This is a genomic window from Bacteroidales bacterium, assembly GCA_031276035.1.
Lineage (GTDB): Bacteria > Bacteroidota > Bacteroidia > Bacteroidales > BM520 > RGIG7150.
The window spans coordinates 1-230,686 of the sequence record JAISNV010000028.1 but is presented as its reverse complement, the minus strand read 5'-3'; the positions used below and the strand labels follow the sequence as shown (position 1 = coordinate 230,686).

Sequence of the window (230,686 nt, the reverse complement as noted above, 5' to 3'; positions counted from 1 at the left end):
TATTTTGATGTTCGATGTCTTCTAATTCTTTGTAAAGCTTTAATTTGTTGACGATGTAATCATAAGAATTTTCGTCTCGGTTTAATGTTTCAATAAGAAAAGGTTGTTTGAGATTATTATTTTTATCGGAACGAATTTCTTCATCTCCAATTTTTATTGAAATATAATCGAAAGGAAAAGACGACATATCGCAGTTCGGATTGCTGAGTAAAGTGTACATGGCTTTTAATGTGGTGCTTTTTCCGGAACCGTTAATTCCAACTATAACATTTACATCTTCAAAAACATCAGTCCAGTTGATGTTTATTCTTCCCCAGAGATTTTTTATCTCTACCGATTTAACCTTTCTATCCATTTTTATTTTTTTAGTGTGATGTTTATAATTTTGCGAGAATGGTTTTCATTGCCCTGACGTTTTGTTCCATTTCAACTTCAACTTCCATATCAATAGGCAGATGAATGTCGACACGCGAACCGAATTTGATAATTCCGAGCTCGTCGCCCTGCTTAACTTTATCGCCGACTTTAACTTGATTTATAACTCTGCGGGCAACGAGACCGGCTATTTGAGTCAACATAATTTCCCTTCCGTCTTCAAGCCTAATTACTGTGCAACATCTTTCATTCAGATGCGAAGATTTCGGATTATAAGCAGGATAATTTTCTCCGTCTTTGTGATCTTTAAAAACTACTGTTCCTGAAGCAGGAATCCAGTTAACATGTACATTGAAAACCGACATAAAGATTGATACTTGCATACATTCTTTCTTGAAATAGGTATTTTCAAAAACTCTTTCACAAACAACTATCTTACCGTCGGCGGGAATCATTATTGCGTCTTTGTTAATATGTTTGTGTCTGTTAGGATGCCTGTAGAAGAATATCAATAACAATATTCCAATAATAATTACACAGAAGATTATTATTTCAATAGTATTGGGTCCGCTGAGAATAAACAGCGATAGAATAGCCAGTATTATTGCGATAAATGTACCGTAAAATATTGCTTTTCGACCTTCTTTGTGAATTTTCATTTTTGTAAATATTTTTAATATAAGTATAATTTTATTTGTTTTGTTTTGAATTTTGATTTCATCATATAGAGTCGGGTGTCTTGTAAATCAAGGAGAATCATCAAATTTCTTATTTTATTCGAAATAGCAATCTTATTTATCTGCTATTCTAATCACTAAATATTAAAGGTTAACAATAGCAACGCTGTAAACGGTACGGCAAGAATAAAAGAATCAAATCGGTCGAATGCACCGCCGTGGCCGGGCATCATACAACCGGAATCTTTTAAATCGGCTTTGCGTTTCAACATTGATTCGGTCAAGTCACCAAACGTTCCGAGAATATAAATTATTATTCCGAAAAGTATCCAAAAGAAATAAGATTGAACAGGGACAATAACACGGAATATTATCATGGCAAGAATAACAGCGCATAGTCCGCCTATAAATCCTTCCCAGGTTTTAGCAGGGGAAATTTTAGGCGCCATCTTATGTTTGCCGATAATCGAACCTAAAATATATGCAAAAGAATCTCCGATCCAGATAGTTGCTATAAATATAAATGGAAGTAAAAAACTATTCCCGTTGAAAAGTCGCTCCGAAAAATCGAAAAAAGACATAAACATTATAAACGGAACAACTGTGTAGAAAAACATTGAAACTTTATTAACGAAAGGAGAAAACTGTAAATTTCTTTGGGAAATAATCATGAAGAAAGCAATTAAAAACAAGATTGTTAATGCTCCCCACTGCCTCATTGAAATGGGATCACTGCCGTAAACTCCTATGAAATAAAAAATTACACCAAGAAGTGCATATAAAACCAATCCGAAAATATTTTTAAAAGTTGAAAAGTTTTTATATTCACAAAGAATTATGGTCATAAAAATGCCGAACAAAAAGAAAGTTACGGTTTTACCGAAGTAAAAAGCTGTTAATACTGCTGCTGCAAAGATTATTGCGGAAAGAGTACGAATAATAAAATTTTTCACTTTTTCTTATTAAAGTTTTGCTTTGTCAACAATTTCTTTTGCTTTTTCGAAGTCTTTCTCCTCAACGTAAAGCTCAATATCACCGAAAGTTTGGTAAGTTGAGTCATGTTTGTTGATAACATTACCTTTAATATTGTCTTCCTCCAATAAGGCGAGTATAATATTCATTTGATACTCTTTATTGGTTGTGTAAACTAATTTCATTGTTTCATCCATGATTATTAATTTTTTCGTTGGTTAAAAATAAAAAAATATTTTTAGGACCCTGTCCTCCGACAACAAATTTATTTTCAATTGCATTTGTTTTGCTCGGACCGGTAATTACAGAGATATAAGGCGGAAAAGAGTTGATAAATTTATCTTTAAGAAATTGCATCGCATCTTTTATTTCACCTACAATTTGATTTACATCTGCAATAATAACGATATTACTGCTTGAACTTAAAAGTTTGAGATCATTATTTGATGATGCCGAAACAACGACGCTGCCGTGGCGAGCTACAAGAGATTCGCATAAAACTAATCCCGTTTCGAAGGAATCATGTTTTTCAATATCGGATTTATATAATAATCCTGCACGTTCCAAATAAGCCTTAATAATATTCTTATTGCAAAAAATGTTTCCCCAATTATAGTTTTTGGATGCTAATGAAAGTTTTCCGCACAAATCATTAGTGTCTTCACAGAATATAAATATTCCGCCGTTATCCACGAAGTTTTCCGCAAAAGCCAAAGGTACGGTTCCTATTTCAATAGGAGCAAAATAATCGCCGTCAACATCCGCTCTTAATTGGGGGTCAAAGCTACCCTTATCTTCAAGAGCGGTAATAATTGCCCGCATTACCTTTTCTTTTGCGATACTATCTTCCATACTATTCTTCGTTTTCCTTAGGCTCTTCTTCTATTTTACCTTTTTCTTCAACTTTTTCAAAATCTTTAGCTAAAGGAATATCTTTAGAACCGCCTTTTCTTTCTCCGAAAATTTCCCTTAAGTCGTCGCTAAAAACCACTTCACGGGTAAGAAGTAATTGTCCCAGATAAATAATTTTATCTTTATTTTCGTTGATGATTTTTTTCGCACGTTCATAAGCTTCACTTATCAATTCACTTACTTCATCATCAATTAATTCAGCGGTTTTTTCACTGTAAGGTTTGTTGAAAGAATATTCCGATTGTCCTGTAGAATCGAAATAGCTGATATTGCCGATTTTTTTGCTTAATCCGTAGTAAGAGATCATGGCATAAGCCATTTTTGTTGCACGCTCAAGGTCGTTCAGTGCGCCGGTTGAAACATAACCAATGTTGATTTCTTCGGAAGCACGACCTGAAAGTAAGGTTGTAAGTTCATCGAACATTTGATCATAAGAAGTTACGCTTCTTTCGTCGGGAAGGTACCATGCCGCGCCGAGGGCTTTGCCGCGAGGAACAATAGTAACTTTAACGAGCGGGCTGGCATGTTCGAGCAACCAGCTTACAGACGCGTGGCCTGCTTCGTGAAAAGCTATTATTTTCTTTTCTTCTGCCGAAATTAATTTATTGCGTTTCTCAAGTCCGCCGATAATTCTGTCTATCGCGTCAAGGAAATCTTGTTTGTCGATGATTTTCTTGTTCTTACGTGCGCATATTAATGCGGCTTCATTACAAACATTTGCGATATCCGCTCCGGAGAAACCGGGAGTTTGCTTTGCAAGAAAGTCAACTTTAACGGAATCATTGATTTTTAAAGGACGCATGTGAACTTGGAATATTTCTTCGCGCTCCTTCAAATCGGGTAGTTCCACACTTATTTGTCTGTCGAATCTTCCGGCACGAAGCAAAGCTCTGTCTAAGATATCGGCTCTGTTTGTTGCCGCAAGGATGATAACGCCGTTATTTCCGCTGAAACCGTCCATTTCCGTAAGAAGTTGGTTCAAAGTATTTTCTCTTTCGTCGTTAGCGCCTGTGGCAATATTTTTACCGCGCGCCCTGCCGATAGCATCAATTTCGTCAATAAAAACAATGCAGGGAGCTTTGTCTTTTGCTTGTTTGAAAAGGTCTCTTACACGGGAAGCGCCTACACCTACGAACATTTCAACAAAATCGGAACCGGAAAGTGAAAAGAAAGGAACTTTAGCTTCGCCGGCAACAGCTTTTGCGAGCAGAGTTTTTCCTGTTCCCGGAGGACCAACCAAAAGAACTCCTTTAGGTATTTTTCCTCCTAAATCCGTATATTTCTTCGGATGTTTCAGAAAATCTACGACTTCCATAATTTCCACTTTTGCCTCTTCAAGTCCGGCAACATCTTTAAAAGTTATTGATACTGAGGTATCCTTATCAAATAGTCGTGCCTGCGATTTCCCGATATTGAAAATTTGTCCGCCTCCCATTCCGCCTCCGGAGTTTTTACCGACTCCGCGGAACATAAAGTAAAAGAATACGAGTAATAAAACAACAGGTAGAAACATCAGAAAAATATCGCCACCCAAGCTTTTTCGCCTTTCGCTATCGTAATAAACAACATCTTCCGCCGGCAAATTAGCCTGTGCTTCTCTAATATCCTCACCAAATTGATCAACACTACTAATCTGAAATGTAAACATCGGATAGTCATAGTATTTTTTTATGGCGTTTTTGTTATTTTTCAAACTTTCGTCTTGAATATAATTTTCAATTTTATCTTGTTTGATATAAATTTCAACAAAGTCTTTATTCACGAGAACAAGTCGTGAAATATCACCTTTTGCCAGCATTTCGCTAAGATCGCGCCAATTAGTTTCCTTTGTTTCTCCTTTGTAGAAAAACAAACTATAGCCTAAAAATATAACAGCAATAATCAAATAGATCCAATAAATATTGAATCTTTTCTTTTTTGGAGTTATATTTTTACCTTGATTTGATTGTTTCCTTTCGGGTTCTTTATTATTTTCCATAAATTATTTTACTAATTCATCACTAAATTCTTCAATGTGAGCATCAGCCCATAAATCTTCAATATTATAAAATTTCCTTGTGCTTTCAAGAAAGATATGTACAACAACATTAGAATAATCTAAAAGCAACCATTCGGATTTTTCAATACCTTCCACATGCCATGGTTTTTCCTTCACGGCTTTTCTAACTTCCTCTATTATAGCATCACGAATAGAGTTGATTTGAACTAATGAATTTCCACTACAAATAACAAAACAGTCGCAAACTCTATTAGGTATATCTCTCAAATCCATTCTAATAACATTTTCAGCCTTTTTTGAAAGCATTGCCTCAATAATTATTTCCGACAATAATATCGCATCGTTTTTTTCTTTTGACATATAATTATCCAATTTGATACAAAAGTACTACTTTTTCTATTACTTTTGCAAAAATTTTTTGATGAAAACGCCACTGATAGGTAAAACGCTTTCCGAAATTCGGGAGGAAATCGTGAAACTTGGACTTAAGTCGTATGTGTCCAGGCAATTAACCTATTGGATATACAATAATGGAACTGATGATTTTTATGAAATGTTTAACATTTCAAAGGCTAATCAGAAGCTTCTTGACGAGCATTTTGAGATAAAAAAAAATCTTCCTATAGATGTTAAAGTTTCTTCGGACGGAACAAAAAAATATCTTTTTAAAACCAAAAACGGAAATTATATAGAAAGTGCATATATTCCCGATGATAAAAGACATACGCTTTGCATTTCTTCAGAAGCGGGCTGCAAAATGGCTTGTTCCTTTTGCAGTACAGGCAAACAGGGTTTTCAGGAAAGTTTATCAACGGAAGATATCATCAATCAGATTAATGCCATTCCGGAACGCAATTTGATTACGAATATTGTGTTTATGGGCATGGGCGAGCCTTTTAATAATTTTGATAATGTGATAAATGCATTGGAAATTTTAACTGCCGAATATGGTTTTAAAATCGGAAAGAAAAGGATTACTGTTTCGACCGTTGGAATTGTTCCTAAAATTAATGAGTTTCTTGAAAATAGCGATTGTAATTTAGCGATAAGTTTGCATACTCCTTTTGAACATGAACGCAATGAACTTATGCCGATTAACAAAAAATATCCTATATCCGAAATTTTAAAGGCTTTGCGCTCTTATGATTGGGGAAAACAACGCAAAGTTTCTTTCGAATATATTATGTTTAAAGGTTATAATGATAGCGATAAACATTTAAAGGAATTGACAAGGATTTTAAACGGATTGAGGTGTATTATTAATTTGATTTCATATAATTCTGTTCCTGGTGAAAAATTTGAATCGCCAGACAGAGAAGCTATGGAAGAATTTAGGGACAAGTTGAGTGATAAAGGTTTTTCCACAACTATCAGAATTTCACGCGGTCAGGATATTGATGCCGCTTGCGGATTGCTGAGCACAAAGAAAATTGAGAGTAAGAAATAAACAGTTAGTTTCTTCCGATAAACAAATTTTTGCCTTAAAGTTGAATGATAAAATTATTCTGCGTATTTGTAATTGCCTGTGATTGTTGTTACAACGAGTAATAAAAAAGGTATTCCTTTCGAAATACCTTAAAACATTAACAAACTAAAAATAGTTTTACTCCTCTTTCTCAGAATGTTCTTCTACTTCTATTTCAATTTCCACAATTTCAACGCCAACGCCCGGAATGTTTTCGTCTATAATGTTTTCGTTGGTTTCTTCTGCGGTAGGACTATAATTTGAGTTATCATCCATTCGGTAAGATTCGTCGATATTGGAAGTGATATTGGAATTTGGGTCCGGATTCGGATCTATGTTTGAGTTTACCGGTTTATCCTTTATTGTATCGGATAGTTTTCCTGTGATATCATGATAGAAATTAAGATGAGACATATAGACATATGGTCGCAACCAGAAAAATCCGATACCTAATGTGAGGATACATAAAAATGCCCAGCCGAAGAAACGTAAATTCAAACAGAAGAGTTTCCATTTGTAGCCCATCATCATTTGCTTGCTTTTCTTTAAAGCATCGCTGGCGCTTATATTTTTATCTTCAGCAAGAATAAAGAATGTCATTGAATAAGCGTAAGCCATTATAATACCGGGGATAATAAACAGCAATGTCCAAAGGAAAATATATACAAGAACAAGTACATATGCAACTAATGTACGGCTGAAATCTTTAAATCCGTCGAAAATTCTTTCAATCCTTGCATTAGGTTTATCCGATTTTACAGTCATAAGAAATATTATATATCCTAAGGCTAATGGTCCGCCGAAAATTAGACCTAATCCCGGAATACAAGTTATTGCTCCTTCAAGCAATCCAAAAAATAAAGTTGTAATAGCCGCTGTTCCCCACATGCCTTGGAGAGATTCTTTGGCTTTTTGCATCAATAGTACATTTGGTGTCATAGTTAAATAGTTTTAATTATTATTATTTTTCTTTTGGGAATATTAATATCGCTACAAAGTTAAGAATAAAATTTAATAATAATTAAAAAAATATGAATCAATGTGATAATTTAAGAAAGAAATAAATATAAAATCATTAATAGTTCAATTATTAAGTTTTATTATTATATCTTCTGGTTATGAATTTTTTTATAATCCGAGTTTTGAACTTTTACAAATTTCTAAAATGTACTTTGATAGATTATATATTATTAAATTAACTTCTTCGTTAAAATTAGTCCGGTAATTGCCGCCATATTCTTTAAAATAAAGTTTTTCGTATACTTTGATTTTAAGCGGAATCATAAATTTTTCTCAGTTTTTCAAAAAAATCGTATTCTATGAAATTTATTTTTCATAGAAATTTTGTCGAATGAAAAAATATTCCTACCTTTGCAGCCATTTTTAACTAAGGGTATTTGTAGGATAAATCATTAATTATCAATATTCTTTTAAAAATTTAATTTTGAAAATTCTATTATTATGTCATTAAATAAGCTCAGAAACATCGGGATTGCCGCGCATATTGATGCCGGAAAAACAACAGTATCGGAAAGAATCCTGTATTTTACAGGTACAAATAGAAAGGTCGGAGAAACTCACGACGGTAAAGCCACTATGGATTTTATGAAACAAGAACAGGAAAGGGGTATTACTATTGCTTCCGCTGCTATTACGTGTAATTGGAACGACCACCAGATAAATCTTATTGATACTCCGGGCCACGTGGATTTTACTGTGGAAGTTGAGCGTTCATTAAGGGTTATTGATGGAATGGTTGCAGTTTTTTGTGCTGTAGGCGGTGTTGAACCTCAAAGCGAAACTGTTTGGAATCAAGCAGACCGTTATAGAGTTCCGAGAATCGCATTTATAAATAAGATGGATAGAACCGGCGCGGATTTTGATGAAGCAATCGGTCAAATGAATAAATATCTTGACGCAAATGCTGTTCCGTTGCAAATTCCAATGGGAACCGAAGATTCTTTTACGGGAACAATAGACATCGTTAGTAGAATTGCCTATACTTTTGAAGATGATAAACGTCATGAAAAATCAATTCCGGAAGAATATAAATTAAGAGTAGAAGTTGCAAGAAATGCTCTTATCGAAAAACTTGCCGATTTCGATGATGAAATTATGGAAATGTTTTTTGACGAGAAAGAAGTTCCAGCAGAAAAGTTGATGGAAGCGGTTAGAAATGCTACTTTGAAATTGTTAATTACTCCTGTTTTTTGCGGTGCCGCATATAAAAATATAGGTATTCAGCTTTTGCTTGATGCGGTAATTAATTATCTTCCTTCTCCTGTTGATGTAGGTGCAATTGTTGGCCATGATCTTGATGATGAAGAGAAAACCCATACCAGAGTTCCTGCTTCAAACGAGCCGTTTTCGGCTTTAGCGTTTAAATTGATAAACGACCCGTACGTAGGACAACAAACTTTTATCCGAATTTTCTCCGGAAAGATTCAAAGCGGTATGCCGATTTTAAATGCAACTAAACAAAAAAATGAAAGAGTCGGCAGAATTTTTAGAATTAAGGCAAAAGAAAGAGAAGAAATTAGTGAAGCAGGCGCAGGAGAAATTGTTGCTTTGGTAGGGATGAAATCAACTAAAACAGGAGATACTCTTTGCGATCCTAGCAATCCGCTATTGCTCGAATCTATTCATATCCCCATTTCTGTTATCGAACTAAAGATTCAACCTGTAAAACAAAAAGATAAAGATAAACTTGGTGAAGCTCTGAATAAACTTGTTAATGAAGACCCTTCTTTTAACGCAAGATTCGATGAAGAAACCGAGGAAACAATAATTTCCGGAATGGGTGAACTTCATCTTGAAATTATGTTAGACAGGTTGAAAGAAGAGTTTAAAATAGATGTTGAAGTAGGAGAGCCATCGGTTGCATTCAGGGAAACAATTACTGAAGCAGTGGAATCAAATTATCGCCATGTAAAACAAACCGGAGGAAAAGGCCAGTTTGCACATACTGTTATTCGTATGGAGCCTAATACCGGCAAAGGTTATGAGTTTGTTGATATGATCAAGGGCGGTGTTATTCCGGGAGAATATATTCCTTCTGTTAATAAAGGAATTGTAAAATGTATGGCAAAAGGTGTATTGTCGGGTTTTCCTATTGTTGATGTTAAAGTATATTTAATTGATGGCGGATATCATCCTGTAGATTCTTCGGATATGGCTTTCCAAGTTTGTGGCGAAATGTGCTTTAAACAAGGATTCAACAAAGCGAAACCGATTCTTCTGGAACCTGTTATGAAAATAGAAGTAAATACTCCTGATGAATATATCGGTGATGTTGTCGGTAACTTGAACAGAAGAAGAGGAAAGATAGAATCTATGAGAAGATATCGCAAAGGTTCTCAGAAAGTGGTTGCCACGGTTCCTTTAATGGAAATGTTCGGTTATTCAACTCAATTAAGAAACATCACATCAGGAAGAGCAAGTTATTCCATGGAATTTTATCAATATTTGCCGTTGCCTATGGGAGTTCAGGAAGATGTTTTGAAGAAACTTTCGGAAAAGAAAAAATAGATTATTTCGTATTAAGAATGCATTTGTTTTGAAAAGATTTTTCATCATACTGAAATTTATTCTGATCTTCAATGTAAGTTTTGCTCAAGCAAATTTTTATGATAGACTTGCGGATTCTGCATTTGTACTAACAAAGCAAAAGGTGATATACGATCCTTCTTATTTTAGTATTGATTATCCTAATGGTGATTTACCTGCCGACAAAGGTGTTTGTACGGATGTAATTTTCGTGCATACAGGAAGCTCGGAATAGATCTTCAAAAAGAAGTTCATGAGAATATGAAATCAAACTTCGATAAATATCCGAAAAATTGGGGACTTACCCGTCCCGATAAAAATATCGATCATAGAAGAGTGCCGAATCTGATGACTTTCTTTTCAAGATACGGAGTTGTTAAACTTATTTCGGGAAATTCCGATGATTACTTTCCGGGTGATATTGTTTGCTGGGATTTGGGCGGAGGTGTAACTCATATAGGAATAGTATCGAATAAAAAATCTCAAGATGATAAAAAACTTCTGATCATTCATAATATCGGTAACGGACAAGTCTTGGAAGATTGTCTTTTTGATTATAAGATTATAGGACATTACAGTTATGGAAATTGATATTTATCAATATCAATTATTCTATCTGCCGATACAAAAATCACATCATAAGAAGACTACTTATCAATGCCGGTAAATTCCCAGCCATATGCACTATTATGGCATAAAATGAATTATTGTATTTCTCCTGGTAATATCCCGCTGCCAATCCTAAGACAGTTGTAAATATAACCGTACGCAATACTAACCAGAAATCCGCACCTGACTGTGCAATTATTATATGTGCTAATCCGAACATTAATGCGCTGATAATAACAGGCAAACTCAATCTGATTTTAAAAAGTTTTATTCCGAATTTATTTAATGATGCAAGCATGTTTTGAAGAAAACCTCTGAATAGCAATTCTTCAGCAATACTTGCTAAAATAAAAACAGAGATAAAAAGTTGTATGAAATTCATATTACTTACCAAAGAATGAGCGCTGATATTTCCTCCGGAAATTATAGTTGTTATACTCATAATTATATTCACAAGTATAGTTATTAGCAATCCTGCAAGTATTGGTGTAAAAATAGTCTTAAACTTAGGGAGTTTTATTTTAAAATTAATTTGCCGTTTGAAAATAAAAATAGCACATATTGATAATATTAACATTAGCAAATGTGTTGTAATAGAACTTGAAAAAAATTTGCTGTCAATATTTATTGATTTACCTACTAACGTTGATATAAGAAATATAGCGATGGTTATTCCTGTACCGTAAATTATTTCTTTATTGTTTTTCATCTTATTTATTATTAGTTTTGATTATTCTGTTAATACTTTTAACGATTTTCCCGACAAATTCAAACTACAATCATCTTCAATATCAAAAATAAAATTATCGAATTCAATGTTTCGGGATGAGAATGTACTGCTTGATGTTAAAATTAAATTTATATTTTTAATTAAATTGGTAGAATCTAAATCAATTTTTACTTTATTATCCGCATTAATATTCAGATTCTCAATTTTGCAATTGTTTAATGTAATAGTTACACTGTCTGATGCTAAAATATCCAAATTGGTTAGTGTGAAATCATTCACAAAAACACTTTGATTATTACTTGCTTCTAAGTTTTCTAAATCGGAGATTTTTATTAATGTATTGCTGTAAACTACTTTCCATACAGTAAGAAGGGAACCTTCGGTTGTCATAGAAATATCTTCTTTTGTTTGTGAAATTATTTCATTTATACTATCGCAATAAACAATTGTTGATTTACCTGTGTAATTATTTGAATATTTGCCCGGCCAGTTCATAATTTTGACGGCTGTTATTTGCGGCAACTCTTTTTTTATCCCGTTTTTATACGGATCGTCAAACTCACCTTTTAAGAATCTGTTTCTCAGTATTATCCCATTGATACAAATTCCTGCAAAAATTATTATTATAGTGATTATTACTATTATATTTGTTTTCTTCATTTTTTATTAAATTTTTGTTTGATTTATTTTTTATCTCAATTTTTATTTTGCCGGATTGAATTTTGTAAGACTTTGTATGTGCATACTTTTATCCTTCAAACCTTTCCAGAATTTCCTTTATATCAACTCCCAATAATTTTATCGTCTTAAAAAAGTCGGGGAGTTGAGTTTCAAAAAATCGTTTCTTTCTGTTTTGAATTATGATTTCTTTTGCTCCGATAGCTACGAAAAATCCGATTCCGCGTTTGTTGAATATAATATTCTGTTGTTGCAGAAGATCGTAGGTTCTCATAACAGTATTCGGATTTACTTCTAATTTCACAGCCATTTCGCGCACCGATAATATTTTCTCTTCCGGTTGATGTTTCCCATTCAAAATATTATCGCAAATGTAATCGGCGATCTGCAGATAAATAGCTTGCTTTTCTCTAAATTCCATGATTACACCTCTCTTTCCTTCAGTCGTAAAAAGGTTAAAACCCAAAATAACGGAAATAGCAAATATTTGAAATAGTACATAAATCCATCAATTGTTATTCTTCTACCGGTACCTTTCTCTATAATATCCATATTTGTAAATTCACCCATAAAACTGGCACCTTCGGGCATAAATTGATTAATAATCACCAATTGCAATACAATGTAGGCACCGAAGATAAAAAAACTTTTTGGTAGTCCGAGTTTTTTAAAATAAACGGTTCCGAAGATCATTCCGGAGATAATAGTAAAAAATCCGAAATAATCATTGAATGAAATCTCACTGAGTTTAAACATGTTCCAATTGACGCCGATTGAATTACAATATATACCGATAAAAAGAAAATTAAGAATATATACTAATATAATAAATATAGCAGGATAGATTATCATGTTAAAAAGAAAAGCAACAGATGTATGCTCTAATGCCGAAGCAGGTGTTGACAACATAAACATGGCATTTTCTTTTTTTGATAGTTTGCCGAGAATATTTCCCGCACTTAACATTATTAGAAAAACTGCACCGGCTAATAATATAAAGATATAGTCGAAATAGAAACTAACATTACCTTCAGGATTATTATTTTTGATAGCAAACAGAAGCAGATTTATAAAAATCAATACTAATACTGATGTTAGTGTAATAAAAAACCACATTTCCTTTTTCTTATTTTCCTTCCAAAATGCTTTAATCAATAAAGCAAATCTTTTAAAACTGAATACATCGTTCATAATTTACTGTTTTTTAGGATTAAATAAATTTTTCATCGCTTGTTTGTTAGCCATCACGGCGTTAAAAAAGAGTTCCAAATTAAACTCGCTCGCTTCGTCATAATTATTTTTAACAACATTATATACTCCGCCTAATCTTTCTTCGGAGTATAAAGCTTGCGACATAATTTCGGATGTTATCTCAATTGCAAGTTTTTCACTTATTTCTTCTGTTGTACTTTGAAGTAAAATATTTCCATTATCCAGAATAATTACAGAATCTATTAACTTTTCAATGTCTTGCGCCTGATGTGTGGAGATTATTACACATTTGTCATCAGTAACAGAAGAAGCAATCATACGGCGGAATTGCGATTTTGATGGAATATCCAATCCGTTTGTAGGTTCATCTAAAATCAGAATTTTCGTGTTTGCAGCCATCGCAAAAGCTAATACTGCTTTTTTCTTCTGGCCTAAAGACAATTTTTTTAAATAATCTTTTTTTGAAAGTTCAAATTCTTCCAAAAGCAAAATAAAATATTCGTGATTGAAATTAGGATAAAATGATGAATATACTGATTCATAATCCGAAATACTTAAATTAGGAGTATAAACCTCTTCGGGAATAAACATTATTTCCTCCAACATAGACGGCAAACGTTTCCGGGATTCTTTCCCAAAAACATTACAATTTCCGGATTCGGGAAAACGCATTCCTATGATAATCTTCAAAAGTGACGTTTTTCCCGTTCCGTTTCTACCAAGTAAGCCGTAAATCTTACCTTCAGACAAGCTTAGGTTCAAATTGTTGAATAACAATTTCTTCTTGTCGTAACCAAATTTTAAATTTTCTATTTCTACCATAATTTTACAATATTAGTGTATTAGTTTAATAATACACTACAAAGATATAATTATTTTTTTGAAAGAAGCAAGTTTTTTTTAAAAATATGAATGAAATGATAATTAGTAGATTATGAGTTTTAAAGATGAAATTATGAATTTATTTTAAACTTGAACTTTGAAATCCGAAGTAATTTTTCATATTCTTATCAACTTTTTACGTATTTTTTCTATTTTTAATTATTCTCAACTAAAAGAATTATATTTGCAACATTAATCAATTAAAAAACGCAGTACAATGAAGAAACTATTAATTTTATCCGCAATGATTCTGTTTTTTGTTTCATGCGGAAATAAGAAAACTCAAAAAGACGAACAAACAAGTACCAAAACAGAAGTTAAATCTGATTCACACACCTCTCAAAATTCTTTAGATTATGCCGGAATATACGAAGGTATGATTCCCTGTGCTGATTGTGAGGGTATTGAAGTGGTAATTACAATTGATAATCAAGGAAATTATACTAAAAAGATGGTTTATCTGGGTAAAGAACCGAATAATGTATTTACATCAAAAGGTAAGTTTATCTGGAATGACGAAGGAAATAAAATTACTTTCGATTCGGAAGATGGTGTTGAAATGTATCTTGTTGGTGAGAACAGACTTTTTATGCTTGATCAGGATGGTAACAGAATCCCGGGAGAACATGCGGATATGTATATCATTGAACAAGTTGAAAAAGTAATATTAAAGTAAAAAAATCGAAATAAAAGGTTAGTCGGATCAATTAAAATTCCGACAACCTTTATATACAATACAAATAAATTTTGAATTAATACAAAGGTTTTAAGGTATAAAACATATCTTAGACTATACATAATTTTGCAACTCCCACTTTTATTGTATATTATCCCAATATTTTACGGAGAAAGTATAAAATAGATTCTGTCAAAATTTCAGATAAGACTTTTCAAAAAGAAACTTTGACACAATAAGAAAATTATAATATCATTCTATTGTTTTCGATATTACACTTTTACCCTTTCAACTTCCTTTTTGAAATCATAATATCTTGTGTCTTTTATTCTCTTCTTGTCCACTTTCAAAATATTGTCTTATCTTTGTAAGCTAAAAAATAATATTGGATTTTTATGCAAAAAAGTAAGTTAGGTATTGATTTTAGTAAAGTTAATCACGCAAAGAGTATAGCAAAAAATATTGCGGATGATGTGCAGGGTTTTGTAGATAATTATACTACCGTAGCTGTTGAACGTACAATATGCCGTTTGCTCGGGATAGACGGAACCGACGAAAACGCTGTTCCGCTTCCTAATGTAGTTGTAGATGATATTAGAAACGCTAACGGATTAGGCGAAGGTGTTATGTTTTACCTCGGAAATGCGGTTGTTGAAACCGGACTTTCTCCTCAGGCAATTGCAGAAAAAATCGCTTCAAATGAAATTGAAGTAACAAAATATAAAACTCATTCGGAAAAAGATATTTTGAATGCTCTTAATCCTTATATCAAAGCAAGTATTGAGAAGATTAAAAACAACAGATTTCGCCGTGAGAATTATATAAAAACTTTGGGCGAAGGTGAAAAGCCGTATATTTATGTTATAGTTGCTACCGGAAATATTTATGAAGATGTTATTCAGGCTCAGGCTGCAGCCAGGCAAGGTGCGGATATTATCGCAGTAATCCGTACTACCGGACAAAGTTTACTCGATTATGTCCCATACGGTGCTACTACCGAAGGCTTCGGCGGAACTTTCGCTACTCAGGAAAACTTCCGCATAATGCGTAAAGCTCTTGACGAAGTAGGAGAGGAGGTCGGGAAATATATTCGCCTGTGTAATTATTGTTCCGGATTATGCATGCCGGAAATTGCAGTTATGGGCGCCCTTGAAGGCCTTGATGTTATGCTCAATGATGCCCTTTACGGAATTCTTTTCCGGGATATAAATATGCAGCGTACTCTCGTAGATCAATATTTTTCCAGAATTATTAATGGTTTTGCAGGCGTAATTATTAATACGGGAGAAGATAATTATCTTACTACTGCAGATGCTTTTGATGAAGCGCATACTGTTTTAACTTCGGATTTTATTAATGAACAACTTGCGCTTATTGCAGGTATTCCAGAAGAACAAATGGGATTAGGCCATGCTTTCGAAATGGATCCTAAACTGGAAAACGGTTTTCTTTATGAGCTTGCTCAAGCACAAATGACAAGAGAAATTTTCCCTAATGCTCCTTTAAAATATATGCCGCCGACTAAATTTATGACTGGTAATATTTTCCGTGGACATCTTCAGGATGCATTGTTTAATATAATCGGAAAATGGACAAACCAGGGAATACAATTACTCGGAATGCCTACCGAAGCTATTCATACGCCGTTTATGAGTGATAGATTTCTTGCTATTGAAAATGCGAAATATATTTTCAACAATATGAAGAATATCGGAGACGAAGTTGAGTTTAAGGAAAACGGAATGATTCAGCAACGTGCACAAAAAGTTCTTGACGATTCTATAGAGTTGCTGGGAAAAATAAATGATGAAGGATTGTTTACTGCTTTGGAAAAAGGTATTTTCGGCGATGTAAAACGCCCTCGAAATGGCGGAAAGGGTTTAAACGGGGTTAGTCCCAAAAACGAAAAATATCTAAACCCTTTTGTTGAATCAATGAAAAATAGATAATAAAGAAAGAAAATATATGAGTGGCGGATTATATTCTATGGATTCTAAGGAGTTTGATAAAACTCTTGATCTTAAAAAAGTTAAACCTTACGGGGATACAATGAACGACGGTAAAACTCAGGTGAGTTTTACACTTCCTGTTCCTGCAGGTAATGAAGCTGTTGAAGCGGCAAAATTACTGATGAAAAAAATGGGTTTTGAAAATCCTCTTGTTGTATTTTACGAAGAATTAACCCCAGGGTTCACCTTCTTCAACTGTTATGGAAATAGCATTCATACTGTAGATTATACAAATATTCATGTTCCGAAAGTTGAATCTACAACTTGGGGTATGGAAGAAACCGATAATTATATAAGGGAAAATGTAGGCAGAAAGATTGTTGTTATAGGTGCAAGTACCGGTACCGATGCACATACCGTAGGCATTGATGCTATTATGAATATGAAGGGCTATGCCGGACATTATGGTCTCGAACGCTATGAAATGTTCGAAGCATTAAATATGGGTAGCCAAGTCCCTAATGAAGATTTTATCGCAAAAGCTATCGAACTGAATGCTGATGTAATGCTGGTATCTCAAACAGTTACACAAAAAGATGTTCATATTAAAAATATGGTAGAACTCGTTGAAATGCTTGAAGCCGAAGGATTAAGAAATAAAATTATTCTTATTTGCGGCGGACCGCGTATAACTCACGAACTCGCCAAAGAATTAGGTTATGATGCAGGTTTCGGAATGAATACTTATTCCGACGATGTTGGATCTTTTATTGCTCAAGAATTTGTTAGAAGAAATAATAAGTAACAGGTTACAAGTTATAAAAAATCTCACTTGCAGCTTGTAGCTAAAACATAAATATTATGGATAAAAATCAAATAAGAGAAACAATTGCTCGTAGAGCGGCTCTCGAATTAAAAGATGGTGATGTGGTAAATCTCGGAATCGGTTTGCCGACTTTAATTCCGAATTATTTACCCGAAGGTGTAAATGTAATCCTTCAGAGTGAAAACGGCGCAATGGGAATCGGCCCCACACCGGAAGCCGGACAAGAAGACAAAGATTTTGTGAATGCCGGCGGCGGTTACATCACATTGAAAGACGGTGCTTCTACTTTCGATAGCGCTACTTCTTTCGGAATTGTTCGCGGCGGCCATGTTGACGCTACTTTCTTAGGAGCTTTTCAAGTTGATGAAAAAGGTAATCTTGCAAATTGGATCATTCCGGGTAAACTTACTCCCGGCATGGGCGGTGCAATGGACCTTATTGTAGGTGCTAAGAAAGTCGTGCTTGCAATGGAGCATACTCAAAAAGGCGAGCCGAAAATCCTGAAACAATGTACTCTGCCGTTAACAGCTGCAGGACAAGTTAATCTTATTATCACCGAAATGGGTGTGATAGAAGTTAGTCCTAAAGGATTGATTTTAATTGAAATTAATCCTGAATTCACCATTGACGAAGTAAAAGCTGCGACCGAAGCAACTCTTATTATTCCCGAAGATATAAAGAGTATGAGAATGGAATAGTTGAGAACGCAAAAAAATCATAGAGAGAAATTAGAAATCTTTTATCAATCGTTGAATTTCTTAATTAATAAAGGTTTATCATTTCGTTTTATATAACGTCCTGAATTCGAACCCTAGATATCAAAATCCGGAATCAAATCAACCATAAAACATTATAATCATGAATAAAGTATATATCGTTGCTGCAAAAAGAACTCCAATCGGAAAATTTTTGGGCAGTTTATCAAGTTTAGAAGCTGCCGATATGGCTGCTGAGGTTATTAAAAATATCCTCGAAGAAACAAAAATAGATCCTGCTAATATAGACGAAGTTATCTGCGGAAATATTCTGAGCGCAGGTAAAAAACAAGGTATTGCACGTCAGGCCGCGATCAAAGCCGGTATTCCACCGGAAGTTCCTGCCTATGGAATTAATATGATTTGCGGCAGCGGTATGAAATCAATTCTTACTGCGTATGCAAATATAAAAGCAGGATTGGAGAATGTTGTTCTTGCAGGCGGTACGGAATCAATGTCTAATTCCGGTTATGTAATGCCGAATACTGTGCGTAACGGAAACAAAATGGGCGATATTACAATTGTAGATCATATGGTTACCGACGGACTTACTGATGCTTTCAAAGGGTATCATATGGGAATTACTGCTGAAAACATTGCCGAAAGATATAATATAACCCGTGAGGAACAAGATGAATTTTCCATCAAATCTCAACAAAAAGCTATTGCTGCAATTGATGCGGGGAAATTTAAGGATGAAATTGTTCCGATTACAATAACTACCAAAAAGGAAACAATAGTTTTTGATACTGACGAATATCCGAATCGCACTACAAGTTTTGAAAAATTATCTAATCTGAGACCTGCTTTCAAGAAAGACGGTACCGTAACGGCCGGAAATGCTTCCGGAATCAATGACGGTGCTTCTTTTGTTATGCTTGCATCCGCAGAAGCCGTTAAGAAATACAACCTTATTCCTTTAGTAGAGATTGTTGGTGTCGGACAAGGCGGTGTAGAGCCTGAAGTGATGGGACTAGGTCCGATTCCTGCAATTAAAAAAGCTCTTGGAAATGCTAATATGAAGTTGAAAGATATGGATATTATTGAACTAAACGAAGCTTTCGCAGCTCAATCATTGGGCGTTATTAAACTTCTTACGGAAGAGCATGGAGTAACTCGCGAATGGATTGATGAACGAACCAATATCAGCGGCGGCGCCATAGCATTAGGCCATCCTATCGGAGCTTCAGGAAACCGTATTACAGTTACATTAATACATGAAATGTTGAGAGATAATAAAGAATATGGCTTGGCATCATTGTGTATTGGAGGCGGAATGGGCACTGCGATAGTCTTGAAAAAAGCGTAGAAGTGTGAAAACCGAAAGGATTATTTTCGAATGAAGATAATATCCTATCGAAAATAGTATTATTTTAATAAATATAGCAACGAAGCAATTTGAAATACAAAAAAATAATTGCTTCGTTGTTATGTTCTTGTAAATGACATGGTTGATCCCCAAAAAATTAAATCAACAGATCGTTAACAATATCTTTGTACACCTCATCTCCAATAACAAATCTTTCCACAATTCTTTCCTCCTTCTTCTTTTGAAATACCATTATCATTCGTTTTGGACTTGAATCGTTTTCTTTGGAAAATATTTCTACAATTTGATTACAGAATAAACCTTCAATCAAAGCGGTTCGTATAAATCCCCTCGCTTCTACTGTAGGTAGAATGCAGATGAATTTCCCGTTTTTACTCAATAGTTTTTCCGTGCATAGAGCCAGAACATTAAATGGTAAGCTGTCGTTGTGGCGAGCCATATCTTTAAACTGATTTCCCGATTTCAATGAATTTTCAAAATATGGGGGATTCGATATTATAAGATCGAAGGTTGATTTGTTCTCTTTCGTTAATTCTTGTAAAGAAGTATGCTCTGCTTTTAGTTTAATATTCCATTTTGAATTACTAAAGTTTTCCGTTGCTTCAAGAACAGAATTTTCATCGATATCAATAGCGGTAATCTCTGAATTTGGTATTTTCTGCGCAGCAATTAATGCTATGACGCCGCATCCAGTTCCGATATCCAAAATTTGAAATATATTTTCTTCATTCCCAATAAGTCTTGATAAATATCCGCCAAGTAAAACGGCGTCAGTACCTATTTGCATTGTGCTTCTATAATGAGAAACTTCAAATTGTTGAAATCTAAATATCATTTAAACTTTAATTCTTTTTGTTGACATAATCCATAGCAATCCGCCTCTGAAAGCTAAATAAAACAAAAATGCTATCCATAAACCATTGTTTCCTAAAGGATTGATTAAAAGAAAATATAATCCGAAAAATATAGTCGTAGCAATATACATAGTATTTCTCATTGTTTTGGATGCAGTTGCTCCGATGTAAATTCCATCGAATAAAAAAGCAGCAAATCCGCAAATAGGAACCAATAAACTCCAAACAATATATTCCATAGCAGAATCAATAATATCTTTATTATTAGTTAATAACGATAAAATATTTCTTCCCCAGAAAAGATAAATAATCGTAAATGCTGCGGTAATAATGAATCCCCATCGCAATAGCAACCTTATAGATTTCTGCAAAGATGTATTATCTTTTGCACCGACATACTTTCCGACCAAAGCTTCTCCGGCGTATGCAAATCCGTCCATTATATAAGAGAAAAGAGTAAAAAGCTGCATAAGCAATGTGTTTACCGCTAAAATCCTGTCGCCCATAGATGCGGAGATTGCGGGAATAAAAGTAAAGACCGCAACTAAACATAAAGTTCTGAAGAAAATATCGCCATTCACTTTAAAGAATGCTTTCATTGCTTTCAGGTTTAAACTGGATTTTAAATCGATATCTTTTTTTAATTCACCGTATTTCTTAAACCAAAGAATTATTGCTATTATTAATCCGCTATACTGTGCCAAAACCGTTCCTATAGCAACCCCTCTGATTCCCATTTTTAAATGCACGGCAAAGATTAAACTGAAGACAATATTCACAATATTTAAGGTGATTGCAGTAATCATCGGATATTTAGCATTCTGCATTCCGATAAACCAGCCTTTTAGAACATAAAGTCCGAGTGTTGCCGGAGCTGCCCAAATACGAATATAAAAATAACTTAGAGCTAAATTTATTGTTTCTTCCGTACCTTTAATTAATTTTCCGGATAACCAACCGATCGGCGATTGTAATAATATCAGAAAAAACGCGATAGCAATTGCAATGGCACACCCGCGAACCAGAATTCTCAGAGCTTCTTTTGTGTCGTTTGCTCCGTAAGCTTGCGCGGTGAATCCGCTTGTACCCATCCTTAAAAAACCAAAATTCCAATAAATTAAATTAAAAATCATTGTTCCCAGAGCAATTGCTCCGATATGCTTTTCGTCGCCTATATGCCCTACAATAGCGAGATCAACCATTCCTAATAACGGAACTGTTATATTAGTAATGATATTGGGAATTGCAAGATTTAAAATTTTCTTATTCAAAATATTTTTTTCGTTTTGCAAAAATAGTATATTTGCAATGATTATTAATATTGACTCAAGATGAAAAATTTTGCAATAAACATCGGAAGAAGCGTTGGCTCGGGCGGCCATGAAATAGGAAAGCTTCTGGCTTCGAAATTGAAATGGAATTTTTATGATAATGAGTTGATTAAAATGGCAGCTATCAAAAGCGGATTTTCGGAAGAATTGTTTGAAGCTTATGATGAAAAAAGATCAATAATCACTTCACCTTTGTTTGATTATTTCCCTGGAACAAGCGGTTCAATAAATATAAATAGTACGCCTACCGTAATTTCGGAAGAATATCTTTTCAAAATTCATTCCGATGTTATGAAAAAACTTTCTGAAGATAGTAATGCCATATTTATCGGAAGGTGTGCGGATTATATTTTAAGAGATACGGCAGAATGTATCAATATCTTTTGTTTTGCCCCTAAAGAATTCCGTATTAAAAATCTTTCCGGAAAACTAAATATCGAAGAGTCGAAAGTTGAAAAACTTATTTCTAAAGGAGATAAATCCAGATCGGCATATTATGCAAAATTTACAGACAAAAAATGGGGTGCCGCGGAGTCATATCATTTACTGATAGATACTTCTTTGCTTGGAATACAAGAAACAGCTGAATATATTAATGATTATATTGAAAGAAGGATAAGATAATATAAAAGATGTTTAATCATTTTAATGTAACTGTTTCATAGATTAAGTTATTATTTTAATTTCCAAAGTCTAATTTATCAAATAACAAAATGACATTTTTTGATTTCTCAATTAAAATATTATCTTTGCAAGTTATATAAATTCATTTAAGATGAAAAACATAAATATTGTGCTAATTCTGACCTTATTACTTTTTTTCTCCTCATGTGATAATTCAATAAACTTAGCAACTGATTGGGAAGAGACAACTGTAGTTTATACTTTTTTAGACCATAACGATTCAATATCATACATAAAAGTAACAAAAGCATTTTTAGCTAATGACAATATTCTTACTTTGGCCGGAATTAGAGATTCATCTGAATATGAGAATATATCGGTTACGCTTGAAAAATATAATAATGGGACATTAGTAAAAATATTTGATTTTGAGCCGGTAGAAATTGACAATAAAGACAGCGGTATTTTCTACAGCCCGTATCAAACTGTATATGCAGCGGTTACATATAATGAATTAGATGCTCTTTACACTACATATCCATCTAAAAATTCATATACATATAAAGTAAGAATACTAAATAATTCCGGTGAGGAAGTTGGCGCTACTATACCTTTAGTAAGTGAAACAATGAATTTAAGACTTCCTGTATTTAACCCGACATCCGGTGATCCGGGAACTGTATCATTTTTAAGCAGTAAAGACCATAAGCAATCTATTACATGGGATACTATTACTAATGGATATTATACAAATGTCAGTGCTGAAATTATTATTTCGGAATTATTAAAAAATGGAGATACTATAAGACGAATTATACCCTGGAATAATTTGTTTTCGGTAACAAATGCAAATGAAAATCTGACCAATGGAAGGATTACAAAAGATATACAAAGCGCATCATTCTTTAGCATGATGTTGAGATCGGTACTTTATTCCGATCAAACACAAGAAGATGCTGTGGACAAAAGACGCCTTGATTATTTTACATTGATTTTTAAAAGCGCCGGTAAGGCTTACTATGAATATTTGTCAATGGCGAATATGTCAACCGGATTAAATCAGGACGTTCCTAATTATACAAATGTAGAAAATGGCTTAGGCTTAATTACCTCCCGTATAGCTTACCGGTATCAGTGTGTTTTTAGCGATGCTACAAAAGCGGTTCTTTACGACGGATATGAATATGATGGTCTGAAATTCAGTACATTCTAATAAATCCCCTCTGTTTCTATTTATTGTAACATGACAACATTCTGTCGTTTTGTCATGAAAGTTTAACATTTTTTGTACTGGCACGATAGTTGTTTTTCCCATAGTAAAATTTAAAATTAGATAATAAATTAAAAATATAATATTATGGGAAAAATTATTGGTATTGACTTAGGCACAACAAATTCTTGTGTTGCCGTAATGGAAGGTAATGAACCTGTTATCATTCCGAATTCAGAAGGAAAACGCACAACCCCTTCTATTGTTGCTTTTACCGATAACGGTGAAAGAAAAGTAGGTGACCCTGCAAAACGTCAGGCTATTACTAATCCAACGAAAACTATTTATTCTATTAAACGTTTAATGGGTGAAAATTTTAGTAAATTGGATAAAGAAATTAAAAGGTTACCGTATGGAGTTGTAAAAGGAGATAATGATACTCCGAGAATTGTTATTGATGATAGAAAATATACACCTCAAGAAATATCTGCAATGATTCTTCAAAAAATGAAAAAAACTGCTGAAGATTATCTTGGCCAAGAAGTTACGGAAGCTGTTATTACAGTCCCGGCTTATTTTAGCGATTCACAACGCCAGGCTACTAAAGAAGCAGGCGAAATTGCAGGTCTGACAGTCCGTAGAATTATTAATGAACCGACTGCCGCCGCATTGGCTTATGGTCTTGATAAAAAAAGTAATGATGAAAAAATTGCAGTATTCGACCTTGGTGGCGGTACTTTCGATATTTCTATACTTGAACTCGGTGACGGTGTATTTGAAGTAAAATCTACTAATGGCGATACTCATCTCGGTGGCGATGATTTTGATCACGTTATTATTGATTGGCTTGCGGATGAATTTAAAAAAGACGAAGGTATAGATCTTCATAAAGATCCTATGGCTATGCAAAGGTTGAAAGAAGCTGCGGAAAAAGCAAAGATAGAATTATCAAGTACAAATTCAACAGAAATTAATCTGCCTTATATAATGCCTGTTGACGGTATTCCTAAACACTTAGTTAAAACTTTAACAAGAGCTAAGTTTGAACAATTGGCTGATAATTTAATTCGTAGAACAATTGAACCTTGTAAAAAAGCTTTGCAAGATGCAGGATATAAAACAAGTGATATTAATGATGTTATTTTAGTCGGTGGTTCTACACGTATTCCTGCTATTCAGAAAGTTGTTGAAGATTTCTTCGGAAAAGCTCCTTCAAAAGGAGTAAATCCTGATGAAGTTGTTGCAATCGGTGCAGCTATTCAAGGTGGTGTATTAACAGGTGAAGTAAACGATGTTTTACTTCTTGATGTTACTCCGCTTTCACTCGGAATTGAAACTTTAGGCGGTGTGTTTACAAGATTAATTGATGCAAACACTACTATTCCTACAAGAAAATCCGAAACATTTTCTACTGCTGCAGATAATCAACCTGCTGTAGAGATACATGTTCTCCAAGGCGAAAGACCAATGGCAGCTCAAAACAAAAGTATAGGCAGATTCCATTTAGACGGAATCGCTCCTGCTCCGAGAGGAATACCTCAGATTGAAGTATCATTTGATATTGATGCCAACGGTATTCTTAATGTTACTGCTAAAGATAAAGGTACCGGTAAATCACAAAACATTAGAATTGAAGCTTCTTCCGGTTTGTCTGAAGACGAAATTAAAAAGATGAAAGCCGAAGCTGAAGCTAATGCCGAAGCTGATAAAAAGCAAAAAGAAGAAGTAGATAAAATTAACTCTGCCGATTCTATGATTTTTCAAACTGAAAAACAACTGAAAGAGTTTGGTGATAAATTACCGGCTGATAAAAAGGCTCCGATTGAATCTGCTCTTGAAGAGTTAAAAGAAGCTCATAAGAACAAAAACCTCAGTGCAATTGATGCTGCTATGGAGAAAATAAATAATGCATGGCACGCTGCAAGTGAGGATATGTATAAAGCATCACAAAATCAGCAACAAGATGCTGGCGCTAACGATGCAGGACAAGCTTACTCATCCGGTGATAACAATACAGATGATGTACAAGATGTTGACTTCGAAGAAGTGAAATAAATAAATTTTAGTTTTTTAAAAAGCACCGTAGTTTTTTATTGCGGTGCTTTTTTATGTAAATTAATAAAGCGACTGTCGAAAGACGGTCGCTTTTTATTTTGTGTAATTTTCGGTTATTTTATTATTTATCTAATGTTTAGTTATTGCTTTTTAAATGTTTTATATTTGGCCAGAAGATAAAAACGGATCGAAAAGCTAATTCGTCATTTTAGTAAAGCCGATATCGGTTTAACAAAAATCAGATAAACAAAAAAGGCTGTCCGAAAGGCAGCCTTTTAAATGCACATCTTTATGCAAGATGTAAAAATATTACCTTATTTATTTCTGTTTAATTAATTCTTAATCATCTTTTCAGTTTCTCCGTCAATATTTATATAATAGATCCCTGTAGGATAATTATTAATATCAATTCTTATTGAATTCATTACGATATTTCTATTTTCAAAAATCTTTTTGCCGGTTGAGTTGAAAATTACAACACTATTAATAATTTCCTTAGATTCGATAATTACATAATTAGTTGCTGGATTCGGATATACTTTGATTTCAATCTCATTCATATCTTCTATTCCTAACTCAGGTAAGAATTTTACTACAATAGAATGATTCTCAACAACATTAGTAAAGGTGTAATTATCAGTAACATCTACATTAATATTATTTATCAATAATTCTGAAATATAATAACCGTCATCCGGTGTTATTGTATAAGTAATATCACTCCCCATTATATAAGTTTGAATGCCTTCGGGATTAATTATTCCGCCGACGCCATTAAACACATTTGAGTAAATTGTATAATATAGACTTACTTCACGATAAATATTAATTACATAGGTTTGTGTTGTTGATTGATTTTCCGCAATAATTAATAATGTTACAGTATTTAAACCTTCAATTAATTGCAAATTATTAATATTACCTTGAACAATTGCTTCAGGATGATTAGAAGCGCCTGTAATACTGATGTTTGTTGTGGAATTAGGAAGATTTACCGTATATGTTGTAACATTAGGACTAAAAGCAGGAGCTAATGTGCCTTCACTTAATACTATACTTGATAAAGTTGCATCGGCGCTTGCAGTACGATCAACCTCAATGGTATAGTTCTTTGTATTTATACCGTTTTCAGCTGTTACTGTAATTACAAATATATTTTTCCCAACAGAAATAGGAGCGTTAGTAACATTGCCGGCAACCGTAGCATTGCTGTTATTAGCTGTGCCTGTAATGGTAATAGTGCTTATTTCATTGGGTACATTTAACAAATAATTTGTTGTTGAAGAATTAAATGTAGGAGTTAATGTACCTTGACTTACTGTTATACCAGATAAAGTTGCATCGGAATTTTGATTGCGATAAACATTTATTGTATAATTTTTTGTTGTTGTACCATCCTCAGCAGTTACTTGTATTGTAAATGTATTTTGGCCAACTGACAGTGGAGCGTTAGTAACATTACCGTTAACAGAAGCGCCTGAGTAATTTGCTGTTCCTGTAATTGAAATACTTGTAGTCTCGTTCGGCAGATTAATACTGTAGTTGGTAATATTAGCATTGAATCCCGGTACTAATGAACCTTCGCTTACTATTAAACTTTGAAGATTTGCATTTGTACTAGCAGCTTTTATTACCGTAACTGTATAGGTTAACTCAGTAGCTTCATCCTGTGCAGTAACAGTAATAGTAAATATGTTACTTCCAACATTAATAGACGAGTTGGTAATATTGCCGGCAACTGTAGCGTACGGACAGTTTGATGAACCCGTGACGGTTATATTTGATACAGTATTCGGAACATTAACAGTATAACTGAATGTTTGTGTGTTGAAAGCAGGGTCTAATACGCCATTATTAATGTAAATGCTCTTTAAACTTGCATCACTATTTAATAATCTTGTTACAGTTATAGTATATATTGCGGTTGAAATACCGTCTTCGGAGGTAACCATCAAAGTTACCACATTTTCTCCAAGAGATAATTGATAATGAGATGCATTTGTTACCATAGCATTTGTATGGTTGGTCGTACCTATTATATCAATAAAAATTGTTTCGTAAGGAACCTCTACTGTATAATTTAATATTGTTGGTGAAAAAGTTGGCGATAAAGTACCCGGATTTACTGTTATGTCTGATAATGTTGCATCGTTGGATTGACGACGTACGTTAACAGTATAAGTTGTAGTATGGATATCATGTTCCGCTTCTACTATAATATTAAAACTGTTATCCCCAACCGATAAAGTTTTAGAGCCAATTCCTGTGACTGTTGCATTGATATGGCTTGCAGTTGCTAAAATGTCAAGTTCTTCTACATCATAAACAACCGTTACATCGTATTCATAAGTATTGGGATCAAAGGTGGGAGTTAATTCACCTTGACTAACTGTAAGAGTTGATAAAGTAGCATCATTTGATTTGCGATAAACAATGATAACATAAACTAATTCCGTTCCGTCTTCGGCGGTTACTACAATATAGATAATATTTTCACCGTACTCTAAATTATATGTGCCGTTACCATCGACCGATGCGCCGCTATCATTTGCAGTTGCTCCGATTGTAATGGAAGTTATATTGGAATCTACAGTTACGTTATATTCATAAGTATTCGGATTGAAAACCGGTGTAAGTGTGCCTTCGTTGATGGTTATTCCCGATAAAGTAGCATCATTCAATAAACGACGTACAAAAATCGTATAAGTATGTGTGTAATTATTATCTTCCGCAGTTACTATAAGTGAAAATAGATTGTTGCCGATAGCCAAAACTTTAATGCCTTCACCTGAAACTGTTGCGTTAGCGTGATTTGTTGTAGCAGCAATAGTAAGCTCTTCTATATCATAAACCACTTCTACGCTATATATAAAATTATTAGAAGTAAAGTTCGGCAAAAGCATACCCGAACTTAAAGCTATATTGGATAAGGTAGCATCGTTCGATTTGCGGTGAACATTAACCGTATAAGTTTGAGTATAACTATTATCTTCGGCAGTTACAATAACATTAAAACTGTTGTTGCCAACAGATATGGTTTTAGTTCCAGCGCCGGCAACCGTCGCATTGGAATTATTTGCGGTTGCTCCGATCGTAAGCGAGCTTATATCATATCCTACGGTAACATTATATGTAAATGTTGCGGGTGTAAACGAAGGTGTTAATGCGCCTTCACTTACCGTAAGCGTTGATAAAGTGGCGTCGTTCGATTTGCGGTAAACATTAACCGTATAAGTTTGAGTATAACTATTATCTTGGGCAGTTACAATAACATTAAAACTGTTGTTACCAACAGATATGGTTTTAGTTCCAGCGCCTGCAACCGTCGCATTCGCATTATTTGCAGTTGCTCCGATTGTAATTGAACTTACATTGTAACCTACAGTTACATTATATGTATATGTACTGGATGAGAAACTGGGAGTAAGTGTACCTGAATTTACTGTTAAGTTTGATAAAGTGGCATCCGAACTTAAATTTTGAGAATTTAGTGTGAGAACAAGATTTTTCCCATAATTACTTGCTTGCATTGCAGCGGTAAAAGCTGCACTAACAGTCATTGATGTGCCGCCAAAAGTTGCAGTAGCAGTAGTATTGGCGCCTATAGAAGGATTTAGTGTTCCACCACCTTGTTGAAGCGGAGCTGTACTGGAATATTGTGATCCAACTGTTAGAGTTCCTGTGCCGGTAGTTGTAAATACAATATTTACTGTTCCTGCTTCAGTTTTAATTCCTCCGTGATTGTAGCCGATAAGAGTATTACTGCCAACAACAATAAGGTTAACAGTCATAGCACTTGATGCACTATTTGTAATAGTAAAAGAACTATTCCATGTCGTCGCATTTATATTAACACCATTTAATGTTATGTTGTAAACTGCATTTGCCGAGGAATTGTTAATAGCAATAGTGTTTGAAGTGGTTGTACCGGTGATGGTGTGAGCACCCGGTGAAGTAATGACGGCACTACTTGATGATACATTGTAATTTGCAGCATAAGCATTAGTGCAAATTAATAGAATAGTTGTGATAACTAAAAGTAAACGTGTAAAGCTTGATTTCTTCATAATCATTTAATTGTTAAATTATTAGTATTATTATTTGGTTAAAATCAAAAAATTTTGCAAAAGTATAGTTTTGTAATAAAAAATATAATAATATGCTGTTTCTGTTATTGATACAAAGTGTAGCTATCTTTTATACAAAATGTATCTTTTTGAGGTAATAATGCTATTATCTTTTTTTGTAGTATTGAAATTTTTTTGAGTTTCGATAGTATTAATATCTGTTAACCGTTTTTAGTTTTGGTTTAATTTCTATACGCAAATCATAAGAAATATTTTTCTTTGTTTGAAATAATAATATCTAAACTCGGATACAAAATTCTCAATTCTCAATTTTCAACTCTCAACTAAATAAACTATCTTTGCAACTGTTTTTAATTAAATTTATTTATAATGACAAAACTTATTTACTTTGATAATGGAGCAACAACCTTCCCAAAACCACAGGAAGTTTATGATTTTATGCATAATTTTTACATGACACACGGTGTAAATCCTGGCCGTTCGGGTTATGATGCTGTTCTTGAAACCGAAGAAGTGATGTTCGGTACAAGAAAAATGCTTACCGAAATGTTTAATGGCGGGAATGATGCCAACAGACTTACTTTCAGTTATAATGCATCAGATTCTTTAAATATGGTTATTCAAGGTATCTGCGAAAAAGGTGATCATGTAATTACTTCCGTTGTTGAACATAATTCGGTGCTTAGACCTCTCTACGTTATGGAACAACAAGGAATTATCGAAGTAACTTATATTGGTGTAGATGAATACGGCTACGTAAATCCGGATGATTTCAAAAAAGCCTTGAAACATAACACGAAAATGATTATTATGAATCATTGCTCTAATGTTTTCGGAACTATCCAGCCTATTGCCGAGGTCGGAAAGATTGCTAAAGAAGCGGGAGTGGCAATGGCTGTCGATGCAAGTCAATCTGCCGGAATTATTCCTATAGATATGCAAGCTATGAATCTTGATGTGGTTGTTTTTACCGGTCATAAATGTTTGATGGGTCCTACAGGAATCGGCGGCTCTTATGTTAGAGAAGGCGTTCCAATAAGAACAACAAAATTTGGCGGCACTGGTGTACGTTCCGCCGTAAGAACTCACCTCGATGAGTTTCCGTATAGATTGGAATGCGGTACTATTAATATAGTAGGCGTTGCCGGATTGTATGCAGGACAAAAATGGATACGCGAAAAAGGGATGGAAAACATACATAATTATGAAATGAATTTGTGGCAAAAACTCGTTGACGGAATGAAAAATATTGATAAAGTTCAGTTATACTGTTATCAAGATCCTTCTAGACACAACGCGGTTTTAAGTTTTAATATTGAAGGATGGGAAGCCGGCGATGTTGGAACAATGCTCGATGTTGATTACAATATTGCCTGCCGCACAGGTTTACAATGCGCTCCTTTGATTCATGAAGCAATGGGCACTGCTGCAAAACACGGAACAGTACGCTTCAGCTTGGGTGCTTTTAATACCGAAGAAGAAATAAATATCGCTTTAGAAGCAGTCGAAGACATTGCTTCAATCCCAAGATAAAAATCTTTGTAACCGAAATATAAACACTGCGTCATATTAGCAAAATTAAATTTTGTTATCTATGTCGTATAAAAAATTAAAAAGAAGTAACACCAATAGCGTAATTGCAGGTGTTTGCGGTGGATTGGGAGAATATTTCGATATTGATCCTATTATTTTCAGAATTATCTTCGTTGTATTATTTTTTGCCGGCGGCGGCGGTGGGATTATTTACCTTATCTTATGGATATTCATTCCGCGTGATACAGTATATTATCAACCGGGTCCCGACAAAAAAGAGGATAAAGATTCCGGCCCAAAGTATGATAAATGTGCCGATACCGATATCCCATATGAAGAAGTTAATTCAGAAAAACAAAATCCTCAAAACAAAAAGGATAAAAATGATAGCACTGCCGGCGCACTTATTGCCGGCGTTGTGCTCATCTTAATCGGTTGCATGTTTATGATGCAAAAATTTTGGGATATCAACATTATGCGTGACTGGTGGCCGTTAATATTAGTAGTTGCCGGAATCATTTTCTTGTTCAATGCAATAAACAATAAATCTAAATAACCATGTATAAAAAAATATTTTGGAGCGTATTTCTTATATTAATAGGTGTACTCTTGATACTCAAAAATTTTGGAATAGTTTATTTTGATTTTCATGACCTTCTACAGCTTTGGCCGTTCATAATAATAATTATAGGTATATCTATTCTACCCATTTCGGATTGGATAAAAGGAAGTGTTAGTTTAGCCGCAATAATTATTGCTTTAGCTCTTCTGTTTACAGATAATAACTTCTCTTTCAATAGAAATAATTTCTATAATAATAGAAAATACAATAACAGTCAAGACTGGCGCTATAGAAATAAGGATAAAAAATCTTCGACAGATAAAACAGATAAAGAAGAAGATTATACTTATTCCGAAATCATCACTGATGATGATACAATAAGTGTGAATATTCAAACAGATTCTTTGTCTTTAAATTTTGATCTCAATAAAACTTATGAACCCGTTATTATTGAACCTAAAGATAAAAATTCCGATATCTTGTCTTTATGTGAAGAATATCAAAGGAGAATTAGAATGGCTGAATATAACATGGAACTTGCTGCCGGTAAATTCCTTATTGGTCCGGGACAAGATAAAAACCTAAGTTGTTTTCATAATAATGCAAATATTCTGAATTATTCATTAAGTTCGACAGATTCTAAAGACAAAGTTTCTCTTAAATTGGATCTTATTGATAATACGGTTAATAAAATAGAGAGAACCGTTCCTTATGAAATATCATTGCATACGGCTCCTGTTTGGGAATTTAATATTGAAGCCGGAGCTTCTTCAATTGTTTTCGACGGAAAAGATTTGAAAGTACGTGAGATGAATATTACTGGTGGTGCCGCGTCAATGGATATTACATTAGGAAGTCTTGAAAAGGAAGTTCATATGGATATTTCATCAGGAATTTCTAACCTGATAGTAAGGGTTCCGAAAGACGCTTATTGCGAAATAAATCCCGAAACAACAGCCCTGAATTCAAGAAAATACGTTGGTTTTAGAAAAAGAAGTGATGGCGTTTATGTTGCTAATACCGATAATTCAGAAGCATCTTGTAAAATATACATTACTTTGGAAGCGGCATTATCAGTCGTTCGAATCGAACAATATTAATTTAGGATTCAAATTCATTAAAGAACAAAAAATAATTATAATCTAATTATTGAAAAAAGAATAATATTAAAACTTTAACAAGCAACTATCCCCATAGCTTAGAAATCTGAAATCATTAACAAGAGCATAATCATATAGTTTTTTCCAATCATCACCAATTGCCGCAGCAATTAAAAGTAATAAAGTGCTTTTAGGCTGGTGAAAGTTAGTAATCAAAGCATTAGGGAATTTCATAGAATATCCCGGGGTGATGATTAAAGAAGTAGCAGCTTGAAAATAGTTGCTATTTCTTTTTTGCATGTATAATAAGATGTTTTCCAGACTTTTCTTTATTGAAATATTACTTTTAGAAGTTTCTTCCAAATATGGATACCATTGTTCTAAGAACAGCTCATCATTTTCTCGAAAACTTTCATTTTCCAATTTCAAACCTAACCAGTACAGAGATTCTATAGAGCGACAAGAAGTTGTGCCTATCGGAATAATATATTTTTCGCCGAAATTATTATACAAATCTTCTATAAATTTCCGGGATATAATAATTTTTTCAGCGTGCATAACATGCTCGTTTATTGATTCCGAAGAAACGGGTTTAAAAGTTCCGGCGCCTACATGCAGGGTTATTGTTGAAATATCCATTCCTGCAAAAAGAATTTCACTCATAAGTTCGGATGTAAAATGTAAACCTGCGGTTGGAGCCGCTACAGAGCCGTCTATATTAGCATAAATAGTTTGGTATGTAGTATTATCACTATCTTCCGATTCTCTGTTAATATATGGCGGTAAAGGTATTTTACCGAAAATTTCCAGAATCTCAGCAAAGCTGTAATCGTAATTCCAAGAAAAATTAATGATGGAAAATTCATTATTTGTTTCAATACGTTCGGCTGTTAAAACAATATCTTTATCGTTAATTTTTAATTCGGATTTTAATATACCTGTTTTCCATTTCCTTGAATTTCCGACCAAACATTTCCATTTTACTGATTGTTTGGAAGAAAGTTGAGTAGTTATATCACCTTCAGAAGGTTCGAGACAGAATAATTCTATTTTTGCTTTTGTTTCTTTGTAAAAAATAAGTCGTGCATGAACAACTTTTGTATCATTAAATATCAACCAAGAATTCTCAGGCAAATAATTTATTATGTTTCTAAAAATATCTTGAATAATATTTCCGTTAGAATAAATAAGTAATTTAGATAAATCACGATTTTTCGTTGGATATAATGCTATTTTATCATAAGGAAGATCATAATTATATCTTTCTATATGTATTTTTTCTAACATAAAAAAGCTATTTTTTGCGCAAAAGTACACATAATAAAAAAAATACCGAGAAAAAGTCTCAATTAATTGCAAAAAATGTGTAATTTAGCGGCGCCAAATAGCGGCGCCAAAATAATTTCTAACTGATGGTAAAAATTAACAAGTATTTTTTAGTAACGATTGTTTTTCTTTGTGCTTTCTCTGGATTTGTTAGAGCTCAACAACAAAGGCAACTAACACAAAATACTTTCAATACCTTGTCATATAACCCTGCGTATGCCGGCCACAGAGATGCTATTAATTTTACCGGAACTTTTCGTAGTCAATGGACAGGATTTGGAAAGGAAACCGAATATGATGAGGGTGGAATAAAAACCGGAACAACATCTGCATCACCTATGATGTATATGATAAGTGCGGATATGCCTATAAAAGCAATTGCTGGCGGAATAGGTTTGAATATTTGCGGTGACTATATCGGCTTGTTTAAAAATATTAGTGTTGAATTAGGTTACGCTTTCCAACATACTTTTTCCAATGGCGGTAAATTAGGAATTGGTGCTCAAGTTAAATTTGATAATATTGTTTTAGATACCGGCGGTTTAAATTGGGGTGAACCGGGAGATCCGTTAGGAGGTGAAATGACTTCCAGCGGAAATGATTTTATGGTTGATTGTAATTTCGGTGTTTATTATTCGAAACCGAATTCTATATTTTGGGGCGTCTCTGTATATAATATTGTTCAATCACAGGGATACAATACTTTATATAAAGAAAAACGTTCTTTTAATGTGCATGGTGGCTACACTTTTCGTTTCCCAGCAAATCCAAAAATCAAAATAATTCCTTCTGTATTATTAAAAACCGACATATCTTCGTTTCAAATCGACTTGAATGCTATAATGTCTATTCAGGATAAATTCTGGTTTGGTGCAAATTACAGATTGAATGACGGATTAGGAGTAATTGTAGGAATTACTTGGAAAGACTTTCAAGTAGGATATTCATACGATATACCAATGTCGAGATTGGCATTAGGAGGAAATTGGGGGTCACACGAAGTTGTTTTTGCTTACAGCTTTAAATTTGAAAGAGAGAAGGGTAGATTGACTCAAAAAAATACAAGATATTTGTAATTTTTTGTGGTTTTTTAATGTTAATTAACAATATGTGCAATAAAAGCAAATAAATTGCGTTTAAAATAAGCTATTTGTGTAAAAATGAAAAATTCAAAAATAATGAAAAATAAATCATTTGCGTTAACGGTTTTGGTGTTAATAGTTTTATTTTCATCGTGTAAGAATACTGGTAATGGTGAATTGACAGGTGTAGTGAGAAAAACAAAATATAATCCTGTTGATCCATACGGAATGGTATACATTCCTATGGGTGCGATTACTATTGGTGTCGGCGATGAAGATCCAATGGGATTCCATTATACTACACCAAGAACCGTTTCAGTATCTGCTTTTTATATGGATCAAACCGAGATCACTAACTCAGAGTATCGCCAATTTGTACATTGGGTGAGAGATTCTATAGCTATGACAATTTTAGGAGAAAGTTTTCCCGAAACATACCTTATAGAACAAGACGCAAAAACAGGAGAAATTTATGATCCGCCAATATTAAACCAGAAGGCTAAAATTGATTGGAAAAATCCTGAAGTGCAAGAAACTCTGGAAGAATTATACATCCCTGAACATGAAAGATATGCTCGTAAGAAAGAAATTGATGCAAGAAAATTATTTTATGATTATTATTGGATTGATTTGAACGCGGCTGCACAAAAAGATTTGTCTGATCCTGATAATGACCCGGTCGATGGTTCTTTTGCTAACCGTCCGCAAGGTAGAAAAGACCGTTCTGTATTTGTTAAAAAAGAAAGGATTAATGTTTATCCCGATACATTGTGCTGGATAAGTGACTATGCATATTCTTACAATGAACCGATGGCAAAATTCTATTTTTCACACCAAGCGTATGATAATTATCCTGTTGTTGGTGTAAACTGGAAACAAGCAAAGGCTTTTTGCGCCTGGAGAACGGAGTTGAAAAACAACTTTGTTGCATCGGAAGGAAAAGGTGTAATTAACGAATACAGACTTCCCACAGAACTCGAATGGGAAAGAGCAGCAAGAGGCGGTTACGAAGGGAATCCTTATCCTTGGGGCGGTCCTTATACATTTAATGAAAAAGGTTGTTATCTTGCTAACTTTAAACCTCAAAGAGGTAATTATGCTGCCGATGGTGGATTAACAACAGTTATTGTTGCTCATTATCCTCCAAACGATTTCAACTTATATGATATGGCCGGAAATGTTGCCGAATGGACTATAGATGCATTCGATGAATCCAGTTATAATTTCGGTTGGGATATGAATATGTCCTATACCTATAATGCAAAAGATACCGATCCTCCTGCGTTGAAACGTAAAGTAGTTCGTGGCGGATCATGGAAAGATGTACATAATAATATTCAAGTGTTTAACAGAGCTTACGAATATCAAGATTCTGCCACAAGCTATGTTGGTTTTAGATGCGTTCAAAGTTTCTTAGGAAGACAAAAGGGCGACAGCAGCAAAGCTTCAGCAATCTATTAAAAACAATATAATAAACGAGTTATTCAAATTTAAATTAAAAAACAAAATTATGGGTTTAAAAACATTAGTAGCAAGTAAGGGTTGGAAAAACTTTATGTCTAAATTGTATGGTTGGGGAGCAGCCCTGGTAATTTTAGGCGCGTTATTTAAAATTAACCATTATCCGGGAGCAAATCTCATGTTGGTTTTAGGTATGGGTACCGAAGCACTAATCTTTTTCTTTTCTGCTTTTGAACCTCCTCACGTTGAACCGGATTGGAGTTTAGTCTATCCTGAATTAGCAGAACAATATCATGATGGTGACAAACCGGAGAAAAAAGAAAGAAAAGCAGTTCAAAAACATACTCCCGCAGCTTCTAATGAATTGGATAATTTGCTTCATAGTGCCAATATTGATCCGACACTTCTTAAAAACCTCGGTGACGGTTTCAATAAATTAAATAATACAGTATCAGCATTAAACGATATTACATCCATTGGTACTGCTGGAAAAGGTTTAACGGAATCTTTAAAAGTTGCAGGTGAAAAAACAGATGATCTAAGCGAAAATCTAAGTTCACTTAATACTGCATATGAAGCACAAATACGCAGAACTAATGAGCAATTCCAAGCTTTGGCTGATAGAATGACTCAAGTTTTTGAAATGCAGCTTCAAAAAACAAACGAACAAAATGCAGCTAATGAAGCTATCCATAACTCAATGAGTAAATTTATTGAAAGCATGCATTCAGCTGTAGAATATAATGAAAAATATCAAAAAGAATCGGCTAAATTAGCTGAAAACCTCTCAGAATTAAATGAGGTTTATGCAAATATGCTAACTGCTTTAAATTATAATAAAAAATAATAAAGGATGGCTGGATATAAAGAAACACCAAGACAGAAAATGATCGGCATGATGTATTTGGTGCTGACCGCCATGTTAGCATTAAATGTATCTGTCGAATTGCTAAATGCCTTTGTTATGGTAAACGATAGTGTTGTTGAAACTAATCATACAATGCAAAATCGTGTTAATGAAACTTATGATAAATTTAAAGAACAATATTTAATTAACCCGGCTAAGGTTGAACCTTTTTGGCAAAAAGCTCAAGAAGTTAGAACTTTAAGTAACAATATGGTTGATTATATTGATTCTATTAAATATACTGTTATTGCTCTTTCCGAAAGAAAGACTATTGATGAGGTAAAAGATATTCCTTTGGGAAAAATAGGTTCGAAGGATAAATATGATGTAGCAACCAACTTCTTTATCGGACAAGATATGCAAAAGGGAGAAGCTGAGGTTCTGAAAGAAAAATTAAACGAATTCGTAAGCGACCTGCTTACTCTTATTCCTGAAGACAGAAGAAATTTATTTGAACTCGGATTAAATACTGATGGTGATTATTTTGATGCAAACGGTAAGAAATTAACTTGGGAGCGGTATCATTTTTACCATACTATATTAGCTGCGGATGTTACTTTCCTTAATAAATTGATAATGGATGTGCAAAATGCTGAATATGAGCTTGTAAATTATTTTATCAGATCGGTTTCGGCAGATGATTTTAAATTTGATAAAATTGATGTTAAAATTATTCCGCGTTCAAGTTATGTATTTTTAAATGATACTTATGAAGCTGAAGTATTAGTTGTTGCTTATGATACGGCTCAAACACCGGAAGTTAAATTCTTGATGGGTACCGATAAAATAACAGACGCTAATATAAATAATGCGAGAACAGTAACAGGTAAAACCGGAGAGGGAATCGTAAAACTTACGATACCTGCTCAAAGCGAAGGTATTCAAAGATTTGCCGGTATTGTTAGCATTATGGCACCAAACGGTGATATCAATCAATATCATTTCAATGATGAATTTGTTGTTGCTCGTCCTTCAATTACTGTTGCTGCAACTAAAATGAATGTTTTTTATATTGGGGTTGATAATCCTGTTGCTATATCCGCTGCCGGTTATGGAAATTCTCAGATTACTCCTTCTATTTCTGTTGGTACTCTTACAAGAACCGGCGATGGAGTATGGAATGTCAGAATTCCTCAAGGTTCTAAAGGTACTACCAAAATTACTGTTACAGCCGATACCGACAAAGGAAAAATCTCATTAGGTACTCAAGAATATCGTATTAAACGTGTTCCTAATCCGACTGCTACTATAGCCAACCAATATTCCGGTACTATAGATAAAAATATTTTACTTGCAGCTGGTGCGGTAATTCCTAAAATGCCGGAAGACTTCGAATTTGACCTTACTTTCCAAATAGTTCGTTTTGATTTCGTTGGATCTAAGGGTGGCGGTGACTTAATTAGAGAATCTTCAAATAGTGGTAGCCTTAATGCAAATATGAAAAGTTTTATTCAAAACTCTAAAAGAGGAGATAAAATCTGGATTGAAAATATTGTTGCTAAAGGTCCTGACGGTGAAAGAACCCTCAGTAATATAAGCCTTCAAATAAGGTAAAAGATTAATAGAAAATTAAAATATATGAAAAAGTTTTTGTGCTATATAACAGTAATTGTCTTAAGTTTAGCCTTCGGGCAGAAAGCTTATGCACAATATATTGATGCTCCGCGCGACGGCTTCTTTGATAGAAGTACTAACATGGAACGTAAGCCAATTCCTTATGTTTATGTTAAAGAAGCTGATGTAATGTGGTCGCAACGCATTTGGCGTACTATTGACCTCAGAGAAAGAGCTAATCAGGTATTCTATTACCCGGCTACTCCGCAGGAACATTGGAAAAACTTAATGACTGTTATTATGGACGCTCTTAAAGACGGTAAAATTACCGCCTACGATGCTTCTACAACAGACGAATTCAATGTTCCCATGTCATATTCGGAAGTAATAAGTAAACTTTCAAGTAGTGAGAAAATCACATTACAACGTCCTTATCCGCCTTATGAAGAATATGACACTATAATTGTTAAGGATTTTAATACTCAGGATATCACAACGTTCAGAATTAAAGAAGATTGGTTCTTCGATAAGAAAAGATCTGTAATGGAATGCCGTATTATTGGTATTTGTCCTGTAAAACAAGATGTTGACCCTAACACTAATGAAATCAGAGGTACTCTTCCTCTTTTCTGGATTTACTATCCCGAAGCTCGTGAAGTGTTGGTTAATGCTGAAGTGTTTAATCCCAGAAGTGATTCTAACAGACTTACTTATGATGATATTTTTTGGAAACGTATGTTTACAAGTACTATCTATAAAGAATCTAATACATACGACAGAAGAATATCGGAGTATGCAACTGAATTAGATGCTTTATTAGAATCCGATAGAATTCAAAATAAAATCCGCATGATCGAAGACGACATGTGGCAATACTAATATGTTAACCTTGACATGATGTAGTTTTGAATATCCTAGATACATCGATAGAGTATATAAAAGGTGTAGGTCCAGCAAAAGCCGAAATACTTCGGAATGAATTGCAGATTTACACCTTTTCTCATTTAATGACTTATTTCCCTTTCAGGTATATTGATAAGAGGAAGATAAATACTATTGCCGAGATTGATGATAACACTCAGGAAATACAGCTTAGAGGATATATTGTTGCTCTTGAAACTATAGGTGTGGGACGAAATATTCGCCTTGAAGCTAAGTTCAGAGATAAAACAGGAATTATTACTTTGGTCTGGTTTAAAGGAATTAGATGGATAAAAGATAAATTAAAACCCAATGTCGAATATATTATTTTCGGAAAACCGGCAAATTTTCTGGGAAGCTATAATATTTCTCATCCAGAAATAGAAACCATAAGCGAATATCAACAAACCGCCAAACTCAGATTTCATCCCGTTTATCGAAGTACGGAAAGGATGAAAAACGCCGGACTTAATTCAAAAGGCCTTTCGAAAATTATGGAAAACCTTTTTGAAAAGATTTATAATTCGCTTAATGAAAATCTTCCTGCGGAAACACTTCAAAAATATAAATTAATTTCTCGTAAAGAAGCTCTTTACAAAATACATTTTCCGACATCGGAAAATGATATTCAAGAAAGCAACAGGAGATTGAAATTCGAAGAATTATTCTTTTTGCAAATGAATATCATCACATCGAAAATAAGAAAATCGACAATAACAAAAGGGTTTATTTTCGATAAAGTAGGGGATTTATTCAATACCTTCTATCATAATAATATTCAATTCGAATTAACGGGCGCGCAGAAAAAAGTTGTAAAAGAAATTCGCAACGATTTCAAGAAGGGCAAGCAGATGAACCGCCTTTTACAAGGCGATGTCGGAAGCGGAAAGACCCTTGTTGCTCTTATGAGTATGATTATTGCCGTTGAAAATAAATTTCAGGCTGCATTTATGGCTCCAACGGAAATACTTGCTAATCAGCATTTCAAAACTATTTCTAAAATGACTGAAGGTTTGGGTTTAAATGTAAAACTCTTTACCGGAAATACTAAGCAAAAAGAAAAAAATCTTATCCTTGAGGAATTGAAATCGGGAAAGATAGATATAATTATTGGAACCCACATTCTTATCGAGGACTATGTTGAATTTTACAACCTCGGATTTGTTGTTATTGACGAGCAGCACCGTTTCGGAGTTGCGCAAAGAGCAAAAATGTGGAGTAAGAATAATCCACCGCCGCATATTTTGGTAATGACGGCAACTCCTATTCCGCGAACTTTAGCAATGACTGTTTACGGCGACCTTGATTATTCTGTTATTGATGAATTACCTCCCGGGAGAAAGGCTGTAAAAACGATTTATCTGCCTCAACATGAAAGATTAAGATTGATTTATTTTCTTAAGGATCAAATAGCAAAAGGACAACAGGTGTATTTTGTTTTTCCTTTGATTTATGAATCTAATAAGTTAGATTTGCGCGATTTAATGGATGGTTTCGAGAGATTATCCAGAGAATTTCCAATTCCCGAATATCAGATTTCAATTGTGCACGGACAACAAAAACCGGAACATCAAGAGATTGAAATGAATCGTTTTGTTAAACATGAAACACAGATATTAATTGCAACTACTGTAATTGAAGTTGGTGTTGATGTTCCGAATGCTTCGGTAATGGTAGTAGAGAATGCAGAGCGTTTCGGATTGTCGCAATTACACCAACTGCGCGGACGTGTCGGAAGAGGTGCGGCTCAATCGTATTGTATTCTTACCACAGGTGAGAAAGTTTCTCAAGAAGGAAAAAATCGGATAGCAACAATGGTTTCAAGTAATGACGGTTTTGTTATTGCGGAAGCCGATATGCGTTTACGCGGTCCCGGAGACTTGCACGGTACACGTCAAAGTGGAATTCTTGATTTAAAGATTGCAGATATTGCTCAGGATGAAGCAATCTTGCAAGCCGCCCGCGACGAAGCTTTTGAAATCTTGGAAAATGATCCGCAACTTCAAAACATAAAGAATTCTCCAACTCGTCAATATCTGGAACAGCAAACATATGCAAAAAATATTTGGAGTAATATTTCTTAAAATAATTAGTATAATATTAAATTATTTTTCTCGTTTTAATTTTTATGATAGCTGATAGAATTTTATATGAAGATAATCACCTTATTGTGATTAATAAACTCTCCGGTGAGATTGTGCAATCTGATAAAACAGGTGATATTTCTATGATAGAAGAACTTAAAAGTTATCTTAAAGAGAAGTATAATAAACCCGGAAATGTTTATTTGACCGCTGTACATAGAATAGACAGACCTGTCAGCGGTGCGGTAATTTTTGCTAAAACAGGTAAAGCCGCTGCGAGAATGGGCACAATAATCAAATCACGTGATTTTCATAAATATTATATTGCTCTTACTTGTTCGAAACCAAATCCGCCGGCCGGAAATCTGAAAAACTTTCTCTTGAAAAATGAGAAGCAGAATAAATCTTATATTGTAGATAGTTCCGTTAAAAATGCCCAAGAAGCGGAATTGAATTATCAATATGTAAAAAGTACAGAGAGATACCATCTGGTTGAGATAGAGCTTTTGACGGGAAGGCATCACCAAATTAGAGTGCAATTAGCCTCGGTAGGCGCAGTAATCAAAGGCGATTTAAAATACGGGGCACCAAGATCAAATCCGGATGGATCTATAAGTTTACATGCTCATAAACTGATTTTTAAACATCCTGTAAAAGATACGGAAATGTTAATTATTGCTCCGTTACCGGAAAGTATTAGTAAATTAATTGATTCGTACTAAGCTTAGTCCGTCGCGGAAAGGTAGTAAAATATTTTCCACTCGATTATCATTATTAACATATTCATTAAATTCATGAATAATTTGAGTGTCTTTATCTTTATTCTTAGCTAAGTCGAGAATTTTCCCACTCCACAAAACATTATCTATCAGAATATAACTTCCAGATTTCATTTTTTCAAGCAATAGGTCATAATAAATTTTATTACTTTGCTTATCAGCATCAATAAATGCAAGTTCGAAATCAATATCCAATTGCGGGATTATCTCTGCTGCATTACCATTAATTATTTTAATTTTATCTCCAAATGGCGACTCTTTGAAATATTTCTCGGAAATATATTGCCATTCGGGATTTGCTTCTATAGTGTAAATTTTGCCTTTATCTGATAAGGCCTCCGCAAAACATAGTGTTGAATAACCTGTAAATGTTCCTATTTCCAGAATATTCGTGGGGTTTATCATTTTTGTAATCAGTTTTAAAAATTGTCCTTGTAAATGTCCCGACATCATGCGGGGGTACAAAGTTTTAAGATTTGTTTCCCTGTCTAATCTTTTCAGCAGTTCATTTTCTTCTCCGCTGTATTTCTCTGCATATTCAATTATGCTTTCGTAATAATCTTTATCAAATTCATTCATCAATAGGAAAATAAGTTAATTGAGATAAATTATCTTTATCGAAAACAATATTTGCAACATTTAAAACTTCTTCCGCGGTAATCGCATCAATTTTTTGAAAACTTTGTTCTAAAGTTTCAATCTTATTATATGACGATAGTGATTTGGCAAATGTTAAAATCTCTGCGAGTTTTGAATCACTTAAAACAGCAATATTTCCTTTTAATTGCTTCTTTGCCGTGTTTAATGTGCCGGTTGAAAATTTATTCTTTACACATTTTTCCAATTCTTTATAAATGATGGAACTGATCTTTTCATGATTATTTTTATCACATTCATAAAATATATTGAAAGTGCCGGTATCTTGATACGGAATATACGACGACTCAACATGATAAACCAGACCGTATTTTTCTCTCAAGATATAATTCAGTTTTGCAGACATGGCCTGACCTCCTAAATAATTGTTGAGAAGTGTGAACGCTACACGATGATTATCGTGGTAAGAGAATGCTCTTCCGCCGATTATAGAATGACATTGAATGTCATGTCTTTGTTTTTTTATTTCGAATTTCCGAATAGGTTTTGGAGCAGTTCTATTATTGCCTTCGTTTTGTAATGTCGAATTTCCGAAATGCTTTAGGAATAATGAGTTGAATTTTTTTTCGGAAATATTTCCCGACGACCAAATTATTATATTTTCGTTTGAATAATTTCTTGAATAGAAATTGGGAATCTTTGATTGATTTTTATTGAAAGCATTTAGCGAATCGATATTTCCTAGTATATTGTGACCGATACTGTGATTTTCAAATAAGGCGTCTTCAAATTCATCGAAAATTAATTCGGAAGGAGAATCGTGATAAGATGCAATTTCCTCCTTGATGACATTTATCTCATTCTCAACTTCTTTATTCGGAAAAGATGAATTGAAAAGCATATCGGATAGCAATTCCATCATTCTCGGATAATATTCCGAAAGAAAAGATACGTGGAAACAAGTTTCTTCTTTTGTTGTATAAGCATTAATATCCGCACCGATATTGTCAAATTTTTGAGAAATAATTCTTGAAGACTTAGTTTTGGTTCCTTTGAAAAGAAGATGTTCTATCAAATGCGCTGCTCCAAATTCATCATTGTTTTCGTCTCTTGTTCCGGAATTCACAAGAATACCGAGATGCGAAATTTGAGAATTGGTCGGGATATGTATATAACGGATATTGTTGTCGGTACAAACTATCATAAAGTTTATTCTGTTAATGAGTTTAGTACCGAAGTGATTAAATTTTCCATTCCTTTACTGTAATCGGAAATAAATTCGCCGTTAGCGCGATTTGCAATAGCAATACATATGGTAATAGTATTATGTCCGAGTGATTGCCCCAAACCATATAATGCCGAAGATTCCATTTCCATATTGCTTACTTTACAGTTTTTATATTCGAAATTTCCCATTTTAGAATTTAGTTCCGGATACTTAAGCGGCAAGCGGATGTTTCTTCCTTGAGGACCGTAAAATCCGGGTGCGGTAATGGTTATTCCGCGTAAAAATTTTTCATCGAACTTGATGTCAAGGGATTCCGATGACTTACATCCGTAAATCTTAGGCAAATTTTTATTCCAGTTTGTAAATTCTGAAAATTTATCTGCCAAATCGGGATTTAAAACATGAGTAGGGGTGTCGTAAAAATATAACAACCCGTCTAATCCTATCGTATAGCGGCTAATAATTGGAGTATTGAGCGGAATATCACTACGGAGTGCGCCGCAAGTTCCTATTCTAATCAAATTGAGAGTTTTCTTATCCTTTTTTTCGGTTTTACTTTCCAAGTTAAAATTTGCAAGTACATCCAATTCATTAACAACAATATCAATATTATCGGTTCCCATACCTGTTGAAATAACGGAAATGGGCACACCTCTGTAATAACCTGTTTCTGTAATAATTTCTCTGTTTTCTTTGTGTACTTCAACCTTATCAAAATAGCTGGAAACTTTTTTTACTCTTCCAGGGTCACCAACAAGTATGATGTTATCTGCTATTTCATTGCTATGTAGATTGAGATGATAAACACCACCGGTTGCATTTGTTACAAGTTCTGAATTTTTTTTAGTGTCCATGATAATTATGTTTATTTATTTTTGAAGTCGTCCTTCATTGAAACTAAAGGGAAGCATATCGTTAATTGAATTGAAAGCCATGATTTTGCCATTTGAAGAATGAAGAATTATTTTAAATTCTTTTCCGTTTTGCCTGTTTACTGTTTCTACCATAACTTGCCGGCATGATCCGCAGGGAGCAACGGGTTCTTCAATTTCAAAATTATCTGTAAATGCTGTGATTGCTATTTTTTCTATGATATCATCAGGATAAGCAACTTTTGTAGTAAAAATTGCTACTCTTTCAGCACACAAGCACAAAGGAGAAACGGAGTTCTCCTGATTGCTGCCGATAATAATATTCCCCGAACTGAGTTTAATTGCCGCACCGACTTTGAATTGTGAATATGGAGCATAAGATGTATCAAGTGCTTCAATTGCCTTTTTTACTAACAATTGTTCGTCTTCCGGTAATTGGTTAATATTGTCGTATTCAATATATTTTGTAGTTAATTCTTTATGTATCATAATATTTTGTTTAAAGTTTAAACACATTTATGTTATATCACACATTATTATATGATTGTTCATCTTCTACCTCAATCTTTGTGTTTTCGGGCTTTTCGTTTTTTTCCCTAAAAAGAAAGACAAAATAAAAGAACACAAACAAAGTTATTCCGGCCTGCGTACTTAAAGTATCTTCCGTAAGCATTGAAAGCATAATGAGTATTAGAAAGAATCTCCAATAATAATCATTGGCTTTATTTTTGATAACGCCCGGATATATCAGACAAAAAACAAAAATAATCAATCCGATTAATCCGTTTGCAATGGCAAAATACAAATATTGATTATGAGTACTATAGTAATAATTAGATTTTAACTCGGGAAAATTCTCAATATAAACTTTATTGAGTTCATCTCTAACATCGCCTGTCCCGACACCGAATAATGGATATTCTTTCACCAGAATCAATCCGGCTTTCCAAAAATATAATCGTTGAAACAATGTGCTGCCGGAAGGATTTCCTGTTTTTTTGTATGTTTCATAACTAAAGAAAAACATACTCATTCTGGAATAAAAACCGATATTATTTTTATAATAATAATTTGCATATCCATGTTCTACATCATGAATTTGTTCTTCCGTTAATTTCCAAACTCCGAGGCTGTCTTTCGTATAATCAAGCGAATTTAAATATCTTATCAAAGTTGATTTTAGCGAAGTCCCGTTAACTATTGAGTCATAAGCAATATTACTTCTGCTATTCCATTCTTTACGCATTTCTTTTTCACAAATCAAAATACGATAATTATCTCCTTCCTCAATTATTCCTTTTGAAATATCATTAGAGTATTCATTTCCATTGATAGTATATTTAGGCAAATTATCCAATTCGTAAGAGCTTATTTTGTAGTATTTTATATAAGAAAATGCAAAAAATCCAATACAAATTAAAATCACACTTACTAAAGTTATAATAGTTATATTTCTCAATTTCTTTGATAATGTTTTAAAGAAATTGCGGGATAAAACAATGAAACAGAATAGTAATACAATTATTGATATTCCTGTGGCAGATTTCATAATACATAAAATTGTGATAAACCATGCGACAATGAAAATGATTACTACTTTTTGTTTTGTCTTGAGATTTTTTTCAGTGAAAAAATTGTATAAAAGGAAATATATTGATGCGCAATAATTTAATGATAACCTTATATGTGATATGTATGGAAAGAAATTCCGAAAGTTTGCTAATTCTGAGAATATGGTATTGTATAAAACCACCAACGATGCGATAATCAACGCAAAACAATGAATCGTAATGATTTTTTTAATTGTAGAGTTTTTTATTTCGGGAAGAAATAAGAAGACTAATGGAAAAAACAATAAAGGTAATTTAATGTTCAAGTCTTTTAAACCGAAGGATAAATTTGAAGTATTAATTAACCCTAATAAACATATAGCATAAATTCCTAAAAAAACAATTTGGGCTTTACGGCCTTTTATAAAAGTTTTAAAATTGATGTTTTTATTTTCTTTAAAAAATTTTACGGCATAAACAATGCCTATAGCAACTAATAAAATATCGGCAACAGTCATCAAGAAATTTGAAAAAACTATTGCAATTGGAAATATTAGTAAAATATACTCCAATATATTATATAAAGATATTTTATTTTGCATTAAGCTTAAATTATTTAGGCGGAGCTAATGTTTTGTTATATTTTTCCTTGTCATTCAATAATTCCAATGCTGCTTCAACATCTTCGTCGGAATGTTGTGAAAAAAGCAATCTCCCTAGTGAATAGTGATATCTTGACGCTATTTCGGATCCGAGATAATATGAAATCTGTTCTCTGCTGTTTGCTAAATCACTATCTTTTTGAATACTAATTCCTCGGGATAACTCATCCATCTGCTTTTTCAAATCATCATAATAATTCTCTTCTTTCAGCACGGTCTCAAGTTTTTCAAATTGCTTTTCAGCAGTTGAAGTATATGTAAAATCTTTTTCACTGAGATAATTAATAAATTGTGACCAAATATCATCTGTTATTTGAAAAGTTTTCGGGTCAATAATATCATTTTGATGATTATAATAATATTGGGTTGCGAAATTAAAGATGTGATTCTTAATGATTAGATTTGCCGTAACTTCGGATAGCATTTCATGATCAATTTGAATATCCGGCTGAATTCCTGCGCCGTCCCAAACGACTCTGCCGTTACGGGTATGAAATTTAGTCATTAAAGAATCCGGTAACTTAGTCCATTTTCCCGATTCGTCTTTGTGCGAATAATCAATTGCTTGAACGCACCTGCCGCTTGGAATATAATATTTGGCAACAGTAATTTTCATTTGCGAATTGAAAGCTGTGGGTAAAATATTTTGGACCAATCCTTTTCCGAAAGTACGGTCTCCAATAATTACGCCCCTGTCGAGATCTTGCATAGCTCCTGCTAAAATTTCACTTGCAGAGGCACTTGTTCCGTTAACCAGAACAACAATAGGAATATCGGTATCTATCGGGTTTGTTGTTGTTTTGTGAATTGAATTTTTTGAGGCAACACGGCCTTTTGTGTTTACTATTAGTTCACCGGCAGGAACAAACATATTCATTATTTTTACTGCTTCGGGAAGTAAACCGCCTCCATTATTACGCAAATCAATAATTAATCCCGTTAACTTTGCTTCTTTCTTTAATTCATTATATGCATTAATAAAATCTTTGGAAGCATCATTCGTAAATGAATTCAAATAAATATAACCGATAGAGTTATTTTTTATTTCGTAATAAGGAATATTCGGTACATTAATTTTTTCCCGCGTTAAAGAAATTTCAACAGGTTTCTTTTGATTGAATCTTTCTACAGTAACGGTTAATTTTGTTCCGGGTTCACCTTTCAGCAGTTCGCTAATATCCGATGAACTCTTTCCGCTTACATCCTTACTGTCTATCTTTATAATAATATCTCCGGCCTTAAGTCCGGCTTTATCAGCAGGCGAATCTTTATAAGGCTCGCTGATAATTACTTTATTTTCTTGTTGTTGAATTAAAGAGCCTATTCCGCCATACTGACCTGTTGCCATGAATCTGAAATCTTCAACTTCGGATTCCGATTTGAATTCTGTGTACGGATCCAATGATTCCAGCATGGCGTCAATGCCTATTCGCATTAGTTCCCCAGTATTTATATCGTCAACATAATTTTCAAACAAAGTTTTATAAACCGAAGAAAAAGTTTCCAAATTTTTGGAAATTTCAAATTCGCTACTTTGACTGAAAGCAGAAATACTTATTATTAGTGCTGTAAATAATGATAATAATTTTTTCATTTATTTTTTTGTTTTTAGTGATATCGAGTTAAGGTACAGGGTCGTAACCGCTGCCGCCCCAAGGATTGCATGATAAAATTCTTTTAAATGTTAACCACGAACCTTTGAACGGCCCGTGTTTCCTGATTGCTTCAATACCATATTGCGAGCATGTGGGTTGATATCTGCATGTCGATGGTAAATAAGGCGAAATAGACATTTGGTAAAACCTGATTATACCTATTAATATTTTAGAAATGATTTTCATTAAGAACTTCTCAATTAAATTACAACGAAATCTTATTTCAATATATTATTTTTAATGAAGGAAGACATGTTGTTTGCACATTCTTGATACGAAGGAATTGTCTTTCCAACGTAAAGAACTCCCAAAAGTAATATTTTTTTGTCGGGAATAGGATAATTTTCCAGTAAACTCTTATTATTTCTGTAGGATTCCTTAATTAATCGTCTAATCTTATTTCTTTTAACTGCATGTTTGAAATCCTTTTTTCTAACACCTACAAAAAACTGAATATTAGAATGTTTACCGGAATTAATATTGTCATCAAAGGTATTATCGCATAATAATTTTATAAACACAAATCCGCCATAATAAAACCTTTTACCCTGCTTAAATAGAGAGGCAATAAGAATTTCATTACGCAATCTTTCGCTTTTCGGAAATTTGCGTCTTGTAAACATAGCGGGTATTATTTTAGAAATTATTTCAGTGTTTGAAGATATTCCTCAATAGCCATTGTCATTGAAGGTGTTTTTGGTGTCGGAGCTTGCACATCAATACGAATATTTGCTTCTTTGAGAGCGGTAATTGTACTTGCTCCGAATGCCCCGAATAATGTATCACCTTGTTTGAAATCAGGAAAGTTCTCAAATAAAGATTTTACTCCCGATGGAGTAAAAAGCACAATCATTTCATATTGTGATAAGTTTAGATGAGTAATATCCTTGGAAACGGTTTTGTAAACAACTGCCTTTCTGTAGCTGATTTTATATTGATCAAGTTTATCTGAAAGCTCATTTTTATGTACATCAGAACAAGGGATCAAAAATTTCTCATCTTTATGTTTTAAAATAAGCTCCATTAAATCGTCAATAGTTTGTTTACCGTGAAATACTTTTCTTTTTCTGTATTGAATGTACCTTTGCAAATAGAATGCTGTTGATTCTGAATTGCAGAAATAGCGCATAGAATCAGGCATTTCATATCTTAACTCCTTTGCCATTCTAAAAAGATGGTCTATTGCATTTCTACTTGTAAGAATAACCGCTCCGTATTCCTGAAAATAAATTTTTTCAAGTCGGAATTCCCTTGCGGATATTCCTTCAATTTTTATGAATTGCTCAAAGTCACAGTTAACATTAAATTTTTTTATGAGATTATAATAGGGAGATTTTTCAATCTCTGCCGGTCTTGGCTGAGAAAATAAAATATTTTTCACTTTCATTATTAGTGTTATTTATTGTCTAATCAACTGTTTAATAACCTCTTGCTGCGAAAATAGCGATACTTGCAACAGGAAGAATTTTCAACGTGCAAAGATAGATAATAAAATAAATATTTGAAAGTTTTTTATCAGAGAAACCGACAATTAAAATTCTAAAAAAACATAAAGTGTAGTTAATCAGTATAATACAAAGGCCAATATTAAAAAAGAACTTAAAGCCCGAATACATAACAACAAACAGAATCGGAATTAAAATTACTCCTGCCGAAAAATTAAATAATGTTGATATTACAAGCATTTGGTGCATAGATCTCTTAATTTTCATGATTGCAGCCAGATATATACAAATAATTAATTTCAGAAAAGGTAAAAGAATTACAACCAATGCAACGCAAGCAAATAGCGAATTGCCGCTTAAGCCCAGGACCGTTATGTTTTTATAATTGAGAAATTCATAATAAAATAATGAGCATGAACACGCATATAAAAGAAACATAAACAGAGCAATTGTTTCGTTTAAAAAGGGTCCGTCGCGTAATAAAATATTCATTCCCGAAGAATTTCCCATTGCTTTCAACGCGTTAAATGTTTTTCTCCTGAAAAAGAAAATTATTATGCTGAAAAGTATTAGCGCAACAAATAATAATATGCTCGGAAATATTTCATGATTTTCTATAAAAAAGAAATCATTTTGAACGGGAGTCAATGTATTGTATTCGATGTCAGTATGTTGCAACACTATTTATACTAATATTAAAAAAGTTATAATTTATTGTGCAAAGAAACAAAATTATTAAAAAATTACCTAAATTTGCAATCGAAATTTATTATCATTTATATGGATTTATTAAATCAGATAAAAGAAAGTGCATCAAAACTTTCGAAACGTATTGTTCTTCCGGAAGGTAATGAGGAACGTACGATTAAAGCCGCAGACGAAATAATAGAGCAAAATTTGGCACGGCCGATTCTAATAGGAAATAGGGATGAAATTATTGGATTGGCAGATAAATTTTCCTTGAAGAATATTTCGAAAGCTACTATTGTTGATCCGAAGAATCATGATAAAAAAGAAATATATACCAATCTGCTTTATGAGATAAGAAAAAGCAAGGGTTTAACTATGGATGAAGCTGCAAAGTTAGTGGAAGATCCATTGTATTTAGGTGTGCTTATGATTAAGAATGGTGATGCTGACGGTGAGGTTGCAGGTGCTTTAAATGCTACGGGCAATGTTTTACGTCCCGCATTTCAAATAGTAAAAACTTTACCCGGCGTTTCGGTAGTTTCGGGTGCATTTATAATGATATTACAAGATAATCCGTATGTTCCGTCAAATCTTTTAGTGTTCGCGGATTGCGCCGTTCATCCGAACCCAACAGCCGCAGAACTGGCTCAAATAGCAGTTTGTACCGCAAAAACAGCAAAAGATATTGTAGGAATTGAGCCGAGGGTTGCAATGTTAAGTTTCTCAACAAAAGGAAGTGCAAAACACGAAATGGTTGATAAAGTTGTGGAAGCTACAAGAATTGCAAAAGAAATGAACCCTGATTTGATAATTGACGGTGAACTTCAGGCAGATGCGGCAATTGTTGAATCTGTAGGAAAAAGCAAAGCTCCCGGAAGTAATGTCGCCGGTAATGCTAATGTTTTGATATTTCCGACTCTTGAAGTTGGGAATATAGCTTATAAACTTGTTCAGAGACTTGCGGGAGCAGAAGCAATAGGTCCTATTTTACAGGGAATGGCAGCTCCTATCAACGACCTATCTAGAGGTTGCTCTGTAAGCGATATCGTTAATCTCGTGGCTATTACGGCAAATCAATCTAAATAAATTTTAATTAATAACACAAATATGAAAATAAAAATTTTAGTTTTAAATTGTGGCAGTTCGTCAATCAAATATCAACTTTTTGATATGCCGAGCGAAGAAGTACTTGCAAAAGGTATTGTAGAAAAAATCGGTTTTGACGACTCTTTTATCAAACACGAAAAGATCGGTGTTGATAAAGAAATAGTTCGTAAAGCAATTCCAAGCCATAAAGTTGGTCTCGACTCAATTTTCGAATTGTTGGTGGATTCTAAAATAGGTTCTCTAAAATCTATTGATGAGATAGGAGCCGTAGGACATAGGGTTGTGCATGCCGGAGAAAAATTTAACGGGAGCGTTGTAATTAATGATGAGGTTATTAAAGCTTTGGAAGATTGTATTCCATTGGCACCGTTACATAATCCGCCGAATTTGGAAGGTATAAAAGCAATGCAGGCCGTTTTACCTGATGTTTTGCAAGTAGGAGTTTTTGATACGGCTTTCCATCAAACAATGCCGGATTACTCATACCTGTATGCTGTGCCTTATGAAATGTATGAAAAACACGGAATTCGCAGATACGGTTTTCATGGAACGAGTCATAAATATATATCTGCTTACGGCGCGGAACTAACAGATGTTGATTATAATAACAGTAAGATTATTACCTGTCATCTTGGTAACGGTAGTTCGGTTGCCGCTATAAAAAACGGTAAATCTATGGATACATCAATGGGTTTGACACCTGTTGAAGGTGTGATGATGGGAACTCGTTGCGGCGATCTTGACATAGGTGCTGTTCTTGCAATTGCGGATTTTGAAGGATTTAGTCTTAAAGACATCAATACTTTTGTTAATAAGAAATGCGGTGTTTTAGGTATTTCGGGATTATCTTCGGATATGAGGGATGTTGAAATTGCTGCCGAAAACGGAAATCAAAGATGTCTGCTTGCTCTCGAAATGTTTGCTTATAGAGTGAAAAAATATATCGGTGCCTATGCAGCGGCAATGGGTGGAGTTGATCTTATCGTATTTGCAGGTGGAATCGGTGAAAACGATATGGTTACCAGAGGCAGAATCATGAAAGATATGGAATTCCTCGGAATCAATTTCGACTTTGAGCTTAATCTTAGAAGTAGGGGCAAAACTCAAATATTATCTAAAGACAATTCTAAAGTTAAAGTTATAGTTATAGAAACAAACGAAGAGTTGGTTATAGCTCGAGATACATTCGAAAAAATTTAATTAAACAATAAATATTTAAACATTATAAGCGGAATATAAGCATTTAACCATGCTGTATTCCGTTTGTGATTTTATCTTTTTAATAAATTCATTATAAACATTTATAAAAATATTTTAAATCATGACAAAAAGTAAATCAGAAGTTTTAATTGAAATGGAAGATAAATATGGTGCACATAATTATCATCCGTTGCCGGTTGTGCTTGCAAAAGGCTCAGGTGCAAAAGTATGGGATGTTGAAGGTAAAGAATATTTCGACTTTCTTTCAGCTTATTCAGCAGTAAATCAAGGGCACTGCCATCCGAAGATTATTAATGCCATGAAAGAACAATGTGATACACTTACATTGACATCAAGAGCATTCTATAACAACTGCTTAGGTCCGTTTGAAAAATTTATTACCGAATATTTCGGTTACGATAAAGTTTTAGCTATGAATACAGGTGCCGAAGCCGATGAGACTGCTCTTAAACTTGCAAGAAAATGGGGTTACAAGAAAAAAGGTATTCCTCAGGATAAAGCTAAAATCATTTGCTGCAATGAAAATTTTCACGGGAGAACAATTACTATTGTTTCTATGTCAACAGATCCTGATGCTTATTCCGATTACGGTCCGTTTACTCCCGGATTTATCAAAATACCTTATAATGATTTAACAGCTCTTGAAAAAGCATTGGAAAAAGATTCTAAAGAAATAGCCGCTTTTATTCTTGAACCTATTCAAGGAGAAGCCGGTGTTTACGTTCCCGATGAAGGTTATTTAAAGAAAGCTTATGACCTTTGTAAAAAACATAATGTTCTTTTTATTGCCGATGAAGTTCAAACAGGTATTGCAAGAACAGGTAAACTTTTAGCTTGTGACCATGAAAATGTTCGTCCTGATGTTCTTATTTTAGGTAAAGCGCTTTCAGGCGGAGCAATGCCGGTATCTGCTGTTTTAGCAGATGATGATATTATGCTTTGTATTAAACCCGGTGAACATGGTTCTACTTTCGGAGGAAATCCGGTTGCATGTAAAGTTGCTACCGCTGCTTTGGAAGTTGTTAAAGATGAAAAACTTGCTGAACGCGCCGAATATCTTGGAAAAATATTTAGAGATGAAATGAGAAATTTCAAATCTGATATGATTGAACTTGTTCGTGGTAAAGGTTTGTTGAATGCAATTATCATTAAACCGAAAAACGGAAAAGAAGCATGGGATGTTTGTGTGAAAATGGCTGAAAACGGCGTTTTGGCGAAACCGACTCACCAACATATTATCCGTTTCGCTCCCCCTTTGGTTATTACTGAAGAGCAACTTAGAGAGGCTATTACAATTATTAAAAAGTCGATTGAATTTTTTAACTAATCTGTCTTGATAAATTAAAAAATAATATTATCTTTGCAACCCGATTCTAATTATGACTTACCGATATGAGTGAAGAAATTATTATACGATTTAACGATCTTGATATTGGAAGTCATAGTTTTGATTTCGAAATAGATAAAGAGTTCTTTGAAAAGTTTGATTATTATGATTTTATCAATTGTAACTTAAAAATTAAAATTGATTTAATTAAGGATGTAGGGATTTTGACTCTAATTATGAATATTAAAGGCTCGGTTGAAGTTGAATGCGACAGATGCTTAGATTCTTTAACAATTCCGATAGATTCAAACGAAACACTTTTCATAAAAGAAGGTGAAAATAATAATGATTCCGATAATGATAATATAATTCATATCTCAAAAGATGATATTGAAATAAATTTGTCTAATCATATTTTTGATATTATTGTTTTAAGTCTTCCGATGAAAAAAATTCATCCTAGTAATGAAAACGGCGAAAGCACTTGTAATGCAACTCAATTGGCTTATTTAACTTCTAATAATGAAGAAAAAATAGACCCGCGTTGGGAAGCATTAAATAAATTGAAAAATTAGTAAAGTATTAATATATAAAGAAATAAAGATATGGCACATCCCAAGAGAAAGGTCTCTTCAGCAAGAAGAGATAAAAGAAGATCTCATCATCATGCAGAAGTACCACAATTAGCAGTATGTAAAACTACCGGCGAAGTACACCAATATCATAGAGCATATATGGTTGACGGTGATTTATACTACAAAGGTAAGATGGTAATTGAAGGCAAGAAATAAAGATGAAAAAGGTCATAAACACTACAAGTGCACCTAAAGCTATCGGTCCTTACAGTCAGGCTGTAGAAGTAAATAACATGTTGTTCGTTTCGGGACAAATACCCGTTAATCCAATTGACGGTTCAATTCCAGGAGATATTGTTGAGCAAACTAAACAGGTTCTGGATAATCTCATTGCAATATTATCCGCAGCAGGTTATACTTTAGACCATGTAGTAAAATGTACTTGCTTGTTAAGCGATATGGAAAATTTCCAAGCATTTAATACCGTTTATGCACAATACTTTACAAAAGAACCGCCTGCGAGAGCAGCTTACGGAGTAGTAAAATTACCGCTGGGTGTTTTAGTTGAAATTGAAGCTATAGCGGTAAAATAATAACTTTCATATTCATATTGTTGAAAAGCGTCCCTAATTTAGAGTAATCTGAATTTTGTGACGCTTTTTCATTTTTATTTTCTACTTTCATGTTCGTCGAATATTAAAATAAAAACTCTACTCTCAATTTCTTTTTATCAAAGAATATGTTATCTTTGCAAGTTATAAAATGTTAAATTTATGTATAAAGTCAGGCTTTTAATACTTTTTACCCTGTTTTTTTCCTTAATAAATATTCTTGTTTCCCAAAATGCAACGGTTAGAGGGTTTGTTTATGAAGAAACAACCGGTGAGCCGGTTATTTTCACAAATGTTTATTTACATAAAACTACACTTGGTGCTGCTACTGACCTCAACGGCTATTTTATTATATCTAATGTTCCGCCGGGAGATTATACTCTTATGATTACTTCTATAGGTTACGATAGTTTAAGAATGGATATAAAACTTAAGGCAGGAGAATTTAAGGATACAAAACTTTATGTAAAAGAAACTATTTATGAATTAGAAGCATTTCAAGTCTCGGCTGAAGTACAAACACGTAGAACTGAAGTAAAAACTGCTGTTGTTAATGTTACTCCAAAACAAATTGAAAAAATTCCAACTATTGGCGGGCAAGCGGATTTAGCTCAATATTTACAAGTTTTACCCGGAGTTATTTTCACTGGCGACCAAGGTGGACAATTATATATTCGCGGCGGTTCTCCGGTTCAAAATAAAGTGTTAATGGACGGGATGGTTATTTATAACCCCTTTCATTCTATAGGTTTATTTTCTGTTTTCGATACGGATATTATTAGAAACATTGATGTTTATTCCGGCGGTTTCGGTGCCGAGTATGGAGGTAGAATATCTTCGGTTATGGATATTAGAACTCGTGATGGAAATAAAAGACGCCATAGCGGTAGTGTTGAAGCAAGTACGTTCGGAGCAAAAGTTATGTTGGAAGGTCCTATTGTTAAAGCTAAGGATAATAGTCCTGTTTCACTTACCTATATCTTGTCGGCAAAAACTTCTTATTTAAATTATACTGATGAAGTTTTTTATAAGTATGCTTGCGCTGATGATTCAGGTTTGCCTTTCTCATTTTTGGATTTATATGGAAAATTATCTTTAGGATTAGATAACGGAAGTAAAATCAATTTTTTTGGTTTTAGATACGATGATAAAGTTGATAATTACAGAGGTGTAGCTAGTTATGATTGGGATTCTTATGGAGCCGGAATGAATTTTGTTATTATTCCCGGAAAAACTACGGCTCTACTTGAAGGTGGTATATCTTATTCGGAATATAGCAGCAGTATGAATACTTTAGATAGTTTGCCGCGCTATAGTAAAATAGGAGGTTTTAATATTAACCTTTCAATGACGTATTTTTATGGTAAACATCAATTAAAATACGGATTGGATGTGACAGGCCAAGATACGCATTACGAATTCAGACGATCTAATAATGTGACAACATCGACTGAGGATTTCTCAACCGAGATAGGCGGTTTTATAACCGGTCGTTTTTCTCCCGGTAATTGGGTCATTGAACCCGGATTTAGATTTTATTATTATGCTTCTTACGGTGAATTTAGTCCGGAACCCCGTCTGGCTGTGAAATATAATATCAATAGTAAATGGAGAATCAAAGCATCGGCAGGATTATACTCCCAGAATCTTATGAGTGCTTCTTCTGATAGAGATGTCGTAAATTTGTTTTACGGATTTTTATCTACGCCGACTGATATCCCAAGCAAATTTAACGGCAAAGAGGTTACCAGCGATTTGCAAAAGGCCCAACATGTTGTTTTAGGTGTGGAATATGACCCGATAAATCATCTTACAATAAATATAGAAGGTTATTTTAAAAATTTCTCGCAACTTACTAATATCAATAGGGATAAAGTATATAATAATACTCCTGAATTTGCCGATAAACCCGAACGTCTGAGACAAAATTATATAATTGAATCGGGTACTGCTAAGGGATTTGATATATCTGCTAAATATGAATACAAGAGAATTTATCTTTGGGCAGTATATTCTTTGGGTTTTGTTGATAGATATGATGAACAGCAAACTTATCCAACGCACTATGACAGAAGACATAATGTAAATATTCTTGCAACATATTCGGCCGGAAAAAAATATGATTGGGATTTTAGTATCAGATGGAATTACGGCAGCGGATTCCCGTTTACCCTTTCGGCAGGATATTATGAAATGCTTATGATTGATGATATTTATTACAACTATCTGACCGGCAATGGCGAAATAGGAATTATTTATGATGAGAAAATAAATGCGGGCAAATTACCTCAATACCATAGATTAGATATTGATGCCAAAAAAACCTTTTTCTTGGGTAAAAATGTGAAATTAGCTGTTTCAATAAGCGTTACAAATGTTTATAATAGAGCTAATGTTTTTTATGTTGACAGGCTTACAGGTGAACGTGTAGATCAATTACCGATATTACCGAGTTTAGGATTGAATCTCACATTCTAATTATGAATAATGAAGGTATAGTTATTAAATCTACCGGAAGTTGGTATCTGGTCGAAACTCCTTCGGGAAACATAGTTAACTGTAAAATTAAGGGAAAGTTTAAAACCTCAGGAATAAAAACTACCAATCCGGTTGCAGTAGGAGATAAGGTGCAATTTGATTTTGTTGATAATGATAATGTTGGTATTATTACAAAAATATTTCCGAGAAATAATTATATCATAAGAAAATCTACAAACCTTTCTAAATCAGAACAAATTATTGCTGCAAATATAGATTATTGTATAATTATAGCAACAATTAAGCAACCGCGGACATCAACAGGATTTATAGACAGAATTCTTACAACTGCCGAAGCTTATCATATACCATCGGTTATTGTTTTTAATAAACTTGATTTGTATGATGATAATGATTTGGAACGCCTTGCAGAGTTGATGTATATTTATGAAAATGCCGGTTATAAGGTTATTGTTACTTCCGCCGTTAAAAATATAGGTTTAGAAGAATTTAGAAATTTATTGAAAGATAAAGTGAGTTTGATTACCGGGCACTCTGGTGTAGGAAAATCGGCACTTATTAATACTATCATACCCGAATCGGATATTAAAATCGGAGATATTTCTCAATACCATGAAAAAGGAAAACATACTACAACTTTTGCAACTATGTATAAACTGCCGATAGGCGGTTATATTATAGATACTCCGGGTATTAAGGAATTCGGGCTTGCCGATATGGATAAAATTGAAATTGCCGAAAGATTTCCTGAAATACGAAAATTTCAACACGAATGCAGGTTTAATAATTGTACTCATACCAATGAACCGGGATGTGCGGTTAAAGAAGCAGTCGAAGAAGGTTTGATACCGGAGGAAAGATACAATAGTTATTTGAGTATTATATCAGATGATTACCTTAATAAGAATAATTACGATTAAATATGAAAGTTGTAATACAAAGGGTTAGTGAGGCGAATGTGACAATTGAAGGAAAAATATTCGGCGCAATAAAAACCGGATTGATGATTCTTGTCGGATTTGAAAATGAGGATAATAGAGAAGATTTAGAATGGATGGCAGGAAAGATAACTCGCCTAAGAATCTTTCCCGATGAAAATAATGTAATGAATTTATCAGTCGGAGATATTGACGGAGAAATTTTATTGATTAGTCAATTTACACTTCATGCATCTACAAAGAAAGGAAATCGCCCGTCATATATCTATGCAGCAAATCCGGAAATAGCAATACCGCTTTACGATGAATTTACCAAACTTCTGGAAAGTCAACTTTCTAAGCCCGTACAAACAGGGATATTCGGTGCGGATATGAAAGTTTTCCTAATCAATGATGGCCCTGTTACTATTATTATTGATTCGAAAAATAAAACATAAAAAATATATATAATAATTTAGAATAGTGATTATGAATTTCTTAGAAAGAGCCTTAGATAAAAGTAATGCATTTTGGAAATATATTGTAGTTGCAATTGGTTTCTTTATTGTAAGTGTTGTAGGTATGATGCCTATACTTTTAATTTTGAATAAGAGGTATTCATTTACTCCCGAGATTATTCAGGAATTTATGGTAAGTCTTGATTTCTCAATACTTGGTGTTTCTCAGAATATGGGTTTGTTGATAATGCTTATTCCCTTTGTATTTGCTCTTTTTGGCAGTATTTTATTTATAAAATTATTGCATTCCCGTTCTTTTGCCGAAACAGTAAACGGAACAAAAAAAGTTAGATGGAATCGCGCTTTCTTTGCTTTCGGAATCTGGTTTTTATTATTTTTAATCGATTATGGAATTTCTTATGCAATTAATCCGGATAATTTTGTATTTCATTTCGATATAAAAACTTTTATTCCTTTATTTATCATTTCCGCTATTTTTATTCCTATACAAGCTACTTGTGAAGAGTTTTTGTTCAGGGGGTATCTTACTCAAGGCGTTGCTGCATGGACTAAAAACAGGTGGTTGGCAGTAATTATCCCGGGTGTAATCTTCGGCTTAATGCATTTAGGAAATAATGAAGTTACAGAGTATGGATTTTGGATAATGATGCCAAATTATGTTATTTTCGGACTTATGTTAGGACTAATTTCTGTTTTAGATGATGGTATTGAATTGGCAATTGGTATTCACACAGCTAATAATTTCTTTGCATCTACAATAGTTACATTTGATGAATCAACATTAGCTTCTCCGGCTCTTTTTAATATGCAAAGTATTAACATTCCATTAAGTTACCTTGAAGAGATTATTATTTGGATAATAATAATATTCATTTTTTATAAAAAATATAATTGGAACTTATCAATTATGAATAAACGAATTAAGGCTAATGAAGAATAGATATGTGGAAGTTTAATTGTAAAAGTTTTGACTTTTATTCGATTTTATAGATTTTATCTTCGAGAATATCTTTTTCTCTCTTCTCCTTTTTCCTTTCATTTCCGTACAATTTGTCCGAAACCGGACAGTTTATAAATAAGTTTATTGCTGTCAATGAGCGGTTTATGCTTTCGGCATAAAGTTTGTTTTCCCTTTGTCAAATTTTTTTAATATGGATAGAATTATTTCTAAAAAAGAAAAACAAAGAGAAAATACCAAGAAAATACTGAAATATTCTTCTATAATTATTGCCGTTGTAGTTGCTTTCATCATATTAATGAAACTGATGCAAGGCTCTGTTTCAATGAAAAATATTATTGTAAAGGAAGTTGATAAGGGAAATATTGAAATTACTGTTAATGCTACAGGAAAGGTTATTCCGCTTATCGAAGAGATTATTGTATCGCCGATAAATTCGAGAATTTTAGAGGTTTATAAAAATCCCGGCGATTTGCTTAGTGTTGGCGAACCTATATTACTTTTGGAACTGTCTTCGGTTGAAACGGACTTTAATCAGAAGTTGGATGAAAGAGAAATAAAAAGAAGTAAACTTGCGCAATATAAACTTAATTCCGATAACCTGTTGTCGGAATTGAAAATGCAACAAAATGTAAAGGAAATGCAATTGCGCCAATTATATACGGAGTTGCAAAATGAAAAGTATTTGGACAGCATCGGTGCCAGTACTATGGATAAAGTGAGACAAGCATCTTTAAGTTATGAAGTTGCTAAGTTGGAATTCGAACAATTAAAACAACAAATTGAAAATCAGAAAGCAAATACTGAAGCCGAATTAAGGGTACAACAACTCGAGCTCAGTATTTTCGAAAAATCTCTTACTGAAAGCGAAAGATTGTTGAAAGATTCTCGAATCTTATCTCCGCAAAATGCCACGCTGACTTTTGTCAATAATAATATCGGATCGCAAGTGAATGTCGGTGAGCAGGTCGCTATCGTTTCGGATCTTAGTCGCTTTAAAATTGATGCGGAAATTCCGGGAAGCTATGCCGATAAAATAAGTGTAGGATCGAAAGTATTTGTAAAAACCGGATTGCTCTTGCTCGAAGGAACTGCCGTTAATATAACTCCTTCGGTTAAAAACGGAACAATATCTTTTGCAGTTATTTTAAATGATGCCGGAAACCCCAAGCTACGAAGCGGATTAAAAACCGATGTCTATGTTAACTACGGCATTAAGGAAGATGTATTAAGGATTCCTAACGGTTCGTATTATGTAGGGAAGGGAGTTTATGATATGTGGATTATAAATGGAAATGTTGCCGAAAAACGAAAAGTTAATCTCGGAGAGTGTAGTTTCGAGTATGTCGAAGTTATCAACGGCCTAAGTGAAGGCGAACATATTATAATATCGGATATGAATAATTATAAAAACAAACAAACGGTGAAAGTTAAAAATTAAGAATGATAAAATGGATAAAACTGATAAAATATAAATAACCTTATTTTTTAACAACAAAACAACCTAAGTAGTAACAAATAAATAAAATATTATGTCTATTATCAAATTAGAAAGTATTTCAAAGATCTACCGGACAAAAGAAGTAGAAACATTAGCATTAGAGAATGTTAATCTTGAAGTTGATGCGGGCGAGTTTATCTCAATTATGGGTCCTTCAGGATGCGGGAAAAGTACTTTGTTGAACATCACCGGATTGCTCGATGAACCGACATCCGGAAAGGTTTGCATCAATGATACCATTACCGATAATATGAAGGATGCCGAATTGGCGGAGTTTCGTAATAAAACATTGGGATTCGTATTTCAAAGTTTTCATCTCGTTAATTCCTTAAATATTCTTGATAATGTTGAGCTTCCCTTACTTTATCGTAAACATGTAAGAAATCGTACCGAAAAAGCCAAAGAAGTTCTGGCACGTGTAGGATTATCACATCGGATGCATCATTTTCCGTCTCAACTTTCCGGCGGGCAAAGTCAGAGAGTTGCTATCGCCAGAGCATTAATCGGCAATCCGAAAATAATCCTTGCCGATGAACCTACGGGAAACTTGGATAGTAAAATGGGTTCGGAAATTATCGAACTGCTCCACGAACTAAATAGAGAAGGCGCAACAATCGTCATGGTTACCCATGATGAACATATCGCCAAAACCACGAAGAGAATAATAAGGTTTTTTGATGGAAGACGGATTGAATAATTGAGAATAAAAAATTAAAAATGGAAAAACCGATAAAGCCGATAAAATAACTCTTAACTATGTTCAAAGTATATTTCAAACAAGCCTTTCAGCTTTTGCGACAAAACAAACTCATCAGTATTATTTCTATTGTTGGAACCGCATTGGCAATAATGATGATTATGGTTATTATCTTGACGGAACAAGTTAAAATTGTGAATATTGTACCGGAACCGAACAGAGATAAATCGCTTTATTTGACACTGATGAGTAAACATGATAAAGAAACTTTATGGACTTACGGTTCGCCGGTAGAATATAATATTTATAAAGATTACATATCTCAAATGGAAACTCCGGAATTAATTACCGCGATGTATTATGACAGGTTTGTGATAAAAAGTGATAAATCGAAAGAATACATAAGTGCTGTTACGCGTTTGGTTGACGCAAATTATTGGAAGGTAGTTTCTTTGGATTTTATTGAAGGGACTTTTTTTAATGAGGCAGAGTTTGATGCAGGAATGCAGTATGTTGTGATTTCTGAAAATGTTGTAAATAAATTGTTTGACGGTAAGAATGCTATTGGCGAAACCCTGGAGATAGAGGCAACGCCACATAAAATAATTGGCGTGGTAAAAAATGTAATTCCAACTTTTACAACTGCCTATGCTGATATCTGGATACCCTATATCTCAAACGATTTTTATGAAGAAGAAGATTATGATATTTTATTTCTTACAAAACATAAGAAAGACTTTCCATTAATAATAGAAGAGTTAGATAATATTGTAAGAAAATATAATCTGGAAAATGATGAATGGGAAATTGATTTTGAAGGACCGCATAATCACAGAGATAATGTTTATGCTGCCGGTGAATGGGATATAAATAAAACTGTCAATAAAGCAAATCGAAGAACAATTATTATGTTTATAATTTTATTGTTGGTACCGGCAATAAATCTTTCTAATTTCAATATATCACAAATCCGAAAAAGATATGAGGAAATAGGAATCAGAAGAGCTTTCGGCGCAACTAAAAACAAAATTTTGTTGCAAGTTTTGACTGAGAATTTTTTATGTTCCTTAATAGGTGGAGTTATCGGATTGATACTTTCGTATTTCATGGTAATATTACTGAAAGATTGGCTAATGGGTTTAGAGTATTGGCAATTAGAAGGTATGACCGGCATGGAAACAATTCCTATACAAAGCCTGATTTCTATACCCGTTTTTATAGCCGTATTTGTAATATGTATTATTTTCAACTTGTTGTCGGCTTTCGTTCCGGCATATAAGGCTTCTAAAATAGTGATTGTTGAGTCGATAAACCAAAATGAAGATTAATTATGTTTAAACAAATATTGAAAATAATTTGGAAAGAGCGTAAACCTAATGCTTGGCTTTTTTTTGAATTAATGATTGGATTTACTGTACTTTGGTTTTGTGCCGATTATCTATATTTTATCGCAAAAAGAATCAATGAACCATTGGGTAAAGATATTAGTAATGTTTACCAAGTGCGAGTAAAAGTAAAACCGGAAGCCTTTTTGGATTATGACAAAGAAAAAGCTGAGCTAATGTTGGAAGATTTATGGACTATTTACGACAGAATTAAATCTTATTCTGGTGTTGAAGCGATAAGCATTTCAAGAAAAGGTTACGAAGATATACATTATATGGTTGATTCTGTTAGCGTACATAGGGGAGAGATAACGCAAATGATTGTTACTTCGGAATATTTTGATGTATTTAAGTTGAATTTAATTAATGGTAGATTTTTTAACGAGGAAGACGCCTTTGATAGTAGAAATGTTATCATTAGCGGAAACTATAAAGATGAGTTTGGTAAGAAAACAGCTGAAAAAGTTGAAAAAATATTAGGGAAGAAACCCGGTATATCCCAAGATATTTCTAATGAGTATAATGTGGTTGGCGTAGTTGAAAAAAACAAGGATAAGAGTTACAATTACTATTCAAGTTATGTTTATCATCCTTTGTCTAAAAATGATAAAGCTCTTATTGAAACATCAATTATATATATAAGAGTTAGTTCTAACGCAGGTAATGATTTCCCGGATAAATTTGTAAATGATATGTATGATCAAATATCTATTGAGCCGTTTTATCTTTCCGGTATTACGGATGTGGAAACAATTCAAGATGATAATATTAAAACAGCTAAACAGGTAAATGAGCGAAATTCTATGCTTGTGATATCTTTATTCCTGATTTTCAATGTGTTTTTAGGTGTTTTAGGAACATTTTGGTTGAAAATAGACATTAATAGAAAAAATATTGGTTTACGTCGTGCAGTGGGAGCATCTAAGTTTTCAATACAATCAATGTTTTTTCAAGAAGCAATGGTATTGCTTCTTATTGCGTCATGCCTTGGGTTTATTTTGTGTTTTAACATAACTCTAATGGACATACTATATGATTTAGGCATTCCGCAAGCTAGAAATATCAGATATAAATATTACGAGCCCATGCCGCCAATTCAGTATTGGATTAATAGCGGATTAACCTTGTTATTCTTATTTATAATTGTCTGCATTTCCGTTTCGTATCCTGCTAAGAAAGCATCGGATATTCCACCGGCTGGGATAATTAAAAATTAAAAAATATGAAAACTAAAAAATCAAAATATGTAAATTCTGTAAACTTTGTTATTGTGTCTATCTATTATCATGTCATTGCACTACTTACAATAAAGATTCATAAACATACTTGTCGCTTATCACTAATTTCATTCTTAACTCTTAACTATGTATAAAGTATATTTCAAACAAGCTTTTCAAATGCTTAAACAAAATAAGTTCATCAGCATAATCACAATTGTGGGAACTGCTCTTGCTATAATGATGGTTATGGTAATAATTGTAGTTGACCAGATCAAAAGTAATAATTTAGCCCCGGAGGTTAACAGAGATAAAAGTTGGTATGTCAAATATCAATACATGAAACAGAAAGACGGTACCAATACGATGAGTGGTTGGTTAAGCTATGATATTTGTAAAAATTATCTTTCGGAAGTTAAATCTTATGATATTTCAACCATGTTTGTCCCTGCAGAACCGGATGAAGTGTTTATTATCAAAGCAAAAGATAATGACAAAAGATTTTATGAGCCGATTTTATGCTGTGATGCAAATTTTTGGAAAGTAATGTCATATACTTTTCTCGAAGGCAGACCATTTACTCAAGTTGAATTTGATGACGGAATTAAGAAAGTTATTCTTACAGATAAACTTGCTAAAAAGTTATTTGGTAAGGAATCAGCGTTACATAAAACGGTTTATATTTTTAAACAACCCTATGAGGTAATTGGTGTTGTGAAAGATGTTTCCCGTGCTTTTGAATTTACATCGGCTGAAATATTGATGCCTTATACCGCATCACCTTCTTATGAAGATTGGCCCTATCATATAATTTATTTGGTTGAGGACAGGAAAATGGCTTCCGAACTTGAAAAAGAGGTTAGAAATGCCGAACAAAAATATAATGCAACTGATAGCGAATGGAATTTGACATTTAAAGGACCTTATAATCATCGTACTCAAATGTTGGCACAATTCAGTAATATAGACCCCGATCCTTTTCTGGATTTTATTAGAAGGATTCTGATTATTGCTATTTTGCTGATTATTCCTGCAATAAATCTTTCGAGTTTTAGTATCTCAAGAGTGAAAAGACGAACGGAAGAAATCGGCATTCGCAAAGCTTTCGGTGCTAAGAATAGAGTAATACTGAATCAGATTTTGTATGAAAATCTTCTTACATCGCTATTAGGTGGAATTATCGGACTTATATTGTCGTATTTTGTTGTTATATGGCTCAAAGATTGGCTGTTGAATGCCGGTGCAGGAGATACATTACCATTAACGGCATTTGTTATGCCTTCAATCTTTCTCTATGTTTTTATTGTGTGTGTACTGCTGAATCTCATTTCAACCATTGTCCCAGCTTATAAAGCTGCTAAAATGAATATAGTCTCATCATTAAACCACAATGAATAAAATTATGAATCCAACATGGCGGATTTGTCATCCAAGTGAATGTAATTACTATCATGTTGGCTCCATAAGACCTAAATTTAATAAAAAATAAATAATTACTTATGATATCACAACTTTTTAAAATAATTTGGAAGGAAAAGAAAGTAAATCTCTGGATACTTTTAGAATTGATATTGGCATTTACTATTCTGTGGTTCTGCTGCGATACACTGATTTTTTCTATGAAAAGATTGATGGAACCTAAAGGATTTAATATCGAACATACTTATATGATTGATGTTTGGAATGAGGATGAAGATGCCGACTTTGAAATATTTGATGACGAAGAATATAGGGAGAAAGCTTATGAGTCGCTATGGACTATCTTGGATAGAATTAAAAATCATCCGTCTGTTGAATACGCAAGTATATCGTTAGTTGCTGCACCGTATTGTCAATCATCTTGGGGAACTTGTTATTTTGTAGATTCTATTCGTGCATGCGGACAATACAAGTTTGTGACGCCTGAGTTTTTCGATGTGTTCCAAATAAAATTATTGAAAGGAAGAGTTTTTGATTATGAATTAAATGATGATAAAAGTGTTATCATTAGCGCAGGAACGGATAATCTCTTTGCCGATGTTAATCCGCTACAGATTGATACCATTGAAAGCTACAAAAGAGATATAAAACATAAGGTTATTGGGGTTGCCGAAAGAGCAAAAAGAATGGAATTGGAAGATTATCAGCTGATTGTTTATCATTGTTTGAGAAAAGACCATTTTGTCTTATCAAGTTCATATTATAATAGAGAATTTTGTATAAGGGTAAAACCGGAAGCCGACAATAACTTTATTAATAAGTTTTTTGAGGAAATGGAGAGCCAGCTTGATGTCGAACCGTATTTTATGGCATCAATAACTCCAATGTCCGACAAACGCAAGGGATATTTTGAGTTTGGAGAATATGATGATGAATTTAAAAGTATTTTCGCTTTTTCGGCATTCTTAATTGTTAATATTGTTTTATGCATAATGGGTACATTTTGGCTTAGAATACAATCGCGCCGTGCCGATATTGGTTTACGTATGGCTTTAGGCGCTTCCAAAAGATCAGTTCAAACATTATTCATAGCGGAAACTATTTTGTTGATCTTCTTAGCAAGTATAATAGGATTTTTATTATGTATAAACATCAATGAAATATTATCAGGAATCTTAGAAGAGCTTGGTTTTCCGATAGTAGGTATTACCGGCTTCGGAGTATATCTCACAAATTATATTGTAACATTTGCAATTATGGCATTAGTTGCTATTCTCTCGGTTTGGTATCCCGCTAAGCGAGCTTCGGAAATTAACCCCGTAGAAGCGCTCCGGGATAATTAATAGTTAAAAATTAAGAATTGAAAATGAAAAATGATGGAGCAATTGCGAGAATCACGTCATTGCAAGGAGCTAAGCGACGTGGTAATCTGGATAAAACTGATAAAGTTGATAAAATGAATAAATCAAAGCATTACAGTAAGATGGTATATATTGCGGATGCCTTATTACTTCCGTTGAAACATGTATTTTTAATATTATTATTTTCCATTTTTAACTCTCCATTCTCCATTCTTCATTGCCAAGACACTCTCATCATCTCCCTAAATGATGCAATTTCGCGTAGCATCACTAATTCCGTTGATGCAGTAGTGGCAAAGAACGAATATAAGTCGAGTTATTGGGAATACCGTACATATAAAGCACAAATGCTTCCTGAAATTTCTGTTGATGCAACTTTACCGTACTATTCAAAATCTTATAATTCTTACCAGAGTGAAGACGGTTCGTACACTTTTGTTAAAACTGATTATAGTATTTTAGATGCCGGTTTGTCGATCTCTCAGAATATTCCTTTTACCGGCGGCGTAATTTCAATGGAAAGCAGTTTGGAGCGCTTGCGGCAATATGGTGAAAATGGTTCAAAGGATTTTATGGCTGTGCCTTTTTCTGTAACTTTGGAACAACCATTGTCCGGTTACAATCATCTGCGGTGGCTTAGAAAAATTGAGACAATGAAATATAAAGAAGCAGAGCAAAAACTTATTGCCGACTTGGAAGATGTATCTCATATTGCAATTCAGTATTATTTTAATTTTTTGCTAGGTCAAATTAATTTGGAAATTGCAGAACAAAATCTTAAAAATTCACAGAAGATATATAGCATTGCAGAAGCAAAAAGAAAAATCGGCCAGATTTCCGAAACTGATATGCTTCAATTGAAAGTTTCACTTTTGAAAGCAGAATCTTATATGACAGACGCTAAAGCTTCTTTTGACAACAGAATGTTTCAACTCCGTTCATATCTCGGAATAAGTGAAGCTGTTATTCTTTTGCCGGTTATTCCGGATTTGTTCGCTCGGGAAATTCCACTTTTACATTATTCAGACGTTTTGGAAATGGCTCATAGCAACAACTCATTTACTCAAAACATTCAAAGACGAATGTTGGAAGCGTCGCAAAATGTTAGTCAGGCTAAATCCGACAGATGGAATGCAAGTCTGTTTCTTTCTTTTGGAATGTCTAATCAAGATGCGCTTCTTTCGGAAACCTATAATGTTGAAAACTGGCGAGATAACCAGATTATCAATCTTGGAATCAGAACGCCAATAATTGATTGGGGAAAAAGCAAGGGAAAAGTAAAAATTGCCGAAGCAAATCGCGAAGTTGTAATATCAAGAATTGAAAAAGAAAAAATCGATTTCAATCAGAATATATTTCTTATTGTTCAAAACTTCAACAATCAATCTAAACAATTGTCATTGGCAAAAGAAACGGATGAAATTGCACAGCAGCGTTATCAGACATCCATCGAAACTTTTATTTTGGGTAAAATAGATGTTTTGAATTTAAATGATGCTCAGGTTTCCAAAGACGAAGCCAAAAGAAATTATATGGAACAAATGTTCCTTTTATGGTCATATTATTATCAAATTAGAAGTTTGACTTTGTATGATTTTGTGAATAACAGCGAATTGACAATTAATTATGATGCCTTTGTGAATTGAGATAGGGGGTACTGATAAATTAATAAAACCGATTAAATTGATAAAAAATATTATCAATTTCAGACTGTCGATTGTCTATTAATTAAATATGTGAATTATTAAATTCTGTAATTCTTACAATATGAATAACTTAATTAAAAGAGAAATGAATCGGTATCAAAGTAACAAAGACTTTATCTATTTTATCGCTTTATTATTTCATCCTTTTTCCCTATATTTGTAAGCTAATTTCGAAAAAACTATGATATTGATTTGTGACGATGACGCTGCCGTAAGATCGTCTTTGAGTTTAGTCTTAAAGCGTGCGGGATATGATATTGTTGCAGTGGCAAATCCTACTGAAGCTATAGATTTCGTACGAAATAATCATCCCGATCTTATTTTGATGGATATGAATTATTCACAGGGCGTGAGTGGAGAGGAAGGTTTAACTTTATTGAAGCAAGTCAAAATCTTTGTTCCGGATGTTCCGGTTATTCTTATTACTGCGTGGGGATCCATAAGCCTTGCCGTTAGAGGAATGAAAGCCGGCGCCTTTGATTTTTTAACAAAACCTTGGAACAATATTTCATTGCTAAATACAATTCAAACGGCAATTCAACTTAATAATAAAACAGAAGAATCTTCAAAACAGGATAATTTTAATTATAATAATATTATTGGAAAATCGCCGGCGCTGTTGAAAATATTTGATGTAATAAAAAATATTTCCAAAACCAATGCTTCAGTATTAATCACCGGCGAAAGCGGAACCGGAAAAGAATTAATAGCCGAAGCTATTTATCTCAACAGCAATAGAATTAGCAAACCTTATGTAAAGGTTAATCTGGGTGGAATTTCACAATCGTTGTTTGAAAGTGAGATGTTCGGACATAAAAAAGGCGCTTTCACTGATGCACAATACGATAGAAAAGGAAGATTCGAAATTGCCGACGGCGGTACAATTTTTCTTGATGAAATAGGCGATCTCGATTTATCAAGTCAAGTTAAACTTTTAAGAGTTTTACAAGATCATAGCTTTGAAGTTCTCGGCGACAGCAAACCAAAACAAGTTGATGTCAGAGTTATCAGTGCTACAAATCAAGATCTTCCCGAAATGATTACTAAAGGTACATTCAGAGAAGATCTGTTTTACAGGATAAATTTGATAACTCTTAAAGTTCCGCCATTGAGAGAACGCACTGAAGATATTCCGGCATTGGTAGATTATTTTGTAAAAAAACAAATGTCTGTCAACAACCTTTCAAACATTGAAATATCTTCCGATGCTATAAATTTTTTACTAAAACTGCCGTTTCCCGGAAACATACGCGAGTTAAAAAACCTCGTCGAAAGAACAATTCTCGTTTCAAATAAATCTGTAATCACCGATCTTGATTTTAAGAACCAATATATCGACCTATCCGGCAATAAATTCAATTCCGATAAAAGCATCTCTCCCTTAGATGAGGTTGAAAGAGAAATGATAATCAAAGCTATGGAAAGTCATAACAATAATATTGCAAAAGTCGCCGCTGCACTGGGCTTATCGAGACAATCGCTTTATAGAAGGCTTGAGAAATATAGAATTAGTTACTAATCTGGGAATTAATAAAGCGGACAGTATAGATGAATTAGATAAAATCGATAAAGTGGGTGATTTATTGTTTGGATGGGGTAAATAATATTGAATGATATGACAAAGTATTTAAATTTTGAGGATTTGGAAATTTGGAAGGATAGTATGACTATATGTAAAGACGTATATCTTTTACTAAATAACCGCAATGATTTGGGTTTAAAAAATCAAATATGTCGATCGGCAATCTCTATACAATCAAACATTGCCGAAGGATATGAACGTAAAGGAAATAAAGAAACTATCCAATAATAAGTAATGATACTCACTTTACCCATTTTATCGACTTTATCTATTTTTACTCTATTTCATCTATTTTATCTAATTTGATACACTTTATCCATTTTTAATAATGAAATCTAAACTTCTTTTCTGGCTCCTCGCCTTCATCGTTTTCGGCAGCCTTATTGCTTTAGGAATAGTTTTTTATCAGACAAATGTAAAATTTTTTCTAATTACCGAAGGAATTACAATTCTTGCGATAGTTCTTTTTATTGTTCTGTATATTCGATTGATAAGACCGTATCAGATAATTTTGTCGGGAATAGAATTTATTAAGGAACAGGATTTTTCAACTTCGTTACGACCGATTTCAAATAGTGAAGCTAATAAGTTAATTCTGGTTTTTAATAAAATGATGGAACAGTTGCGTACAGAACGCTTGAGTGTTAGAGAGAAAAATCAGTTTCTGGATTTGCTGTTACAAGCGTCCCCGCAAGGTGTGATCATTCTTGATTTTGATGATAATGTTACAAGTATAAATCCTGCCGGACTTCAACTTTTAGACTTAGAAAGTAAAAATGATTATTTGGGCAAGCAACTCAAATATATTGATTCCGAATTATGTAAATCGCTTGCGGGTTTAAACCAAGGTGATGATGTGATTATTCGAAATTCCGGAATCTCCATGTTCCGATGTATTCGTACCGCTTTTATAGACAGGGGTTTTTATCATCCTTTTATTCTTGTTGAAGAATTAACCCGCGAGATTCTAAAAACAGAAAAAAAATCTTATGAAAACATTATCAGAATGATGGCACACGAAGTAAATAATTCTGTAGGGGCTATCGGTTCAACTTTAAATGTTATTTTAGATACAATTAATGAAGATAAGACAGATTTCTGGGATGAAATTCAGCCGGCAGTCAAAGCCTCGTCGGAAAGATGTACGCATTTGGGAAGTTTTATCAAAAATTTTTCTCAAGTAGTGAAAATTCCTTTACCTGTTACTAATCCTGTAAAAATCAACGAACTGGCTAAAACAGCACAAGCTCTTACCGAATTTGAATGTAAGAAAAAGAATATTGAACTGATTTTGAATCTCAATACGGATGATAATTTCTTGGTAAATATTGATGTTGTTCAATTTGAACAGGTTCTGGTTAATATTATTAAAAATTCCTACGAAGCAATAGAAGAAAACGGAAAAATAATCATAGAAACAAATGAATCACCGTCTTATATTGCAATAATTGATAACGGCCCCGGCATTTCCGATGATATCAAGGAAAAATTGTTTACTCCGTTTTTTACAACCAAACCAACCGGACAAGGTATAGGATTATTATTTGTGCGGGAAGTTTTATTCAATCATAATTTGAGATTTGATTTTAGAACCGAGGAAGGACTTACAAAATTTACGATATATTTTTAATTGAATATTAAGATTAAACCCTGAAGTATTAATTTAAAGTTGAGTTGAAATTTTATAGATTTATTTTCAATTTTATTTCCAATCTGTTTCTAATTCTTCCCAATCGCATACCGATACAAAAAATCTTCCATTTCGAAAATTTTACGTACCTTAGCGAAAATTTTATTTGCTTTTATGAAGGTCGAAAAGTATATTTCAAATTTGCTCTATAGTGTAGATTGTGTTGTAGTTGTAAATCTCGGTGGATTTATTCTCAATGCTAAAGACGCAATAATTAACGAAGATTTGTCGGTTTTTAAACCGCCCCGCAAGGAAGTTGCTTTTAATTCTCTTCTTTGTAATGACGATGGAGTGCTTATTTCTCACATATCCAAAAAGGAAAATATTTCTTATGAAGAAGCTAAAAAAAGAGTTGACAATTTCGTGAAATCCGTAAAAGATAAATTGGATGTTTTTGAACCGGTTTATCTTCCGAAATTAGGGCTCTTTCAAATGAATGATGATAAATCAATATCTTTCACAGCCGCTGTTGAGGTTAATTATGATGCGGATAGTTTCGGCTTATCGAATTTTATACTTCCGACTGTTAATGCAAACGCAAAAAATATTTCGAAAAAAGAAACAATCAAATTATCGCCGCGGAAAATTGTAAAATATGCTGCTTCTGTTGCGGCAATCTTTGCTCTCGGTTTTATTCTCTTTACTGCTGCCGATTATGGTTTGCAAAATCTTTATCAGGCAAGTATTATGCCTTCAAAACAAAAATTACCGGAGATAACCTCATCTAAACCGGATTCGCCTAAAGTGGAAATTACTGAGAATTTAACGGAGAATAATGTTGAAGTTGAAACAAACATTCCGCTTATTGAAGAGAAAGTCGTTGTTGAAGAAAGTAATTCGACCGGAGATGTTTTTCCGACTTCAACAGAAGAAACTAATCCTTCCGAAGAAATAATTGATAATATAACTACAGCAACTGTTAAAACGCTCAATGTAAATTCCGATTTTTTGATTATGAACACCGGTGCACCGCATCCTTTCGTAATTGTTGCTTCTTGTCCTGATTATGAATGTGCAAAAAACGCAGTACTTCGCTTTCAAAAAAGAGGTTATCCTAATGCGGCCATAATTCATAGCGGTAACAGATACAGAGTAACAATATCTTCGGAAATGACTATCGAAGAACTAGATGCAACTCTCAAAGATGCAAAGGAAAATATTATTGCGTCGGCCTGGGTTCATTACTTCTAATCATATACTATGAACAAACTTGAGAGATTTGAGGAAAATAAATCTTTTCCCAATTTGTTTCAACCGTATTTCAGCGAAATAGTCAACGGGTTTCCTTTTAAGGGAAAATGGCATTCGGATTATTTTAAGAATGACAATCCTATTGTTCTGGAACTTGGTTGTGGGAAAGGCGAATATACGGTTGGCCTCGGACAAAAATATCCTGATAAAAATTTTATAGGAATAGATCAAAAAGGTGCACGGCTGTGGCGTGGCTGTAAAACATCTTGTGATAATAAAATGAATAATATTGCTTTTATCAGAATGCAAATTGAACTTATTGAATATTGTTTTGATAAAGATGAAGTTAGTGAAATTTGGATCACTTTTCCCGAACCGCAACCGCAAAAAGCAAAAGCGAAGAAACGCTTTACATCGCCGCAGTTTAATGAAAGATATTCTAATCTTTTGAAAGAATCGGGAATTGTTCATTTAAAGACTGATAATACTGATTTTTATGACTATTCTTTGGAAGTTGTGAACAACTCTAATCATAAGCTTCTTTTCAATACTTCCGATCTTTATGCTGAATATCCCGATATTGAAGTGGCCTCTATTCAAACATTCTATGAAAAAATGTGGTTGGAGCAGGGATTGAAAATAAAATATCTTCAATATCAATTAAATCCGGAAATGTGTAAAAACAGAAAAGGCGTCATTACATTAGTTTCCGATAGAAAATATTAATATTATGATTAAAAAAGTTGCGGCATTACATGATATTTCCGGTTACGGCCGATCATCACTCACAGTAGTTATCCCCGTGCTTTCGGCGATGGAAATTTATGTTTGTCCTGTTCCTACGGCAGTTTTGTCTACCAGCACTGCTTATCCTGATCCTTATATTGTTGATATGACGGAGCATATTGTTCCGATCTTAAGTCATTGGAAAAAGATGGGATTTAAGTTCGATGCTATTTACAGCGGGTTTTTAGGTTCTTCGGAACAATGTGATATTGTGAAACAAATGTTTAATGATTTTGATCATGATGGTTTGTTAAAGATTGTTGATCCGGTTTTAGGCGATAGCGGAGAACTTTACAGTTCAATGCCGACTTTGATGGTGAACAGTATGAAGGAGCTTGTAAAGTGTGCCGATATTATAACTCCCAATCTTACAGAAGCTTGTCTTTTACTCGAAGAAGAATATCGAAACGATTTTACAAGAGAAGAAATTGAAAATTTTATTTACCGTTTATCTGATTTCGGACCGAAAATGGTTGTAATTACCGGTGTTCCGGAATTCGATGAAAAAGGAGATCAAACCAAAACACAAGTATTTGCTTATTCAAAGACTGATAATAAAATGTTGCTTTTAACTTGCGATTATATTCCTGCTGAATTTCCCGGTACGGGCGATACCTTTGCGAGTGTAGTCTGCGGTTCATTATTGCATAACAATAACTTGTTCACGGCTGTTCAACAGGCAATGAATTATGTTTATGAAAGTATAAAATTGACTTTCGAAGAAAATGCTGATCCGCGCGAGGGCGTTTATCAGGAAAAAACTATGCCTCTTCTACTGCCTTAATTTCCGGAATAACTCTTTGAACAGCTTTCTCAACGCCGTCTTTTAAAGTCATTCTGCTATAAGGACAAGAGCCGCATGCTCCCTGTAATTGTACCTTAACAACAAGATCATCGGTAAGTTCAACAAAAGCAATATCTCCGCCGTCTGCTTGAAGATAAGGCCTTAATTGTTCTATTATTTCTTTTACCTTATTTGTTAATTCTTCTTTGTTCATGATTTATATGATTTAATTTGTTTTTATTATTTTTTGATTTCCGGATTTCTTAATCCGAAATTACATTTTCAATTTAAAGGATGCTTTATTGTCGATAATATTTTATTATTTTTCAATGACATTCGTTTTGATACACACCTTAATAACTTTCAGAGAATACATGATTAAATGTTCAGGCTGCTATAAGACGAAATTATTTATTTGAATTAATCATCGAACTACCGGAGTATTGTCAATTACCGCCACATCCCTTTGCATTCGAATCAATCTTTACAGGTTCCGTAGGTTTCAAAACAGAATTCCGTACATCAACCATTTCTATCATTTTATCTGCAATGTTTGAGAAAATTTCTTGATATTGCTTGTTCTCAATATTAGCCGAAGGTTCTCCGGAATCGCCGCATTCACATATACTTTGAATTAAAGGAATTTGTCCTAATAAAGCAACATGAAACTCTTCAGCGGTTTTCTTTCCGCCTTCCTTTCCGAAGAGATAATATTTGTTCTCGGGAAGTTCGGCAGGAGTAAACCAAGACATATTTTCAACTATTCCAAGAACAGGAACTTTTATCTCCGGTTTGCGGAACATTGCTATAGCTTTCCTTGCATCCGCAACGGCAACTTGTTGAGGAGTTGTAACGATAATTGCACCTGTTACCGAAGTACTTTGCACAAGAGTAAGTTGAATATCTCCGGTTCCGGGAGGCGAGTCGATTATCAAAAAATCAAGTTCTCCCCAATCGGTGTCATTCAATAATTGAGAAAAAACGCTTGCGGCCATCGGACCGCGCCAAATCAAAGCTTGCCCCGGTTCAATATAAAATCCTATAGAAGAAATCTTAACTCCGTATTTTTCATAAGGAATAAAAATCTGTTTTTCCTCATCGCCAACAGTTTGCGGACCCGCATCGCTCAATCCGAGCATTATCGGAATAGACGGCCCGTATATGTCGGCATCGAGCAGTCCGACTTTATACCCCTTTTGTGCAAGAGCAACAGCAAGATTTACGGCAACGGTAGATTTTCCTACGCCGCCCTTACCCGAAGCAATTACTATGGTATTTTTAATCTTGTTTTTTAATTCAAAATCACTCATTTAATTAAATTTTGTTATTATTAAATTCACTTGCATCTAAAATTTCATAAAGATAATTTTCTATCCTTCTTCATTAGAAATATCGGATTCCGGAATTATTTTATTTTTGTCCGATTGTTTTTTTATCAAATATAAAATAAAAATGCTGATAAACAATGAAATAAGAGCTATGTAAACATTTGTATATTCTGATGGCGTGTTCATATCAAAAGGTTCACCATTATTGATATAATTGAAGTAATAATAATATGTTGAAATAGAGAGAGCGTTATTAACAAAATGAATTATCATCGGAATAATTATATTTCCGGAGTAATAAAATGTGTAACCTAAAATCATTCCGAGGACAACTCTCGGCAAGAAGCTATAAAACTCCATGTGTGCAGCGCTAAAAATGATTGAAGCAATGATAATAGCCAGATGATGATTACGCATATTATTAACAAGCATTTTCTGGAAAACGCCTCTGAATAAAAGCTCTTCACCTATTGCGGGAATTATGGCAATGATCAGGATATTGAAAAATAGTCCGCCAATATTATTTACGCCCAATAATTTAGTCATTATTTCTTCGCTCATTTGCTGCGAATTCTGCATCCATTTTTCAATTTTCCACATTGAATCCGGCAAGCTTAATTTGCCATTTTCAAGGATTAGCCAATCTGTAAACGGGAGCGCAGCAAAAAGTAAAATTATTGATAGAAGAATTATTTTCCATGATAATTTTATGTTGACGCCAAGAAAATCTTTGATATTTACTTTGTTGATTTTTAGAAAAATGATTGGAGGTAACATGAAAGTAAATATTTGCGAAAAACCTTGTATTATTTTCATAACATTAAGATTACTACTGTCGAAAAGAAACATAATCCCACCGCTTATCAAAGTTGCCATAAACATGGATATCAGCACTATCAACAGAAGTTGCAAACATAACATCAAAAAGTTTTTACTGCCCAAATTATTCATGTTGCAAAGGTATGGAATTTAGTTGAAAGGTTAATCTTAATTTCTCTAAATCTCTATCATTTCGAAATTATTTCATTAAGTTCTGCAGCAAAATACACTATTGAGATATTAATAAAATCAAAAATTATATTCCTATATTTTGGATAAAGAAAACACGTATCTTTGCACTTTAATATTTAATGATGAAAATTGCTGACATTGAATTACCCGGTATTCCGTTGATTCTTGCTCCTATGGAGGATGTTACAGAATTACCTTTCAGAATAATATGTAAAAGATATGGTGCTGATTTAATGTTTACCGAATTTGTTGCATCGGAGGGATTGATCAGAGATGTTGCTAAAAGCGTTGATAAACTTCGAATTGATGAAAGGGAACGTCCTGTTGGAATTCAAATCTTCGGTCATGATGTCGATTCTTTAGTCATAGCTGCTGAAAGAGCCCTAGAAGCTAATCCGGATATAATAGATTTGAATTGCGGCTGTCCTGTAAAGAAAGTTGTGAATAAAGGCGCGGGCGCCGCAATGATGAAAACTCCCGAAAAAATCGAAGAAGCTGTTAAAAGAATTGTGCAAATCAGTAATAAACCGGTTACTGTAAAAACAAGGTTGGGATGGGATGCCGGTTCCGTTAATATTGAAGAAATTGCTTTTAGAGTTCAGGATGCCGGAGCTGCTGCGCTTACAATTCACGGAAGAACACGTGCACAAATGTACACAGGAGAGGCAAACTGGAATATTATTGCAAATATAAAAGCAAATCCTAATATTCGGATTCCGATAATCGGCAACGGTGATATTATTTCCGGTGAAAGTGCAAAACAAAAGCTTGATCAAAGTAATGTCGACGGATTGATGATTGGCAGAGCGGCTGTCGGTAATCCGTGGATATTCAATCAAATTAAACATTATTTGAAAACCGGTACTGAGCTTCCGTTACCAAATATGCAGGAACGAATAGATGTGTGTAAAGAACATATAGAAATGTCTTTGGACTACAAAGGTGAGAAAAGAACGGTTTTTGAAATGCGACATCATTATGTTAAGTATTTTAAGGGAGTAGAAAACTTTAAACCGTATAAAATGAGGCTAATGCAAACTACAAATGTAGAAGAAGTATTTGAGGTTTTGGATGAGTTAAGAGAGTTTGGAAATTTAGCAATTTAGGAAATGAGAATGTTAAGATTTATTTTATACATTTCCTGCTTTAATATATTTAACTATTTCATTGTCAGTTGTTCATTATTCATTATCAATTGTTTTTTTATCTTTGCATTATGATTGAAATAAAACACAATGTTTCTTTAAGAAGTTTCAATACCTTTGGAGTTGATGCTATTGCAAAATATTTTGTTGAAGTTAACAGCCGAAAAGATTTATTACTTTTGTTCGATAATCCGATTTATAAACAGGAAAAGCATTTTATTTTAGGAAGCGGTGCGAATGTACTTTTTTCTTCGAATTTCGATGGAATTATTATTAAATCCGATATTAAGGGAATTGAGATTATTGAGGGAAATGATGAATTTGGTTTGATTAGTGTTGGTTCCGGAGTTATTTGGAATGATTTTGTAAATTTTGCCGTTGAACATTCTTTTTCCGGTGTAGAAAATTTAATTGATATACCAAGTCAATGCGGTAGTGCCGTTGTACAGAATATAGGTGCTTACGGAATGGAGGTTTGCGAAAGTGTGGAGAAAGTTTTTGCCGTTGAAATGTCTGGTGAAAATAATGAAATAATATTCGGTAATCAGGATTGTAACTTTTCTTACAGAAATTCCATCTTCAAAGAAAAAAGAAACATCGGGAAATATTATATTACGAAGATTTTATTTAAACTTAGAAAGTCTTTTATTCCGTGCTTAAACTATAAAGAACTTACGGAAAAATTTGCCGGAAAGAATGGTAGAGAGGTAATAATCAAAGATATTTGTAATGCTATTTCAGAAATAAGAAGCAATAAACTTCCTGATTATAAGACTTATGGTAATGCCGGTAGTTTTTTTAAAAATCCTGTTGTAAAATATTCAAGATACAAAGAGTTAATAGAGAAGGATTCCCTTGTGATTTATAAGGTTCAGGGAAATGATGATTTAGTAAAGCTTTCCGCTGCACAATTGATTGAATTGTCCGGGTTAAAAGGATATAGCAAAGGAAATGTTGGTGTTTCTGAAAAACATTCTCTTGTTCTTTGCAATTTGGGAGGCGCATCAGGACAAGAGATTGTTGATTTTTCCAATACGATTATTGAGGCTGTAAACAGAAAATTTGATGTTTTGCTAGAACCGGAAGTGATTATTGTTTAGAATATTACATCAAATAATGGGTGCATTCTGTTAAGAATAGTAAAAATATTATTTCATTAAAAATTATCAATAAATAATAATGATAATATATAGATTATATATAATGAAAATAAAATAGCACCTCCGGCTCTTCCTAATTTTCCATTGTCGAAAAGTTGTTTTGAAATACTTTTAGATTTATTCCTGCTCTTTAAAGTCTTAAATATTGGTATTACTAAAATAAGCAGTAAGACTGAGATTCCGAACATCCAATAATAATCGCCGACAAAACTAGACCAATCAATATTAATTGGTTTTATGAGAGAACTTAAACCTATTACAAAAAATAAATTGAATATATTTGAACCAATTATATTGCCTAAGGCTATATCGCTTTGTTTCTTAGTTGCTGCAATTACAGTTGTAACGAGTTCCGGCAAACTTGTCCCAATTGCGACTATCGTAATGCCTATAACTCTTTCGGAGACTCCTAATGATGCGGCAATGTTTGAGGCCGCACTTACCAGGAACCTGGCGCCATAAGCCAAACCGCAGCAGGAAATTGCTATAAACAATAATGATGAAGCAACGGTTATGCCTTTTGTTTCGGAAGTCTCTTGTACATTATCAATATTGATGCCGCTTCTTCTTGTGTAATTTATTTGCAATATAATGAATAATATTAGACAGAATGTTAATATTGTTCCTTCGAGCCTTGATATTTGTCCGTTAGATGCAAAAATTCCAAAAAGAATAGTTGCAATCATCATCCACCCAAAATCAATCGTCATAGCTTGCTTATTTACAGCTATCGGGTATATTAATCCGGTAAGTCCAAGTATTAAGGCAATATTTGCAATATTAGAACCAATGACGTTTCCTACTGCAATTTCCGGATTACCGGCCATTGCTGCTTGTAAACTTACCAGAAACTCCGGCGCCGAAGTTCCGAAAGCAACAATTGTCATTCCAATCACCAAAGGCGATATTCTCAAACGCGTAGCAATCCCGACACCGCCGCGAACTAATAATTCGCCACTGACGATTAAAAGAAATAAACCGAGAAGAAGCAGTAGGTAATGCAATGAATTTTATCAGTTTTATTCTTGAACCTTTATATTAAGAAAATTATAGCAATATAAAATTATCTGTTCCAAAATGGAGTTTTAACAATCTTAGCTTTGAGTAATTTATCTCTAACTTTTATGTAGATCTCGGTGCCGAGTTTTGAATATTCATCAGCAACATAACCCAAACCTATACCTACCTTCAACATTGGAGACATTGTTCCGGAAGTTACTTCGCCAATGACTTCACCTTTTTCGTTACAAATTTCATAATGTTGACGAGGAACACCTCTTTCTTCGAGAATAAAACCTTTCAAACGTTTTTTTATACCGTCTGCTTTAAGTTTTAACATTTTATCCTTGTCGATGAAATCATTATCGTCGGTAAATTTAGTAATCCAACCGAGACCTGCTTCGAGCGGACTTGTCGTATCGTCGATATCATTCCCATAAAGACAGAATCCAGATTCGAGTCTCAAAGTATCGCGGGCACCCAAACCTATCGGTTTGATACCGTATTCAGCACCAGCTTCGAAAACAGCATTCCAAAGTTTTTCAGCATGTTCATTTTTAACGTAAATCTCACAACCACCGGAACCTGTGTAACCAGTTGTAGAAAAGATAGCGTCTTTAATTCCTGCAAACTCCATAATCTTACAATGATAATATTCCATATCTTCAATGGGTTCGCCGGTTAGTTTTTGCATTGCTTTAAGAGCCAAAGGACCTTGAACCGCAAGCTGGCAATATTCATCGGAAACATTTACCAAATCTTTTCCGGGAATAATATTAAATTCGGCAGCGTGTTGAACGCACCAATTATAATCTTTATCAATATTAGATGCATTGACAACAAGGAAGAACAAGTCTTCTTTAAAACGATAAACCAGTAGGTCATCTACAATACCGCCTTTGCCGTTAGGAAAACAAGAATATTGCACTCTTCCGTCGTAAAGGTCATTAACATTATTTGTTGTAATTCTTTGAATAAATGCAGCGGCATTAGGACCTTTAACCCAAAATTCGCCCATATGCGATACGTCGAACACACCTACCGCATTACGAACCGTTTCATGTTCAATACCAATACCTTCAAATTGTACCGGCATAATAAATCCTGCAAATGGCACCATTTTGCCACCGGCTTTCTCTACCAATTCTTTAAAAGCTGTTTGTTTTAATACTTCTTCCATTTATTTTTATTTTAAATTAATTTTTTGATTAGAATTGCAAATATACGATTTTTTTGAGTTTTAATATCCGAATAGTCATCTCTGACAAAGTGAAAAATCTAATGAAATATACACATTGATTCTAACGTAATTTTATCTTTTAATAAATACATTCGCATAAGCATAATTGCAAAGCTTTCTGCTCATTTTGATAAAATAAATAATATTATTAAATCAATATAAATTTTTTGAAATATACTTTTTCGGCTAATTTTTCAGATTGCGTTACAGCTCAATACTTCAAAAATATTCTACAACAAAATGTTTCTGATAGTTTGCCTTAGTTGTTTATTTACCACATTTCATCATACTTTGTCCAAAGATGATCGCCTAAATCCCATGCTTTTTCTATAGCTTCGGAACATTTTAAGTTAGAATAATCTGTTAGAAAACTTATGCATTTTTTCTTGTTGGATTTCAATAATTCTAAAGCTTTTGCTTCGATGTCTTTTTGATTAGCTATCATTTCTTTTTGAAATGGGTTCCATACTTCTGCAAGATCATTCTGCATATCACCCCAACGATGGACTGCTAAAGTGCCGAGGCGATTAAATGCCCACCAAGCGGATTTTCTGCTGAATCCTGTTTCTCTACCGCAAGTTTTATATTCTTCAGGAAGATCTGTAACACAGCCGTAAACAGGAATATAAACTGATGTGGCAACATTATCCAAAGCTAACCAAACAAGTCCGCCGATTTCATCCGGCAGAAAATTGCGGCATTGAATTATAGTTGCATACATTGTGTACCATCGTGAAATAGTGCGCTCGCCAAGTTCACCCCATCCACCGTTGAGACGAAGCATTTTGTTCATATCATAAGGCATTTGCGGATTTGCTAACGGTGAAATTACCATTTTCCCTTCTTTATCAGGAACCAACAAGGTTTTGCGCATATCAAAATCAGTTCCTTCATATTGATCCTTAAAAACCATAATCAAATCTTCAAGAGTTACCGGTTTATCGGGTTTTACGGAAAAAGGATAATTTTCCGCGTTAGGATCTAACTTTAATGAAGGTGCAAGAAGGTCAAAAACGCGCCATTCTCTTCTGCGAGCTGCTATTGAAGTACGCGTTTCAGGAGCATAAACATAACAAAACCTGAAAGTTTCTCCTTCTTTCCACCAGTTATTCTCAATAGCAACACTAAATAAATTATCGGAAAATATAAAATGATCCGGATCATTGATATCGATTTCTTTTATTGTACTTGCATTTGCATTAACGGATATATGATTATCAGGAACTCTTTGGGCAACCCATACCGCACCTTTTTTATCTTTTCCCGGGCCAACGATTTCAAAATGCCAGACTTCATTCTTGTCGGCGATTGTTAAACATTCACCTTCATCAATCCAGCCGTATTCAGCGAGAAGTTCACCTGCTGTATTAATTGCGTGGCGAGCAGTGGAACAACGTTCAAGCATCAGCTGACACAAACGTTCACAGTCTATTAATCCGTTTGCGGAGACTAATTCCGGGCGGCCGCCAAAGGTAGATTCGCCTATTGCCAGTTGTTTCTCGTTAATACAAGGATAAGCGGAATTAATATAAGCGTAAGTGTTTTTAACCTGAGGAATTTCCCCTACTTTAATATAGGAATAAGTCGGCATTTTCGTTGTATCGCATCGTCCTCTTTTAAACATTTCAACCGTTGCATTATCTTTATGAGTTTTATTCGGTTCGATGAGAATATTTGAACGGGTACGATGACTGTCGTCGGTGTGAGAAGTATAAACCGAACCGTCGGAAGAAGCGAGCCTTCCAACCGTTACAGAAGTACATCCGTCTGCAAATCCGCCAATCCAGTCTGATTTATCAACTTGAGAAAGAAGTAGATTCGGAATTAATATTAGCAATAAGAATAATTTTTTCATATTATGATATTTAATAAATTATGCAAAAATAATTATTATAATTTGATTAAAATTAGATATAACTTTCATTATTGTAATATTTATCACCAAATTGTTAATTGATAACTGTCAATTATCAATTATTTTGTACTTTTGCAAGCTTTTTCAAGCAAGCAAAATATATCATGAAAGAAGATTTAAGTAATCCTTTATCTCTGGGTACTGCAAAGGTATCTAGATTGTTGGCATATTACGCATTTCCGGCGATTATTGCCATGATCACATCGTCATTGTACAATATTGTTGATAGTATTTTTATCGGACATGGAGTGGGGGCAATGGCTATATCCGGATTGGCAGTATCTTTCCCGTTGATGAATATTTCTGCCGCACTCGGAAGTATGGTTGGTGTTGGCGCAGCTTCGCTCATGTCTATAAAAATGGGGCAAAAAGATTTTGCCAGCGCTGATAAAATACTTGGGAATACTGTGATTCTGAATATTGCGATAGGTATAGTTCAACTTGTTGTTTTTCTGGTATGGCTAAAACCTGTACTGATACTTTTCGGTGCAGGTGAAGAAACATTGCCTTACGCTTATGACTACATGAAAGTTTTGGTAATAGGTAATGTTGTTACTCATTTATATTTCGGATTAATTGCACTATTAAGAAGTTCGGGATATCCGCGAATGGCAATGAATGTTCCGATCATTACAATTATTTTCAATTGTGTCATGGATGCATTGTTTATTTTCGTTTTCAAAATGGGAATTTTCGGAGCTGCTCTGGCAACTATTCTTGCACAGGTTTTGGGATTAGCCATTTCTCTATATCACTTTTCTCAGAAAAAATCTTTTGTACACTTTAAGAAAGGTATCTTTAAATTTGAACCTAGGTTATCAAAAGAAATTATTGTAATCGGAACCGCTCCCTTTTTGGTTAATCTTTGTGCAAGTCTTGTCGTAATTTTTATTAATAATGCACTAAAGAGAATCGGCGGCGACATAAGTATCGGAGCGTATGGAATTGTTAATCGATTCAGTATGTTGTTTGTTATGGTTGTAAATGGTATTACTCAAGGTATGCAACCGATTATCGGATATAATTACGGAGCAAAGAAATACGACAGATTGAAATCCGCATTGAAATTAGGAAGTATTGCTGCTACAGTTGTAGTTTGTATCGGTGCGCTTTTGTGTATTGCATTTCCTTATACAATTGCAAAAATGTTTACAACCGATCCAACTTTGCTTGAAGTATCAAAGCAAGGATTAAGGATTACAAATATTGCTTTTCCGGTTGTAGGGTTCAGCATAGTTATTTCCAACTTTTTCCAATCTATAGGGAAACCCGCACAAGCGATATTCTTATCTTTAACCCGTCAGTTATTATTCCTAATACCATTATTGATAATACTTCCACCTCTATTTGAAGATACTTTTGGTGTTTGGTTGTCAATACCCATTTCCGATATTATTTCATCAGTCCTTGCTATAATTTTGGTAACGAAACAGATTAAAAAAATGGATTCTGAGATGATTAAATTAAATGGATAAATTCTCTTTAGTTGGATTATTTCCAATGAGAATATTTACTTAATTATCATAATTTATATATTGATTTTCCATTGAAATTATGTAGGTGATTTTTAATTTTTTATTACTAATTTTATTAGTAAGTATGTCTAATTTGCATTCTACTTTTCCACCTATTTGTAAAAAACGGAATTCTTTCAACACCCGAGGTTATTTGTAAAAAAAACGAACATTTATGTCTAATTATTTGACGCAAAATATTGTATTTATTTTGTTAATTGTTGATTATAAGTAATAAATGTTTTCTGGCATAAATCTTCCAAAATAAATCTCCAAAATAATTTTAAGCATAATTATTCCGCAAAAAGAATAATTTCCGAAAACAATAATTAAAATTGATAGAATGAGAAAAAATATTTTACTAAGTATAAGACACCTATTAAGTAATAAAGCTAATTCATTAATTAATTTGCTCGGACTTGTTTTAGGATTGACAGTTGTTACTATTGTTACTGTTTTTGTAATCAACGAAACAGGATATAATAAATCTTTTAAAAACTATAATAAGATTTACCGCGTACTGAATAATGATAATACTAATTTGTGGGCGAACACTCCTTTTGTTCTTGGCGAAACTATATATGATAATTTTGCTGAGGTTGAAACATATGCTCATCAATATAATATTCCGCAATATGAAATATTTCATAATGATAATTTTTTGTTGGAAGAACATTTATTATGTACTGAAAGCTCTTTTTTTGATATGTTTGGAGTTGATATTATTGAAGGAGATTTACAAGGGTTTGATGAAGTTGATAATAAAATTCTCATAAATAAAGATATTGCCGAAAGATATTATGGTGATGAAACTCCATTAGGAAAATTAATTAAAATAAAATTGTCGGGAGAAGAATATGAAATGGAAGTGATTGGCGTTTTTAATAATTTTAAATCTAATGTTACAATCAAAGCTTCGGTAATAACGAATAGCGAATTAGCTTTTAAGCATTTGAGAAAGACTATTATTACCGTTGGAAACAGTGTAGATTTTACTGACCTCCAAAAATCATGGACAAGCAGTCAGTTTTTTACTAATTACATATTATTAAAAGAAGATGCTGATATTGATGAGTTTTCTAAAAAACTTGCCAAACTCGGCGAAGACTACTCTAATGAAAATCTGATTTTGAAATTATCATTACAACCATTAAGAAGTATTTATTTCAATTCTGAAAATATTTTTGATAATAATAATCCCGACAAAGGAAATACTCAGATGTTATTCATCTTAATCTCGGTAGGATTCTTGATTTTGTTTATCGCTTTTATTAATTATCTGAATCTCACTACGGCTCAGATGATGACCCAGACAAAATCTCTGGCGATCCAGTCAATATGCGGAGCATCACGATCAGGTCTTATTGCTCAAATGATATTTGAGTCTACATTAATATCATTAATAGCTCTGCCGATTGCAATGTTTCTGGCAAGTTCATTATTCCCATGGATCAGCATCCTACTAAATAAATCTTACGAACTAACATTAAGCTCGTCATTTTTGTTTGTTTTAGTTTGTTTGATATTAATAACTACCATAATGGGAGTTTTATCGGGACTTATCATATCCGTTAGAACTACATCATTTAATCTTGTAGAAGTTTTAAAAAATAAGATTATGGCGAAGTCCGGTAAAAGATTGTTTAGCAAGGTTATGGTTGTATTTCAGATTGTTATATTCATAATATTAATCTCTTCTATGATAATTATGAACAGGCAAATAAATTATGCATTTAATATGGATATAGGTATAAATAAAGAAGGTCTGATTAAAATTTCTGCCGGTGATGTAAATTATGATGTTTTTAAGCAAAAAATTCAAGAAAATCCTGATGTCATTTCTATTTCAAGAGCATTATGGGTCCCCCCTTTTAATGGAAAGATGATGATAAGCACTCCTAAAGCCAATGATCCTTCGGAGATGGCACAGTTATATTATAATTTTGTCGATTATGATTTTGTTGAGACAATGGGAATAAAAGTTTTAGACGGAAAAGGTTTTGATATTGAAAGTTCGGTTGGTGGAGCATTAGTAAACGAAGCTACCGTTAATGAGTTGGGAATAACGGAAGTAATCGGGCATCCGGTTGTGTTCGGTAAAATCGTTGGGGTTATTTCGGATTTCAATATGTACTCGATTTACGAACCTATTCCTCCAATGGTTATCGTATTGAATCCAAAGATGGTTAGTGAGATAGCTATCAAATTGAATACAAATAATATTAAAAATACAATTAATTATTTGGAGAAAGCATGGTCGGAATCAGGAGCTACGACACCTTTTAATTTTCAATTTATTGATGATGTTCTTAACCAGTTTTACAGAAAGGATATAAGATTTTCAAGGCTTATAGGAATATCTGCATTTGTAGCAATACTAATTACTTGTATGGGATTATTCGGATTGTCATTATTAATGAGCAAACAGAAGACTAAAGAAATAGGAATGCGTAAGATTAACGGTGCTACCGAATTCGAAATAATCAAACTTTTGAACTCAGGCGTTATTATACAGGTACTTATCGCATTTGTAATTGCTGTTCCGATTTCTTGGTATTTGATGACAAAATGGTTGGATAATTTTGTTTTTAAAACAAATCTTAATATATGGATATTTCTTTTGGCAGGATTATTAGCTCTTGTGATAACATTAATTACTGTAAGCTGGCAAAGTTGGCGTGCAGCAATGAAAAATCCTGTAGAAGCATTAAAATATGAATAAAAAATAATTGTTTAAAATGATTTTAATTTCGGATTTTGTGTTTTGAACCGATACTTTCTTGAAAAGATATTATTATCTCTTATATTTTGATTAATTTTTCCAGCCGCATTCCTCTTGAGCCTTTTATCAGGATGTTCTTGTTTTCTAATTCTTGAATGTTGAAGTTTTGAATTGCTTCGTCAACCGTAAGATAAGTTTCGTATTCAGAGTTTAGCTGTTGGAAATTCTTTCCTATCAAAATAACTTTTTCTACATTCATACTACGTAACTTATCCAAAATTTTCTTATGTTCTTTTTCAGTATCGTTTCCGAGTTCAAACATATCGCCGAGAATTAGGATTTTATTAGAAACTTTTATTTCATTGAAAGTATCGAGTGCGACTTCCATGCTTGAAGGATTTGCGTTATAAGCATCACTTACTATTGTGTTACTATTTATTTTGATAATTTGCGAACGATTATTATCAGATTCGAAATTACTCAAATATTGGGTAATATCTTCTCCGGAAACATCAAAATAATTTCCTATACAAGCCGCAGCAAGCATATTAATAAAATTATACCTTCCATACATTTTACCTTCCACATGGAAAACTTTTTCACTTCTCTTTGTTTGCCAGTCAAAAGAAAGATTCATCGTTGTTTCATCAAGCCTTCCCGAACAAAATATATCGACAGAATTTGTAATTTCATGTCCTTGAACTTTCAAATTTTCGATCTTCTTACTTATGTCTTTATAAAAAATATTAGTCGTATTATTTGGTAGATTTTTTATCAGGATTTCGTTACACAAATTAATAAATAAACTTCCTTTGGTTTTATCAATGAAATTGTAGAGTTCTAATTTAGTTTTGATAATATTTTCTAATGAGCCGAAACCTTCTAGATGAGCTTTTCCTATTGACGTAATAATTCCATAATTTGGTTTTGCTATTTCACAAAGAGAAGCTATCTCTCCTACGTGATTTGCACCCATTTCAATTATGCAGAAGTCGGTATTGTGTATATTATTTACGGATAATAAGCTTAACGGAACGCCGATATGATTATTCAGATTTCCCGACGTTGCTTTTACTTTATATTTAAGAGAAAGTGCACCGGCAATAAGTTCTTTAGTTGTGGTTTTTCCGTTTGTACCTGTAATTCCGATTACAGGAAAATTAAATTTAGATCTATGAAAAGCAGCTAAATCCTGCAAGGTTTTCAAGCAATCATCAACTAAAATAAATCGCGAATCATTTGTATTATAGTATTCCTTTTCATCAACAATACAAACAGCAGCACCTTTTTCAAGGGCTTCCGATGCATATTTATTACCATTAAAATTTGTTCCCTTTAATGCAAAAAAGATAGAATCTTTATCCACCGAACGGCTATCGGTAGAGACTTTCCCATATTTGAGAAATATTTCGTATAAAGTTTCTATTTTCATTTTATTTAAAAAAGTTCGAGGTTTCAATTTTGAAATATTATTATTTCAAAGCGTAAGAATCCATCTACTAAATTCTATTAGTCTTTTTCATTTTAACTTTATAAAGAGATGAACAATATTTCTATATGAATCCTTGATATAAAATTTTCAATAAAAAAACCAACATGATGGAAATTCTGTATCAAAACACATCATGTTGGTTTATCTGAATTATGAACAAATTTATGTTTTTAGTAGATAGTTTGTCCTCCTGATTTATCCATTGCGCATCTAAAGCCGATATAATTTGTAGCTTCATCTTGATGCAGATATCTTCTTATTCCCGGACTTAAATAATAAGCGGGATCAACCCAAGAACCGCCTTTGTAAACTCTTGTTTCATCGGAGATTAGACTTCTTGTGCCGTATTCGTACATTTTATTACTTACTGCTGAAGTATTATCTCCCGGGTCAGCCCAGTTGCCGTCTACTTGTGACATTACATCGCCATCAAGATAATTGATATTATTGGCTTGACGATAATTTCTTCTTGTAAGGTTTTCTTCAACAGTAACATCTTCATAACGTAATCTTCCGTATTCATCTTTTTCCGCGAGATTTCCATCTTCATCTGTTACGGGTTTCTGGAAAACATTACCTCTTACAGGATTAAGATCCGAAACATCCATAAAAGACATTGGGCGATAAACATCGAAAACCCATTCCGCTACATTGCCTGCCATATTATATAAACCGAAATCATTCGGCCAATAAGAAGCAACTTCGGCAGGAAACATTGAACCGTCGTTAAGAGAACCGGCAACACCCATATAATCGCCCGAACCGGCGCGGAAATTTGCCATCAAGCTTCCGTAATAAGCTCTTTCATCAGTACGTAAACCTGTTTTATTCCAAGGATAAACTCTTCTTTCGACAATATTGTTTTGGTAAGTATTACCTATTAAGCCGTATGCTGCATATTCCCATTCGGCTTCGGTAGGAAGTCTGTAATTCGGTAATAAAATACCATCTTCCCATCTTACGCGTCTTTCGCCTGTACCATTAGGGTTATTATCAACAAGATTCTGATTAACATTACCGATATATTGACCGGCTAAATATGTTCCCGAAGTAAAATGATCTCTACTGTTTTGGGCGGGGTCATGGTTAAGGATACCATAGTTAATTAATAATTGTTCATTAACGCGGTCTGAACGCCATGTACAAAAATCGCGTGCTTGTACCCAGTTAACGCCAACCACAGGATAATCTTTATAGGCAGGATGCCTCAAATAGTTGGTAACCATTGGTTCGTTATAACCTAATTTTTGTCTCCATACCAAAGTATCCGGTAAAGCTTTTCTTACAAGTTCGGGATAATCTACACCGTAGATGCGACTCATCCAATATAAATATTCGAGATAATCTGTATTGGCAACTTCTGTTTCATCCATATAAAATGAAGAGATAGAAATTTTTCTCGGATAATTATCATATTCACCCATAACATTATCATAAACTTGTCCCATTACAAAAGTTCCGCCTTCAATAAACACGAGACCCGGACCGGCCATTTGGTCAACATAATCTGTTGCTACCGTATAACCACCGTTATCAGGATCATTGTATCTCCATCCTGTGGTAGGAGAATATGAACTTCTATCGCATCCGGAAAATAGAATAATTCCGGCTAAAATAATTAATGAAAATAGGTTTGTTTTCTTAGAATTCATCATTTTATATATTTCAAATTATATTAATAACTAAAATTGTGGCGATTTTATTGCCCTGATTACTCTTTTTTGCGGACCTTGATAAATGCAGAAGTTCCATTGCAATGAAACTTCATGTGAACCATGTGATTTTAAACCTACACCGGTGATATTAAAATCATAAGAATATCCGATTTTGATTTTTTCGAAAGATATTCCAACTAATGCGCATAACGCATGAGAATTCATATCCGGACTTGTAAAGCAAACATTATTTTTATACCATAATCCTGTGGTAATCATTTTCAAATTAGCATATAAGCCAAGATAGAAATTATCAAATCCGTCTTGGTGTTGATAAATAAAATTCGGCGATAAAGAATATTCTTCCCTAAGATCCAAAGGGATATCCAAGCCGCCGTGCACCGTATATTTAATAGTTGAAGCGTTTTTAAAATATCTCGCATTTTCACCGTTACCGATACCGCTTGTAAAATGTGCAACACTAAAACCGGCATAATATTTTCCGTCGTAAGTAGCATAAACTCCAATGGAAAAATCGGGTACATAATACAATTGGTTGCTCAAACCTTCTGATGAACCTGTAGTGCCGTCCGGTAAAACAATAGATCCTGTATTAAAATCATGCATTCTTATCCCGCCGGATAATCCCGCTCTTATATAAAGCTTTTGAGTTACTTTAATTTGATAAGAATAAAATAAGTTAATGCTGTATTGACGCAAAATATCATCAGGCATAAAAGATATAACTTGAACGCCGAAACCGCTATTGATATCTTCCAAATTCTGGTCGTAAGTTACGCCAAAACTATTATATGCATCAAACCCCGGCCATTGTAATCTGTAATTCAATCCTAATCTGCCGCATTCGGTTGTTCCTGCCAGAGCAGGATTAATGTATAACGGACTCGCGTAAAATTGAGAAAACGCCGGATCTTGTGCTTTCATTGAAATGAATATCAACGTTAGAATAATTATGCAAACAATACGTTTCATAAAAAATTTCAGCGCAAAAATATAAATAATTATTGAGTAATCGTATTTTTAACCGAATAAGTTTTTATAATATTTTTAACCAAAAATCGTTAGAAATATTGTATTATTGCATTTAAAATTGATTTAATGAAGAAAAAATTATTTTTAGTATATATATATTTATTTATTACATACGTATTATCGGCACAAATGGTAACAATCAAATGGAATGATAATTCGAATATAAATATTTATGATAATGTAATTAAAGTATTGGATTTTGATAATGCCGTTCATATTAGTGAAACAAATTATCTTCCGTTATATATTTATCAGGAAAATGTTGTACATAATAATTTGAATGTGAACTTTCTGGAAGGAATAGTTTCGATAATTCCCAATGAGCAATTAATTGGAATAGAAGGAGTTGAATGTATTGAAAGCGATTTTCAATTTAAATTTTTCTTTTCTGTTGATAGAAAAAAACCTGTTTTAAACTTTCATGTTATCCCGGTTAGGTTTAATAATGAATTGGGTGTTTATGAAAGACTTGAAACATTTTATTATTTTATTGATGATTTGGGGGAAATTGAAAAAGGTGTTCAGACAAAAAATCATACTTACGGTAATTCAAAACTTAGTAAAGGAACTTGGTATAAATTTTTTGTTGATGAAGACGGTTTCTACAAAATTACTTATCAGGAATTGAAAGATTTAGGAGTTGATGTTGATAATATCAATCCTAAAACATTACAGGTTTTCGGTAATGGAGGTAAAATGTTAAACGAAATTGCCGGAAAAGAAAGATATAATGATCTTAATGAAGTACCGATTTGGGTTATTGGGGAAGAAGACGGAAAGTTCAACAGCAGTGATTATATTCTTTTTTATGGAAGCGGCCCTGATGAGTGGAAATATGAAGATGGGATGTTTATGTTTTATAAAAACCTTTACACAAAAAAATCCGGTTATTTCTTAACATTTGGCCAGGCCGACGGTAAAAGAATTGGAACAAGAGAAGCCGTATCAGGAACTCCTGCCCAAACTGTTACTGATTTTGTTGATTATCTTGCCCGTGAATCTGCTACGGTCAATCTTATTAAGTCGGGTAGGAAATGGTTCGGAGATTCTTTTGATGTCAATACTCAACAAACTTTTTCATTTAACTTTCCGAACATAGTAACTAATAAAGAAACAAAAATATTCTATGAAGTTGCGGCAAGGCAATTTTCAACATCAACTTTTAATGTTAGAGTGGAGAACTATTCAAAAACATTTACTTTTGGTGTTGTAAGTACCCAATTAGGTAGTCGTTACGCTTTTGCCGGAAGAGATAATTCCGGTTTTCTCCCCTCATCAGATAATATTAATGTAACTATGACTTACTCAAAACCCGGTTCCACATCAAATGCATGGTTACGTTGTATATACGTAAATGCTTATCGGAAGTTGAGTTACTCCTCTGGTACGTTGTTCTTTAGGTCATACAATACAAATTTTAGCGGTGATGTGGCTGAGTATAAAATAGCTGTTAGCGGTAGTACATCAAACTTAAGGATTCTGGATATTACGAAACCTGCCGAACCGGCACAAGTTACATTTTCAAACAATCAGTCGAACATTACTTTTCCTTTTTATACTGATAAAATTTATCAATATGTTTGTTATGACGGCTCTGAAACGAAATCGGTTGAATTTCATAAAAGTATTATTGCCAATCAGAATATACATGCGAAAGATTCTCCCGATATGGTAATTATTTATAAGGATATTCTAAAAGATGAGGTAACAAGACTTTATCAATATCATGTTAATACTGGTTTGAAAACATATATGATTGATGTTGAACATGTATATAATGAATTTTCTTCCGGTGTTCCCGATTTGTGTGCGATAAGAGACATGATGAAAATGTGGTATGATAATGCCGATGAAGGTAAAGAACCCAGATATCTATTGTTGGTTGGCGGTGCTTCTTATGACCCATTGGATAGAATAAATCCTAATACTAGTGATATTTTAATACATCAATCGAGAGATGCCGGTGTTGTTGAAACATTAAATACCAGCAGCAGTGTCTGTAGTGATGATTTTTACGGATATTTGGATGATCTTGAAGGACTTTATAATAACGGAGATGCTATTGATGTAGCTGTCGGTAGAATTCCTACAAGTACCGTTGAGGATACAAAATATGTTATTGATAAAATCTTGCATTATACAAGTAATACTGAGGAACAATTCGGCGATTGGAGAAACATTGTAACATTTCTTGCCGATGATGCCGATAATAATGAATTATATCATTTGAATTATTCGGAGTCTTATGCTAATATTATTGAAAATAATTTTAAGGAGTTTAGTGCAAATAAAATATATGCCGGAGCATATACTCAAGTAACTACTGCGGGAGGGCAAAGATATCCTGAGGTTACTGCAGATGTTAGTGCGAGAATTGATAAAGGAACTCTGATTTTTATTTATTCGGGACATGGAGGAATTAAACAATTAGGACTGGAACAGTATGTTGCAATATCAGACATTAATAGCTGGAAAAATTATGATAAACTTACTTTTTTTATTACGGCAACATGTAGTTTCTCCGTTTATGATGATCCTTCGACTGTTTCTGCCGGTGAGTTGGTATTATTAAATAGAAAAGGCGGTGCTGTGGGAATGCTTTCTACTACTCGCGTTACCGGTGGCGGTAATGAACCGCTGTTTAAAAGTTTCTTTCAAAAAGTTTTTGTGAAAGATGATAATAATGAGTTTAAAAATATTGGGGATATAGTACGTGAAACCAAAAATAGTTATTCCACTACATCTGCAAATACAAGAGCATACGGTTTATTAGGCGATCCGGCTATACCTCTTAATTATCCTAAGTATAATTCCGCGGTTAATATTACCAAAATTCTTGTTGACGGAGTGGAAACAGATACAATACGAGCTTTTTCTTATGTTGAAATTGAGGGTGAATTACGCGATAAATACGGTAACACCATGAGTAATTATAATGGAATAATTTATCCTGAAATTCATGATAAACCGTCATTGGTGAGTACGCTTGGTAACGACGGTGCAAGTATTCAAACTTTTTATGCCGATAATAGTATAATTTATAAAGGCAAAGTAAGTATTGTTAATGGAAAATTCAAATTCTCTTTTATTACACCTAAAGATATAGCCTATACTTTTGGAGAAGCAAAAATGAGTTTCTATTTTACCGATGGACAAACCGATGGTAATGGGTTTTATGATGAATATGTTGTTGGGGGAAATATTAATCCTTCCGAAGTTGATGAACAAGGTCCGGATATTGATTTGTTTATCAATGATACATTGTTCGTTAATGGCGGTTATACTAATGAAAATCCCGTTCTTATCGCGAAACTTTATGATAAATCCGGTATTAATACAACAGGTAATGGTATAGGTCATGATATTATCGGATATATTGATGATAATTTGGACAGGATTTATACTATGAATACATTTTATGAATCGGATTTGGATTCATATCAAAGCGGTGTAATTAATTACCCGATGTTTAACTTGGAGAGCGGAAAACATAAAATGGCTATCAGAGCTTGGGACGTATTTAATAATTCGGCTACTTCCGAAATTGAATTTGTAGTTATATCTTCAGATACAATCTATATTTCAAATTTATATAATTATCCAAATCCGTTTACAGATGAAACAACATTTGTACTATCGCATAACCAATCCGGAAATATTATATCGGTTACATTATATATAGCATCATTAAACGGACAGTTAATGAAAACATTATCGAAAACATTTACCTCAAGCAGTTCTAATGAACATTTTATAACATGGGATGGAAAAACCGATAACGGTAAAAGTATTAATCCCGGAATATATGTTTACCGGTTGATTTTAACTGATGAATCTGGTGCGACTTCTTCGTGTGCCGGAAAATTACTTAAAATGAATTTTTAATGAAAAAATGTATAATATTTACCTTTTTTGTTCTGATTATTACATTATGTAATAGCGTTTTTGCACAAACTACATATAATTATTCTATTAATTGGAGTTATAGCAAAAGCAATAACTTATTGTCTTTTGAAAATGCCGCATATCTTATTGATAGTACTTCCCTTCCGGTTTATATGGAAAATATTACTTTGAATAGTGAAGAAGTATGTAAAGAAATGTCAATTAAAAATATATCAGGAACAAGATGTACGGATAAAAATATTTGTGATAATGTTTATGATGAAGATGTAATCTTTGATTGGTCATTTGGTCTTACCGGGGATTCTTCTGTATGTGGATTTATTCTTTATCCTTATTATATTGATAGTAAATCCGGAGAATGCATAATGGTAACATCTTTTGATATTGTTGTTACTACAGAAAAAAGGTCTAAACCCAATCGAGAACTGCCGAGTAGATCCGTTTTATCGAAAGGCGATTGGTATAGATTTAAAGTTCTTTCGGAAGGAGTATATTGCCTTACCTACGAAGACTTATTAGATAACAATGTTGATGTTAAGGGATTGAAATCAGATAACATAAGAATTTTTGCCAATAAAGGATATTTCCTTCCCGAATCAAATAGTAAAGCAATTTTGGATAATGCACCTGAAATCCCAATTATCATAAAAGACGGTGGAGATGGAACTTTCGATAAAGGAGACAGTATTCTTTTTTATTTAGAAGGTCCTCATAGTTGGGAATACGACAAATCAAAATATTTATATTCGCATCAATACAACCATTACTCGGAGACTGCATTTTTTTTACTGAACATCAGCAGTGAGAAAGGGAAAAGAATCAGCGTATTTGATAACTCCAATTTCATTAACAGTAAAAAAACAATTACAAATTATACTAAATTAGATTTTTATCAAAACCCTTTAATCAATATATTAAATTCGGGGAATTTATGGTTTGGTGAAGAATTCGATGATACTGAGCTTTTTATCGTACCTAAAATGTTTTCCGTACCTGAACTTGCTGCTGACGATGAAAATTCCAGTAGTCATATAGTTTATAGAATTATGTGTGTGTCAAGCGGGACTAATTATGTGAATGCTATTGTAAACGGGCAGCATTATAATGTGCAGAGTATAAGTAGAGTTTCAGGTAATTATGTCGGACGAGAAAAGATTTTTAACCATTCGATTAATTTAAATAATCCTAATATTGAAGTTAAATTTCAGTATTCGTCCAACTCTGCCGGCGGTAAAGCTTATTTGGGCTATGTAAACTTAAATCTGAGATCAAAATTAAAATATCCGGGAGATCAATTTACTTTTAGAGATCCGTATTTTTATTCTGAACCTGATGGTGTAAAATATGTTTTGACAAATTCGTCAGTTGGTATTAATGTTTGGAATATAACGGATAAATTGAATCCTATAGATATATCACTTAATCATTCTAATGATACTACATTATTCTATTATAATACCCAGTCTCAAGATCTGCCCGAAGAATTTGTCGCTTTTTATTATAAAGATTTGAAAAACCCTATTTTTGATAGAAAGATAGCAAATCAGGATCTTTTTTCAACATCACATGTGGATAATATTTATATTGTTCCCGAAGGAAAATTTATTGAACAAGCGGAAATGTTCGGACAACTTCATAAAGAAAAAAGCGGTTCTTCATACTTGGTTGTGGAATTAGATAAGATTTATAATGAATTTTCATGTGGAGCACTTGATTTAAGTGCGATAAGAAATTTTATCAGACATATATATCTGTCGTCAGGTAAAACTTACCCTAAGAATGTATTACTTTTTGGCACAACCAGTTTTGATTATAAAAATATTTTAGCTGTCGAACCCAACTTAATGCCTACTTATGAGTCTTATGAATCATTGGAATCCAGCAGATCTTATGGAACGGATGATTATTATGTTTTGATGGATGAAGATGAAGGAGCAGAATGTAAAGGGTATATAGATATTCCGATAGGAAGAATACCTTTTAATAATGAGATAGATATTGAAGGTTATTTTCAAAAAGTGAAGCACTATTATGAAAGTAAATCTTCATCGGATGGAACATGGAAATCGAGATTCGTTGGTGTGGCTGATGACGGCCATACTAGGGCTGATTCGGAAAGTAATGTTTATCCGATGTATATGGAGAAAATTGATACTATAATTAATAGTTATAACCAACATTTTATGTTTAATAAAGTATATATTGATGCTTTTGAACATGTGTCATCCAGTTCAGGTTATACTACTCCCGATGCAACGGATTACTTAATAAACAGTTTTAATGAAGGAGCTTTAATAGTTGCTTATTATGGACATGGCAGCAAATTAGGGTGGGCCGGTGAAAATTTGCTTACGGTACCCTCTATACAAAGGATAAATAATATTGATAATATGCCCTTGGTTGTTGCCGCTACTTGTGATTATTTCGGGTTTGATCAATTAAATCTTTATCCGTCCGCAAAACATCTTATTCAAAGTCCGAAAGGTGGAGCAGTTTCCTTAATTTCAACATCGAGAACAAGCTATGCAACAATCTGTTATAATCTTTTCGGTAAAATTATTGAATTGCTTCGTTATCCTACTATTAACGGAGGACTTACTGCTGGCGAAATATTCCTTGCCGGGAAACAAAATGTGGAACTTCTTTTTAAGAGTATTCATTTGTTCGGCGATCCGGCTATGAAAATTAATTACCCGGAATATAATATTGAAGTCGAATTGATAAATCAAAATAGCATAATTGATAGCATTACGTTTAAAAATTCGGAATTAGTTAATGTTACCGGTCGTATTATTTTAGAAAAAGACTTCAACGGATTTTTGAGCTATGAATTGTATGATCAGCCTACTAAATACAGAACATTGGGCCATGAATACAGTACACCTATGAATTTTTATATTAGAGATAAAATAATAAGCAAAGGTGTCGTAAGCATCGAAAATAATGAGTTTGACATTACATTTAGACTACCGAACAATTTAAATGCCGGTGATTCTACATTAAAGTTACAACTTTATGCCTATGATACAATTAATAATATTACAGCAATAGGATCTGTCTCAAGCATAAACTTCAAAGGTGAAAGTGATGATTATTCGGATACTTCGGGTCCGCGGGTAACTGCTTATATTAATCATCCTTATTTTGAAAATTATGATATTATTGGTAAAGATGCTAATTTATATATTTATTTGTTTGATGAATCTGGAATAGATTTTTATGGTAATAGTATCGGAAAACAAATATCATATATATTAAATGAAGATTATTCGTCTTTTGATATCCTTAATTCTTATTTTGTGTTAGAAAATGATGATTATCAGAGAGGTTATATTGAGTATGAATTAACAGATTTACCTTTGGGTGATAACTATATAACGATTGATGTTTATGATGTAATGGGTAATTTAACTCAAAAAACATTGTATTTTACTGTGGCGGAAAATATTAAACCTAAGCTGATTGATGTATATGTGTCGCCGAATCCGGTTAATAATAATCATACGGAGTTTTACATAACTCATAATATAATTAATAGTGATTTTGATGTGATGATAGATGTTTATGATATTTCAGGAAATAAGAAAACACAATTAAAACAAAAAATATCTGCCACAACTTCCAATCAATTAAATATCCCTTGGAATTGTACAAATAATAATGGAACGAAATTAAGTTCCGGAATATATATATATGTTGTTACAATATATGCCGACGATGTGAGAAAGGCGATTTGTTCGGATAAAATTTTTATTGAATAATAATATTAAGGAAAAAAAAGCGTTATTTCAAATGTGTGGGGAACCATGCTTAAGTAAAATTTAACAAATAATAAATTATGAAGATTTTAAAAAGTGTATTATTAAGTGTATTGTTTATTTCAATAGCAGCATCTTTAAATGCTCAGGATGATCTTAATACTAAATATGCTCAGATGGGTTTAAATTCTATTACAACCGCTGTCCCGTTTATGACAATATCTCCTGATGCTCGTTCAGGCTCAATGGGTGATGTTGGGGTTTCCACATCTCCTGATGCTAATTCAATGCACTGGAATCCTGCAAAGTATGCGTTCCTGAATAAAACCGCAGGTGTATCATTAAATTATATACCATGGATGCGTAGTTTAGGTATTACGGATATCAATCTTTTTAACGTTGCGGGATATTATAAAATAAATGATAAATCAGCTGTTGCCGCTACTCTAACATATTTTTCTTTGGGTGAAATAACTTTTAGAGATTATGAAGGAAGAGATTTAGGCCCTGCAAAACCGAATGAATTTGCTATTGATGCAACCTATTCCAGAAAATTCTCCGAAAAAATTTCCGGTGCTGTTGCCGGCCGTTTTATCTATTCGGATTTAACTAACGGATTATCGAACTCATCCGGCACTAAAGCGGGTACTTCAGTTGCTGCCGATATTGCAATATACTATGTTGAACCCCTTACAATTGCTCAAATGGATGCCGAATTTGCCCTTGGTGTTAATATATCTAATATAGGTTCAAAAATGTCTTATGAAGTTACTAAACAGCATAAAGAATTTATTCCTACCAATTTGAGAATAGGCCCCTCTTTGAAATTAAATATTGATGATTATAACAGTATTTTCTTAGCAGTTGAAATATCCAAACTTTTAGTTCCTACTCCTCCTATTGAAGATGATGAAGGTAATATTTTATACGGAAAAGACAGTAATGTTTCCTTACTGATGGGTATGATCCAATCTTTTTATGATGCTCCCGGATATACCCAGCTTGATAATGGTGAGTATGCAAAAATTGGAGTTTTTCGCGAAGAGTTACAAGAAATTAATATATCCGTAGGTGCGGAATATTGGTATAATAATTTACTGGCGGTGCGTTTGGGTTATTTATATGAAAACCCCAGAAAAGGTGATCGTCAATACATTACTGTAGGAGCAGGCGTTAAATATAATGTTTTCGCATTGGATTTATCATATCTGATCTCCTTAAAACAAAGAAGCCCACTTGAAAATACTTTGCGCTTCTCCTTAACATTAGATTTCGACGCTTCGGCAAGATAGTATAAGAAACCATGAACTTTCGTGTAGGTTTCGGTAATGATATTCATAAATTAGCCGAAGGAAGAGAACTCGTCATCGGCGGGATAAAAATACCATATCACAAAGGATGTGTAGCACACTCAGACGGAGATGTACTTATTCACGCCCTTTGTGATGCTCTTTTAGGGGCAGTCGCATTGAAAGATATTGGAAACCACTTCCCTGATAATAATCCCGCTTTCAAAAATATTAGTAGTGCCGTCCTATTAAAAAAGGTTTATGATATCATCAAAAATCAAAACTACATTATCAATAATATCGACAGTACAATTATTCTTGAAAAGCCAAAGCTTTCCACCTTTATCGATTCAATAAGAAATAATCTTGCTGAAATCCTTGAAATTGATGTTTCTAAAATATCAGTAAAAGCAAAAACCAACGAAGAACTTGATGAGATCGGAAAAAATAATGCTGTAGCAGCTTATTGTATAGTCTCGATTTGTAATGCGGAGTAATGATGAATAATCTGTTCATTACAAATATTGTTACCAATTCGGTATATACACATACCGAAGACCAAGTTAATTGCCTTAAGGATATTTACAAATATTTATTCGAAAACTTTTCCAAAAGCATTCATATTATCAATGGTTACGCAGGTACGGGTAAAACTACCATAATCTCCGAAATAGTTGAAGAATTGCGCAGTCAAAAGTTTAAAGTTACTCTGCTTGCACCAACGGGCAGGGCAGCTAAAGTTCTGTCGGGATATTGTAAATATCCGGCATTTACTATACACAAACATATTTACCTCTCATATAAAAATGAACTTGGTGACTATAAAATAATTCTTACCAAAAATAAATCGCCAAACACAATCTTTTTCATTGATGAGGCTTCAATGATTTCCGATAATTCAAATACCTCTGATTTTTCGTACAGCAGAAACCTGCTTGATGATATTATTTCTTTTGTCTTCTCCCAGCCGAATTGTAAACTTATAGTTATAGGCGATACGGCACAACTTCCGCCGGTACATTTTTCGGAAAGTCCGGCGCTTATTCCGAAAACTTATCAAGATAATTATTCTTTATCTGCAAGTATTTCAAACTTAAATCAGGTTGTCCGACAGACTCAAGACTCTCCAGTGCTCGCTAATGCTACTTATATACGCGAGAAACTTTTCTCGGAAGATTTTTCGGAGCCTTTTTTCAATGATTATAATGATAAATATTTTACTGAATTAAAATCGTATGATTTGGAAGATGCTCTGAATAATTGCTTCGGAAATTCATATTCGGACATTGAATCAATAATTATCTGCAGGTCTAATAAGCGTGCCAACCTTTATAATAAAGCTATCCGCGCCCGAATTTTGTTTTATGAAAATGTGCTTGCTGCCGGTGAAAAGCTTATGGTGATTAAGAATAATTATTTCTGGCTTGATGAGAGTAAAGAAGCACAATTTATTGCAAATGGTGAAATGATTGAGATAATGAGAATCAACAAAATTGAGAATATCTACGGATATGATTTTGCCCATGTTTCAGTGAATTTATATGATAATGCTGATTCTCCGATTCTTGATGTAATACTCCTGTTAAATACTTTAGATACCGATTTACCTTCTCTTGCATTAGAAGATAGAATGAATTTATATAATAGTATTATGGAGGATTATATGCATTTGACAAGCAAAAACGAAAGACATAAAGCTATTAAATTAAACCCGTATTATAATGCTTTACAGGTAAAATACGGTTATGCAATGACTTGCCATAAAGCACAGGGCGGACAATGGGATAATATTTTTATTGATTTGGGCTATTATAATGAAGAAATGTTAAATAAAGAATATTTCAGATGGCTCTATACTGCGGTTACACGCTCAAAATCAAAAGTGTATATTATTAGGTAAGTTTAAAGTTTTCAAGAGTTATTTTTCAACTGCCATATTATCTTGAAAGAATTGAAATTATCTTTTCATTAATGAGTACTATCAAATATCAAAAATAATGAATAGACTTTTTCTTTTATATTAGAATGGATATCCGATTCCGAAATTCAGAATAAAATCAGTCCATTTATATTCTTTTTTCAATCTGGAACCTTCGGGAAGAGACGGATCAACAATAGGTACACCTACATCAAATCTTATAACAAAATAATTGAAATCTAAGCGTAAACCTGCACCTACATCAACAGCGATTTCCTTATAAAACCTGTTTAATTTAAAATCGCCGCCAGGAAAATCGGAATCTTCATTAAGAAGCCAGATATTACCTGCATCGGTAAATACGGCTCCTCTAAGAAATTTATAAATAGGAAATCTGTATTCGAAATTAAATTTAATTGAGATATCTCCGAGGCGCTCTTTTAAATCACTTTTATATGAACCGGGCCCCAAAGTTTTCAAAGCCCAACCTCTCATATCATTAGCGCCGCCGCCGAAAAATCCTTTTTCCATCGGTAAAGCTATCGAGTTTCCATAAGGAACACCTATACCGGCAGCGAGCCTTACAATAAATGCATTATTATCTCTCAAATAATGATAAAACCTGAAATCAAAATCAAACAAAACATATTGTGCATACCTGATATTAAAAATTTCATAATATTGTGAACCTTCATTATAACTTCTTTTAAACAGCTTATCAATTCCATATAGTAAATTTCCTGAAGATTCGAAAGTAGTTCTCAAATAGAAAAAACTCCCGAATTTATTTCTGTCCTGATTATTAAAAATGAAAGAAAAATTAGCTCCCAGAAGAATATGATCGGTATATTTACTTTTGTAGAAAGTATTATGAAAATTATCAAGAATTTCTTCAAATTCCGGCGTCTTGTGAATCTTAATCAAATTAAAATCTATAGGTGTAAAAATATATTGAAAATAAGATTTTCGCCTCCAGTTATATCCGAAAGAAGCATTGCCCAAATAGCGGGTATACAGAGTTCTTTTCTGATAATGGTAGCCAATATCTAAAGTGGTTTTCGGTTGCAGGTATCTCGGAAAGCGCGTTAATCTGAAAGGAGCCAGAAAAGTTGGAAATAAAATATTGGCTGCAATACCATATTGCCATGTATTAATCAATGGTTCGCCGTCATTGCGTTGAGTTACTTGCATTTCAAACGCACCCGAAGCTTTAAGGTAAAACCTTTCGCCTCCTCTGAAAATATTCCGGTTAGTATATACAAGATTCAAACCTACCCCCAATTTCCCCGATGTGTTTGTTACTTCGGTTTCTATTGAAGGCATGTGAATGGGTCTTCGCGTTAATTCTACATTACAATTAATTAAGCTATCTTGATAATCGGTAGCCGGACTGAATGTTATATTTGAATAACGTAAAATGTTTAAAGTAGAGAGCCCTCTGTTTGATTGTGTAACCTTTAGAGCGGAAAATTCATCTCCCGGCCGTATCTCCAAAGCTCTAATAATTGCCCTGTGCTTTAATTTTGTTTTACCAACTTGAAAAACATTGTACATTCCATTAATATCCGGTGTTCTTGACGGATAAGCATAATGACGTATATCGTATCTTTCGGGCTGATTATAATTTATTGAATAATCATAATTAGGATAAATATTTATATCGTTGATATAAAATTTGTGATGCTCTAATTCTTCTCTTTTATTATTGATTGTAACAGTAGGATTTAAAATGTCGATGGCAAGGTTTACTTTAAAAGAATTGAAATTGGTATCCGCAGTAAATTCAATAAGTTCTTTTGAGAATAAATAAAACCCGTTATCTCTTAATATAGAAGTAATTCTTTCCCGTTCTTTATCCAAAGTATAAGTATTGAATCTATCGCCGATTTTTATTAAGGAAACCGTAGTATCTGGATATGCAAGATCCATAATTTCCTGATTATCTATCTCTATTTTGTAATCCTTATATCGATAAGGAATCTTAGTATCAACAAAATAATTTACTTTTACATTACCTTTTCGGGTTGTGTCTGTAGTATATGAGATTTGAGGATAATAATAACCCAGATTTTTTAACTGTTGATCTAACTGAATTTTAGTATTTTCAAAATACGCTTGATGAGCAATTACGGGCGGTTCTCCGAAAGTTTTATTAACCCAGCGTTTAAACTTTGTGTCTTTTTCGCCAAGCATAGATACTTCATAAAACCAAAGTTTTAATCGTACCATACCCAAAAACTTTTTATTAGGTTGAGGTGAAACATAACCCGAAAGATCCGAAATTTCTACTTCAGTGGAATCATTATTTGTAATATAAACCTTATTCTTTACCAATAAAGGTCCTTGCCTGCTTAATTTCCGTGCTCCCGAACATGATGAGAACAGCACAGAAATAACAACTAAAAGCAACAACCAATATTTAGTATTATTTTTAGGCATATAATAAACACTTATGCGAAATAAATGACAAAGATAGTAAATAGTTGAAAGCTGAAAGTTGAAAGTCGAAAGTTTTTTGAAATTAGGATGTTTAAAAATTGATTATTATGTTTGAAAATGTTGTATTACATAAATATTTTTATGATCAAAAATAAAAAAGTGATAATCAAAATAATTTGAAATTTACATTACAATTTATAAGATTATTCTTTATCTTTTATTATAATTTTTTAGCTTTGGGTTAAATAAATAATCTTAAGATATCACAAACAATGAAGTAAAAGCTGCTTATGATATTAATTTTGATGATTTGATGTTGATGTAAACAATTTTGCATAAATCATTTATAATATAAATACTTCTTGTAGAAATATTACTTACAAGAAGTTTGATTTATAGTTAGCATTAGAAATTAAACATAAACGGACTATATTTAATTTATACTGTACGCATAATAATACTTTATTCGTTTATAAAAAGTTTAACCCTGAAAAAAGTAAGTTAAAAAAAAATTAACAAAATATTAGTTTAATTAAACGCCTTGATTATCTTTGGCGAAATTTTAACTATCTTTTTATATAGCTGATATTTGACTTTGATAAAAAAAATAATAAATAATTACAAATAAAAACTGAATAAATTATGAAAATATTGAATCTAATACTGTTATTATTCGCTATAGTCATAATAAAACCGCTCATTGCACAGGAACAAAAAGATGATTATGTCTCTTTTCCTATGGAAAATGCCGAATGGATAAATTTCCGGAATGTTCCCGAACAGGATATAAAAGAAAACACTAGATATTATACTGCAAATGAAACAATAAATATTTTAGGTAACACCTTTTATAAAATTCTTTTTGATGGATATTGTGCATATAATGAATTTTATATACGTGAAACAGAAGACCGTAAAGTTCTTGCTGTCTTTCCACAAATAACAGAACTTATGGGTTATGAAGTAGAAGTCTTATTGTATGATTTCGGCGTGGAAGTTGGAGATACTATATTTTTTGATTTTCAAGGTGATATATATGGCGGGGGATGTGGATATTTTAATCGATCAAATGATTGCTATTATGTAATCAAAGAAATTAAGGATTATTATCTATATAATGGGGAAAAACGAAAAGCTTATTATTTGAGTTATCGATCTTCAAATAATATTTCAGGTGTATGGGTAGAAGGACTTGGAAGCTCAAATTTATTATTAGGTGTATATGGAGATGATATTCAATTTTCAGATTATTGTTATTTGACATGTTTCTATCATAATAATGAATTGTTATATAAGCGAGAGGGTTGTGAAAATTGCACATGCATATATTATTATATTAATGCCTTTGTAAATGGTTACGGTGGAAGTATTGAACCTAATGGTTATGTTAAGGTACCTAAAAACTATGATCAAAGTTTTATTATTACTCCCGATGAAGGTTTTTATATTAATGAAGTACTAATAGACGGAATGAGTAACCAACAAGCTGTAGAAGCAGGACAATATACATTTATAAATGTTTTTTATGATCAAACAATAGAAGTTCTTTTTGATTATTTATCAATTGAAGATTATTCTTATGGGATATCAATCTATCCCAATCCAGCGACAAGCATACTTAAAATAGAATCTTTAGATTATCAAATAAAGAGTATTAATATTTCCAATATATCAGGCTAAGAAGTAAAAGTCATTTATAATATAAATTCTAATATATTTGATATTGATATAAACAATTTTGCAAAAGAAATTTATAATATAAAGATAAATACTGTTTGTGGTGATGTTGTTTACGAAAAATTTGTGAAAAATGATTTATAACCATTGTGTCGTGTAAATAGAAAGCATATAAATCATCTAAATAAAATAAAAATGTATTAATGACTTAAAAAAAATGAACAGATGAAAAAACTAATTTTTACTTTATTTGCAGTACTGTTTTATTTTGGCAGTTTTGCGCAAGAATATATATCTTTTGATTGGAAAACAGATATTCTATTTTGGCCATATTGGAAATTATTTTCTATTAATGCTGCTAATGGCATGCAATTTACAGTTGACTGGGGAGATGGAAGTCCTGCTGAAAGCTATACAGGTTCAGGTGATATAACTCCTATATATCATGAGTATGATGACTATGGGGAATACTCTGTTAATATTACTGCAACGACAGGAGATTGCCATTTTGCAGGGTTTATTTGTAACAATGAACTAATGACTTATTTTGATATTAGCTCGTGCGCTGAATTAGTTTATTTAGATTGCTCGTCGAATAACTTAGGTTATTTAGATCTGAATAACAATACAAAGTTAAAACATTTGAAGTGCGATGATACAAATATTAATAGTTTAAACCTTAATAATAATACAGAATTGGAACATTTGGAATGTCAAAATACTAACATAAATAGTTTAAATCTTAGTAATTGTACAGAGTTGAAACATTTAGAATGTCATAATAATAATATTAACCCATTGAATCTTAGTAACAATACTGTATTAGAATATTTAAATTGTAATAATAATTTGTTGACTGCTTTGAACCTTAATAGCAATACGGTCTTAATACATTTAGAATGTTCTAATATGGTATTACATAGTTTGGATTTGAGTAGTAATGCCGAATTAAAATATTTGGATTGTTCAGGTATTATGATATCAAACGGTTTGGATTTGAATAACAATTCTAAATTAGAATATTTGGATTGTTCAGGTATTATGCTTTATAATTTAGATTTGAGTAGCAATACATTATTAGAATATTTGGATTGTTCAGTTACTGCGCTTAATAATTTAGATTTGAGTAATAATACTGCATTAAAATATTTATATTGTTGGAATCTTAGTTATTTAAATAATTTAGATTTGAACAATAATATAGCATTGGAATATTTAAATTGTGCCTTGTGTCCAATAACTTTTTTAGATCTTAGCCATAATACAGTATTACAGGAATTAAGGTGTAATAATAATCATTTAAATAGTTTAGACCTTAATAACAATGTTTTATTAGAATATTTAGATTGCAGTAATAATCACTTTCAACTCTCCGACTTATTTACATTTTCCAAGATTAATTGTTATAAATTATTTGGCACACAAACCTTAACATCACAAACAGTATACGTTGAGGATATACTTTTTTCTGAAGAATCAGAATTTGACGGAATATTTACAGATTATATAGTTATTAAAAACGACTTACTACCTGCGCCTGAGGAAGATTATACAATTACAGATGGAAAAATTATATTTCATAAAATAGGTAATTATACAGTAACAATGACTAATGAAGGCATAATTTCAGATGATGATTATGCTACTGAGGTAGTAATCGGATTAGCCGTGGGTACAAATTCTCTATCAGAGACTTTTAAATCAAATATTCAGGCTTATCCTAATCCTACTTCCGGAGAGTTACGAGTTAGGAATTACGATTTACAACCTATAGCTTACGATTTACAACTTTTTAATATAATGGGTAGAATACAAGATGTGCAATGGATAATAGTACATGATGAATGGCAGACTGATATATCACATCTTAAATCTGGAGTATATTTTTTAAGAATTAATAATGAGGTAATTAGGATATTAAAAAAATAGTAGAAATGAGAAAGATAATAATTTTTATAGTACTTTTAATAGGTTTTATCTCTTTTTCAAATGCACAGATAAGCGATAGTTATTTATTAAACCCAAACGATTTAACAATTCAACAAATCGGAGAGTATCAACAAATAAATACTATTGAAGATTCATATACAGATGAAGTAGGTAATCCGCAATTGCCGGTAAAAATTGTATCATACGTTTTGCCTTATGAATCAACTGTTACAAGTTTAGATATAAATGTTACACAACAACAATTAGATGGTAATTATTATATTTATCCAGCACAACCATTGCAACCACTGGATGGTAGCGATCCTCCCCCTTTCTCAGAACCTAATATTATTGTCTATAATTCTAGTGATCCATACCCGAACAAAACGGTAGAGGTAATATCAGACGGATATGCACATGGATATCATGTGGTCACTTTGGCGATATATCCTGTAGAGTATAATCCTGTAAATCAAGAAATTTATTTACAGAACATAAGTTTTACAATTAATTACTCTAGCTCATTTGATAATAATTTAAGTATCCCTTTTGAAAAGCAATCTTATAAAAGGGCTGAATTAGGAAAGCAATTTGTACAAAGCATAGTTAAAAACGTTAGTGATGTTGAAAACAGTAAAAATAACAATGTTCAAATAATTTATAACTCATACAATCAAGATGCCGGTAATTCTACCGATAGCAATTCAACTTCTGCAATAGACGTTCTTATTCCGGATTATATAATAATAACAAACAATGAGTTAAAACCAACGTTCCAAACATTGGCTGATTGGAAAACAAAAAAAGGAGTTCCAGCAATTATAAAAACTATTGAAGAAATTGCACCTGAATACCAAGGCTCTGATTTGCAGGAGAAAATTCGTAATTATTTAAAAGAAGCATATACAAAATATGGTGCAAGTCTTTTTGTCCTTCTTGGGGGTGACGTTAATATTGTTCCGGATCGATTATTTGACACAACCTCCTATGCCACAGATCTTTATTATGCAACTGTTGGAGGTACATGGAATGCAAATAAAAATAACAAATTCGGTGAAGAAAATGATGATACAGATTATAATTATGCCTTTTTTCTGGGCAGAGCCTCAGTAGAAAATGTAGCTGAATCTCAAACTTTTGTCAACAAGGTTGTTAACTACGAAAAGTGCTCTAATCTGGAGGAGAATACTTATGTAAATAATTTTTTATGTATAGCAGGTTTTTTATCTACAAATAAATGTGGTGTGTTTTACGAAGGGTTTTATGATGAACATATAGAAACAGCAAATAATCACATGCCATCAAATATTAATAAATGGTTTTTATTTGATAATTATGATTGTCAGTTTAATATTATCGATCCATACAGCACACCTTATGCTTACCATAATTTTACGGACCCTCATTGTGATTTGACTGCTTATTTGGATGAAAGTTTTGAAACAAATATAAACCCTGCAACTGATTTGCCTGATGGTTGGCAAAAGAGTGACAATAATTGGGAAAGAGTACCCCCGCCTTCTTCTATAGGAGTTCATCATGGAGATATGGTAATGAAATTCAAAGCATCAAGCATTGGAAATGGTAACTATTCATATTTAATATCACCTGTAATAAATATTCCCAATAATCAAACAATAAAAATTTCTGTATATCATGATAATATTGACAGTACAGGCGACAAACTGGTTATTGAATATGAATTAAATGGTGAATGGGTTGTGCCGGTTTGGGGTATAATACAGAGATACAGAGCCAATACTAAATATTTAGGTTGGAGAGAACATATCTATTATAATTTACCTCAAGGTATAACTAAAATTAGAATAAAAGGAGTTTCTGCAGGTGGTTCTGATATATATATAGATTATGTATCTATTTCTTCGTTTGTCATTAGGCCAGGTGGAATTTGTATTCCGGGTAATCAAAGCTTGAATAAAACTAATGCTAAATCTTGTCTAAATAATGGCGGTGAGTCAGGTTTGGGTAACTTTCATATAGTTCATCACATACAACACTCTGCTATTAAGAGTATGGGAATATCAAGAATAGAAAACAAAAGTTTTATAAATGCTGATTTTGATTCAGCTAATTTAATAAATACTAATTTTCAACAGATCATGTTTTCAAATGGTTGCGAGCCCGCATCATTTAATTATGACTGTATTGCAGAACATTATATTAATAATCCAAATGGGGGTGGAGTTGCCTTTATCGGAAACTCAGATGCCGGTTATTATGGAGAACACGTTCAATTCAAACGTTTTTGCCAGGCCTTATATAATAGCAATACTACGAATTGTATTGCTACTACCTTTCAACAAGCTCCAGACCCAAGTGATAATGATGAGAGACGCCGTCTCACTCTCCTTGGTGATCCCGAAATGCCTATATGGACAGCAACCCCGCAAACTTCTCCTGTACAAAATATTTCTATAAATAATCCTGATACAAATGGTAACGTAACTATTAGTGTTGTTTTAAAAAACACCTTTTCCGCAGGTAAAACAGCGACTGTTTGTATTCAAAAAGGAAATGAATGTTATTTGGTTGAAACTATCACATCAACAGGCTCAACCTCTCCGCATACTTTTATTATTACACCACATACCACAGGAATAGTCAATGTTACTGTTACTGCACAAAATTACATACCTTACGAACATACCGGTAATGTAACCGTTAATAGAAATATTTATATTACCAACCTTGATTTCGATGATGACGATGCCGATAATAGTATAGGGAACAGTGATGGACAATTAGATGCGGGAGAAACAATTGAACTGACAATACAATTAAAAAATTCTGCAACAACAAGTGCAACAAATGTTTCAACGATTTTAACCTGTAACTCTCAATACATTACAATCTTAACAAATACTTCAAATTTTGGAACAATAAGTGCCGGAAGTACAAAAAGTTCACCTGCCAAATATGTTTTTTCAATTGCCCCGGATGCCCCGGAAATATTTCTTAACGAATTAGATCAAATAAAATTCATGCTTCAAATAACCGCAACTATTAGCGGAACAACTTATACTTACCATGATAATTTTAATATTGAAATATTTAACCCTGACTTAGAATTAAGAAATAAAATCATATTAACAGGTAAAATCGCCCCCGGAGCAACTGTAAGTATTAATATTGAATTGTTTAATAAAGGTAAAGCTACTGCAACAGGTGTTACTGCAATACTTACGTCAAATAGTCAATATATTACAAACTGTTCCGCATCACCAAGAAACTATCCAGAAATTAAAAAACATGAAACAGAAAAAAATACTACTGTTTATAAATTTTCTATTTCTCCTTCATATATTTCAGGACAAGCATTAAATTTTAACTTGCAAGTTATCAATGAATATGGTAAATTATGGAATTATAATTTCGATCTGACAAAAGAACCTGCAAACATTTCAAGTATTGATTTTACTGGCGATAGTACATCTATAAAATTAACATGGGCACCCTTAACACCATTATCTTATATAAAAGGTTATAATGTTTATCGTTGTTATGTAAATCCTATTGATGACAGCGAGGTTGGCGATTATGAGAAAATAAACACATTTGTATTTCCGGCTGCGTTTTATGAAGACTCAGGCTTGGATGTGCTTACAAAATATTATTATAGGGTATCAGCAGTTGATACCAGCGGCAATGACGGACCTTTGTCGGATCCTCTATTGGCATGGACTTCTTATTCAATAATGGATGGTTTTCCTGTCTCTATGTATAGTGGAGGTAGAATTCAAAGTTCAATAAATGCAATTGACGTAAATACGGATAATGAAAAAGAAATTTTTGCAAGTATAGAAATTGCCGGTATAAATAATGGATTTCTGATAGGCTTAAAACCAGATGGTAGCGAATTGTTTGACATTGATGGTAATCCTACAACATATAGTGGTTTAGCTGAAATTGGTAATAAAATTCAATGTACACCGGCAATCGGAGAATTACAGCCGTTTGGCGGTTATAAAATAGTGTCAATGACGAGAAAATTTCATTCGCCTAACAATATTTTTTGTCATTCTGCCATACCCATTCAGGATAATCCGACGAATATAGAAGAATGGAAACACAACTCGCCGTTAAACAATCCTTGCTACAGGTCTCCTATAATTGCAGACTTAGATGCAGACGGGTTAATGGAAAATATATTTTATTCGGAATATGGTGGAATAGCTGTATATAATTCAGACGGTACAATAAAATATAATATTCCGGAAGTTGGAGACACATGGGAGGTTGGAGGCACATACGGTGCTCTTGCAGTTGCAGATATAAATAATGACGGCAATAAAGAAATAATCGGTTGTTATAAAAACGCCCAAACATCAGGTATATATATTTGGAAATATGACGGGACTGATTATGGAGATCAACCGTTTTATAATTTATCAGGTTATAGTTTTGAAAACTCAGTAATAGTATGTGACTTAGATAATGATGGCTATAATGATGTTTTAACGGTTGTTTTTAATACCACAAGCAATTCAGATAGGGTTGTTGCAATTAATCGTAATGGTATTCCCCTAAACGGATGGAATGATACACAGACAATTTCACATCCTCAAGGTTTATTATCCAAGGAAATTGCTGTGGGTGATTTGGATGGAGATAATTATTTAGAAGTTGTTGTTTTTGGGTCCAATCAAGTCAAAATTTGGGATCATAATGGCAATTTAATCAATACTATAGCAATAGAAAATCTTTATCCTGAAAAAATAACCCCAATCCTTGCAGATGTTGATAATGATCTAGAATTAGAAATTATTGTTGCAAGTGGTAAATTAATTGAGGCTTATAAAATGAGTGGAAGAAAGGTATTAGGATTTCCTTTAAATGTAGATGAAGATATTCCTGGTTCACCTTGTGTAGCAGATATTGATAATAATGGAAAAAATGAAATAATTACTGGCTCAGGTAACAAAGTATATGTTTGGGAAACTAAAGGTAATTCTATTTTTATAGGTTGGGGAAGCGAAAGAGCAAATCCACAAAATACCGGAGAATATTTTAAAGCGACTTGTGCAGGTATAACTATTAGTGATACAACTATATGGACAACTGCTCATAAATTTTGCGGAGATGTTATTGTTGAGTCAGGTGCAACTCTAGCTATTCATAATTCTGTATTATTTATGGCACCTGATTGTAAAATCATCGTTAAACCAGGCGCTAAATTAATTATTGACGGCGGCAAATTGTCAAACGCTTGCAGAAATGAGTTCTGGCGCGGAGTTGAAGTTTATGGAAATAAAAGTATGGTTCAACATCCCGATTGCCAAGGGCAGGTTATCATGAGAAATGGCGCTTGTATAGAAAATGCAGTTGTTGCAATAAAAGCTGGTGATATTATGACATCAAATTTTGATGGTGGTGGTATTGTTAATATTAATAACTCAATATTCAGGAATAATCTTTATTCGTTAATAATGGAAGATTACCGTTATATTCATAATGGTGAAGTTTGTTCAAATACAAGTTATATTATTGATACCCATTTTTATATTGACGATTATATGTTTAAGAATCCATATACTTTTGTTTCACACATAAGGTTATGCGAAGTTGAAGGGGTTAGATTCGCAGGATGTAATTTTGAATATTTAAAGAGCGGAGCACATGCAGGAAGAGCCATATACTCTTTATCGGCAGGTTTTAAAGTTTTAGAAGTTTGTAGACTTTCCCCTAATCAGGGTTGTGAATGCGATGGCATATTAACAAGATCAACCTTTCAAGGCTTTAATTGTGCTATTGAATATGGAGAACATAGTTCCACAGCAGCAAATATTGTCATTGATAATTGTGAATTTAGAAATAACCTTAGAGGTATAAAGGCTTCTGCAATAAATAACATGCAAATAACAAGATCAACTTTCAACTTTACAACTCCTCTAAGCGGTAATTCATGGTCTGGCATACATTTATCAAATTGCAGCGGATATTTGATTGAAGAAAATCAATTCGATATATTCACGGATGGAAAATCTAATTATATTACTACAGGTATGTATATAAACAATTCAGGTACAGATGAAAACATAATCTATAGAAATTATTTTCAAAATTTAACCTATGGTATTTATGTAAGTGGGATTAATGGCACGACAGTAGATAACAATATAGCCAAAATAAAAGGATTACAATTTAACTGTAATTCTTTTGAAAACAATAAATACGATATATATATTGATAATACTGGTATAGTCAGATCTTCTCAAGGAGATAAAACAAAAGGTGCTGATAATATTTTCTCAAATACAACTGATTGTAACATTTATTGTGGAAATCTATTAACGTCTATACAGTATTATCATTTTGATAATAATATGTTAGAACCCGTATCTATTAGCTCGAATATTACAGTGTTTTTATCAAAAAATGAAAATAAATGCGAGTCGACTTTGTGCGATTCAATATATATAATAATAGATGATCCCATAAAACAGTATAAAAGTATTAATATTGATTATAATAACACGCAAAATACCTTTTTTGAAAAAGGTTACGACAAAGTTTTAAAAGAATATTTTTCTACTGGTTATTTTGAAGATGAAATATTATTGGAAGAGGCTTTGTTTATTTACAATAAAATATCAGGATTCAGCATTGAAATGTCTAATTTGAGTAATAATAATATTTCTTTTGTTAAAAACGACAGTATTGTTGAACTTCTTGATTTAAACCCATGGTATAGTATTGTTCAAGAACCTTTACAGAAATATCTCTTAGCAGAAACCCATATATTGGAAAAAGAATATGGAAAAGCAAAGGATATAATAAAGGATATCCCCAAAACATTCGATTTGTCTGAAATTGAATTAGATGAAAATCAAAATTATTTTTCTTATTATAATTTTAGAGAGAGTATTAGAAAACAAGGAAAGTCTTTAGCGCAATTAGATGAAAAGGAAATAATAACTTTGGAGAAAATTGCTTTGGAAGTAGACGGCCTTGCATCTGCCATGGCGAAAAATATTTTATGCTTCTTTTATGATATTTGTATAGAAACTGAAATGCCAATGGAAAAAAGTATTCCTATAATTGAAAATCAACAATTGAAAGTCAACAATGTGGACAATAATGTAAATAAAATACATGTTTACCCTAATCCTGGAAAAGATTATATTACTGTTGTTTCTGAAATTGAGTCTTACAATTTCGAATTGTTTAATATTAACGGTTCTAAACAAATTTCTATTAGACTTCAAAAAGGTTCTAACACTATAAATACATCGGCCATAAAACAAGGAATTTATATTTATAAAGTTATTGTGGAAGATGAAATTATTTCAGGAAAATGGGTGAAGAATTAATTGATAATAGATGATTGATGATTAGAATGTTTCTGCATTGAATACATTCTAACTTTTATTCAGTTATTATCTCTATACCTAATACTTTTCTCCAATCATTATTAACTTTAAATTGTTAATTATTAATTGTTAATTATTAATTAGAATTTTCAATTGTTTCGTATTTTTGCAAATCAATTAATAGGCAGATATAAATTATGAAATCAACATGGCAATGTGCTATAAATGAGAATAAATATTTTGTTGATTTTCATGATGCTTTGTTTATTTTTTGAGTCATGTGTCCGATATGTTCGGATCAGATGACGTTAATTAACAGTAAACGATTAAAGTTATTTACATATGAAATATTTTGTGACAATTATATTCATTTTATTGTCTTTATCTTTATCATCACAAGATTTTTCTTCGATATGTCTTGATAATAAAGAACAAGAAATCATTAATTTGATAAATCAATATAGAGTTGAGAATAATTTACCTGAATTGAAGCTATCTGCTTCATTATGTTATGTGGCTGATGTTCATGCAAAGGATTTATGCATTAATAGGCCTCAGGATAATTGCGGTTCTTTAAATTCATGGTCGAATAAGGGCAGATGGAGTAGAATTTGTTATAATAAAAGCAAAACTGCTTTTAAAGACATGAAAAACAAACCTTCGGAGTTGACTCAGTATAAAGGACAATCCATAGAACTTGTGTATTATGGGTCGGATAATTATACCGCCCAAGATGTTTTAAATGAATGGAAAAAAAATCCTCCGTTCAATAATCTTATACTAAATAAACAACCTTATGCATCAACAAAATGGCTTGCAATTGGAGTGGGATATTTTGAAGGTTATCTCTGTGTTTGGTTCGGACCATCGGAAGATAAATTTACCGAAGTTGAGAAATGTGCGGAAATGCCGGTTGTGCAAGAAACTACAAGTCAAGAGATTAAAACTGTTGCGACAACACCTGGAGGTGTTTTTGTACGGGACAGAGCGGATGTTAATGATGCAAATAAAAGTCAAAACGATAACTCACAAAATAAACATGAAGTTGAAGTAACTTACAGCAGTACTACAATCGGTCTTGATGAAATAAATAAGATAAAAGAAGAAAATACTTCTGATGATGATTTCGAAAATTTCGATAAAATTCCTGATGAAAAAACTATAATCGAGGAAAAATTTGTTGAAGAAACCGTAGTAGTTCCTCAAACTCCGGCTATACAGGAAAACACAATTGTTTCATCGGAAATGTGGTATGTAATTGTTTCGGTTGCTTCGGATAAACACTCGGCAGATGAAGCTGTTGCCAATATGAAAAAGATTGGGTATTCAAACTCAAGTGCGGTTTTCGATAAAGATGCAAAATACCAATTCCGTATTGCTGCCGGCTCATTCGTCAATAAAGATGATGCAGAAATATTAAAAAATGAATTAGTTAAGAAAGGATATAAAGACGCATGGCTACTGAAGAAGTAAATAATCTGCTTGTTACAAACGACCCCAATTATAACGATGACAGTGTAAAAACCTTAGCTTGGAATCAACATATCAGGCATCGCTCAGGTATGTATATCGGTAAACTTGGCGATGGAGCTACACAAGATGACGGGATTTATATTTTATTGAAAGAGGTACTGGATAACTCCGTCGATGAATTTATGATGGGCTGCGGTAAAGCAATTAATTTGGATATTGATGAAAGCGGAACCGTTACAGTTAGAGATTTCGGACGCGGTATTCCTTTGGGCAGTCTTAAAGATTGTGTTTCCAAAATCAATACAGGCGCAAAATATGATTCCGGTGCATTTAAAAGATCGGTCGGTTTAAATGGTGTCGGACTTAAGGCTGTTAATGCACTTTCTTCGTTTTTCAGAGCGGAAAGTGTTAGAAACGGCGAAAAGAAAATTGTTGAATTTTCTAAAGGCGAACTCGTTTTTGAATCGGGTTTGGAATACAGCGAAGAAAAAAACGGCACGAAAATTATTTTCACACCAGATAATGACTTGTTTACCAATTATCATTTTATTGAAGAATATATTGATAAACTTCTTTGGAATTATTGTTATTTGAATATCGGACTTACAATCAATTACAACGGTGAGAAATATCTTTCTAAAAACGGATTACTTGATTTGCTTGCGCAAAACATAACCGAGAGTGAAATGGAATATCCTATCGTACATTTTTATGATGATGATATTGATGTTGCTTTTACTCACAGGAACAGCTCGTATAGTGAAGAGTATTTTTCTTTTGCAAACAGTCAGTATACACCTCACGGCGGTACACATGTTGCTGCTCTTAAAGAAGCTTTTGTGAAAACTGTTAAGGATTTTTACAAGAAGGATTTCGATCCTCAGGATGTTCGTCATTCTCTTATTGTTGCTCTAAGTATCAAAATTACTGAACCTAATTTTGAGGGACAAACTAAAACTAAATTAGGCTCATTGTTAATGGAACCCGACGGAAGGTCAATAAGAACTTTTATTAATGATTTTATTAAGAGAAATCTTGATAATTATCTTCATAAAGATAAGGATGTTGCCGAAAGTATGCTCAAGAGAATTGTAGCTTCGGAAAAAGAAAGAAAAGAAATAAACGAAATAAAAAAGATTTCGCGTGAAACTTCGAAGAAAGCAAGTCTTAATAATAAAAAACTTCGCGATTGTAGAGTTCATTTCAATACTAATAATGAAAGAAAATTGGAATCTACGATTTTCATTACCGAAGGATTATCTGCCAGCGGTTCAATAACAAAATCGCGTGATGTCTTAACTCAGGCCGTATTTAGTTTACGCGGAAAACCGCAAAACTGTTACGGGAAACCAAAACATATTGCTTATCAAAACGAAGAATTCAATCTTCTGCAGTCTGCTCTAAACATCGAAAACGGTTTGGAAGGTTTAAGATACAACAATGTTGTTATCGCTACAGACGCTGATGTCGACGGAATGCATATCAGGCTTTTACTTCTGACTTTCTTTTTGCAATTTTATCCTGAATTAGTGAAGAGCGGACATGTTTACATTTTGCAAACACCTCTTTTTAGGGTTAGAAACAAAAAAGAAACGCGATATTGTTATACCGAAGAGGAGAGAATAAAAGCGATAAAAGAAGTTAAAGACCCCGAAATTACTAGATTTAAAGGTCTTGGTGAAATTAGTCCTGATGAATTCGGAAATTTGATTGGTAAAAACATGAGGCTTGATCCCGTTTTACTTAGTACAGCATCTCAGATTCCTGAATTGTTATCTTTTTATATGGGAGAGAATGATAAAGACCGGCAGATTTTTATCATGGAGAATTTGAGGGAAGAAGCTATTTAGCCGTTACCTGTATTTTTGTATTTTTTATTGATGCGAAGGCCGTAGTAAATCGTTTACTGTTTTTACCGGATTGAAAGTTTCTATCGGAACTTCGACAAAAATTGTTATCCAATTGCTCATGGCACCATTCCATAAACCAGGTAATTCCAGAGCTTTCAATGGCTTGCCGTCTTTAGTTTTGTTGGAGATAAATCCGGCATCATGATCAATATAAATTTCAAGATTGTACTTTTCGGCTTTGTGATTTTTTGTACAACAAATAATATCTACAGGATTGAAATATTTTGAACTTTCAAATATTTTAACCTGATCAGGATTGTTTATGTCGATTTGTGATTTTTCTACAATTTGCATTGATAATTTGTCATTATCGTAGGTTACAAACGGGCCGCCGCCAGGTTCACCTTCGTTTTTAACCACTCCGCAGACACGTATCGGCCTGTTTAATAGATTATATAATACGTTTAATTTTTCATTATATTCTAATGTGTCGTAATTGTCGGGTGGAAATAATTTTAATACCGTAACTGCAATAGACTCCGGTAATGTGAGGTTTATTTCTTTTTTATTTTCGATTGCATTTTCCAGAATATGAAGTGCTTCATTTCTTAAAGCACAGAATTGAGCAAAATCGTCCATCATTTTTAATCTGGTTCTGATAATAAGACTTTTCCTGCTGTCGGGTACAACATTATCAATGTTTTTTATCAGAATGAAATCGGCATCTAATTCATTGAGATTATGAATTAATGCGCCGTGCCCGCCCGGGCGGAATAACAAACTGTTATCCGAATTTCTAAATAAAGTATTGTCGGGATTTACAGCAATTGTATCGGTGGAAGGAGATTGTATGGAGGTTTCTACATGAATTTTCTTATCGAGCTGATTTTCGTAATAATCCTTAATCTTAAAAAAGTTTTCATTAAATTCATTAAGATGTTCGGGCGATAAAGTAAAGTGTAAGTAAATATCTTTACCTTTTGTATATTTAGCAGCCTCCGTAATATGCTCCTCATAAGCACATTTCAACCTGTCTTTTTCCTTGTGAAATGGGATTAAGGCTTTCGGTTTCGAACCAAAATTCAACCCTTTATTACCAAGAATATATTCTAAAATAATTTTATATTTATTTTTTTTAAGTAGCTCGTTAATATTTAACCCGTCTTTTTTCAAACATTCGTCCAATTCGTCAAAGAAAGCGAATTTCTTGATGTTATTAAAAAAGGTAAAAGCAGATTGATGGTCATTATCTATTTTCAAAATAAAATTTTCCTCTCCGACATCATTAATAGCCGCAAGAGTTTTATATAAGTTATCAAACATTCGTGTTGCGGCTCCGCTTGCAGGAATGAAACTCAAAACTTTAAACTCAGGTTCCATGGCAACGGCGTCTTTGCTGAGTATATCCGAAATATCTTGCATAAATACCGCACTTCTGTAAAGTTTGATATGTTTAGCGCCTTTTCTAAAAATTTCAAGTTGTTTTTCTATTGTTTCCGGACTGATGCCTTTGACTTTAATTTGTTCGATATCTTCTTTAGAAAACATAATGATAAATTTTTTCTGCAAAATTAAAGAGAAAATGATAAATAACAATATAAAATGAAATTTTTAAGGAATTAGGGTTTGTTGTGACAGTTTGTTGATTGTTAGTCGATTATTATATATTGAAAAGATTTTAGAATAAATAATATTAGACATTTATGAAAAGAAGATATTAATGTATCTTAAAAGAATAATTAGCTATTGAAAAAATATTTGAAATGAAATTTTAAGGATATAGTAAAACTTATATACAACAAATTAATAACTGAATTTATCATAATAATCATAACTTATTTTGTGTAGATTGTTGGTGAAGATTATATATTGCAAAAATGTAGTACGAGCATAAGAAAATATAATTTTACATTAAATTTTTTAATATATTTAGACTCAAAAGTAAAAAAATATTTGAAGTTTTTTACAATTTGATAAAAATATTTTTTTTATATTTGCAAATTATTAACATTAAACTGGAATACAATGAGAAGAACAATTATCGTATTAATGACAGTTTGCCTTTTGTTTGCTATAAATGTTCATGCAAAAGATAAAACTAATTACTATTTAAGTGGAACTGATATTGCCCTTTGCAATGGAGTGGGCGAAGATTTTTATATAAAAATAGACCTGATTGGTAAAATATTGATTGATGGTAAAAATATTATCAATATTACAGAAACGAAGATTGTTGATTTCGGAAATGATACAATTAAGTATTTAATTGTTTATGGAGATGCTAATACTTATATAGAAGATTCCTTAATTGTTTGTAATTATGCGATAGCTTATCCCTTAACTTCTGTTAAGAGTGATGCCGATTTTTCAAAAGAACAAGAAAAACCACCAGTAACGCATACATGTAAATCAGCATCCGGTTTATTAATTGGTTGTTCTTGTTGTGAATTTAGAACTAACAATAATGGAGAAATTAACGGATGTAAATGTTGTGAATTTGGTTGGTGTGAACATTCAGTAACAACAACAGTAAGTTCACCATCAGATAAAAGCGAGAATGTTGTTACTTCATTAACAAAATACTTCTTATTATGAAAACATTAAAATTTTTACTAATATTATTATTACCGGTGATATTTTACTTTCTCTATGCAATTTTAAAAATGCAAAGTGTAAACATGTTGTTATTACCTGTTTTTATTTTATTTGTTGCAAGTATAATTCTTGTAATAATTTATATAGTGTATCATTTATATAAATTCTATAAGAAGGTAGATAAGATCAGCAGATCACAAGATTGTAAATAAATAAGAATAAATAAATATTCAAATACAAAAATTAGAACTTATCTATAAATTCTACTGATTTTTTTATATCAGGATGAAGATACCTGTCGTTTTCTACGAAAGTAACATGTTTTCTGTATTCGGAAACGAATTCTCTGATCTTAGTTGATGCCTTGGCATCTTTTCTGAAGTCTAAAGCTTGTGCTGCTGTCATTAATTCAATTGCTAAAACCGTTTCAACATTATTAGTCACCGTAAACAGCTTAGTTGCACTGTTTGCTCCCATACTAACATGATCTTCCTGCCCTTGAGATGATTCGATGGAATCTACCGAAGCGGGGGTGCAGAGTTGTTTGTTCTGGCTAACTATTGAAGCGGCTGCATATTGCGGAATCATAAATCCTGAGTTTAATCCAGATTTTGCAATAAGAAAACTCGGTAAATTGCGTTTTCCGGAAATCAATTGGTAAGTTCTTCTTTCCGAAATATTTGCAAGTTCGGCAAGTGCAATTGCAAGAAAATCCATTGATATTGCCAGAGGCTGTCCGTGAAAATTTCCTCCGGATAAAATCTTATCTTCCTCCGGAAAAATAGTCGGGTTGTCAGTTACTGCGTTAATCTCTTCCTCAAAAATTCTTGTAGCATATTCGATTGCATCTTTGGAAGCTCCGTGAACTTGTGGAATGCATCTGAAAGAGTAAGGATCCTGAACATGTTTCTTCTCACGATGAATTATTTTGCTGTCTGATAAAATCTCGCTGATATTTTTGGCGGTTTCAATTTGACCTTTATGATTTCTGATGGTGTGCAAGAGCGGATCAAAAGGATCTATTTTGGCGTCGAAAGCTTCGAGGGAAACGGAAGCGATAAGATCCGACAAATTGCTCAGGTTATTTCCTTTTATCAAACTGTAAACTCCGAAAGCTTGCATAAATTGCGTGCCGTTTAATAACGCTAATCCTTCTTTTGAGGCTAAACCTATAGCTTGCAAATTAAACTTAGAAAGTATATCCGAAGAATTATATTTCTCACCCTTATAATATACTTCTCCCATTCCAAGCAAAGGCAGTGATAGATGTGCCAAAGGAGCCAGATCGCCGGAAGCACCTAACGAACCTTGTTTGTAAACTACAGGAGTAATATCATTATTAAAAAAATAAATTAATCTTTCAACTGTATCAAGTTTTACTCCCGAATGTCCGAAAGAAAGGGATTTAACTTTTAGAAGTAACATTATCTTTACAATTTCCTGCGGTACTTCTTCGCCGCAGCCGCATGCATGCGACATAACCAGGTTGATTTGCAACTGAGAAAGATCTTTTTCATCAATGCTTGTATTACAAAGAGAACCGAAACCGGTATTAATTCCGTAAATCGGATTTTGAGATGCGGCAAGTTTCTTATCAAGATATTCCCTGCATTTTACTATCTTATTTTTTGATTCTTCGGAAAGTGAAATCGTGTGATTTTCACGGATAATTGTTTCGATTTCTTGTATGCTAATTTTTTGCGATGAGATAATGTAATTCATAAATATAATTCAGTTTAAACAAAAAATGTAGAGACATATATTTTGCGCCTCTACATTTTTTATTTGTTGTTTGTGGGCCCACCTGGGCTCGAACCAGGGACCACCTGATTATGAGTCAGGTGCTCTAACCAACTGAGCTATAGGCCCAACTTCTTTATTGAAGTTTGCGATTGCAAAGATAGAAATATTTTGTTAAATTACAAGATTTGTACGGAAAAATATTTTTTTATATTTTCGCGTTTGCTTTTAAGTTAACTGTTATGAGGTTTTTAAATTTATACATAAAAGGTTTGTTTTCCATTTTTCTTTTTGCCTTGAACTTTGGAAACATTATTTATGCGCAAGAATTTATTCCGCCTATGAAAGGTGCGATGTATCTCTCAGGCTCTTTTGCAGAATTGCGTGATAGTCATTTTCATTCGGGAATTGATATAAAAACCGGCGGCGCAATCGGAAAAAATGTTTATGCTGTAGCAGATGGATATGTATCAAGAATTGCAGTTAGTTCCGGAGGTTTTGGAAAAGCATTATATATTGTTCATACAAATGGTTATACTTCTGTTTATGCACATCTAGATCGTTTTAGAGAGGATATTGATAAATATGCAAAAAAATATCAATATGATAATGAGAGTTTTCCTGCGAATATTTATTTGAATGCCGAAACTTTTCCTGTTAAACAGGGCGACTTAATTGCGATTTCCGGAAATTCCGGTTCTTCGGGTGGCCCGCATCTGCATTTCGAAATAAGAAAAACAAGTAACGAAAAACCTCTGAATCCGTTGTTGTTTGATTTTCCGGTTAAGGATTGGACCCGGCCGAAGATTAATCATCTTAGAATTTTTCCTTGCGATAATTCTTCATTTATTAATGGTAAAAACCAAGCTTATAATTGCAAAATTGCCGGTTGGGGAGAAGAATATCGAATAGAAAATAATGATACCCTGAAAATTAAGGGTCGGATTTACTTAGGAATTGGTACTTATGATGCAATGAATGATGTGGATAATAAAAACGGAATTTATACTATTGACTGTGTTATTGACAATGATACTATTTATTCCTTTGTTGCAGATGGATTCTTATTTGCTGATACTCGCTATATAAACAGCATCATTGATTACCCTACATATATTAATAATAAATACAGAGTTTATAAAACATATTCCGAACCTAATAATAAGCTGAATATGTTGAAGTTTACTAAAAATAACGGGATTGTTGAACTTAACGATAGCCAACCTCATACTGTAAAATACATTGTTAAAGATACATATTTAAATACTTCAGTATTAACCTTTACAATTATTGCAGATGATAATTGTTATGATGTAAAATCAGGAAAAGAATTTGATTATCATTTTAAATATAATCAGGATAATAAATTGATATTGGATGATTTTAAACTTGATATTAAAGCAAATAAATTGTTTGATGATATAAAGTTTAATTTTTCAAAAATAGAAAGTTCCGAGAAAAATATCTATTCGGCTGTTTATGCAGTCGGAGACAGAACAATAACTTCCTTTTCACCTTTTGATATTTCATTGAAAATAAATCCGGAAATTACGGATGATGTTAAGGCAAGATTGTATGTCGCAACTTTGAATGATAAAGGTAATTGGGTTTATTGTAACAGCAAATTATCCGGAGATTGGTTAACTGCCAGCACTCGTAATATGGGCTCATATGCACTATTTTGTGATATTAATCCGCCGAGTATTAATTGTTCCGCCTTAAATAAAAACAGTGTAACTGACATTTCGAATCTTAAAGAATTTAAAGTTTACATTAAAGATGAAGAAACCGGAATAGCTTCGTTTCGCCCGACATTAAACGGCGAATGGATTTTAATGGATTATGATGCAAAGAATAATGTGTTGATATACAGCTTTGATTATAAACTTAAGAAAGGAAAAAATATTTTCAAGTTAACGGTTAAGGATAATTGCGGAAATGTTTCTGAAATAGAAAGAGAGTTATTGTATTGATTTATAATTTTTCTCAATTAAGGAAATGATTTCTTGTCCTCCTTTTTTATCATTAAAAATTTCATCAAGTTTAGCATTTCGCATTAAAATATCTTCATTTGAAAAATCCTGTTTGAATAAAAATTCGATTTTGTTTATCATATCCATAGAGGTATCGGCAATAATACATAGATTATTTAAATTAGTTCCGGCGCACATTTTTGAGTTAACAAGAACGAAACGTCCTTGATAAAGCACATTTAATAACTTTAATTTTAATCCGGTTGCTTGTTGGGTGTAAAGAATATTGATATGAGCATTTTCAATTAGCTTGCGCATCTCATTTTCATCCGGATTTGCAATAAGTTCAATATTTGCATATTTTGAAACATTCTTTTTTATTGAATCATCCGGATCCAATCCAGCAATAATTACTTTTTCAGAAATTTTAGAAAAAACGTTATTAATCAGATAATTTGCCGCTACGATATTTTCTTCTACTGATAAATTCCCATGATAAAGAAGATATTCACCTTTTCCGGTTTTTGAAACTACTTCTTCATTTCCATGAAAACTTGGTATATAATAAATTTTATTATCAGGAAATTTTTCTTGAAGATATTTTTGATCATTTCTTGATACAACTAACATGATGTCGGCATGCCTTAATTTCTTTTGAAATAATTTCAACCTGAAACTTTCAATAAAATAATAGAATTTATCTACAAATTTTTTAGATGATTTCCCGAGGTGATAATAGTATTCATGTTCGATATTGCTTTCCCTGTATATTCTCAATCTATCTTTAAATCTTTCATCATCAATTAAAAAACAAGAATGCAGACCTTCGAAAATGATGGGAAAATCGTTTTTTAATAAATTTTCTGCGAGTTTGTCGGATTTGCGGCTGGCAATTATATAAGGTGTAAATGACAGGTTGCTTTTGAAGCCCGTATCTCGATTATAATAATTAACAGATTCACAATATTTATTAAGTTCGGGAGCTTTGTCTCTATTATAATAAAAGCAATGTAAATGAATTTTTACACCTAACTCATTTAAAGTCTTTATTTTATAAAAAATATCAATAGTTCCGCCATAGTTAGGTGGGTATGGAACGTTAAAAGAAATTATATTAATAGAAAAATTATTATTCATTACGAGCGAGCGATAATTTATATTCGAATTCTTTAACCTCTGTATATTGTGCAATAATTAATTATTATAAGATCGCAAATTAATAAATCTTTATATATTTAAAGAAGAATAAACTCGGCGGTTAAAGAGATTACAAAAGTAATGAACTTTTTTTATTCATACTCTCTTTTTGCAGTTATTACAAGACATTTTTTACCGGTTTCCGGTTCAATGCCTACGGATACATTGTTACGAGAATATTTTTGCAATTCATTATTTCCACCCCCATTACCATTGATTTCAATGTTCCATTTACTTTCATCAACAGCATCATTTTCAAATAAATCCTGCCAAACTAAAGCTTCCTCCGGAGAATTGGAATTTGTTTTTATATTTTCATAAACTTTTACATAATCAATATACATTCTTGCTTGATAATCATTTTCTTCATTTAATGCGGTAATATTATTTACATCATATACACCGGTAAAATGTCCGCCAGCAGCTATATTTAATAAAATAAAATATTCTTTATGAAAATATTCTCCGACAGGGAATTCACCATCATATACATTAATAAGTATTTCGTAATAAGGAGAATTGTTTGGTAACAGATTTAAATTTCCATCAAGTTGCGGATCAAGATACATTCGAATATAAGTTTCATCCCAGGTAAAAACGAAAAGATGAAAATCATCCTGTAAGCTCGAATTATAATTGTTGTTTATAGAATATGCGGGATGACCGCCGTTAATAACGGAACCCCAGTGTGTACCTCTCGATAAGAATCTATCTTGAGTATTTAGATTTATTCCTTCGGCATTTCCCATTTCCATAATATCAATTTCACCGCATTCCGGCCAATTGGCGTTAGTAGTGTTTACTAATTCGCTTCCGTCATTAGAATAACCGTTGAAATCGGCACCTAAAAGCCATATTGCCGGCCACAAGCCGTTTCCCGTTTTCGGCAATTTAGCATAAACATCCATTCTTCCGTATTTGAAGGAAAATTTATTTAGAGTATTTACCCGTCCGGATGTAATATTTTCAGTCAATACTAATATTGGTTCTTCGGGCTCTGTAGGATCATCGGGTGTTGTTGGTTCTTCCGGTGTCGGGCCTTCCGGCTCGGGAGGAATACGGTCGCAGGTTGCGCCTAAAAAAGAGATACTTAAAATAAACGCGAATAAAATTAGATGGCTTTTCATATGAGTAGATGTTTGGTGAAATTACAGATTAAATTTTGTTTTATAGAGTTTGTATCTCATTTTAGATTAAGCGAGTAATCAATATCATTAAGGGAATGTGGTTTTATTTCAGAAGTTTATGACATTGTTTTAAGTAACTGTTATTTTTTATTTTTCATAATTTACAAAAAAGAGGTTACTCTTTCGGGTAACCTCCTTATATAAATTATTAATTGTTTGTTACTCTTTTACAAATTTAATATTAGTTTGAGTATTATCGTTATTCATCAATTTTAAGAAATATACACCTTTATTAAGGGTTGAAATATTTACTTCGTTAGTAGCTGTTGATTGAAGAACGAGTTTTCCTGCAACATTATATATGTTGATTGATTTAACATTACTAATATCGGTAATGTTTATATAATCATTTGCTGGATTTGGATAAATGGTTGTTTTATTATTATCTGTGATACCATCGGGTTTTCTTTTCACATTGAATGTTGCGCTTTCTTCACATTCAAAAGTAGCATCACTTTCAAAAATAATGTTACCGTTGCTATGGATTAATTCATAATGACCTGCACCTTGAGTATTGTTGAAACCATTGCAACCGGAGTCGTATACGATAAATTTAATACAATCATCATTTTCAATAGAAATTACATGTTCGCGTAATACCGGTGTAGTGTTAGGTAATATTCCGTATGGGCCTCCGCTGGCTATTACAGTCATATCCGATGCGAATACTTTCCATGTAATTTGATGGCCGAATTTGTCTTGCCATAATTTTAAGGTAATATATTCCATAGGATCTTCAATTGCCGACCATTCGCCGTGCGTAATATTGATTGTTTTTGTTGTAGCACCGTTTTGCTCAATTGTAGTTCCATTAACTTTGATTATTGTTATTGTGAGTACTTGTTCTCCTGTGTTCACTCCAATCTCCATTTCAACCAATCCTTTTAAATATGAAGGGATACTTCCTTCCCATGTTTGAGTCGTTACAAATCCGTCAACATCTATTTCAAATTCTATTGAAGTAATTTCATCAACACCGCCATTTAATATTTCGATTTCTATCATTTCCGTATCTTCACAAGAGATACCTTCTTGTTGTGTTAATTCTTTTATTGCCGGATTTATCGGTTTGTCGCTGCCAATAATTATTTCAAGTTCATTTACAGTAATTATTTGATAATTGGTTTCAGCTACCCACGCTAAAAACTCCAAATCATCAACAATAACTTCAATTCCATTAGGACTACCAATAATATCAGGAATTTCATAGGTATAAGTTAATTCAACCAAAGATCCTTGAGAAATATCAGTTATTTCATCACCCCATGTATTTGTTATAATATCACGTAATGCGTGCATGTGATTGTATTGACCATTAATAACTTGTCCAGGATTATAACTCATCCCGGATTGACTACCCAAAATATTGTTTTGTAACATTGCTACTGTGACTTTATTAGATGAACCTGCACCATTGGCAGTATAGTAAACCTCAATGTTAATTGTTGCAATACGTGTTGCTGGATCAATGATACACACGCCTGCGATATTTGCAACCGCAGGTTGATTAAGCATAGTAGTTGCATTATTCCACCAAGCATTAGTACTTGGTGTGATTGTTGCTGTGCCGTTTCTGTTTAATGTACCTGCCGGATACCCGCCTATTGAAAAACCACTTGCGATTGTGGCTCCGTCTGAAGTGTTGAAATTAGGATAACTTGTAGAGGCATAACCACCGGTGTGAATATTTATTGCCCAGAATCTACCTGGGTTAGCATCTGCATATTGATTGGCATATAAATGACCTAAAGGACAATACTGGCAGTTTACGCCTGTAAATTCTTCCAAAAGAACGTTTTTGTTGCTGGGGTCCGTAGACACATAATTTTGTGCTGTTATTGTAAAACAACAACAAATTAGAATAAGTAATGATAAAAGAGTAAATTTTTTCATAAGACATTCATTATTAGTTGATAAATTAAATTTTAATAAAAAAGAATATTTACGCAAAGATAAATATCTTTTTTTTATTTGCAATGTGTTTGCCAAAAAAAATGTTAAAATTTTTTAGCTTTTTTTTATGCCAGTATTTTTTTCTTACTTTTGTAAACCTAAATAAATAAAATAAATAAATAATGAAACGAAATATATTTTTTATAACTCTTTTCTCTTTTATAATTTCCGTTTCTTTTGCCCAAAATAAAAATACTAATTGGAGCTATGGCGTTAAAGCCGGTGTCAATCTGTCGTTTATGAGTCGCGGCGATCTTGATAGAGATATTTTCTCTTCAGATGTAATGTTAGGCTTTAACGGAGGCTTTAAAGTAGCATATAACTTTACACCTGTAATTGGTATCTCAAGCGAATTAGTAGTTTCAACACAAAATTATAGTATGATATTTATTGCCGGATATAGTGATGAAGGTGAAAAATGGCTCGGTAATATTAGATATTATACAACAAATCTCTCAATTCCATTGTTATTAACAGTTAACATAAATCGGAATTTTACGGTGGAAGTTGGTGCCCAATATTCATATAAACTTTTTGTAAGAGACTTGCTGGATTGCCCATATATGGCCATTCTGATAACTTATCCGCATTATAGTTATAAAGAATTCAGTGCAAAAGTTTTTAATAGATCCGATGTATCCGGTATTTTAGGTCTGTCTTATAAGTTTAATAGTAAATTCGGTTTGAGTCTTAGATATATGCACGGATTTATCCCCGCTGTTGAAACAATTAAGTTTAATGTTGGCAAACCTGATAATGCTGCTAACGTATTAGAATCAATCGACCGTGATTTTAATCCGCTTCTTAGATCTGTACAACTTTACTTTGAATATACATTTTAAACTCCCGGATTCGGAACTCGAAATACTTTACAACGATTAATTGTTTGTTATTAACTGTTAATTGTTGTTTTTTTCTTTAACTTTGCAATTAAATTGAAATTAATATAATTATTTATAAAAACTTAAATACTATGGCATTAGAAATTAATGATAAGAATTTTGATGAATTCTTGAATGATGAAAAACCTTTGGTTTTGGATTTTTGGGCTCAATGGTGCGGTCCTTGTAAAATGATTGCTCCTTATATAGACGAATTGGCGGTTGAGTATAAGGATAAAGTGAATATAGGTAAAGTTGATATCGAGGAATCTCCTGCTATTACCGCAAAATACGGTGTGAGAAATATTCCGACCGTATTATTTATCAAGAAAGGCGAAGTTGTATCTAAACAGGTTGGTGCTACAAATAAAGCAGCACTCGCAGCTAAAGTTCAGGAATTGTGCTAGATAATAAAGCGGTACAACGGTTTAACTCGTTGGAATTCATAGTAACCCAATTGGTGGAAGGCTTTATGACAGGTTTGCATAAAAGTCCCTTCCACGGGTTTTCTGTTGAATTTGCCGAACATAGAGAATATAATCATGGGGAATCGGTAAAACATGTTGATTGGAAATTGTATGCTCGAACGGATAAACTCTTTGTGAAACGTTTCGAAGAAGAAACTAACCTTCGTTGTTACCTGCTGATTGACGACTCATCATCAATGTATTATCCGATAATGGATAATCCTACTGTTGATAATCCCAACAAAATTACATTCTCTATCTATGCTGCTGCTTGTATCACAAAACTATTACAACAACAACGCGATGCAGTCGGACTTTCTGTGTTCTCAGATAATATTGAACTTTTCACTCCGGTAAGATCTTCCATTGAACATCAAAAATTTTTATTTACCGAATATGAAAAATTGATTGAGAATTTTAAACTTTCGGATAAAAGAAAAACCGATGTAACAAATTCGATTCATCTTCTCGCAGAAAAAATACATAAAAGATCTTTGGTAATTCTATTTACTGATATGTTTGATGATAATGCCGACTTAAACTCGGTTTTCTCGGCTCTACAACATCTGAAATATAATAAAAACGAAGTCGTACTTTTTCACGTTGTTGATAAATATAAGGAAATAGATTTTAATTTTCCGGAAAAACCTACAAAATTTATTGATTTGGAAACCAACACGGAACTGAAAATTAATCCTAGATTAATTCGTGAAGAATATATTGATTTCCAGAAAAAATTTCATGAAGAAATCAAACTTCGTTGCCAACAATATCAAATAGATTATGTGGAAGCGGATATTAATACGGGATATAATAATATTATGCTCACATTTCTAAAAAAACGCCAGAAACTACATTAACTTTTCCCCATTTTCTTAAAAATTCAATTAAAAACACATCAAGTCATGAAAACACGAAATCTGCTAATAATCACAAGCGTGATTATTATATCAAGTCTAATATCGGCTTGTACACACAAAGATTCAACAAAAAACCAACAAAATGAATTCATTGAAAGTATTAATAATTTTGATGAGGTTTATTTCGGGTTGATTACAAGTTACACATCAGGTTTTATTTCCGAAAATCAGGATCTTCAAATTTCTTTCAATTCTGATATTAAATTGAAAAAAGTTTTTGGAGAGGTAATTCATTCTCGGGTTTTTAATATCAATCCTAAAATTAAGGGCGAAGTTTATTGGGTGGATGAACATACAATCGGTTATAAATTTGCTGAAAAGCCGCAGGCTGATAAAGTTTATAAATGTAAATTTAATTTGAAGGAGTTTATTGACAGTCCGACGAATCTTCCTGATTTTACTTTCGATTTTATTGTTAAAGCGCAGGATTTCAAAGTTTCGGAAGCCTTTTATCTTGCAAGCGATACGGATACTTGTACTCTTTCTTTTGAGTTGCAATTCGTAAATTCTGTGACTATCCAGGATGCTATAAAATTGATTGATAGTAATGTACAAAAGAAATATTCTTGTTATGCGGAACAAATCGGAAGTAAAAGAGTTAAAATTACCGTTCCTAATATTGTCAGGGCTGATAGAGAATATGCCTTTACAATTAATTTCAACGGCGAACCGATGAATATCAATAGTAAAGAAGAAAAGAAATATACAATCCCGGCAAAGTCCGAATTTAAATATCTTAATCATTCAGCAAAAAGCGGAACCAAAACCCTAACCGTTGAATTTTCAAATCCTTTGCATCCGAATTCAAATATTAACGGATTGATTTATATCTCCCAAACAGCTTCATATAAAACTCAAATTAATGATAATCTGTTGTCAATTGTTTTCGATAATATTAATGATCTTGCTAATGAAGAAATTTATTTGTATGTTGATGAAAATTTGAAAGATATTAATTCGAAAAAGTTAAACGATGATTTGAGTTTAAGTTTTGTTTTCACCGATTCGAATTTACCGTCAATAAATTGGCTTGACGATGGTTATATTGTTCCTGATAAAAGCGGTGCGACAATGTTTTTTGAAGCAGCCAATCTTCATTCCGTAATTTTAAGAATTGTAAAGATTTATGATAATAATGTTTTGGATTTTTTACAAGATAATAATTTTAGTGATACATATTATATAAGAAATGTAGGACGACTGGAAAGAAAAGTGAAATTAGCACTTTCTGCTGATGATTACTCGCAGAAGAAAGTTTACAGTATTCGTATTGCCGATTATGTTGATGTTATTCCGGGCGATCTTTTTCAGATTTCTTTGGATTATGATATGACTTGCTATGCAGTTGATTGTGATAACGAAATAGTAGGTAAAACTTATTATGACGACAAATATTGGGATAATGAATATTACGATTATAAATCATATTATTATGGACCTAATTGGTGGCAGGAGGAAAAAGATCCCTGCAGCCGTTCGTTCTATAATTATGTTGAAATAAAGAAAAATATTCTTGTTTCGGATATTGCCGTTACGGTAAAATACGCAACCGATGAGCTGGTAAATGTTTTCGTAAGAGGTATTAATAATGCCGAACCGGTTGCTAATTGCGATGTGCTTTTGTATAATTTTCAAAAACAGGTTATCGGGCAGGCACAAACCGATATGGAAGGTAAATGTAAAATTAAACCGGAGTCTGTACCTTATTTTGTTGAAGTGCGTGACGGCAAAACCAGCAAAGCATATATTAAACTTGATAAAAACCAGTCTCTTTCTTTGAGCAATTTTGATGTTTCGGGAAATTTGGTTAAATCTAATATTAACGGATTCATATACAGTAATCGTGATGTTTGGCGTCCGGGTGATTCCGTTAATATTAATTTTATTATTTCGGATATTCATAATACTGTACCTAAGAATTTTCCGGTAATTTTGGAAGTTTTTGATAGTCAGGGCAGATTAGTCTTGAAAAGAGTTAATAATTCTACAGTCGGAAATATTTATTCTTTTGCATTTGCAACAGTGCCTTCAGATCCTACGGGATTATGGTCGGCATACATTCATCTCGGCAATCAGAGCTTTCACAAGGGCTTACGTATTGAAACAGTAAAACCGAACAGATTGAAAGTTGATCTTAATCTTCCGAAAACAATATCATTGAATAGAGTTCCGAAAGTTAAATTAAATTCTGCTTGGTTAAACGGACTTCCTGCTTCAAACTTAAGCGCTTCCGTTGATGTCAAGGTTTCTTCAATAACAACATCTTTTAATGATTTTCCGGGATATTCGTTTAATAATGTTAGTGCTGATTTTATTCCTACCGAAGTAAATTTGGTTTCATCGTTGAAACTCAATGACAAAGGAAATGCGGATATAAATCTGGAAAATCTTTCTAAGTTATCTTTACCGGGATTTTCTAAAGCCGTTTTTATTACTAAAGTTTTTGAAGGTAACGGAGATTTCAGCATTTCCTCAACATCAAGCGTACTTTCTCCTTTCAAAAGATATGTAGGCGTAAAATTACCTGAACCGCAATCTAAATATTGGTCGTATTATTATACGGATCAAGATTGGACTTTCGATGTTGTGCTTGTAAACGAAGACGGGAAAATTGATGATGAGAATGCCGATTTGTCGCTAAGTGTTTATAAATTAGATTACTATTGGTGGTGGGATAATGATTATGAAAACCTTTCTAAATATGTAAACGGTACTTATAAACGACCTGTTAAGGGAGATGTAATAAGTATGAAAAACGGAAAATCGAAATTTGTTTTAAATTTTGCCGATAAAGATTGGGGAACTTATCTTATTGTTATCAATGATTATAAAGGTGGTCATGTTTTTTCCGAAGTCGTCAATTTCGATTATCCTTATTATGATAGAAATAAAAATATCAGTGACGCACCGGCAATTTTATCTTTAAAAACAGATAAAGATACTTATCAGGTTGGAGAAACAATTAATCTTACTTTTCCGGCAAATAAGGAAGCAAAAGCCCTTGTTTGTATAGAAGGTTCTTCAACTGTTATTGAGAGTTTTAATGTCTCTGATTTAAAAGAAGATGCTCTTGTGAAGATTGTTGCTACTGAAGCAATGTTGCCCAACGTTTATATAAATGTCATTCTTTTCCAACCTTATACTTCCGGTAATGATCTTCCTATAAGATTGTACGGAATTGTTCCGGTTAAGGTTGAAGATCCTGCAACAAAACTTCAACCTGTAATTTCAATGCCTAAAGAAACACAATCGAAAACAAATATTGATATTACTGTTTCCGAAACGTCCGGCAAACCGATGTATTACACTTTGGCTTTGGTTGATGAAGGAATACTCGGAATAACTTCATACAAAACTCCGGATCCGCATAAATATATCTTTTCAAAACAGGCATTGAGAATAAATACTTGGGATAATTATTCCGGAATTATTGATGCTTACGAAGGTGAGATGAACTCTGTTTTTGCTGTCGGCGGCGATATGGAGTTTAACGATATGGAAACAGCTTTATCTAAAAGATTTCAGGCCGTGGCTTTTTCGTACGGTCCATTTGAACTAAAAGCGAAAGCTAAAGACAAACATTCAATAGAAATTCCCGAATATATAGGCTCGTTGCGCGCAATGGTCATTGCATCCAATGATAAAAATGCTTACGGAAGCACTCAAGAGAATATTATTGTAAAAGATCCGATTATGATTATGCCTACGGCGCCGAAAATCGTTTCTCCAAATGATGAATTTATAGTTCCGATTCAGGTTATTGCTCCCGACATGATCGGCAAAAATATTAACATCAGTCTTTCAACAAACAAACTCAACATTATCGGTAAAAATTCAATGTCGGTAACAACTAACAGTAATGGAGAAGCTACAGTTGAGTTTACTTTGAGAGTCCCGAAAGTTTCCGGAAATGCCGAACTAATTATCAACGCTTCTGCCGGAAATGTTGGTGCCGAATCAAAAATAACTATTCCTATCAGGATGCCTTTCTCATTAAAGCAAACTGTTGTAATGGAAAAAGTAAATCCGAAATCTACAAAAACAATAGATTTGTCTTTCAATGGAATTGATGGAACTACAGGCGGACAAGTTACTTTGAACACTCTTATTCCTCTCGATTTGTTCTCTCATCTTGATTTTCTAATAGGATATCCTCACGGTTGTTTGGAACAAACTGTTTCTAAGGCTTTTCCTCAGCTTTATTTGGATTATTTTATAACTTTCGATGATGCAAAGCAGAAAGAAATAAAGCTTAATGTTGAAGCTGCAATTTCCAAGTTGAAAAATTATCTTCGTAATGATAATTCTATGACCAACTGGATGGGCGGCAGTTATGTTGTACCTTGGACAGAAATTTATGCTTCGCATTTTCTTATTGAAGCAAAGAACAGAGGTTATAATGTTCCGGACGATATGCTCTCAGGCATAATGAAATATCACGCCAACAAAGCTAAGGCTTGGAATTACAACGTCGATTATCCGACTTCGGACGTTTATCAGGCATATAGACTTTTCATACTTGCATTAAATAATACTCCTGAAACGGGAGCAATGAACAGGTTTAAAGAACAAGAGAATCTGCAACAATTATCCAAAGTAATTCTTTCCGCTACTTATGCTCTTTCCGGAAAAACAAAAATTGCACAGGATATTTTCGCGGAAGTTAAATTGGAACCTAATAAAATGATGTCGGATTGGTATATTTCTTACGGAAGTTTCAGCAGAGATTTCGCATTCTATATTTATGCCGAAATGTTGATAAACGCTGATGAAGAAATTGTTCGTCAAGATATTCTGAGTTTAGCCGGTGAGTTCGGCAAAAATCAATGGATGTCGACTCAGACAGCGGCCTTTAATCTATTCGTACTTGGGAAATATGCCGAAAAACATAATCTCACAAAATCGGATTTAGTTGCTAATCTCACCATTGATAATAAAAATTATCAGATAAATACAAATAGATCTTCTATAGTCTTTGATTTCGTTCCGAACGAAGATAGCAAAATAGAAGTGGAAAATCTTTCTAATGATATGATTTACGCAAGTGTTTATGCTAAAGGTTATGTTGCTGAATATGATACGATAGAATCAGGCGCTTACATTAATATGAGCGTAAATTATTATGATAAATCGGGGCAACTTATTAATCCGAAATCATTGGCAAAGAATACGGAATTTTATGCAGAAATAACCGTTGAAAATAATGATAAAAGATATCGTATTACCGATAATGCATTAACATATCTTTTACCCGGTGGCTGGGAAATTGTAAATAACAGAATGTTCGATGATTATTATGATCAGAATATCAGATTTATTGATATTCGCGATGATAGAGCATATTATTATTTTGATTTAATGCCCGGTGCGAAATTGAAATTCAGAATCAGTCTTGTAGCCGTACACTCAGGTAAATATACGGTTCCGCAGGTTCGTTGTGATGATATGTACAATAATGAAATTTTCTATGTGATTCCTGCAAGGAATATTGAGGTAAAATAGTTTAAATAAGAAATGAAAAACAGTAAGGCATTATTGATAATTTTTTCAGTATATCTTGTCTCGCTCTTACTTTTTCTATGTATTCCTGTTCCGAAGTTTAATAAACCGTATTCGACAACTGTTTATTCTTCAGACGGAAGACTGTTGAGCGCTAAGATTGCTGAAGACGGACAATGGCGTTTTCCGCCGTCGAATGTTTTGCCTGAAAAATACATTCGCTGCTTAACGCATTACGAAGATAAATTGTTTTTCCATCATTCCGGAATAAATCCCGTCTCAATATTTACTGCTGCCAAGGATAATATTCAATCAAAAAAAGTTATTCGCGGCGGAAGCACAATTACAATGCAAGTGGTTCGACTTTCAAGAGACGGCAAAGAACGAACTTTTAAAGAAAAAATTATTGAAAGTATTTTAGCTTTACGACTTGAGGTAAGGTATTCCAAAAATGAAATTTTGCAATTATACGCTGCCAATGCTCCCTTCGGGGGAAATGTTGTGGGCTTGGATGCCGCTGCCTGGAGATATTTTAATACTTCCGCAGATAGATTAACATGGAGCGAATTAGCTGTTTTAGCTGTTTTGCCGAATTCCCCGGCGCTTATTCATCCCGGAAAAAACCGTGAATTACTTCAAATAAAAAGGGATAAATTACTCTATGGTCTGATTGATTCCAAATCATACCTTCCGAAAAAGTATCAAAAAGTAAAAAACTTCTCCGAAGATGATTTCGACTTAGCAAGTTTGGAAAAAATTCCGGCTGCTCCGTACGATTTGCCGATGCATGCTTTTCATTATTCAATGACATTCGGTAAATATTTCGATCAGAAAAAAAATCATTCCGATATTAATTATGATTTGCAAATGGATATAATTAATATAATTTCAAATCATTATAAAATAAATTCAGCAAACGGAATTGAAAACGCCTGTGTTTATGTTGTCGATTATATTGATGAGAAAATTGTTTCTTATGTGGGAAATTATTTGAATGCGAATGATGCGGGTATGGTTGACATGATTATGGCGCAGCGTTCTACAGGTAGTATTTTAAAGCCTTTTTTGTATTCGAGTATGCTTGATGCCGGCGAATTACTGCCGCAAATGATAATTCCGGATATTCCTATAAATATATCGGGATATACTCCCAAAAATTACTCGGGCGAATATCTTGGAGCTGTTACTGCCGATGAAGCTTTATTTAAGTCGCTGAACATGCCTTTCGTATATTTATTAAGAAGTTACGGAGTAAATAAATTTTATGATAAATTGAAGAAATGCAAACTTTCCGGATTGAAATTTTCTCCTGAGCATTATGGATTATCTTTAATTCTGGGAGGTGCCGAAGCAAGTCTTTTTGATATTACGAATACTTATGGCTCAATGGCACGGAAACTTTATTGTTCGGTTAACTCTTTAGACTTGAAAAATAGTTTCTTATTTGATCCGCCGTTTTCACCATCTGCAATTTCTCTTACTTTTCAAGCATTGCTTAACGTCAACCGGCCAGAACAGCAATTAGGTTGGCAGAATTTTCATTCGGGGAAGAGAGTTGCATGGAAGACAGGCACAAGCTTCGGATTGAGAGATGCTTGGAGCGTTGGAGTTGTTGATAGATATGTTGTAGGTGTTTGGATTGGTAATTCGGATGGGGAAGGAAGACCCGGATTAACAGGTGTTGGTGTTGCGGCTCCGGTTATGTTTGAAGTTATAGATAAATTGAATAAGGGATACGGTTTTGTTTCTATTACCGATGATGCCGTTGAAGTTGAAGTTTGCTCTGTATCCGGTTATCCGAAATCACTAAATTGTGAAGAAACGAAAATTATAACAATTCCCGATTGCGAAGTTCATACGGGAGTTTGCCCTTATCATAAGAAAGAATTTCTTGATGATACGAAACAATACAGGGTAAAATCTACTTGTACCGAATTAGATCCGAACAATTTCGAAATTTATTATGTTTTGCCTCCGGTAATGGAATGGTTTTACAAAAAATCGCATGCCGATTATATTTCTATGCCTCCTTTATTGGCCGGTTGCCACTCGAATAATGATCAAATGATGTCGTTTATCTATCCTGATCAAGGTACAACCGTTATAATTCCAGTAGGAATAAAAGGCGACAGGCAACAGGTTATTTTCGAAATAGCACATCGACAACCAAATACTACTATTTTTTGGAATCTCAATGACGATTATTTAGGTAAGACAAAACATTTTCACCAAATGCCTATTATTACTACGCCGGGTAATTACATAATGCGTTGTTCCGATGAGTATGGTAATGTAATTATGAGAAAGTTTAGCGTTAGGAATTAGAACCGGAAGATTAAGATTGAATTTTTTTGAGAAAGAATAAAAGATTAAATATATCTGTCTTTTAGCACTTAGCCGGTGATGACTAATAGGTCTGAGAATACGGAATCCAAAACTATAAAAAACTTTAAACGTTGAGTTTGTAAGTTTTTTTTCTTTATTTTTGCAAAATAAATCTTTAAGCCATGAGAAAGAAAATATTTTTGTTCACGACATTGACAATATTATATCTTGGAGCTTTCGCTCAAATAACAGTCAACCAATATAAAAACGATAATAAAGATGCTGTTATTTATTATCTTCCGAAAAAATCTTTTATAATTGAAGTTATTTATTCCGAAAAACATAGTGTGCCGGGACCGTATTCGAAATTTGCTTCGGAATATCTTGGTGTCGAGAATCCGATAAAATCCGAAAAAAAGGAATACTTTATAGAAGGGGTACAGATTCATCCGTTCAGCGAACCTGATGATGATGCTAAATTTTCTTTGAAGGCTCCCGAACCGGGTAAGGTTGAGAAAGATTTATATGTTATGATGAATAATCTCGGTATTTTCTGCGGACTGACGAATCAAAAAGATTTTGAAGGAGATTTTAATGATATTAACTTCGGCAATATGATTAATTCTACGGAAATGCCCGAATTCAATAACTTCTCGGCAATATCATCACGATTTACTACTGTTGATACTGCGGTAAGAGTTGTTAGTTTCGATACTTCCTTCTATAAAATGGAAGTTTATAATTCTAAAACAAAGGAAATGACTTTGGAAGAAAAAGCTGAAGAAGCAGTCGGAAAACTCATGGATATCCGCCAAAATCGATTAGACCTTCTTTCCGGTTATCAAGAAACATCTTACGAGTTGGGAAGTATAAAATATATGGATAAAAGGTTGTTGGAAATCGAGAATGCTTATCTAAGTCTTTTTTGCGGTTATACAAATATAAAGTATTATAAACATTGTTTTGTATATTCTCCTGATGCCGCCAACATTAATAAAGATGTAAATATTCTGTGTTTTTCGAAAGAGGCCGGCGTTTGCAACAGTTCTCGCCAGGGTAGCGGACAACAATTAACGTTTCAAGTATCTCCTCATACAGATATCCTAAAGATACAAGCTCCGGATGACAGTAAGGGAATTCGATACAGAGTACCGGTTGTTGCTGATATATCAATTAAATACGATAATAAAATACTGACAGGAGGTTTATATTCATTGCCTCAACTCGGAAATATTATTTCATTAGACCCTCAGAAATATAAACAACTTACCGTTGATCCGGAAACAGGTAACATTAAATCGGTAAAAGTGGAATAATAATCAACGATGAAAAATTAAAAATGAAAGATATTGCAAAATATAAATCCCAGTTCTTTTTAATTGCAGGTCCTTGTGTTATCGAAGATGAAACGAGTCCTCTTAGAATTGCAGAAGAACTATCAGCGATAAGTTCGAGGCTGGGAATTCCATTTGTTTTTAAAGCCTCATATAGAAAAGCGAACAGGTCGAAACTAAATTCTTTTCAAGGCATTGGAGATGAAAAGGCTTTAAATGTAATTAGAAAAATTAAGGAGGAATTCGGTTTGACTGTTACAACAGATGTGCATGATGTTAATGAAGTTAAACTCGCGGCTGAGTATGTTGATATCTTACAAATCCCGGCTTTCTTATGCAGGCAAACAGATTTGTTGCTTGCGGCAGGTAAAACAGAAAAAATCGTAAATGTAAAAAAAGGTCAGTTTTTGTCTCCTGAATCCATGAAGTTTACTGTTGAAAAGATAGAATCTACCGGAAATAAAAATATCATGCTTACTGAAAGAGGTACAACTTTTGGATATGGCGATTTGGTTGTTGATATGCGTTCGATTCCTATTATGAAGACATTCGGATATCCGGTTGTTATTGATGCAACGCATTCCTTGCAACGGCCGAATACTTCGGAAGGAGTAACAGGAGGCACTCCGCAATTCATTCAAACAATAGCTAAAGCTGCTGTTGCCGCCGGCGCTGATGGTATTTTCATTGAAACGCACCCGGAACCGTCAAAAGCACTTTCGGACGGGAAAAATATGCTGCCTTTGAATCAATTGGAAAACTTATTGCAAAGCTTATTGCAAATATATCAAGTTCTGTAGGAAATATTGAATGAAGATACTACTTATAAGATTAAGCTCAATTGGCGATATTGTTCTAACGAGTCCGGCAATTCGTTGCCTTGCCCGGCAAACTTCGCACGAGATACATTATCTTACAAAGGATCAGAATGTTTCACTTGTCGAAAATGATCCTAATATCAATAAAATAATAACTTTTAAAGATAATCTTAAGGAAACAATCGAATTATTAAAGTCTGAAAAATATGATTATGTTATTGATCTTCACAACAATATGAGATCATTTATGATAAAGCTGAATCTTAGGCTTCCTTCAAGCAGTCTTAAAAAATTAGATTTTAGAAAATGGCTTTACGTAACCTTTAAAATTAATTTATTGCCCGATAGACATATTGTTGATAGAAATATTGATACTTTAATACGCTTCAATATAAAAAATGATAATAAGGGTTTGGATTTTTATATTTCAGAAGATACGAAACTTCCAGATGAGATTATTCTTCCCGGGAAATACATGGTATTTGCCGTAGGCACTCAACATTATACCAAGACGGTTCCGCCGGAATATATCATTAGGATAATTGATAAAATAAATGATATCTATCCGGTAATACTGATAGGTGGAAAAAAAGAAATAGAAGCGGGGGAAATCATTACATCATCATGTAATAATATCTTAAATCTTGTTGGAAAACTTAATTTACAGCAATCGGCATTACTAATCAGTAATTCCGAATTCGTTTTTGCCGGCGATACCGGAATGATGCATATTTCGGCAGCTCTAAAAAAGAATCTGATAACCCTTTGGGGCAGTACTTCTCCTGAACTGGGGTTCTTTCCGTATTTTCCTTATGATTTCGCCGGTGTAAACCATTGGATGGAAAGAAAAGATTTGAAATGCAGGCCATGTAGTAAATTCGGGAAAAAACGTTGTCCGCGTAAACATTTCAATTGTGTAAAATATACCGACGAACAGATATCGGGAATCAGAGATATAATTTTAAAAGAAATAAAATGATAACTTTTACGGATACGCACTCTCATATATATATCGAAGAATTCGATGTTGATAGGGCAGAGGTGATAAAAGATATTATCGATGCGGGAATTACAAAAATGATTCTTCCTAATATCGACAAAGATTCAATAACTAAACTTAAGAATACATTATCGGATTACCATGAATATTGTTTCGGAGCAATGGGCTTGCATCCTACGTCTGTTAATGAAGACTATAAAGAACAATTAGATATTATTGAGGAAGAATTGTTCTCAGACAAAGACAAATATATTGCTATTGGTGAAATAGGATTGGATTTATATTGGGATAAGACATACTTTGACCTGCAAGTTGAGGTTTTGCGTAAACAATTTGATTGGGCTTTGGAATTGGATTTGCCGGTGATTATTCACAGTAGAAAATCCGAAGAATACATTATTAATATTATAAGAGAGAAAAAATATTCGGGATTAAGAGGCGTCTTTCATTGTTGGCCAGGAAGTAAGCAGCAAACCAAACGTATTTTGGATTTAGGTTATTATATAGGTGTTGGAGGTGTGGTTACTTATAAAAACTCTTCACTGCCTGAATTATTAAAAGAAGTAGAATTAGAGAATATCCTTTTGGAAACCGATTCTCCGTATTTATCGCCGGTACCTTATAGAGGCAAGAGAAACGATAGTAAGAATATTTTGATTATTGCAGAGAAAGTTTCGGAAATAAAAGAAATTTCATTAGAAGATTTATCAAGAATCACAAATGAGAATGTAAAAAAGTTGTTTTCGATATAATATTTTCGTAAAAAAAAAGTTTAATATATAAAATTTCATTTGTAATAATATAATCACCTGGTTATTAGTTGTAATTATTAAGTTGATAAAAAATAGAAATAAAAATAATTCTTTAGAAAAAAATGTTGTATCTTAGCAGCCTGAAATTTTGCCGCTCATATAGGGTGTATGAATAGATTCGGAGAGATGACCGAGTGGCTTAAGGTGCACGCTTGGAAAGCGTGTGTTCTGCAAAACGGAACCCAGGGTTCGAATCCCTGTCTCTCCGCAGATGAAATGAAAGTAAAATTAAATTAATAAAAAATAAATAGAAACAAATTGAAAAAAATTATGAAAAAGTTATTTTCTTTATTTGCAATGGTATTTTTACTAACTTTTGCAGTATCTAACACTATTGTTGCACAAGAGGCAACGGATGAACCTGTAGCTACGGAACAACAAGCCGAACAAGCTGTTGTAGAGCAACCGGAAGCAAGGCCAACAGCAGTTCCAACATCTACAGGTGGTGAAACAGTTGTTAAAGCAAAAAAATCTTTTCACCATGTTTTAAAGGAACAATTTATTGATGGTGGTCCTGGCTTTATGTCAACAGTTCTTATCTGTTTGATTTTCGGTTTGGCTTTGGCTATAGAAAGAATTATCTATTTAACACTTTCAACAACCAACTCTAAAAAATTATTAAGTCAAATAGAAGAAGCTATTAAAAGAAAAGACGTTAAAGGCGCACAAGAGGTATGCAAAAATGTTCCGGGTCCTTTAGCAAGTGTTTTCTGGCAAGGATTGGAAAGATATAATGAAGGAATAGATGCAGTGGAAAAATCAATAGTATCTTACGGTAGTGTTGCTACTGCACGCTTAGAAAAAGGTCTTCCTTGGATTTCATTATTTATCGGAATTGCTCCTATGTTGGGGTTTATGGGTACTGTAATCGGTATGATTCAAGCTTTTGACCAAATTTCTATAGTTGGTGAAATGTCTCCTGCAGTTGTTGCCGGCGGTATGAAAGTAGCGTTGTTAACCACAGTATTCGGGTTGATAGTTGCTGTTATCCTCCAAATTTTCTATAACTATATTCTTACCAAAATTGAAAGTATAGTATTAGATATGGAAGATTCATCAATTTTATTCTTAGATATTATAGAAGAAAACAAATAATTAGCAAGGAGTATTTATGCATAAAACATTAAATTTAATTGGAAAGATTATCTGTTATGCTTTTATGGCTATCGGCATTGTGTTTTGCGTGCTGATACTTATTAAAAGTTCAGATATCAAAACCGATATTGGATTGCAGAATAGTCTGGTTGTACCTGCTATAATTATTTCTATGGTTGCTGTAATATTCTGTGCATTCGTATCGCTTATTTTACCCTTATTTTTTACAACTTATACCAAGAAAAAACTTATGAATATAGGATTATTAATTTTAGGTATAATTGTATTATTTGTAATTGCTTGGATAATGCCTGATGCGCAATTATCCGCAGAATATATGGAAGAAATGAAAATTAATCAACAAATATCGAAATGGGTAGGTGTTGGCTGCTATTTAGCTTATTTTTCATTTGCCGGTGCTATAATTGCTGTAATTTATTCAGCTGTAATGAGTTTTATTAAAAACAGATAATAAGGATAAAAATGATTAATAGAAAAGCTAAGAAAAAGGTTCCGGAGATTAATGCAAGTTCAATGGCCGATATATCTTTCTTGCTGCTTGCCTTTTTCCTTATGACTACCACTATGGAGGTTGATACGGGTATAGCGAGAATGTTGCCGCCACCGGTGCCGCCTACGGAAAAACCACCAGATATCAAAGAACGTAATATTCTTAAAGTAAACATTAGTAGAAATGATAGAATATTGATAAATGATAGAATAGGTGATATCCGTACGCTTAAGGATGAGGCTAAAGAGTTTCTTTCGAATCCTTATAATAGAGAAAACTTGCCTGAAAAACGTTGGGATACTATTCCTGCTTTAGGCGGTCTATTTGAAGTTTCAAGAGGTATTATCTCTCTTAAAAACGATAGAGGTACTTCTTATGAAATGTATATTGCAGTTCAAGATGAGCTTACAAAAGCTGTAAATGAATTACGTGACGAATTATCGAGAAAAGAATTCGGTGTTCCTTTTACATCGCTTAAAGATGAGACATTAATGTCTGCGATTAGAAGGGCAGTTCCGATTTCTATTTCCGAAGCAGAACCTGAAGAATATAAATAGTATTGAAGTATGGGAAAATTTACTAAAGGAGGCAAAAAAGAAGTTCCGGCAGTATCCACCGCCTCATTGCCGGATATCGTATTCATGCTTATTTTCTTCTTCATGATTACTACAACTATGAGACAAGCAGACCCGCTGGTTAGAACAGCAGTTCCTTACGCTTCTCAGGTTGAAAAGCTGGAAAGAAAATCGCTCGTTAGCTACATATTTGTCGGTCCGCCGTCAAATGCACGTCTTGGTACGGAAACACGTATTCAGTTAAATGATAGTTTCGCGGAAATTAGTGATATTCCAAATTTTATTTTCTCTGAAAGAGAAGCTCGTGATGAGGTAGATAGAAAATTCTTAACTACTTCTATCAAAGCCGACAGATCAGTTAGAATGGGTATAATCACCGATATAAAACAAGAATTACGCGAAGTAGGAGCTTTTAAAATCAGTTACTCCGCTATCAAAGAAATTGCCACAGAACAATAGTTTTAAACTATAATAAAAAATCATAAAAAACCTTACAAAAATTTTGTGAGGTTTTTTTTTGCTTTTTATCTGAATTTTTTTTATTATCTTTGCAAGTGATTGAAACTATCTAATTATGGATATAAATCCAAACCTCGAAAAAACAAGAGTATTATTCATTTCACAGGAAATTTCCCCTTATCTCGAAGAATCAATAATGGGTACAATTTGCAGATTGCTTCCTCAAGGTATTCAAGAAAGAAATAAGGAAATTCGGACTTTTATGCCGAAATTCGGGCTTATCAATGAACGTAGAAACCAGCTTCATGAAGTAATCCGCCTTTCAGGAATGAATCTTATTATTAACGATATAGACCATCCGGTTATCATAAAGGTTGCTTCGTTATCGCAAGTTAGAATGCAAATTTACTTTATAGATAATGAAGAATACTTTCATAGAAAAACTACCCTCACCGATGCTAACGGGAAAATATTTCATGATAATGATGAAAGAAGCATATTTTTTTCTCGTGGTGTATTAGAAACTGTTAAGAAATTGGGATGGTCGCCGAATTTGCTTAATTGCCATGGTTGGATGGCAGCATTTACCCCGCTTTATATTAATAAGTTATATCGTGATAATCCGCTGTTCTCCGATGTGAAAATTGTTACAACTCTGTATAAAGACGACTTTAAAGGTAAATTTCAGGATTCTATATTTGATATACTTAAATTTGATGGTTTGGATGCTAAAGAGATGAAAATCTTAAAAATACCTAACTATCTGTATCTTATGAAATGTACCATTGATAATTCGGACGCTATTGTATTTGCAGAAAAAGATGTAAATCCTAAATTAGTAGAATATGTTAAGGAGAAAAAAATACCTTACATATCATACAACAAGTACGATCTGGATTATCTTTCCGAAACATCCAATCAATTTTTTGACGAAATTATTAGTAATAATTAATTCTTTTTATTTAATGCTTAATTTATTAAAGAAAAACGGCTTAATAATAGCTTGCATATTATGCACCCTTTTATTTACAAATTGTAATAATGAAAATCCGAGTGTTATCGGTCTTGGTATTGTGGATGACGATATATTTGATCCTAAATACACTGATACAATCAGCTTGAATGCTCATTCTTTTATATATAATAGTATAAATTCCGGAAATATTAGCGATAATAATGGTAATATGCTCGGAGCAATTTATGATGCGACATTCGGAAAAACAACTTCCAGACTTGCTACGGCTTTTCATATGAGTACCGGTTCGCAAAGTCTGAAATTTAATCCGGTCGCCGATTCAGTAGAAATATCTTTCGCTTATAACAGCTACTATGGTGATGAAAATTATACTCATACCTTAAGAGTTTATGAATTACAGGAAATTCTTGAAGCAGACTCTTCTTATCTTTCTACTTATCGTGTAAATCATTCAAATATTGAATTAGCTTCAATTACATTTACTCCAAGCTTTGATACTATTACGGTTAATGAAGAAGAAATTCCGCCCAGATTTACATTTAAATTGAATAATTCATTCGGTAATAGAATATTATCGGCTTTCCCCAATGATACTACTATTACTAATGAAATGTTGATAAAAGAATTTAATGGATTTTATATTGCTCCTGATCCTGTAAATACTCCGAATTCGGGTTCGTTCTTGAGATTAGACTTCGATAATGCTTATACTTATATAAACATTTATTATCATAATGATACCGCTGATAATCTTGTCTTTAAACTTGTAACGGATGATGATACTCCCAGATTCTTAGAGTACGAACATTATGACTATCAGCATGCATCTACTGCTTTTCGGGCGCAGGTGCTGGATAATAACACTTCATTAGGCGAACAAACCTTGTATGTTCAGTCATTTGGCGGCATTGCAACTAAAATATCCATGCCTTATTTTTCTAATTTCTCTTCGGTAAATAATATCGCAATTGCCAATGCAACAATAACTTTCCATGTTGATGTTAATGATGTTGAGTTTGGTGTGCCTGCAAATTATGAATTGGTTAGAATGAATGATAACGATCAAATGGTTACAATTGCCGATTATGCGGAAGGTTCTACTTTTTATATGGGAACCCTTGATTCTGAAAAAGGAACAATTACTTTTAGAATAACAAGACATCTCCAGAATTATTTATTAGGTAATATTAACAGTTCCGATTTATATCTGCATGTTAGAAATAGCGGCTATTCTCCGGGTAGATGTGTTTTGTTTGGTCCGAATTCTTCTGACCCCGCAAAAAATATCAAAATGGAAATTACTTATACCTCTATCGAATAATTTAGTAACACTCCTATGAACAATGAAATGAAGTCTATCGGAGTGTTTTGCGGTTCGGCTTTAGGAAAAAAACCTATCTATCAAAACACCGCTCTTGAACTTGCCGAAATTATGGCACAACGTAAGATTAAATTAGTTTACGGCGGTGCCGATATCGGTTTGATGAAGGTAATGGCAGATACGCTGATGAAAAGAAATGGTTATGTTATTGGTGTAATGCCTAGATTTCTTGCCGAAAAAGATATAGCAAAAGATAATGATATCTCTGAGTTTATTTTTTGCGAAACAATGAGTGAAAGAAAAGAATTGATTATTGATAATTCTGATGCATTTGTTGTGTTGCCGGGCGGATTCGGAACTTTGGATGAACTCGGTGATGTACTTACTTTATATCAGCTTAATATAGCTTGTAAACCTATAGGTATTCTGAATGTTAATAATTACTACGATAATCTTATTAAGCAATTTGATGTTTATGTTGAAGAAGGTTTTATGATGCCGGAACATCGTACTAATGTTATAATAGCTGAAAGTGCCGAAGAGATAATATCTAAAATGGATAATTTTGTACATACTCACGTTGATAGCAAATGGGTTGATAACCTGATTCACGAATCTAAAAAACTGAAATTATGATTATCATCGGAATTACCGGTACCATTGGCGCGGGAAAAGGTACAATAGTAGATTATCTCGTCTCACATTATAATTTCAAACATTATTCCGTCAGAGGTTTTATTATTGAGGAAATTGAAAGAAGAAATTTACCTGTAAATCGCGATTCGATGGTAACTGTTGCAAATGATTTGCGAACCAATAATTCTCCTTCTTATCTTATTGATAAACTTTATGAAAAAGCAGTAGCAAACGGACAGAATTGTATTATTGAAAGCATTAGAACTCCGGGCGAAGTTCTATCTTTAAAGAGAAAAAATAATTTTGTTTTACTGGCTGTTGATGCTGACCCTAAAACTAGATACCATAGAATTATCGAACGAGCTTCGGAAACCGATAATGTCTCATTCGAAACTTTTGTCGAAAATGAAAAAAGAGAATTCAATACAACAGATCCTAATAAACAAAATTTAAAAAAATGTATTGAAATGGCTGATTATCATATAAAAAATAATGGTTCCATAGAAGACTTACATAAAGAAATAGAAAAAATTATTGAAAAATTATGAGCGAAAAATATGTTAGACCCAGTTGGGATGAATATTTTATGGAAGTAGCCAACAGTATTGCTAAAAGAGCTACTTGTGACAGAGGTAGAAGCGGCTGTGTGATAGCTAAAAATAACAGAATTTTGGTAACAGGATATGTGGGATCTCCTGCCGGATTAGATCATTGTGATGATGTGGGACATCTTTTTAAGGCAATGGTTCACGAAGACGGCAACAAAACAATGCACTGCGTCAGAACCGTTCATGCGGAACAGAATGCTATCTGTCAGGCTGCAAAACTTGGAGTGGCATTAGACGGAGCAACGCTTTATTGCAGAATGACTCCTTGCAGAACTTGTGCAATGCTGATTATTAATTGCGGAATTATTCGTGTCGTTTGTGAAAAGAAATATCATGCGGGCACCGAATCGGAAGAAATGTTCCGCAAAGCAAATATAAAATTAGAATACGTTTGTGAAGACGTGTTAAAATATGATAACCAATAATCAATGAGTAATATCTTATATCCTTTTACTTTTAACCCGATAGTAAAAAATAAACTTTGGGGCAGTGAATTATGGATGCTTTCGGGTGTGGATGGTAATGAAACAACAGTTTCTAATGGTGAATTCACTGGCGATAGCCTAAATGAACTTTTGGAAGTCTTTCTGGATGATTTTATCGGTGAAAAAGTTTTTTCTCCCAATATAAAGCAATTTCCGATTTTAGATAAGCTGATAAGCTCGGCTTCATGGCTTTCGGTACAAGTTCATCCTAACGATGAGATGGCCAAATCTTTAGGTTATGCAAACGGAAAATCGGAAATATGGTATATAATAGATGCCGAGCCGAATTCGTATATTATTGCAGGATTTAATAAAAGGGTTTCTCCGAATGAATATCTTAAGCATCTTGAAAATAATACTTTGGAAACGGTTTTAAATCCGATTCCGGTTAAGAAAGGTGATGTTATTTCAATTCCTGCAGGGTTAATCCATGCTTTGGGACCGGGCGTACTTTTGGCTGAAATTCAACAGACATCGGATCTTACATATAGAATTTATGATTGGAATAGATTAGACGAAAGCGGAAATCCCCGCGAGTTACATATGGATTTGGCGGTAAAAGCTATCGACTATGATATGCGTGAAATAGAAATGTTTTCTTTGCCTCAACATAAAGATACGGAAATACCTTTATTCGATTTTAAATGGTCGAAAACGAAATATATCAGAATTTCAAATCAGAAACATTTGAATTATAATGATAGAGAATCTTTTGTAATTCTTAATTTTGTTGATGGAAAAGGAGAAATCATCTATCAGGGAAATAGTTTGAAATATGTAAAAGGCTCTGTAGTACTTATTCCGGCAGTATTGGATGAATTTATTATCTTTCCGGAAGAACCAACCGCGTTCATTGAAACGTATATATAGAATAATAAAAAACATGTAAATTTGCGTTTAATAATAGATAAATTATGTGGGCAATATTTAAGAAAGAATTAAGCGGTTTCTTCGCATCAATAATCGGGTACATCGTAATATTGGTGTTTTTAATAGTAACCGGATTGATTTTATGGGTCTTTCCCGGCTCGTTTAATATTCTCGAATATGGTTATGCAAATATAAACGGCTTGTTTATGATTGCACCTTTCGTATTTTTGTTTCTCATTCCTGCAGTTACAATGCGCTCTTTTGCCGATGAAAAACGCTCGGGAACATTCGAACTTATTTCTACAAAACCATTAACACCTTTACAAATAGTACTTGGTAAATTTTTTGCCGATTGTACAATTGTGTTGATGGCTCTTATTCCTACTATTGTCTTCTATGTTACGGTTTATTTTCTCGGCTCGCCGGTCGGTAATATTGATAGCGGCGCCGTTTGGGGTTCGTATGCCGGATTATTTCTTTTAGGAATGTCATTTGTTGCAATTGGAGTTTTCTCTTCGTCATTAACCGATAACCAAATAGTTGCATTCATAATTTCAGCATTAATATGTGCATTTATGTACATGGGTTTTGAACTTATATATACAATGAGAATCTTTGGGGATTTCTCTTTATTTGTGAAATCTCTGGGAATGCAAGCTCATTTCGCTTCTTTAAGTCGTGGAGTTATTGATACACGCGATATTGTTTATTTTTTAAGCATCATATTTATTTTTATTTTATTCACTAAAGTTTCAATAGAAAGGAGAAAATAAATATGAAAAAGAAATTTTCGGTATTGAAAACAATTGTTGCGGGATTAATTTTTGTTGTTGCAATAAATATATTGGCCTCGTTCTTTTATACGCGTGTCGACCTAACTTCTGAGAAAAGATATACTCTTTCTCAAGCAACTATGGATTTACTTGATGAAATTGACGATTATGTGTATGTTAAAATAATGCTTACAGGTAAAGATCTTCCGATGAGTTTCCAAAGGTTGAGAAATGAAACTAAGGAAATGCTGGATGAATTTGCCGCACACAATAAATATATTGAATATGTTTTTATTGACCCGGCAAGAGTTGGCAATTCCGATGATGTTATGGCAGCATATACTGAACTTGCCGAAAAAGGTTTGATGCCGACTGATTTACGTGTTAATACAAAAACAGGAAGCGAAAGAAGAATTATATTTCCGGGTGCCTTAATTAATTATAAAGATAGGGAAATTCCCGTACAGTTGTTGCAAACACAGATGGGAACTCCATCCGAAGAAGTATTAAACAATTCAATTCAAAGTTTGGAATACAATTTATCTAATGCTATTAGAAAACTTACGAATACTCATAAATCATCTGTAGCAATTATTGAAGGTTACGGTGGTTTCCGAAGAGATTATTATGTGTCTTTCGAAGCTATGCTGAGTGAATATTACAGTGTTTCTTACGTAAATATTGACGGACAACTCAATAGCCTGGCAAATATACGGAGCAGAGGTGAAGATTCTGTTGTGATGGAAAATAAATATCAGGCTATTATTATTCCGGGGCCAACTAATGCTTTACCGGAAAAAGATAAATTTGTGATTGATCAGTACATTATGCGCGGCGGTAAAGTTCTTTGGCTTGTTGAACCCGTTTATGTAACTATGGATAGCCTTCAAAATAGTCCTGTAACCTTAGCGGTAAATAATTATACTAATCTTCAAGACCAACTTTATACTTACGGAGTAAGACTTGAACCGCAACTTATTATGGATTTACAATGTTTATCTATTCCGCTTACAACAGGTAGTGTGGGGGGCAGACCGCAGATTGAATTTTTCCCGTGGACTTTTTTCCCCGTTCTTACCCCTATGAGTACACATCCGATAGTAAAAAATCTTAATGCAATTAAAACGGAATTTATTTCGCCTGTAACTAAAATTGATATTCCGAATGTTAAGCATACCGTTCTACTTCATTCATCGCAATATTCAAAGATTTTTGCGACTCCCGATGTTGTTTCTTTGGAATTACTCACCCGCAAACCTGACCAGGCTTTGTTTAATAAAAGAAATATTCCCGTCGCAATGCTTTTAGAAGGAACTTTCCGTTCGTTGTATGATAATAGAATTCCTCCGGATTTGCGGGATAATGCTATGATAGACTTTTTGCCTGCAAGTGTACCTACCGCAATGGTTGTTGTTTCTGATGCCGATATGATAAAAAATCAGTTCAGAGCTGGCGACGGAATGCCTTTGAATATGGGTTATGACCAATATACTAGTAATCAATTTGGTAATCCGGAATTCTTTCTTAATGTTATGAATTACCTTTGTGACGATTCAAATCTTATTTCAGTTCGTTCAAGAGAATTAAAACTAAGAATATTAGATGTTACTAAAATAGAAAGAAGCTCATTAAAATATCAATTGATAAACTTAATAATTCCGGCACTGATTATTATTCTGGGCGGAATTATTTATTCGATAATCAGAAAACATAGATACTCAAAGTAAAATTATGAAACCATCAAGGCAAATATGTCGATAAACAATGAATAAAGCGATACTGGCAAATGTTACTAAATTATAATAAGTGGATAAATATAAGCACTATATGGTTTCAAGATACCTTGTTTATTTTAATTGGAGTAATATGTTTGCGATTGGTTCATAGAAGATTAAATTAACCGTAAATGATTAAATATATATTAAGATGAAAAAACAAACTAAAATATTTACCGTAATTTTTATTATTGTTGTTATAATTGCGGCCGCAATTCTTATTCTTAAAAATATTGACGATAAAAATAAGGATAAAATCTTTTCAATCGAAAATATTGACGACATTGATAAAATATTTATGGTTGATAAATCAAATAATTCTGTTCTTCTGGAGAAAGACGGTTCTTTTTGGACTGTTGACGGAAGATATTATGCTATGGATGAACAAGTAAGAAATCTGTTGGCAATAGTTCGCAAACTTCAGGTGCGTGAACCGGTATCGCGCTCGTCTTACGATAATGTAATATCTCTCTTAGCAACTAAAGGAAAAAAAGTGGAGTTCTATGGAAAAGGTTATAAAATAGATTTTCTCGGTATTAAGTTGTTTCCGGTTAAAAACAAGTTGCTAAAAGCTTTTTATGTTGGCGAAAGTACAAAAGATAGCATGGGTACCTATATGATTAATGAAGGTTCGAACAGACCTTACGTAGTTTATATTCCCGGTTATAGAGGATATGTTTCTCCTTATTTTACAACCGATCCGGCTAGTTGGCGCGCTCATATTGTATTTAATTATAGAATACCACAAATTTCTTCTTTTAGATATATCGATAACGAATATCCGAAAGATTCGTATGTTATTGAAAATCCAGATTCAAGAAATTTTATCCTGAAAACTTATCCGGATAATATTCAAGTTCCTTATGATACCCTGAGAATGATAGATTTAATGAGCTCTTTCGCAAATATCAGATATGAATACTTATTTAGTGAAACCGACACTGCTCTCGTTGCTCTCATTGATTCTATTAAGCTTACGGAACCAGCGCATGTTCTTACATTGATAGATAAATATGGTGAGGAAACAACAGTAAAAACATATAGATTGTGGTATTACAATTATGAGTTGGAAGACAATGACTATGATAGAGACAGACTCTATGCCTGGGTTAATAAACCTTCCAGATTTACTGATGAAAATGGTAATGTATTGTATGACGATGATTTTGTAATGATGCAATACTTTTCTTTTGATGCCGTGTTGCGACCTTTACATCTTTTGAAAAGTAGAAATTGAAAGTGTTTTGAAAATTTATAATCGTCATTCCGAAAGAAACAAAAATTTATATAACTTGGCCAATAATTATCATAGTTTATAATATCTTTCATTCGGAATAACGTTTCAGAACTCACCTCCAAAACTTTATGATTACTAAAAATTAAAAACATATATAAATTATGAAAAAAGCTTTATTACTGTTTCTTGCCGGATTTTTTATGATTAATATTTCTTTCTCAAAAGAAGGAATGTGGTTGCCTATTTTACTTCAACAATTGAATGAAAAGGAAATGCAGGAAATGGGAATGAAAATTTCAGCTGAAGATATTTACTCTGTCAATCAGGCAAGTCTTAAGGATGCTATCGTAATATTCGGCGGTGGTTGTACCGGTGAAGTTGTTTCTAATGAAGGATTGCTGCTTACTAATTATCATTGCGGTTACGGCAATATTCAACGTCACAGTTCTCTTGAAAACGATTATCTTACCGATGGTTTCTGGGCAATGAATAGAAGTGAAGAATTGTATTGTCCCGGACTCACAGTAAGCTTCCTTGTAAGCATGCAGGAAGTTACTGAAGAAGCACTTGCTGGAGTTAATGATAATATGTCGCAAGCAGAACGTGAAAAAATATTAAATGAGAATATTAAAAAAATTACGGAAGATGCAGTAAAAGATGCTAACTACAAATCAATTGTCGAAGAATTCTATTATGGAAATCAATATTTTCTATTTATATATGAAATATTTAAAGACATTCGTTTGGTTGGTGCGCCTCCTTCGAATATAGGGAAATTCGGCGGTGATACCGATAATTGGATGTGGCCGCGGCATACCGGCGATTTCGCTGTTTTTAGAATATATGCCGATAATGATAATCTTCCTGCAAATTATTCTGCAGATAATAAACCTTACACTCCTAAAAACTTCCTTAAAATTTCTCTTGCAGGAGTTGAAGAAGACGATTTTACATTCGTTTTCGGATATCCCGGAACTACCAATGAATATCTTCCGGCAATCGCCGTTAAAAGTATTACTGAAATTGAAAATCCTATAGCTATCGGTATTAGAGATAAAAAATTGAATGTAATGAATGCTTATTCGGAAAGAGATCCACTGATTAGAATTCAGTATGCAAATAAAATTGCAGGTATTGCAAACGGCTGGAAAAAATGGATAGGAGAGTCGCAGGGCGTTAATAGAATTAACGGAGTTCAGAAAAAACTTGATTATGAAAAAGAGTTTAATCAATGGGCCGTTACTCAAAGTATCAATCCGAATTATTCTTCTATTATCAATACCTTAAACACTTCCTACGAAAATATTATTCCGTATAAAGTTGCATACAAATATTTCTATGAAGCCGGATTAGGAATAGAATTGGTAAGTTTTGCCCGAAGATTCGCTTCACTCGTCCAGAATTCAAAAGAAAAAAGCGATGATGCCGAAACTATGAATAAATTACTCAACACATCCAAATCTAATATAGAATCGTTTTTCAAAGATTATAATCAAACAATTGACAGAGAATTAGCCCCTGTGTTGCTTAAGATTTATTATGATAATATTGACAGAGATTTGATGCCCGATTTCTTTTTAACTGTTGAAAAGAAGTTTAATGGTGATTTTGATAGGTTTGCCGACTATATTTTTGATAATTCAATGTTTAGTAATAAAGAAAAACTTACGGATTTTATTAATAATTATAAACCATCACAATATAAAAAAATTGAAAAGGATCCTGCGTACGTTATTTATTCCAGTTTATTCTCAATGTATAGAGAAAATATTTATCCTAATTTGGCAAAATATCAGGCTGAAATTGACAGTACTATGCGCTTCTATATGAAAGCTCAGATGGAGTTTGAAAAAGATAAAGTTTTTTATCCTGATGCAAATTTTACTTTACGTGTGGCTTACGGCAATGTTGCCGGATTTAATCCGCAAGATGCGGTGAATTACCTTCCTTATACAACTATTGAAGGTATTATGGAAAAAGAAGATCCTAATATTTATGATTATGTTGTTGAGAATAAATTGAAAGAGTTGTATAATAATAAGGATTATGGCAGGTATGCAGACAAAGGCGGCAATATGCGTGTGTGTTTTATAGCTTCTAATCATACTACTGGAGGAAATTCCGGTTCTCCTGTTTTAAATGCAAACGGTGAACTTGTCGGATTGAATTTCGATAGATGTTGGCAGAGTACAATGAGTGATATTATGTATGACCCAGATAGATGCAGAAATATTACTCTCGATATTCGCTATTGCTTGTTTATTATTGATAAATTTGCAGGTGCAGGACATTTATTGGATGAAATGCTCATCGTAGAATAAATAAATATCTTATTAAATAATATTAAATCATAAGTTAACAATTTAAATTTATATTCGTATGAAAAGAATTTTAAACATAAGTACAATGATAATTATTGGAATTACATTTCTTTCTTCATGTGCTAATGCTACATCAAAAGAAAAGAAAGAACAAGCACATGACGACTTCAAATGGCAAATCGACCAGTTTGATGATATACGTATTATGAGATATCAAATTCCCGATTGGGAAAGTCTCAGTCTGAAACAGAAAGAGTTTGTTTATTATTTGACTGAAGCCGCTTATTGGGGACGCGATATTGTTACCGACCAGTTTTTTAAACATAATCTTTTGATTAGAAAAACTCTTGAAGGCGTTTATACAAGTTATCAAGGTGATAAAACATCTAAAGAATGGCTGGAATTTGAAAAATATTTGAAAAAAGTTTGGTTTGCTAATGGAATCCATCACCATTATTCTAATGATAAATTTGTTCCGGGATTTTCGGAAGAATATTTCAGAAATCTTATCTCAAATTCCGAAAGAGCTTTGGTTGCAATGCCGGAAGGAATTAAAACTACTGCTTTTGTTGATAGATTGTGTAAAGTTATTTTCGATCCGAATTTATATGCTTCAAAAAATAATACAACAACTGGGGTTGATATTATCGCCGAATCAGCGGTTAATTTCTATGAAAATTTGACAGAGAAAGAAGTTGTGGATTTTTATAACAGAATGCCTCTTCCTGATGAAAACAGACCGATATCGAAAGGATTAAACTCTAAACTTATTAAGGATCCCAAAACAGGTCAAATTATTGAATTTACATATAAATTAGGCGGATTATATGATCAGGCTATTATTAAAATAATTGAAAATTTGGAAAAAGCTGCAAAATTGGCTGAAACTCCTACACAACAAGAAGAAATAGGAAAATTGATTGAGTATTACAAAACCGGTAACTTAATAACTTGGGATGAGTACAATGTAATATGGGTACAAAACACCGAACCGTGCGTAGATTATGTTAACGGATTTATTGAAACTTATGGAGATCCTTTGGGAATTAAAGCTACTTGGGAATCGGTAGTTAATTTTAAAGATATGGATGCTACTGCCAAAACGGAATTAATTAGTGTAAATGCTCAATGGTTTGAAGATCATAGTCCGATAGCTGCTCAATTTAAAAAATCAGAAGTTAAAGGAGTTAGCGCCAAAGCTATAAATGCTGTTGCTCTCGGTGGCGACTGTTTTCCGGCACCTCCGATAGGAATTAATCTTCCGAATGCCGATTGGATCAGAAAAGATTACGGTTCAAAATCAGTTACTATTACTAATCTCACTCATGCTTACGCTCAAGCTTCACTACAAACAGGAGGTACCTTGCAGGAATTTGCGGCAGATGAGGCCGAAATAGCACGAGCTAAAAAATACAGTTCCGCAACAGATAATCTACATACCGATTTACATGAATGTTTAGGACATGGCAGCGGTCAGCTTTTAGTCGGAACTGATCCGAACGCTTTAAAAAACCATTCTTCTGCTCTTGAAGAAGCTCGTGCCGATTTATTTGCCCTGTATTATCTGGCAGATGATAAAATGATTGAATTGGGATTACTTCCGGATAAAGAAGCTTATAAAGCAGAATATGATGGTTATATCCGCAATGGAATTCTGACTCAGATTACCCGTATCCAACCGGGAAGAACAATTGATCAAGCTCATATGAGATGTAGAGCTTTAATTTCACGCTGGACTTATGAACACGGAAAAGCCGATAATGTTATTTCAATGTATCAGAAAGACGGTAAAACTTACGTTAAGATTAACGATTATAAGAAAGTTCGTGAACTATTTGGAGAACTTTTAGCTGAAATCCAGAGAATTAAATCGGAAGGCGATTATAATGCCGGTGCTGCTTTAATTGATACTTACGCAGTAAACATTGATCCGGTTTTACACGAAGAAATACTTGCCCGATACAAAGCATTGAATCTTGCTCCTTACGGCGGCTTTATTAATCCGGTTCTGACCAAAGTTTACGACGGCGAAGGTATCCTGAAAAATATTACCGTTTCATATCCCGATGATTATGTAGAGCAAATGTTGTATTTAAGTAAAAATTACTCATCGCTGCCTCTTAATCCGTTTTATATAGATTAATAAAAAAGCCCTTAGCAATAAGGGCTTTTTTATTGTGATTAACTTCACCTTTACCGGAAATAATCTTATCTTTTACTACAGTTTTGTAAGTATATATACTTCTCTTTTAATAATGAATTATATTGATAGAGTTGGAACCTTTTTTAAGTTTAATTTAATAATTTAAAAATATTATTTGTGCAATTCTTTCATATTCATGTTATTTCTCTATTACAACTTTTTTAATAATATGTTCACCGTTATTAGCAGATAGCTTTATAAAATATATTCCCGGAGAAATATTTGAAATATTAATTTGATCTGTATTTGGTTCGCATTGCCTTATTATTTGTCCGTTACTATTTATTAATAATATGCAATTAATATTTATATTTTTTGTGTTATTAATATATATTATATCATTTGCCGGATTTGGAAAAATATCGAAAGTAGCATCATAATCAACTATATTTAAAGTATTTTTATAGCATGTTTGATAAGTTTCGTTAAGGAAAAGCAATTCTCCATTTTCATGAAAACACAACATGTCATATAGGCCTCCAGCAATACTGTGGCTAAATGTTATAAATAATCCTACATTACTACCAATTCCTTCGATCCAATAGTCAGTAATAACTTGGCCACCAGTAGAAAATAAATAGACTTTACGCTCTTCGCCATTTTGCATAGTTTTGTATATAATATCGTCGACAATAAGGGGAGGAACCATATTATTATCTATTGTATCATTAATTTGAAGAGAAAAGTCAAATAATAATTCTTCCCATTGATTTCCCCATGCACTACTTCTTAAACACCACACTTTTCGATCATTATCCTCTCTCATAAAGCTATTATACAAATTCCAATCATTCGGAAAAATATGTTCTTCTTTTGAAGATGTGTAAATTTTTTTGTAGTCACTTTCATTAATACTCGTATCACCATAAAACATATAATATTGTGTATTATAGTCAAATAAGCCCGTAGGATTTTCCGGTGTAGGCCAGTCCCATTTGGCAGTCAATATACTCCACACTTTCCCTTCTTCCACTAATGGATGGTAATCGTCTTTGTTGTTTTGTGCATTTGCTGAAAATATTCCGAGTAATAAAACTATCAGGAATATTGTAATTGTTTTAAAATTTTTCATCCTCAATTTATATTTTTATGTAAACGTCAATTTTGTTGGTTAATCGACAAAATCGAGTAAGTTATTATTAGTTATTTTTATAGCCCTGTCCTTAATTCTTGCTCCTTCCAATATATTAGAAAGTAACATTTCGTCAGTTACTAAATTTTCTATTATATTGCTTGAGATCTCGCGGTCAGGCATTATACCTCTGAAATTCCCTTTTGTAGAGTCTGTTTTATATAAGGAGGCAGGTTCATTTATATGATTAGTTCTAGGTATATGTTTTAAAATCACAGGATGTAGCCCGAAACGTATATCTAATGAATATTCTTCTGTGGAAGTGGATAATTCTCCATTGATATTAATACCGACATAACCTCCTTTTGTTGTTCCGTTATATTTAATATACTTCTTTTTGATAATATTTTTCTGAGAAAATCCTGTAATAACAAACAGACTATATACACTTGGGTCGTCAAATAATTCTTTGTGCTCTTCCTGCCATTGTTTCAATCCGTTTTTCCATGATAAATCTTGCTGGTCGATAAGTCCTGCAGCCTGATCATAAACCATTAAAGAGAAGTGACTGTTCGCATCAAGCTGGGCCGATAAGTAAGATAAAAAAGAAATACTTGATGATAAATTTTTATCAACGATAATTGATTGTCTTAATGTAGGTTGCTTCAATTTTGAATTTTCATTTATTTTAATGCCCTGAATAGGATAAGCAAAAAATTCGAAATTTAAATTAAAATCATTTAAAGAAGTTGGAATACTGCCGTCAATCGTTTTTATCAAAATAACTTGCCCTAATAAAGCGTACGGATCACCGATATACGGATCAGCTTCCATGTAAACAAGTCCTCCTCCTATACCGAGTCTGGTAATAGCTTCATTAGCTGTTGTTACCTTTGTTTGTTCTGCAATATTTTCGATTGCGGCATTAACATGTTTACTGTCATTAATTCGTCCCATAATTTTAAATTTTTAGTTAGTATTTTTATTTATATTGTTTATTGTATTATGGTTATCAAAGATTTTTAATAAATAAAAGAAAATAAAAAAATATATGCAATATTTACGATAAATTTTCTTAAAATATTAGTCGATTTTGTGTTGTAGTTTTAACCATATTTTTCTCAATTTCTTTATTAATTAATGATATATTAAAATATCGGTCAAAGATAAAAAGTAAATTTAAAAATTACAAATAAAATAAAAATAAAAAGCCGAAATAGCCATGAAATTCTTCATGGCTATTTCGGCTTTTTGAAATAAAAATAGAAGGAGAGAAAAGTAAAGGTATATCTTTATCTTTTCTGTTCCGATCTATTTGTTTTCAAACTTCTTCATTTCTTCATTAAATATCTTTTCAAATTGATATTTATCGAAATCAAGTTGTAATTTTTCGTCTTTGGTAATTTTATCTTCAATACCACCCAGTAATTCCGTTTTGCTCATTTCAACAACTACCCAATAAGAATAACTTTTGTCTTTTTCAATAAAAGTTTTTTCTGCCATAGTTTTTGTGTTGTTTAGCATTTGTTTGGTAACCAATACCGACAATTCTTCGAATTTACTTTCGTACTCTTGTTTGTTACTGATAGATCTTTGGTTAACATATTGACTAACCACATTTTGAACTAATTGTTGAACTTCTTGAGCCATTCCAGCTCTTGCATTTGCCAAAGCAATCTTTTTAGCTGTTGCCAAATCAGTACTTCTTCCTACTTGAGATGCTCTAAAGAAATTTGCATCGCTTTTGTATTCCTTGCCGGAAAACGGTACTTCAATTTCCGTAGCTTTTGTAGCTTTGGATATAGATTTTGATGATTTACATGAAACCATCGAGAAACTTGCTATAATGCAAGCACATACAAAAAATAAAGAGATTTTTTTCATAATCAATATAATTTTAATGGTTAATAATTTTTATAGTTTAGGTTATATAATTTAAAAACTTATTCGAAATTTACTTATTTGTTAATCATGTCAATTGTTAACGCCAGTCAATATCGATATTCCTGAATTCAACATCTTTAATTGCTCCGAAAGGAATCTTTATGACATTCATTTTGCTAACCTTTGAAGGTAAAACTTTAGTTCTGAATGTAAATGTAGCTTTTATAGGAATATCTGTAAATGTTTCATAAGTTTTTCCGTATGCGGAGTTTGAATCGCCGAGATTATCATAAGCCGTAAGGTTATGAATTGTAATGTTTCTGTTTGTTTGATGATTTGTAAATATAATGGTAAGTTCAACTGTTTGAGAGTCAATATCACCAATTAATGAAATTACATTAACCGAAAGGATATTCTCAATCTTAACTTTGTCGATTCTTTTATTATGTTGAGGATCTAAAACTTCGATGTCTTTTTCATTCCAACTACGCTCCCTGACAACTGTTTTTGTCTTGGTTTCTTCTGCCGGAGCATTCGTTTCGGGAACTTTTAAAGAACCTGATGTGCCGGAAATAGTTCTGAACGGATCTTCCGATTGTGCAGCAAGAGAAAAACCTATTAATATCAGAACGCCGATTAAAAAGTATTTTACATTTTTCATAGTTAGTAAATTTAGTTATATGTTATAATTTTATATAAATTTTCTTATTGATATATTCGCTTCCCATTCTGTATTTTACTTCAACGTAATTCTCATCGTCATCATAACAATTAAAGTCGTCGAAATCTATTCTGATCTGATTTTCTTTTAAATTGAATTCGAATTTATTTGCACAGTTTGAAGAAACTTTCGGAATTTGATTACACGTCAAAATCACATTATTTAATCGCATCTGCGTAATTACATATTCTTTGCCGATTTCAACGGTTTCGATAATGATTTTTTTAGCAAGTTTACGATAATCATTTCTTATCAAATCCACTTTTTCGTAACGCGGATCATCTTTATCAAATTCTGTTTGAAGCGTTCTTAAATCGTCCATATTTTTTTCAATATCTTCAAAACGAGTTACTGAATTTAATCCTTCAATATAAGAATTTAACTTTCCGTTCAGATCATTCTGATATTTTTCAAACGCCCAGACAAGCTCCTTAATATCCGCCTCCATAAAAATATATTTTATGTGATATTGATAAGTAATTTCTCCGGTCGATTTGTTTTTCAGCTTTTCCCAATAATAATCAACCGCTTTGGATAGAGATATTTCGCTGATATATGGAATGTTCGCAGCTTTTGAGTTAATAAAATTGTTGAATGACTCTTTGAGTTCGTAACTATTATTATTTCTTTCTTGGCTTGTTTGAAGAGTTGTTTCGCTGACAATCCGTGTTGCAACAGTTTCCGCAATCTGAGATTTGAGATTTTGTAATATTTTGCCTTTAGCTTCTTCAATTTCAGGCGCTTCGGCAGTAACAATCAGATAACCTTTTTCAACTCCGCCGACCCATTCGGGTTTTTTCTTGCTGCTTGTTTCAAGTACTTTTTTATTTTGAGCAGTACATATAAATGATGATAATATCAATGCAATAACAATAAGTGTTTTGCTTTGTTTTAAAATTGATTTATTCATTGTATGAAGATTTATTTATCCATTCGAGATCGGGTTCTGATTCTGAAATTTTCTTTTCAGCGGTACTGCGTTTCACATTATCTATATTAACCAGCATTTTCTGAGCTTTTTCGTAGCAAGGCATAGTTTCAGGCGCAGAAGGAACAGACTCGAGCTCAATTATTGCTTCGACATACATGCCTCTGTCCAAATATGATTGAACAGTATTCATAATGTCATTACATTGAGTATCATAATAGTTTACTATCTTTTCCTTACCACTGACAATCAGATTTTTTAATTTCGGATGTCTTGCCTTAAGATTTGTAATTGCTTTTAATATAGCTTTTTGTTCATTTTCATCAATTCCTTTCAAATTAATAGATCCCTGTTGAAGAATAATTTGTCTGGAATTATCAACAATAAATAAAGATAACTCCAAATCTACAACTACTTGTTGAGGAATGGTTGTGGTAATTTCTTTTGAAAGAATAGTAACGATAGGCATGAGAATAAATTTCGAAGAATACGCTCCCAAACCGTTCAAGGCAACTGCCTGAGTGAGTCGGTTGAATAAAATTAACGAAGCATCATTATTTATCGATAGATTATTAGGCATTTGAACCTGAATCGCAATACGCGATGCTTCTTGAGTTTGTGCGTAAACTCCTGTTGAAACAAAAGTTATTAACGCAAAACAAAATAATATTTTCAGTTTTTTCATAATCATTGTTTTAATGTTTACTACTTCTCACCTAAGATTAACCATACTTCACCAAGCCCTCTGTCGTATATTTTAGAATCAATATAGAAAGGGGCTTTCCTAAGGAAAGAACTTAAATCGGCAATAAATCCTCTTGCATCAATAGCTCTTTCTTTACCGAAGGAAGTTTTATAAAGAGGAATTCTCACTTGTTCGTAGTGAATCATATTTTCAGTATTGGATATTCTTGAAAATCTGCTGTTCACGCAATTATCATCCATCCAAACATCAATAATATCAACCAGCATTCCGGTTTCTCCCATATACTCGTATTCAGTGTCGAAGTCAAAATCGGCATTATCCCAAACATTTAGTATCACAACAATTTCGCGACCGTTGGTAAACATGTCGTTAAAATGTTTTTGCAGCGCTGCGTTAAAATCGTCAATATAATTTATAACAGCTTCTTCGAGAAGAATTCCGACAGTTGCGGAAGTAGAAGGTTTGCCGTCGCCGGAAGCCGAAGCAATTACTTTATTTGAATAAGCATCAACACCTCTGAGGTTGAAAGTGATATATTTTTGAGGCCCCCTTGTTTTTACAGAAAAGTCAAGATCAAGGATGATGTCTGCTTTTGCCGTGCGTTTGATGACGTCAATCGGAGATTCTTTTATAACACTTCCCGAAGAGGATGTCAGTAAATCTCTCTCAATATTTGTTTGTTTAATTGATTTTAAAGTTTGTTCAAGGTCTTTTAATGGGAAACCTCTTTCTGCCATGATTTTCGAAAGTTCGGAAATTACCAATCGAAGTTCTTCACTTTCGGCTTGGCTGAAAGCTTTTGTGTAATCTGATATTACATGCCTGTTTCCTGCTTCATCCGTATAATATTGTGTAAAGCCGTTTCTATCGCAATAACTGTCACTCGGAATAACCATTAAAGTAGGTTTCTTTGCCTGTGAAAATGCTGCAATACTGATAAATATCAATGAAGATATAATAAAAATTCTTTTCATAATTTTCGATTTATATTAAAATTGTATCAAAACCCGCTATCTAATTTCTTAACAATACCTTGTTCTTCCATGTATTTTCTGAGACTGTTATAAAGTACCTGAACATCAATAGCAACTTTGTAACCTTTTTTTACTTTTACCCTAAATTGTCCTGATGGCGGTTCGTCGGTAGTTCTGTTTACGAAACGAAGATACATTCCTCCCGTGCCGTCCTTTTGCGGTAATTTAAAGAATTCTTTGAAAAATTCTTCGTATTTGATTTCGTCTCCGATTTGACAAATAGGCGGAGTTTCATTTGTAAATCCGCTTCCGGGTAATCCTCTGAACAGGCATACTGCTACGGCGTTACGCTTAGCTTCTGTAATGGCATCATCAACTTTTGAAGCTGTATTCCAGATTCTAAAAACTTTTGTTCCGTCTTGACCTACTCCGAGCACTTGTACTTCGTAATTTGCTGAAGGATTGAAATCACCTTTTTTGGCTTTTTGAGCCGTGGCAGGAAGAAACATTGTAATAACAATGCTTAGTAAAAATATTCTTTTCATACGTAAATATTTTTGTTTGTTTATTTTTGATTAAATTGTACGTATGTAACCATATGGATTATTTTCTTTTGCGAGACAAACATATTTGCCATGATGGTTTCATGTTTATTAAATTTTTATTTCGATGATATAAACATCAAAAAACAAAAATAATCTTATTTTAATTATTTTGCAATATTTTGTAAATTTAGAAACAAATTCTTATTCCGCCGTAAGTGTGCAAACCGTTTAAACTTCTGTATTTATAATGTTTCAATGAATTATCTACAGTAAATTCTTTGATTGTGCCGGAAAGTTCATCATAGTAATCACCGATACTCACTATTTGATTCCATTCGCAGGCGGCAAAAAATTGAACAGGATAATAAATATTAACATGCATTCTTAATCCGCCCTGTACAAACCAAGCTCCGTATTTACTTCCTTCACTACTTTGAATATCAGGAGAATCCGGAACAGAATAATGATCAAGTCCGAAACCTACAAAAGGTAAAATTTCAAAATTTCTGATGCTTAAGCCAATATAATAACTTAATGCAACATTAAAAGCGCTTGCTTCAATGTTGCATGCTATCATGGTATAACTGCTCATTAATTTTGATTTCATGAAAATTTCATATCCGATATCTATATGCGCGCCGCCGATGTTTCCCGCAATGCTGTCGTTAGATTTACCTCTTAATAGTGTACTTGCGTATCCGGCCGAAAGGCTGAAACCAAGATCTCTCTTTTCCATTAAAGATTGCCCCAGTTCCAATTTATTTCCTGCAATTTGCCTGAATTCGCTTTCAGGATTTTGCCCTGTAGCAACATATCTGTTATCTACAATATTATGAGTTGCTCTCAATACTCCTTGTCTTGATTTTGCAATATTTCCGTCACCTTTCATCACATTTTCGTAAACATAAAAACGAAGTCCGGGCTTTAATCCTTCTTTCAAACCTATTTTGGATCTTATCGGATTAAGATTCGTAATTGCTGATATAACAGCAAAATCATCAAAATTTTTCTGAATTTCGTGTGAAATATTATTATTCGCTTCCGCAAGCCAAGTTTTGAAATCGTTTGATTTATCCTTAACTGTTGAAGCTGTGGTCGTAGCTCTTAAATCGCATTTGACCGGAATATATATATTGTTATAAGCCTTTATCTTCTCGGCAATTTGGTCTTGAGGAGTATCATCATCAATCCATGAGTCGAAAATCATTGCCTGAATTTCATCGTTCCACTGTATTTCAAAAACGTACGCTGAAATTTGTCCTTTGTAATAATCTTCTTTATAAATATTATTATACTCGGTACGAATATTAACGAAGTCATAGACAATAATATAACTTTTGCTAATGAGCTCATGGCCGTAATCTTCCATTTCAAAAAGTCCTCTGACTTTTACTCCGCTGAGTCTTACATCGGTATCTTTTGCTGTGTATAATCCGCGTTCGTGAATTCTGCTCAGATCCATCTTGCCGTTGGCATCACGATTGAAAATGTAAGAAACCACTTCAAGTCCGATATTCCTTTCATTTAAGAAATTTGTAATTGCTGCTGTTCTGTTCGGATTTATGCGCGTGTCGTCTTTAATAATATTTCTGCTTTCATTTGAATTGATATATTTTAAAGAGATTTCGTTAACATCAAATTTTTCCGAAACCGACCGATTTTCAAACATTTTCTGAATGTCTGAATTATATGAATCGGAATAGCGGATAAAAATTTCACTGATGGAGTTTCGATTGTAATCGTTAATTATTGCACTGTTAAGATCTTGGCATATTGTGTTCGTGTAAACTAATCCAAGAATAACAAGTAAGAAAGTTGCGCGTAATTGTTTTATCATAAATAAAATTTAATAAATACTTGGTTTGATGTTTTGATTTTCAAAGAACTTCGCAAAGTTAACATATTTTTTGACAATATAAAGTGATGACGAAAAAATGTTTTTATTTGTCGGATAGAAAATCAACAACATCCTTTTCTTTCATTGAGATATAATCGGCAACCTTTATAATATCTCCGTTGTCAGAGAAAAGAATAAGAGGCATTTTCCCATTGGTAACGTTTAGAAACGTATCTACACGGAATGCCGTATATTCTACAGATGGAATGTTTTGTTCTTTAAAAAAATTATTAATTGTACCGTCGGTAGTACCTGTCCAAAATATAGCTTTTACGTTTTCTTCGGGAAGATTATTGTTTCTTAAAATAAGATGTAATTTTATTGCTGATTTTCTACAATATTGGCATTGTGTAGAATACATGCAAATAATTTGTTTCCCGTTAGTAAATTCTTTTTCAGTACCGTAATTTTGAAGAGCTTCTTTATATAGTTCGGTGTTAACCTTTATTTTGGTTTTATGTACTAAAGTGTATAGGTAATTAGGCGCATTAATAACAAATACGACAACTAACGAGGCTATACTAATTGTAATAAAAGCCCATGTTTCCCATTTTCTTCTTTTAAAGAAATGTGGGGTAATGAATATCAGAGCAATTATTAAAAATATATTTTTTATAATTGATTGATTTCGTGTAAAGATTATTGCCTCACCGAAACAGTGGCAGTTTGAAATATCAACATCGAAGAGATAGGGGAGTAAAAAAAGATAAATTGTGAATGCCGTCAGAAATATCAATGAAGTATAGTATGCAAACCGGAAATATATTCCGAGAATTAGCATAATACCTAAAGTAAATTCAGCGGCAATTAACAGTCGTGTAAGAGTTTCTGTAATTGATATTGAAAAGAGATTATGTTCGTAAACATACAAATCAAACACATCAATGGAAATATATTTTAATACTGCGGATGCAATGAACGTGAGTCCGACAATAATTCGTAAGACAATTGATAATGTTTTATTTTGATAAATTCTTATCATAGATATAAAAAAGAGCAATGTTATTTAGGCATTGCTCTTTTGATTTAATTTAGTTTGCAATTATTTGCATTCAACACCGGTGTCAATTACAGTTCCGTTAATCTCAAGAGAACCGATATCTGAACATTTTCCTCCTTCTGGACGATCTGTTTCATATTCATAAGATAACGAACCTATTTTGTAAGTACATTGACATGTTTTATTACAAGATGTTAAAGTAAACGCGAAAGCAACAACTGCTAAACCAATTAATAATTTTTTCATAATTTTCAAATTTTTTGCCTACTCTTTGATAGGATTTTCGGCATGCTCCTGTTGTTTAACTAATTTTTTGCAAAAGTAATTATTATTTTAAGATGTGCATGCAAAATTTTATCAAGTTTCGCTATTTTTGCAAAAAAATTGACAGAATTATGCTGAAGATTCATTCTTTTATATTTAATCATATTGAAGTAAATACGTATGTTTTATATGATGAAACAAAGCAGGCATTGGTAATTGATCCGGCTTTTTATTATCCTGAAGAAACAACTGTATTTGATAAATTTATTTCCGACAATGATTTACAATTGGTAGAAGCGGTTTTTACTCATCCTCATGCAGATCATCTTGCCGGAGGCGCTCATATCACAGAGAAATACAATGTTGTTCCTAGAATTAACTCTAATAGCGCCATGCTGATAAAAATGATAGAACAGCAAGCCGATTTAATCGGATTTACTAATTTTAAAATGCCGGAATTAAAATTCGATCTTGAAGAAGGAGAAATCGTAAAATTCGGCAACTCTTATCTGCAAGTAATGTATATGCCCGGTCATGCAGATGGTAGCGTGTGCTTATATAATTCCAAAGAAAATATCCTTTTTACAGGCGACGTCATTTTTAGAAGCAGTATCGGCAGAACCGACTTTCCGACAGGTGATTACGAATTACTTACGAATAATATCAAGAGCAGAATTTTTACTTTGCCTGAAGAAACAACCATTTATCCCGGGCATAATGCGCCTACAACCGTGAAATTTGAAAAACGCTTTAATCCCTTTTTTAATTAAAAACATAAAGGATTAAAGGTTTAATAAGAGAGAATATTATGAGAACTGAATTTGATTAAGGTTTTAATGACAAAAAAAGTTGTTAATTATCTCAATATATTCTTCGGGTTTATCTAAATGAATAACATGTTGAGAATCTATTCTCATATATTTGCAATTCGGAATTAATTCAACTATTTTATCAGCTTCTTCCTGTGAAAGTGCACCATTTAAAGTCCCATCCTCCATTATTTTAAAATTTGCATGTAATAAAATCGCCGGACATTCTATATTTCGTAACGCTTCCTGATGGTCAAAACCTTCATTCCATGTGCCGTTATGAAATGCCGCACCAAAATTTGGATTATAATAATTCATACCGCGCATCATCAAACGAACAATTTTAGGAAGATACCAAATCTCAATCGCCTCTCCCGGATGATTTTTTTGATATGATTTTACTGATGAAACAAGCATAGGCGCAACATTAAATCCAATCTGCCTTTTGAAAAAATCCTTACAGCTGTCAATCCAATAAATAAGAAAATTGCTGCTGTCTCCTTCTTCAATAAACTTACTGCATATTGCAAATGATTTATCGGCAATTGTTTCGAGTACTCTCGGATATTCGCTGGATAATAATGCGGGATCTTCTAAAACAACTGATTTTACCAATTCCGGCTCGGTTGAAGCTAACCATGCTGCAAGTATTCCTCCGGATGAATTTCCCGATAAATATATAGGTTCTTTAATAACAATTTTAATAAAATCGGTTAAATCTTTACCGATTTTATTGACGTTTTTTATGGATTCGATGTCTGATACCGTCTTTCCATGTCCGTGATAGTCAATTGCAAAAACGTGAAATGATTTTGATAAAGTCGGAAGTACTCTACTGTAACTATACCAGTCCATATGCTGCGCATGAAGCAAAAGAAGAGCAGGGCCGTTATCAGGGCCTTCTACATAATTGAAATTAACATTTCCGATTTGTGCTCTTTTTTCAAAAAAACCGACTTTAGCTAATTTTTTGTGATAAGGATCTTTATAGGGTTTGAATACGAAAGCAGTAAGTAAACCGATAAGGCTGTATATTAAAATTTTAAATATTTTCATGTCCTGTTTTTATTTAAATTTTTTAATCTTGATAATTTTGGAATAGGAATTTAAAATTCAAAAATTTAAAAATTTCATCAATTTCACAGATTAAGTTAGAAATTTTACAAATGATGCACTTTATAATTTATTGATAGAATTTCTCGTGTAAAATAACATCCTAAATTAAAATTTTACCTTTTGTTTTTTTTCTTTTTTGATAACAAATCCTCGCGTCCGATACTTTCAATCCATTCGTTAAAAGATAATTTTATGCATTCAGGATGTTCATTAGAGTAACGGTTGAATAAATTCTCGACAGTAAATATTGTAAAGCTATCTATTTTTTCGTCTAAAACTTTTAACTTTCTAATATATAAAGAACAATTATTGTGGGATATTTCTTCTTCTTTAATAATTTCTGTTGTTTCGGCAATATCTTCAATCACAACTTCTTTATCTTCTTTAAATTCGATTTTTTCATCTTCTTCAACTTCAACAATATAATTAGAATCATCTTCTTCAATAGTATTTGTATTTACGGTTGAAATTGTAACATAATTCGTATCCGGAACTTCCTTGTGTTCGATAATATGTTCGGGGGAATCTTTAAAACTCTCTCCATGTGCCATCAAATTATTTTGAATAGCTTTTGCTTGATCATTATAATTTTTCGAGATGGAATAATTTCCGTTTTGTTCAAACATTTCGGCAAGTTTTAAATACGAGTCGCGTAAAGTTGACAAGCAATCCGTTTTTAACTTATGAAAACTATCAGTATATGAATTTTGCGAAATCTCGGAAATATACTCGTAATTATCAATCAGAATCAATGAAATGTTAATGTTATTATTTTCGTACGCAGTTGTAGCATCATTCAATAACCTTAAATACATATAATTCAGAAAAGCATTTTGTGCCGATTCGGAAATAGTTTTAAGAAAACCATCTAAGTCCGGTTTTGTACGTTTGAAACTGCTCATATATGCAATTTCTCCCGAATATAAATGCTTGCTGGAATTTGACATATATAACCATTTATCGTAATAATTACAAAAATTATTCGCTAAGTCAGTGGCATAACGATCGCCGAGAGCTAATCTCCCTGTGTTTTCATTGGTATAGGATAAAGCAACCGAATTTCTTCTTGCTTCAATAATACGTATCTTGTTGTAAAGCGTTTGTGTATCTATAATATTTGAAATCTTGCTGATTGAATCGGCATTTTTCTTTATATAATCTAATTGAGAATCAATGAAAGTTAGAAAAATTCCGGCATCACTGCCGATGTATTTTTCTTCGGAGGAAAATCTGTTCAATATACTTATCAGAGAATCTGAAACAATCGTTAATGCGGTACAAGTACGAATCGTATTGATTTTACTGTTGAAATTATTTAATATTTCATTGCTGAAAATAAATGTACATTCTGCAATACCCGGAGTTGTAGGCCTTTCGAAAGAATAATTCATTTTTGTTTTCTCAATCGAGATTATTCTATTCAAACTTCCGCATTTGATGTTTATTTTTTCAGGTAAAAGAAAATCGGAAATATCATATTCCGAATAAAAAACATCGCCTTTAGGCAATTCAAATGAAAAACGAAGAGAATCGGAAATTTCTATTTCATAGAAAATACTGAATTTTATGTTTGAAATATTCTCGCAGGCATCAATGGAAATTGTATTCAACATGTTTGCAACACAATTATCGTTTCTATATTTTGAAATCTCAAAATCTTCTTTGAAATATTGAGTTGTAGATATAAGTTGCGCGCTACATATTGTAAGAAAAAATATTTGCAGTATTATTGATAATGATAATCTTTTCATTCTCATTGTAGAAATTAAAAGTTTTTAAAAGAAGTGCAAAAATAGATATTAAATTTATACTTTTGCAAAAAAATTAAATGCTATGCTTTCGAAAAGAATTTTAAATCTTGAAGAATCGGCTACTTTAGCAATGACAGCTAAAAGTGCCGCCTTAAAACAAGAAGGAAAAAGTGTTATTAACCTTAGTATCGGTGAGCCCGATTTCGACACACCGGAATTTATTAAACAAGAAGCAATTAAAGCTATAAACGACAACTTTACGCACTATACGCCCGTTCCGGGTATTTTGGAATTGCGTAAGGCAATATGTAAGAAGTTGCTTCGCGATAACGGAGTTGAATATCAACCTTCACAAATTGTTGTAAGTACAGGCGCTAAGCAGGCAATAGCAAATGTTTTGCTGTCACTCGTTGATCCGGGTGACGAAGTTGTGATTGCCAGTCCATATTGGGTTTCATATTCGGAGTTGGTAAAATTAGCGGAAGGAAAAGCAGTGCTTATAAATGCCGGCATTGAGCACGACTTTAAGATTACCGCGCAACAGCTTGAAAAAGCTATAACTCCCAAGACAAAACTGATTATGCTTAATTCGCCGTGTAATCCTACCGGGTCGGTTTATACTAAAGACGAACTCGAAGCGTTGGCTAAAGTTGTTGAAAAAAATGAGCATGTATATGTTCTTTCGGATGAAATATACGAGCATATAATATTTAAAGGTAAACACGAGTGTTTTGCTCAATTCCAAAATATTAAAGAGAGAGTTATTGTTATTAATGGAGTTTCCAAAGGTTTTGCAATGACAGGTTGGAGATTGGGTTTCTCCGCATCATCTTTGCCGATTGCCAAAGCATGCGATAAGCTTCAAGGGCAAATAACATCAAACACAAATTCTATTGCGCAAAAAGCATCGGTTGTAGCTTTTGAAAGAGATCCGGCGGATATTCCGGAGTTAAAAATAATGGTAGAAAAATTTCATGAACGCAGGGATTTGCTGTTGGATTTATTGAAAGGTGTTCCCGGAGTTAAAACAAATATTCCTAATGGCGCTTTCTACATTTTCGCCGATTTCACTTATTACTTCGGAAAATCCGATGGTGAAAAAGTGATTAAAAATGACGAAGATCTTTGTATGTATATCTTGGAAAAAACGTATGTGGCATTAGTGCCGGGAAGTGCTTTCGGCGATGGAAACTGTATAAGGTTTTCTTATGCAACATCTAACGAGAATCTGATTGAAGCAATCTCAAGGATTAAAACTTTATTAGCTAAGTTGAAATAAGGAATGAACTCTGACTTTATTAATAAAGTTCTTCCCGATTTCGGCAATGTACGTATTTTAATTGTGGGAGATATTATGCTTGATGTGTACTACTTTGGTACCGCAAACAGAATGTCTCCTGAATTTCCGGTACCTGTTGTTAATCTGGAATCAAAAGAATATAATCTTGGCGGTGGCGCTAATGTTGCGGCAAATATTAAATCATTGGGTGCCGAAGTACATGTATGCTCGGTTATTGGAAATGATGTCCCCGCAAAAAAAATTCGTTCTTTATTTGAAAATGCCGGACTTGATTTTTCGGAAATAATTTTAAGTGATGATAGAAAAACTACTGTTAAGAATAGAATTATCAGTAATAATAAACAATTGCTTAGAATTGATGACGAGGATGATTTCTATCTTTCCGAAAAGGAAGCGGAATTGTTTTCATCTGTTGTAGAACGAAAAATTAAAGAACTGTTGCCGCAGGTGATAATTTTGCAGGATTATAATAAAGGTGTGTTGAGTAGAGAAATTATTGGAAAAATAATTGAAATAGCTGTAGAAAAGAAAATTAAAATTTGTGTCGATCCTAAGAAAAAGAATTTCGATGTCTATGATAATGCCTATATCTTTAAGCCGAATTTAAAAGAATTTTGTGAATACTATTCGATTTCAAAAGCAAGTAATGCCGAATTATTACTTTTGATGCAAAAGTTCCAACAGGAACATAATATTTCACTTTTTCTTTTAACTATGGCTGATAAAGGTATTATGATTTCGGAAAAAGACGGAACGAATTTTTATTTTCCTGCCCACATAAGGCAAATAGCTGATGTTTCGGGTGCGGGAGATACTGTTATCAGTGTGGCTTCATTGCTTTCCGCAGTTGACGCGGATATTGAAAATATAGCTTATATTTCCAATGTTGCCGGCGGCTTGGCTTGCGAGAAATCCGGAATTTCTACAATTACTGTGGATGAGCTGAATAAAGAACTTTTAAAATGTAAATCGGAAAAGCAATAAATTGCAAATTTGCTCGTTTATATCCTTGTATGGCAATAAAAAAGTTTCCAAATACTAAGAATAATATATACAGATTATTGTTTTTTGCGTTAGCAATTATTTCAATAATGCCTGCTTATTGCCAGAAACAGCGTACACTCCCTCCGAATCTAATTGACTATGATGATGCAAAGTATCATTTTGGTTTTACACTTTCGGCTAATTTCATGGGATTCAGAATCAATACTACAGATGGATATACCGACCATGTCTATAATGCTGCTGCTGTTGATAGCGTATTTAATTTCGGCAATGGTACTGAAATGAAAATCAGGAATATTAAAACAGTTCATAATCCCGGTTTTTCCGTAGGAATTGTTAGTAATCTGAGGTTGGGAAGATATTTTGATTTGCGATTGGTTCCGGGACTGACACTGGCTTTTAGACAAATCGTTTTTGAATTTGATGAAAAAAAGAAAAATTCGAATGAGTTTACTCCCTTCGAACCGATGGATGTACATAAATCAAGTATGCAGATAGAGTCTGTATTTATTGATTTACCGATAATGTTAAAATATAAAGGACAGCGTATTAATAATATGCGTCCATATATAATAGGTGGAATTGAATATAAGTTTGATTTATTAGCTGTGAAATCTTTGCAAACTAAAAATGTTCGTAAGGATGACTTTGTTCCCTTAAAGCCTCATGACCTTTATGGTACGATTGGTGCAGGTTTCGATTTCTATATGTTTTGGTTTAAATTGGGCATTGAAATAAGAATGTCCTATGGCTTTTTCGATATAGTTAACCGGGATATGAAAGATACCTTCTGTACGAGAAGTATAGAAACTCTTAAATCAAAACAATTTAATATTACTTTTACTTTCGAATAAAAATTTTCAATATGTCTGAAGATCTATACAAAGAATTAGTGGATATTTATTCGCTTGAGAGCGAAGTATATTCTAAAACTAAAGAATCCTTTAATATTTTACATGAAGCTGCCGTTGACTTCGATAAAAGTTTCAAACAATTTCATACTGAAGAAAAAGTTCCGGTAGCTGTTTTTAAACACGGTACAAATGAATTCGAACTTACTGTCGGTGGCGATATGATTGTCTTTATTCTACATACTAATGTCTTTGAATTTTCACGTAATCACGAAATTATGAAAACACCTTATATGAAGGAAAACAAAAATCGTGCACAGTGCGGACAAATTCTAATCTATAATTTTATTGCCGATTCTATAAAACTTAAGAGAAGTTTGGATTCCGGATATATGATAGGTAGGATTATGATTAATAACGAAGGACATTATTTTGTTGAAGGTAAGCGGGAAATAGGAATGCTCCTGAACAGATTTGCCACAAGTAAATTCGATGCTGATGCCGCAAAAACTATTTTAAAATCGGCAATAGAATATGTAATGCATTTCGCTCCATTAGTTCCTGATTATGAATTGTTACAAGAGATTACAGTTGACCAATTCATCCAAATCAGAGATTTTATGCAAATCAAAACTTCCAAAAGAATGGGATTTACTTTTAATCCTGATAAGGAATAGTTGAAAGTTAGATGAAAAATATAAGTTGATTAAATGAGGTTTTAAAATATTTTCATTTAAATGATTTGATATTTATATCTAAAGTTTTGAAAATGTAGTAATTCGAATTCATGAAATTCTTGTTTCGCTAAAAATATAGTCGAAACTTTTAGAACTTATAATACGAATATCAGAATATAAAATATTTCTCATAATCAATGTTATAAAAAATATTCAAAAAAAATATTCAAAAAAGTATTCTGTATTCAAAAATTGTTATATCTTTGCACTCGCATTTGATAATAAAAATTGTTCTTTGACTTATCAAATTGATTGGTCCATTCGTCTAGGGGTTAGGACGTCAGGTTTTCATCCTGGAAACAGCGGTTCGATTCCGCTATGGACTACAACAAATTTTTTATTTATATATGGCAAATCATAAGTCAGCTCTTAAAAGAATAAGACAAAACGAAAAACGCAGATTGCATAGAAGATACTATGCTAAAACAATGCGTAATGCGGTGAAAAAATTCAGATTACTTACAGACAAAGCAGAAGCAGTAGAAAAACTTCCGCAAATGTGTTCAATGTTGGATAAAATGGCATCGAAAAAAATTATTCATAAAAATAAAGCCGCAAACTTAAAATCTAAGTTGACCCACAAAGTGAATACTTTATAAAATACTAATTGTGAAAAAAAAGAAGAATATAGGGGCATGTGAAAACATGCCTTTTTTTTTCTCCAAAATTTAAAATCTATAGTTAATATATGAATAAGATAGTTGAAAAAAAACAATTGTCGGAAAAAATCTACCGCTTCGAAGTTGAAGCTCCCGAAATTGCCGTTTCAAGAAAACCGGGTAATTTTATAATATTCCGATTAGATGAAAAAGGTGAAAGAATACCTCTTACAATCGTTGATAGCGATGTGGAAAAAGGAACAATAAGTCTTATTATTCAAAATGTTGGTGTAAGCTCCGCTAAAATGTGCAAACTAAATGCGGGAGATTATCTTTTAGATTTGGTCGGTCCGCTCGGTAAAGCCACTCACATTCATAAAGCCGGAACAGTTCTTGCTCTCGGAGGCGGTGTGGGAATAGCTCCTCTGTACCCTATAGTTAAGGCTTTTAAAGAAGCCGGAAACAAAGTTATAACTATTCTTGCTTGCAGGTCTAAAGAACTTATTATCTTGCAGGATGAAATGAAGGAATATTCTGATGAGTTAATTATTATGACCGATGACGGTACTCACGGCAGAAAAGGTTTAGTTACTCATGGCGCCGAAGAAGTTCTTCAAAGAGAAAAAATCGACGAATGTATTGCGATTGGTCCGGCTGTAATGATGAAATACGCTGCTCTGACTACGAAAAAGTATAATATTCCCACGCAAGCGAGCTTAAACGCTATTATGGTTGATGGAACAGGAATGTGTGGGGCTTGCCGTGTAACAGTTGGCGGTACTACAAAATTTACTTGTGTTGACGGTCCGGAATTCGATGCTCATCAAATTGATTTCGATGAACTTGTGATGCGGTTAAATGCGTATAAATCGTTAGAAACTAAAGCTTTTGAAAAATATAATCATTCTAAATCCTGTAAATGCCATGAATAATAGACGTAATGAAGAATGGAGAGAAATTCTCCGTAAGAAAATGCCGGCAAAAGACCGCGTTGCTATTGACAGGGTTAAAATGAATGAGCTTGATCCGCATGAACGTATTAAATGGCTTGATAAGGAAGTTAATATGGGATTAACGGAAGAACAGGTGGTTAGGGAGGCTTCCCGTTGTATGGATTGTGCAAATCCGACTTGCATTGAAGGCTGTCCCGTTAATATTGATATTCCCACTTTTGTAAAATATATTGAAGATAGAGAATTTGATAAATCAATTGCATCATTAAAAGAATCTAATGCTTTACCTGCCGTTTGCGGAAGAGTTTGTCCGCAGGAAAAACAATGCGAAGCAAATTGTTTTCTTCAACTCAAAATGAAAAAAGAACCGGTTGCTATTGGTTATCTTGAACGTTATGTTGCTGATTTGGAAAGAGAATCAGGAAAGCGTTGTGTTCCGTATATTGCTAAGTCGAACGGAATAAAAGTTGCAACTTGCGGCTCTGGTCCGGCGTCTTTATCTTTTGCCGGCGACATGGCAAAATTAGGTTATGATGTTACTGTTTTTGAGGCTTTACACGAAATAGGCGGCGTTCTGAAGTACGGAATTCCTGAATTTCGTCTTCCGAACAGTATTGTTGATTTTGAGATTGAAAACCTGAAACACCTCGGAGTGAAATTTGAAAAGAACTTTCTTTTGGGAAGAACGTCTTCTTTCGATGATTTGAGAGAGAAGGGTTTTAAAGGATTCTTTATCGGCAGCGGCGCCGGATTACCTAATTTTATGAATATTCCCGGTGAAAATTTCAATGGAATTCTTTCGTCCAATGAATATCTTACGAGAGTAAATTTGATGAGAGCTTCTGATGAAAATTACGATACTCCTGTTTTTATCGGCAAACGCGTTGCTGTGATCGGCGGAGGTAATACTGCTATGGATTCTGTTCGTATTGCAAAACGCCTCGGCGCCGAAGCAATGATTATTTATCGCCGTTCTCGTGAAGAAATGCCTGCGCGAGTTGAGGAAGTAAAACATGCTATGGAAGAAGGTATTGTGTTTATGAATTTGCATAATCCGACGGAATATTTTGCCGATGAAACCGGACATGTTAATAAAATGCGTCTTCAAAAGATGATTCTCGGAGAACCCGATGCTTCCGGTAGAAGAAAACCTGTTGCTACAAATGAATTTACGGATGTTGATGTTGATTTGGTTGTTGTTGCAATCGGAGTTTCTCCTAACCCCTTGATTCCTATGGTTGAGAAAAATTTAAATGTTAGCAAATGGGGAACAATCATTGTTAATGAAGAAAATAATCAGACTGATATTAATGACATGTTTGCCGGCGGCGATATAGTACGAGGCGGAGCAACTGTAATCCTCGCTATGGGCGACGGACGAAAGGCGGCAACAGGAATGCATAAGCATTTGACTAAGAATTAAGAGTTAAAAATTATGGAGTAATGGTCTGTTGAATCTCTATAAAGTATGATTTCATCTTAATTAAGGAGTACGATTGCCTGCATAATCCATTCTGGATATTATATATTTGTAGAAAGACGTGTTGATAGAATCATTTAAAGCCTTGAAATGTAGTACGATTATTCGAGATTGTTTATACGTATTATAAAAATTATTTTCCTATTTTTTCATGTAGTTTTATATATTTGCAAAATAATATCTTTAATTATTAACAAAAATATATGAATTATGATAAGAAATCTATCCTCAAAGACTATAATCTCAATATTACTGTTTCTTATTAATATTACTGTCTTTGGCCAACAAAAAATTGTTTTTACCTGGAATGCGACTCAAGATGCGGAACAAAAATTTGGTGTTTTTGCAACTTCTGGTATTAATGTTATTTTAGTTAAATGGGGAGATGGAAGTGAAGAATATTATAATGGTTTTGGTATTTATCCAATTGATTTAAAACATACCTACAGTAATTCTAATAATTATGAGGTTAATATTGAAGCAACAAATCAAAATATAAATCTTCTTGCAGTTAGATTTATCGAAATTGAATTAACAAGTTTGGATGTTAGTAATGCGCCGGAATTAACCGAAATAATGTGTTATACTAATAACCTGACAAGTTTGGATGTTAGTGCGAATCTGAAATTAACACATTTGTTATGTCATGAAAATCAATTGACAAGCCTTGATATTAGTGCAAATACAGCCTTGGAATTCTTATCTTGTTGGTCGAATAACTTAACAAGTCTGGATATTAGCGAAAACATTTCTTTAACTACTCTGCATTGTTATGATAATTTGATTTCGATGTCAGGTATAAAAGATATTTCGGATAATTTTTCCGGAATAGCATATATAGGAACACAAACTTTAATAGAAATTCCATATTCTGAAGAAAATGATGCATATACATTTGATGATGCTTTTAATGGTGCCGGAACACTTTTTGAAGTGATATTAAATGATGTCGAAGCAATTGAAAATGAGGATTATGTTATTGCCGGTGGGGATATTACTTTCTTAAAACAAGGAATGTATATAGTAACTGTAAGTAATTCGTATATTATTTCCGCTTCCGAACATCCTGCAAAAGTAACCGCATCAATTAATATTTATTGGGGTATTGATGATAAAGATGAACCAAAATTATATATTTATCCGAACCCTGTAAAGAATAAATTTTATGTAGATAATAATGTTGATGAACAACAAATAATTATATATAACATACAAGGAAAAACAGTTTTAAAAACGCGTAATTCGGAAGTGGATATTAGTGATCTTGATTCGGGAATCTATTTTGTGAATATAGGTAAACAAAGCTTTAAGGTAATTAAAGAGTAAACATTTATAAATAACAAAAAAGCCGGTAATTTTTTATAAATACCGGCTTTTTTATTATCTGTAAAATAATTATCAGTTATTCAAGTATTCTTCCGTTGCTTTTGCGCCCGCTTTCAAAGCATTAAGATTCATTTCAACAATCTTTTCACCTTTTCTTTCGAAAATATCTCTGATCGCTTTTTCAAAAGCTTCGTAAGGCATATCGATAAATCTTGCACCGGCACCTAACATCACGATGTTGGCAGCTTTCACGGAGCCTAAATCCTTGGCTATTTGATTGGCATCAATAATAATACTGTTTTTAAATGTTCTAATTTCCGAATAAATATCTTCAGCATCAGGATAATTAGGAATGTTAATAAATGTAGATTTATTCGTAACAATCCAGCCGTTTTTACTGAGCATATTTACATATCTTAAGGCTTCCATCGGTTCAACAGATAAAATTAAATCAACACCGCCTTGAGGAATTAAATCCGAAGCAATCGGCTTGTCGGATAATCTCAAATGTGATTGCACGTCGCCACCTCTCTGACTCATCCCGTGGACTTCGGCTTGCTTAATATATAAACCTCTGTCAATAGCAGCCGTACCAATCGTAGCTGCAATCGATAAAATTCCTTGTCCGCCTACACCTGCTAATATTATGTCTGTTTTCATTTCAATTTTTTTTATTATTCATAAATATTCATTTCAATTTCAGATTCAAAAAATCGGATTTTGTATTATTGTTTTCGAATCATCATTCACATTTAGTGTTTAACACGTACGTTTCTTCTTACCAATTGTTTGAATGCACTCACGTTTAGGAATAATTACAGAAACACCGTTATAATCAAGTTCTTCCTTAATTGTTTTTACATTTTCTTCATGAAATTTCGGTAGAGGATTGATGATTTTAATATGATTTTCTTCAACGCCAAGACCTTTGCAAATGCTTTCAAGTTTGGTGTAAGCATTGGAATCTTGCCCGCCGGTCATTGCAGTTGTAGAATTATCAAGTATCATAATTGTTATTGGTGATTTTTCCCATACGGCATCAAGTAATCCGGTCATTCCGGAATGGGTGAAAGTGGAATCGCCGATAACAGCTACCGCCGGCAAAATACCTGCATCTGTTGCGCCTTTCGCCATAGTTATTGATGCTCCCATATCAACACATGTGTTAATTGCATTATAAGGAGGTAGTGCACCTAATGTGTAGCAACCTATATCTGCGAAAACTCTTCCCGGAGTGTAATCTTTTAAAGCTTCATTTAAAGCGAGATATGAATTGATATGCGGGCAACCGTCGCACAATTTCGGTGGACGAGGTTTTACAACTTCAGGAATAACATTGAATTCACCTTTGTCTATTTTTAAAGCTTTTGCTATAAGATTAGGATTTAACTCACCATCTCTCGGTAAAGTTCCGTCTAAACGGCCGTGAACAATTAATGAGGAAGGAATTAAACTTTTGATTTGCTCTTCAATAAACGGATAACCGTCTTCCATAACAATAAGTTCTTCGGTTTCTGTTGCTAATTTGATCAGCATATCGGTAGGAAGCGGATATTGAGTAATTTTCAGAACAGAGTAGGGGATATTTCTATCGGGAAAATTTTCCATGAGATAGTTGTAGCCTAATCCTGCGGCAATAATTCCGTATTTTTTATTGCTACCCATTGTTAATGTGTTCCATCCGTCATTTATTGCATTATTGATGAAATCATTTTGTTTGAGCAACAGTTCTTTATAATTTTTTCTTGATATGGCCGGAAGCAAAACATATTGTCTTAGATTTTCCGGAATGTGAATTTCATTCTGTTTTCTCGGATTTTTACGGATAACACCTGCTCTTGAATGTGCAAGGCGGGTTGTAATTCTCATAAGAACGGGTACTCTATATTTTTCGGAAAAATCGAAAGCATACTGAACCATATCGTAACATTCTTGTTGATTGCTGGGTTCAAGCATCGGGATTAAAGCAAATTTTCCGAATACTCTTGAATCTTGTTCGTTTTGAGAAGAATGCATAGACGGATCATCAGCGGAAAGAATAACAAGTCCGCCATTAGCGCCAACAATAGCAGCGTTCATAAAAGCGTCGGCGGCAACATTTAATCCTACATGTTTCATACATACTAATGCTCTTTTACCAGCATACGACATACCGATTGCAGCTTCCATAGCTGTTTTCTCATTCGACGACCAGTCGCGATGTACACCGTTATCCGCTGCTTGTTTCGAATGTTGAATGTATTCTGTTATTTCCGTTGACGGAGTGCCGGGATAAGCATAAACTCCTGAAAGTCCTGCATCCAATGCTCCCTGTGCAATTGCTTCATCTCCTAATAATAATAACTTTTGCATTATTTAAATATTTGATTAGTATTTAATTAGAAATTTTAAAATTATTCCGTAAAGATATGAAAAAATTAGAAATTAGAAGGTAGGAATTAAGAATAATTAGGAAATAATATAGAAATATAAGAACAGAATCTTTCATTTCTTTATATGACGGCGATTTTAATACGGAATTATTGCTTGCTATTCCGCTGAAGCAAACTTTCCAAGTCTTCAGGTATAAATCGCTTTGCAATAACTTTCTTGTCAAAATCTAACAATAATAAATACGGCGTTGAATGTATGTCAAATAAATACACATAATCAATATCCTGGTTAGAATGTAAGTAAGCATTTGCCCATGGAATACTATTGGTGTTAATATATTCCAACATTTTATCAAAAGTATTTCCTGCGTAAACCCCAAAAATTTCTAATCCGTATTCATCCTTAAAATCTCTGTAAACTTTCAATAAGTCCGTAGTAACTTTTTTACAATTGGCACAGTCATCTGTCCAAAAGTAAATCAGAGTAAACGGGTTATCAATAGAATATAAATTAATAGGTCTTTTATCTTTATCAAGTAATTTAATATCGGGAACTTTTTCGCCAGTTAAAGTCGTACGCATCTCGTTGGCTTTGCCGATTAGCGCATCCACCAAACTTTTTGATGACCATGTATCTACACCCTGCACATAATATTTGTCAATAATATGCACAAAAACAGAATCATAGCCGATGTTTTTGTGAAGTAATTCTTCGTATTTCGCGGTAACATGCCAAAGAAGATATTTCAAAACTTCTTCGGAATTAATAACGCGTTCAATAAGTTTATCAACTGAGATTATTATATATTTTGGGTTTTGAATTGTCATTCTATCCAAAAAAATATTGATTTTTTCTTGAAAAATAGGAGTTCTTAATAATCGCTCATCCTCAACCTTAAAATTTTCAAAGAAATTATCCAGATACATTAAGTAAACTTCTTCTTCACTCAAAGAAGAGTCTTCAGCTTTTACACTTTCTATCGGTAGATTAGCTAATAGAATCAATCCCAAAATATTATCCTGATTTTCAGCGGCGATGTTTCTGATATGATTGTAAACTTGCTCATTAATTAAATTTATTTCTCTTATAATTTGATTATATGTTTCACTTTCGCGTTCTTCAAGAGCTAATTTCTGAATATAAGGATTAATCTCATTTTGTTTTAGAGCGATAAAACGCTTATAGTCAAAATAATCCGAATTAATTTTAGAATTTTTTGCTGATAAACTTGAAGGAAGATTTTTCACATCGGCAATGATTTCAAAATCTTTATAATTATTATCGATCAAGAAATCAAATATTTTATTTTTGTTTTGATTAAAAATATAATATACTCCAGATGGGTACATTTTATCATATCTAAAAATATATTTATTATTTTTAAACTCGGCAGAATCAAGAAGAAATAATTTATCGCCGTAAGTATAGCAAAGGTACAAAACACTGTCTTTGTTTTTATCGTGTTTTAAATTTATTGTAATACTTGGGATTTCTTGAGAATAAATATAATTCGTAGAGGCAATTATTATACTGATAAATAAAAATTTTAAGACTTTCATTATAAGTTTGGCTTGTTTATAAGTACAAAAGTAATAAATTTGCAGATAGAAAAATAAATTTCTGATGATTAAACGTACAATTATAGTTGTAATTTTGCTATTCTCTTTAAGTCCTCTTTTTTCGCAGGATATTTTGGCGTATTTCAGAGGAAATGCACAGTCCTTTATTTCTTTAAATGTCGGATGTGCTTTTCCGGCCGGAAGATATTCGCATAAAACAATATATGGAAACTACAACTATCCGTATCAACCCAATGAACCGAAACTACCGTTAACCGGCAATTCGGAATACAAAGTGGCAGGATTTGCGAATCCCGGAGTTAACATTTCTATTAACGGGGCTTGGTTTTTTATAAAATTTCTGGGAATAGGTATACGAGGCTCGGTTTCACAGAATTTTCTTGCTGTAAATAAATTAAATCAGGCGTTTAATGATGCGTATAATGTTTCGGAAAATGCTGTTTATAACTTCAATTTTTCTACAAACGATTATTATTTAACGGCATATTCTTGTCCGGCAATTTTCTTTTCGATACCGATAGTAAACAATGTTTATTTTTCTATGGAAGCCGGATTCGGTCCCTTTTATTCTAAATATCCGGAATTTACCTGCGAATATACCGTGAACGATATTTCCTATAAAGAAGTTACCCAGTCTGCTTCCGATTGGAATTTTTCATATTACTTAGCTATAGGTGCTAAATTTAGATCCGAAGGTCGTTTCGGCTTGAATGTCGAATTAAATTACAGCGAATTTTCTCAGGAATATACCATAACCACAACTCGAGGAATGAGTAGCTTTTCTAATACGGTTCCTGTTTTTTATAAAAATTTGAATTTAGCGGTTGGATTAGTTGTGTTTTTGGGAAGATAATAGGATGTGTTGATAATAATTGTTTTAAAAATTACCTTTTAATTACATGCTCTTGTTTCTTAAAACCTTCATTATAAAATATTATCCCCAGCCTATAAATTTCTACACTCAAACCATTATGATCGGAGATACGTTTTCGCCACTCTTTTAAAGTTTCTGGAGATGAATTGATATTTCGCATGATCATGTAATCGCACTTGATTGATTGCCTTGCGATGAAATCCTCTATTTTTGAAATATAACTTTCTAAGTCTAAATACCTGTTAGGTTTTAAACATTGAGTGTATAGATCGTAAACGTATTGAGAATGAGTTTTATATTTGCCGTGCCCCCGGAAATAGTAGTAAAACTTTCTTCTAAATTTAAATATTTTGTTTTGAAGTTTATTCATCACAATAGAGTAATTTGTTGAGAAACTGCCTGATGTATGTAAAGGTAAACTCTTTGTCATACGTCTTCCGTATAATTTCCAAAGTCATTCTCCCGTTTTTGTCACCAACGCGACATTTACTCGGATTACTTGTTACATAATCCAAAATTCTGTTGAAAGTCTCAGAGTTATAAAAGGCCTGATTGTCGGAGGAAAGAAAATAAAATTTTAAAATCCCGTTTTTGAAAATAACTCTTTCAATACCAAGTTTTTTTGCTATAAGTTTGATTTTCAAAACTTCAAAGAGAGTGAAAAGTTGTGCCGGCATTTTCCCGAATCTGTCGGTGAGTTTAACCTGATATTCTGCGAAATCTTCATCACTTTGAAATTCGTTAATATCTCTGTAAATCCGCATTCTTTCGGAAAGATTGGAAACGTAATCATCAGGAATTAAAGCTTCGATATCGGTATCAACCTGACAGTCGTTGCTGTAACTTCGTTCGTCAAGCATATCTTGCGGACTGTCTGTAATGTTTTCGGATTTTAATTCCGACAGCGCTTCATTTAAGATTTTCTGATATACTTCAAACCCGATATCACTGATGAACCCAGATTGTTCGGCTCCGAGAATGTTCCCGGCACCACGAATATCCAAGTCGCGCATGGCAATATTAAAGCCGCTTCCTAATTCGGAAAACTCTTCAATAGCTTTTAATCGTTTTCTGGCATCATCGGTAAGCAAAGTCAGCGGAGGTGCAATCAAGTAGCAGAAAGCTTTTTTATTGGATCTTCCAACACGTCCGCGTAATTGATGTAACTCGCTGAGACCATATGTGTTTGCGTCGTTAATAATTATTGTATTCACATTCGGAATGTCTAATCCAGACTCAATGATTTTAGTGCTAAGCAGCACATCATATCTCCCGTCAATAAAATCTATCATTATCTTTTCCAGATCCTTGCCGTCCATTTGACCATGTGCGATAGCAATGGTAATTCCGGGTATAATTTTACGTAAAATTCCGGCTACATCTTCAATGTTTTGTATTCTGTTGTGCACGAAAAAGACTTGTCCTCCGCGATTTATCTCGTAATCAATGGCATCTTTAATAACCTTATCGTCAAAAACATGAACTTCCGTTGTAACCGGTTGACGGTTCGGCGGTGGGGTTTGCAGGATTGACATATCACGCGCCCCCATCAAAGAAAACTGCAAAGTACGAGGTATCGGCGTTGCCGATAAAGTAAGCGTATCGATATTGGTTTTTAAATGTCTGATTTTTTCTTTGGCGGCAACGCCGAATTTTTGTTCTTCATCAATTATCAGCAAACCAAGGTCTTTATATTTGATTTTGTTATTGAGAACGATGTGCGTTCCGATAAGAATTTCAGTTTTTCCGGCTTCAACGCTTTCGTGAACTTTCTTTTGCTCTGCGGAACTGCGGAAACGGTTGAGGTAATCTACTTTTACCGGAAAATCTTTTAGTCGTGCCGAGAAAGTATTATAATGTTGCATCGCGAGAATTGTTGTCGGCACTAAGACAATAACTTGTTTAGAATCCGCCGCCGCTTTAAAAGCCGCTCTGACTGCAATTTCCGTTTTTCCGAAACCAACATCACCGCAAATCAGTCGTTCCATAGGATAAGGTTTCTCCATATCGGCTTTTACATCGAGTGTTGCATTAACTTGATCCGGCGTGTCTTCGTACATAAAAGACGCTTCGAGTTCGTGTTGCATGTAAGTGTCCGGCGAAAATGCATAACCTTCCGCCGATTTTCTTTCGGCATAAAGCTTAATCAACTCTTTTGCAATGTCCTTAACCTTCTTCTTTGTGCTGGTCTTTAACGTATTCCAAACGCTTGAACCCAAACGGTTAAGCTTTGGCTCGTGGCCGTCACCGCCGGCAAATTTCGAAACTTTATATAAAGAATGAATGTTTACGTAAAGTAAGTCGTTATTAGCGTAAACAATGCGCATTGCTTCCTGCTCTCTGCCGTTATTGATAATTTTCTCAAGTCCGGCAAATTTTCCTACACCATAATCGATATGCGTTACGTAATCGCCCGGCGATAAAGTCGAGAGTTCTTGTATTGCATTGACTTGCCGGCGATTAAATCGGTCTCTTAAATTGAATTTATGATATCTGTTGAAAATTTGATGATCCGTAAGCATTACAATCAAATTATCCTCATCAATAAATCCGCTGTGAATAGATAATTCTATGTAATTGCAATTGACAATATCCATGTCGTCTCCCAGAATTTCTTCTATAATTCGTTTGATACGAGTTATTTGCGTAGCTGTTTCCGAACAAATATAAATACTTTTTCCTTGGCTTGTGGATTCTAAAAGGTGTTCGAGAAGAATATCGAAATTTTTATTTATGTCTATTTGCGGTTTTGTGTGAAATTCAAATATTTGCGGCTCTTTAAAACTTGAATTAATCCCTGTTAAGATTACTTTATGTTTTAGGATAGATTTGATGAATTTTTCATTATCTATGGAAAAATCATCGGAAGATTTTTCATAAAGCCTTTCGACCTGCGAAACAATCAGATCAATATCCTGAACAAAAACAATCGAATCATCCGGTAGAGTTTCAATTATTGATTGTTTGTGAAATCTGTCTTCATTATTAAATGAAGGAAAGATTGTAATAGATTTATGCTTTTTAACCGAGATTTGATCAACGGGATTAAAACTTCTAAGCGATTCGATTTCATCGCCGAAGAATTCAATTCGGAAGGGATATTCATTGCTGAAAGAATAAATGTCGAGAATACTTCCGCGCAGCGAAAACTGTCCGGGCTCAACAACAAATTCAACCCTGTCATATCCGTTTTCCGTCAAATAATCAAAAACATCATCAAGACTGCTATCCGAATTTTCCTTTATAACAAAATTATTTTGGTTCAAATCTTTCGGGGATATCGTTTTCTCTGCAATTGCTTCCGGATAAGTAATAATCGTAGTTTTTTTACATCCTTTCGAAAGTCTTTTTACCGCTTCAATCCGCGAAAGCAAATTCAAATTATCCTTTTCATGAATATTATTTGCGGAAGTAAATGAATTCGGGAAATATAAAACCGTCTTTTTCTCGATGTCCATACCCACTTCGCCCGAAAGATTTTCCAGATCGTTGTAATAGTAAGCGGCAGTTTCCTTATCAGGCATAATTACCAAATTCAGCATATCATTTTTAGTCAAAAAAGCCGAATGGTAAACAGCTAAAGCAGACCCGCTGAGTCCTTTGAGCATAATACGTTTTTCAGACGAGTTCAGAATAGTCTCAAATTCACCGGAGATACGAAACGATGAATATAACTCCGGAATTAAATTTTTCTTATCAGATTTCACCGTGCAAAGGTAATAAAAAGTATCTTTGCATTTGATATGATAGTTCATAAATTCGGAGGAGCATCGGTTAAAGATGCCGAAAGTATTCGCAGAGTACCGTCATTGTTGAAGTCAATAGATGACGAGCGCGTATTTATCGTTATTTCGGCTATGGGGAAAACAACAAACAAGTTGGAAATTATTACAAATAGAGCTTTCGAAAGAGAAGATTTTATTGATTTGTTTGAAGAGCTGAAAAATGAACATTTAGCTCTTATTTATGATTTATTGCCGGAAGATAAGGACTCATACAAATTGCTCTTTGAATTATTTGTTGAATGTTTGAATGTTATTGTTACAACTTCGAAGGATTATTATTCATTTTTCTACGATCAGGTTGTGAGCTTTGGCGAACGTTTCTCTTCTTTTATTCTGGAAAGTTATTTGAAGCATTGCGGTTTTGATGTGAAATTGCTTGATGCGGAAAAACTTTTTACTTCGGATGATAATTGGCGTGCCGGAAATGTCGATACTGTGCTTTCGAAACGAAGCATAGAAGATGCTATAAGTTTGAATAATAATAAGTTTTTGATTACACAAGGATTTATTGCAGGAGCTTATAGTGGCGAATCAGTTACTTTGGGTCGCGAAGGTTCTGATTATTCTGCCGGACTTATAGCTGCTTATTCCAATGCTTCGGAAATTATATTCTGGAAAGATGTTGACGGAATTTACAGTGCCGATCCGAAAATGCAGTTATATGCAACGACGAGAGGGAATGGGGAAAAAGTGATAATGTCTAACTTCAGTTCTGAATTAGAAAAATCGGAAGCCGTAATCCAAAACCTTAAACCAATATTCGGTCCCGCCGTTAAGATTAATAAGATGAGTTACTCTGAAATGATAGAACTCTCGTTTTTCGGAGCGAAAGTGCTGCATGAGAAAACTTTATTTGCTTTGCAGGATAAGAATATCAAAATGCAAGTGCGTTCTTTCATTAATGTAGATAGACAAGGTACTTATCTTTTTAACACTTCCGAAGAAAAATATCCTCCGATAAAAATCCTATCGGAGAATCAGATACTTTATACCTGCGAACCTCGTTCGCGAGCTTTAATCAATTCAAACCATATCAAACTTATATACGATTGTGCTGACGATTGTAATGTGAATATCGGATTGATACAAATGTCGGCGCTGAAAATTTCCTTCTGTGCCGCTTATGACGAATTCGCCTGCAGCAAAATGTATTCGAGATTAAAAGATAACTTCAAAGTAAAATATAATTCCAATGTGTTGTTAGTGACTTTAAGACATTATTCCGACGAGAATCTGGCGGAATTTGCGGATGCTGAGAATGTGCTTTTGTCTCAAATCTCGAGGGTTACGGCCCAATTTGTTTTAAAAAGTTACAGATAGCTGTACATTGAAAGAAACTAAATATTTGTAATTTGAAAAATGAAATATTTTATAACGATGAAAGTTAATGAAAACAATTATTGATATTAAATTATATAGAATTTCATGATATTGCCTAAGGTATTTTGTTGAAAGATAAATTTTTATGTCGAAATTATATAATCCGGAGTACAGAATAAATCTTTGAAATTTTAAATCCTTAAATCTTTAAATCAAATTTATGAATAAAGAAATCATTCGTCTCGAAAATATTACCAAAGACTTCCATATGGGAACGATTACTGTGAATGCTTTGCGCGGCATTTCGCTAATAATCAATAAAAACGAATATGTTGCTTTAATGGGGCCTTCGGGTTCCGGAAAATCGACTTTGATGAATATTATCGGTTGCCTTGATACACCATCGTCAGGGCATTATTATATCAACAGTAAAGATGTAAGCAATATAGGAGATGAAGAATTAGCTGCAATTAGGAATAAGGAAATAGGATTTATTTTCCAATCTTTTAATTTGCTGTCGCGACAAACTGCTCTTGAGAATGTAATGCTTCCGCAGATTTATGCCGGAATTCCGAAACACGAGAGAGAAAAGAATGCTATAAATGTTTTAGATAAGGTTGGCTTATCCGACAGAATGGAACACAAACCCAGCGAATTGTCGGGCGGACAAAAACAGCGTGTTGCAACGGCCCGCGCGCTTATTAATAATCCGAGTCTTATCCTGGCCGACGAACCTACAGGCGCTTTAGATACCAAAACTTCTCTTGAAATAATGGGTTTGATAGAAGAAATTCACAAAGCCGGCAATACTATAATAATCGTTACTCATGAAGAAGACATAGCGGCTCATGCACATAGAATAATAAGGATGGTGGACGGACAAATTGTGTCTGATATAGCGAACGTTCCAAGAAATAAATAATTAGAATGAAGAAATCAAACTGATAAAATTGAAAGTATTGTCGATTCGCACTTGCCATAAAATTAAAATGTAAATTATATAATTCCGAAAAAATATGAATTTTCTTGCAATTAAGTTCTTTCGATAATGAATTTAAATTCGTAATCCAAAACAAAAATAATATTAACTATGAAAATATATACTAAAACCGGTGACAAAGGAATGACTTCATTAATCGGTAATAAACGAGTTGAAAAGTGCGATGAAAGAGTTGAGACTTACGGAACATTAGATGAGTTAAATGCATATCTGGGATTGATAAAGACTTTTGAAATTCCTGATAATCTACATGATTTTATTGAAGTAATACAAAAAACGATTTTTGATATTTCGGCATATATAGCATGTGCTTCAGAAGAGATTAGCAGCAAATTTTCCGGACCTAATAATGCTTTGATAAAGCTTATGGAAGTTGAGATTGATAGGATAGCTGTGAGTTTACCTAAGCAATTCGAATTCAGTATTCCGGCAAATAATGTATTGTCGGCGCAGATCAACATCTGCCGTACAGTTTGCCGTCGTGCCGAAAGATGTATTACCGCAATACACGAAGACTTTCACGAAAAAGAATTTGTGCTGTCCTTTGTAAATAGGTTGTCGGATTACCTCTATGCCTTGTATTTAAAATTTAATTGATTATTATATAAGAAATGTACAAAGACACAAAAAGGAAAAAGTTAGATAGTTCGTGTCAGCATATTATATATTATATGATATAATTATTCGCGATCATACCACTAATATTGCAAACATCAGACATCAATAGAAGTTTAATATTTATAATCCCCGTCAATGCAGCTCAATATTTTTCGCCGTTAGGCGATACATACCGATCCGAAAGCATTTGAATATTGGAGAATTGCAGCAATCATACCACTAATAATGCAAACATCTAACATCAATAAAAATATAATATGTATAATTCCGTGTGAGTGCAGTTCTATATTTTTCGCCGTTAGGCGATACATTCAAATCCGAAAGCATTTGGATATTTGAGAATTGCGGCAATCATACCACTAATATTGCAAACACCTGGCATCAATAGAAGTTTAATATTTATAATCCCGTCAATGCAGCTCAATATTTTTCGCCGTTAGGCGATACATACGAATAGGAAAATGTACAACATGACAATGATTGTCCGTAGGACATTCATATTAATTACAATGGTACCCCCACGAAGTTTTTGTTTTACAAAAGAAATGTTCTTTTCTATTGAGGTCCAAGTCCGAGTAGATTTATATGAATCGAAATATACGAGGTGATAATATTGCTGATAATATAATATATTATCGTATCAAATTCGTATCTTTGCAAGCCAAATATTAAACTTAAAATGAGAAAAAATTATTTTTATCTTCTTGTTACTCTGTTGGTTGTTCTTTTCTTGGGTTGTGGAACGAAAAGAGCAAGCTACGAACTCAAATCTTTGGACGGTTATAATGTTCTTATGGATAAATCTTTTGATGAGAATAAGGATCCGATTGCAGACAGTATTTTGAATGTGTACAAAGCACACACTGTTACGATATTGGATTCTGTAATTGGCTACAGCAAGGTTTTTATGGATAAAGGGCTTCGGGAAGAAAGTGTGCTCGGAAACTTTGCCGCTGATATTATTGCTACTGCTGCCGAAGAAATTTTTGATACGAAAGTTGATATGGGATTGATGAATAGGGGCGGGTTAAGGACTTCTTTACCTCAAGGCGAAATTACTTTAGGAGATATTTTTAAGGTATTTCCTTTTGAAAATCATGTAACTATTGTTGAGATTAAGGGTAATTTTCTTAAGCAACTTTTTGAGGATTTTGCTGCTACAAACGTCCAATGTCTGAGTCGTGTAAAATTAGTTATTGAAAACAAGGAAATTAAAACCTTGCTTGTAGATGGTAAAACTATTGATAATGAAAAGATTTACAAAATAGGAACTATAGATTTTATTGCCGAAGGAAATGATAATATGAAAGTTTTGAAGAATGCGGTGAACAGGTATGATTCTCCTATTCTCATCAGAGATGCGGTCGCAAAATATGTTTATAATAACTCACCGGTTGATTCCAAAAAAGATGGAAGAATAATTAACAATTAACTTAAATGGATAAAACCGAATGTCCATAAATTATATAAAAATGAAAAAAACATACTTAACTATATTCGTTCTCTTTTTTTTCGCCTTTTTCTCTTACTGTCAGGAAGAAGTTAAACTTGTAATTCTTCACACAAACGATATGCATAGTCAGGTGGAAACTTTTGACGATAATGCCGGCGGTTATCGTGCCGGAAACGGTGGAATGGTTAGAATTTCCACCTATGTCAATAAAGTGCGTGCTGAAGAGCAAAATGTGATTGTGCTTGATGCCGGCGACTTCTCGCAAGGCTCTCCTTATTATAATCTTTTTTCAGGAAGAACCGAAATTGATATGATGAATGCTATTGGTTACGATGTTGCAACTTTCGGCAATCATGAGTTTGATCTTGGTATGGATAATCTTCTCGAACTTATTGAATTGGCTGATTTTCCTTTCGTTAATGCTAATTACGATTTTAGTGCAACTGTTCTTAAAAATCATGTCAAACCTTATATAATAATTGAAAAATCCGGATTAAGAATAGGTGTTTTTGGGTTAGGAGTAAGTCTGAAAGGTTTTACTTTTGAGAAAAATATCAAAGGAATTGTTTATAAAAATACTTTTGAGGTTGCTAATGAGTTGTCCGATTTGCTGAAAAATAAGCTTGATTGCGATCTGGTAATATGTTTATCGCATCTTGGTTTCGGTGATGATGAAGGTAAGATAAACGATTATGCGCTTGCACGGCAAAGTGAATTTATTGATGTCATTATTGGTGGGCATTCTCATACTTTCTTGGAAAAGCCTCAAGAAGCTCCGAATAAAAACGGAAAAAAAGTTTACATTGCCCAAACCGGAAGCCAAGGCATAAATGTTGGAAGGCTGGATCTTATTTTAATTAAGAATTAAAAATTTATATTTGATAATTGAGTATGAAATTTTTAAATGAAAATTGATTGAAAATAAAATCGTTAAAGAAAAATATATTTTTTAATAGTTTCAACCTTTCTAAAATCTTAAATCAATTATCCGCTAACTCAGAAACCCGTTATTATATCTATGAAAATTATCTCATACAAATCAGTTGATTCCACAAACCTTGAGGCTCAAAGATTATTGAACAGTCAGGAAAAAATTCCTTTTGTTGTGGTTTCGGAAAAACAAACGAGCGGCAAGGGTAGAGGTGAACATATTTGGGAAACCGAATCCGGTAAGAATCTTATGTGTAGTTTCGTTATTGAACCGGGAATTCATCCGCAATATCAATATTTAATTACTGTTGCGATTTCGGTTTCGATATTTCAACTTTTGCAAAAATATCTTTCGCCTGATAATCAAATAAAAATCAAATGGCCTAATGATATTTATGTTGATGATAATAAAATTTGCGGGATATTGATTTCGAATAAAATTTTCGGCGATGAAATTAAATCATCAATAATTGGATCCGGAATTAACGTTAATCAGATTGATTTTCCGGCGCATTTGTCACATGCGACTTCAATCAAAAAAATAACTAAAGATGATATGTCAATAAATGAATTGTTAAGAGATTTGATAGATTTGGCAAGTGAAAATTTTAAAATCATGCAAAGCAATCCTGCGAAACTCATTTCTATTTATACGGAAAATCTTTACAAACTTAATAAACCGGCAATGTACAATATTGATGGAAAGCTTGTTGAACTTTGTATAACCGGAATTGATGAGTTCGGAGGAATTATATAAATTGTGTAAGGGCGAATGTCTGAAAATACTAATCTGTTTTTATCAAAGATGTTAATTAATCTGCCATCTTGTCGTAAAAGATTTTTTTGGCAGAAAAGTTGATAAATTATATGCAAAATTTTTTTAATATGATCAATTATGATAGAGAATGACGATTTAAAAAATTCGGATTATCAGGAAGATGATATCATATCTACTGATGAAAATCTTGATGAAATAAATGATAAAATTTTAAGTGCAAAAAAGAGAAAATCTTTTACCAAAAATAAGTCAGATAAATTGGCAGAAGAAAATGAAAAACTTTGTGCTGAATTGGCAGAAGCAAAGGATAAATACTTGCGTCTTTTTTCGGAATTTGATAATTATAGAAAAAGGACTTCCAAGGAAAAAATTGATATTATCACTACTGCAAGTGAAACTGTGATTTCAAAGCTACTATCTATACTTGATGATATTGACCGTGCCGAAAAAGCTTATGAAAATCTTAACAATATTGATGCTTTGAAAGAAGGAACTAATTTGATTTTTGAAAAATTCAGAACAATACTTCAAAGTTGCGGTTTGAAAGAAATGAAATCAAACGGAGAAGAATTTGATCCTGATATTCATGAAGCGATTGCTAATTTTCCTGCAGCTTGTGAAGATCAAAAAAATAAGATTATAGATACGGCTGAAAAAGGTTATACATTGAATGATAAAGTTATACGTATTGCCAAAGTTGTTGTCGGTAATTAATTTAATTCGAGAAAGGTTAAAAATAAATGGCTAAAAGAGATTATTATGAAGTTTTGGGTGTAGCTAAAGGTGCTACCGATCAAGAGATAAAATCTGCTTACAGAAAGAAAGCTATTCAATTTCACCCTGATAAAAATCCGGGAGATAAAGAAGCTGAAGAAAAATTTAAGGAAGCAGCTGAGGCTTATGAAGTATTGAGTGATCCGGATAAACGAAGCAGATACGACCAATTCGGTCATGACGGTATGCGAGGTGCTGCTGGAGGCGGATTTACTGCTTCTGAAATGGATATAAATGAAATTTTCAGCAGATTCGGTGATATTTTCGGCGGTGGCTTTGGTGGCGGTTTTGAAAGTTTTTTTGGCGGAGGTACTCGTACCGGTGGTCGTCAAAGAGTTCACCGTGGTAAAGATATTCGCGTTAGGCTCGCTCTAACTCTCGAAGAAATTGCTACCGGAGTTGAGAAGAAAATCAAAGTCAGTAAATACATCAAATGTGATGAATGTAGCGGTTCGGGTGCTGAAAAAGGCTCGGGATACCAAACCTGTAGCACTTGCGGTGGTTCCGGCCAGGTTTCAAGTGTACAGCAAAGTTTCTTTGGAGTGAGACAAGTTGTTTCGATGTGTCCGAATTGCGGAGGAACAGGAAAAATTATTGTTAAGAAATGTCATAAATGCGGTGGCGACGGAATTGTTAAATCGGATGAAGTAATCTCTGTAAAAATTCCTGCCGGCGTGGCGGAAGGAATGCAGTTAACTGTTAGCGGAAAAGGAAATGCCGGTCCTATGAATGGTATCAGCGGGGATTTGCTTGTTGTTATAGAAGAACTTCCGCACAAACTTTTCAGACGCGATAATAATAATATCCTGTATGATAAATTTGTAAATATTTCGGATGCAATTCTTGGTGCTTCATTAGAAATTCCGACTCTCGGAAATCCTGTTAAGATTAAAATACCTGCAGGAACTCAGACAGGTAAAGTGCTTAGAGTTAAAGGAAAAGGATTGCCTTCCGTTAATTATCACGGAAAGGGTGATTTATTAGTGAGCGTCAATGTTTGGGTACCTAAACATTTAACTAAAGAAGAAACTAAAATGATAGAACAATTAAAAAATTCATCAAGTTTTAATCCGCCGGATACGATAAAGGATAAGGGTTTCTTTGATAGAGTTAAGGATATGTTCGATTAAAAATTTATTTATGGAAATTATTAAAGCTGTTGACGTTAGAAAACAATATCAGAATCATTTGGCTCTTGATAGTGTCTCTTTCTCAATTAAGGAAGGTTCCATTTTCGGACTGCTGGGTCCGAATGGTGCCGGAAAAACAACTTTTATTAGAATTTTAAATCAAATTACAGCTCCCGATAGCGGATATATTTTATTTAATGACGAAAAGCTTAAGCCGGAACATATAGCCCAAATCGGATATCTTCCTGAAGAGCGAGGGCTTTATAAAAAAATGAAAGTAGGTGAGCAAGCTCTTTATCTTGCTCGATTAAAAGGTCTTGATAAACAAACCGCTTTGAGAGAATTAAAAAAATGGTTTGAACTATTTGAAATTACTTCCTGGTGGGATAAAAAAGTTGAAGAGCTTTCAAAAGGGATGGCGCAAAAGATTCAGTTTATTACTACTGTGCTGCATAAACCCGAATTATTAATATTTGATGAGCCTTTCAGCGGTTTCGATCCCGTTAATGTAAATACTCTTAAAGAAGAAATTCTGAAATTAAGAGACGAAGGTGCAACCGTAGTTTTTTCAACTCATAATATGGCTTCCGTTGAAGAACTTTGTGATGATATTGTTCTGATTAATAAATCAAAAATAGTTTTAAAAGGAAAAGTCAATGAAATAAAAAGACAATTCGGTACAAATACATTCAATTTCGAACTAAATATTTATCCGAATTTTTCGGCAGAAGATTTATTATCTGAGGTAAATATCAACGAATATATTCTAAACTCGAATCATCTAAAGGGAGTTGTAAGTCATCTTGATGATATAACTTCAAACGAAATTATTTCTATATTAATGAAGTATGGAAATCTGACTTCTTTCAATGAAATACTCCCGACTATGAATGATATCTTTATTAAAACCGTAACCGAAAAATAAGCGATTATGAGTAAATTATCACTAATTATTGGAAGAGAATATTTTTCAAGAGTAAAAAAGAAATCATTTATTTTAATGACTTTTCTTACACCGATTTTGATGGTCGCGGTAATAATTATTCCATCGATAATTGCAGTTAGGAGCGAACAAAAAAATGCCGAAAAGGTTTCAGTTGTCGGTGTTCTTGATGAATCGGGATTTTATAAAGACGTTTTTGAAACGAATGAAAAGTATATTTATATTTTTCTGAATGATGATATTGAAATTGAAAAGAAAAACATGTCATCAAGCGAAATAGAATATTTGCTTTATATTCCTAAAACGGAATTTAATATTCCGACCGGAGCATATATTTACGGCAAAGACAATGTACCTAATTACGTTAAGACTTATATTCGAAATTTAATGGCACAGGAAGCCGAAAGAATAAAACTTGAAGCTTCCGGAATTGATCAGGAGTTGTTGGATTCCGTTAAAACGAATATAAAAATCAGTAGTTATGTAATTACTGATGATGGAGATGAGCAAAAATCATATTCTGAAGTTAGTACAATTTTAGGTTTTGCCTGCGGGATTCTGATTTATATGTTTATTTTTATGTTCGGCTCGCAAGTGATGAGAGGTGTGATGGAAGAAAAAGCTTCGCGTATTGTGGAAGTTATTGTATCTTCGGTTAAGCCTTTCCAGCTTATGATGGGCAAAATTATTGGTATCGGACTTGTAGGATTGACTCAATTTGTTTTATGGGTTGTGCTTACATTTGCACTATATGGAGTTTTCGACACAACATTGATGAATAAATATTTACCTGCCGATACGGTTACTCAAGTTCAACAAATGCTTCCTGATGCCGATTCTACGGCAGTTATTGATGTTGTTGAAAGTACTGATATGAATTCCAAAGTATCGGAGATATTCGATATGATTTCTACAATAAATTTTCCCGTAATTTTATTATCATTCTTATTCTACTTTATTGCCGGTTATTTGTTATTTGCATCAATTTTTGCCGCTATTGGAGGAGCTGTGGATAATGAAGCCGATACTCAACAATTTATGATGCCGGTAACTATCGCTATGATAATACCGATTGTCCTCATCGGAGATATAACATCAGACCCAAACGGTCCGGTTGCATTCTGGTTATCAATGATTCCGTTTACTTCGCCTATAACAATGATGATGAGAATTCCGTTCGGTGTTCCTTATTGGCAGTTAATAATTTCAATGACTTTATTGGTCGCATGCTTTATACTAACTACATGGCTTGCAGGTAAAATTTATCGTACCGGAATTTTAATGTACGGCAAGAAAATTACATGGAGAGAATTGTGGAAATGGATTAGATATTAGTTAAAAATGTAATAACAATACGATTACAATAAATTAATATGAAAATTTTAATAATAAAATAAATTATTTTTTTTCCGAAAGTATTTCAATCTAAAAACTAAAACCAAATTTTATGATAACAGTAATAAAAAACATAAAAAAACTAGTCGGAATTGATATAGAAGGAACATTGAAGTTTCGTGCCGGTGCGGAAATGGATAAGATTGATATTATTGATAATGCATTTCTGATAATAAATGACGGATTGATTTATTCTTTCGGGAATATGGAAGATATACCTTGTGAACTGTTCACTTCTGACGGAACATTGGAGATGGAAGTTATTGATGCAACTGGTAAGTTTGTTTTACCTGCTTGGTGTGATTCTCATACTCATATCGTTTACGCACAGTCGCGGGAAATTGAATATATAGATAAGATAAAAGGATTGAGTTACGAAGAGATTGCTGCTCGCGGGGGCGGAATCCTTAATTCCGCAAAAAAACTGCATAAAGCTTCTGAGGAAGATCTTTATAACAGTGCAATGGAAAGGTTGGAGTTGATGCGTTCTTTCGGTACGGGTGCTGTAGAGATAAAAAGCGGTTACGGACTTACAACGGAATCGGAGTTAAAAATGTTGAGAGTAATCAAAAAACTGAAAGAGGATTCTCCGCTTACAATAAAATCCAATTTTTTGGGAGCACATTCCATTCCTTTGGAATATCGTGAAAAGCAAGAAGAATATGTTGATATTGTTGTCAATGAAATGCTTCCGAGAGTGGCCGAAGAAAATCTTGCCGACTTTGTAGATGTCTTTTGTGATAAAGGTTTTTTCACAGTTGAAGATACCGAACGTATTCTCGAAGCAGCTATAAAATACGGTCTCAGACCGAAAATACATGCTAATGAACTTGGTTATACCGGAGGAATTCAGACCGGAGTAAAATATAATGCTCTTTCTGTTGACCATCTTGAGTTTACTGGTGATGATGAAATTGAAGCTTTGTTAAATTCTCAAACTATGCCGACTATTTTGCCAGGTGCGGCGTTCTTTTTAAATATGGTTTATGCTCCCGCAAGAAATATGATTGAAGCAGGTTTACCTGTTGCTATGGCAACTGATTTTAATCCGGGTTCATCGCCATCGGGAAATATGCAATTGATTATTTCAATGGCGTCTATCCTTTACAAACTCACTCCTATAGAAGCTATTAATGCTGTAACTATTAATACTGCTTACGCTATGGGGGTAGAGAAAGAACTTGGAACAATAACTGTCGGTAAAAAAGCAAATATACTTATAACAAAGAATATTCCGTCAATTGAATATATACCATATGCGTACGGAGAGAATAAAATTGAAAAGGTGATAATAGGAGGGAAATAAGGCCTAATCTTAAGAAACTTATAGATTTCTCATTATTATGTTAAGGAGTTAAACTTTTGGCTTTCTCACTACCGTATGTTTCACTTTTAAAACAGATAAATTAAATTCAAGTGTAGTTTCTGTTTCAACAGTTTGAAAATCATTATTCAAAATATCCGAAATTAATTTTCCGCTTTTTTGCATTAAAAATTTTTGTTGTTTTTTATCCGTAAGTTCCGACAATTGAGTAATGTTGTTCGATAATTCTTTTACTTTGGCAAAAGTTTCAATAATTGCTATAGTAGTTTCTGTTGCAACCGAACTTTTAAGAATAGTTGCAAGCATATATAACCCTTTTTCTGTAAACGCTTTTGGTAACTTAACCTTTCCTCCGGAGGAAAATGAAGTCGAAATTTTCGACTTCATTTTATGCCACTCTTCGGCTGAGATAGACAAAACATATCCTTCCGGAAATTTATCCGGATTATTTTTTACAGCTTCATTGACACGTTTTGTTTCAACACCATACAATTCCGCGACATCGCTATCAAGAATTACTTGTTGTTCTTTGATTGTAAAAATTTTCTTTTCGATAATTTGTATTTCCATAATATTTTATTCATTTGTTATAAATATTTATCACAAAATTATTGAATAGTGACCAAACATTAATGTGAAATTAATTAATATTATTTATTAATGAAATTTTATTAATGGTTTGAAAATCTGTTTTTTTGATTGAAGTATTTTTTCTTATTGATCAAAAATAAAATATAATGAATATTAATTAGACTTAATGTGTGATCATAATTAAAAGTTTTTTATTCACTATTGAGTTATACTTTTATTTTTTATATGTATTTTTGCAAATAATTCATTAATTAGATATAATAAATTAGGTAACAATTTTAAATTTTTGAGAATTAAAAAAACAATAACTAAAATTTTATTATTATGGGAATAATTTTACAAATACTTGTATCAAGTGTTGCGGTATATTTTACTGCTTGGCTTTTGCCTGGGATAACTGTAAAAAGTTATGGTTCTGCAATATTAGTCGCTATTGTATTAGGTTTATTAAACGCTTTCGTAAAACCTTTTCTACAATTTTTATCTTTACCAATAACAGCTTTAACATTAGGCTTGTTTTTGTTTGTTATTAACGCTCTTGTTATTTTATTAGCAAGTTGGCTGCTTGGAGATAACTTCCATGTTAATAACTTCTGGTGGGCATTGCTATTCAGTGTTATTGTTAGTCTTATCAGTGGACTTTTAAGTAGTTTCATTATGTAGATCTGCTTTTGCAATAGATAAAAATTATATTTTTTATAGTTGCAGAAGTTTATAATACATTTTCTTTATAGATTGAAAAACATCTTGTAAATAAATTTTTATTTACAAGGATAGGAAATATTTATATAGAATTGATAACTATATATACGAATTTAATATAGTTTATTTTTTACAACTTATTCGTATTTATTTTTCCTACAGAAATTTTAACTTTTTTATGTAGTAGAGTTAAGCTTGTGTCATATAAATTTATGACATATGTTTTGCTAATAAATTCGGTTGTAGCCTTTCTGATATTTGAAATTGCCTCCGCTTATTAGCACTAAATATATATTAAATTTCATATTGTGTTGTTTTATAATTGAAAAGTAAAATAAGCGATTACGATTAAATCGAAAAAATTATATTAAAACGAATCGGCTATTTACCTTGTCGCCAGCGATTAAGTACAGTACGTGTTTTAACCGGAAAGATCCCTTTTTGTTTTGAACGAATATCTTCAGTAACGAAAAATACCTCTGGATCGAAATTTGTAATTATTTTCTCAACATCTTTCAACTTTTTTCTATCAATAATAGTTTCTATTATATCAATATCACCCATAGAACCAGAAGCATGAAGCAAAGTAGCTCCATAATCTTTTTTATTTAAAAGATTCAACAAATCTTTTCCGTTCTTTTTTATATAAACTTTACATAGAACAATACCGTAAGCAATACGTTTCTCAATTAGTATTCCGACATAATTTCCGGTTGCATATCCGGCTGCATACGAGAGGTATGAAACAATGCTGTTTGCTCGGGATAAAATTTCGGAAATAATTGTAATCCAAATTAAAACTTCAAAAAAACCTATGATAGGTGCAAGGTATTTTTCTCCTTTTGATACAAAAATGATTCGTAGTGTACCTAAGGTTACATCACAAATCCTCCCGAAAAAGATAAGAATTGGAAGAAGATAAGTATATTGATCAAGTATTGCCGACATAATAATAAAATAACTTCACGTAGCTAACGCATTTATTTGGATTATATTTTATTATGTTGTGAAAATATTTTAATGCGGGTTTTATCTTTGCGATATAAAATTGTACAGCTTTATATCGAACAGAATATAATAAACGGCACAAAATTATTTTATATATAAAAACTTATTATTAAAAAATTATTGTAAACTATTAAAGAAAATTTAATGTTCTATTCCCCTGTAGCATAATAGACATTCTCCCTGACTTTTATCAAATAATCATCCAAATTATTTACCTTTTGAGTTCCCATAAACCATAATGGATGACCACCTTTGCGAACTTCGGAAAGGATTTTAGGATCATTGGCTAACTCACTGAACCCATTTCTTTTATAAAAACTTAGTCTGCGGCTTGTCATTTCATCGTATGGAATTTCAGATTCGAGAAAAACCGGTTTATGCAGATTAGCTGAAACCCAATCCAATATTTGTTGACCAATTTTTCTGTTACGCATTTCAGAACGAACAGCAATAAAATGAATGTAATAAGCATCTTCTAAATCCCAATAAATGAAAAAACCGGCTAATTCATCATTTTCATAAATTGCATTAAAGTGCATAAATGAAGCATTATCTATTAAATTAGCCCACAAATGCGTTTTGTAAAAGCGTTCGTATTCGGGAAATATATCGTTATGGAGATTGATAAGCGTTTTAGATTCCGGGTTTTTACTATTCGTGATTCGTTTGAGTTTCATAACTTTCTAAAATTTTACAAAAGTAGAAAAATATTTTCATTGCCAGAAAGTAAACAATGAGTAACAATTTAGGATTGAGCCAAATTCCTTGGCCTGTGTTGTTTTACCATTATTTCAAATAACTCTAATACGATGATAAGCAATTCTTTTGAATGTATTGGAATATACAGGAAATTATTTAATAAAATTACTTTTCGTTCCGATATAAGTCAATGTCAATCGGTGCATTGCCCTTGTTGCTGCAACATAAAGCATACTCCTGTCAATCTCCGAATTGTAATTCTTGTCGGTTGCTTGTGGAATTATCACTTCATCAAATTCCAAACCTTTTGCCATGTGAGCTGAAGTGATGATAATTCCTTGTACAAAAGCGGAACTCCGGCTTGAAAGGAAGTAAACATCGTCTGTATATGTTTTTAACTTTTCTGCAATTTCTTTTGCTTGTGATTCTGTCTTACAAACAATTCCAAGCGACTTGTACCCGGATTTTTTGAATACAGAGATTAGATTGACAATCGTATAAATTTCATCTTCCTCCTTTTTTAACTTTAGAAATTGCGGATTCTCTCCATGTCTTGCAACTGGCTCCAGCTCATTGTTTGCATGTATCTTTTGTGCAAAATCTGTTATCTCATAGGTTGAGCGGTAACTTTTGTGCAACTTCATCACTTCCCCTGTAATAAGTGCTTTCCGAATCATATCGGCAGTGGATGAGCCGTAAGGATTGACCGATTGGCTTGCATCACCCAAAACGGTTTTCCGGCAGGGATAAAGTTTTTGTATCAACTTATACTGTATGGGTGAGTAATCCTGCATTTCGTCAATCAAAAGATGTTTGACACGATTTTGTGTATGATTTCCTTCCAATGCAATATGGAGATATGCCAAAGGTGCTAAATCTGAATATTCAAGCGTGCGGTTTTTTCGCATTTTAAACATTTCGGGCTTACCTATCCATTTGTATAAATCTTTATAAACATTAATATCATTATTTCCGGCAAACATCTTCTTTATTTCTTTTTTTAGCATATTTCGTTCGATGGTAGTAGCAGTAATCCGATATTGTATCCGTGTCATTTCCAAAATATAATCTGCCATCGGTTCAAAACGTTGACGCATCGGGTAACGGTTGAAACGCCGGAACTGTTCTTCAATAAATCCGGCGGGGATAGTAAAATGTTTTGTAAGTTTCACATCCACCGCTTTGAAGTAGTTGTTTTCGATATAAATAATAAACCTGTCTAATTGAGAAATAAAATCAAAAGATGCCTTATGCAATATTCGGTCAGTAAAGCCCTGAGCGGGCTTCGTAAGCAATTCATTTACCTGCTCAAAGAAATTTTGAAATTTATATTTGTTATCCAGCACATCGGAAAGTATTTGTTCCATACTTGTTTCAGGAATAATCTCTTCACCGAGTTCCGGAAGCACATTAGAAATATAGTCGGCAAACACCTTATTAGGTGAAATTATCAGTATATCCTTTGAAGAAATAGTACCCTTGAAGGTATAAAGCAGGTAAGCGATGCGATGCAGGGCGATGGATGTTTTTCCCGAACCTGCCACCCCTTGAATAATCAAAGCATTCGCATTTTCATTACGGATAATTCTGTTTTGCTCCCGTTGGATGGTAGCAACAATATTTTTCATTTTATCGTCTGCATTGGAATTGAGTTCCTTCTGCAGAATATCGTCATGAACAGTCAGAGAACTTTCAATCATAAACTCCATTTTTCCGTTTCGGATACGATATTGACGTTTCAATGAAATATCACCTTCTACCTTACCTGTCGGAGAAATGTAAGAGGCCTCTCCCAATTCATGGTCGTAAAACATGCTTGAAATCGGCGCACGCCAATCATAAATAAGTCCAATCTTACTATCAGAATCGTAAAATGAATTGACTCCAATATAAACGGCTAATACCTTGTCGTTTTCTTTTCTTCCCTTAAAGTCAATTCGACCGAAATAAGGAATATCCAGTATCTTTCCCAATCGGTTACGTTTGTTAATTACATTTTCTCCCAATGCAAAATGATTCAGAATGCTTTCCCTCATAGAACGTATTTCGTGCGGATCAATATCCTTATTCGACCACAGGTAATCTTTATATTCCGCCAATGTATCAATATGTTCTTTCACTGTGACATCCGTACTGTTGATGGTCTTTTTCAGCAAATAGATAACTTGCTGTAAATATTCTCTTTCCTGTTTTTCAGTTTTATTAAATATCATAAAGCTCTCCATGTTATTATATTAAAAAAGACGCAAATTAGTGCGCAAAATTACTATGTTGCAATGATGTATGAAATGGCTATTTATAGCTATATATAATGTTGGTTTTGTATCTTTGCACATTTAATAAATGAAAATGAATATTCTTAAACTTGCAGAACAGAGTCAACAGAATGCATGGAAGGTATTGGAAGAGACATGTATCATTCCGACGTGGGAACGCATTGGGGCAACTGTTAATATAGTTGGTTCACTCAAATCCGGTCTGTTTATGAAAAATAGGGATATAGATATGCATATTTATACGGATAAACTTAATATTGCGGAAAGTTTCTCTGTTATACAGGAATTGGCGGAGAGGCTGTCTTTGAAAGAAATTCAATATAAAAACGGGATTAAAACGGAAGAGGAATGTATTGAATGGCATGCATTATACGAAGATAAAGATATGAATATATGGAAATTCGACATGATTCATATTCGCAAAGGGTCAAAATATGACGGCACAGTAGAAAAGGTTACCGAAGCCATAATCAAAAAACTAACTCCCGAAATACGCAAAACAATTCTTCAGATTAAATATGATGTGCCGGATGGTATAATGATTCCGGGTATAGAGATATATCATGCAGTATTTACTGGAAATGTGAAAAATTATGAGGGATTGAAACAATGGCAAAGAGCCAATCCGTTGACAAACAGTTTAGATTGGTTGCCTTAATAGATTATTCCAAAGTCGCGGGCAGTATTAATTGCCTCTATTACATTATCGACATTAAGCTTTGCCAATATATTTTTTCTGTGATTATTAACCGTATAAATGCTGATGCTCAATTTATCTGCAATTTCTTTACTTAAAAAACCTTGGCGAATTAATAATAGTATTTCTTTTTCACGGTTAGTAAGTTGTTTCTCTATCGGAATTAATGCAGATGTAAGTATCTCACCCGTTTTGCAATTAATAACCGTTCTTTTGATTTTTTCTGCGGATATCTGGTTAGGGGATATATCTATTATTCCCATTATAATCCATGCCTTACCGTTCTTATCTTTTTCAATAACCTGATGACGACTGATAACATTTACATAATGTTCTTTTGCATTCAGCATCCGGTATTGAAATATCTGTAGGTAATCGTTTCTTTCTTCTATGGGGAGTGAATAAATAAATTGTCCGTGTTCGATTTGATATTCTATAAGTTGTCTCCTATCGTCAGGATGGATTCTTTCTTCCAATAAATCGCCCTGTTTTCTTATTGTTTTTATCCATGCGGGATTATATCCGAAAATAGTAGAGAAGTTATCGGAAGCGAAATCGTATCTCTCTTTAAATACATCAACTGTGAAAATACAGCTCTGGCTCATTTGGGCGAAATCTTTTATAGATTCTCTCTTCTTATTCCACAAATCATAGTCAACGTCAAGATTACTAATTTGCTGTTTTGCCCATAATTCTGCAGGAGTTATGTCGTTGGAAATCATGGCGCAAAGATAATAATAAAAGACCATTTATTTGGGGAAGTACTTGTAATATATTTGAATTGTGCTAAAAAATTCAAAAAGCAAGGATTCTTAAACAAAGAAGTTTAAAATTAACTTAAAAAAATATGCTTATGTGTGTATTAATTGTTCTATATTGTTTAGTTTACGACTGATGTTTCGCAAGTACCGAACGATGAAATGCAAAGTTTTATGGAAATTTTGGAGAACAAGTAAAAGCCAATAATCATTTCGAAAATGATTAAATAAAATTTCGGATGCAAAATCCGTCTGAAAATTGATTTTAAACGTCTCAGTTATGATATTGCCGAAAAGCAAAAGGCCTGTAAAACGCATTGTTTTACAGGCCTTTTGTCTATGTTTTGGAAGTGATTCAGCGGAGAAAGAGGATTCCGAACGTTCTCTCTTAACCATATGTTATTCAACAGAATGATGATTTCTATTTGAGCTAAGGGGTACAAATTAGGTTCAGAAAAAATGAGACATTTCTACCAATATTGTCTGCCTTTGTCATATAAAACTCAGATACAAAAGTAATATTTTTTTTAAAATAAAGACAGTCGCTGAGAATAAATATTTTGTAATTACTGCAAGGTGCAAATATCTATATAGATATTTGCACCTTGCAGTGTGCCGTGAGAATGTGGAATGGCTGCCACGTTCGTAACTGCAACATAGATGGAAGTTTGGCCTTCCGCAATCGCTTTACAGGAAGAGGTTGCAAACCAATGTATGCTGCTCTGTTCAAAAGGCAGGGTAGTGAGCGATACATGGCGGCATTAGCCGTCAGGTGGCTGTATAGGAGATGACCGAAAGGGAACCATTGATTATGCGTCGAAATGCAATAAGATGATGTCAAAACCGGATTGATGCAAGAAATCCGGGATAAGTTCAGAGGGAACCTGTTTACTGTCTGTTCGGCATCCGGCGTAGAGGTGGCATGACCTATATGGAGGCTATGTTGTGGAACACGGGAACCCACCAAAAGATGCTAAGGGAGCAACCAAAAGCAGTCACCCTGCAAGGTTTGAGTACCGATGCTTTTGGTGGGGGCGGACTGCTTCGTAGTAGTGATGAAGTTGCTGTAATGGCAATGGAGCGAAGGGGGCAGCTTATCCGGCGTATTTGTATTGTACAACTAATTAAATTTTAGGATGACACAAAATCAAAACGCAAAACCGTTTATAATCGACAAGCATACAGTAATGGATGCTTGGAAACGGGTTAAAGCAAACAAAGGAAGTGCGGGGATTGACAATGTAAGTATAACCGATTTTGAGGGTAATCTCAAATGTAACTTATACAAGCTGTGGAACCGCATGAGTTCGGGAAGTTACTTTCCTGATGCTGTAAAGTTGGTGGATATACCTAAATCTTCGGGTGGGACACGTCCATTAGGTATTCCAACAGTAGAAGACCGTGTCGCTCAAATGGCGGTTGTCATGCTGATAGAACCGAGAATGGAACAAGAGTTTCATGCAGATTCGTATGGTTATCGACCGAATCGAAGTGCTCATGATGCATTGGCAAAAGCACGGGAGCGCTGTTGGCGGTATGATTGGGTATTGGATATGGATATCAGCAAATTCTTTGATACCATAGACCATGATTTACTCATGAAGGCCGTAGAGCGTCATGTTCATGAAAAGTGGATACTGCTTTACATAAAGCGTTGGTTGAAAGTTCCGTATGCGACTCAATCTGGAGAACGCATAGAAAGAAACATGGGTGTACCGCAAGGTTCAGTCATAGGGCCGGTTCTTGCGAACCTGTATCTTCACTATGCGTTCGACAAATGGATGTCGATTTACTATCCATCTATTCCTTTTGAACGTTATGCCGATGATACGATATGTCATTGTCGGAATCTTGAAGAAGCCCAAAGGCTTGAAACGTCCATAATCGAACGTTTTGCAACCTGCAAGTTAAAGCTGAACGAAGCCAAGACACGTATAGTTTACTGCAAAGACGGAAAACGAAAAGGAGAGCATACTGAAATTACATTTGATTTCTTAGGCTATACCTTTCAACCCCGTGCTTTGAGAAACAAAAGTGGTCAGGTTTTCAATGGCTTTTCCCCTGCAATCAGCAAGAAAGCTAAGAAACGCATCCACGAAAAGATGCGATGCTGGAATCTGAGCAGGCGTGTGCAGATAAAACTATCTGACATTGCTGTAGGTATAAATGCGGAGGTTCGAGGTTGGATAAACTATTACGGAAAATTCTATAGTAGTTCGCTGAAATCCTTTCTTCAGGAAATCAATTTGAAATTAGCACGTTGGGCAGAAAGGAAGTATAAGCGTTTTAGGAGAAATCCGAACAAGGCTTATAAGTGGTTAGTGAAAGTGGCATCTGAAAATCCTCGTTTGTTTTATCATTGGCAATATGGAGCCAAACCTAACAGATTGAAGCCGTTTGGATAAGAAGAGCCGTATGAGGGGAGACTTTCACGTACGGTTCTGTGAGAGGCTTGGGCTGAAATGCTCAGGCCTACTCGACCTAATTAATGACTTGTCCTGAAAAAATAATTTATTTCTGTCTAAAATTGGATGATAAACCATTTGTATTACAGTATGAAAAAATTATAAATGTTTATTTTTATCAATGAGTAAATATTTTATCAAATAATCGAATCTTTCCGATGTAAATTTCTGCATTAAGAGTTAAAGGTTCACAAATAGTAATTAATACTGAATCTATACATAATGGATTATGTTCAATAAAATCCATACAATAATATCCGCCTGAAGTTAATACATTTATTTCCGATGAAACTTCTTTAGCTTTAAGTTGCATTGTTTGTTCAGTTATATTTGGAATATTATCAAATAATATTGTTATTAAATGCTCATTATTTATTTTTGATATTTGATTGACAGGAATGTTGACTTTAATTTCCAATATAGAATTTTCTTTGGGAATAATATATGCGGTTGTTTTTATATAGTAATCATATTTGAAAAAGAATAAGATTAAAATAAAAACCGCAAACAAACAAATCAAGATTGCAAATCCGGTTTTGCTTAAATATGAAGGGATTTCTCCTATTATATTTCGTATCTTTTTGCTACGTAATTCTATGTTATTGTCATTATCCATTTAATTTCCTAATTCAAGCTGATTTTTAACTAAATTATAATATATGCCTTTATTTATTATAAGAGACTCATGGTTACCTGTTTCAACTATTTCCCCTTTTTCAAGTACAATTATTTGATCTGCATTTTTTACTGTACTGAGGCGGTGTGCAACAATTACTACAGTTTTTCCCTTGTAAAATTGCTCAAGATTTCTTATAATGACACTTTCATTACTAGCATCTAACGCATTCGTGGCTTCATCTAAGAATATAAAATCCGGATTCTTATATACAGCTCTTGCTATTAATATTCGTTGACGTTGACCTTGACTTATTCCTTGCCCTTCTTGTCCGATGATTGTATTGTATTTTAATGGTAAAGAATTTATAAAATCATGAATGTTTGCAGTTTTTGCGGCGAATAACAACCTGTCTGTGTCAATAACATCGTCTGAAACGGCAATATTCCGAGCTATTGATTCTGAAAAAACATATCCGTCTTGCATTACTGCTCCACAACGATTTCTCCACCAATCTGTATTTATATCATTAAGACTAATGCCACTCACTTTTATTTCACCGGAAATAATTTTATAATATTGCAAAAAAAGTTTGATTAGAGTTGTTTTACCGCTTCCACTCGCACCAACAATTGCAGTAACTTTCCCTTCTGGGATTTGCAATGTTATATCATCTAATGCTTTTGGCGAATTCGGACCTTCATATTGAAATGTAAGATTTGAAACATTAATATCTTTTGTTAAGAGAGAAATTCTATCTTTTGTTTTATTTGCATTTTCGTCATCTTTGTTATGTATCTCATTAATTCTTTCTAAACTTATCTTTGCATCTTGATATTCATAAATAAACTGACTAGCTTTTTCAATTGGAGCATTAAGCTGACCGATAATATATTGAACCGCGAGCATCATCCCCAGAGTTAATTCACCTTGTATAACAGAAGTTGCAGCAATGATAGTAATTAGTATATTTTTTGACTCATTTATAACAACACTTCCGATACTTTGAATTTGCTCAATTTTTAATGAATCAATTCTTATTTTAAACAGATCTGCCTGAACATCCTCCCATTCCCAACGCTTTTGCTGTGCACAATTTTGCAATTTGATTTCTTGCATACCGTTTATTAATTGATAAGTTTTACTTTGACTTATTGATGCTTGTTCAAAGTATTTATAATCAATCTTCTTACGCTTATTCAGAAAAAATAAAGTCCAGATTGTATAAATAATACTACCGATTAAGAATATCAAAAATATTTTAAAACTATAAATCCATAATACAATACTGAAAATTATAAAATTGAATGCAGAGAATATAATACTTAATGATTGGGTAGTGAGGAGGCGTTCAATCCTGCTATGATCTGAAATACGCTGTAATAAATCCCCAATAAGTTTTGAGTCGAAGAAACTCATTGGAAGCTTCATTAGTTTGATAAAGAAATCAGAAACAAGGGATAAATTGATACGAGTGCTTATGTGCAGTAATATCCAACTTTGTAAAAAATCAACAGAAGTACGACTAATTATAAGGACAAATTGTGCTAATAACACAAGGTATATAAAATTAATATTTTGATTTTTTATACCGATATCAACTATTGATTGAGTAAGAAATGGGAATAACAATTGAAATAAACTGCCTAATAATAACCCAAGAATAAGTTGAGCGAAAAACTTTTTATATTTAACGAAGTAGTTTAATAAAAACTTAATACTGTTACGAGTTTTTTTTTCTTTATTATTGTAAAAATCAGGTGTAGGATCAAGAATTAAAACGATGCCGGTTTGTTCATTATCTACATTCGTGTTTGCCCAATGTTGCATAAACTCATCTTTACTATAAGAAAGTTTTCCTGTTCCGGGATCAGCTATATATATCTTCTGATGTTTTCTAAATATACTTTTATGCTTTATATCATATATGACAACAAAATGTTTTTGATCCCAATGTATAATGCAAGGTAATTTTATATCATTTATTAATTGTTCCCAATTAATTTTTACGCCTATAGTATGGAATCCAATTTGTTCCGCAGCTTCACTGATACTTAAAAGAGATGTACCTCGACGAGTGGGAAAACATTTCTCCCTTAACCATGCAAAATCAAAATCTTTACCGTAATACTTTGCAATCATCCTAAGACAAGTAGCACCACAGTCCATAGCATCCGGTTGAATATATGTTTTAAATCTCATTTATGAGTTAAATAAATTACATAAATTTTCTTTCTTTAAAACAATTTCGTAATTACTAGTTGGCGGACATAGAAATCTATATATACATTCTTGGCATTTTTCGCCATCTCTTATTCTACGCCAAGTTGTGTTGTTAACTAATTCATTATATATTAGCTCAACAATAGATTGATTTTGGAAATAACCTATAGTCGGACAATTCATATTTGCTTTTACTTCCCCATTAGGCAAAAAATATAAGGAACCGAAAAAGTTTGAATTCAATTTTTGATTACAAAAAATTTTTCTCATTTCTATGACTTCTGAAAGTATATCACTTTCCTCCAAAAAGACATTTTCTTCAAAGAATTGAAGATTTTGTTTGTTATAAATGGGTGAAATCGTAGAATTTATTTCATAATTATTAGATATATTATTTATTAGCTCTAAATGTGATAAATCTTCAATAAGAAAATTAAAAGTAAAATCTTTTTTAGTGTTTACTAACTCTATCATTTCTAATAAAGTATTATTTTCAAAAGGCATAGAGATATTTATTTCTTTATTGAAAGGTAGAGATAATAAATAATAAGGATCATTAATTTGGTTTAAGTTAAACCATAAATGATAGCTAAAATCATATTCTTGGAGAAAATCCAATAAGTCATTCCATGCAGGGTGAAATATAATATTTCCACCAAGTATGTTAATTCTTTTAACTTGTAAATAGGAAGATTTTATCACAATATCTTTTATGATATGCAATGGCATAAAAGATACATCAGACAATTTTGAACAAGAGGGGATTTGTTTGTAATAAATGTCACATCCTGTACAATTATGACTACATTTATTAGATATTATTAAATTAATTGAATGTAGATACTGGCTTATGTTATCTCCTATTAAATATTCTTGGTTTGATTGTTGTAACTTTTCAATATCATTTTGCAGGCATAAAATAGGTAGAAAATTCATCGGTTTATTTTCAGATTTTTTTTCGATAATTATGCCAATATTTAATTTAGTTATTTCATCAATAAAATCATAAATACTATCATCGGCAATATCATATAATCCCAAATCAACGACACCAAGATTAACCGGATTATAAACTTCTTTTATTAGTTTGATATGCACTGCATTAGAAGTTATAAATGAATTTCCATTGATAGTATTATAGAGAATTATTTTTATGGATGAATTGAAAGACACATAAACATCTTTATTTAAAGTAAACCATGCATTAATAATTGTATTTGACATTTTTTTTAACTTTATTTGTAAATAACTTCGCTCATTATTTTATTATATGCTTCAGGATGTCGAGCAAAAAAACTTAGTTGTAAGTTTTTATAAGTTTCATACATTTCGTTATTCATAAAACCTTTACAATTACATTTTGACTTTTCAATTTCCGGTATATTAAAAATGCACTGGATGCATGTTTTTGCATTGTAACATTTATTACATAGTGGAGAAATCTTTGAATAATATACATTGTATTTTTGTGTAATTTCCTCGAAATCTAAATTAATATAATCTTTTTCGATTGTTCCTAAAGCAAATTGATGCCCAATTCTTTCACAAGGAAGAATTTTACCGTTTACGGTTATAAAAACTTTTTTAGAAAAAGGTATACAAGTGCCAGATGGCATTATTTTTTCGTTTTTATACTTACCAAATAATAACTCATTATAGTTCTCATATTTATATGGCGAGTTTTGCATTAAAAATACAGTTGCTGAGTGGTAAGTAGGACTTAATAAAAACATTTGATTTTCTAATTCTCCGTAATTTTCAGATTGCATAAGACTCTCGGTCACATTTTGAAACATTTGTATAAATTTTATTTTCATATCATCCCTAATACCCATGTCATTTAATGAACCAATGCTTGGAACTTTATCATAAGTTTGATGAAAAAAATTATAAATTTCAGCAACCGAGTTACGATTATGCAATACCGTATTAAAGTTAACTTTATTAGCAAAATAATTAGGGTACTTAGACTTTAGTTTATTTATATTTTCTACAACATGTGTAAAAGAGTTTTTCCCTAATTTATTAATACGATAAGAATTACAATATTCATTTCCATCTAAACTTATAAGTAGGCTAAAGTCATTAGCAACTAAGATGTCAATATATTTATCCAACAAAATACCATTAGTTGTCATGCTATATATAAACTTACGTTTACTATCCTTGATTTTATTAATATAATTTACAACAGTTTCAATAAATGAAAAGTTTAATAAAGGTTCACCACCATAAAAACTAATATATACAGAATTATTTATTGAATTGCTTGATGACAAATCCCATAATTCAACAAAATAATCAAGAAAGCGAATAGCTTTATCTATATCCAGGTCTTTATTTTCTCTTGAATCATAATCAGAATATAATTGTCCATAACTGCAATATTCACATTTAAGATTGCATTTATCTGTAATTTCAAATGTAATTTGTGGTGTATTAATTAATGAAGATATTATTTGTCCTTTTGTAATAGCTTTTCTTTGTATCATAATAATTATTTATTCTAATTCTATCGGATTATATGGAAATGAATATTTTTTCAATTCAGCTTCTGATTTTCCGGATACTCTAAGTGTAGATTGCATATAACTGTATGGGTTGTTGTGAAAATTAATTAAATATTTATTTAATTTCTCTCTTATTGTTTTCTCATATATCCAGTCCCACATAACAATTTGAACCTTTGTGTTTTCAATGCCTATGCAGGTAAAGGAATAATGTTGTTCCGAATCTGAAATTGCAAGAATTAATCCAGGAAGTCCACAAAAATTCCACGGTCCATCCGAAATGGGTATTTCATTAGTAAACCATGCTTCCCATATTCTTCCCCTAAAATTAGATGTTGCTTTTTGGCATTGATAACCTAAAATTTCTTTCAGATCTGAACTAATATTCCAATTAAATTTACAATAATCATCTAAATATAAATAAATAGGTCCATCGAAAGGCGAACGATATATAATAGTGTTCTGACCTTGTAGATAATTCTTGAATACTTCCATCGGTAATATTGTTTTTTGACATAATGGAAATGCTTTAGCTCCTTTATAATATTGAACAGTCGCTATGGAATCATACGAGAATAAAGTATAGCTGTAACTTTTAGATAATTTATCACCAATTTCCAGATATATTATATCATTAGTTATATCAAGAGGTTTTTCTATATTATTGATTATATCAAGAGAATATGCAACTCTAATAATACTAGTATCTAAAACATTATATTCATTAATAAGTTTTGATGGAACAATGGTTTGTCCCAATAAATTTGTAACGCAATAGAATAAAAGAACAGTGGTAAATATTTTTTTTCGTTTCATAATACAAATTAATTTAAATTATAATATTAAAATCATTATTAAGAGGCTGCCAATTATTTATTGACAGCCTCTCCGGTTTACTATTTAGCAACTACATACCAAACATTTTCACAAGCAGGACTGTAAAATCCCGATGAAATATTGGCACTTGCGTTTGCAGAAGATGAAGAACCTCCTGAACCTGAATAACAGCAACCGCAACCACAGACTTGAACTTTATCGCCTCCTGTTAAGGATTGCATTTCATCTTTAGTTAGCTGATTTTTAGTTATTTTGTTTAATTTAATTTTATTCATAATAAATCTTATTTAAAGTTTATAAAAATTAATATCTTCGCAATGTGTTTTACAAATGTGGGTGTTTAATGCCTTTGCCTGCCACATTGCAATACAGACAAAGGCTTAAATGCCTAAGTTCGTTTTACATAAATGCCAAATATCCATGTTCATATTATAGTAATTTAAATTGTACTTTTAACATTATTGACGATGGTCTGACTATATATTCGGAATAATATGTACTTAAATTACCATAATATGAGTAAATATAACTCTTGGTATTAAAAATATTATCCCATTCAAGACGAAGCCGAATTCTTTTTAAATTATACATTATCCCGATATCGAATAAATAGAAATTTTGTTTGATTTCTGCATTTTTGATATAATAATATTCAAAGGAAGCACTAAAAGTCAAATTCTTCAATATTGTAAAATCCAAATTGGCTGCGTTAATAAGATTAATCATGGGGTCAAGCGTTGTTTCTCCGTCAACAATTCCGGCAACCCTGCTCAAACTCAACTTATTTGCGAATCCTATTTTATTAGTAATGGCTAATGAAATAATTAAATTTGTATTAATTCCTTGATTAATATATTTTACTAACTGATCCTGCCTTAATAAGGGAGTATTGCCTTTACCCCAAGATAACATTGCATTAAATGAAAGTTTTTTCCAGTTAAATCCTTTATTTAATCGTCCGGTCAGTCCTATATAATTCCCTTTATTTTCAAGTTCAACAAGATGAATTTTCATTAATGCTCCTTCAAATTCTTGAGCATACATAACTTCATTCCGATAGTTATTATAACTGAATTCTATATCTGCAAAAATAAAATCCATAATATTTTTATATGATAATTTTAATGATATAAAATTTCCATAAGAATCGCTGAGCCTATTTTCGTATCTGCTCAAAGTACGATAGTTTTGAAGAATATATCCGGAATAAAGAGTACTTAGATTCGGACTAGAATTGTAATAATTCCAAGAACCTATTAATTCCCAGCGACTAGAAAACAAATATTTAAATCTTAAAGAAGGTTGAAATAGAAGTTTATGTTGCTTTTGATGATTTTCTTCTTCTCCTAATAATGATATATATTGGTATGATAAAGGTAAATTAATCCAAGCACTAAGTCCACGATAATTAAAATCGAACCTTAAAGCTCCTCCTGCTTTTGCCCGTAACCAACTTATGTCATTATTCAATGAATCATTTGTAAGTAAAATAAAATTAGTATCCGTTAAGGCCGTATAAATGTCTGAATTAAGTGATTGATGTTCAATGGATAGAAAGAGTGCAGGATTAACACGAATAAATTTCCATACTAAGGATGATAAGAATCGCATAGCATTGTGTGTCTCAAAAGATGTAAACAAAATATCTTGTTCTACCGCATTATATGAAGTAGAATCATTTAGGATATCATTGAAAACCCCGGGAGAAATTGTTAATTGATATGGTTGCGACTGAAAATATGTTTTTGAGTCAATTTCAATACCTTTTTTATTTAAATCGGTTTTAATCCAATTAAATATATTTGAAGCTTTAAATGTTCTGTGATTAAATTCTTGCTCAATTAACTCATCTGTAAAAATATTTCCGTTGCTATTTTCCCAACTTCCGTCAAATTTTAAAGTGTTAATAAGATAATTCTTTTCATTATTTCTTTTAAATGTAAAATCACCTTCTAATTTATTTATTGAAGTATGTGATATAAGTTTCTCATTAATAAAAACCGTATCTTCACCGGGTATAAAATAAATCGTATTAGATTGGCTATTTCTATCATCAACATCAATATATCCGACCAAATTAATTATAAACTCATCATCCATTTTTGATTTTAGTAATGTGTTAAAAGTTAAGCCATGTCCTTGATTAAAATAATATCTGTTTTTGTTTATTTGTGGAGGAGAGGGCATTATTATAGAAGATAGTGGTTGGATACCTATATTTTCGTCAAAAAGATGAGATTGAAACTCTTTATAAATATCATTGCCGGAATTATTTGTTTTATAAGATAAAATGTTTTGCCTTCTTTTGCCAAAATACATCCCAGTAAGTCCTCCATCCCACAAGAATTTACTATTAAAATCAATGCCGACTCCGAGGTCAGCCATTATTGAATATATACCTTTCGCCCCATCTTTAAGTTTAATATTAAGAGCAACGTCATCAGTAAAATCAATATCTTGAAGAGTTTTAATCGGTTGATGATTTTCAAGTACCTGGACTGTAGCTACATCAGCAGCACTAATATTATTTGTTGCAATACCGTAACGCCCTTGTAACATATCCATATTTTCAATATAGAATTTACTGATAGGTTTTCCACGGTATTCTATTATGCCACTTTCTTTTACTTCAATTCCCGGCATTCTTTTCAAAACATCAGCAATAACAATATCGGTAGAATCTCTGAAAGATTCTACAGCATAATTTATTGTATCCCTTCCTCCCCAAATTTTGTCTGCTTTTATTACTACCTCTCCCAGTTCAATTGCTTCTTCAATTATAACAAAATCTACTACTTGATTTTCATTAATGATTTTTTTAATCTGCCGCTTAACATTAAATCCGTAAACAGCTAATAATAATTCTTTTTCTTGCCCTGAATAATAAATGGTATATTCTCCATTAACATCGCCGATATTATAAGCAATAATAGTACTGTCAGCAGATCTCAATAAGGTTACTGAAACATTTGGTACGGATTTATTTTCTTGGTTAGATATTTTCCCACTTATAATAGTTTGAGCATATATCGTACTAAATGTACAATAAGCTATAATAATTAAAAAAAACAAACCTATTTTTTTCATTTTTTTATTGGGTTACATATATTTGATAATCCATAAAAGACAAACCATTAAAATCAAAGTGTTCAGAGAATTAAACTACCATTCACATAAACATAAAGGAATTGTGGAGATATAGAAAATAAGTAATTAGGTAACAAATTATTCCCATTCATTTTTATAACTTTATTATGAGTAATGAGATTTTCATAATCTAACTGTTTTAAAATCTTCTTAAAATTTTAGTTACATTTTCATTCTTGTACTTATTACAAATCAACATTAGAATTAGTAAATGATAGACTTTTTTCATGGAAAATTTTATTTAATTAAGTTTTATGGTTCTTTTTCGACTAATGTTTTAAGTTTCTTTACTTTAATTTTGGTAACTTTGTTTTAAGCATTTAAATAAATTATTATTTATAATGCTTTACATTTTAGAGTTCTTCCACTTTTATCTTTGAGTGAAACAATACTTGCAGTTACTTGTCTTTTAAACTTCAATCTGATAAATGTATTTTTCATCAAAAATCCATATCTTCTAGGGGGGACATAACCTTATTTTGCTATAATGAGCGTACGTTTATAAAAATAAAAACTTCTAATTCCTAATTCTAATAGCTTAAGGTTGTGATTACCGACTTTTAAAGAATGTTGACCTAAATTTGCCCCGCATTAATTATGCAGGGCAACGATTGTCGATATTGGTTTTGTATAAAACTAATATGTGGTGCCAGATATAATTTATTTTAGTTTCAATAAACTTAATACTTGGAAAGAAATATAAATGGAAAGAATTTAAAATTTGCCCGTTTAAGTTTCTTCTTAATTTTGCTTCTGTAAAAAATGAAACATCTTTTCCCTTAGGGAAAAAAGATAAAATATCACTATATTTTTTTCTTTTTGACACGTCCTTTTCATTTTAAATTTGCTTCAAAAATACATATTATTTTTTTATATGCAACATTTTTTTAAAAAAAAATATTTTTTCAATATACTATATGCAACAAAATAATCACTATTTGACAGAATTATAGACAAAAAACATAGAAGTATAATTATAATACAATCATTAAAATTTATATTAATAACAAAATTTAAAGTAAAAATATTTTAAATTTTTTGTACCTGTTAGTAAAGATACTAACTTTGTAAAAGCAAATATTAAAAATTATATGAATAGGGGGAAAAGTCTTATATATAAGTTATCTTTTTCATTTTGGATAGCTACTTTTATAATTCTTATCTATTATTCTTTTTAAGACCTATTTCGTAGTATTATACAAATAACTTTTATTATTATAATGATTTATTAAATTATATATATTATCTCTAAATATTTTCAAAACAGAAAAAGTAAGTTATACGCATTCATATAACGAGCCTTAAAATATAATTAATAGAAGATAGAAATAGTGTAAAAAGTCGGTTATTATGCAATAGCATAGAGAAATATAATAGAATAGGGACATATATATTCAATGTTTTTATATTGTTGAATATCTCATTTAAAACAAAGCATTGATTATTTATAAAATAAATATTTAATATGAAAAAAGAGATTAAAAACATTGTAAAAGATGTTGAAAACAAAGTTAAAGCAAAAGAAACTGTAATAACAGATATAATAAAAGATGCTCCTTGTATTATTTCTATTTTAGAATCCGGTTATGATAAACTAAAAAGCGTAGTATCAAAGCATGGATTTACAGATCAAAAAGAGGAAATATTCTTTTTCAAAGAAATAAAGCCAAAATTATTTTGCAAGCTGATATATTATCAAAATACATATCATATAGAATTGCAACGTCCAATCACCGGATTTGCAGCTCAAAAAGAATATTTTGAAAAAGAACTAGAGCAAATAAATATTTTTTATAGTAGAAATACGGAATTTATTCAATATTATCGCTCCGGAAGAACAGTTGCAGATTCTTTTTATTTTATTCGTGGTATAAAAGAAATTACATTAAATAAAGATAGTTTTTATTTTGAAATGGACTCTTGTTTTTCAACCGCATACGATTTCAAACTTACTAAATTATTGGCTAATGATATGCTGGCAGCATATATTAATAATGAATTGATAAAAATTGAACGTAAAAAACATAGTCCGGAAAAATTCTCAGAATTTCAATCTAATGAGAAATGGACAGATAAAAAAGTTGCTTTAGTAGAATTGATATATGCCATACATTCAGCCCAAAGCGTCAATTCTGGTAATATAGATTTGAAAACTCTGGCATTTATGTTTGAGAAGGTTTTCAATATTGAACTTGACGACATATATCATGTATTTCTTGAAATTCGAAACAGAAAAAACGAACGAACCATTTATTTAAACAAATTAGTAAAAGTTCTTAATGAGCGGATGGATGAAGTTGATGCTTAAAATATAATTATCAAATTCATTCTCTTAAAATTTCTTAATAATATCCTTTTAGAATTTTTCCCAACTTGGGTTTTAATAAGTAAATTTCCACCCAATAACACTCTCTCTTACATTAACTTACAGAAATTTATCATAAATAGTTTCAATGAACTTCGATTGAAGTGTCAACTGATTATAATTCTTTTATTTTCAGAACAGATTGATCCAAAACTAATTTGAAAAAATCTTTCCCAACTTGGGTTGATCTTGGGAATTCAAATAAAAAAAAGACTTCACTTTTGCAAAAATTTAATTCAAATAATTATGGATGTTATAATAATAGAATCAAAAGCATATAAAGAGTTAATTGATAAAATCAATTCTATTGCTGAATTTGTTGCAGAACATCGTAAGGAAGATTTTCTAAATTTAGAAGAAGAATGGGTAGATAGTTATGAAGTTTGTACGTTTCTAAATATCAGTCAAAGAACACTACAAAGGCTTCGTTCAAAAGGATTAATCTCTTATTCTCTTATTTCAGGAAAAACTTATTATACAATAGCCGAAATAAAACGAATGCTAAACGAAAAATTAATTCGAACTAATCAAGAAACATTTCAAAATTTAATTGATAATCACATAGCATATGCTAAACAAAGAAGAATTGCTAAGAAAAACAAATAAGGGTTTAGATGTTTTCAGATACTATATTCCTACCACATTTCGTATAGGAAGAAACTTTTTAAATCCTTTATACGAAGATAATAGAGCTTCTTGCAATGTGTTTTTTGACCGTAATAGCGATTGCTATCGCTTAAAAGATTTCGGCAATGATGATTATAGTGGAGATTGTTTTTTCTTTGTCGGTATATTGAAAGGATTAGACTGTAATAGACTGGAAGATTTTAAAGAAATCCTGAGCATTATTAATCATGATATGTTTTTAGGTTTATCCTATGACAAGCATAAGTTTGCTGTTTCAAAGTTTCAAAAGCCGGAAAATAATATTACACATAAGCGGGAATCAAAACCATTTTTATTTAAAGAACAAAGATTCTCGGAAAGTGAATTATCGTATTGGAAACAATTTGGTATAATACAAGATATACTCAATACTTACAAAGTATCTTCAATTAAAGAATTTCAAAGTGAAAATTCCGAAGGCAAAACCTATACATTAACATCTTGCCCCGAAGAACCCATTTTTGGTTACAAAGGAAAACGATATATCAAATTATATCGTCCGTTTTCGCAAACCCGCTTTTTATATGGCGGCGATATTGGCGACAATTATTGTTTCGGCTTGGAACAACTTCCGGCAAAGGGCGATACATTGTTTATTACAGGTGGCGAAAAAGATGTGATGGCATTGGCTTCACATGGATTTCATGCGATTTGTTTCAATAGCGAAACCGTTCATATTCCGCAGGATATTATTCATAATCTCACTTTTCGTTTCAAACACATAATTCTATTATATGATGTAGATAAAACCGGATTGGATGCTTCGGCAAAACAGGAAAAGCAATTGGCTGAATACGGAATCAAACGGCTGATTCTTCCGCTTTCGGGAACGAAAGAAGAAAAGGATATTTCGGATTATTTCAAACTCGGAAACGGTCGGGATGAATTTATGAGGCTGTTTCTCGATTTTTTAGATAAACTCTATAACGATACAATGACCATGCTCAAATCATGTGAAATAGATTTTGACAACCCGCCGGTGAAAGCACAAGAAATTATCTCGGCTGGTGATGTTCCGTTGGGAACACAAGGAAATATCCTTTGCATTACAGGCGGAGAGGGTACAGGAAAAAGTAACTATGTTGCTTCTTTGGTTGCGGGTTCTGTGCGAACTTCCAATACAGTTGATACATTGGGAATTATCGTAAATGAAAATAAAAAACATAAAGCGGTTTTGCTTTACGATACCGAACAATCCGAAGTTCAGTTATTTAAAAACGTTTCCAATTTGTTGAAACGAGCGAAACTCAACGACAAACCCGATGAACTCAAAGCATTTTGTCTGACTGGAATGTCGCGGAAAGAACGTTTGCAATCCATCGTTCAAAGCATGGATAAGTTCTATTATGAGTTTGGCGGGATTCAATTGGTTATTATTGACGGTATTGCCGATTTGGTGCATTCCGCCAACGATGAAGCCGAAAGTCTGCGGGTTGTCGATGAACTCTACCGATTGGCAGGAATTTATCAGACTTGTATGGTTTGCGTTTTACATTATGTTCCTAATGGGTTGAAATTACGTGGTCATTTGGGTTCGGAACTGCAACGGAAATCTTCCGCCATTCTTTCCATTGAGTTGGATAATGACCAATCTACATCTGTTGTAAAAGCCTTGAAAGTTCGTGAAGGAAGCCCGTTGGATGTTCCGTTAATGCAATTCTCCTGGGATAAGGAAGCCGGAATGCACATATATCGTGGAGAAAAACCGCGTGAAGAAAAAGAGAAACGCAAAGAAAAAGAATTGCTTGGAGTTGCCCGCGAAATATTTGACCAACAAACATTTATCACATACATCGACCTGTGCGAACAAATTCAGCAAATTATGGATGTCAAGGAACGTACCGCCAAAAGCTATATCCGTTTTATGCGGGAAAAGGAAATTATCATCAAAGATATTTCCAATCAAAATTATTTTACAAGAGGACTTATATAACCATGAATATTGACAGAGAAACATTTATAGCCTTTATGGAGCGTATGTTCGACAAATTCGATATGCTCGACAAAAAAGTGGAACGCTTGGCAACTCAACAAAACTGTTTAGACGGAGAAAGATTATTGGACAATCAAGATATGATGTTCCTATTGAAAGTCAGTTCTCGCACCCTGCAACGCTATCGGACAAAAGGAATTTTGCCTTTTATTAAATTGAATGATGGTCGTTGCTATTACAAGGAATCGGATGTGCATCGGTTGATTAGGGAGAAGTGGTGAGATTATTTCAAATTATGTCTGATGTTTTCAATATCATCATCTAAATTAACAAAATCAATATTCTGGTTAATGTTCAAAAATTTGGCAGATTGAACTTGGATGTTTTTTAAGTTTTCAGCCCCATAGTGAGTAATTTTATACTTTTCACATTTTATTGCCTTATTACTTAACTCTTCAAAGTAAGGTATATCAACATCTGATAATGAATGCCCAATGATGATTATTGTATTGATAGAATGAAGATTGTTAAAGAAATACCTATTCTTATTTAGTATTTGTTCAGTATTTTTATAATTGTCATACGATTTTATCATATCAAAACCTTCTTCATATGAATAAGAAGTGTTTATTCCCTTTTGAGTTGTAGTGGGTCTTTCAAGTGAAATATTTTTAACAGCATGTCCAATAATAATATCGCTATTATCTTCAAGTACGCTCCTCCTGATTTTTGATTCTTGTGGCCAGAACTCATGAAATTTAGCTTTAAACCTCTCTGAAATTTCTATTATAGAGCGTTCTTTGGGACTGAATTTATCTAAATCTATCCATATTGCTTTATTATGTATATGTATAATATGGTCGGAATTTATTTTGTAAAGACGTTCTAATGTGTCGGAATAATTAAAGGTTAAAAAAGTTGCATTTGTATCTAAATTTAATTTTATCCTATCTATATCTGATGGATAGTCTAATGCTAATATCCAATTTCTCAATTCGTCTCTCAAACCAACAGTCAAATTATTTTTAATTTGTTCCATTTTGTCAATAAACACATATTTGTCGCCATCTCTATCACTATTATCATCTGGCAATAAATCTTCATTGTCTGCAAATATTTCAGCTATATCCAATTTTGATAAATTGCTTTCGAAATCAGACCATAAATCAACTGAAAAACAACTGTCTAACAAGTATAATAGACTTGGATTTTGTTTTTTCAAGTATGCCTGAAAATCTGAATATTGAGTTCTTAATCCATGATGTAAATCAAATCCATTCCCTATAACATATAACCTATCACTACTCATTTCCATCATAAAATTTTTATTACAAAAGTATAACATTAAATTCTCTCTTGTCCTTTTTCTGAAGGATTTATTCTATGCAATATAACAATGTATAAACAAAAATAGCACCCAATATTTCTATTAGGTGCTATTTCAAATTTCACAAAGAAATGAATGCTACATCTTTCGCCCTTTCGATTTCTTAGGAGCATCTTGTTTCTGCTCCTGTTTCTCTTCCTGCTTTTTCTGTTGATTTTCGGTGGGTTTTACCTGTTCCGGTTTCAAAGGCTCATTACTTTGTTTGGTGGCTTCGTTGGTTTTACCATCTGAATTAACTGCCACTTGGGTTTTATGACCTTCTGCCGGAGTAATTTCTTTGGCTTTCTCTTTTGCCTTATCGGGATTGAACTGATAAAAATCCAACTTTCCTTTCTCTTGATTTACTTTCACATACGCATTATATTCTTCCCCTTTTCCGTCTTTCATGCCTTTTACATAAATGGTTTTGTCGGCTTTCAAGTCGGCTTGTTGTTTTTCGGATAATTCCACTCCTGCAAGTGTTTTCGGAATACGGACAGTTTGTTCTTGTGATTGCCGTTGAACTTGTTTTTCCTCTTTGGGAAAGATAAATTCAAGGCTTCGTTTTTCCGCATTTACTTGAACCATTGCAGAGAAAGGCTGGTCTTTTGCTGAAATCATATTTTCCAAATAGACCGCTTTCCCCTCTCGTAAATCCGCTTTTTGGGTATCCTCCAACTTCACACCTTTGATTTCATCAGGAAGTTTAAGCGATGATGCTTTCATGGAAACCAATTCATTGGTTTGTGTGTCCACACTGATAAAAGACGGAATGTTTTCGCCTGTAATATAATTCTTTACATCTACCACACGTCCCATATTGCCACTTTCTTTCAAGTTCTTTTTATCCTCATCGCTAAACTGATGACCGAAGTACGGACGGTTCAATTCCGGCTGTTTGCGGATTCCGTGAATAGCCAATACCACATTTCCATCTTTGTCGGGACGAAACGAAAGCCGTGCATCGGTTTTCATAACAACTGTTCCCAGATTAGCTTCAATTGCAAATGTTGATGGCGATTTGTAACCACGCAACATGGGTTCTAATGCCTTTGATTTTTCAAGGTCTCCTTTGGTAATACCCAGATTTTTAAGTTCATCCCAATTAATTTTGTTCGGGTCAATGAAATACTTCGGTGATTCGCTTTGCTGTTGGGATTGTTTTTCCGGTTCTTTCACTTCCACATACAACTTACCCAAAATTTCATCGCCTGCCGGAGTAGGATTTTTCACATTCTTCTGCATCGTTTTCGCTGTCTGTTCCGCCTGCCCAATTTCCACTTTAAAGAAATTGAAACGTGTCGGGTCTTTCAACTGACTTGCAAAGTTCTTGAAAAAATTCTCAAACAAGTTCGCATTTTTGTCCACTTTCAGGAAATCGTTATTGTGTTCCTGTTTCGGCGGGACGGTTTGCAATTCGCCTTTTTCGTCAATACCTTTGACTACTCCAATTGTTTTCTTTTCCTTGTCGAATGCCAATAATACATCCGATTGTTGATTTGAATT

At 33.0% G+C, this 230,686-nt stretch carries 184 protein-coding genes, 3 tRNA genes and 1 pseudogene (1 of these 188 cut by a window edge); 114 read left to right on the top strand and 74 right to left on the bottom strand.

Annotated elements, in window-relative coordinates:
* From LBP67_07570 to rsfS, 7 genes are all read right to left on the bottom strand, one after another.
* A protein-coding gene (locus LBP67_07570; GenBank protein ID MDR2084836.1) for an AAA family ATPase crosses the window boundary here: on the bottom strand, window positions 1–355 show its 5' portion. Its footprint begins 383 nt before the window's first position; 355 of the gene's 738 nt are visible here — the first part of the coding sequence; its start codon is at window positions 353–355; the stop codon falls past the left edge of the window.
* A 22-nt stretch (window positions 356–377) separates the two neighbouring features.
* Window positions 378–1,034, bottom strand: coding sequence for a phosphatidylserine decarboxylase family protein (locus LBP67_07565; protein MDR2084835.1), 657 nt, complete (start codon window positions 1,032–1,034; stop codon window positions 378–380).
* Between the two features lie 155 nt (window positions 1,035–1,189).
* Window positions 1,190–2,005 carry a phosphatidate cytidylyltransferase gene (locus LBP67_07560; protein MDR2084834.1) on the bottom strand — a complete coding sequence of 272 codons (816 nt, stop codon included), beginning with the start codon at window positions 2,003–2,005 and terminating at the stop codon, window positions 1,190–1,192.
* A 9-nt stretch (window positions 2,006–2,014) separates the two neighbouring features.
* Window positions 2,015–2,221, bottom strand: coding sequence for a DUF2007 domain-containing protein (locus LBP67_07555; GenBank protein ID MDR2084833.1), 207 nt, complete (start codon window positions 2,219–2,221; stop codon window positions 2,015–2,017).
* A complete protein-coding gene (locus tag LBP67_07550; protein ID MDR2084832.1) occupies window positions 2,214–2,876 on the bottom strand; it encodes a lactate utilization protein in 663 nt (220 codons plus the stop codon). The genes LBP67_07555 and LBP67_07550 overlap by 8 nt, the downstream gene beginning before the upstream one ends.
* Before the next feature lies 1 nt (window position 2,877).
* On the bottom strand, window positions 2,878–4,914 hold the full coding sequence (gene ftsH, locus LBP67_07545) for an ATP-dependent zinc metalloprotease FtsH (protein ID MDR2084831.1): 2,037 nt from the start codon (window positions 4,912–4,914) through the stop codon (window positions 2,878–2,880).
* Between the two features lie 3 nt (window positions 4,915–4,917).
* Complete coding sequence (gene rsfS, locus LBP67_07540; GenBank protein ID MDR2084830.1) at window positions 4,918–5,295, bottom strand: ribosome silencing factor; 378 nt, start codon at window positions 5,293–5,295, stop codon at window positions 4,918–4,920.
* Window positions 5,296–5,356: 61 nt separating this feature from the next.
* On the opposite strand from rsfS, the gene rlmN reads away from it, so the two are divergent.
* Window positions 5,357–6,382, top strand: coding sequence for a 23S rRNA (adenine(2503)-C(2))-methyltransferase RlmN (rlmN, locus tag LBP67_07535; protein ID MDR2084829.1), 1,026 nt, complete (start codon window positions 5,357–5,359; stop codon window positions 6,380–6,382).
* A gap of 156 nt (window positions 6,383–6,538) precedes the next feature.
* Here the strand turns inward: rlmN and LBP67_07530 are convergent, their stop codons facing one another.
* Window positions 6,539–7,339, bottom strand: coding sequence for a DUF975 family protein (locus tag LBP67_07530; GenBank protein ID MDR2084828.1), 801 nt, complete (start codon window positions 7,337–7,339; stop codon window positions 6,539–6,541).
* A 522-nt stretch (window positions 7,340–7,861) separates the two neighbouring features.
* Here LBP67_07530 and fusA point away from each other — a divergent pair.
* Both fusA and LBP67_07520 read left to right on the top strand, forming a co-directional pair.
* Entirely contained in the window at window positions 7,862–9,928 is a 2,067-nt protein-coding gene (fusA, locus tag LBP67_07525; GenBank protein ID MDR2084827.1) for an elongation factor G, read from the top strand.
* A gap of 28 nt (window positions 9,929–9,956) precedes the next feature.
* A pseudogene (locus tag LBP67_07520) lies at window positions 9,957–10,537 on the top strand (DUF1287 domain-containing protein).
* Between the two features lie 40 nt (window positions 10,538–10,577).
* Here the strand turns inward: LBP67_07520 and LBP67_07515 are convergent.
* The 5 genes from LBP67_07515 to LBP67_07495 form a co-directional block, all read right to left on the bottom strand.
* Window positions 10,578–11,264, bottom strand: coding sequence for a CPBP family intramembrane metalloprotease (locus tag LBP67_07515; GenBank protein ID MDR2084826.1), 687 nt, complete (start codon window positions 11,262–11,264; stop codon window positions 10,578–10,580).
* A 21-nt stretch (window positions 11,265–11,285) separates the two neighbouring features.
* Window positions 11,286–11,945 carry a hypothetical protein gene (locus LBP67_07510; protein ID MDR2084825.1) on the bottom strand — a complete coding sequence of 220 codons (660 nt, stop codon included), beginning with the start codon at window positions 11,943–11,945 and terminating at the stop codon, window positions 11,286–11,288.
* A gap of 88 nt (window positions 11,946–12,033) precedes the next feature.
* A complete protein-coding gene (locus tag LBP67_07505; GenBank protein ID MDR2084824.1) occupies window positions 12,034–12,384 on the bottom strand; it encodes a GntR family transcriptional regulator in 351 nt (116 codons plus the stop codon).
* Window positions 12,385–12,386: 2 nt separating this feature from the next.
* Complete coding sequence (locus LBP67_07500) at window positions 12,387–13,154, bottom strand: hypothetical protein (protein MDR2084823.1); 768 nt, start codon at window positions 13,152–13,154, stop codon at window positions 12,387–12,389.
* 3 nt (window positions 13,155–13,157) lie between these two features.
* A complete protein-coding gene (locus tag LBP67_07495; GenBank protein MDR2084822.1) occupies window positions 13,158–13,997 on the bottom strand; it encodes an ABC transporter ATP-binding protein in 840 nt (279 codons plus the stop codon).
* Between the two features lie 277 nt (window positions 13,998–14,274).
* Here LBP67_07495 and LBP67_07490 point away from each other — a divergent pair, with 277 nt between their 5' ends.
* From LBP67_07490 to LBP67_07470, 5 genes are all read left to right on the top strand, one after another.
* Window positions 14,275–14,733 carry a copper resistance protein NlpE gene (locus LBP67_07490; protein ID MDR2084821.1) on the top strand — a complete coding sequence of 153 codons (459 nt, stop codon included), beginning with the start codon at window positions 14,275–14,277 and terminating at the stop codon, window positions 14,731–14,733.
* Between the two features lie 395 nt (window positions 14,734–15,128).
* The gene (locus LBP67_07485; protein MDR2084820.1) at window positions 15,129–16,682 is read left to right on the top strand and encodes a lysine 5,6-aminomutase subunit alpha; all 1,554 of its coding nucleotides are present in this window, start codon (window positions 15,129–15,131) and stop codon (window positions 16,680–16,682) included.
* A gap of 16 nt (window positions 16,683–16,698) precedes the next feature.
* Entirely contained in the window at window positions 16,699–17,487 is a 789-nt protein-coding gene (locus tag LBP67_07480; protein ID MDR2084819.1) for a cobalamin-dependent protein, read from the top strand.
* Between the two features lie 56 nt (window positions 17,488–17,543).
* Window positions 17,544–18,206, top strand: a complete 663-nt coding sequence (locus LBP67_07475; GenBank protein ID MDR2084818.1) for a 3-oxoacid CoA-transferase subunit B — start codon at window positions 17,544–17,546, stop codon at window positions 18,204–18,206.
* A gap of 160 nt (window positions 18,207–18,366) precedes the next feature.
* The gene (locus LBP67_07470) at window positions 18,367–19,572 is read left to right on the top strand and encodes an acetyl-CoA C-acetyltransferase (GenBank protein ID MDR2084817.1); all 1,206 of its coding nucleotides are present in this window, start codon (window positions 18,367–18,369) and stop codon (window positions 19,570–19,572) included.
* A gap of 157 nt (window positions 19,573–19,729) precedes the next feature.
* On the opposite strand, the gene LBP67_07465 is transcribed toward LBP67_07470, so the two are convergent.
* Window positions 19,730–20,428 carry a methyltransferase gene (locus LBP67_07465; protein ID MDR2084816.1) on the bottom strand — a complete coding sequence of 233 codons (699 nt, stop codon included), beginning with the start codon at window positions 20,426–20,428 and terminating at the stop codon, window positions 19,730–19,732.
* On the bottom strand, window positions 20,429–21,718 hold the full coding sequence (locus tag LBP67_07460) for an MATE family efflux transporter (GenBank protein ID MDR2084815.1): 1,290 nt from the start codon (window positions 21,716–21,718) through the stop codon (window positions 20,429–20,431).
* Between the two features lie 60 nt (window positions 21,719–21,778).
* Here LBP67_07460 and LBP67_07455 point away from each other — a divergent pair, with 60 nt between their 5' ends.
* From LBP67_07455 to dnaK, 3 genes are all read left to right on the top strand, one after another.
* Window positions 21,779–22,402: a cytidylate kinase-like family protein gene (locus LBP67_07455; GenBank protein MDR2084814.1), complete on the top strand. Its 624-nt coding sequence runs from the start codon at window positions 21,779–21,781 to the stop codon at window positions 22,400–22,402.
* A 151-nt stretch (window positions 22,403–22,553) separates the two neighbouring features.
* Complete coding sequence (locus LBP67_07450; protein ID MDR2084813.1) at window positions 22,554–23,615, top strand: hypothetical protein; 1,062 nt, start codon at window positions 22,554–22,556, stop codon at window positions 23,613–23,615.
* 144 nt (window positions 23,616–23,759) lie between these two features.
* Complete coding sequence (gene dnaK, locus LBP67_07445) at window positions 23,760–25,667, top strand: molecular chaperone DnaK (GenBank protein MDR2084812.1); 1,908 nt, start codon at window positions 23,760–23,762, stop codon at window positions 25,665–25,667.
* A 332-nt stretch (window positions 25,668–25,999) separates the two neighbouring features.
* On the opposite strand, the gene LBP67_07440 is transcribed toward dnaK, so the two are convergent.
* Window positions 26,000–29,734, bottom strand: coding sequence for a cadherin-like beta sandwich domain-containing protein (locus LBP67_07440; GenBank protein ID MDR2084811.1), 3,735 nt, complete (start codon window positions 29,732–29,734; stop codon window positions 26,000–26,002).
* Between the two features lie 390 nt (window positions 29,735–30,124).
* Here LBP67_07440 and LBP67_07435 point away from each other — a divergent pair, with 390 nt between their 5' ends.
* The 3 genes from LBP67_07435 to LBP67_07425 all read left to right on the top strand — a co-directional run bounded on the left by LBP67_07435 (window position 30,125) and on the right by LBP67_07425 (window position 32,950).
* Window positions 30,125–31,288, top strand: a complete 1,164-nt coding sequence (locus tag LBP67_07435; GenBank protein MDR2084810.1) for an aminotransferase class V-fold PLP-dependent enzyme — start codon at window positions 30,125–30,127, stop codon at window positions 31,286–31,288.
* A 61-nt stretch (window positions 31,289–31,349) separates the two neighbouring features.
* Window positions 31,350–31,844, top strand: a complete 495-nt coding sequence (locus tag LBP67_07430; GenBank protein MDR2084809.1) for a PspC domain-containing protein — start codon at window positions 31,350–31,352, stop codon at window positions 31,842–31,844.
* Between the two features lie 2 nt (window positions 31,845–31,846).
* Window positions 31,847–32,950 (top strand): DUF5668 domain-containing protein, encoded by a 1,104-nt coding sequence (locus tag LBP67_07425; protein MDR2084808.1) that lies wholly within the window; start codon window positions 31,847–31,849, stop codon window positions 32,948–32,950.
* Window positions 32,951–33,016: 66 nt separating this feature from the next.
* On the opposite strand, the gene LBP67_07420 is transcribed toward LBP67_07425, so the two are convergent.
* On the bottom strand, window positions 33,017–34,237 hold the full coding sequence (locus LBP67_07420; GenBank protein ID MDR2084807.1) for an S-adenosylmethionine:tRNA ribosyltransferase-isomerase: 1,221 nt from the start codon (window positions 34,235–34,237) through the stop codon (window positions 33,017–33,019).
* 125 nt (window positions 34,238–34,362) lie between these two features.
* On the opposite strand from LBP67_07420, the gene LBP67_07415 reads away from it, so the two are divergent.
* The 7 genes from LBP67_07415 (at window position 34,363) to LBP67_07385 (ending at window position 43,007) form a co-directional block, all read left to right on the top strand.
* Complete coding sequence (locus LBP67_07415; protein ID MDR2084806.1) at window positions 34,363–35,352, top strand: PorP/SprF family type IX secretion system membrane protein; 990 nt, start codon at window positions 34,363–34,365, stop codon at window positions 35,350–35,352.
* Window positions 35,353–35,454: 102 nt separating this feature from the next.
* On the top strand, window positions 35,455–36,819 hold the full coding sequence (locus tag LBP67_07410) for an SUMF1/EgtB/PvdO family nonheme iron enzyme (GenBank protein ID MDR2084805.1): 1,365 nt from the start codon (window positions 35,455–35,457) through the stop codon (window positions 36,817–36,819).
* A 49-nt stretch (window positions 36,820–36,868) separates the two neighbouring features.
* The gene (gene gldL / locus LBP67_07405; GenBank protein ID MDR2084804.1) at window positions 36,869–37,666 is read left to right on the top strand and encodes a gliding motility protein GldL; all 798 of its coding nucleotides are present in this window, start codon (window positions 36,869–36,871) and stop codon (window positions 37,664–37,666) included.
* 6 nt (window positions 37,667–37,672) lie between these two features.
* Entirely contained in the window at window positions 37,673–39,280 is a 1,608-nt protein-coding gene (gene gldM / locus LBP67_07400) for a gliding motility protein GldM (protein ID MDR2084803.1), read from the top strand.
* A gap of 24 nt (window positions 39,281–39,304) precedes the next feature.
* Window positions 39,305–40,159, top strand: a complete 855-nt coding sequence (gldN, locus tag LBP67_07395; GenBank protein ID MDR2084802.1) for a gliding motility protein GldN — start codon at window positions 39,305–39,307, stop codon at window positions 40,157–40,159.
* A gap of 26 nt (window positions 40,160–40,185) precedes the next feature.
* On the top strand, window positions 40,186–42,285 hold the full coding sequence (gene recG / locus LBP67_07390; GenBank protein MDR2084801.1) for an ATP-dependent DNA helicase RecG: 2,100 nt from the start codon (window positions 40,186–40,188) through the stop codon (window positions 42,283–42,285).
* Window positions 42,286–42,329: 44 nt separating this feature from the next.
* Entirely contained in the window at window positions 42,330–43,007 is a 678-nt protein-coding gene (locus tag LBP67_07385) for an RluA family pseudouridine synthase (protein MDR2084800.1), read from the top strand.
* On the opposite strand, the gene LBP67_07380 is transcribed toward LBP67_07385, so the two are convergent.
* The 10 genes from LBP67_07380 to LBP67_07335 form a co-directional block, all read right to left on the bottom strand.
* Window positions 42,990–43,643 (bottom strand): O-methyltransferase, encoded by a 654-nt coding sequence (locus LBP67_07380; protein MDR2084799.1) that lies wholly within the window; start codon window positions 43,641–43,643, stop codon window positions 42,990–42,992. The two genes, LBP67_07385 and LBP67_07380, sit on opposite strands and share 18 nt — an antisense overlap.
* On the bottom strand, window positions 43,636–44,865 hold the full coding sequence (locus LBP67_07375; protein MDR2084798.1) for an insulinase family protein: 1,230 nt from the start codon (window positions 44,863–44,865) through the stop codon (window positions 43,636–43,638). Before LBP67_07375 ends, LBP67_07380 begins: the two co-directional genes overlap by 8 nt.
* 5 nt (window positions 44,866–44,870) lie before the next feature.
* Window positions 44,871–45,743: a nucleoside phosphorylase gene (locus LBP67_07370; GenBank protein MDR2084797.1), complete on the bottom strand. Its 873-nt coding sequence runs from the start codon at window positions 45,741–45,743 to the stop codon at window positions 44,871–44,873.
* A gap of 15 nt (window positions 45,744–45,758) precedes the next feature.
* Window positions 45,759–46,250, bottom strand: coding sequence for a cytidine deaminase (locus LBP67_07365; GenBank protein MDR2084796.1), 492 nt, complete (start codon window positions 46,248–46,250; stop codon window positions 45,759–45,761).
* A 37-nt stretch (window positions 46,251–46,287) separates the two neighbouring features.
* Entirely contained in the window at window positions 46,288–47,829 is a 1,542-nt protein-coding gene (locus LBP67_07360) for an O-antigen ligase family protein (protein ID MDR2084795.1), read from the bottom strand.
* Between the two features lie 94 nt (window positions 47,830–47,923).
* Complete coding sequence (locus LBP67_07355; GenBank protein MDR2084794.1) at window positions 47,924–49,567, bottom strand: S41 family peptidase; 1,644 nt, start codon at window positions 49,565–49,567, stop codon at window positions 47,924–47,926.
* A 28-nt stretch (window positions 49,568–49,595) separates the two neighbouring features.
* Complete coding sequence (yidD, locus tag LBP67_07350; GenBank protein MDR2084793.1) at window positions 49,596–49,814, bottom strand: membrane protein insertion efficiency factor YidD; 219 nt, start codon at window positions 49,812–49,814, stop codon at window positions 49,596–49,598.
* Between the two features lie 32 nt (window positions 49,815–49,846).
* Complete coding sequence (locus LBP67_07345; GenBank protein ID MDR2084792.1) at window positions 49,847–50,251, bottom strand: ribonuclease P protein component; 405 nt, start codon at window positions 50,249–50,251, stop codon at window positions 49,847–49,849.
* Window positions 50,252–50,271: 20 nt separating this feature from the next.
* Complete coding sequence (locus LBP67_07340) at window positions 50,272–51,015, bottom strand: uroporphyrinogen-III synthase (GenBank protein MDR2084791.1); 744 nt, start codon at window positions 51,013–51,015, stop codon at window positions 50,272–50,274.
* Between the two features lie 31 nt (window positions 51,016–51,046).
* A complete protein-coding gene (locus LBP67_07335) occupies window positions 51,047–51,754 on the bottom strand; it encodes a DUF4271 domain-containing protein (protein ID MDR2084790.1) in 708 nt (235 codons plus the stop codon).
* Between the two features lie 99 nt (window positions 51,755–51,853).
* Between LBP67_07335 and pta the strand changes: the two genes are divergently transcribed.
* The 23 genes from pta to LBP67_07220 all read left to right on the top strand — a co-directional run bounded on the left by pta (window position 51,854) and on the right by LBP67_07220 (window position 76,776).
* Window positions 51,854–52,849: a phosphate acetyltransferase gene (gene pta / locus LBP67_07330; protein ID MDR2084789.1), complete on the top strand. Its 996-nt coding sequence runs from the start codon at window positions 51,854–51,856 to the stop codon at window positions 52,847–52,849.
* Window positions 52,850–52,870: 21 nt separating this feature from the next.
* Window positions 52,871–54,070, top strand: a complete 1,200-nt coding sequence (locus tag LBP67_07325; GenBank protein MDR2084788.1) for an acetate kinase — start codon at window positions 52,871–52,873, stop codon at window positions 54,068–54,070.
* A gap of 121 nt (window positions 54,071–54,191) precedes the next feature.
* Window positions 54,192–55,418, top strand: coding sequence for an ornithine--oxo-acid transaminase (gene rocD / locus LBP67_07320; protein MDR2084787.1), 1,227 nt, complete (start codon window positions 54,192–54,194; stop codon window positions 55,416–55,418).
* Between the two features lie 65 nt (window positions 55,419–55,483).
* Window positions 55,484–55,993, top strand: a complete 510-nt coding sequence (locus LBP67_07315) for a DUF177 domain-containing protein (protein MDR2084786.1) — start codon at window positions 55,484–55,486, stop codon at window positions 55,991–55,993.
* A 30-nt stretch (window positions 55,994–56,023) separates the two neighbouring features.
* On the top strand, window positions 56,024–56,209 hold the full coding sequence (rpmF, locus tag LBP67_07310; GenBank protein ID MDR2084785.1) for a 50S ribosomal protein L32: 186 nt from the start codon (window positions 56,024–56,026) through the stop codon (window positions 56,207–56,209).
* A gap of 2 nt (window positions 56,210–56,211) precedes the next feature.
* Window positions 56,212–56,586 carry a RidA family protein gene (locus LBP67_07305; protein ID MDR2084784.1) on the top strand — a complete coding sequence of 125 codons (375 nt, stop codon included), beginning with the start codon at window positions 56,212–56,214 and terminating at the stop codon, window positions 56,584–56,586.
* 180 nt (window positions 56,587–56,766) lie between these two features.
* Window positions 56,767–59,082 carry a TonB-dependent receptor gene (locus LBP67_07300; protein ID MDR2084783.1) on the top strand — a complete coding sequence of 772 codons (2,316 nt, stop codon included), beginning with the start codon at window positions 56,767–56,769 and terminating at the stop codon, window positions 59,080–59,082.
* A 2-nt stretch (window positions 59,083–59,084) separates the two neighbouring features.
* The gene (rsgA, locus tag LBP67_07295; protein MDR2084782.1) at window positions 59,085–60,023 is read left to right on the top strand and encodes a ribosome small subunit-dependent GTPase A; all 939 of its coding nucleotides are present in this window, start codon (window positions 59,085–59,087) and stop codon (window positions 60,021–60,023) included.
* Window positions 60,024–60,025: 2 nt separating this feature from the next.
* The gene (gene dtd / locus LBP67_07290; protein MDR2084781.1) at window positions 60,026–60,478 is read left to right on the top strand and encodes a D-tyrosyl-tRNA(Tyr) deacylase; all 453 of its coding nucleotides are present in this window, start codon (window positions 60,026–60,028) and stop codon (window positions 60,476–60,478) included.
* A gap of 31 nt (window positions 60,479–60,509) precedes the next feature.
* On the top strand, window positions 60,510–61,439 hold the full coding sequence (locus tag LBP67_07285; GenBank protein MDR2084780.1) for a CPBP family intramembrane metalloprotease: 930 nt from the start codon (window positions 60,510–60,512) through the stop codon (window positions 61,437–61,439).
* A gap of 211 nt (window positions 61,440–61,650) precedes the next feature.
* Complete coding sequence (locus LBP67_07280) at window positions 61,651–62,898, top strand: HlyD family efflux transporter periplasmic adaptor subunit (protein MDR2084779.1); 1,248 nt, start codon at window positions 61,651–61,653, stop codon at window positions 62,896–62,898.
* 97 nt (window positions 62,899–62,995) lie between these two features.
* A complete protein-coding gene (locus LBP67_07275) occupies window positions 62,996–63,655 on the top strand; it encodes an ABC transporter ATP-binding protein (GenBank protein MDR2084778.1) in 660 nt (219 codons plus the stop codon).
* 59 nt (window positions 63,656–63,714) lie between these two features.
* The gene (locus tag LBP67_07270) at window positions 63,715–64,983 is read left to right on the top strand and encodes an ABC transporter permease (GenBank protein MDR2084777.1); all 1,269 of its coding nucleotides are present in this window, start codon (window positions 63,715–63,717) and stop codon (window positions 64,981–64,983) included.
* Window positions 64,984–64,985: 2 nt separating this feature from the next.
* Window positions 64,986–66,257: an ABC transporter permease gene (locus tag LBP67_07265; protein ID MDR2084776.1), complete on the top strand. Its 1,272-nt coding sequence runs from the start codon at window positions 64,986–64,988 to the stop codon at window positions 66,255–66,257.
* Between the two features lie 147 nt (window positions 66,258–66,404).
* Complete coding sequence (locus LBP67_07260; GenBank protein ID MDR2084775.1) at window positions 66,405–67,655, top strand: ABC transporter permease; 1,251 nt, start codon at window positions 66,405–66,407, stop codon at window positions 67,653–67,655.
* Window positions 67,656–67,756: 101 nt separating this feature from the next.
* Window positions 67,757–69,019 carry an FtsX-like permease family protein gene (locus LBP67_07255; protein MDR2084774.1) on the top strand — a complete coding sequence of 421 codons (1,263 nt, stop codon included), beginning with the start codon at window positions 67,757–67,759 and terminating at the stop codon, window positions 69,017–69,019.
* Window positions 69,020–69,042: 23 nt separating this feature from the next.
* Window positions 69,043–70,683, top strand: a complete 1,641-nt coding sequence (locus LBP67_07250; protein ID MDR2084773.1) for a TolC family protein — start codon at window positions 69,043–69,045, stop codon at window positions 70,681–70,683.
* Window positions 70,684–70,924: 241 nt separating this feature from the next.
* Window positions 70,925–72,262 (top strand): sigma-54 dependent transcriptional regulator, encoded by a 1,338-nt coding sequence (locus LBP67_07245; GenBank protein MDR2084772.1) that lies wholly within the window; start codon window positions 70,925–70,927, stop codon window positions 72,260–72,262.
* Between the two features lie 96 nt (window positions 72,263–72,358).
* On the top strand, window positions 72,359–72,553 hold the full coding sequence (locus LBP67_07240; GenBank protein ID MDR2084771.1) for a four helix bundle protein: 195 nt from the start codon (window positions 72,359–72,361) through the stop codon (window positions 72,551–72,553).
* Between the two features lie 100 nt (window positions 72,554–72,653).
* Window positions 72,654–73,955, top strand: coding sequence for a PAS domain-containing protein (locus LBP67_07235; GenBank protein ID MDR2084770.1), 1,302 nt, complete (start codon window positions 72,654–72,656; stop codon window positions 73,953–73,955).
* Window positions 73,956–74,129: 174 nt separating this feature from the next.
* Window positions 74,130–75,206 (top strand): hypothetical protein, encoded by a 1,077-nt coding sequence (locus tag LBP67_07230; protein ID MDR2084769.1) that lies wholly within the window; start codon window positions 74,130–74,132, stop codon window positions 75,204–75,206.
* A 9-nt stretch (window positions 75,207–75,215) separates the two neighbouring features.
* A complete protein-coding gene (trmB, locus tag LBP67_07225) occupies window positions 75,216–75,932 on the top strand; it encodes a tRNA (guanosine(46)-N7)-methyltransferase TrmB (GenBank protein ID MDR2084768.1) in 717 nt (238 codons plus the stop codon).
* A gap of 4 nt (window positions 75,933–75,936) precedes the next feature.
* Window positions 75,937–76,776 carry a pyridoxamine kinase gene (locus tag LBP67_07220; protein MDR2084767.1) on the top strand — a complete coding sequence of 280 codons (840 nt, stop codon included), beginning with the start codon at window positions 75,937–75,939 and terminating at the stop codon, window positions 76,774–76,776.
* On the opposite strand, the gene LBP67_07215 is transcribed toward LBP67_07220, so the two are convergent.
* The 3 genes from LBP67_07215 to LBP67_07205 all read right to left on the bottom strand — a co-directional run bounded on the left by LBP67_07215 (window position 76,754) and on the right by LBP67_07205 (window position 79,055).
* Window positions 76,754–76,990, bottom strand: a complete 237-nt coding sequence (locus LBP67_07215; GenBank protein ID MDR2084766.1) for a NifU family protein — start codon at window positions 76,988–76,990, stop codon at window positions 76,754–76,756. The genes LBP67_07220 and LBP67_07215 overlap by 23 nt on opposite strands.
* Before the next feature lie 232 nt (window positions 76,991–77,222).
* Complete coding sequence (locus LBP67_07210; GenBank protein ID MDR2084765.1) at window positions 77,223–78,086, bottom strand: Mrp/NBP35 family ATP-binding protein; 864 nt, start codon at window positions 78,084–78,086, stop codon at window positions 77,223–77,225.
* Between the two features lie 60 nt (window positions 78,087–78,146).
* Window positions 78,147–79,055 carry a CPBP family intramembrane metalloprotease gene (locus tag LBP67_07205; protein MDR2084764.1) on the bottom strand — a complete coding sequence of 303 codons (909 nt, stop codon included), beginning with the start codon at window positions 79,053–79,055 and terminating at the stop codon, window positions 78,147–78,149.
* Between the two features lie 182 nt (window positions 79,056–79,237).
* Here LBP67_07205 and dusB point away from each other — a divergent pair, with 182 nt between their 5' ends.
* Both dusB and murB read left to right on the top strand, forming a co-directional pair.
* Window positions 79,238–80,221, top strand: coding sequence for a tRNA dihydrouridine synthase DusB (gene dusB / locus LBP67_07200; GenBank protein MDR2084763.1), 984 nt, complete (start codon window positions 79,238–79,240; stop codon window positions 80,219–80,221).
* Window positions 80,222–80,331: 110 nt separating this feature from the next.
* A complete protein-coding gene (gene murB / locus LBP67_07195; protein ID MDR2084762.1) occupies window positions 80,332–81,360 on the top strand; it encodes a UDP-N-acetylmuramate dehydrogenase in 1,029 nt (342 codons plus the stop codon).
* Window positions 81,361–81,416: 56 nt separating this feature from the next.
* Here murB and LBP67_07190 read toward each other — a convergent pair whose 3' ends face one another.
* The 3 genes from LBP67_07190 to LBP67_07180 form a co-directional block, all read right to left on the bottom strand.
* Window positions 81,417–82,424: a calcium/sodium antiporter gene (locus LBP67_07190; protein MDR2084761.1), complete on the bottom strand. Its 1,008-nt coding sequence runs from the start codon at window positions 82,422–82,424 to the stop codon at window positions 81,417–81,419.
* A 59-nt stretch (window positions 82,425–82,483) separates the two neighbouring features.
* A complete protein-coding gene (gcvT, locus tag LBP67_07185; GenBank protein ID MDR2084760.1) occupies window positions 82,484–83,599 on the bottom strand; it encodes a glycine cleavage system aminomethyltransferase GcvT in 1,116 nt (371 codons plus the stop codon).
* Between the two features lie 331 nt (window positions 83,600–83,930).
* Complete coding sequence (locus LBP67_07180) at window positions 83,931–85,514, bottom strand: C69 family dipeptidase (GenBank protein MDR2084759.1); 1,584 nt, start codon at window positions 85,512–85,514, stop codon at window positions 83,931–83,933.
* Between the two features lie 164 nt (window positions 85,515–85,678).
* Between LBP67_07180 and LBP67_07175 the strand changes: the two genes are divergently transcribed.
* A complete protein-coding gene (locus tag LBP67_07175) occupies window positions 85,679–87,049 on the top strand; it encodes an MATE family efflux transporter (protein MDR2084758.1) in 1,371 nt (456 codons plus the stop codon).
* Between the two features lie 382 nt (window positions 87,050–87,431).
* Window positions 87,432–89,810: an ABC transporter permease gene (locus tag LBP67_07170; GenBank protein ID MDR2084757.1), complete on the top strand. Its 2,379-nt coding sequence runs from the start codon at window positions 87,432–87,434 to the stop codon at window positions 89,808–89,810.
* Window positions 89,811–89,889: 79 nt separating this feature from the next.
* On the opposite strand, the gene LBP67_07165 is transcribed toward LBP67_07170, so the two are convergent.
* From LBP67_07165 to LBP67_07155, 3 genes are all read right to left on the bottom strand, one after another.
* Complete coding sequence (locus tag LBP67_07165) at window positions 89,890–91,242, bottom strand: UDP-N-acetylmuramoyl-tripeptide--D-alanyl-D-alanine ligase (protein ID MDR2084756.1); 1,353 nt, start codon at window positions 91,240–91,242, stop codon at window positions 89,890–89,892.
* A gap of 230 nt (window positions 91,243–91,472) precedes the next feature.
* Window positions 91,473–92,957 (bottom strand): SUMF1/EgtB/PvdO family nonheme iron enzyme, encoded by a 1,485-nt coding sequence (locus LBP67_07160; protein MDR2084755.1) that lies wholly within the window; start codon window positions 92,955–92,957, stop codon window positions 91,473–91,475.
* Between the two features lie 27 nt (window positions 92,958–92,984).
* Window positions 92,985–93,950 carry a PorP/SprF family type IX secretion system membrane protein gene (locus LBP67_07155; protein MDR2084754.1) on the bottom strand — a complete coding sequence of 322 codons (966 nt, stop codon included), beginning with the start codon at window positions 93,948–93,950 and terminating at the stop codon, window positions 92,985–92,987.
* Between the two features lie 126 nt (window positions 93,951–94,076).
* On the opposite strand from LBP67_07155, the gene porU (LBP67_07150) reads away from it, so the two are divergent.
* The 5 genes from porU (LBP67_07150) (at window position 94,077) to LBP67_07130 (ending at window position 104,863) form a co-directional block, all read left to right on the top strand.
* Complete coding sequence (gene porU, locus LBP67_07150) at window positions 94,077–97,895, top strand: type IX secretion system sortase PorU (GenBank protein MDR2084753.1); 3,819 nt, start codon at window positions 94,077–94,079, stop codon at window positions 97,893–97,895.
* Entirely contained in the window at window positions 97,895–101,677 is a 3,783-nt protein-coding gene (gene porU / locus LBP67_07145; protein MDR2084752.1) for a type IX secretion system sortase PorU, read from the top strand. Before porU (LBP67_07150) ends, porU (LBP67_07145) begins: the two co-directional genes overlap by 1 nt.
* Window positions 101,678–101,754: 77 nt before the next feature.
* On the top strand, window positions 101,755–102,966 hold the full coding sequence (gene porV / locus LBP67_07140) for a type IX secretion system outer membrane channel protein PorV (protein MDR2084751.1): 1,212 nt from the start codon (window positions 101,755–101,757) through the stop codon (window positions 102,964–102,966).
* A gap of 11 nt (window positions 102,967–102,977) precedes the next feature.
* Window positions 102,978–103,460 (top strand): 2-C-methyl-D-erythritol 2,4-cyclodiphosphate synthase, encoded by a 483-nt coding sequence (gene ispF / locus LBP67_07135; GenBank protein MDR2084750.1) that lies wholly within the window; start codon window positions 102,978–102,980, stop codon window positions 103,458–103,460.
* On the top strand, window positions 103,460–104,863 hold the full coding sequence (locus tag LBP67_07130; GenBank protein MDR2084749.1) for an AAA family ATPase: 1,404 nt from the start codon (window positions 103,460–103,462) through the stop codon (window positions 104,861–104,863). Before ispF ends, LBP67_07130 begins: the two co-directional genes overlap by 1 nt.
* 120 nt (window positions 104,864–104,983) lie before the next feature.
* On the opposite strand, the gene LBP67_07125 is transcribed toward LBP67_07130, so the two are convergent.
* The gene (locus LBP67_07125) at window positions 104,984–107,320 is read right to left on the bottom strand and encodes a BamA/TamA family outer membrane protein (protein MDR2084748.1); all 2,337 of its coding nucleotides are present in this window, start codon (window positions 107,318–107,320) and stop codon (window positions 104,984–104,986) included.
* Window positions 107,321–107,962: 642 nt separating this feature from the next.
* Between LBP67_07125 and LBP67_07120 the strand changes: the two genes are divergently transcribed.
* From LBP67_07120 to LBP67_07100, 5 genes are all read left to right on the top strand, one after another.
* Window positions 107,963–109,000 carry a hypothetical protein gene (locus LBP67_07120; GenBank protein MDR2084747.1) on the top strand — a complete coding sequence of 346 codons (1,038 nt, stop codon included), beginning with the start codon at window positions 107,963–107,965 and terminating at the stop codon, window positions 108,998–109,000.
* 363 nt (window positions 109,001–109,363) lie between these two features.
* Window positions 109,364–110,926 (top strand): T9SS type A sorting domain-containing protein, encoded by a 1,563-nt coding sequence (locus LBP67_07115; protein MDR2084746.1) that lies wholly within the window; start codon window positions 109,364–109,366, stop codon window positions 110,924–110,926.
* 5 nt (window positions 110,927–110,931) lie between these two features.
* The gene (locus LBP67_07110) at window positions 110,932–118,257 is read left to right on the top strand and encodes a C25 family cysteine peptidase (GenBank protein ID MDR2084745.1); all 7,326 of its coding nucleotides are present in this window, start codon (window positions 110,932–110,934) and stop codon (window positions 118,255–118,257) included.
* A 342-nt stretch (window positions 118,258–118,599) separates the two neighbouring features.
* Window positions 118,600–119,730, top strand: coding sequence for a CAP domain-containing protein (locus LBP67_07105; protein ID MDR2084744.1), 1,131 nt, complete (start codon window positions 118,600–118,602; stop codon window positions 119,728–119,730).
* Window positions 119,712–121,580 (top strand): type IIA DNA topoisomerase subunit B, encoded by a 1,869-nt coding sequence (locus tag LBP67_07100; protein MDR2084743.1) that lies wholly within the window; start codon window positions 119,712–119,714, stop codon window positions 121,578–121,580. Before LBP67_07105 ends, LBP67_07100 begins: the two co-directional genes overlap by 19 nt.
* A gap of 24 nt (window positions 121,581–121,604) precedes the next feature.
* Here the strand turns inward: LBP67_07100 and LBP67_07095 are convergent, their stop codons facing one another.
* The gene (locus LBP67_07095; protein ID MDR2084742.1) at window positions 121,605–123,128 is read right to left on the bottom strand and encodes a DUF4301 family protein; all 1,524 of its coding nucleotides are present in this window, start codon (window positions 123,126–123,128) and stop codon (window positions 121,605–121,607) included.
* 477 nt (window positions 123,129–123,605) lie between these two features.
* On the opposite strand from LBP67_07095, the gene LBP67_07090 reads away from it, so the two are divergent.
* Window positions 123,606–124,175, top strand: coding sequence for a hypothetical protein (locus LBP67_07090; GenBank protein MDR2084741.1), 570 nt, complete (start codon window positions 123,606–123,608; stop codon window positions 124,173–124,175).
* 243 nt (window positions 124,176–124,418) lie between these two features.
* Here LBP67_07090 and hutH read toward each other — a convergent pair whose 3' ends face one another.
* Entirely contained in the window at window positions 124,419–125,897 is a 1,479-nt protein-coding gene (gene hutH, locus LBP67_07085; protein MDR2084740.1) for a histidine ammonia-lyase, read from the bottom strand.
* A gap of 73 nt (window positions 125,898–125,970) precedes the next feature.
* Window positions 125,971–126,044, bottom strand: a tRNA-Ile gene (locus tag LBP67_07080).
* Window positions 126,045–126,157: 113 nt separating this feature from the next.
* On the opposite strand from LBP67_07080, the gene LBP67_07075 reads away from it, so the two are divergent.
* Complete coding sequence (locus LBP67_07075) at window positions 126,158–127,888, top strand: M23 family metallopeptidase (protein ID MDR2084739.1); 1,731 nt, start codon at window positions 126,158–126,160, stop codon at window positions 127,886–127,888.
* Here the strand turns inward: LBP67_07075 and LBP67_07070 are convergent.
* The 3 genes from LBP67_07070 to LBP67_07060 all read right to left on the bottom strand — a co-directional run bounded on the left by LBP67_07070 (window position 127,877) and on the right by LBP67_07060 (window position 132,165).
* The gene (locus LBP67_07070; GenBank protein ID MDR2084738.1) at window positions 127,877–129,025 is read right to left on the bottom strand and encodes a glycosyltransferase family 1 protein; all 1,149 of its coding nucleotides are present in this window, start codon (window positions 129,023–129,025) and stop codon (window positions 127,877–127,879) included. The two genes, LBP67_07075 and LBP67_07070, sit on opposite strands and share 12 nt — an antisense overlap.
* A gap of 152 nt (window positions 129,026–129,177) precedes the next feature.
* Complete coding sequence (locus LBP67_07065) at window positions 129,178–130,212, bottom strand: glycoside hydrolase family 16 protein (protein ID MDR2084737.1); 1,035 nt, start codon at window positions 130,210–130,212, stop codon at window positions 129,178–129,180.
* Between the two features lie 219 nt (window positions 130,213–130,431).
* Window positions 130,432–132,165, bottom strand: a complete 1,734-nt coding sequence (locus LBP67_07060; protein ID MDR2084736.1) for an Omp28-related outer membrane protein — start codon at window positions 132,163–132,165, stop codon at window positions 130,432–130,434.
* Between the two features lie 182 nt (window positions 132,166–132,347).
* Here LBP67_07060 and LBP67_07055 point away from each other — a divergent pair, with 182 nt between their 5' ends.
* From LBP67_07055 to LBP67_06935, 25 genes are all read left to right on the top strand, one after another.
* Window positions 132,348–133,067: a PorT family protein gene (locus tag LBP67_07055; GenBank protein MDR2084735.1), complete on the top strand. Its 720-nt coding sequence runs from the start codon at window positions 132,348–132,350 to the stop codon at window positions 133,065–133,067.
* Window positions 133,068–133,198: 131 nt separating this feature from the next.
* Entirely contained in the window at window positions 133,199–133,513 is a 315-nt protein-coding gene (gene trxA, locus LBP67_07050; protein ID MDR2084734.1) for a thioredoxin, read from the top strand.
* Window positions 133,507–134,433 (top strand): DUF58 domain-containing protein, encoded by a 927-nt coding sequence (locus LBP67_07045; protein MDR2084733.1) that lies wholly within the window; start codon window positions 133,507–133,509, stop codon window positions 134,431–134,433. Before trxA ends, LBP67_07045 begins: the two co-directional genes overlap by 7 nt.
* 45 nt (window positions 134,434–134,478) lie before the next feature.
* The gene (locus LBP67_07040) at window positions 134,479–139,995 is read left to right on the top strand and encodes a hypothetical protein (GenBank protein ID MDR2084732.1); all 5,517 of its coding nucleotides are present in this window, start codon (window positions 134,479–134,481) and stop codon (window positions 139,993–139,995) included.
* Between the two features lie 12 nt (window positions 139,996–140,007).
* Window positions 140,008–142,317 (top strand): penicillin-binding protein 1C, encoded by a 2,310-nt coding sequence (gene pbpC, locus LBP67_07035; GenBank protein MDR2084731.1) that lies wholly within the window; start codon window positions 140,008–140,010, stop codon window positions 142,315–142,317.
* 182 nt (window positions 142,318–142,499) lie between these two features.
* On the top strand, window positions 142,500–143,633 hold the full coding sequence (locus LBP67_07030; GenBank protein ID MDR2084730.1) for a DUF4831 family protein: 1,134 nt from the start codon (window positions 142,500–142,502) through the stop codon (window positions 143,631–143,633).
* Window positions 143,634–143,656: 23 nt separating this feature from the next.
* Window positions 143,657–144,451, top strand: a complete 795-nt coding sequence (gene kdsA / locus LBP67_07025) for a 3-deoxy-8-phosphooctulonate synthase (protein MDR2084729.1) — start codon at window positions 143,657–143,659, stop codon at window positions 144,449–144,451.
* 10 nt (window positions 144,452–144,461) lie between these two features.
* Window positions 144,462–145,448 (top strand): glycosyltransferase family 9 protein, encoded by a 987-nt coding sequence (locus LBP67_07020; GenBank protein ID MDR2084728.1) that lies wholly within the window; start codon window positions 144,462–144,464, stop codon window positions 145,446–145,448.
* The gene (locus LBP67_07015) at window positions 145,445–146,221 is read left to right on the top strand and encodes a TatD family hydrolase (GenBank protein MDR2084727.1); all 777 of its coding nucleotides are present in this window, start codon (window positions 145,445–145,447) and stop codon (window positions 146,219–146,221) included. Before LBP67_07020 ends, LBP67_07015 begins: the two co-directional genes overlap by 4 nt.
* Before the next feature lie 180 nt (window positions 146,222–146,401).
* Window positions 146,402–146,489, top strand: a tRNA-Ser gene (locus LBP67_07010).
* A 62-nt stretch (window positions 146,490–146,551) separates the two neighbouring features.
* The gene (locus tag LBP67_07005; protein ID MDR2084726.1) at window positions 146,552–147,376 is read left to right on the top strand and encodes a MotA/TolQ/ExbB proton channel family protein; all 825 of its coding nucleotides are present in this window, start codon (window positions 146,552–146,554) and stop codon (window positions 147,374–147,376) included.
* 16 nt (window positions 147,377–147,392) lie between these two features.
* Window positions 147,393–147,848, top strand: coding sequence for a hypothetical protein (locus LBP67_07000; GenBank protein MDR2084725.1), 456 nt, complete (start codon window positions 147,393–147,395; stop codon window positions 147,846–147,848).
* A gap of 11 nt (window positions 147,849–147,859) precedes the next feature.
* Window positions 147,860–148,444 (top strand): biopolymer transporter ExbD, encoded by a 585-nt coding sequence (locus LBP67_06995; GenBank protein ID MDR2084724.1) that lies wholly within the window; start codon window positions 147,860–147,862, stop codon window positions 148,442–148,444.
* Between the two features lie 9 nt (window positions 148,445–148,453).
* On the top strand, window positions 148,454–148,921 hold the full coding sequence (locus LBP67_06990; protein ID MDR2084723.1) for a biopolymer transporter ExbD: 468 nt from the start codon (window positions 148,454–148,456) through the stop codon (window positions 148,919–148,921).
* 115 nt (window positions 148,922–149,036) lie between these two features.
* Window positions 149,037–149,873, top strand: coding sequence for a glycogen/starch synthase (locus tag LBP67_06985; GenBank protein MDR2084722.1), 837 nt, complete (start codon window positions 149,037–149,039; stop codon window positions 149,871–149,873).
* A 13-nt stretch (window positions 149,874–149,886) separates the two neighbouring features.
* A complete protein-coding gene (locus LBP67_06980) occupies window positions 149,887–151,218 on the top strand; it encodes a DUF4270 domain-containing protein (GenBank protein MDR2084721.1) in 1,332 nt (443 codons plus the stop codon).
* Between the two features lie 15 nt (window positions 151,219–151,233).
* Window positions 151,234–151,854 (top strand): TIGR00730 family Rossman fold protein, encoded by a 621-nt coding sequence (locus LBP67_06975; GenBank protein MDR2084720.1) that lies wholly within the window; start codon window positions 151,234–151,236, stop codon window positions 151,852–151,854.
* Complete coding sequence (locus LBP67_06970; GenBank protein ID MDR2084719.1) at window positions 151,851–152,402, top strand: AAA family ATPase; 552 nt, start codon at window positions 151,851–151,853, stop codon at window positions 152,400–152,402. The genes LBP67_06975 and LBP67_06970 overlap by 4 nt, the downstream gene beginning before the upstream one ends.
* Entirely contained in the window at window positions 152,399–152,887 is a 489-nt protein-coding gene (locus tag LBP67_06965; protein MDR2084718.1) for a cytidine/deoxycytidylate deaminase family protein, read from the top strand. Before LBP67_06970 ends, LBP67_06965 begins: the two co-directional genes overlap by 4 nt.
* A 3-nt stretch (window positions 152,888–152,890) precedes the next feature.
* Window positions 152,891–153,817, top strand: coding sequence for a class I mannose-6-phosphate isomerase (locus LBP67_06960; protein MDR2084717.1), 927 nt, complete (start codon window positions 152,891–152,893; stop codon window positions 153,815–153,817).
* Window positions 153,818–153,861: 44 nt separating this feature from the next.
* Complete coding sequence (gldF, locus tag LBP67_06955; protein MDR2084716.1) at window positions 153,862–154,590, top strand: gliding motility-associated ABC transporter permease subunit GldF; 729 nt, start codon at window positions 153,862–153,864, stop codon at window positions 154,588–154,590.
* Between the two features lie 2 nt (window positions 154,591–154,592).
* Window positions 154,593–156,317 (top strand): gliding motility-associated ABC transporter substrate-binding protein GldG, encoded by a 1,725-nt coding sequence (gene gldG / locus LBP67_06950; GenBank protein ID MDR2084715.1) that lies wholly within the window; start codon window positions 154,593–154,595, stop codon window positions 156,315–156,317.
* 199 nt (window positions 156,318–156,516) lie between these two features.
* Entirely contained in the window at window positions 156,517–157,602 is a 1,086-nt protein-coding gene (locus tag LBP67_06945; protein MDR2084714.1) for a DUF4340 domain-containing protein, read from the top strand.
* Window positions 157,603–157,763: 161 nt separating this feature from the next.
* On the top strand, window positions 157,764–159,923 hold the full coding sequence (locus tag LBP67_06940; protein MDR2084713.1) for a S46 family peptidase: 2,160 nt from the start codon (window positions 157,764–157,766) through the stop codon (window positions 159,921–159,923).
* A 58-nt stretch (window positions 159,924–159,981) separates the two neighbouring features.
* Window positions 159,982–162,066: a dipeptidyl peptidase 3 gene (locus LBP67_06935; protein ID MDR2084712.1), complete on the top strand. Its 2,085-nt coding sequence runs from the start codon at window positions 159,982–159,984 to the stop codon at window positions 162,064–162,066.
* A 199-nt stretch (window positions 162,067–162,265) separates the two neighbouring features.
* On the opposite strand, the gene LBP67_06930 is transcribed toward LBP67_06935, so the two are convergent.
* From LBP67_06930 to LBP67_06880, 11 genes are all read right to left on the bottom strand, one after another.
* Window positions 162,266–163,198 carry a T9SS type A sorting domain-containing protein gene (locus LBP67_06930; GenBank protein ID MDR2084711.1) on the bottom strand — a complete coding sequence of 311 codons (933 nt, stop codon included), beginning with the start codon at window positions 163,196–163,198 and terminating at the stop codon, window positions 162,266–162,268.
* Between the two features lie 39 nt (window positions 163,199–163,237).
* On the bottom strand, window positions 163,238–164,155 hold the full coding sequence (locus LBP67_06925) for a hypothetical protein (protein MDR2084710.1): 918 nt from the start codon (window positions 164,153–164,155) through the stop codon (window positions 163,238–163,240).
* A 354-nt stretch (window positions 164,156–164,509) separates the two neighbouring features.
* Window positions 164,510–165,082, bottom strand: coding sequence for an LPP20 family lipoprotein (locus tag LBP67_06920; GenBank protein ID MDR2084709.1), 573 nt, complete (start codon window positions 165,080–165,082; stop codon window positions 164,510–164,512).
* A gap of 97 nt (window positions 165,083–165,179) precedes the next feature.
* Window positions 165,180–165,743, bottom strand: a complete 564-nt coding sequence (locus tag LBP67_06915; protein ID MDR2084708.1) for a hypothetical protein — start codon at window positions 165,741–165,743, stop codon at window positions 165,180–165,182.
* A 22-nt stretch (window positions 165,744–165,765) separates the two neighbouring features.
* A complete protein-coding gene (locus LBP67_06910) occupies window positions 165,766–166,713 on the bottom strand; it encodes a hypothetical protein (GenBank protein MDR2084707.1) in 948 nt (315 codons plus the stop codon).
* Window positions 166,706–167,416, bottom strand: a complete 711-nt coding sequence (locus LBP67_06905; GenBank protein MDR2084706.1) for a hypothetical protein — start codon at window positions 167,414–167,416, stop codon at window positions 166,706–166,708. Before LBP67_06905 ends, LBP67_06910 begins: the two co-directional genes overlap by 8 nt.
* 20 nt (window positions 167,417–167,436) lie before the next feature.
* Window positions 167,437–168,411 (bottom strand): DUF6175 family protein, encoded by a 975-nt coding sequence (locus tag LBP67_06900; GenBank protein MDR2084705.1) that lies wholly within the window; start codon window positions 168,409–168,411, stop codon window positions 167,437–167,439.
* A gap of 26 nt (window positions 168,412–168,437) precedes the next feature.
* The gene (locus LBP67_06895) at window positions 168,438–168,956 is read right to left on the bottom strand and encodes a hypothetical protein (protein ID MDR2084704.1); all 519 of its coding nucleotides are present in this window, start codon (window positions 168,954–168,956) and stop codon (window positions 168,438–168,440) included.
* A gap of 187 nt (window positions 168,957–169,143) precedes the next feature.
* Window positions 169,144–170,793 (bottom strand): hypothetical protein, encoded by a 1,650-nt coding sequence (locus LBP67_06890; GenBank protein ID MDR2084703.1) that lies wholly within the window; start codon window positions 170,791–170,793, stop codon window positions 169,144–169,146.
* Window positions 170,794–170,896: 103 nt separating this feature from the next.
* A complete protein-coding gene (locus LBP67_06885) occupies window positions 170,897–171,835 on the bottom strand; it encodes a DoxX family protein (GenBank protein MDR2084702.1) in 939 nt (312 codons plus the stop codon).
* A 60-nt stretch (window positions 171,836–171,895) separates the two neighbouring features.
* Entirely contained in the window at window positions 171,896–172,099 is a 204-nt protein-coding gene (locus tag LBP67_06880; GenBank protein ID MDR2084701.1) for a hypothetical protein, read from the bottom strand.
* 149 nt (window positions 172,100–172,248) lie between these two features.
* On the opposite strand from LBP67_06880, the gene LBP67_06875 reads away from it, so the two are divergent.
* On the top strand, window positions 172,249–172,887 hold the full coding sequence (locus LBP67_06875) for an MBL fold metallo-hydrolase (protein MDR2084700.1): 639 nt from the start codon (window positions 172,249–172,251) through the stop codon (window positions 172,885–172,887).
* 63 nt (window positions 172,888–172,950) lie between these two features.
* Here LBP67_06875 and LBP67_06870 read toward each other — a convergent pair whose 3' ends face one another.
* Complete coding sequence (locus LBP67_06870) at window positions 172,951–173,982, bottom strand: alpha/beta hydrolase (GenBank protein MDR2084699.1); 1,032 nt, start codon at window positions 173,980–173,982, stop codon at window positions 172,951–172,953.
* Between the two features lie 173 nt (window positions 173,983–174,155).
* Window positions 174,156–175,793, bottom strand: coding sequence for a hypothetical protein (locus LBP67_06865; protein ID MDR2084698.1), 1,638 nt, complete (start codon window positions 175,791–175,793; stop codon window positions 174,156–174,158).
* A gap of 82 nt (window positions 175,794–175,875) precedes the next feature.
* On the opposite strand from LBP67_06865, the gene LBP67_06860 reads away from it, so the two are divergent.
* The 9 genes from LBP67_06860 (at window position 175,876) to LBP67_06820 (ending at window position 184,044) form a co-directional block, all read left to right on the top strand.
* Window positions 175,876–177,072 carry a pyridoxal phosphate-dependent aminotransferase gene (locus LBP67_06860; protein MDR2084697.1) on the top strand — a complete coding sequence of 399 codons (1,197 nt, stop codon included), beginning with the start codon at window positions 175,876–175,878 and terminating at the stop codon, window positions 177,070–177,072.
* A gap of 3 nt (window positions 177,073–177,075) precedes the next feature.
* The gene (locus LBP67_06855) at window positions 177,076–178,077 is read left to right on the top strand and encodes a PfkB family carbohydrate kinase (protein MDR2084696.1); all 1,002 of its coding nucleotides are present in this window, start codon (window positions 177,076–177,078) and stop codon (window positions 178,075–178,077) included.
* A 29-nt stretch (window positions 178,078–178,106) separates the two neighbouring features.
* Window positions 178,107–178,952 (top strand): PorT family protein, encoded by an 846-nt coding sequence (locus tag LBP67_06850; protein MDR2084695.1) that lies wholly within the window; start codon window positions 178,107–178,109, stop codon window positions 178,950–178,952.
* Window positions 178,953–178,963: 11 nt separating this feature from the next.
* Complete coding sequence (locus LBP67_06845) at window positions 178,964–179,626, top strand: hypothetical protein (protein MDR2084694.1); 663 nt, start codon at window positions 178,964–178,966, stop codon at window positions 179,624–179,626.
* Between the two features lie 314 nt (window positions 179,627–179,940).
* Window positions 179,941–180,012, top strand: a tRNA-Glu gene (locus LBP67_06840).
* Between the two features lie 21 nt (window positions 180,013–180,033).
* Window positions 180,034–180,285 carry a 30S ribosomal protein S20 gene (gene rpsT, locus LBP67_06835; GenBank protein MDR2084693.1) on the top strand — a complete coding sequence of 84 codons (252 nt, stop codon included), beginning with the start codon at window positions 180,034–180,036 and terminating at the stop codon, window positions 180,283–180,285.
* Window positions 180,286–180,374: 89 nt separating this feature from the next.
* Window positions 180,375–181,217, top strand: a complete 843-nt coding sequence (locus LBP67_06830; GenBank protein MDR2084692.1) for a sulfide/dihydroorotate dehydrogenase-like FAD/NAD-binding protein — start codon at window positions 180,375–180,377, stop codon at window positions 181,215–181,217.
* The gene (gene gltA, locus LBP67_06825; protein MDR2084691.1) at window positions 181,210–182,661 is read left to right on the top strand and encodes an NADPH-dependent glutamate synthase; all 1,452 of its coding nucleotides are present in this window, start codon (window positions 181,210–181,212) and stop codon (window positions 182,659–182,661) included. Before LBP67_06830 ends, gltA begins: the two co-directional genes overlap by 8 nt.
* Before the next feature lie 267 nt (window positions 182,662–182,928).
* Window positions 182,929–184,044 (top strand): T9SS type A sorting domain-containing protein, encoded by a 1,116-nt coding sequence (locus LBP67_06820; protein MDR2084690.1) that lies wholly within the window; start codon window positions 182,929–182,931, stop codon window positions 184,042–184,044.
* Window positions 184,045–184,116: 72 nt separating this feature from the next.
* Here the strand turns inward: LBP67_06820 and LBP67_06815 are convergent, their stop codons facing one another.
* The 3 genes from LBP67_06815 to LBP67_06805 all read right to left on the bottom strand — a co-directional run bounded on the left by LBP67_06815 (window position 184,117) and on the right by LBP67_06805 (window position 187,976).
* Complete coding sequence (locus tag LBP67_06815) at window positions 184,117–184,704, bottom strand: indolepyruvate oxidoreductase subunit beta (protein ID MDR2084689.1); 588 nt, start codon at window positions 184,702–184,704, stop codon at window positions 184,117–184,119.
* A 99-nt stretch (window positions 184,705–184,803) separates the two neighbouring features.
* Window positions 184,804–186,396 carry an indolepyruvate ferredoxin oxidoreductase gene (locus LBP67_06810; GenBank protein ID MDR2084688.1) on the bottom strand — a complete coding sequence of 531 codons (1,593 nt, stop codon included), beginning with the start codon at window positions 186,394–186,396 and terminating at the stop codon, window positions 184,804–184,806.
* Between the two features lie 167 nt (window positions 186,397–186,563).
* Window positions 186,564–187,976, bottom strand: a complete 1,413-nt coding sequence (locus tag LBP67_06805; protein MDR2084687.1) for a redoxin domain-containing protein — start codon at window positions 187,974–187,976, stop codon at window positions 186,564–186,566.
* 64 nt (window positions 187,977–188,040) lie between these two features.
* Between LBP67_06805 and LBP67_06800 the strand changes: the two genes are divergently transcribed.
* The gene (locus LBP67_06800; protein ID MDR2084686.1) at window positions 188,041–188,850 is read left to right on the top strand and encodes a hypothetical protein; all 810 of its coding nucleotides are present in this window, start codon (window positions 188,041–188,043) and stop codon (window positions 188,848–188,850) included.
* A gap of 383 nt (window positions 188,851–189,233) precedes the next feature.
* Here LBP67_06800 and mfd read toward each other — a convergent pair whose 3' ends face one another.
* On the bottom strand, window positions 189,234–192,626 hold the full coding sequence (gene mfd, locus LBP67_06795) for a transcription-repair coupling factor (protein ID MDR2084685.1): 3,393 nt from the start codon (window positions 192,624–192,626) through the stop codon (window positions 189,234–189,236).
* Between mfd and LBP67_06790 the strand changes: the two genes are divergently transcribed.
* The 11 genes from LBP67_06790 (at window position 192,615) to hutI (ending at window position 204,303) form a co-directional block, all read left to right on the top strand.
* Window positions 192,615–193,976 carry a hypothetical protein gene (locus tag LBP67_06790; protein ID MDR2084684.1) on the top strand — a complete coding sequence of 454 codons (1,362 nt, stop codon included), beginning with the start codon at window positions 192,615–192,617 and terminating at the stop codon, window positions 193,974–193,976. The genes mfd and LBP67_06790 overlap by 12 nt on opposite strands.
* Window positions 193,977–194,196: 220 nt before the next feature.
* Window positions 194,197–194,898 carry an ABC transporter ATP-binding protein gene (locus tag LBP67_06785; GenBank protein MDR2084683.1) on the top strand — a complete coding sequence of 234 codons (702 nt, stop codon included), beginning with the start codon at window positions 194,197–194,199 and terminating at the stop codon, window positions 194,896–194,898.
* Between the two features lie 168 nt (window positions 194,899–195,066).
* Window positions 195,067–195,573 carry a cob(I)yrinic acid a,c-diamide adenosyltransferase gene (locus LBP67_06780; protein MDR2084682.1) on the top strand — a complete coding sequence of 169 codons (507 nt, stop codon included), beginning with the start codon at window positions 195,067–195,069 and terminating at the stop codon, window positions 195,571–195,573.
* Window positions 195,574–196,273: 700 nt separating this feature from the next.
* Entirely contained in the window at window positions 196,274–197,026 is a 753-nt protein-coding gene (locus tag LBP67_06775; GenBank protein MDR2084681.1) for a 5'-nucleotidase C-terminal domain-containing protein, read from the top strand.
* 40 nt (window positions 197,027–197,066) lie between these two features.
* A complete protein-coding gene (locus LBP67_06770) occupies window positions 197,067–197,915 on the top strand; it encodes a metallophosphatase (GenBank protein ID MDR2084680.1) in 849 nt (282 codons plus the stop codon).
* Window positions 197,916–198,065: 150 nt separating this feature from the next.
* Window positions 198,066–198,734, top strand: a complete 669-nt coding sequence (locus tag LBP67_06765; GenBank protein ID MDR2084679.1) for a biotin--[acetyl-CoA-carboxylase] ligase — start codon at window positions 198,066–198,068, stop codon at window positions 198,732–198,734.
* 138 nt (window positions 198,735–198,872) lie between these two features.
* Window positions 198,873–199,469 carry a nucleotide exchange factor GrpE gene (locus tag LBP67_06760; protein ID MDR2084678.1) on the top strand — a complete coding sequence of 199 codons (597 nt, stop codon included), beginning with the start codon at window positions 198,873–198,875 and terminating at the stop codon, window positions 199,467–199,469.
* A 26-nt stretch (window positions 199,470–199,495) separates the two neighbouring features.
* Complete coding sequence (gene dnaJ / locus LBP67_06755; GenBank protein ID MDR2084677.1) at window positions 199,496–200,659, top strand: molecular chaperone DnaJ; 1,164 nt, start codon at window positions 199,496–199,498, stop codon at window positions 200,657–200,659.
* Window positions 200,660–200,669: 10 nt separating this feature from the next.
* Complete coding sequence (locus LBP67_06750) at window positions 200,670–201,584, top strand: ATP-binding cassette domain-containing protein (GenBank protein ID MDR2084676.1); 915 nt, start codon at window positions 200,670–200,672, stop codon at window positions 201,582–201,584.
* A 6-nt stretch (window positions 201,585–201,590) separates the two neighbouring features.
* Window positions 201,591–202,937, top strand: coding sequence for an ABC transporter permease (locus LBP67_06745; protein MDR2084675.1), 1,347 nt, complete (start codon window positions 201,591–201,593; stop codon window positions 202,935–202,937).
* A gap of 112 nt (window positions 202,938–203,049) precedes the next feature.
* Complete coding sequence (gene hutI, locus LBP67_06740) at window positions 203,050–204,303, top strand: imidazolonepropionase (protein ID MDR2084674.1); 1,254 nt, start codon at window positions 203,050–203,052, stop codon at window positions 204,301–204,303.
* Window positions 204,304–204,351: 48 nt separating this feature from the next.
* Here hutI and LBP67_06735 read toward each other — a convergent pair whose 3' ends face one another.
* Window positions 204,352–204,891 (bottom strand): ORF6N domain-containing protein, encoded by a 540-nt coding sequence (locus LBP67_06735; GenBank protein MDR2084673.1) that lies wholly within the window; start codon window positions 204,889–204,891, stop codon window positions 204,352–204,354.
* A 345-nt stretch (window positions 204,892–205,236) separates the two neighbouring features.
* Between LBP67_06735 and LBP67_06730 the strand changes: the two genes are divergently transcribed.
* Complete coding sequence (locus LBP67_06730; GenBank protein ID MDR2084672.1) at window positions 205,237–205,575, top strand: phage holin family protein; 339 nt, start codon at window positions 205,237–205,239, stop codon at window positions 205,573–205,575.
* A 420-nt stretch (window positions 205,576–205,995) separates the two neighbouring features.
* Here LBP67_06730 and LBP67_06725 read toward each other — a convergent pair whose 3' ends face one another.
* The 3 genes from LBP67_06725 to LBP67_06715 form a co-directional block, all read right to left on the bottom strand.
* Entirely contained in the window at window positions 205,996–206,562 is a 567-nt protein-coding gene (locus tag LBP67_06725) for a DUF5698 domain-containing protein (protein MDR2084671.1), read from the bottom strand.
* 209 nt (window positions 206,563–206,771) lie between these two features.
* Entirely contained in the window at window positions 206,772–207,299 is a 528-nt protein-coding gene (locus LBP67_06720; GenBank protein ID MDR2084670.1) for a GNAT family N-acetyltransferase, read from the bottom strand.
* A 174-nt stretch (window positions 207,300–207,473) separates the two neighbouring features.
* Window positions 207,474–209,534 (bottom strand): AAA family ATPase, encoded by a 2,061-nt coding sequence (locus LBP67_06715; protein ID MDR2084669.1) that lies wholly within the window; start codon window positions 209,532–209,534, stop codon window positions 207,474–207,476.
* Between the two features lie 136 nt (window positions 209,535–209,670).
* Between LBP67_06715 and LBP67_06710 the strand changes: the two genes are divergently transcribed.
* Entirely contained in the window at window positions 209,671–210,255 is a 585-nt protein-coding gene (locus LBP67_06710; protein MDR2084668.1) for a phosphoglycerate mutase family protein, read from the top strand.
* On the opposite strand, the gene LBP67_06705 is transcribed toward LBP67_06710, so the two are convergent.
* Window positions 210,252–211,016, bottom strand: a complete 765-nt coding sequence (locus tag LBP67_06705) for a LuxR C-terminal-related transcriptional regulator (GenBank protein MDR2084667.1) — start codon at window positions 211,014–211,016, stop codon at window positions 210,252–210,254. The genes LBP67_06710 and LBP67_06705 overlap by 4 nt on opposite strands.
* A gap of 1,172 nt (window positions 211,017–212,188) precedes the next feature.
* Between LBP67_06705 and ltrA the strand changes: the two genes are divergently transcribed.
* Complete coding sequence (ltrA, locus tag LBP67_06700) at window positions 212,189–213,457, top strand: group II intron reverse transcriptase/maturase (protein MDR2084666.1); 1,269 nt, start codon at window positions 212,189–212,191, stop codon at window positions 213,455–213,457.
* A gap of 178 nt (window positions 213,458–213,635) precedes the next feature.
* Here the strand turns inward: ltrA and LBP67_06695 are convergent, their stop codons facing one another.
* From LBP67_06695 to LBP67_06665, 7 genes are all read right to left on the bottom strand, one after another.
* The gene (locus LBP67_06695; GenBank protein ID MDR2084665.1) at window positions 213,636–214,133 is read right to left on the bottom strand and encodes a hypothetical protein; all 498 of its coding nucleotides are present in this window, start codon (window positions 214,131–214,133) and stop codon (window positions 213,636–213,638) included.
* The gene (locus tag LBP67_06690; protein MDR2084664.1) at window positions 214,134–216,335 is read right to left on the bottom strand and encodes a peptidase domain-containing ABC transporter; all 2,202 of its coding nucleotides are present in this window, start codon (window positions 216,333–216,335) and stop codon (window positions 214,134–214,136) included.
* The gene (locus tag LBP67_06685; GenBank protein MDR2084663.1) at window positions 216,336–217,580 is read right to left on the bottom strand and encodes a TIGR04150 pseudo-rSAM protein; all 1,245 of its coding nucleotides are present in this window, start codon (window positions 217,578–217,580) and stop codon (window positions 216,336–216,338) included. It lies immediately after the preceding gene.
* An 11-nt stretch (window positions 217,581–217,591) separates the two neighbouring features.
* Window positions 217,592–218,848 carry a radical SAM peptide maturase gene (locus LBP67_06680; protein MDR2084662.1) on the bottom strand — a complete coding sequence of 419 codons (1,257 nt, stop codon included), beginning with the start codon at window positions 218,846–218,848 and terminating at the stop codon, window positions 217,592–217,594.
* Window positions 218,849–218,857: 9 nt separating this feature from the next.
* A complete protein-coding gene (locus tag LBP67_06675) occupies window positions 218,858–219,682 on the bottom strand; it encodes a GLPGLI family protein (GenBank protein ID MDR2084661.1) in 825 nt (274 codons plus the stop codon).
* An 80-nt stretch (window positions 219,683–219,762) separates the two neighbouring features.
* Window positions 219,763–219,978: a TIGR04149 family rSAM-modified RiPP gene (locus tag LBP67_06670; protein MDR2084660.1), complete on the bottom strand. Its 216-nt coding sequence runs from the start codon at window positions 219,976–219,978 to the stop codon at window positions 219,763–219,765.
* Between the two features lie 154 nt (window positions 219,979–220,132).
* A complete protein-coding gene (locus LBP67_06665) occupies window positions 220,133–222,790 on the bottom strand; it encodes a hypothetical protein (GenBank protein MDR2084659.1) in 2,658 nt (885 codons plus the stop codon).
* 1,525 nt (window positions 222,791–224,315) lie between these two features.
* Between LBP67_06665 and LBP67_06660 the strand changes: the two genes are divergently transcribed.
* The 4 genes from LBP67_06660 to LBP67_06645 all read left to right on the top strand — a co-directional run bounded on the left by LBP67_06660 (window position 224,316) and on the right by LBP67_06645 (window position 228,095).
* The gene (locus LBP67_06660) at window positions 224,316–225,158 is read left to right on the top strand and encodes an RteC domain-containing protein (protein MDR2084658.1); all 843 of its coding nucleotides are present in this window, start codon (window positions 224,316–224,318) and stop codon (window positions 225,156–225,158) included.
* Between the two features lie 303 nt (window positions 225,159–225,461).
* The gene (locus tag LBP67_06655; GenBank protein MDR2084657.1) at window positions 225,462–225,821 is read left to right on the top strand and encodes a helix-turn-helix domain-containing protein; all 360 of its coding nucleotides are present in this window, start codon (window positions 225,462–225,464) and stop codon (window positions 225,819–225,821) included.
* The gene (locus LBP67_06650) at window positions 225,784–227,814 is read left to right on the top strand and encodes a toprim domain-containing protein (protein ID MDR2084656.1); all 2,031 of its coding nucleotides are present in this window, start codon (window positions 225,784–225,786) and stop codon (window positions 227,812–227,814) included. Before LBP67_06655 ends, LBP67_06650 begins: the two co-directional genes overlap by 38 nt.
* Window positions 227,815–227,816: 2 nt before the next feature.
* Complete coding sequence (locus LBP67_06645; GenBank protein MDR2084655.1) at window positions 227,817–228,095, top strand: helix-turn-helix domain-containing protein; 279 nt, start codon at window positions 227,817–227,819, stop codon at window positions 228,093–228,095.
* A 2-nt stretch (window positions 228,096–228,097) separates the two neighbouring features.
* On the opposite strand, the gene LBP67_06640 is transcribed toward LBP67_06645, so the two are convergent.
* Both LBP67_06640 and LBP67_06635 read right to left on the bottom strand, forming a co-directional pair.
* Window positions 228,098–229,123 (bottom strand): bacteriophage abortive infection AbiH family protein, encoded by a 1,026-nt coding sequence (locus LBP67_06640; GenBank protein MDR2084654.1) that lies wholly within the window; start codon window positions 229,121–229,123, stop codon window positions 228,098–228,100.
* Window positions 229,124–229,279: 156 nt separating this feature from the next.
* Window positions 229,280–230,659 carry a DUF3945 domain-containing protein gene (locus LBP67_06635; protein ID MDR2084653.1) on the bottom strand — a complete coding sequence of 460 codons (1,380 nt, stop codon included), beginning with the start codon at window positions 230,657–230,659 and terminating at the stop codon, window positions 229,280–229,282.
* Window positions 230,660–230,686 lie beyond the last annotated feature (27 nt).

Excerpts from the sequence above, each read along its gene's own strand:
- LBP67_07565 (MDR2084835.1), bottom strand. The coding sequence starts at position 1,034 with ATGAAAATTCACAAAGAAGGTCGAAAAGCAATATTTTACGGTACATTT.
- LBP67_07555 (MDR2084833.1), bottom strand. The coding sequence starts at position 2,221 with ATGGATGAAACAATGAAATTAGTTTACACAACCAATAAAGAGTATCAA.
- LBP67_07550 (MDR2084832.1), bottom strand. The coding sequence starts at position 2,876 with ATGGAAGATAGTATCGCAAAAGAAAAGGTAATGCGGGCAATTATTACC.
- ftsH (MDR2084831.1), bottom strand. The coding sequence starts at position 4,914 with ATGGAAAATAATAAAGAACCCGAAAGGAAACAATCAAATCAAGGTAAA.
- rsfS (MDR2084830.1), bottom strand. The coding sequence starts at position 5,295 with ATGTCAAAAGAAAAAAACGATGCGATATTATTGTCGGAAATAATTATT.
- rlmN (MDR2084829.1), top strand. The coding sequence starts at position 5,357 with ATGAAAACGCCACTGATAGGTAAAACGCTTTCCGAAATTCGGGAGGAA.
- LBP67_07530 (MDR2084828.1), bottom strand. The coding sequence starts at position 7,339 with ATGACACCAAATGTACTATTGATGCAAAAAGCCAAAGAATCTCTCCAA.
- fusA (MDR2084827.1), top strand. The coding sequence starts at position 7,862 with ATGTCATTAAATAAGCTCAGAAACATCGGGATTGCCGCGCATATTGAT.
- LBP67_07515 (MDR2084826.1), bottom strand. The coding sequence starts at position 11,264 with ATGAAAAACAATAAAGAAATAATTTACGGTACAGGAATAACCATCGCT.
- LBP67_07510 (MDR2084825.1), bottom strand. The coding sequence starts at position 11,945 with ATGAAGAAAACAAATATAATAGTAATAATCACTATAATAATAATTTTT.
- LBP67_07505 (MDR2084824.1), bottom strand. The coding sequence starts at position 12,384 with ATGGAATTTAGAGAAAAGCAAGCTATTTATCTGCAGATCGCCGATTAC.
- LBP67_07500 (MDR2084823.1), bottom strand. The coding sequence starts at position 13,154 with ATGAACGATGTATTCAGTTTTAAAAGATTTGCTTTATTGATTAAAGCA.
- LBP67_07495 (MDR2084822.1), bottom strand. The coding sequence starts at position 13,997 with ATGGTAGAAATAGAAAATTTAAAATTTGGTTACGACAAGAAGAAATTG.
- LBP67_07490 (MDR2084821.1), top strand. The coding sequence starts at position 14,275 with ATGAAGAAACTATTAATTTTATCCGCAATGATTCTGTTTTTTGTTTCA.
- LBP67_07485 (MDR2084820.1), top strand. The coding sequence starts at position 15,129 with ATGCAAAAAAGTAAGTTAGGTATTGATTTTAGTAAAGTTAATCACGCA.
- LBP67_07480 (MDR2084819.1), top strand. The coding sequence starts at position 16,699 with ATGAGTGGCGGATTATATTCTATGGATTCTAAGGAGTTTGATAAAACT.
- LBP67_07475 (MDR2084818.1), top strand. The coding sequence starts at position 17,544 with ATGGATAAAAATCAAATAAGAGAAACAATTGCTCGTAGAGCGGCTCTC.
- LBP67_07470 (MDR2084817.1), top strand. The coding sequence starts at position 18,367 with ATGAATAAAGTATATATCGTTGCTGCAAAAAGAACTCCAATCGGAAAA.
- LBP67_07465 (MDR2084816.1), bottom strand. The coding sequence starts at position 20,428 with ATGATATTTAGATTTCAACAATTTGAAGTTTCTCATTATAGAAGCACA.
- LBP67_07455 (MDR2084814.1), top strand. The coding sequence starts at position 21,779 with ATGAAAAATTTTGCAATAAACATCGGAAGAAGCGTTGGCTCGGGCGGC.
- LBP67_07450 (MDR2084813.1), top strand. The coding sequence starts at position 22,554 with ATGAAAAACATAAATATTGTGCTAATTCTGACCTTATTACTTTTTTTC.
- dnaK (MDR2084812.1), top strand. The coding sequence starts at position 23,760 with ATGGGAAAAATTATTGGTATTGACTTAGGCACAACAAATTCTTGTGTT.
- LBP67_07440 (MDR2084811.1), bottom strand. The coding sequence starts at position 29,734 with ATGAAGAAATCAAGCTTTACACGTTTACTTTTAGTTATCACAACTATT.
- LBP67_07435 (MDR2084810.1), top strand. The coding sequence starts at position 30,125 with ATGACAAAACTTATTTACTTTGATAATGGAGCAACAACCTTCCCAAAA.
- LBP67_07430 (MDR2084809.1), top strand. The coding sequence starts at position 31,350 with ATGTCGTATAAAAAATTAAAAAGAAGTAACACCAATAGCGTAATTGCA.
- LBP67_07425 (MDR2084808.1), top strand. The coding sequence starts at position 31,847 with ATGTATAAAAAAATATTTTGGAGCGTATTTCTTATATTAATAGGTGTA.
- LBP67_07420 (MDR2084807.1), bottom strand. The coding sequence starts at position 34,237 with ATGTTAGAAAAAATACATATAGAAAGATATAATTATGATCTTCCTTAT.
- LBP67_07415 (MDR2084806.1), top strand. The coding sequence starts at position 34,363 with ATGGTAAAAATTAACAAGTATTTTTTAGTAACGATTGTTTTTCTTTGT.
- LBP67_07410 (MDR2084805.1), top strand. The coding sequence starts at position 35,455 with ATGAAAAATAAATCATTTGCGTTAACGGTTTTGGTGTTAATAGTTTTA.
- gldL (MDR2084804.1), top strand. The coding sequence starts at position 36,869 with ATGGGTTTAAAAACATTAGTAGCAAGTAAGGGTTGGAAAAACTTTATG.
- gldM (MDR2084803.1), top strand. The coding sequence starts at position 37,673 with ATGGCTGGATATAAAGAAACACCAAGACAGAAAATGATCGGCATGATG.
- gldN (MDR2084802.1), top strand. The coding sequence starts at position 39,305 with ATGAAAAAGTTTTTGTGCTATATAACAGTAATTGTCTTAAGTTTAGCC.
- LBP67_07385 (MDR2084800.1), top strand. The coding sequence starts at position 42,330 with ATGATAGCTGATAGAATTTTATATGAAGATAATCACCTTATTGTGATT.
- LBP67_07380 (MDR2084799.1), bottom strand. The coding sequence starts at position 43,643 with ATGAATGAATTTGATAAAGATTATTACGAAAGCATAATTGAATATGCA.
- LBP67_07375 (MDR2084798.1), bottom strand. The coding sequence starts at position 44,865 with ATGATAGTTTGTACCGACAACAATATCCGTTATATACATATCCCGACC.
- LBP67_07370 (MDR2084797.1), bottom strand. The coding sequence starts at position 45,743 with ATGGACACTAAAAAAAATTCAGAACTTGTAACAAATGCAACCGGTGGT.
- LBP67_07365 (MDR2084796.1), bottom strand. The coding sequence starts at position 46,250 with ATGATACATAAAGAATTAACTACAAAATATATTGAATACGACAATATT.
- LBP67_07360 (MDR2084795.1), bottom strand. The coding sequence starts at position 47,829 with ATGACTGTTGCCGATATTTTATTAGTTGCTATAGGCATTGTTTATGCC.
- LBP67_07355 (MDR2084794.1), bottom strand. The coding sequence starts at position 49,567 with ATGAAAAAATTATTATCATTATTTACAGCACTAATAATAAGTATTTCT.
- yidD (MDR2084793.1), bottom strand. The coding sequence starts at position 49,814 with ATGAAAATCATTTCTAAAATATTAATAGGTATAATCAGGTTTTACCAA.
- LBP67_07345 (MDR2084792.1), bottom strand. The coding sequence starts at position 50,251 with ATGTTTACAAGACGCAAATTTCCGAAAAGCGAAAGATTGCGTAATGAA.
- LBP67_07340 (MDR2084791.1), bottom strand. The coding sequence starts at position 51,015 with ATGAAAGTGAAAAATATTTTATTTTCTCAGCCAAGACCGGCAGAGATT.
- pta (MDR2084789.1), top strand. The coding sequence starts at position 51,854 with ATGGATTTATTAAATCAGATAAAAGAAAGTGCATCAAAACTTTCGAAA.
- LBP67_07325 (MDR2084788.1), top strand. The coding sequence starts at position 52,871 with ATGAAAATAAAAATTTTAGTTTTAAATTGTGGCAGTTCGTCAATCAAA.
- rocD (MDR2084787.1), top strand. The coding sequence starts at position 54,192 with ATGACAAAAAGTAAATCAGAAGTTTTAATTGAAATGGAAGATAAATAT.
- LBP67_07315 (MDR2084786.1), top strand. The coding sequence starts at position 55,484 with ATGAGTGAAGAAATTATTATACGATTTAACGATCTTGATATTGGAAGT.
- rpmF (MDR2084785.1), top strand. The coding sequence starts at position 56,024 with ATGGCACATCCCAAGAGAAAGGTCTCTTCAGCAAGAAGAGATAAAAGA.
- LBP67_07305 (MDR2084784.1), top strand. The coding sequence starts at position 56,212 with ATGAAAAAGGTCATAAACACTACAAGTGCACCTAAAGCTATCGGTCCT.
- LBP67_07300 (MDR2084783.1), top strand. The coding sequence starts at position 56,767 with ATGTATAAAGTCAGGCTTTTAATACTTTTTACCCTGTTTTTTTCCTTA.
- rsgA (MDR2084782.1), top strand. The coding sequence starts at position 59,085 with ATGAATAATGAAGGTATAGTTATTAAATCTACCGGAAGTTGGTATCTG.
- dtd (MDR2084781.1), top strand. The coding sequence starts at position 60,026 with ATGAAAGTTGTAATACAAAGGGTTAGTGAGGCGAATGTGACAATTGAA.
- LBP67_07285 (MDR2084780.1), top strand. The coding sequence starts at position 60,510 with ATGAATTTCTTAGAAAGAGCCTTAGATAAAAGTAATGCATTTTGGAAA.
- LBP67_07280 (MDR2084779.1), top strand. The coding sequence starts at position 61,651 with ATGGATAGAATTATTTCTAAAAAAGAAAAACAAAGAGAAAATACCAAG.
- LBP67_07270 (MDR2084777.1), top strand. The coding sequence starts at position 63,715 with ATGTTCAAAGTATATTTCAAACAAGCCTTTCAGCTTTTGCGACAAAAC.
- LBP67_07265 (MDR2084776.1), top strand. The coding sequence starts at position 64,986 with ATGTTTAAACAAATATTGAAAATAATTTGGAAAGAGCGTAAACCTAAT.
- LBP67_07260 (MDR2084775.1), top strand. The coding sequence starts at position 66,405 with ATGTATAAAGTATATTTCAAACAAGCTTTTCAAATGCTTAAACAAAAT.
- LBP67_07255 (MDR2084774.1), top strand. The coding sequence starts at position 67,757 with ATGATATCACAACTTTTTAAAATAATTTGGAAGGAAAAGAAAGTAAAT.
- LBP67_07250 (MDR2084773.1), top strand. The coding sequence starts at position 69,043 with ATGAAAAATGATGGAGCAATTGCGAGAATCACGTCATTGCAAGGAGCT.
- LBP67_07245 (MDR2084772.1), top strand. The coding sequence starts at position 70,925 with ATGATATTGATTTGTGACGATGACGCTGCCGTAAGATCGTCTTTGAGT.
- LBP67_07240 (MDR2084771.1), top strand. The coding sequence starts at position 72,359 with ATGACAAAGTATTTAAATTTTGAGGATTTGGAAATTTGGAAGGATAGT.
- LBP67_07235 (MDR2084770.1), top strand. The coding sequence starts at position 72,654 with ATGAAATCTAAACTTCTTTTCTGGCTCCTCGCCTTCATCGTTTTCGGC.
- LBP67_07230 (MDR2084769.1), top strand. The coding sequence starts at position 74,130 with ATGAAGGTCGAAAAGTATATTTCAAATTTGCTCTATAGTGTAGATTGT.
- trmB (MDR2084768.1), top strand. The coding sequence starts at position 75,216 with ATGAACAAACTTGAGAGATTTGAGGAAAATAAATCTTTTCCCAATTTG.
- LBP67_07220 (MDR2084767.1), top strand. The coding sequence starts at position 75,937 with ATGATTAAAAAAGTTGCGGCATTACATGATATTTCCGGTTACGGCCGA.
- LBP67_07215 (MDR2084766.1), bottom strand. The coding sequence starts at position 76,990 with ATGAACAAAGAAGAATTAACAAATAAGGTAAAAGAAATAATAGAACAA.
- LBP67_07210 (MDR2084765.1), bottom strand. The coding sequence starts at position 78,086 with ATGAGTGATTTTGAATTAAAAAACAAGATTAAAAATACCATAGTAATT.
- LBP67_07205 (MDR2084764.1), bottom strand. The coding sequence starts at position 79,055 with ATGAATAATTTGGGCAGTAAAAACTTTTTGATGTTATGTTTGCAACTT.
- dusB (MDR2084763.1), top strand. The coding sequence starts at position 79,238 with ATGAAAATTGCTGACATTGAATTACCCGGTATTCCGTTGATTCTTGCT.
- murB (MDR2084762.1), top strand. The coding sequence starts at position 80,332 with ATGATTGAAATAAAACACAATGTTTCTTTAAGAAGTTTCAATACCTTT.
- gcvT (MDR2084760.1), bottom strand. The coding sequence starts at position 83,599 with ATGGAAGAAGTATTAAAACAAACAGCTTTTAAAGAATTGGTAGAGAAA.
- LBP67_07180 (MDR2084759.1), bottom strand. The coding sequence starts at position 85,514 with ATGAAAAAATTATTCTTATTGCTAATATTAATTCCGAATCTACTTCTT.
- LBP67_07175 (MDR2084758.1), top strand. The coding sequence starts at position 85,679 with ATGAAAGAAGATTTAAGTAATCCTTTATCTCTGGGTACTGCAAAGGTA.
- LBP67_07170 (MDR2084757.1), top strand. The coding sequence starts at position 87,432 with ATGAGAAAAAATATTTTACTAAGTATAAGACACCTATTAAGTAATAAA.
- LBP67_07165 (MDR2084756.1), bottom strand. The coding sequence starts at position 91,242 with ATGAAAATAGAAACTTTATACGAAATATTTCTCAAATATGGGAAAGTC.
- LBP67_07160 (MDR2084755.1), bottom strand. The coding sequence starts at position 92,957 with ATGATGAATTCTAAGAAAACAAACCTATTTTCATTAATTATTTTAGCC.
- LBP67_07155 (MDR2084754.1), bottom strand. The coding sequence starts at position 93,950 with ATGAAACGTATTGTTTGCATAATTATTCTAACGTTGATATTCATTTCA.
- porU (MDR2084753.1), top strand. The coding sequence starts at position 94,077 with ATGAAGAAAAAATTATTTTTAGTATATATATATTTATTTATTACATAC.
- porU (MDR2084752.1), top strand. The coding sequence starts at position 97,895 with ATGAAAAAATGTATAATATTTACCTTTTTTGTTCTGATTATTACATTA.
- porV (MDR2084751.1), top strand. The coding sequence starts at position 101,755 with ATGAAGATTTTAAAAAGTGTATTATTAAGTGTATTGTTTATTTCAATA.
- ispF (MDR2084750.1), top strand. The coding sequence starts at position 102,978 with ATGAACTTTCGTGTAGGTTTCGGTAATGATATTCATAAATTAGCCGAA.
- LBP67_07130 (MDR2084749.1), top strand. The coding sequence starts at position 103,460 with ATGATGAATAATCTGTTCATTACAAATATTGTTACCAATTCGGTATAT.
- LBP67_07125 (MDR2084748.1), bottom strand. The coding sequence starts at position 107,320 with ATGCCTAAAAATAATACTAAATATTGGTTGTTGCTTTTAGTTGTTATT.
- LBP67_07120 (MDR2084747.1), top strand. The coding sequence starts at position 107,963 with ATGAAAATATTGAATCTAATACTGTTATTATTCGCTATAGTCATAATA.
- LBP67_07115 (MDR2084746.1), top strand. The coding sequence starts at position 109,364 with ATGCAATTTACAGTTGACTGGGGAGATGGAAGTCCTGCTGAAAGCTAT.
- LBP67_07110 (MDR2084745.1), top strand. The coding sequence starts at position 110,932 with ATGAGAAAGATAATAATTTTTATAGTACTTTTAATAGGTTTTATCTCT.
- LBP67_07105 (MDR2084744.1), top strand. The coding sequence starts at position 118,600 with ATGAAATATTTTGTGACAATTATATTCATTTTATTGTCTTTATCTTTA.
- LBP67_07100 (MDR2084743.1), top strand. The coding sequence starts at position 119,712 with ATGGCTACTGAAGAAGTAAATAATCTGCTTGTTACAAACGACCCCAAT.
- LBP67_07095 (MDR2084742.1), bottom strand. The coding sequence starts at position 123,128 with ATGTTTTCTAAAGAAGATATCGAACAAATTAAAGTCAAAGGCATCAGT.
- LBP67_07090 (MDR2084741.1), top strand. The coding sequence starts at position 123,606 with ATGAGAAGAACAATTATCGTATTAATGACAGTTTGCCTTTTGTTTGCT.
- hutH (MDR2084740.1), bottom strand. The coding sequence starts at position 125,897 with ATGAATTACATTATCTCATCGCAAAAAATTAGCATACAAGAAATCGAA.
- LBP67_07075 (MDR2084739.1), top strand. The coding sequence starts at position 126,158 with ATGAGGTTTTTAAATTTATACATAAAAGGTTTGTTTTCCATTTTTCTT.
- LBP67_07070 (MDR2084738.1), bottom strand. The coding sequence starts at position 129,025 with ATGAATAATAATTTTTCTATTAATATAATTTCTTTTAACGTTCCATAC.
- LBP67_07065 (MDR2084737.1), bottom strand. The coding sequence starts at position 130,212 with ATGAAAAGCCATCTAATTTTATTCGCGTTTATTTTAAGTATCTCTTTT.
- LBP67_07060 (MDR2084736.1), bottom strand. The coding sequence starts at position 132,165 with ATGAAAAAATTTACTCTTTTATCATTACTTATTCTAATTTGTTGTTGT.
- LBP67_07055 (MDR2084735.1), top strand. The coding sequence starts at position 132,348 with ATGAAACGAAATATATTTTTTATAACTCTTTTCTCTTTTATAATTTCC.
- trxA (MDR2084734.1), top strand. The coding sequence starts at position 133,199 with ATGGCATTAGAAATTAATGATAAGAATTTTGATGAATTCTTGAATGAT.
- LBP67_07040 (MDR2084732.1), top strand. The coding sequence starts at position 134,479 with ATGAAAACACGAAATCTGCTAATAATCACAAGCGTGATTATTATATCA.
- pbpC (MDR2084731.1), top strand. The coding sequence starts at position 140,008 with ATGAAAAACAGTAAGGCATTATTGATAATTTTTTCAGTATATCTTGTC.
- LBP67_07030 (MDR2084730.1), top strand. The coding sequence starts at position 142,500 with ATGAGAAAGAAAATATTTTTGTTCACGACATTGACAATATTATATCTT.
- kdsA (MDR2084729.1), top strand. The coding sequence starts at position 143,657 with ATGAAAGATATTGCAAAATATAAATCCCAGTTCTTTTTAATTGCAGGT.
- LBP67_07020 (MDR2084728.1), top strand. The coding sequence starts at position 144,462 with ATGAAGATACTACTTATAAGATTAAGCTCAATTGGCGATATTGTTCTA.
- LBP67_07015 (MDR2084727.1), top strand. The coding sequence starts at position 145,445 with ATGATAACTTTTACGGATACGCACTCTCATATATATATCGAAGAATTC.
- LBP67_07005 (MDR2084726.1), top strand. The coding sequence starts at position 146,552 with ATGAAAAAGTTATTTTCTTTATTTGCAATGGTATTTTTACTAACTTTT.
- LBP67_07000 (MDR2084725.1), top strand. The coding sequence starts at position 147,393 with ATGCATAAAACATTAAATTTAATTGGAAAGATTATCTGTTATGCTTTT.
- LBP67_06995 (MDR2084724.1), top strand. The coding sequence starts at position 147,860 with ATGATTAATAGAAAAGCTAAGAAAAAGGTTCCGGAGATTAATGCAAGT.
- LBP67_06990 (MDR2084723.1), top strand. The coding sequence starts at position 148,454 with ATGGGAAAATTTACTAAAGGAGGCAAAAAAGAAGTTCCGGCAGTATCC.
- LBP67_06985 (MDR2084722.1), top strand. The coding sequence starts at position 149,037 with ATGGATATAAATCCAAACCTCGAAAAAACAAGAGTATTATTCATTTCA.
- LBP67_06980 (MDR2084721.1), top strand. The coding sequence starts at position 149,887 with ATGCTTAATTTATTAAAGAAAAACGGCTTAATAATAGCTTGCATATTA.
- LBP67_06975 (MDR2084720.1), top strand. The coding sequence starts at position 151,234 with ATGAACAATGAAATGAAGTCTATCGGAGTGTTTTGCGGTTCGGCTTTA.
- LBP67_06970 (MDR2084719.1), top strand. The coding sequence starts at position 151,851 with ATGATTATCATCGGAATTACCGGTACCATTGGCGCGGGAAAAGGTACA.
- LBP67_06965 (MDR2084718.1), top strand. The coding sequence starts at position 152,399 with ATGAGCGAAAAATATGTTAGACCCAGTTGGGATGAATATTTTATGGAA.
- LBP67_06960 (MDR2084717.1), top strand. The coding sequence starts at position 152,891 with ATGAGTAATATCTTATATCCTTTTACTTTTAACCCGATAGTAAAAAAT.
- gldF (MDR2084716.1), top strand. The coding sequence starts at position 153,862 with ATGTGGGCAATATTTAAGAAAGAATTAAGCGGTTTCTTCGCATCAATA.
- gldG (MDR2084715.1), top strand. The coding sequence starts at position 154,593 with ATGAAAAAGAAATTTTCGGTATTGAAAACAATTGTTGCGGGATTAATT.
- LBP67_06945 (MDR2084714.1), top strand. The coding sequence starts at position 156,517 with ATGAAAAAACAAACTAAAATATTTACCGTAATTTTTATTATTGTTGTT.
- LBP67_06940 (MDR2084713.1), top strand. The coding sequence starts at position 157,764 with ATGAAAAAAGCTTTATTACTGTTTCTTGCCGGATTTTTTATGATTAAT.
- LBP67_06935 (MDR2084712.1), top strand. The coding sequence starts at position 159,982 with ATGAAAAGAATTTTAAACATAAGTACAATGATAATTATTGGAATTACA.
- LBP67_06930 (MDR2084711.1), bottom strand. The coding sequence starts at position 163,198 with ATGAAAAATTTTAAAACAATTACAATATTCCTGATAGTTTTATTACTC.
- LBP67_06925 (MDR2084710.1), bottom strand. The coding sequence starts at position 164,155 with ATGGGACGAATTAATGACAGTAAACATGTTAATGCCGCAATCGAAAAT.
- LBP67_06920 (MDR2084709.1), bottom strand. The coding sequence starts at position 165,082 with ATGAAAAAAATCTCTTTATTTTTTGTATGTGCTTGCATTATAGCAAGT.
- LBP67_06915 (MDR2084708.1), bottom strand. The coding sequence starts at position 165,743 with ATGAAAAATGTAAAATACTTTTTAATCGGCGTTCTGATATTAATAGGT.
- LBP67_06910 (MDR2084707.1), bottom strand. The coding sequence starts at position 166,713 with ATGAATAAATCAATTTTAAAACAAAGCAAAACACTTATTGTTATTGCA.
- LBP67_06905 (MDR2084706.1), bottom strand. The coding sequence starts at position 167,416 with ATGAAAAAACTGAAAATATTATTTTGTTTTGCGTTAATAACTTTTGTT.
- LBP67_06900 (MDR2084705.1), bottom strand. The coding sequence starts at position 168,411 with ATGAAAAGAATTTTTATTATATCTTCATTGATATTTATCAGTATTGCA.
- LBP67_06895 (MDR2084704.1), bottom strand. The coding sequence starts at position 168,956 with ATGAAAAGAATATTTTTACTAAGCATTGTTATTACAATGTTTCTTCCT.
- LBP67_06890 (MDR2084703.1), bottom strand. The coding sequence starts at position 170,793 with ATGATAAAACAATTACGCGCAACTTTCTTACTTGTTATTCTTGGATTA.
- LBP67_06885 (MDR2084702.1), bottom strand. The coding sequence starts at position 171,835 with ATGATAAGAATTTATCAAAATAAAACATTATCAATTGTCTTACGAATT.
- LBP67_06880 (MDR2084701.1), bottom strand. The coding sequence starts at position 172,099 with ATGAAAAAATTATTAATTGGTTTAGCAGTTGTTGCTTTCGCGTTTACT.
- LBP67_06875 (MDR2084700.1), top strand. The coding sequence starts at position 172,249 with ATGCTGAAGATTCATTCTTTTATATTTAATCATATTGAAGTAAATACG.
- LBP67_06870 (MDR2084699.1), bottom strand. The coding sequence starts at position 173,982 with ATGAAAATATTTAAAATTTTAATATACAGCCTTATCGGTTTACTTACT.
- LBP67_06865 (MDR2084698.1), bottom strand. The coding sequence starts at position 175,793 with ATGAAAAGATTATCATTATCAATAATACTGCAAATATTTTTTCTTACA.
- LBP67_06860 (MDR2084697.1), top strand. The coding sequence starts at position 175,876 with ATGCTTTCGAAAAGAATTTTAAATCTTGAAGAATCGGCTACTTTAGCA.
- LBP67_06855 (MDR2084696.1), top strand. The coding sequence starts at position 177,076 with ATGAACTCTGACTTTATTAATAAAGTTCTTCCCGATTTCGGCAATGTA.
- LBP67_06850 (MDR2084695.1), top strand. The coding sequence starts at position 178,107 with ATGGCAATAAAAAAGTTTCCAAATACTAAGAATAATATATACAGATTA.
- LBP67_06845 (MDR2084694.1), top strand. The coding sequence starts at position 178,964 with ATGTCTGAAGATCTATACAAAGAATTAGTGGATATTTATTCGCTTGAG.
- rpsT (MDR2084693.1), top strand. The coding sequence starts at position 180,034 with ATGGCAAATCATAAGTCAGCTCTTAAAAGAATAAGACAAAACGAAAAA.
- LBP67_06830 (MDR2084692.1), top strand. The coding sequence starts at position 180,375 with ATGAATAAGATAGTTGAAAAAAAACAATTGTCGGAAAAAATCTACCGC.
- gltA (MDR2084691.1), top strand. The coding sequence starts at position 181,210 with ATGAATAATAGACGTAATGAAGAATGGAGAGAAATTCTCCGTAAGAAA.
- LBP67_06820 (MDR2084690.1), top strand. The coding sequence starts at position 182,929 with ATGATAAGAAATCTATCCTCAAAGACTATAATCTCAATATTACTGTTT.
- LBP67_06815 (MDR2084689.1), bottom strand. The coding sequence starts at position 184,704 with ATGAAAACAGACATAATATTAGCAGGTGTAGGCGGACAAGGAATTTTA.
- LBP67_06810 (MDR2084688.1), bottom strand. The coding sequence starts at position 186,396 with ATGCAAAAGTTATTATTATTAGGAGATGAAGCAATTGCACAGGGAGCA.
- LBP67_06805 (MDR2084687.1), bottom strand. The coding sequence starts at position 187,976 with ATGAAAGTCTTAAAATTTTTATTTATCAGTATAATAATTGCCTCTACG.
- LBP67_06800 (MDR2084686.1), top strand. The coding sequence starts at position 188,041 with ATGATTAAACGTACAATTATAGTTGTAATTTTGCTATTCTCTTTAAGT.
- LBP67_06790 (MDR2084684.1), top strand. The coding sequence starts at position 192,615 with ATGATAGTTCATAAATTCGGAGGAGCATCGGTTAAAGATGCCGAAAGT.
- mfd (MDR2084685.1), bottom strand. The coding sequence starts at position 192,626 with ATGAACTATCATATCAAATGCAAAGATACTTTTTATTACCTTTGCACG.
- LBP67_06785 (MDR2084683.1), top strand. The coding sequence starts at position 194,197 with ATGAATAAAGAAATCATTCGTCTCGAAAATATTACCAAAGACTTCCAT.
- LBP67_06780 (MDR2084682.1), top strand. The coding sequence starts at position 195,067 with ATGAAAATATATACTAAAACCGGTGACAAAGGAATGACTTCATTAATC.
- LBP67_06775 (MDR2084681.1), top strand. The coding sequence starts at position 196,274 with ATGAGAAAAAATTATTTTTATCTTCTTGTTACTCTGTTGGTTGTTCTT.
- LBP67_06770 (MDR2084680.1), top strand. The coding sequence starts at position 197,067 with ATGAAAAAAACATACTTAACTATATTCGTTCTCTTTTTTTTCGCCTTT.
- LBP67_06765 (MDR2084679.1), top strand. The coding sequence starts at position 198,066 with ATGAAAATTATCTCATACAAATCAGTTGATTCCACAAACCTTGAGGCT.
- LBP67_06760 (MDR2084678.1), top strand. The coding sequence starts at position 198,873 with ATGATAGAGAATGACGATTTAAAAAATTCGGATTATCAGGAAGATGAT.
- dnaJ (MDR2084677.1), top strand. The coding sequence starts at position 199,496 with ATGGCTAAAAGAGATTATTATGAAGTTTTGGGTGTAGCTAAAGGTGCT.
- LBP67_06750 (MDR2084676.1), top strand. The coding sequence starts at position 200,670 with ATGGAAATTATTAAAGCTGTTGACGTTAGAAAACAATATCAGAATCAT.
- LBP67_06745 (MDR2084675.1), top strand. The coding sequence starts at position 201,591 with ATGAGTAAATTATCACTAATTATTGGAAGAGAATATTTTTCAAGAGTA.
- hutI (MDR2084674.1), top strand. The coding sequence starts at position 203,050 with ATGATAACAGTAATAAAAAACATAAAAAAACTAGTCGGAATTGATATA.
- LBP67_06735 (MDR2084673.1), bottom strand. The coding sequence starts at position 204,891 with ATGGAAATACAAATTATCGAAAAGAAAATTTTTACAATCAAAGAACAA.
- LBP67_06730 (MDR2084672.1), top strand. The coding sequence starts at position 205,237 with ATGGGAATAATTTTACAAATACTTGTATCAAGTGTTGCGGTATATTTT.
- LBP67_06725 (MDR2084671.1), bottom strand. The coding sequence starts at position 206,562 with ATGTCGGCAATACTTGATCAATATACTTATCTTCTTCCAATTCTTATC.
- LBP67_06720 (MDR2084670.1), bottom strand. The coding sequence starts at position 207,299 with ATGAAACTCAAACGAATCACGAATAGTAAAAACCCGGAATCTAAAACG.
- LBP67_06715 (MDR2084669.1), bottom strand. The coding sequence starts at position 209,534 with ATGATATTTAATAAAACTGAAAAACAGGAAAGAGAATATTTACAGCAA.
- LBP67_06710 (MDR2084668.1), top strand. The coding sequence starts at position 209,671 with ATGAATATTCTTAAACTTGCAGAACAGAGTCAACAGAATGCATGGAAG.
- LBP67_06705 (MDR2084667.1), bottom strand. The coding sequence starts at position 211,016 with ATGATTTCCAACGACATAACTCCTGCAGAATTATGGGCAAAACAGCAA.
- ltrA (MDR2084666.1), top strand. The coding sequence starts at position 212,189 with ATGACACAAAATCAAAACGCAAAACCGTTTATAATCGACAAGCATACA.
- LBP67_06695 (MDR2084665.1), bottom strand. The coding sequence starts at position 214,133 with ATGGATAATGACAATAACATAGAATTACGTAGCAAAAAGATACGAAAT.
- LBP67_06690 (MDR2084664.1), bottom strand. The coding sequence starts at position 216,335 with ATGAGATTTAAAACATATATTCAACCGGATGCTATGGACTGTGGTGCT.
- LBP67_06685 (MDR2084663.1), bottom strand. The coding sequence starts at position 217,580 with ATGTCAAATACAATTATTAATGCATGGTTTACTTTAAATAAAGATGTT.
- LBP67_06680 (MDR2084662.1), bottom strand. The coding sequence starts at position 218,848 with ATGATACAAAGAAAAGCTATTACAAAAGGACAAATAATATCTTCATTA.
- LBP67_06675 (MDR2084661.1), bottom strand. The coding sequence starts at position 219,682 with ATGAAACGAAAAAAAATATTTACCACTGTTCTTTTATTCTATTGCGTT.
- LBP67_06670 (MDR2084660.1), bottom strand. The coding sequence starts at position 219,978 with ATGAATAAAATTAAATTAAACAAAATAACTAAAAATCAGCTAACTAAA.
- LBP67_06665 (MDR2084659.1), bottom strand. The coding sequence starts at position 222,790 with ATGAAAAAAATAGGTTTGTTTTTTTTAATTATTATAGCTTATTGTACA.
- LBP67_06660 (MDR2084658.1), top strand. The coding sequence starts at position 224,316 with ATGAAAAAAGAGATTAAAAACATTGTAAAAGATGTTGAAAACAAAGTT.
- LBP67_06655 (MDR2084657.1), top strand. The coding sequence starts at position 225,462 with ATGGATGTTATAATAATAGAATCAAAAGCATATAAAGAGTTAATTGAT.
- LBP67_06650 (MDR2084656.1), top strand. The coding sequence starts at position 225,784 with ATGCTAAACAAAGAAGAATTGCTAAGAAAAACAAATAAGGGTTTAGAT.
- LBP67_06645 (MDR2084655.1), top strand. The coding sequence starts at position 227,817 with ATGAATATTGACAGAGAAACATTTATAGCCTTTATGGAGCGTATGTTC.
- LBP67_06640 (MDR2084654.1), bottom strand. The coding sequence starts at position 229,123 with ATGAGTAGTGATAGGTTATATGTTATAGGGAATGGATTTGATTTACAT.